At 51.3% G+C, this 230686-nt stretch carries 217 protein-coding genes, 3 tRNA genes, 1 pseudogene and 1 riboswitch (2 of these 222 only partly in view); of the genes and pseudogenes, 123 read left to right on the plus strand and 98 right to left on the minus strand.

Annotated elements, in window-relative coordinates:
• The 3 genes from tatA to ABXS88_RS01940 form a co-directional block, all read left to right on the plus strand.
• Positions 1-38 carry the end of a twin-arginine translocase TatA/TatE family subunit gene (tatA, locus tag ABXS88_RS01930; RefSeq protein WP_353673511.1) on the plus strand. It extends 130 nt beyond the left edge of the window, so only the last 38 of its 168 coding nucleotides appear in the window; its start codon lies off the left edge, out of view; it ends in the stop codon at positions 36-38.
• Between the two features lie 13 nt (positions 39-51).
• Positions 52-645, plus strand: coding sequence for a 16S rRNA (guanine(966)-N(2))-methyltransferase RsmD (rsmD, locus tag ABXS88_RS01935; protein WP_353673512.1), 594 nt, complete (start codon positions 52-54; stop codon positions 643-645).
• Positions 646-742: 97 nt separating this feature from the next.
• Positions 743-1081: a P-II family nitrogen regulator gene (locus tag ABXS88_RS01940; protein ID WP_353673513.1), complete on the plus strand. Its 339-nt coding sequence runs from the start codon at positions 743-745 to the stop codon at positions 1079-1081.
• A gap of 79 nt (positions 1082-1160) precedes the next feature.
• Here the strand turns inward: ABXS88_RS01940 and rdgB are convergent, their stop codons facing one another.
• From rdgB to ABXS88_RS01975, 7 genes are all read right to left on the minus strand, one after another.
• A complete protein-coding gene (gene rdgB, locus ABXS88_RS01945; protein WP_353673514.1) occupies positions 1161-1730 on the minus strand; it encodes an RdgB/HAM1 family non-canonical purine NTP pyrophosphatase in 570 nt (189 codons plus the stop codon).
• A gap of 20 nt (positions 1731-1750) precedes the next feature.
• Positions 1751-2650 (minus strand): 50S ribosomal protein L11 methyltransferase, encoded by a 900-nt coding sequence (gene prmA / locus ABXS88_RS01950; RefSeq protein ID WP_353673515.1) that lies wholly within the window; start codon positions 2648-2650, stop codon positions 1751-1753.
• 111 nt (positions 2651-2761) lie between these two features.
• Positions 2762-4339: a phosphoglycerate dehydrogenase gene (gene serA, locus ABXS88_RS01955; protein WP_353673516.1), complete on the minus strand. Its 1578-nt coding sequence runs from the start codon at positions 4337-4339 to the stop codon at positions 2762-2764.
• A 181-nt stretch (positions 4340-4520) separates the two neighbouring features.
• Positions 4521-5381 carry a mechanosensitive ion channel domain-containing protein gene (locus ABXS88_RS01960; protein WP_353673517.1) on the minus strand — a complete coding sequence of 287 codons (861 nt, stop codon included), beginning with the start codon at positions 5379-5381 and terminating at the stop codon, positions 4521-4523.
• A gap of 220 nt (positions 5382-5601) precedes the next feature.
• A tRNA-Gly gene (locus ABXS88_RS01965) sits at positions 5602-5672 on the minus strand.
• Positions 5673-5725: 53 nt separating this feature from the next.
• The gene (locus ABXS88_RS01970) at positions 5726-6565 is read right to left on the minus strand and encodes a CPBP family intramembrane glutamic endopeptidase (protein WP_353673518.1); all 840 of its coding nucleotides are present in this window, start codon (positions 6563-6565) and stop codon (positions 5726-5728) included.
• Between the two features lie 158 nt (positions 6566-6723).
• Positions 6724-7116, minus strand: coding sequence for an AbrB family transcriptional regulator (locus ABXS88_RS01975; protein WP_353673519.1), 393 nt, complete (start codon positions 7114-7116; stop codon positions 6724-6726).
• Positions 7117-7568: 452 nt separating this feature from the next.
• Between ABXS88_RS01975 and ABXS88_RS01980 the strand changes: the two genes are divergently transcribed.
• The 3 genes from ABXS88_RS01980 (at position 7569) to ABXS88_RS01990 (ending at position 10879) form a co-directional block, all read left to right on the plus strand.
• The gene (locus ABXS88_RS01980; RefSeq protein ID WP_353673520.1) at positions 7569-8564 is read left to right on the plus strand and encodes a succinate dehydrogenase/fumarate reductase iron-sulfur subunit; all 996 of its coding nucleotides are present in this window, start codon (positions 7569-7571) and stop codon (positions 8562-8564) included.
• Between the two features lie 66 nt (positions 8565-8630).
• Complete coding sequence (locus ABXS88_RS01985; RefSeq protein ID WP_353673521.1) at positions 8631-9308, plus strand: uracil-DNA glycosylase family protein; 678 nt, start codon at positions 8631-8633, stop codon at positions 9306-9308.
• A 632-nt stretch (positions 9309-9940) separates the two neighbouring features.
• On the plus strand, positions 9941-10879 hold the full coding sequence (locus ABXS88_RS01990) for a septal ring lytic transglycosylase RlpA family protein (RefSeq protein ID WP_353673522.1): 939 nt from the start codon (positions 9941-9943) through the stop codon (positions 10877-10879).
• On the opposite strand, the gene cbiB is transcribed toward ABXS88_RS01990, so the two are convergent.
• From cbiB to ABXS88_RS02005, 3 genes are read right to left on the minus strand one after another with little or no spacing between them, the layout of a single operon-like run.
• A complete protein-coding gene (gene cbiB / locus ABXS88_RS01995) occupies positions 10873-11853 on the minus strand; it encodes an adenosylcobinamide-phosphate synthase CbiB (RefSeq protein WP_353673523.1) in 981 nt (326 codons plus the stop codon). The genes ABXS88_RS01990 and cbiB overlap by 7 nt on opposite strands.
• The gene (locus tag ABXS88_RS02000; protein WP_353673524.1) at positions 11850-12257 is read right to left on the minus strand and encodes a GFA family protein; all 408 of its coding nucleotides are present in this window, start codon (positions 12255-12257) and stop codon (positions 11850-11852) included. Before ABXS88_RS02000 ends, cbiB begins: the two co-directional genes overlap by 4 nt.
• 9 nt (positions 12258-12266) lie before the next feature.
• Entirely contained in the window at positions 12267-12710 is a 444-nt protein-coding gene (locus tag ABXS88_RS02005; RefSeq protein WP_353674759.1) for an RrF2 family transcriptional regulator, read from the minus strand.
• A gap of 234 nt (positions 12711-12944) precedes the next feature.
• On the opposite strand from ABXS88_RS02005, the gene ABXS88_RS02010 reads away from it, so the two are divergent.
• The 4 genes from ABXS88_RS02010 to ABXS88_RS02025 all read left to right on the plus strand — a co-directional run bounded on the left by ABXS88_RS02010 (position 12945) and on the right by ABXS88_RS02025 (position 15948).
• Positions 12945-13337, plus strand: coding sequence for an AbrB family transcriptional regulator (locus ABXS88_RS02010; RefSeq protein WP_353673525.1), 393 nt, complete (start codon positions 12945-12947; stop codon positions 13335-13337).
• 21 nt (positions 13338-13358) lie between these two features.
• Positions 13359-14168 (plus strand): prepilin peptidase, encoded by an 810-nt coding sequence (locus ABXS88_RS02015; RefSeq protein ID WP_353673526.1) that lies wholly within the window; start codon positions 13359-13361, stop codon positions 14166-14168.
• 87 nt (positions 14169-14255) lie between these two features.
• On the plus strand, positions 14256-15218 hold the full coding sequence (locus tag ABXS88_RS02020) for an undecaprenyl-diphosphate phosphatase (protein WP_353674760.1): 963 nt from the start codon (positions 14256-14258) through the stop codon (positions 15216-15218).
• 4 nt (positions 15219-15222) lie between these two features.
• Positions 15223-15948, plus strand: a complete 726-nt coding sequence (locus tag ABXS88_RS02025) for a phosphatase PAP2 family protein (RefSeq protein ID WP_353673527.1) — start codon at positions 15223-15225, stop codon at positions 15946-15948.
• A gap of 71 nt (positions 15949-16019) precedes the next feature.
• Here the strand turns inward: ABXS88_RS02025 and ABXS88_RS02030 are convergent, their stop codons facing one another.
• Positions 16020-16157 (minus strand): photosystem II reaction center protein K, encoded by a 138-nt coding sequence (locus ABXS88_RS02030; RefSeq protein ID WP_353673528.1) that lies wholly within the window; start codon positions 16155-16157, stop codon positions 16020-16022.
• A gap of 186 nt (positions 16158-16343) precedes the next feature.
• Here ABXS88_RS02030 and ABXS88_RS02035 point away from each other — a divergent pair, with 186 nt between their 5' ends.
• From ABXS88_RS02035 to trmB, 6 genes are all read left to right on the plus strand, one after another.
• Positions 16344-16952: a hypothetical protein gene (locus tag ABXS88_RS02035; RefSeq protein WP_353673529.1), complete on the plus strand. Its 609-nt coding sequence runs from the start codon at positions 16344-16346 to the stop codon at positions 16950-16952.
• Entirely contained in the window at positions 16918-17379 is a 462-nt protein-coding gene (locus tag ABXS88_RS02040; protein WP_353673530.1) for an NUDIX hydrolase, read from the plus strand. Before ABXS88_RS02035 ends, ABXS88_RS02040 begins: the two co-directional genes overlap by 35 nt.
• Positions 17380-17498: 119 nt before the next feature.
• A complete protein-coding gene (gene ctpB, locus ABXS88_RS02045; RefSeq protein WP_353673531.1) occupies positions 17499-18881 on the plus strand; it encodes a carboxyl-terminal processing protease CtpB in 1383 nt (460 codons plus the stop codon).
• A gap of 94 nt (positions 18882-18975) precedes the next feature.
• A complete protein-coding gene (gene plsX, locus ABXS88_RS02050; protein WP_353673532.1) occupies positions 18976-20022 on the plus strand; it encodes a phosphate acyltransferase PlsX in 1047 nt (348 codons plus the stop codon).
• Positions 20023-20066: 44 nt separating this feature from the next.
• Positions 20067-21065, plus strand: a complete 999-nt coding sequence (locus tag ABXS88_RS02055; RefSeq protein WP_353673533.1) for a beta-ketoacyl-ACP synthase III — start codon at positions 20067-20069, stop codon at positions 21063-21065.
• Between the two features lie 63 nt (positions 21066-21128).
• Positions 21129-21773: a tRNA (guanosine(46)-N7)-methyltransferase TrmB gene (gene trmB, locus ABXS88_RS02060; protein ID WP_353673534.1), complete on the plus strand. Its 645-nt coding sequence runs from the start codon at positions 21129-21131 to the stop codon at positions 21771-21773.
• A gap of 10 nt (positions 21774-21783) precedes the next feature.
• Here trmB and ABXS88_RS02065 read toward each other — a convergent pair whose 3' ends face one another.
• Entirely contained in the window at positions 21784-22464 is a 681-nt protein-coding gene (locus tag ABXS88_RS02065; protein WP_353673535.1) for a potassium channel family protein, read from the minus strand.
• A gap of 149 nt (positions 22465-22613) precedes the next feature.
• Here ABXS88_RS02065 and ABXS88_RS02070 point away from each other — a divergent pair.
• Positions 22614-22694, plus strand: a tRNA-Leu gene (locus tag ABXS88_RS02070).
• Between the two features lie 281 nt (positions 22695-22975).
• Here ABXS88_RS02070 and ABXS88_RS02075 read toward each other — a convergent pair.
• From ABXS88_RS02075 to ABXS88_RS02090, 4 genes are all read right to left on the minus strand, one after another.
• The gene (locus tag ABXS88_RS02075) at positions 22976-25468 is read right to left on the minus strand and encodes a DUF4132 domain-containing protein (protein ID WP_353673536.1); all 2493 of its coding nucleotides are present in this window, start codon (positions 25466-25468) and stop codon (positions 22976-22978) included.
• Positions 25469-25470: 2 nt separating this feature from the next.
• Positions 25471-25878 (minus strand): hypothetical protein, encoded by a 408-nt coding sequence (locus ABXS88_RS02080; protein ID WP_353673537.1) that lies wholly within the window; start codon positions 25876-25878, stop codon positions 25471-25473.
• A gap of 104 nt (positions 25879-25982) precedes the next feature.
• Entirely contained in the window at positions 25983-26507 is a 525-nt protein-coding gene (locus tag ABXS88_RS02085) for an NINE protein (RefSeq protein WP_353673538.1), read from the minus strand.
• Between the two features lie 62 nt (positions 26508-26569).
• On the minus strand, positions 26570-28951 hold the full coding sequence (locus tag ABXS88_RS02090) for an endonuclease MutS2 (RefSeq protein ID WP_353673539.1): 2382 nt from the start codon (positions 28949-28951) through the stop codon (positions 26570-26572).
• Positions 28952-29033: 82 nt separating this feature from the next.
• Between ABXS88_RS02090 and ABXS88_RS02095 the strand changes: the two genes are divergently transcribed.
• Entirely contained in the window at positions 29034-29495 is a 462-nt protein-coding gene (locus ABXS88_RS02095) for a hypothetical protein (RefSeq protein ID WP_353673540.1), read from the plus strand.
• Between the two features lie 346 nt (positions 29496-29841).
• Here the strand turns inward: ABXS88_RS02095 and ABXS88_RS02100 are convergent, their stop codons facing one another.
• Complete coding sequence (locus ABXS88_RS02100) at positions 29842-30861, minus strand: IS4 family transposase (protein ID WP_353674761.1); 1020 nt, start codon at positions 30859-30861, stop codon at positions 29842-29844.
• A gap of 202 nt (positions 30862-31063) precedes the next feature.
• Here ABXS88_RS02100 and ABXS88_RS02105 point away from each other — a divergent pair, with 202 nt between their 5' ends.
• The 3 genes from ABXS88_RS02105 (at position 31064) to ABXS88_RS02115 (ending at position 34684) form a co-directional block, all read left to right on the plus strand.
• On the plus strand, positions 31064-32056 hold the full coding sequence (locus tag ABXS88_RS02105) for a methyltransferase (RefSeq protein WP_353673541.1): 993 nt from the start codon (positions 31064-31066) through the stop codon (positions 32054-32056).
• Positions 32057-32502: 446 nt separating this feature from the next.
• Positions 32503-33894: a malic enzyme-like NAD(P)-binding protein gene (locus ABXS88_RS02110; protein WP_353673542.1), complete on the plus strand. Its 1392-nt coding sequence runs from the start codon at positions 32503-32505 to the stop codon at positions 33892-33894.
• A 22-nt stretch (positions 33895-33916) separates the two neighbouring features.
• Entirely contained in the window at positions 33917-34684 is a 768-nt protein-coding gene (locus tag ABXS88_RS02115) for a M15 family metallopeptidase (protein ID WP_353673543.1), read from the plus strand.
• 174 nt (positions 34685-34858) lie between these two features.
• Here ABXS88_RS02115 and aat read toward each other — a convergent pair whose 3' ends face one another.
• Complete coding sequence (aat, locus tag ABXS88_RS02120; protein WP_353673544.1) at positions 34859-35440, minus strand: leucyl/phenylalanyl-tRNA--protein transferase; 582 nt, start codon at positions 35438-35440, stop codon at positions 34859-34861.
• Positions 35441-35477: 37 nt separating this feature from the next.
• Here aat and ABXS88_RS02125 point away from each other — a divergent pair, with 37 nt between their 5' ends.
• A complete protein-coding gene (locus tag ABXS88_RS02125; RefSeq protein WP_353673545.1) occupies positions 35478-35813 on the plus strand; it encodes a hypothetical protein in 336 nt (111 codons plus the stop codon).
• Between the two features lie 12 nt (positions 35814-35825).
• Here the strand turns inward: ABXS88_RS02125 and ABXS88_RS02130 are convergent, their stop codons facing one another.
• Positions 35826-36296, minus strand: a complete 471-nt coding sequence (locus ABXS88_RS02130) for an SH3 domain-containing protein (protein ID WP_353673546.1) — start codon at positions 36294-36296, stop codon at positions 35826-35828.
• 146 nt (positions 36297-36442) lie between these two features.
• Here ABXS88_RS02130 and prfC point away from each other — a divergent pair, with 146 nt between their 5' ends.
• Together prfC and ABXS88_RS02140 are read left to right on the plus strand one after the other, a co-directional pair.
• Positions 36443-38083 (plus strand): peptide chain release factor 3, encoded by a 1641-nt coding sequence (prfC, locus tag ABXS88_RS02135; RefSeq protein ID WP_353673547.1) that lies wholly within the window; start codon positions 36443-36445, stop codon positions 38081-38083.
• A gap of 1 nt (position 38084) precedes the next feature.
• Positions 38085-38315 carry a hypothetical protein gene (locus ABXS88_RS02140; RefSeq protein ID WP_353673548.1) on the plus strand — a complete coding sequence of 77 codons (231 nt, stop codon included), beginning with the start codon at positions 38085-38087 and terminating at the stop codon, positions 38313-38315.
• A 95-nt stretch (positions 38316-38410) separates the two neighbouring features.
• Here ABXS88_RS02140 and ABXS88_RS02145 read toward each other — a convergent pair whose 3' ends face one another.
• A complete protein-coding gene (locus tag ABXS88_RS02145) occupies positions 38411-39034 on the minus strand; it encodes a PIN domain-containing protein (protein ID WP_353673549.1) in 624 nt (207 codons plus the stop codon).
• Positions 39031-39495 (minus strand): hypothetical protein, encoded by a 465-nt coding sequence (locus ABXS88_RS02150; protein ID WP_353673550.1) that lies wholly within the window; start codon positions 39493-39495, stop codon positions 39031-39033. Before ABXS88_RS02150 ends, ABXS88_RS02145 begins: the two co-directional genes overlap by 4 nt.
• Positions 39496-39587: 92 nt before the next feature.
• Between ABXS88_RS02150 and ABXS88_RS02155 the strand changes: the two genes are divergently transcribed.
• From ABXS88_RS02155 to ABXS88_RS02185, 7 genes are all read left to right on the plus strand, one after another.
• Entirely contained in the window at positions 39588-39737 is a 150-nt protein-coding gene (locus ABXS88_RS02155) for a hypothetical protein (protein ID WP_353673551.1), read from the plus strand.
• Positions 39738-39811: 74 nt separating this feature from the next.
• Entirely contained in the window at positions 39812-42256 is a 2445-nt protein-coding gene (locus ABXS88_RS02160; protein WP_353673552.1) for a dynamin-like GTPase family protein, read from the plus strand.
• A gap of 82 nt (positions 42257-42338) precedes the next feature.
• On the plus strand, positions 42339-42782 hold the full coding sequence (locus ABXS88_RS02165; RefSeq protein WP_353673553.1) for a KGK domain-containing protein: 444 nt from the start codon (positions 42339-42341) through the stop codon (positions 42780-42782).
• 29 nt (positions 42783-42811) lie between these two features.
• Positions 42812-43180, plus strand: a complete 369-nt coding sequence (locus ABXS88_RS02170; protein WP_353673554.1) for a KGK domain-containing protein — start codon at positions 42812-42814, stop codon at positions 43178-43180.
• Positions 43181-43189: 9 nt separating this feature from the next.
• A complete protein-coding gene (locus ABXS88_RS02175) occupies positions 43190-43483 on the plus strand; it encodes a KGK domain-containing protein (protein WP_353673555.1) in 294 nt (97 codons plus the stop codon).
• A 4-nt stretch (positions 43484-43487) separates the two neighbouring features.
• Positions 43488-43730: an HNH endonuclease signature motif containing protein gene (locus ABXS88_RS02180; RefSeq protein ID WP_353673556.1), complete on the plus strand. Its 243-nt coding sequence runs from the start codon at positions 43488-43490 to the stop codon at positions 43728-43730.
• A gap of 329 nt (positions 43731-44059) precedes the next feature.
• Positions 44060-44506 carry a SufE family protein gene (locus ABXS88_RS02185; RefSeq protein WP_353673557.1) on the plus strand — a complete coding sequence of 149 codons (447 nt, stop codon included), beginning with the start codon at positions 44060-44062 and terminating at the stop codon, positions 44504-44506.
• Here ABXS88_RS02185 and ABXS88_RS02190 read toward each other — a convergent pair.
• Positions 44503-45438 (minus strand): NAD(P)H-dependent glycerol-3-phosphate dehydrogenase, encoded by a 936-nt coding sequence (locus ABXS88_RS02190; RefSeq protein WP_353673558.1) that lies wholly within the window; start codon positions 45436-45438, stop codon positions 44503-44505. The two genes, ABXS88_RS02185 and ABXS88_RS02190, sit on opposite strands and share 4 nt — an antisense overlap.
• 51 nt (positions 45439-45489) lie before the next feature.
• On the opposite strand from ABXS88_RS02190, the gene ABXS88_RS02195 reads away from it, so the two are divergent.
• Both ABXS88_RS02195 and ABXS88_RS02200 read left to right on the plus strand, forming a co-directional pair.
• Positions 45490-45924, plus strand: coding sequence for an NUDIX hydrolase (locus ABXS88_RS02195; protein ID WP_353673559.1), 435 nt, complete (start codon positions 45490-45492; stop codon positions 45922-45924).
• A gap of 58 nt (positions 45925-45982) precedes the next feature.
• On the plus strand, positions 45983-46390 hold the full coding sequence (locus ABXS88_RS02200) for a hypothetical protein (protein ID WP_353673560.1): 408 nt from the start codon (positions 45983-45985) through the stop codon (positions 46388-46390).
• Here the strand turns inward: ABXS88_RS02200 and cobJ are convergent.
• Both cobJ and ftsH2 read right to left on the minus strand, forming a co-directional pair.
• Positions 46377-48203 carry a precorrin-3B C(17)-methyltransferase gene (gene cobJ, locus ABXS88_RS02205; protein WP_353673561.1) on the minus strand — a complete coding sequence of 609 codons (1827 nt, stop codon included), beginning with the start codon at positions 48201-48203 and terminating at the stop codon, positions 46377-46379. The two genes, ABXS88_RS02200 and cobJ, sit on opposite strands and share 14 nt — an antisense overlap.
• Before the next feature lie 144 nt (positions 48204-48347).
• Entirely contained in the window at positions 48348-50231 is a 1884-nt protein-coding gene (gene ftsH2, locus ABXS88_RS02210) for an ATP-dependent zinc metalloprotease FtsH2 (RefSeq protein ID WP_353673562.1), read from the minus strand.
• 261 nt (positions 50232-50492) lie between these two features.
• Between ftsH2 and ABXS88_RS02215 the strand changes: the two genes are divergently transcribed.
• Positions 50493-50873 carry a cyclic nucleotide-binding domain-containing protein gene (locus ABXS88_RS02215; protein ID WP_353673563.1) on the plus strand — a complete coding sequence of 127 codons (381 nt, stop codon included), beginning with the start codon at positions 50493-50495 and terminating at the stop codon, positions 50871-50873.
• Here the strand turns inward: ABXS88_RS02215 and ABXS88_RS02220 are convergent.
• On the minus strand, positions 50870-51823 hold the full coding sequence (locus ABXS88_RS02220) for an RluA family pseudouridine synthase (protein ID WP_353673564.1): 954 nt from the start codon (positions 51821-51823) through the stop codon (positions 50870-50872). The genes ABXS88_RS02215 and ABXS88_RS02220 overlap by 4 nt on opposite strands.
• Positions 51824-51832: 9 nt before the next feature.
• The gene (locus ABXS88_RS02225) at positions 51833-52291 is read right to left on the minus strand and encodes an ABA4-like family protein (RefSeq protein ID WP_353673565.1); all 459 of its coding nucleotides are present in this window, start codon (positions 52289-52291) and stop codon (positions 51833-51835) included.
• Positions 52292-52349: 58 nt separating this feature from the next.
• Between ABXS88_RS02225 and ABXS88_RS02230 the strand changes: the two genes are divergently transcribed.
• The 3 genes from ABXS88_RS02230 (at position 52350) to ABXS88_RS02240 (ending at position 55307) form a co-directional block, all read left to right on the plus strand.
• A complete protein-coding gene (locus tag ABXS88_RS02230; RefSeq protein ID WP_353673566.1) occupies positions 52350-52502 on the plus strand; it encodes a hypothetical protein in 153 nt (50 codons plus the stop codon).
• A gap of 184 nt (positions 52503-52686) precedes the next feature.
• Complete coding sequence (locus ABXS88_RS02235) at positions 52687-53046, plus strand: DUF1815 family protein (protein WP_353673567.1); 360 nt, start codon at positions 52687-52689, stop codon at positions 53044-53046.
• A gap of 134 nt (positions 53047-53180) precedes the next feature.
• Complete coding sequence (locus ABXS88_RS02240) at positions 53181-55307, plus strand: ComEC/Rec2 family competence protein (RefSeq protein WP_353673568.1); 2127 nt, start codon at positions 53181-53183, stop codon at positions 55305-55307.
• Between the two features lie 4 nt (positions 55308-55311).
• On the opposite strand, the gene dnaN is transcribed toward ABXS88_RS02240, so the two are convergent.
• Positions 55312-56487 carry a DNA polymerase III subunit beta gene (gene dnaN, locus ABXS88_RS02245; RefSeq protein WP_353673569.1) on the minus strand — a complete coding sequence of 392 codons (1176 nt, stop codon included), beginning with the start codon at positions 56485-56487 and terminating at the stop codon, positions 55312-55314.
• A gap of 188 nt (positions 56488-56675) precedes the next feature.
• Here dnaN and ABXS88_RS02250 point away from each other — a divergent pair, with 188 nt between their 5' ends.
• The 3 genes from ABXS88_RS02250 to ABXS88_RS02260 all read left to right on the plus strand — a co-directional run bounded on the left by ABXS88_RS02250 (position 56676) and on the right by ABXS88_RS02260 (position 59070).
• Positions 56676-57020 carry a hypothetical protein gene (locus tag ABXS88_RS02250; RefSeq protein ID WP_353673570.1) on the plus strand — a complete coding sequence of 115 codons (345 nt, stop codon included), beginning with the start codon at positions 56676-56678 and terminating at the stop codon, positions 57018-57020.
• Between the two features lie 44 nt (positions 57021-57064).
• Positions 57065-58576, plus strand: a complete 1512-nt coding sequence (locus ABXS88_RS02255; protein WP_353673571.1) for an AAA family ATPase — start codon at positions 57065-57067, stop codon at positions 58574-58576.
• Between the two features lie 140 nt (positions 58577-58716).
• The gene (locus ABXS88_RS02260) at positions 58717-59070 is read left to right on the plus strand and encodes a DUF1257 domain-containing protein (RefSeq protein ID WP_353673572.1); all 354 of its coding nucleotides are present in this window, start codon (positions 58717-58719) and stop codon (positions 59068-59070) included.
• A gap of 36 nt (positions 59071-59106) precedes the next feature.
• Here ABXS88_RS02260 and ABXS88_RS02265 read toward each other — a convergent pair whose 3' ends face one another.
• Both ABXS88_RS02265 and ABXS88_RS02270 read right to left on the minus strand, forming a co-directional pair.
• Entirely contained in the window at positions 59107-59724 is a 618-nt protein-coding gene (locus ABXS88_RS02265; protein ID WP_353673573.1) for a cobalt-precorrin-8X methylmutase, read from the minus strand.
• Positions 59685-60890, minus strand: coding sequence for an iron-containing alcohol dehydrogenase family protein (locus ABXS88_RS02270; RefSeq protein WP_353673574.1), 1206 nt, complete (start codon positions 60888-60890; stop codon positions 59685-59687). Before ABXS88_RS02270 ends, ABXS88_RS02265 begins: the two co-directional genes overlap by 40 nt.
• 300 nt (positions 60891-61190) lie before the next feature.
• Here ABXS88_RS02270 and ABXS88_RS02275 point away from each other — a divergent pair, with 300 nt between their 5' ends.
• Complete coding sequence (locus ABXS88_RS02275) at positions 61191-64982, plus strand: diguanylate cyclase (RefSeq protein WP_353673575.1); 3792 nt, start codon at positions 61191-61193, stop codon at positions 64980-64982.
• Here ABXS88_RS02275 and ABXS88_RS02280 read toward each other — a convergent pair.
• Positions 64979-65839, minus strand: coding sequence for a M48 family metallopeptidase (locus ABXS88_RS02280; protein ID WP_353673576.1), 861 nt, complete (start codon positions 65837-65839; stop codon positions 64979-64981). The genes ABXS88_RS02275 and ABXS88_RS02280 overlap by 4 nt on opposite strands.
• A 358-nt stretch (positions 65840-66197) precedes the next feature.
• Here ABXS88_RS02280 and ABXS88_RS02285 point away from each other — a divergent pair, with 358 nt between their 5' ends.
• Complete coding sequence (locus ABXS88_RS02285) at positions 66198-67010, plus strand: hypothetical protein (RefSeq protein WP_353673577.1); 813 nt, start codon at positions 66198-66200, stop codon at positions 67008-67010.
• On the opposite strand, the gene ABXS88_RS02290 is transcribed toward ABXS88_RS02285, so the two are convergent.
• Positions 66977-67933: an aldo/keto reductase gene (locus ABXS88_RS02290; RefSeq protein ID WP_353673578.1), complete on the minus strand. Its 957-nt coding sequence runs from the start codon at positions 67931-67933 to the stop codon at positions 66977-66979. The two genes, ABXS88_RS02285 and ABXS88_RS02290, sit on opposite strands and share 34 nt — an antisense overlap.
• A gap of 264 nt (positions 67934-68197) precedes the next feature.
• Between ABXS88_RS02290 and chlP the strand changes: the two genes are divergently transcribed.
• The 4 genes from chlP (at position 68198) to ABXS88_RS02310 (ending at position 71639) form a co-directional block, all read left to right on the plus strand.
• Complete coding sequence (gene chlP, locus ABXS88_RS02295) at positions 68198-69421, plus strand: geranylgeranyl reductase (protein ID WP_353673579.1); 1224 nt, start codon at positions 68198-68200, stop codon at positions 69419-69421.
• A 329-nt stretch (positions 69422-69750) separates the two neighbouring features.
• Positions 69751-70440 carry a hypothetical protein gene (locus ABXS88_RS02300; protein WP_353673580.1) on the plus strand — a complete coding sequence of 230 codons (690 nt, stop codon included), beginning with the start codon at positions 69751-69753 and terminating at the stop codon, positions 70438-70440.
• 127 nt (positions 70441-70567) lie between these two features.
• Positions 70568-71371, plus strand: coding sequence for a fimbria/pilus periplasmic chaperone (locus ABXS88_RS02305; protein WP_353673581.1), 804 nt, complete (start codon positions 70568-70570; stop codon positions 71369-71371).
• Positions 71372-71432: 61 nt separating this feature from the next.
• Positions 71433-71639: a hypothetical protein gene (locus tag ABXS88_RS02310; protein ID WP_353673582.1), complete on the plus strand. Its 207-nt coding sequence runs from the start codon at positions 71433-71435 to the stop codon at positions 71637-71639.
• Between the two features lie 197 nt (positions 71640-71836).
• On the opposite strand, the gene ABXS88_RS02315 is transcribed toward ABXS88_RS02310, so the two are convergent.
• Positions 71837-72235 carry a hypothetical protein gene (locus ABXS88_RS02315; RefSeq protein ID WP_353673583.1) on the minus strand — a complete coding sequence of 133 codons (399 nt, stop codon included), beginning with the start codon at positions 72233-72235 and terminating at the stop codon, positions 71837-71839.
• A 4-nt stretch (positions 72236-72239) separates the two neighbouring features.
• Positions 72240-72848 (minus strand): annotated as a pseudogene (locus ABXS88_RS02320) (tetratricopeptide repeat protein); the annotation flags it as partial.
• A 187-nt stretch (positions 72849-73035) separates the two neighbouring features.
• On the opposite strand from ABXS88_RS02320, the gene ABXS88_RS02325 reads away from it, so the two are divergent.
• A complete protein-coding gene (locus tag ABXS88_RS02325; protein WP_353673584.1) occupies positions 73036-75606 on the plus strand; it encodes a fimbria/pilus outer membrane usher protein in 2571 nt (856 codons plus the stop codon).
• A gap of 85 nt (positions 75607-75691) precedes the next feature.
• On the opposite strand, the gene cphA is transcribed toward ABXS88_RS02325, so the two are convergent.
• Positions 75692-78313, minus strand: a complete 2622-nt coding sequence (cphA, locus tag ABXS88_RS02330; RefSeq protein WP_353673585.1) for a cyanophycin synthetase — start codon at positions 78311-78313, stop codon at positions 75692-75694.
• A gap of 178 nt (positions 78314-78491) precedes the next feature.
• Complete coding sequence (locus tag ABXS88_RS02335; protein WP_353674762.1) at positions 78492-79310, minus strand: cyanophycinase; 819 nt, start codon at positions 79308-79310, stop codon at positions 78492-78494.
• Positions 79311-79636: 326 nt separating this feature from the next.
• On the opposite strand from ABXS88_RS02335, the gene trmD reads away from it, so the two are divergent.
• The gene (gene trmD / locus ABXS88_RS02340; protein ID WP_353674763.1) at positions 79637-80362 is read left to right on the plus strand and encodes a tRNA (guanosine(37)-N1)-methyltransferase TrmD; all 726 of its coding nucleotides are present in this window, start codon (positions 79637-79639) and stop codon (positions 80360-80362) included.
• Here trmD and thiS read toward each other — a convergent pair.
• A complete protein-coding gene (gene thiS / locus ABXS88_RS02345) occupies positions 80330-80554 on the minus strand; it encodes a sulfur carrier protein ThiS (protein ID WP_353673586.1) in 225 nt (74 codons plus the stop codon). The genes trmD and thiS overlap by 33 nt on opposite strands.
• 208 nt (positions 80555-80762) lie before the next feature.
• Between thiS and ABXS88_RS02350 the strand changes: the two genes are divergently transcribed.
• From ABXS88_RS02350 to ABXS88_RS02360, 3 genes are all read left to right on the plus strand, one after another.
• A complete protein-coding gene (locus ABXS88_RS02350) occupies positions 80763-81890 on the plus strand; it encodes a SpoIID/LytB domain-containing protein (RefSeq protein WP_353673587.1) in 1128 nt (375 codons plus the stop codon).
• Between the two features lie 2 nt (positions 81891-81892).
• Positions 81893-82540, plus strand: a complete 648-nt coding sequence (locus tag ABXS88_RS02355; RefSeq protein WP_353673588.1) for a ComF family protein — start codon at positions 81893-81895, stop codon at positions 82538-82540.
• Positions 82541-82646: 106 nt separating this feature from the next.
• Positions 82647-83291 (plus strand): histidine phosphatase family protein, encoded by a 645-nt coding sequence (locus ABXS88_RS02360; protein WP_353673589.1) that lies wholly within the window; start codon positions 82647-82649, stop codon positions 83289-83291.
• 138 nt (positions 83292-83429) lie between these two features.
• On the opposite strand, the gene ABXS88_RS02365 is transcribed toward ABXS88_RS02360, so the two are convergent.
• The 4 genes from ABXS88_RS02365 to ABXS88_RS02380 all read right to left on the minus strand — a co-directional run bounded on the left by ABXS88_RS02365 (position 83430) and on the right by ABXS88_RS02380 (position 86762).
• Positions 83430-83681: a hypothetical protein gene (locus tag ABXS88_RS02365; RefSeq protein ID WP_353673590.1), complete on the minus strand. Its 252-nt coding sequence runs from the start codon at positions 83679-83681 to the stop codon at positions 83430-83432.
• Positions 83682-83716: 35 nt separating this feature from the next.
• The gene (locus ABXS88_RS02370; RefSeq protein ID WP_353673591.1) at positions 83717-83941 is read right to left on the minus strand and encodes a BrnT family toxin; all 225 of its coding nucleotides are present in this window, start codon (positions 83939-83941) and stop codon (positions 83717-83719) included.
• Between the two features lie 506 nt (positions 83942-84447).
• Positions 84448-85368, minus strand: a complete 921-nt coding sequence (locus ABXS88_RS02375; RefSeq protein ID WP_353673592.1) for a Rho termination factor N-terminal domain-containing protein — start codon at positions 85366-85368, stop codon at positions 84448-84450.
• Positions 85368-86762 carry a ParA family protein gene (locus tag ABXS88_RS02380; protein ID WP_353673593.1) on the minus strand — a complete coding sequence of 465 codons (1395 nt, stop codon included), beginning with the start codon at positions 86760-86762 and terminating at the stop codon, positions 85368-85370. Before ABXS88_RS02380 ends, ABXS88_RS02375 begins: the two co-directional genes overlap by 1 nt.
• A gap of 357 nt (positions 86763-87119) precedes the next feature.
• Here ABXS88_RS02380 and ABXS88_RS02385 point away from each other — a divergent pair, with 357 nt between their 5' ends.
• The 4 genes from ABXS88_RS02385 (at position 87120) to ABXS88_RS02400 (ending at position 89354) form a co-directional block, all read left to right on the plus strand.
• The gene (locus ABXS88_RS02385; protein WP_353673594.1) at positions 87120-87278 is read left to right on the plus strand and encodes an SH3 domain-containing protein; all 159 of its coding nucleotides are present in this window, start codon (positions 87120-87122) and stop codon (positions 87276-87278) included.
• A gap of 278 nt (positions 87279-87556) precedes the next feature.
• Complete coding sequence (locus tag ABXS88_RS02390; RefSeq protein WP_353673595.1) at positions 87557-87967, plus strand: endonuclease domain-containing protein; 411 nt, start codon at positions 87557-87559, stop codon at positions 87965-87967.
• Between the two features lie 305 nt (positions 87968-88272).
• Entirely contained in the window at positions 88273-88719 is a 447-nt protein-coding gene (locus ABXS88_RS02395; protein WP_353673596.1) for a DUF29 domain-containing protein, read from the plus strand.
• Between the two features lie 152 nt (positions 88720-88871).
• Complete coding sequence (locus ABXS88_RS02400) at positions 88872-89354, plus strand: DUF29 domain-containing protein (RefSeq protein WP_353673597.1); 483 nt, start codon at positions 88872-88874, stop codon at positions 89352-89354.
• 21 nt (positions 89355-89375) lie between these two features.
• Here the strand turns inward: ABXS88_RS02400 and ABXS88_RS02405 are convergent, their stop codons facing one another.
• The 4 genes from ABXS88_RS02405 to ggt all read right to left on the minus strand — a co-directional run bounded on the left by ABXS88_RS02405 (position 89376) and on the right by ggt (position 94754).
• Positions 89376-91118 carry an ABC transporter ATP-binding protein gene (locus ABXS88_RS02405; protein ID WP_353673598.1) on the minus strand — a complete coding sequence of 581 codons (1743 nt, stop codon included), beginning with the start codon at positions 91116-91118 and terminating at the stop codon, positions 89376-89378.
• A 6-nt stretch (positions 91119-91124) separates the two neighbouring features.
• A complete protein-coding gene (locus tag ABXS88_RS02410; RefSeq protein ID WP_353674764.1) occupies positions 91125-91418 on the minus strand; it encodes a 2Fe-2S iron-sulfur cluster-binding protein in 294 nt (97 codons plus the stop codon).
• A gap of 87 nt (positions 91419-91505) precedes the next feature.
• Positions 91506-93089, minus strand: a complete 1584-nt coding sequence (locus ABXS88_RS02415; protein WP_353673599.1) for a TolC family protein — start codon at positions 93087-93089, stop codon at positions 91506-91508.
• Positions 93090-93182: 93 nt separating this feature from the next.
• Positions 93183-94754: a gamma-glutamyltransferase gene (gene ggt, locus ABXS88_RS02420; RefSeq protein WP_353673600.1), complete on the minus strand. Its 1572-nt coding sequence runs from the start codon at positions 94752-94754 to the stop codon at positions 93183-93185.
• A 71-nt stretch (positions 94755-94825) separates the two neighbouring features.
• On the opposite strand from ggt, the gene ABXS88_RS02425 reads away from it, so the two are divergent.
• The 3 genes from ABXS88_RS02425 (at position 94826) to ABXS88_RS02435 (ending at position 98604) form a co-directional block, all read left to right on the plus strand.
• A complete protein-coding gene (locus ABXS88_RS02425; RefSeq protein WP_353673601.1) occupies positions 94826-96535 on the plus strand; it encodes a serine/threonine-protein kinase in 1710 nt (569 codons plus the stop codon).
• 59 nt (positions 96536-96594) lie between these two features.
• Positions 96595-97053, plus strand: a complete 459-nt coding sequence (locus ABXS88_RS02430; protein WP_353673602.1) for a DUF29 domain-containing protein — start codon at positions 96595-96597, stop codon at positions 97051-97053.
• A 231-nt stretch (positions 97054-97284) separates the two neighbouring features.
• Entirely contained in the window at positions 97285-98604 is a 1320-nt protein-coding gene (locus ABXS88_RS02435; protein ID WP_353673603.1) for a diguanylate cyclase, read from the plus strand.
• Between the two features lie 195 nt (positions 98605-98799).
• Here the strand turns inward: ABXS88_RS02435 and ABXS88_RS02440 are convergent, their stop codons facing one another.
• Together ABXS88_RS02440 and ABXS88_RS02445 are read right to left on the minus strand one after the other, a co-directional pair.
• On the minus strand, positions 98800-99633 hold the full coding sequence (locus tag ABXS88_RS02440; protein WP_353673604.1) for a GUN4 domain-containing protein: 834 nt from the start codon (positions 99631-99633) through the stop codon (positions 98800-98802).
• A 31-nt stretch (positions 99634-99664) separates the two neighbouring features.
• Positions 99665-101833, minus strand: coding sequence for a sigma 54-interacting transcriptional regulator (locus tag ABXS88_RS02445; RefSeq protein WP_353674765.1), 2169 nt, complete (start codon positions 101831-101833; stop codon positions 99665-99667).
• Positions 101834-101935: 102 nt separating this feature from the next.
• Between ABXS88_RS02445 and ABXS88_RS02450 the strand changes: the two genes are divergently transcribed.
• From ABXS88_RS02450 to ABXS88_RS02460, 3 genes are all read left to right on the plus strand, one after another.
• Entirely contained in the window at positions 101936-103120 is a 1185-nt protein-coding gene (locus tag ABXS88_RS02450) for a glycosyltransferase (protein ID WP_353673605.1), read from the plus strand.
• A 21-nt stretch (positions 103121-103141) separates the two neighbouring features.
• The gene (locus ABXS88_RS02455; RefSeq protein WP_353673606.1) at positions 103142-104140 is read left to right on the plus strand and encodes a glycosyltransferase; all 999 of its coding nucleotides are present in this window, start codon (positions 103142-103144) and stop codon (positions 104138-104140) included.
• Between the two features lie 155 nt (positions 104141-104295).
• Entirely contained in the window at positions 104296-105552 is a 1257-nt protein-coding gene (locus ABXS88_RS02460; protein WP_353673607.1) for an HhoA/HhoB/HtrA family serine endopeptidase, read from the plus strand.
• On the opposite strand, the gene ABXS88_RS02465 is transcribed toward ABXS88_RS02460, so the two are convergent.
• The 8 genes from ABXS88_RS02465 to ABXS88_RS02500 all read right to left on the minus strand — a co-directional run bounded on the left by ABXS88_RS02465 (position 105549) and on the right by ABXS88_RS02500 (position 115503).
• Positions 105549-106199 carry a biotin transporter BioY gene (locus ABXS88_RS02465; RefSeq protein ID WP_353673608.1) on the minus strand — a complete coding sequence of 217 codons (651 nt, stop codon included), beginning with the start codon at positions 106197-106199 and terminating at the stop codon, positions 105549-105551. The genes ABXS88_RS02460 and ABXS88_RS02465 overlap by 4 nt on opposite strands.
• Positions 106183-107277, minus strand: a complete 1095-nt coding sequence (gene bioB, locus ABXS88_RS02470; protein ID WP_353674766.1) for a biotin synthase BioB — start codon at positions 107275-107277, stop codon at positions 106183-106185. The genes ABXS88_RS02465 and bioB overlap by 17 nt, the downstream gene beginning before the upstream one ends.
• 78 nt (positions 107278-107355) lie before the next feature.
• Positions 107356-108087, minus strand: coding sequence for a phosphoadenosine phosphosulfate reductase (cysH, locus tag ABXS88_RS02475; RefSeq protein WP_353674767.1), 732 nt, complete (start codon positions 108085-108087; stop codon positions 107356-107358).
• 348 nt (positions 108088-108435) lie between these two features.
• Positions 108436-110772 (minus strand): response regulator, encoded by a 2337-nt coding sequence (locus ABXS88_RS02480; RefSeq protein ID WP_353673609.1) that lies wholly within the window; start codon positions 110770-110772, stop codon positions 108436-108438.
• A complete protein-coding gene (locus ABXS88_RS02485; protein ID WP_353673610.1) occupies positions 110769-111131 on the minus strand; it encodes a circadian clock KaiB family protein in 363 nt (120 codons plus the stop codon). The genes ABXS88_RS02480 and ABXS88_RS02485 overlap by 4 nt, the downstream gene beginning before the upstream one ends.
• 9 nt (positions 111132-111140) lie before the next feature.
• A complete protein-coding gene (locus tag ABXS88_RS02490; protein ID WP_353673611.1) occupies positions 111141-111476 on the minus strand; it encodes a circadian clock KaiB family protein in 336 nt (111 codons plus the stop codon).
• Positions 111476-113212: a circadian clock protein KaiC gene (kaiC, locus tag ABXS88_RS02495; RefSeq protein WP_353673612.1), complete on the minus strand. Its 1737-nt coding sequence runs from the start codon at positions 113210-113212 to the stop codon at positions 111476-111478. The genes ABXS88_RS02490 and kaiC overlap by 1 nt, the downstream gene beginning before the upstream one ends.
• A gap of 113 nt (positions 113213-113325) precedes the next feature.
• Positions 113326-115503 (minus strand): EAL domain-containing protein, encoded by a 2178-nt coding sequence (locus tag ABXS88_RS02500; protein ID WP_353673613.1) that lies wholly within the window; start codon positions 115501-115503, stop codon positions 113326-113328.
• Between the two features lie 82 nt (positions 115504-115585).
• Between ABXS88_RS02500 and larB the strand changes: the two genes are divergently transcribed.
• Genes larB through ABXS88_RS02520 form a run of 4 tightly spaced genes read left to right on the plus strand, consistent with a single transcriptional unit; the run spans position 115586 to position 119635 of the window.
• Entirely contained in the window at positions 115586-116389 is an 804-nt protein-coding gene (gene larB, locus ABXS88_RS02505; RefSeq protein ID WP_353673614.1) for a nickel pincer cofactor biosynthesis protein LarB, read from the plus strand.
• A gap of 41 nt (positions 116390-116430) precedes the next feature.
• Positions 116431-118278, plus strand: coding sequence for a DUF5942 domain-containing protein (locus tag ABXS88_RS02510; protein WP_353673615.1), 1848 nt, complete (start codon positions 116431-116433; stop codon positions 118276-118278).
• Positions 118278-118508, plus strand: coding sequence for a hypothetical protein (locus tag ABXS88_RS02515; RefSeq protein WP_353673616.1), 231 nt, complete (start codon positions 118278-118280; stop codon positions 118506-118508). Before ABXS88_RS02510 ends, ABXS88_RS02515 begins: the two co-directional genes overlap by 1 nt.
• A gap of 38 nt (positions 118509-118546) precedes the next feature.
• On the plus strand, positions 118547-119635 hold the full coding sequence (locus tag ABXS88_RS02520; RefSeq protein ID WP_353673617.1) for an ABC transporter ATP-binding protein: 1089 nt from the start codon (positions 118547-118549) through the stop codon (positions 119633-119635).
• 3 nt (positions 119636-119638) lie between these two features.
• On the opposite strand, the gene ffh is transcribed toward ABXS88_RS02520, so the two are convergent.
• On the minus strand, positions 119639-121090 hold the full coding sequence (gene ffh, locus ABXS88_RS02525) for a signal recognition particle protein (protein ID WP_353673618.1): 1452 nt from the start codon (positions 121088-121090) through the stop codon (positions 119639-119641).
• Between the two features lie 195 nt (positions 121091-121285).
• On the opposite strand from ffh, the gene rpaB reads away from it, so the two are divergent.
• Positions 121286-122017, plus strand: coding sequence for a response regulator transcription factor RpaB (gene rpaB, locus ABXS88_RS02530; protein ID WP_353673619.1), 732 nt, complete (start codon positions 121286-121288; stop codon positions 122015-122017).
• Between the two features lie 13 nt (positions 122018-122030).
• On the plus strand, positions 122031-122693 hold the full coding sequence (locus tag ABXS88_RS02535; RefSeq protein WP_353674768.1) for a cofactor assembly of complex C subunit B: 663 nt from the start codon (positions 122031-122033) through the stop codon (positions 122691-122693).
• Here the strand turns inward: ABXS88_RS02535 and ABXS88_RS02540 are convergent.
• The gene (locus tag ABXS88_RS02540; protein ID WP_353673620.1) at positions 122663-123250 is read right to left on the minus strand and encodes a DUF4126 domain-containing protein; all 588 of its coding nucleotides are present in this window, start codon (positions 123248-123250) and stop codon (positions 122663-122665) included. The genes ABXS88_RS02535 and ABXS88_RS02540 overlap by 31 nt on opposite strands.
• Before the next feature lie 196 nt (positions 123251-123446).
• On the opposite strand from ABXS88_RS02540, the gene ABXS88_RS02545 reads away from it, so the two are divergent.
• The 12 genes from ABXS88_RS02545 to ABXS88_RS02600 all read left to right on the plus strand — a co-directional run bounded on the left by ABXS88_RS02545 (position 123447) and on the right by ABXS88_RS02600 (position 134782).
• Positions 123447-124469, plus strand: a complete 1023-nt coding sequence (locus ABXS88_RS02545; protein ID WP_353673621.1) for an ABC transporter ATP-binding protein — start codon at positions 123447-123449, stop codon at positions 124467-124469.
• Between the two features lie 29 nt (positions 124470-124498).
• Positions 124499-125374 carry an ABC transporter permease gene (locus tag ABXS88_RS02550; protein ID WP_353673622.1) on the plus strand — a complete coding sequence of 292 codons (876 nt, stop codon included), beginning with the start codon at positions 124499-124501 and terminating at the stop codon, positions 125372-125374.
• Positions 125375-125391: 17 nt separating this feature from the next.
• A complete protein-coding gene (locus ABXS88_RS02555) occupies positions 125392-125748 on the plus strand; it encodes a hypothetical protein (protein WP_353673623.1) in 357 nt (118 codons plus the stop codon).
• 10 nt (positions 125749-125758) lie between these two features.
• A complete protein-coding gene (locus ABXS88_RS02560) occupies positions 125759-126346 on the plus strand; it encodes a DUF4340 domain-containing protein (RefSeq protein ID WP_353673624.1) in 588 nt (195 codons plus the stop codon).
• A 6-nt stretch (positions 126347-126352) separates the two neighbouring features.
• A complete protein-coding gene (locus ABXS88_RS02565) occupies positions 126353-126622 on the plus strand; it encodes a DUF6439 family protein (protein WP_353673625.1) in 270 nt (89 codons plus the stop codon).
• Complete coding sequence (locus ABXS88_RS02570) at positions 126619-127275, plus strand: lysophospholipid acyltransferase family protein (protein WP_353673626.1); 657 nt, start codon at positions 126619-126621, stop codon at positions 127273-127275. Before ABXS88_RS02565 ends, ABXS88_RS02570 begins: the two co-directional genes overlap by 4 nt.
• A gap of 131 nt (positions 127276-127406) precedes the next feature.
• Complete coding sequence (gene rimP, locus ABXS88_RS02575) at positions 127407-127862, plus strand: ribosome maturation factor RimP (RefSeq protein WP_353673627.1); 456 nt, start codon at positions 127407-127409, stop codon at positions 127860-127862.
• 79 nt (positions 127863-127941) lie between these two features.
• Positions 127942-129216, plus strand: coding sequence for a transcription termination factor NusA (nusA, locus tag ABXS88_RS02580; RefSeq protein WP_353673628.1), 1275 nt, complete (start codon positions 127942-127944; stop codon positions 129214-129216).
• Between the two features lie 19 nt (positions 129217-129235).
• Positions 129236-129484: a YlxR family protein gene (locus ABXS88_RS02585; RefSeq protein ID WP_353673629.1), complete on the plus strand. Its 249-nt coding sequence runs from the start codon at positions 129236-129238 to the stop codon at positions 129482-129484.
• A 215-nt stretch (positions 129485-129699) separates the two neighbouring features.
• Entirely contained in the window at positions 129700-132702 is a 3003-nt protein-coding gene (gene infB, locus ABXS88_RS02590; protein WP_353673630.1) for a translation initiation factor IF-2, read from the plus strand.
• Positions 132703-132738: 36 nt separating this feature from the next.
• Entirely contained in the window at positions 132739-133335 is a 597-nt protein-coding gene (locus ABXS88_RS02595; protein WP_353673631.1) for a low-complexity tail membrane protein, read from the plus strand.
• A gap of 43 nt (positions 133336-133378) precedes the next feature.
• Complete coding sequence (locus tag ABXS88_RS02600) at positions 133379-134782, plus strand: protein kinase (protein WP_353673632.1); 1404 nt, start codon at positions 133379-133381, stop codon at positions 134780-134782.
• Here the strand turns inward: ABXS88_RS02600 and ABXS88_RS02605 are convergent.
• The gene (locus tag ABXS88_RS02605) at positions 134702-136612 is read right to left on the minus strand and encodes a response regulator (protein WP_353673633.1); all 1911 of its coding nucleotides are present in this window, start codon (positions 136610-136612) and stop codon (positions 134702-134704) included. The two genes, ABXS88_RS02600 and ABXS88_RS02605, sit on opposite strands and share 81 nt — an antisense overlap.
• A gap of 117 nt (positions 136613-136729) precedes the next feature.
• Between ABXS88_RS02605 and ABXS88_RS02610 the strand changes: the two genes are divergently transcribed.
• On the plus strand, positions 136730-136990 hold the full coding sequence (locus ABXS88_RS02610; protein ID WP_353673634.1) for a TIGR02450 family Trp-rich protein: 261 nt from the start codon (positions 136730-136732) through the stop codon (positions 136988-136990).
• A gap of 63 nt (positions 136991-137053) precedes the next feature.
• Positions 137054-137797 carry a DUF1995 family protein gene (locus ABXS88_RS02615; RefSeq protein WP_353673635.1) on the plus strand — a complete coding sequence of 248 codons (744 nt, stop codon included), beginning with the start codon at positions 137054-137056 and terminating at the stop codon, positions 137795-137797.
• A 35-nt stretch (positions 137798-137832) separates the two neighbouring features.
• Here ABXS88_RS02615 and ABXS88_RS02620 read toward each other — a convergent pair whose 3' ends face one another.
• From ABXS88_RS02620 to ABXS88_RS02645, 6 genes are all read right to left on the minus strand, one after another.
• Complete coding sequence (locus ABXS88_RS02620; RefSeq protein ID WP_353673636.1) at positions 137833-139020, minus strand: glycosyltransferase family 4 protein; 1188 nt, start codon at positions 139018-139020, stop codon at positions 137833-137835.
• Positions 139021-139197: 177 nt separating this feature from the next.
• On the minus strand, positions 139198-139743 hold the full coding sequence (locus ABXS88_RS02625; RefSeq protein ID WP_353673637.1) for an RDD family protein: 546 nt from the start codon (positions 139741-139743) through the stop codon (positions 139198-139200).
• Between the two features lie 4 nt (positions 139744-139747).
• Positions 139748-141091, minus strand: coding sequence for a 3-phosphoshikimate 1-carboxyvinyltransferase (aroA, locus tag ABXS88_RS02630; RefSeq protein WP_353673638.1), 1344 nt, complete (start codon positions 141089-141091; stop codon positions 139748-139750).
• An 80-nt stretch (positions 141092-141171) separates the two neighbouring features.
• Positions 141172-142305 (minus strand): CO2 hydration protein, encoded by a 1134-nt coding sequence (locus ABXS88_RS02635; RefSeq protein ID WP_353673639.1) that lies wholly within the window; start codon positions 142303-142305, stop codon positions 141172-141174.
• Positions 142306-142354: 49 nt separating this feature from the next.
• A complete protein-coding gene (locus ABXS88_RS02640) occupies positions 142355-143839 on the minus strand; it encodes an NADH-quinone oxidoreductase subunit M (protein ID WP_353673640.1) in 1485 nt (494 codons plus the stop codon).
• Between the two features lie 111 nt (positions 143840-143950).
• Entirely contained in the window at positions 143951-145861 is a 1911-nt protein-coding gene (locus ABXS88_RS02645) for an NAD(P)H-quinone oxidoreductase subunit F (protein ID WP_353673641.1), read from the minus strand.
• A gap of 579 nt (positions 145862-146440) precedes the next feature.
• On the opposite strand from ABXS88_RS02645, the gene pstS reads away from it, so the two are divergent.
• The 5 genes from pstS to pstB (ABXS88_RS02670) all read left to right on the plus strand — a co-directional run bounded on the left by pstS (position 146441) and on the right by pstB (ABXS88_RS02670) (position 151164).
• On the plus strand, positions 146441-147562 hold the full coding sequence (gene pstS / locus ABXS88_RS02650) for a phosphate ABC transporter substrate-binding protein PstS (RefSeq protein ID WP_353673642.1): 1122 nt from the start codon (positions 146441-146443) through the stop codon (positions 147560-147562).
• A gap of 50 nt (positions 147563-147612) precedes the next feature.
• Positions 147613-148569 carry a phosphate ABC transporter permease subunit PstC gene (pstC, locus tag ABXS88_RS02655; protein WP_353673643.1) on the plus strand — a complete coding sequence of 319 codons (957 nt, stop codon included), beginning with the start codon at positions 147613-147615 and terminating at the stop codon, positions 148567-148569.
• A gap of 6 nt (positions 148570-148575) precedes the next feature.
• The gene (pstA, locus tag ABXS88_RS02660) at positions 148576-149439 is read left to right on the plus strand and encodes a phosphate ABC transporter permease PstA (RefSeq protein WP_353673644.1); all 864 of its coding nucleotides are present in this window, start codon (positions 148576-148578) and stop codon (positions 149437-149439) included.
• A gap of 21 nt (positions 149440-149460) precedes the next feature.
• On the plus strand, positions 149461-150267 hold the full coding sequence (gene pstB / locus ABXS88_RS02665; RefSeq protein ID WP_353673645.1) for a phosphate ABC transporter ATP-binding protein PstB: 807 nt from the start codon (positions 149461-149463) through the stop codon (positions 150265-150267).
• A 96-nt stretch (positions 150268-150363) separates the two neighbouring features.
• The gene (gene pstB, locus ABXS88_RS02670; protein ID WP_353673646.1) at positions 150364-151164 is read left to right on the plus strand and encodes a phosphate ABC transporter ATP-binding protein PstB; all 801 of its coding nucleotides are present in this window, start codon (positions 150364-150366) and stop codon (positions 151162-151164) included.
• 4 nt (positions 151165-151168) lie between these two features.
• Here the strand turns inward: pstB (ABXS88_RS02670) and ABXS88_RS02675 are convergent, their stop codons facing one another.
• The 3 genes from ABXS88_RS02675 to ABXS88_RS02685 form a co-directional block, all read right to left on the minus strand.
• Entirely contained in the window at positions 151169-152224 is a 1056-nt protein-coding gene (locus ABXS88_RS02675) for a GGDEF domain-containing protein (protein ID WP_353673647.1), read from the minus strand.
• A gap of 92 nt (positions 152225-152316) precedes the next feature.
• On the minus strand, positions 152317-154818 hold the full coding sequence (locus ABXS88_RS02680) for a U32 family peptidase (protein WP_353673648.1): 2502 nt from the start codon (positions 154816-154818) through the stop codon (positions 152317-152319).
• Positions 154819-154983: 165 nt separating this feature from the next.
• Complete coding sequence (locus ABXS88_RS02685) at positions 154984-155892, minus strand: hypothetical protein (protein WP_353673649.1); 909 nt, start codon at positions 155890-155892, stop codon at positions 154984-154986.
• Positions 155893-156210: 318 nt separating this feature from the next.
• Here ABXS88_RS02685 and mtnA point away from each other — a divergent pair, with 318 nt between their 5' ends.
• Positions 156211-157263 (plus strand): S-methyl-5-thioribose-1-phosphate isomerase, encoded by a 1053-nt coding sequence (gene mtnA, locus ABXS88_RS02690; protein ID WP_353673650.1) that lies wholly within the window; start codon positions 156211-156213, stop codon positions 157261-157263.
• 2 nt (positions 157264-157265) lie between these two features.
• Positions 157266-157790 (plus strand): hypothetical protein, encoded by a 525-nt coding sequence (locus tag ABXS88_RS02695; RefSeq protein WP_353673651.1) that lies wholly within the window; start codon positions 157266-157268, stop codon positions 157788-157790.
• Here the strand turns inward: ABXS88_RS02695 and crtH are convergent.
• Positions 157787-159286 (minus strand): carotenoid isomerase, encoded by a 1500-nt coding sequence (gene crtH, locus ABXS88_RS02700; protein ID WP_353673652.1) that lies wholly within the window; start codon positions 159284-159286, stop codon positions 157787-157789. The two genes, ABXS88_RS02695 and crtH, sit on opposite strands and share 4 nt — an antisense overlap.
• A 255-nt stretch (positions 159287-159541) precedes the next feature.
• On the opposite strand from crtH, the gene ABXS88_RS02705 reads away from it, so the two are divergent.
• The 3 genes from ABXS88_RS02705 to ABXS88_RS02715 all read left to right on the plus strand — a co-directional run bounded on the left by ABXS88_RS02705 (position 159542) and on the right by ABXS88_RS02715 (position 164164).
• On the plus strand, positions 159542-160282 hold the full coding sequence (locus ABXS88_RS02705; protein ID WP_353673653.1) for a dienelactone hydrolase family protein: 741 nt from the start codon (positions 159542-159544) through the stop codon (positions 160280-160282).
• On the plus strand, positions 160279-162327 hold the full coding sequence (locus ABXS88_RS02710; RefSeq protein ID WP_353673654.1) for a diguanylate cyclase: 2049 nt from the start codon (positions 160279-160281) through the stop codon (positions 162325-162327). Before ABXS88_RS02705 ends, ABXS88_RS02710 begins: the two co-directional genes overlap by 4 nt.
• A gap of 67 nt (positions 162328-162394) precedes the next feature.
• Positions 162395-164164 carry a glycosyltransferase family 39 protein gene (locus ABXS88_RS02715; protein WP_353673655.1) on the plus strand — a complete coding sequence of 590 codons (1770 nt, stop codon included), beginning with the start codon at positions 162395-162397 and terminating at the stop codon, positions 164162-164164.
• Between the two features lie 4 nt (positions 164165-164168).
• Here ABXS88_RS02715 and ABXS88_RS02720 read toward each other — a convergent pair whose 3' ends face one another.
• The 3 genes from ABXS88_RS02720 to ABXS88_RS02730 all read right to left on the minus strand — a co-directional run bounded on the left by ABXS88_RS02720 (position 164169) and on the right by ABXS88_RS02730 (position 167840).
• Positions 164169-164918, minus strand: coding sequence for a hypothetical protein (locus ABXS88_RS02720; protein ID WP_353673656.1), 750 nt, complete (start codon positions 164916-164918; stop codon positions 164169-164171).
• 36 nt (positions 164919-164954) lie between these two features.
• Positions 164955-166430: a DUF2779 domain-containing protein gene (locus ABXS88_RS02725; protein ID WP_353673657.1), complete on the minus strand. Its 1476-nt coding sequence runs from the start codon at positions 166428-166430 to the stop codon at positions 164955-164957.
• A gap of 177 nt (positions 166431-166607) precedes the next feature.
• On the minus strand, positions 166608-167840 hold the full coding sequence (locus ABXS88_RS02730) for an FAD-dependent hydroxylase (protein WP_353673658.1): 1233 nt from the start codon (positions 167838-167840) through the stop codon (positions 166608-166610).
• Positions 167841-168023: 183 nt separating this feature from the next.
• Here ABXS88_RS02730 and ABXS88_RS02735 point away from each other — a divergent pair, with 183 nt between their 5' ends.
• On the plus strand, positions 168024-169397 hold the full coding sequence (locus ABXS88_RS02735; protein ID WP_353673659.1) for a UDP-glucose/GDP-mannose dehydrogenase family protein: 1374 nt from the start codon (positions 168024-168026) through the stop codon (positions 169395-169397).
• Between the two features lies 1 nt (position 169398).
• Here the strand turns inward: ABXS88_RS02735 and ABXS88_RS02740 are convergent.
• Together ABXS88_RS02740 and ABXS88_RS02745 are read right to left on the minus strand one after the other, a co-directional pair.
• Positions 169399-169472 (minus strand) — tRNA-Arg (locus ABXS88_RS02740).
• Between the two features lie 27 nt (positions 169473-169499).
• A complete protein-coding gene (locus ABXS88_RS02745; RefSeq protein WP_353673660.1) occupies positions 169500-170624 on the minus strand; it encodes a pentapeptide repeat-containing protein in 1125 nt (374 codons plus the stop codon).
• A gap of 197 nt (positions 170625-170821) precedes the next feature.
• On the opposite strand from ABXS88_RS02745, the gene ntcA reads away from it, so the two are divergent.
• Genes ntcA through ABXS88_RS02765 form a run of 4 tightly spaced genes read left to right on the plus strand, consistent with a single transcriptional unit; the run spans position 170822 to position 174504 of the window.
• A complete protein-coding gene (gene ntcA / locus ABXS88_RS02750; protein ID WP_353673661.1) occupies positions 170822-171499 on the plus strand; it encodes a global nitrogen regulator NtcA in 678 nt (225 codons plus the stop codon).
• A gap of 9 nt (positions 171500-171508) precedes the next feature.
• Positions 171509-172981 (plus strand): DUF3084 domain-containing protein, encoded by a 1473-nt coding sequence (locus tag ABXS88_RS02755; RefSeq protein WP_353673662.1) that lies wholly within the window; start codon positions 171509-171511, stop codon positions 172979-172981.
• A gap of 12 nt (positions 172982-172993) precedes the next feature.
• Positions 172994-173401, plus strand: coding sequence for a pre-16S rRNA-processing nuclease YqgF (locus ABXS88_RS02760; protein WP_353673663.1), 408 nt, complete (start codon positions 172994-172996; stop codon positions 173399-173401).
• On the plus strand, positions 173398-174504 hold the full coding sequence (locus ABXS88_RS02765; protein WP_353673664.1) for an ABC transporter permease: 1107 nt from the start codon (positions 173398-173400) through the stop codon (positions 174502-174504). The genes ABXS88_RS02760 and ABXS88_RS02765 overlap by 4 nt, the downstream gene beginning before the upstream one ends.
• A gap of 3 nt (positions 174505-174507) precedes the next feature.
• On the opposite strand, the gene ABXS88_RS02770 is transcribed toward ABXS88_RS02765, so the two are convergent.
• The 9 genes from ABXS88_RS02770 to ABXS88_RS02810 form a co-directional block, all read right to left on the minus strand.
• Entirely contained in the window at positions 174508-176391 is a 1884-nt protein-coding gene (locus tag ABXS88_RS02770; RefSeq protein WP_353673665.1) for a serine/threonine-protein kinase, read from the minus strand.
• 78 nt (positions 176392-176469) lie between these two features.
• Entirely contained in the window at positions 176470-177411 is a 942-nt protein-coding gene (locus ABXS88_RS02775) for a tetratricopeptide repeat protein (protein ID WP_353673666.1), read from the minus strand.
• A gap of 48 nt (positions 177412-177459) precedes the next feature.
• Positions 177460-177771, minus strand: coding sequence for a 2Fe-2S iron-sulfur cluster-binding protein (locus ABXS88_RS02780; protein ID WP_353673667.1), 312 nt, complete (start codon positions 177769-177771; stop codon positions 177460-177462).
• Between the two features lie 6 nt (positions 177772-177777).
• On the minus strand, positions 177778-178248 hold the full coding sequence (locus ABXS88_RS02785; protein WP_353673668.1) for an allophycocyanin: 471 nt from the start codon (positions 178246-178248) through the stop codon (positions 177778-177780).
• A 42-nt stretch (positions 178249-178290) separates the two neighbouring features.
• The gene (locus tag ABXS88_RS02790) at positions 178291-178773 is read right to left on the minus strand and encodes a 2Fe-2S iron-sulfur cluster-binding protein (RefSeq protein WP_353673669.1); all 483 of its coding nucleotides are present in this window, start codon (positions 178771-178773) and stop codon (positions 178291-178293) included.
• A gap of 18 nt (positions 178774-178791) precedes the next feature.
• On the minus strand, positions 178792-179457 hold the full coding sequence (locus ABXS88_RS02795; protein ID WP_353673670.1) for a V4R domain-containing protein: 666 nt from the start codon (positions 179455-179457) through the stop codon (positions 178792-178794).
• Positions 179454-179960 carry a phycobilisome protein gene (locus tag ABXS88_RS02800; protein ID WP_353673671.1) on the minus strand — a complete coding sequence of 169 codons (507 nt, stop codon included), beginning with the start codon at positions 179958-179960 and terminating at the stop codon, positions 179454-179456. The genes ABXS88_RS02795 and ABXS88_RS02800 overlap by 4 nt, the downstream gene beginning before the upstream one ends.
• Positions 179961-179971: 11 nt before the next feature.
• Positions 179972-180349, minus strand: coding sequence for a hypothetical protein (locus tag ABXS88_RS02805; RefSeq protein ID WP_353673672.1), 378 nt, complete (start codon positions 180347-180349; stop codon positions 179972-179974).
• Positions 180346-181071 carry a V4R domain-containing protein gene (locus tag ABXS88_RS02810; RefSeq protein WP_353673673.1) on the minus strand — a complete coding sequence of 242 codons (726 nt, stop codon included), beginning with the start codon at positions 181069-181071 and terminating at the stop codon, positions 180346-180348. Before ABXS88_RS02810 ends, ABXS88_RS02805 begins: the two co-directional genes overlap by 4 nt.
• A 966-nt stretch (positions 181072-182037) precedes the next feature.
• Between ABXS88_RS02810 and ABXS88_RS02815 the strand changes: the two genes are divergently transcribed.
• Complete coding sequence (locus tag ABXS88_RS02815; RefSeq protein ID WP_353673674.1) at positions 182038-184149, plus strand: EAL domain-containing protein; 2112 nt, start codon at positions 182038-182040, stop codon at positions 184147-184149.
• On the opposite strand, the gene ABXS88_RS02820 is transcribed toward ABXS88_RS02815, so the two are convergent.
• On the minus strand, positions 184139-184759 hold the full coding sequence (locus ABXS88_RS02820) for a VWA domain-containing protein (protein ID WP_353673675.1): 621 nt from the start codon (positions 184757-184759) through the stop codon (positions 184139-184141). The two genes, ABXS88_RS02815 and ABXS88_RS02820, sit on opposite strands and share 11 nt — an antisense overlap.
• Before the next feature lie 242 nt (positions 184760-185001).
• On the opposite strand from ABXS88_RS02820, the gene proS reads away from it, so the two are divergent.
• The 3 genes from proS (at position 185002) to ABXS88_RS02835 (ending at position 188443) form a co-directional block, all read left to right on the plus strand.
• Positions 185002-187005 (plus strand): proline--tRNA ligase, encoded by a 2004-nt coding sequence (gene proS, locus ABXS88_RS02825; protein ID WP_353673676.1) that lies wholly within the window; start codon positions 185002-185004, stop codon positions 187003-187005.
• Between the two features lie 2 nt (positions 187006-187007).
• Complete coding sequence (gene menH, locus ABXS88_RS02830; protein WP_353673677.1) at positions 187008-187802, plus strand: 2-succinyl-6-hydroxy-2,4-cyclohexadiene-1-carboxylate synthase; 795 nt, start codon at positions 187008-187010, stop codon at positions 187800-187802.
• A 101-nt stretch (positions 187803-187903) separates the two neighbouring features.
• The gene (locus tag ABXS88_RS02835; RefSeq protein WP_353673678.1) at positions 187904-188443 is read left to right on the plus strand and encodes a phycobiliprotein lyase; all 540 of its coding nucleotides are present in this window, start codon (positions 187904-187906) and stop codon (positions 188441-188443) included.
• On the opposite strand, the gene murG is transcribed toward ABXS88_RS02835, so the two are convergent.
• On the minus strand, positions 188436-189494 hold the full coding sequence (gene murG, locus ABXS88_RS02840; RefSeq protein WP_353673679.1) for an undecaprenyldiphospho-muramoylpentapeptide beta-N-acetylglucosaminyltransferase: 1059 nt from the start codon (positions 189492-189494) through the stop codon (positions 188436-188438). The genes ABXS88_RS02835 and murG overlap by 8 nt on opposite strands.
• Before the next feature lie 128 nt (positions 189495-189622).
• On the opposite strand from murG, the gene ABXS88_RS02845 reads away from it, so the two are divergent.
• Genes ABXS88_RS02845 through ABXS88_RS02855 form a run of 3 tightly spaced genes read left to right on the plus strand, consistent with a single transcriptional unit; the run spans position 189623 to position 191827 of the window.
• Entirely contained in the window at positions 189623-190408 is a 786-nt protein-coding gene (locus ABXS88_RS02845; protein WP_353673680.1) for a hypothetical protein, read from the plus strand.
• A gap of 3 nt (positions 190409-190411) precedes the next feature.
• Positions 190412-190720, plus strand: a complete 309-nt coding sequence (locus ABXS88_RS02850; RefSeq protein WP_353673681.1) for a hypothetical protein — start codon at positions 190412-190414, stop codon at positions 190718-190720.
• Positions 190721-190726: 6 nt separating this feature from the next.
• Complete coding sequence (locus tag ABXS88_RS02855; protein WP_353673682.1) at positions 190727-191827, plus strand: alpha/beta fold hydrolase; 1101 nt, start codon at positions 190727-190729, stop codon at positions 191825-191827.
• On the opposite strand, the gene ABXS88_RS02860 is transcribed toward ABXS88_RS02855, so the two are convergent.
• From ABXS88_RS02860 to ABXS88_RS02895, 8 genes are all read right to left on the minus strand, one after another.
• Entirely contained in the window at positions 191796-193358 is a 1563-nt protein-coding gene (locus tag ABXS88_RS02860) for a Na+/H+ antiporter (protein ID WP_353673683.1), read from the minus strand. The two genes, ABXS88_RS02855 and ABXS88_RS02860, sit on opposite strands and share 32 nt — an antisense overlap.
• A 109-nt stretch (positions 193359-193467) precedes the next feature.
• The gene (locus tag ABXS88_RS02865; protein ID WP_353673684.1) at positions 193468-193671 is read right to left on the minus strand and encodes a hypothetical protein; all 204 of its coding nucleotides are present in this window, start codon (positions 193669-193671) and stop codon (positions 193468-193470) included.
• A 102-nt stretch (positions 193672-193773) separates the two neighbouring features.
• A complete protein-coding gene (locus ABXS88_RS02870) occupies positions 193774-194469 on the minus strand; it encodes an HAD-IA family hydrolase (protein ID WP_353673685.1) in 696 nt (231 codons plus the stop codon).
• A 30-nt stretch (positions 194470-194499) separates the two neighbouring features.
• Entirely contained in the window at positions 194500-195693 is a 1194-nt protein-coding gene (locus tag ABXS88_RS02875; RefSeq protein WP_353673686.1) for an NAD(P)/FAD-dependent oxidoreductase, read from the minus strand.
• 187 nt (positions 195694-195880) lie between these two features.
• The gene (locus ABXS88_RS02880; protein WP_353673687.1) at positions 195881-197008 is read right to left on the minus strand and encodes a hypothetical protein; all 1128 of its coding nucleotides are present in this window, start codon (positions 197006-197008) and stop codon (positions 195881-195883) included.
• Between the two features lie 150 nt (positions 197009-197158).
• Complete coding sequence (locus tag ABXS88_RS02885; RefSeq protein WP_353673688.1) at positions 197159-197935, minus strand: type 1 glutamine amidotransferase; 777 nt, start codon at positions 197933-197935, stop codon at positions 197159-197161.
• Positions 197932-199242, minus strand: a complete 1311-nt coding sequence (gene hisD / locus ABXS88_RS02890) for a histidinol dehydrogenase (protein WP_353673689.1) — start codon at positions 199240-199242, stop codon at positions 197932-197934. Before hisD ends, ABXS88_RS02885 begins: the two co-directional genes overlap by 4 nt.
• A 37-nt stretch (positions 199243-199279) precedes the next feature.
• The gene (locus ABXS88_RS02895; protein ID WP_353673690.1) at positions 199280-199627 is read right to left on the minus strand and encodes a YbaB/EbfC family nucleoid-associated protein; all 348 of its coding nucleotides are present in this window, start codon (positions 199625-199627) and stop codon (positions 199280-199282) included.
• Between the two features lie 174 nt (positions 199628-199801).
• Here ABXS88_RS02895 and ABXS88_RS02900 point away from each other — a divergent pair, with 174 nt between their 5' ends.
• Positions 199802-200581 carry a DUF429 domain-containing protein gene (locus tag ABXS88_RS02900; RefSeq protein WP_353673691.1) on the plus strand — a complete coding sequence of 260 codons (780 nt, stop codon included), beginning with the start codon at positions 199802-199804 and terminating at the stop codon, positions 200579-200581.
• Between the two features lie 18 nt (positions 200582-200599).
• Here the strand turns inward: ABXS88_RS02900 and ABXS88_RS02905 are convergent, their stop codons facing one another.
• Positions 200600-201031, minus strand: a complete 432-nt coding sequence (locus ABXS88_RS02905) for a DUF4278 domain-containing protein (RefSeq protein WP_353673692.1) — start codon at positions 201029-201031, stop codon at positions 200600-200602.
• A gap of 35 nt (positions 201032-201066) precedes the next feature.
• A riboswitch (Glutamine riboswitch) is annotated at positions 201067-201131 on the minus strand.
• A gap of 108 nt (positions 201132-201239) precedes the next feature.
• Between ABXS88_RS02905 and smpB the strand changes: the two genes are divergently transcribed.
• From smpB to ABXS88_RS02945, 8 genes are all read left to right on the plus strand, one after another.
• Positions 201240-201713, plus strand: coding sequence for an SsrA-binding protein SmpB (gene smpB, locus ABXS88_RS02910; protein WP_353673693.1), 474 nt, complete (start codon positions 201240-201242; stop codon positions 201711-201713).
• A gap of 60 nt (positions 201714-201773) precedes the next feature.
• Positions 201774-202925 carry an alanine--glyoxylate aminotransferase family protein gene (locus ABXS88_RS02915; RefSeq protein WP_353673694.1) on the plus strand — a complete coding sequence of 384 codons (1152 nt, stop codon included), beginning with the start codon at positions 201774-201776 and terminating at the stop codon, positions 202923-202925.
• A 273-nt stretch (positions 202926-203198) separates the two neighbouring features.
• On the plus strand, positions 203199-204527 hold the full coding sequence (gene rimO / locus ABXS88_RS02920) for a 30S ribosomal protein S12 methylthiotransferase RimO (protein WP_353673695.1): 1329 nt from the start codon (positions 203199-203201) through the stop codon (positions 204525-204527).
• An 82-nt stretch (positions 204528-204609) separates the two neighbouring features.
• Positions 204610-206037 carry a DEAD/DEAH box helicase gene (locus tag ABXS88_RS02925; protein WP_353673696.1) on the plus strand — a complete coding sequence of 476 codons (1428 nt, stop codon included), beginning with the start codon at positions 204610-204612 and terminating at the stop codon, positions 206035-206037.
• A gap of 144 nt (positions 206038-206181) precedes the next feature.
• Positions 206182-206691 (plus strand): DinB family protein, encoded by a 510-nt coding sequence (locus tag ABXS88_RS02930; RefSeq protein WP_353673697.1) that lies wholly within the window; start codon positions 206182-206184, stop codon positions 206689-206691.
• A 108-nt stretch (positions 206692-206799) separates the two neighbouring features.
• Entirely contained in the window at positions 206800-208011 is a 1212-nt protein-coding gene (gene dxr, locus ABXS88_RS02935) for a 1-deoxy-D-xylulose-5-phosphate reductoisomerase (RefSeq protein ID WP_353673698.1), read from the plus strand.
• 7 nt (positions 208012-208018) lie between these two features.
• A complete protein-coding gene (locus ABXS88_RS02940) occupies positions 208019-208228 on the plus strand; it encodes a hypothetical protein (protein WP_353673699.1) in 210 nt (69 codons plus the stop codon).
• 120 nt (positions 208229-208348) lie between these two features.
• On the plus strand, positions 208349-209206 hold the full coding sequence (locus ABXS88_RS02945; RefSeq protein ID WP_353673700.1) for a hypothetical protein: 858 nt from the start codon (positions 208349-208351) through the stop codon (positions 209204-209206).
• A gap of 81 nt (positions 209207-209287) precedes the next feature.
• Here the strand turns inward: ABXS88_RS02945 and ABXS88_RS02950 are convergent, their stop codons facing one another.
• Positions 209288-209908, minus strand: coding sequence for an ATP-dependent Clp protease proteolytic subunit (locus ABXS88_RS02950; RefSeq protein ID WP_353673701.1), 621 nt, complete (start codon positions 209906-209908; stop codon positions 209288-209290).
• Positions 209909-209957: 49 nt separating this feature from the next.
• The gene (locus ABXS88_RS02955) at positions 209958-210638 is read right to left on the minus strand and encodes an ATP-dependent Clp protease proteolytic subunit (protein ID WP_353673702.1); all 681 of its coding nucleotides are present in this window, start codon (positions 210636-210638) and stop codon (positions 209958-209960) included.
• 333 nt (positions 210639-210971) lie between these two features.
• Between ABXS88_RS02955 and ABXS88_RS02960 the strand changes: the two genes are divergently transcribed.
• The 10 genes from ABXS88_RS02960 (at position 210972) to ABXS88_RS03005 (ending at position 225679) form a co-directional block, all read left to right on the plus strand.
• Entirely contained in the window at positions 210972-212213 is a 1242-nt protein-coding gene (locus tag ABXS88_RS02960; protein ID WP_353673703.1) for an aspartate aminotransferase family protein, read from the plus strand.
• Between the two features lie 9 nt (positions 212214-212222).
• Complete coding sequence (locus tag ABXS88_RS02965; protein WP_353673704.1) at positions 212223-213383, plus strand: glycosyltransferase family 1 protein; 1161 nt, start codon at positions 212223-212225, stop codon at positions 213381-213383.
• Entirely contained in the window at positions 213380-214459 is a 1080-nt protein-coding gene (locus ABXS88_RS02970; RefSeq protein WP_353673705.1) for a glycosyltransferase family 1 protein, read from the plus strand. The genes ABXS88_RS02965 and ABXS88_RS02970 overlap by 4 nt, the downstream gene beginning before the upstream one ends.
• Positions 214460-214580: 121 nt before the next feature.
• The gene (locus ABXS88_RS02975; RefSeq protein ID WP_353673706.1) at positions 214581-215441 is read left to right on the plus strand and encodes a DUF6671 family protein; all 861 of its coding nucleotides are present in this window, start codon (positions 214581-214583) and stop codon (positions 215439-215441) included.
• Positions 215442-215713: 272 nt separating this feature from the next.
• Entirely contained in the window at positions 215714-217069 is a 1356-nt protein-coding gene (locus ABXS88_RS02980) for a CmpA/NrtA family ABC transporter substrate-binding protein (protein ID WP_353673707.1), read from the plus strand.
• Positions 217070-217247: 178 nt separating this feature from the next.
• Positions 217248-218078 (plus strand): nitrate ABC transporter permease, encoded by an 831-nt coding sequence (gene ntrB / locus ABXS88_RS02985; protein WP_353673708.1) that lies wholly within the window; start codon positions 217248-217250, stop codon positions 218076-218078.
• A gap of 133 nt (positions 218079-218211) precedes the next feature.
• Positions 218212-219942, plus strand: a complete 1731-nt coding sequence (locus ABXS88_RS02990) for an iron uptake porin (protein WP_353673709.1) — start codon at positions 218212-218214, stop codon at positions 219940-219942.
• 32 nt (positions 219943-219974) lie between these two features.
• Positions 219975-221972: a nitrate ABC transporter ATP-binding protein gene (locus ABXS88_RS02995; RefSeq protein ID WP_353673710.1), complete on the plus strand. Its 1998-nt coding sequence runs from the start codon at positions 219975-219977 to the stop codon at positions 221970-221972.
• A gap of 36 nt (positions 221973-222008) precedes the next feature.
• The gene (locus ABXS88_RS03000; RefSeq protein ID WP_353673711.1) at positions 222009-222845 is read left to right on the plus strand and encodes a nitrate ABC transporter ATP-binding protein; all 837 of its coding nucleotides are present in this window, start codon (positions 222009-222011) and stop codon (positions 222843-222845) included.
• A 188-nt stretch (positions 222846-223033) separates the two neighbouring features.
• The gene (locus ABXS88_RS03005) at positions 223034-225679 is read left to right on the plus strand and encodes a CHAT domain-containing tetratricopeptide repeat protein (protein ID WP_353673712.1); all 2646 of its coding nucleotides are present in this window, start codon (positions 223034-223036) and stop codon (positions 225677-225679) included.
• Positions 225680-225837: 158 nt separating this feature from the next.
• Here ABXS88_RS03005 and gap read toward each other — a convergent pair whose 3' ends face one another.
• On the minus strand, positions 225838-226857 hold the full coding sequence (gene gap, locus ABXS88_RS03010; protein WP_353673713.1) for a type I glyceraldehyde-3-phosphate dehydrogenase: 1020 nt from the start codon (positions 226855-226857) through the stop codon (positions 225838-225840).
• Positions 226858-227049: 192 nt separating this feature from the next.
• Entirely contained in the window at positions 227050-228057 is a 1008-nt protein-coding gene (locus ABXS88_RS03015) for a 2-hydroxyacid dehydrogenase (RefSeq protein WP_353673714.1), read from the minus strand.
• 175 nt (positions 228058-228232) lie between these two features.
• Here ABXS88_RS03015 and ABXS88_RS03020 point away from each other — a divergent pair, with 175 nt between their 5' ends.
• Positions 228233-229069 carry a carbohydrate ABC transporter permease gene (locus tag ABXS88_RS03020; protein ID WP_353673715.1) on the plus strand — a complete coding sequence of 279 codons (837 nt, stop codon included), beginning with the start codon at positions 228233-228235 and terminating at the stop codon, positions 229067-229069.
• Here ABXS88_RS03020 and ABXS88_RS03025 read toward each other — a convergent pair.
• Together ABXS88_RS03025 and trpA are read right to left on the minus strand one after the other, a co-directional pair.
• Positions 229059-230105, minus strand: a complete 1047-nt coding sequence (locus tag ABXS88_RS03025) for a M42 family peptidase (protein ID WP_353673716.1) — start codon at positions 230103-230105, stop codon at positions 229059-229061. The genes ABXS88_RS03020 and ABXS88_RS03025 overlap by 11 nt on opposite strands.
• 8 nt (positions 230106-230113) lie before the next feature.
• Positions 230114-230686, minus strand: partial view of a tryptophan synthase subunit alpha gene (gene trpA / locus ABXS88_RS03030; protein WP_353673717.1) — the 3' portion only. 222 nt of this gene lie beyond the right edge of the window; only the last 573 of its 795 coding nucleotides appear in the window; the start codon falls outside the window, past its right edge; its stop codon occupies positions 230114-230116.

Consider the following 230686-nt stretch of genomic DNA (forward strand, 5'->3'; position numbering starts at 1 on the left):
AGCCCGATACCCAAACCCCGGAGGAAGAAGACCACTAAGTCTTAGTTGGCTATGCGCATCTATGGTAATCGTCTCCTCAAGACTTTGCCTGGCCCCCTGACCCGCCCGACAACAGGAAAAGTCCGCACCGCCGTCTTTAATATTTGGCAGGGCCCGTTTGGGGGTCAATCCTGGCTCGACCTCTGTGCCGGCAATGGTTCCATGGGCGCAGAGGCCCTCTGTCGAGGTATCCATCATGTTGTGGGCATTGAACAGTCTGGTAAAGCCTGTGCCCTGATTCAGGCCAATTGGCAAAAAGTGGCCCGACCGGAGCAATCTTTCCAGGTGTTACGGGGGGATATTCTTAAAATTCTTCCTAGCTTAGCCGGTCAACAATTCGACTGGATCTATTTTGACCCGCCCTACGCCAGTGATTTGTATTTACCCGTTTTAACCCTGGTCGCCGAGCACAAACTCCTGGCCCCGGCAGGTGAAATGGCAGTAGAACACGATGTCCAATCCCCTCCCCCTATCGGTATTGGGCCACTAAAACAATGTCGGCAAAAACGTTACGGCAAGACGGGGGTCAGTTTCTATGACTGGGGAGTGGCTGATGAGGGCCCTTTCCATAACAATAGCCAACCGCTAGAGACACCTTTGACGTGAAGAATGTACCTATTGTTACAAAAAGTTGCCCATCTAAAGTGTTAGAAAATGACAGGATAAAATCAGTGTAAAGCTTATTAGAAGAGGAGTAACCAACTTGAAAAAGGTAGAAGCGATTATCCGGCCCTTCAAATTAGATGAAGTTAAAATCGCCCTTGTGAATGCGGGAATCGTTGGGATGACCGTTTCCGAGGTACGGGGTTTTGGTCGTCAAAAGGGCCAAACGGAGCGTTATCGTGGTTCCGAATACACAGTTGAGTTTCTCCAAAAACTCAAGATCGAAATTGTCGTTGAGGATGACCAGGTCGATATGGTAGTGGATAAACTTATTTCCGCTGCCCGTACTGGTGAAATCGGAGATGGAAAAATCTTCGTCAGCCCCGTCGATTCCGTCATCCGTATTCGGACTGGGGAAAAAAACCTGGAGGCCATTTAGGCCAATTTTGGCAACGGATATCAGGGATGGCTTGGGCAACCAGCCATCTTTGTTTTAGAGCAGTTATGGCCCATGGGAATTATCCCCTCGGCCATTGGGTTAGCAGTTTGGCAAAGGCCCGGCCTCGATGGCTGATGTGGTGTTTCATTTCTGGACTCATTTCGGCAAAGGTTTGACCCACTTCGGGCACATAAAAAATAGGATCATAGCCAAAGCCTCCCTGGCCCTGGGCTTGGTAAAGAATTTCCCCAACGCAAATGCCCTCACTTTCGGCAGCAATGGTGCCATCGGGGCGGGCGATAGCAATGGCGCAAACAAATTGAGCCGTTCGTTCTGGGCTGGGGCCTAGTTCCTGGAGTAGCCGTTCAATCCGGGCCAGATCGCTAGGGCCATAGCGAGCGGAATAGAGGCCTGGCGCACCGTTGAGGGCCTTGACTTCCAAGCCTGAGTCATCCGCAATAGCCCATTGGCCGAGGCCCTGCGCCACCTGGCTGGCCTTGAGACAGGCATTGGCCCGGAAAGTCGTCCCCGTTTCCTCAATCTCTAACGTCGTAGGCTTGAGGCGGAGTTCGCATTCTAGACCCGTCAAGTAGCCCTGCATTTCCAGCAATTTGCCAGGATTACTCGTCGCCACAATCAAAGTTTTCATCACCATTGGCCCTGGGGTAATTAGAGGGAATCGGTACGTCGAATCTGGAAACAGCACCAGTTTTGGCGCTTCCAGAGGGCTGCAATATCCCAGCCGTTTTGTTCTAGGCTATCCGCCACCGCCTGGGTTTGTTCCAACAAAATACCACTGAGAATGGCCCAGCCATCAGGTTTAACCAGGGTTGTGAATTCCGGCAATAACTCGATAATGACATCGGCCAAGATATTGCAGACGAGGCCGTCAACGCCCTCAGGTACGAGGGTTTTTAGTTCAGCCACACTGCCTTGATTAATCACCAAGGCATCGGGATGGATGTGGTTCAAGTGACGATTTTCCCGCGCTGAGGCCACCGCAAGGGGGTCGTTATCGACGGCATAGACCTTTTGGGCCCCGAGCAAAACGGCCCCAATCGATAAAATACCTGAGCCGCAACCCACATCGGCCAAGGTTAGGGCCGCGTTATCCAGAGCCAGACGCATTTCTAGCGACTCCAGACACAACTGGGTGGTGGGATGGGTGCCAGTACCAAAGGCAACCCCTGGGTCTAGGCGCAGAACCAGGCGGTCTATTTCCGAGGGGGGCTCTAGCCAGGCGGGATAAATAATAAGTCGATCCCCAATTTCCGTGGGTTGCCAATACTGCTTCCAGCTACTCGACCAATCTTCCTCATCAATTAATTTCCAGTGTAGAAGGGGCTGGGGTAGACCCACGATCACGGCGTCCTGTTGTAGCCAGAGGGCCAGGGCGGCCAAATCGAGCAATTGGGCTTTGGACTGGGGCAGATAGGCCCGAATCATTAATGAGGCCCCTTGATTTTCCGTTGCTGTGCCGGAACAGCCAAAGCGGTTTAATCGCCAAAAAACCGACTCCTCCAAATGGGGATGGCATAACACCTGAATTTCCCACCAGCTATTGGCCATGATCTTTCCAGTGATGAAACGGAGTGAAAAGGGAAAAGCCCGTGATGTCCCGAAGCCGTCCCTTTCCACCTCTGGTTACTTGCTGATCTATATCCGAAAATGGGGCAAAAATCAAAGTTTCACAATGTAGGCATCGCGAATCCCCGGCACTTTGATAATTTCTGCCAAGAGGCCCTCTGGCAGGGGGTCATCTAAGCTGAGGGCCATGACCGCATCTCCCCGCACAATTTTGCGTCCCACCTGCATACTGGCGATGTTGACATTGAAACTGCCCAGGAGGGAGCCAATTTTGCCAATAATACCCGGCATATCGCGGTGCAGAGTAAAGAGCATGTAGTTGCTGGGGGGGACGTTGAGGGGGAAGCCATCGACATCCGTAATCCGAATTTCGCCATTGCTGAGCAGAACGCCCGTCGCAGAATGTTCTCCCATCGATCCCGTGGCCTGGAGATGCAGGGAGCCGGAATAGTCACGGATGGCCGCATCACGAGTTTCAATCACACGGATGCCCCGTTCCTTGGCCTCTAGGGCCGCATTGACGTAATTAACGCGTTCGCGCAGGGCCTGGGAGAGGAGGCCTTTGATGGAGGCCACCACGATCGGCTGACCCACGTTTTCGGCCAGATCGCCCTGTAGACGTACGGTGAGTTGCTCGATCCGGCCCCCGGCTAATTGGCCGACCAAGGTACCCAGGGTTTCGGCAAGCTGGAGGTAGGGGCGTAGCTTCTCCATCACATCGGGGGTGAGACCGGGGATATTGACCGCAGAACGCGCCGGCAGGCCCAATAGCACATCCCGAATTTGTTCTGCTACATCGATGGAAACATTCACCTGGGCTTCAGCGGTGGATGCGCCGAGGTGGGGGGTTAGGATCACGTTGCTAAACTCGCGCAGACGGGATTCTCCCAAGGGTTCTTCGTTGAAAACATCCAGGGCCGCTCCGGCAATTTGGCCCGCTTCAATGGCAGCGGCCAGGGCCGCTTCGTCAATAATGCCTCCCCGAGAACAGTTAATTAGCCGAGCCGTCGGTTTCATTTTGGCCAGGGTTTCGGCGTTGATCAGGTTAGTGGTCTCCGGGGTTTTGGGGATATGAAGCGTAATAAAGTCAGACTCAGAAAATAGTAAATCTAAGTCAACCAGGGTACAGCCCAATTGGTCAGCCCGCTCCTTAGAGATAAAGGGGTCGTAGGCCAAGAGTTTCATGCCCATGGACTTGGCAACGGTAGCCACATGAGAACCAATCTTGCCGAGACCCACAACGCCTAGGGTTTTTTTGTAGACTTCTGTGCCGATAAAACGCTTCCGGTCCCATTGGCCCGCTTTTACGGACTGATTGGCATCAGGAATGTGGCGTGCGAGGGCCATCATCATGGCCAGGGCATGTTCTGCCGCCGCAATGGTATTGCCTTCGGGCGAATTAACCACAACAATGCCCTGACGGGTGGCCGCTGGGACATCAATATTATCTACCCCGACACCGGCCCGGCCAATAATCTTGAGTTGCGTGCCCGCTTCAATGATGGGCCGAGTGACCTTTGTCCCCGACCGCAACATCATGGCATCGTACTCAGGAATGATTTTGATAATCTCCGCTTCCGGCAGGCCCGTTTTGATATCGACTTGGGCGACTTGCTGAAGAATATTAATACCAACTTGATCGATGGGGTCAGAGACCAGAATTTTGGCCATAGTATTAAATTTAATGCACTAAACATAACAAAAATAAACATTACCGAAAAAAGGGAGGTAAATCTAGACCCCCCTCTCAAACCAGGGCTATTTATTCCCCAGATCTAAACACTTCCTGACATTGTTAGACCCGATGGAAGCAAGGCCGGCTTAAGCGTGAGCAATGGTGGCAGAGAAACCGTTAGCTTAAGGCCGAGCCCGCAATCACCCGGACTTCCCGTTGGGGGAAGGGAATGGAGATACCTGCCGCCGTTAGACGTTTTTTGGCCTGCTCGGTCAGGGCAAACAGAACGGCAAAATAATCATCGGGAATCACCCAGGCCCGCAGGGTTAAATGGATAGCGCTGTCGCCCAACTCTGTCACCAAAACCTCCGGGGCCGGTTCCTGGAGTAATCGACTTTCCTGCTGGAGGAGATGGATCAAAATATCCTTTGCCTGATCCAGGTTGTCATCGTAGCCAATGCCCACCACCAGATCAATGCGTCGTTGCTGGGAGCGGGAATAATTTTTAATCACCCGGTTCCAAAGGTTCGCATTGGGAACTTCCTGGTAAACCCCCTCAAAGGTCGTCATGCGAGTGGTAAACAAGCCAATTTCATCCACTGTCCCGGCAATGCCGTCGGCATCAATGTAATCTCCGACATTAAACGGCCGGAGAAACAGCAACATAATTCCAGAGGCAATGTTCGTCAGTGTTCCCTGGAGAGCTAAACCAATCGCCAGAGTGGCACCACCGAGAATCGTAATAATACTAGCCGTTTGAACACCGAATTCTGCCAATACCGCAATGATGGCAAGAAGTAGTATGCCGTAGCGGACTAACTCCGCCAGTAGGGGCTTAAGGGTATTATCAATGCGCTGGAAACGTCGGAGGTATTTAGTCGTTTGGCGGCGAGCCCAGTTGGAAAGCATCCAACCGAGAATAATAACAATCAGGGCATGGATAATTTGTTGTCCATAACTAATGAGCAAGGACAGCCAATTGTCTTTGTTAAATTGTGCGAAGGAGAAGATAGCAAAAACTTGAGCTTGAGGTTGCATTGTCTTTGGCCTCATGATAATGGCGTCAGGCTAGGGTTTACAGCACCAGAGATATTAACGATCTCACCCCAACTGACGTTGGTACGGAATGAACTAGTCTTTGTTCACATAGTTACCGTGCAGGATTTTCACCGATCTGTCAAGCTGTCATTACAAATAAGAGCAAATGTACCGCAATGAGCGCGGGGGAGGAGAATGGGAGAGGTTGACCGATGATAGAAGCGGGTGGGGGGAATCGAACCCCCATCATTAGCTTGGAAGGCTAAGGTTTTACCACTAAACTACACCCGCAAATTCAAGCCTTGACTAGGATAGCACATTTTATTTTCTAAGCCCACAGGAATTTAAAAAGTCGGGTACCAAGGGGCCTGGGGAAATAACCACCAGAGGGCAACCCCCGTCATGCCGAGACACAGTAGGCCGGCCACGCCGGCTAGGGGCTGATTGCCTTTACCCAGTAACCAATTACCCTCCTGAGAAGGATAGTGCAGTAATTGAGCGGCATCCAAGGAGGCTAGACCAAACACCCAAGCACTGTGGAGCCCCCAAGCAATCCCCAAGCCACCGTCATCAACCCCCCGGGCCATGGCCAAGACCATCCCCATCAGCCATAAACCTGGTAGTTGAGGCAGGGTCAGGGGACGCTCCCAGAAAAGATGGAGCAAAGCAAACAGCAGACTAATGAGCACGGCAGAACCAAGACCAGACCCGTTTTGACTAAGCTGGGTCAAAAATAGGCCCCGAAAAATAAATTCTTCAGTTAGACCAATCCAGAGGGAGAGCAGGGCCAAGGGAACCAACAAACGCCACCACTGGCCCCAACCCTCGCCACGCCACTGAATCCAGCCGCCGATGGTTTCTAGACCAAAAACAAGGGCTAAACTTCCTAGACCCAACAGCCAACCCAGACCCAGAGAGGAAGCCAACGGAGGCTGCCATTGCCAACCATAGTCCGATAAGGGTCGGCCCTCCCAATGAATCATGACCCAGAGCACCAGGGGAGCCAAGCAGTAGAGAGAGGCGACTAAAGGCAGTTTTTGGAATGGCAAAGTTCCCTGACGAGGGTGCCATTGTAATCGTCGCCCTAATACGACGGCTATCGGCAACCACAGTAGGCCCCAGAGCAGTAGAAATAGGAGGATTTTCAATCCAGGAATCACAAGAACTTGAAAACTAAGTGCCATGGCAATGGTGTATCGAAGGAAGACGGAGTAAGTACTTTCGTATGATATTCTTGAACCTATTAAGGTATCCCTGGGGCTATTAATAGAAAGAGGGAGATACTTTAACTTTAAGCATCTCCCAATTCAAGCCAAGACATAGAAAAGATTGAATTACCGCACTACTCTTCTTCTATGCTGATCTCACCGTTGCTGTCCACTTGCTTCAAATGAATATGTTTGTAGCCCAGCTTAATTTCAAACTCATCACCTGATTTCAAGCCCATTTGCTCAGTGTAGGTGGAGCCGATGACTATTTGTCCATTTTTATGGACACTGACACGAAAGGTCGGCTCACGTCCTCGACCATCTTTGACTCCCCCTGGTTCTAGGGGAACACCTCTTGCAGCAAGGACTGCATCGTAGAAGTCAGTCAAATTGACACGGATTTGACCGTCTTTCGTCTTAGAGTAGTAGCCGCAAGCTTTCGCTGTTTCACGGCGGGGCATTTGCGCACACTCTCTGACTTTTTGTAAGAGTGCTTTGCCGCTTAAAGGGATAGCTGTTTCAGGCATAAGGCAAAAAAAATCCTTAATTGTTGGGGAGCGATCTTTAATCTTAGGGAGAATTGATCATATTCAAAATATAGCACCAAATCCTATCTGAAATCAAAACAATAGGAATTTTTAAGTTGTTGAAGCCGATGTCATTGTAGGTAGCAAAGGGGTCTAAGTCTATCGGTTTCCCTGACATTTCCGTCTCTGCTTTATCGGGAATTTGTCATATTGGAGGAGCGAACAGGGCCAAGATTGTTGGCGCTACAAAAGAATCCCTCCGAGACGACTAGCATGAACCCTGGGAAGCCTAAAAGATTGGGCTTCTCTCCCCTCTGCAAGGGAGCTAAAACAAAAAACACCAGGGGCCAGTTGACAAGTTTCTTAAATTTTTGGAGTTCCTGAGAAGGGTCGTTTTAGACTGGTAGAGGTGTTCCTGCTTCCCTTTTCTCCAGGGACGTCCCCCAACGGCTATGCAAGTTCAATTTCAGGTGCTACGTCAGACCACTGGCGATGCCCCCCGCTGGCAAACCTACTCTCTAGAAGTGGAGCCGGGGGCCACGATTTTAGATTGCCTCAATCGTTTGAAATGGGAGCAAGATGGCAGTCTGGCCTTTCGCAAAAATTGCCGTAATACGATCTGTGGAAGCTGTAGTATCCGTATCAATGGCAGGGCGGCCCTGGCCTGTAAGGAAAGTGTCGGTCAAGAATTGACGAATGGGTTGGTCGATCCCAGCCAGGCCGTCCCAACGATTACTCTGGCCCCCCTCGGTAACTTACCCGTTATCACGGATCTAGTGGTCAATATGCAGCCGTTTTGGGAGGACTTGAACCGCATTACTCCCTACGTCCAGCCGACCGCATCGGCCCTGTCCGAACGAGAATTTTTGCAAAGTCCTCAGGAGCGTGACCAGTTGAATCAGACGGGCAACTGCATTCTCTGCGGGGCCTGTTATTCCGACTGTAATGGTAAAACCGCTAATCCTCATTTTGTTGGCCCCCATGCCCTGGCTAAGGCCCAACGTCTGCTGGGGGATAGTCGGGATAGCCAGCGAGAACATCGTCTTGCAGACTACAGTCAGGGAACGGAAGGCGTCTGGGGCTGTACTCGCTGTTATTGGTGTAATACGGTTTGTCCCATGGCCGTCGCCCCCATGGATCAAATTGGTCAGATTAAGCAACAAATTCTCCAACGCCAAACAGCCCAGGCCAGTCGTCCGGTTCGGCACCGTAAAGTACTCGTCGATTTGGTCAAAGCAGGGGGCTGGGTGGATGAACGGAAATTCGGTCTTCAGGTGGTGGGCAATTACTTCCGGGATCTACGGGGAATTGCTAGTATTTTGCCCCTCGGCCTACGGATGCTAAGCCGGGGGAAATTTCCCCTCTCCTTTGAGCCTTCGACGGGAACCTCAGTGGTGCGTCATCTGATTGAACAGGTGCAAGGGGCCACCTCTCCGCCCCGTCCCTAGGCCCCGTGGAGATAGTACCGGGGGTGTATGCTAAGCTACGGATCGCCTTTCCCCTCTTAACTTTTCATGTCCGATCTTGCTGGCCTGCTACATCAAATTCGTCAAGAAGCGGAACGCCAAGAATTCCCCCTAGACCTGCCGGTATATCAATCGGCTCGTAAGGATGCGCTGACGCCCATTCTCTACGCTGGTAATCTGAAAAGTCAGCTTTGTTTTTTTGGGCGGGACCTAGGACGTGATGAAGTTCACGCTGGCCAGCCGTTGATTGGTGCCGCTGGTACCTTGGTGCGAGAAGGCTTTTTTCAGGCTTGGTACGGCCGCAAGGCCAAGAATCGTGCTGAATTAAATAGTGTCTGTGACCGCTTGTTGCTGACCAATACCGTTCCCTACAAGCCACCGGGAAATAAGGCCTACGCCCCGGAGGTCAAGGAACGTTTTCGTCCCTTTATTGAACAGTTGCTGGTGATCCATTGGCGGGGAAAACAGATTATTACCCTCGGTACTGAGGCCTTCAAATGGTTCACTCCCTACGGACGTAAAGGGGAGGTCAATGACTTCTTCAGTCGAGAAGACCGGTTTTCAAGTCATTTAAATGTTACGCTGACTGCCCAAGATGAACAGGGCCTCCTTCACCAACGCCTCGTCAGCCTGATGCCCCTGCCGCATCCTTCGCCTCTGAACCAACGTTACTACGCTCAATTTCCACAAATGTTACAAAATCGATTGAATGACGTGGCCTTTTAGTCGGTTGATCAACGCCAATTCCTCCCTTCTGATAATCTGAAGTGAGCACTTTGATTAGAAATTCTAATATTAAGCGAGGGTAATGGGGATGAACCGACCCTGTTAATAGGCCTATTCTGATTATTTTTTTTAATGTTTTTAGCAAAATTTGATTAAACTTCCAGGAAATCCATTCAAACACGCAGGCCTCAAAATACATCTTCTTATCGTAGAATTACGGAGATCCGCACAGTTCTCTTGGAAAGAGGGGGTTACGCCTAAGCGGGAAAAAAGGTCATTCCATCAGGATCGCTCTCCCTCATTGGCCCCAATATGGGCTTAGAACCCTCTAGCCGAATACAGCAAATATTTAAAAACTTCTCATCTTCTTTCAAAGCAAGGGTTGATGTCAAGACAATTTTGAAAATCTTATCTATTGATGATTGATAAATAAGAAGTCACAGGATTTCTACTCAGATCAGCATGTTAGTCTGTGACAGTTCGTAAATCGCACTTTGGTTGTTAACAACTTCTTTGTGAACCGTTCTCTGTAGTGAATTCCGATGCTAGGCCCTGGGTCTGGCGTTGTTACCCCTTTGTTCTAACCCTGTTTTCTTGGTTTGAATTCCCTACACCAACTAACACAAATGCTTATGAAGAAATTTTTTGTTAAGGGGTTAACCCTCTCCGTTTTAACCGCGCTGAGTACCCCCCTGCTTCTCGGTAACAGCCAACAGGCTCTTTGGGCTTCTAGTCTAGAAGCCGCCACTACCTCGCCGACCATTACAACAGCGGATCCGGCACCCGCTAAAGTTCTAGACCCCCGTGCGTCTGAAAAGAACCTCACAAGTTTAGCTTCCTTTGCTCAGGCTGATGGCAGATTTGCCGTCATTCTACGTCTACGGGATATTCCCGTGATCACCTTCCTGGGGTCAACGGCCGAATTAACCGCCTTTAGCGCTGGCCAACCCCTCGTAACAACCGATAGCGCCATGGGACGTGCCCAGGCCGTAGCCAAGCAACTAGAGCAACTCGCTCAACAGCCCGATTTTGATGCCCAGGCAATTCAAGTCCGCCGTGGCCCTGGCAAAACCAACTATCAAATCAGCTATCAGCAACAGGTTTTGGTCACCCTCGATGGTCAGACCTTCCTACCGGGCCAAACCCGTAACCTTGGCCAGAATGCCCTACAAATGGCTAATCGCTTGCGTCGTCTCTTGGGGGATGCTCCTCCCTTGGCCCAAATCGCCCCAACGCAACCCCAGACGCTGGTGGGCCAGGCGGGTAGCTCAATCCGTCGCCTTAAAAGCGGGGTAGCCTCTTGGTATGGACCCGGTTTCCATGGTCGTCGGACGGCCAACGGTGAACGCTTCAATCAAAATGACCTCACAGCCGCCCATCGTAGCCTCCCCTTTGGAACTCGAGTACGGGTTACCAACCTTCGCAATGGCCAATCAGTAGTTGTCCGGATTAATGACCGGGGCCCTTTTTCCCAAGGCCGGGTAATTGACCTTTCGACCCAGGCCGCTCGCCTCATCGGAGTCCATAGCAGTGGCGTTGCTCCCGTCGCCTTGGACATCCTATCTCAATAGGCTAAGAGTAGTCGCGCTAGCGTAGCGAAACTCAACCATAGTAACAAGCAAGTCCGACTCAGGTACAAGGCCTGGCGGACTTTTTCCGCACTAGGGAGATTTACTGGATCTCCCAGTAGGGGTTTTTCTTTAGGGATACCTTGATAGGTGTTCACTCCCCCTAGTTGGATGTTGAGAATAGCGGCATAGACACATTCACTCCAGCCGGAGTTGGGGCTAGGATCCTGAGGGGCATCCCGGCAACACAGGGCCAGAACTTGACGGGGCCGGCCGGACCAGAGGGCCAGCGTCAGAACCGTTAAGCGACAGGGGAACCAGGTTAAATAATCTTCAAGACGAGCACTACACCAGCCCAAATCGGTGTAGGGTTCCCGACGATAACCCACCATCGAATCTAACGTGCTGGCGGCCTTGTAGGCCAGGGTAAGAGGCAGAGGGCCAACGCCGGGTAAACCAGCGCCAAGGATGGCATAGAACAGTGGGGCGGTTGCGCCATCAACGGTATTCTCGGCAATGCTTTCTAAGGTGGCCCGTAAAATTTCTGTTTCTGTCAGGTGCTCAGTGTCCCGGCCGACGAAATAGCTCAGTCGTTGACGTGCCAGTTCTAGATTGCCTAACGCCAGGGCCGAGAGGACGTCTTCAGCCGCCAGGGCCAAACTACGCCCGGCAAAACAACTAGCCAAGCCGATGATTTGTAGTAGTAAAGCTAGGGCAGGGGAGAATTGATCAAGGCCCCATAGGGCTATCCACGCGAGGCCGCCGGTGCCACCAATTATAGTGACGGCAAGGACAATACCCGCTAAACGTCTTGGGCTAGGACGTCGAAACCAGCGTAGAAATAATTGACTGAGGCCCTGGATACCCCAACCAATCACCTGAACGGGATGGAGCCAGGCTTGAGGATCTGCCAACCAATAGTCCAGGCCCGCCGCCGCCACTAATACCCCGAGGGAAGACCAATGGGCGGGAATCATAGCCTAGGTCTTTTTTCCCGGAGGGAGGAGATATTGTCTTCCCAGTTTTCGCCATCAAAGTCTTCAATTTCAAACTGGTCTTCTAGGGGCCCATCTAGACAATGAACATTCACATCAATTTTGTCAGGATGAGAACGGGGCGAATAAAAGGCATGAATACCACAGAAACGGCAGAAACGGTGCTGAGCCGTGTGGGTATTGAAGGTATAGGTCGTCAGGGCATCCTGACCTTGGAGGAGGGTAAATTGGGCCGGCGCCACAATCAGATGTAAAAATCCTTTTTTACGACAAATCGAGCAATTGCAACGGATGGCCCGATGCTCTGAAATGGTGACTTGAAAACGCACTGCTCCACAATGACAGCCTCCGAAGTAGGTATGGCTCTGGGTCTGGCAATTATTCATAGATTTTCCCTAAATGATGAAGTTAGCTTTCTCTCCCTGGGCCGCTTGCCAGCTGCGGGCATCATAATATAAATCGGCCAGAGTAATTGTGTAGAGCGCTTTCATGAATTTAAGGTGAAGCTGTTGCCAAAGGCTATGGGTCACCCAATCTTCTGCCTGACTTTCATGGGCAGGGGTCTGGGGAAACGGCTCTATCGTTTCGCCAACGGCCTCTAGAATCTGTCCCACGGAAATCTGCTGGGGAGGGTAGGCAAGCTGGTAACCCCCTTGAACTCCCCGTAGGGCCTGGACTAAACCAGCCCGCCGCATTTCTATCAGTAACTTTTCCAAATAAGGGGCGGGTAAATCTTGGCGCTCGGCAATGGCTTTGACGGAGGTCGGCCCATAGTTGGGCTGTAGACTCAGATCCAGTAGCGCCTTGACACTATAGTGACTTTTTGTAGTTAATTTCATGCTTTTAATTTCCGGCAGGCCCTGGTCAGCATTATCTCCAGCGAAGTAGAAGTTAGGAAGACAGACCACAGACTTTGTTTTAAAATTTTAGGGATGACGCAATCATTATTGCTGACGCCGTGTAAGATAGAAAAGTAGAGAAACCAAGGAAGATCATAAGCTTTTTGAGTGGTGTTCCGATGACCTCTCTATCCTAGCAATCTAGCAAACTAAAATTACTCAACGGCAATATTAATGGCTAAAACAATCACTGTGACTAAACCCCTGACTGGCTTTGAGTTACTGGAAAAAGTCAGAGAACTAGGCACCTTAAGCAAAGAAGAAAAAGCTAAGGCCTGTGGCTATATCACCATCACAAAAAGGGGAGTTCCTCGGGTCAATATGATGAAATTTCTCAATGCCTTAATTGATGCTGAGGGCATTGAATTAGATAGCACTCTGGGCGGTCAGGGCCGGGGCGGCCGCTCAGCCAGTTACCGCATTAGTGTCCAATCCAACGGCAATTTGTTAATTGGTTCTGCTTACACTAAAAAGATGAATCTGGTACCGGGGGATGAATTTGAAATTACGCTGGGACGTAAACATATTCATCTGAAACAGGTCGGGGCTACCGACGACGAGGAGTAAACCAACCTCCTCCCATCGGTTATGGCATCATTACTAGACTACGTTGCCTTTGCCTTGGTGCTTGCCTTGGGTTGTGCCATTGGCAGTTTTTTAAACGTAGTGGTTTATCGTTTACCAGCCGGTCTTTCCCTACTCTATCCCCCCTCCCGTTGTCCCCGTTGCCTCCATCGCTTAGGTAAAACCGAAAATGTCCCTGTCCTGGGGTGGCTCTGGCTTCGAGGACAGTGTCGTTGGTGTCGGACGGCAATTTCCCCCCGCTATCCTCTGGTAGAAGCTCTGACGGGAGGCCTTTTTATGCTGATTTTTGGGTATTTTGGCTGGACTTGGCAAACCCCTGGCTACTGGCTCTTAACCAGTTTCCTGATTGTATTGACGCTAATCGATTGGGATACGATGACCCTACCCAGTGTATTAACGAAGTCGGGACTCGTGCTGGGTATTGTCTTTCAGACTAGTTGGGGCTGGTTCCAGGGCCAAGGCTTAGAGGGCTTCTGGCAGGCAATCCTTGGTGCCCTTGTCGGTTTATGGCTGTTTGATGGCATTCGTCTGGGGGGGACGCTATGCCTCAACCAGGAGGCGATGGGAGATGGCGACCCAAAACTTGCCGCGATGCTGGGGGCCTGGCTGGGTTGGCCCCTCCTGCTGGTCGCCAGTTTTTTGGCCTGTGTTTCGGGGGCCCTGGCCGGTGGTCTGGGGATGGCCAGTGGCTGGCTGAAGTGGCGCCAAGGTTTTCCCTTCGGCCCCTTTTTAGCCTTGGGGGGTCTGGGCAGTTTACTCTGGGGAGCACAACTGCTACAGCTATATCGCCAGGTTTTTCTACTACCCCTATGAGCCTAGGATAACTGTCCAGGGATAGAGGAATCGGCAACTGAATCAGCTAAGATCTTTGAGATCTTCCCGATGGACTTCCTCTACCTGATGTCTTCTCGTAAGCTTAATTTTTTGAGTGCCGTTGGCCTCACCGTGGCTATCACACTTTTTTTTCACCAAGCCTGGGTTGCCGCCCAACCCTTGCCTCCCGCCGTCTCTACGGGCCTTTCTCCCCAGATAGATTGGTTCCAGGCCATTATTTTAGGAGTCGTACAGGGCCTAACGGAATTTCTTCCCATCAGTAGCACCGCTCACCTGAAGGTCATTCCTATTGCTCTCGGTTGGGGAGATCCTGGTGTAGCTTATACCGCTGTCATTCAGTTGGGAAGTATTGTGGCGGTTATCGGTTACTTCTGGGCCGATTTAAGCCAAATTAGTCGGGGTATGGTGAAAGCAATCCAAACTCAGCAATACGATTCCCTCGAATTTAAGCTGGCCCTCGGCATTGGTATCGGCACTCTCCCCATTGTCATTGACGGTCTACTACTGAAGCTTTTTGTACCGGATTTTGATAACTCCCCCCTACGGAGTTTAACCACTATTGCGTTGGCTTCGATTGTCATGGCTTTATTATTGGCCCTGGCTGAAAAAGTCGGTTCCCATCGTCGTCCCTTCAAACGATTACGCTGGCAGGATGGCCTGGTCATGGGTTTGGCCCAATCGTTAGCCCTAATTCCTGGGGTCTCCCGCTCTGGCTCTACCCTAACAGCGGGTCTGTTTATTAATCTAGAACGGGCCGCGGCCGCCCGTTTTTCTTTTCTGCTAGGGATTCCAGCTATCGTGCTCGCAGGGCTGGTGGAATTACGAGACGTGCTGAAAACTGGAATTTCCAGTGAAGTTCTTTTCCCCTTGGTGATTGGGGTGATTTCCGCCACGATCTTTTCCTATCTGGCCATTGCCTGGTTAATTCAGTTCTTGCAAAAACGAAGTACTTGGGTGTTCGTTTGGTATCGTCTCGTCTTTGGTGTCGTCATTCTCTTGTTTGTTGGTTTTAATCGTGCTCCGGCCTAAGCCTATGCCTCCTGTCTCTCAACCTCTCCCCTGGCGTAAAGCAGTGGGTAAGTTTCCTCTAATTCTTTGTGTAGCTATTGTGGTTCTAATCGCAACGGTAGGGCCCCAATTCCACGGTGATCGAGAAATAGCCTTCGATATTGCCTTTTTAAAATGGCTTCATCAAATCATTCCGGATAGCTTTGCCCCCTTTTTTCGTTTGACCTATAAAGGAACCGGCATTGCCTTAACCGCAGTGCTAGTGGCCCTGAGCCTTGGTATCTTGCTCTGGAAGCGTCGTTGGCTTGAAGCCCAGTATTTGGCAATGGGCACCCTCGGCATTTTGATTATTGTCGATCAGATCCTCAAACCGCTTTTTAACCGTCGTCGTCCCTTGGAAAGCCTAGTAGAAGTGGATGGCCGCAGTTTTCCCAGTGGCCATGCCACCGGTAACGTAGTCTTTTACTTTTACATCGCTACCTTACTCGCCACCCATTTTCCCCAATACCGTCGCTATATCTTTCTTGGGGCTACAGTTTGGGTCGGGTTGATTGGCCTCAGTAGTATGTACTGTCGAGTCCATTGGGCCAGCGATATTATGGCAGGCTATGCGGTGGGTTATGTCTGGTTGACAGTGACCTTAGCCTGTTTGAAGCGGGCTGATCCAGATACCTACTATTACGGCTACTACGGCAAGCCGGTTCCCCGGACCCAGAAGCCGTCCCTAGAACTGCCTCCAACTGAGCATTAAAAAAGCACCCCTAAGGATGCCCGTTCAGAAAGAGAGATGCAACTCCCCCATTGCAATGCCAAGTTTGCCACTTATTTAAAACCAACGGCGGCTTGCCAAACAAAGGCGAGGGCTAAGAAGAACAGAGGGATGATCGGTAACACATCCACAAGGGGGTCAAAGATTTGATAGGCTTCTGGTAATTTGGCGAATAATAATAGGGTTTCCATTGCTTGAATTCTCTTATCAACAGACGACATTAGCTCTAGATCCTAGCATGAGTTGCCTCGAAGTTCCTGCTTGATCTCTTTCCCGGTGGGGTGTCCAAGGCCTTCCTGAACGGGCTACTATCGAAACGGCCCAGCGTAGAGGATTAGCCCTCTTCAAGTCTTTTGTTAGGTATTGTTAGGTACTGAATGATTAAACACCTATTCACTCGGCTCCACACGAGTCACCGCCTGCAATGTCTGGGGGCGGCCCTCTTGACCGGCCTGGTGTTGAGTTGTAGTTCTTGGAATCCCCTCGGTTTGGCCCAAGGCCAGGTTCAAATTGAACAAATTAGACAAACGCCAGAACCCCGTACCGTCCAAATTCAGGGAACAGTAACCAAGCTAGCTCCTTTTCTTCAGGGGGGGGCCTACCAACTCCAGGATGCGACGGGGAGTATCTGGGTGAAAACAGACCGCCCCTTACCCAAGTCTGGCGAGAATTTAGTGGTGACGGGCCAAGTTAATCGCCAGGTAGTCACAGTGGATCAGACCCAATGGGATGAAGTTTATCTCCAGGAAGTGACCTATAGTGGTGCCACGGCTCCACAACCAAGCCCTCTACCGTCCCCCTCTCCCCAGCCAATCAATTCTCCTAGCATTGCTCCCGTCCCGTCTCCTGTCCCAGCGGTTTCTAGTACCTCTCCTTCACCGCCGCCTTCGGCTTCTATTCCAGCGCCCCCCCAGCCCTCAAAGTCCCCTGCAACGCCAACGCTCAATCTCCATGAACAATTCCTTCCCCATAAACGCCTCAAATAATGTTCCTCGGGAGGTGGCCTTGGCGATTCTTTACCAAGAAGACCGCTACCTATTGCAACTCCGCGATAATATTCCTACCATTCTTTACCCTGGCCATTGGGGCCTCTTTGGCGGCCATTTAGAGACCGGAGAAACACCCCTAGAAGCAGTAAAACGGGAAATTTGGGAAGAAATTCGCTTTTCCTTGGTGGCCCCCCAGTATTTCGATTGCTATAGTGACGAACAAGCAATCCGTCATGTGTTTGCGGCTCCCTTGACCTGTTCCTTAAACGATTTAACGCTCTTAGAAGGCTGGGACTGGGCCTTGGTCACCCCGACAGAGATCAAAACGGGCTGCATTTATTCTCCTAAGGCCCAGGGGGCCTATCCCCTCGGTCAACGACACCAACGAATCCTACTCGATTTTTGTAAGGCCGCATTAAAGTAGTAAAAAGTAGGCATTTTACTGATGGCCCTTCTGTCCTCCCTAAAAATCTTCTTTCCGAGAAAATACGGTTCTTCCCGCCATCTCTCTGCCGAATCTACCCCTTGGTTTGCCTTCCTGCCATGACCCAGCCCGCCGTCTTCTCCCCTTTCCCCCAATGGTTTTTGACCGCTTTCACTGCTTTTAGTTTGAGCCTAGGTGTTTCTAGTGTCTCTGCCCAGACCCTCAGTGCTAGCGCTAATCTGCCTACTGTTCCGCCACCACCAGTCCCTAGTGAAACTAATCTGGCCACTATTGTGCCGCTAGACAATAGCCCCAAGGCTGTAGTCGATGAGGTTTGGCAACTCGTTCAGAATGAATTTATCGGCAAAAACTTCAACCGTAGTGACTGGTTAGCCAAACGTCAGGAACTGCTAAGTGCCTCCTACGCCGACCGCAAAGACGCCTATCGCACTATCACTAAAATCCTGAAGCAGTTGGGCGACCCCTACACCCGTTTTATGGCCCCTGAAGATTTTTCGGCTCTTACCAGTCAAACTTCTGGCGAAATTTCTGGTGTGGGCCTGCAACTAGTGATTGATAAACGTAGTAGCGATCTAGTCGTTGCCGATGCCCTCCGTAACACCCCGGCGGCCAAGGCGGGTATCCTACCTGGAGACCGTTTAATTCGCATTGATGGCAAACCGACAGCTCTAATGAACTTGGAACAAGCGAGCCAAGCCATCCAGGGAGACGTGGGCACGGAAGTGAACCTACAACTCTCCCGCCAGGGCAAGGGAGTCTTTACCGTAACCCTGCAACGGGTGCAAATTGAGCTTGATGCCGTCACCTACAGCGTCAAACAGGACGGCAACCTACGGGTCGGCTATATCCGGCTAGATGAATTTAGTTCCCATGCTGCTGAACAGATGAAAGCGGCCATTGAAGCCCTGAATAACCAAAATATCACGGGTTATATTCTCGATCTGCGGGGCAATCCTGGTGGGCTTCTCTTTGCCAGCGTAGATATTGCTCGATTCTGGCTAGACCGGGGAGAAATTGTGAGTACCATCGACCGCAAAGGGGGTGACCGTCATTTTTCGGCTAACGGCACCCGTCTGACCAGTCTACCCCTAGTAATCTTAGTCAATCAGCGTTCTGCCAGTGCCAGCGAAATTCTGACTGGGGCCCTGAAGGAAAATGGCCGGGCTACCATTGTCGGAACCGAAACCTACGGTAAGGGAACGGTTCAGTCTGTTCACTCCCTGTCCGACGGTTCTGGCCTCGCTGTTACCATTGCCCACTACTACCCACCCAGTGGAACGGATATCAACCAGAAGGGCATCAGTCCGGATATTTATCTGGATTTATCCTCGGAGCAGCAACTCCAACTCCGCAATGACCCCTCCCTCGTGGGAACTGCCGCCGACCCCCAGTATAACCGGGCCCTAACCGTACTTAAGCGTCATCAGGCCAGCCTGGGAGAACCACCATTGATGCCTAAATCCGTTGGTATCCGTCCCTAGGGGTTTCTGTATCGGTAGAGGAATTTTTACCGGAAAATTTTAGTTTTGCCGAGGGGGTCTGCTACAATTCTCTTGGCTTTCATCACATTGACCAATGGCAGGAACGCGCGCAAGAATTGCATTAGATGCGATGGGGGGAGACCATGCTCCCGATGAAATTATTGCCGGGGCGGTTCGCGCTGGCGCGGAGCTAGATGTTGAGATCCTCTTGGTGGGTGACCGAGCCCAGATTGAAGCTTATCTAGAGCAGCACCCCAGTACCCCGCAAAATTTGACCATTGTGGATGCGGAGGGGGTTGTCTCCATGGAAGAAGAACCGCTGACTGCTCTACGTCGCAAGCCCAAGGCCTCGATCAATGTGGCGATGAATCTCGTTAAGGAAAACCAAGCGGACGCGGTTGTCTCCGCCGGTCACTCTGGGGCCGCCATGGCCTCAGCCTTGTTACGACTAGGACGGCTCAAGGGGATAGACCGCCCAGCCATTGGTACCGTTTTTCCGACAATGTTGGCTAATAAGTCGGTGATTGTCCTGGATGTCGGGGCCAACGTAGATTGTAAGCCCAAATATTTAGAACAATTTGCCCTAATGGGCACCATCTACAGCAAGTATGTTCTGGGTACAGAAAATCCCAAGGTGGGCCTGCTTAATATTGGGGAAGAACCCACTAAGGGTAACGACCTAGCCCTGCAAACCTACCAGCGTCTAGCGGCTAACTCAGAAATTCCCTTTGTGGGCAATGCGGAAGGACGAGATATTCTTTCTGGCAACTTTGATGTGATTGTCTGTGATGGTTTTGTCGGCAATGTGGTGCTCAAGTTTGCCGAGGCTGTCGGAGAAATTATCCTCAGCATTTTTAAAGAAGAATTGCCCCAAGGGTGGCGGGGAGCTGTGGGGACGGCCCTGCTGAAACCCAATTTAAAACGCATTAAACAGCGGATCGACCATGCAGAACATGGGGGAGCCCTGTTATTCGGGGTTGACGGCATCTGTATTATCAGCCACGGTAGTTCTCGTGCCCCTTCTATCTTTAATGCTATTCGCCTGGCGAAGGAGGCCTACGATAATCGCGTGTCCGAGCGCATTCATGCCTGGACAGCCGGCCTAACAGAAACCGAAACGGTTCCTAGTCTAGAGGCCTAGGGTATCTCTTGATATCAGCACGACACCAGTAGGAGAACAGTAACTTGACTAGCGTGGGAGCCGGGGTGAGGGTCATAGGCAGTGGAGCAGCCACGGCCCCCCAATGCTTGACCAATGAAGATCTAAGCCAGATGGTCGATACCTCCGATGAATGGATCTGGACAAGAACGGGCATCGGTCAACGCCAGCTTTGTACGGAGGAAACCTCCTTGGCGATGCTAGCGGCCGAAGCAGGACGACAGGCCCTGTCGGCTGCTCAGCTAGATCCCCAGGCCTTGGATCTAATTATTCTAGCCACTTCAACACCAGATGATTTGTTTGGTAGTGCAGGCCAGGTTCAACAACTGCTGGGGGCTGAGCGAGCCGTTGCTTTTGATTTAACCGCTGCCTGTTCTGGTTTTGTCTTTGCCTTGACGACAGCGGCCCAGTTTATTCGCACAGGGGCCTATCGAAATATCCTAGTGATTGGCGCGGATGTTCTATCTCGTTGGGTAGACTGGTCAGATCGCAGTACCTGTGTTTTGTTTGGGGATGGGGCCGGTGCGGTACTTCTCCAGGCCAGCGACGAAACCGATAATCTCTTGGCCTTTGATCTCTATACCAATGGTTCTCTGAATAGTTGCCTTAATCTGCCCTATCAGGGCCAGCCAAAAACCCTGATCGCGGATAAACAGGTGACCCAGGGTAATTATCAACCCATTTCGATGAATGGCCGCGAGGTCTATCGTTTTGCGGTGGCCCGGGTTCCCGAAGTAATCGAAAAGGTATTATTTCAGGCCCAATGCCAGACCAGTGACATCGATTGGCTCATTTTGCACCAGGCCAACCAACGTATTATGGACGCGGTTGGGGAACGCTTAAAAATTCCTGCCGAGCGTATTCTGAGTAACTTAGCCCACTACGGCAATACCTCCGCCGCCTCCATTCCCCTGGCCCTGGATGAAGCGGTGCGTCAAGGTAAAATTAAACCTGGAGACCTACTGGCTCTGTCAGGTTTTGGGGCCGGCCTGAGCTGGGGAGCGGCCCTCCTACGTTGGGGTTGAGCTCCTGTTGCCTACTGTCCTCGGTTCTATCCTCTGAAACTGTGCTAATTCCAGGAGTTTCCCTTGGCCCGAGTCCGCGTCCGTCAACACGTTAATCCCCTCAGTCAAAAATATCGTACTCCCATTGCTTGTCCCGACTGGTCAATGATTTATGCTGATGGGGGCCGGCCCTTGCACTTGGATATTGGCTGTGCCCGAGGCAAGTTTTTACTAAACCTGGCCCAAGCGCAAACCGATTGGAATTTTCTGGGAGTGGAAATCCGAGAGCCTTTAGTCCTTGAAGCGAATGAACAGGTCGTACACCTCGGGCGAAACAATGTCCATTTTCTTTTTGGCAATATTAATATCGCGCCCCTTCTATTTTTACAGGCCCTAGCACCGAACCTCAGGCGCGTTTCCATTCAATTTCCCGACCCCTGGTTTAAACAACGCCACAGTAAACGCCGAGTCATGCAACCAGAACTGGTGGTGGCCCTAGCCCAGGTACTTCCCCTCGGCGGCCAGGTGTTTATCCAGTCTGATGTGCTGGCCATGGCCGAAGCAATGGGGGCCCGCCTAGCTGAACAGCCCTGTTTCCAGCGAACCCATCATGACCCTTGGTTAGCGGAGAATCCTTTTTCTGTGCCGACGGAACGAGAAATCGCTTGTGCCAAGCTTGGCCGGCCGGTTTACCGTTTACTCTTTGAGAAATCAGACTCGATAACTTGAGAAATTTGTATTAGCTGTCAGTCTTATCTTCTAGGGAGTAGAGACTGACCAGGCGAGCAATAAACACGGCTGGATAAAGTTGGCCGATAATCGCTTCCATATTCGTTAATCCCATGGAGACTGAGCTGGTGGGAGTGATATCGCCGTAGCCAAGGGTGGTTAGGGTTGTAAAACTGAAGTAGAGCAGACTAAAACGGGGATCCGTCGGCAGGGCCTCTAGATCCAAAAAAGCATCAGGAGAAAACTGAAAAACAACTTGGTAAAGTAAAGTCCAAACAATTCCTATCAGCAGATAGACGGAGACGCCACCAATAACGACATCTGCGTTAACGTGATTGACATGGATTAAGTGAAGCGAAAGAAAAATCACCGCCGCTCCGAGGAAACAGATGAATAGAACAAGACTTCCTAGGGCACAGGCCTGGTTAAACGGGTGCTCATGATTCAAATCACCAACCATGCCCAGAACTAAGGCCAAGAGACCCAGAATTTGTAAACAATGCCTGAAAAAATTAGAGAGGGGGAAGGTTCTCACCGCCAGGATAGTAGTGAAGCTAAACAGGGGAATTAAGACAAAGGTGTCGAGAAACCAGAGGTCAAAAAAAGAAATGGAAAAGAACAGTAAGAGGATCGACCAAAGTAGTTGACGATAGCGGCGAGTATTGACGGGGGAAACACCAAATTTCAGCACGGGTACCAGTTCCTCCTAGGGGTCAGTGGGGCCAGTCGTTGACTGCGGGCCATTATAAAAGCCTGGCGGAAGGGAGACGCCTCTTCATTGCCGAATATTGAGGCTTGTGTTTTATCTAAAAGTTATGCTAGACTTAGTTCTGCTCTAACGCGGATGTGGCGGAATTGGTATACGCGCACGTTTGAGGGGCGTGTGGCTTTGCCTTGCGAGTTCGAGTCTCGCCATCCGCATACCAATCCATAATCAACAATCTTTACTGGGCAATGTCTATCATTGTCCTTTTTAATTTTTTATTGGGTCAAAAAGGAATCTAATACCAATCCTCCAAGTTATCGCTACAGATTTTTACCCCTCCGCCTACGGCATCTCCCCTTTGCAAGGAGAAGACGGATGGGGTCAGTCGTGTAGCTGGGCTTCAAAGATTTAGTATAAGCCCGCGCTGGCGGGCCATCTGCATGGGCCCCCAGGGCCGTCTCCGTGGGAGGAAGCAGTATGGTTCCAGGGCCAAGGCCTAGGGTTGAATTTGACGAAGAATAGTCTGGTCGGTGATCTTCCTATCTTCAGCCAGAAGAAAAGCTTTACTTAAAATAACCGCTAGGGTTTTATCTCCTTCAAAGGGCAGAAAAATGGGTTCGCTCCCCCCGCCCCGCTCTGGTGCTTTGACAATGCAAAGATATTGATCGCTGGGTTCCATCAGGATGTTGCCGCTACCCAAATGAATTTTATAGGTACGCAAGTCCCCCCGAACCACCAGAAAACGCTCTTGGAAGGAACAACGGTCACGAATCTTTTTCAGGCGGGGAATCAAGGCCTCTAGCACTTGACGCCGGGTTTGGGCCGTGGCGGACAACTCCCCAAAGGAATAGTCGTGCCAATAGACTTGATGACGACCTTCCGGGCCCCCATCGGCCCAGTTGGGGTCATTCCCCACGCTAGCCACTCCCACAAACAAATCCACATCCCGCAGGACTTCCGACAACACCAGGGCCGGAATTACTGTAAGGGGGAGGGGGTCAAAGGGGGTTTGCCGAAATATACCGTAGCCCCCACCGGCCGCATGGGCATAGTTTTCTGGGGCCTCGATAGGATAAAAACGGACTTGGTCGGTAGTCAGATAGAGAAAGGTACCCGAGTCATTGGTGTCACTGCCGTACTGGTCGCCAATGCCTTCAATCCAGAATTCAGCCCGTAAATTCCATTGCGGTAAAATCAGACAGGCGGGAGGATAGTCGTCGTCCACCAGCAGGCGCAGTTTATTTTTCCAGCCCTGCTGGGCACAGAGGGCATTGAATTGGTGTTGTTTGAGGATGTGGGCCGCAAAGCGATTGGAATAAACGCGGGTGGTTTCCTCCGCTGGGGTAAGAAGATAAATTTCTCGATGGGCCTGTTTAAAGGGCTGTTGAATTTGCCGTTCCATTAACCAACTACGCCAGGCCTGAATCATCTCCGGGCTTGCATTGATGGGGTGCCACAGGGTGACCTTTGTTTCAGCGGTTAACCAGGGAATAACTTCCCCGGCTCGGTCTCGTAGGGCCCCGTCGTACCAAATTCCCACAGCATGGTTTTCTCCTAGTTCCAATTGCCATAGGAGTCGCCGGGCCAGACAGCCCATGAGGGGGTGATCGAGGTAGCGTTCCTGCCAGGTCGCGAAATCCCAGGCCCTGGGTTGTTGGTAGAGAGCCTCTAGGCGCTGGGCCTGGGCCGGCAACATTTTTTGAATATCTTTTTCGGCCTGTTTTAAGGCCTTCAGTTCGTCGGCATATTCAGTCTTAACGGCCTGGGGAACGGATTTTTGCGGTTTACCAGCGGCATTCCGCCAACTCAGTGTGGTACTGTGAGTTCCCGTGACCACCAGTTCCGCCGTAAAATCTCCGAAGGTTTCCCGCCGCCGTCCGACTTCTGTCAGGCCATAGGTGGGAACCGACAATTCTTCAATTTCTTCTCGGGAAATACCCGCCCGGTTGGCCGTTTCTACAAAGGCTTTTTCGATGCCCTTTTGGGCCGTCCCAAATTTAACACGCACCTTGAGCAGGGCCAGTTGGGCCATGGCCTCGGCGGTCGGCATCTGGCTCAAGGCCCAGATACAGGCATTGCCTAATTTGACACAGCGGGGGCCAATCTGGGGAACTTTGCGGTAGGCCGAAATCGCCAGAGAACTCAAGGCCCGAGCGAGGCTTGCATCTTCCAGGTCGGCACAGAGCCACACCAAGGCCCGTAGGATCTCCGCATTTTGATCGGCGATCAGATCAACCATGCCTCGCCAATCTACCAAGGGCTTTGTCCGTGGCCGATCCACTGGGGGAAACCAGCTTAATAGGGCCTGTTTAAACGACTCAAGGCCAATACTGTCTCGATAGCCTTGGGCCATTTTGAGCCATTTAGCACTGGGTTTACTGCCAGAAAGCGTTGCACTGCTTTTTAGGAGGGCCCGCCACGGTTCAGCCTGGGCATCGGATAGCGTTGCGAGAAACAATAGAGCCTGGTCGGCCCAGGGTTCCCCTGCTAGAAGGGGATATCTATCAGCCTTGTCTGGCAATAATTGACGGAGTTTGGCCGCCGATTTTCGTTGAGAGGCCCCCAGGCCCTCTAGGCGTTGGCAAACCGTTTCAACAGTAGCGCTGAGTTCAGGGGTGATAGGATGTTCCTTGAGATAATGGCCGATGAGGTGGGGAAGTCGCTCCGTCCCAGCAGCATAAAGGAGGTACTGCTCGTTTTCCATAGCCTTGAGCAGTTCGAGAATTTCCGCTAAAGACAAGGGTAATTTTTGCTTGAGCAACTGAAATAGGGCGTTAACAATCACCCAAATTTTATGCTGGTGGACTCCCTGGCCATTGGCTTGATACCAACGTAAAAGGGCCAGGGCCATTTGGGCTTGCTCTGGAGGGTCAAGATGACTAAAAAACTCTACGGGGGACAAGCCCGGCTGAAGAAAGGCTAGATTATTTTCGCGCAGAAGGGTAGCGATCATTTCTTGACAGAAATCATCTGTTAAGGAGCCAGCCATGGTTAACCTCCGACCAAGGGCACTAATTTTAGAAAGGTGACGGTTGTTTCTGGGGTAATGGTAATTTCATCCTCGAGTTCCGTGAGTTGCTCTTCGCCAACCAGAATCAGAAAGCCATTATTTTCAAAGGCTTGTAAGGCCTTAGAAAATTGTTGCTCCCAATCCAACTGCCGGGGTTGACGGAGGCGATAACCATTGAGACTGCGTTCTGTGTCCGTGGGCTGTACCAGTCCCTTAAAATAGTCTGGTTGGCGAGTATTAAAATCCTTCACTTCTTGGTAAACCCGACTCCGAATTACTTCTCGAACTGTAATGCACTCAGTCAAAAAATCTAAAACGAAACAGGACTCTTGCTTGGAGTTTTCAAGGTCAAGAGTATTGGCATCCTGGATTTTTAAGCTGTTTCCCATGGGCGTTACCGTTGATTTACCTTCAAAATACTCAATCAGTCCTTATTAGTTCTGTGAATTTTTGTAAATAAATGAGGCGGTCTTTAAACCGGCAATCAGCCAGCTTAGATATCAAAGTAGTAACGCACAGAACCCGTCTCTGGATCGTTGCCCACATGGACAATCCCCTTCTTCATGGCCTCCCGTAACAGAGTTTCCACTTCACTGGCTTCTAGGCCGGTAATAAGTATGGCTTGAGCCAGGGACAACACTCCTTGTTGCTGGGCCGCTCCTTCAATCAAACGATGTAGGGCACTCTTTTCTGGTTGTTTAGGGGTTTGCAGGGTACTCTGCAGTTTCTGGTCAAGACGGTCAATTTTCTCCAGTACTTGATGACTTAGATGGAGCGGGCCGTACCCACTGTCCTGGGGCAGAAACATGCGGAAGTCTCGATTACGGGACTGTACCATGCCGGGGATGAGAAACAGGTCAAGGAATTGGCCCACGAAACACAGGCCACCGCTAAAAAACCAGAGAATGCCGGTGATGGGTTTGCCGAGATAGAAACGATGAATGCCGCAAAAACCAAAACAGCCGCAGGCCCAGAGCAGATAGGCAATGGCCATGTTTTTTTCGGTGGGAGGAGTCATGGGAAGGAGATCCGCTTTTCCCTAGAATTCTAACCAACCTATTTTCGGATTGGCCGGTCGTTTCATTGGAGATAGGCCAAGGTGACACCGGCCCCGCCTTCCTCAGAAGAAGCCAACTCAAAACGCTCGACCTGGGGATGATGACTCAGGAAAGCATGAACGCCTTCTCGAAGTTTCCCCGTACCCTTACCGTGGATAATCCACAGCACCCCTTGGTCGTCAGCACGACGCAGGGCCGCCTCTAACTGGCTTTCGGCCATTTCTACCCGCTGGCCCCGGAGATCTATAGTATTTCGCTCGGTTCTCACCAAAACCGGGGCCGCTTTAACTGGAGGTGGGGGCGGGGAGGCCGGCTTGGGGGGTGGTTCTACTTTTTTGCCATCTAGGGATTCAATCTCCGTCAGAGGTAGGGTCATCTTCATCAGGCCAAATTTGACACTGACTTCCCCGGCAGCTTCCGAAAGTTGGGTGACTTCAGCGGTTTGGCCCAGGCTGGGGAGGCGCACCCGTTCTCCCACTTTGGGTAGGTAACCCAGAGGTTTGGCTTGGGTTTTGGCCTGCTCCTTAGCCACAATTTGATTCAGGGCCTCGGTGGCCTGTTGGGCTTTTTGTCCTGAGGGTTTCCCCCGCTGGAGTTGGCGAATCACCTGGGCAATTTCGGCCTTGGCGGCCAGGATCGCCTGCTGTATTTCCTGTTCTTGGTATTGTTTGAGTTCCCGTTCCCGCGCCTGGAGGGCCGTGGCCTTGCGGGACACTTCTTGATAAAAGACCTCGGTCTGCTGGAGCAGTTTTTGGGCATTCGAAGCCTTGGCTTCCTGCTCCCGACGCTGACTTTCTAGCCCCGCAATCACCTGATTAATCTCTTCAGAAAATCCCCCTAATCGCTGTTTGGCTGTTTCAACAATCTCTGGATGTAGGCCCAGACGCTGGGCAATGGTGAGAGCATTGGAGCGGCCGGGAATGCCCCAGAGCAGACGATAGGTGGGGGAAAGGGTCTGGTCGTCAAATTCCACTGAAGCATTTTCAAAGCGTTCATCCTGGTACTTCAGGGCCTTGAGTTCGCCGTAGTGGGTACTCACCAGGGTCAGGTGGGCATGATCCGCCAGATATTGTAACAGCGCAATGGCTAGGGCACTACCTTCCACGGGATCTGTACCAGCCCCAACTTCATCCAACAGCACCAGGGCCGAGGTCAGACCTTCAGGAGACTGCTTCAAAGCCGCAATAATGCGAATAATCCGACGAATATGCCCCGAAAAAGTCGATAAACTCTGCTCTAGGGATTGCTCATCGCCAATATCGGCAAGTATCTGCTCTAACCAGGGAATTTCGATCGGTTCCTTGGCAGGTAGGTAAAGGCCAACCTTCGCCATCAACATCGCCAAACCGAGGGTCTTGAGGGTAACGGTTTTGCCTCCTGTATTCGGGCCCGTGATGGCAATGACCCGAATTTTCGGATCAATCTGAACTGTAATGGGGACTACTTCAGGCCCTTTCTCCCGTTTCTGTTTCCAGACCAGCAGGGGATGGCGTAATTGCCGCAGAGTAATCGCTTGCTCTCGTGTGACCCATTGGGGGGGATTCCCTTCTAACCAAAGGCTATAGCGCAGACGAGCCGTGGCTAAATCGAGGCGAGTGGCAACGATCAACAGATGTTCCAGGTCTTCTAAACAGGCCCCGACCCGGTCACTTAGTTGGCGCAGAACAATTTCTTCTTCTACCTGCTCCTGACGACGGGCCTGACGAAGTTTATTGCCTAAATCCACAATGGCCTGGGGTTCGACGTAGAGGGTCGCCCCACTGCTGGAGGTATCGTGAATAATGCCGGGAATCTGTTCCTTATGACTGGCCTTGATGGGAATAACAAAACGGTCATCCCGTTGGGTAATCACGGCCTCTTGAACTGCACTTAGTTGGCGTTGCAGAAGACGATGCAGTTTTTGATAAATTTGGTCGCGGATATCCTTAAGTTTTTGACGAATGCCTGCCAGTTTGGCACTGGCCCGGTCAGCTACTTTGCCGGCCTCATCAATACAGTGGTGGATCTCCTGCTCCAGTTCAGGATAGGTACGAACATCCTCAACCAGGGCCATGAGACAAGGCAAATCTTCCTGGCCCTCGATTACCCGCCGCAAGCGTCTAACCCCGGCCAAGGTAGTGGCAATGGCCAATAGCTCAGGGCCAGACAGCAATCCTCCCAATTCCGCCCGCTCCAAGGCCTCAGTAATATCTGCAATGCCATTAAATTTCCAGTTGCTGTTTAGACTGGCCTCAATGCGTTCTACTTCCTGGGTTTGATTCAACAAGGTACGGCTTTCGGCTTCCGTCTCCGGGGGCAGGAGTTGTTGGGCCGCGACTACCCCCAAGGACGTTTCCGCAAAGGTCGAGAGATGATGGCAAAGGCGGTTCCATTCCAGCAGGGAGAGTGTTTCGGCTTGAATCAAAGGGGCACCCGGTCAAAAGTCTGCATCCTCCAAAATAGCAATAAACTTAGAGAATATCAGAAGAAAATCAACCCATCTGCCCATGCTTTTACTCCCCATCTCCGCTGGCCTCTTGAGCCTGGCCCTAACGACCCAGTCCGCCCCTCTACCAACTATCCCGGTCGCGCAATCCCTCTGGCTAAGCCAAAAAGCCACGACCGCCAGTGATCTTCTGCTTAAGCTTCCCCGGCCTAAAGGCGCCCCCAGCAAACTTCAGACCCTGTTCATGGCCAATGCCTACCAACAACAGGGCCTCAACTTTCAAACCAAGGGATTACCGGCCCCTACGGTGGACTTCTACCGTCAGGCCCTAACGAAATTGGGCTACCAGGAAAGAACCATCAACGCCACCCAGGGCGATTGGGGTTTTAGTATTGTTTTTGATACACCTACGAGTATTAACCTGGCCCCCAAAGATAGTAGTAAGAAAGTGGTTTTGGTCATTCAGGGCACCATGATTGGCCCTGATACGATCAACCTCAACCTCCGCTGTGAAGAAATCTAGGCCTGGTTTAATGGCGAGAAAACAGGTAGAAAATCTTTGGCTGTTTTGATCTGTCTAATGCAGTTTACAAGGATTTTCTGTATAGTTATCTGTCTAGTTGCTCACTAAGCTGGAAAAGCAAGCAAGATTTCATAGTAGCTTCTAGTTCAGTAAAGTACTGATTGATTTTTGAATGCCTTATTAAGCGAGGGTCTTACTCGAGGATCCTGTACCTCACTTAGTAAAAACTACTATGAGGAATTTACTAAGCCTTTGTATCTTTATCTAAAAGGTTCTAATCAGAAATATTGAATGGTTTATTTGAACCACCAAGGAATAGACACAACGATTCTGTAAAAGCCCAGATTCAACAATTTACCACTAACTCTCTTAGCCAGTGTACATAACTTATTTTTTCACACATAAATGCCTGTAAATACCGTAGCTTATCTAATAAAGATTCCCCAAACTCTTTCGGAATTCTTACCAATCTCAACATTAAATATCCAATCAGGCAACTATAAATCTGAATCTCTATTCCGTTTGTATTTTTAGTGATTAGCCTGTCCAACTTTAAGTGCATTTTTAAGAACTTCCATAATAGTTCTATTTGCCAACGCAATCGATAAAACTCAGCTATCTCTTCATTACTTATTCCTCCCTCTCCCTCTTCTGGTAAATTTGTTGCCAACCTAAACTCTGTTCTTTCTTCTCTATCACTAAATACTACTACTCTTCCTTCTAGCTTTTCCTTCCCACTTCCTATTTCATACTTTCCATTTTCCAGCATATTTAAGCTTATATTGTTCTTTGTTCTTAACACAAAGTAACGCTCTTTCTCTTCTTGCAGTTTTGCTATTCTTGCTAGACTACAAAATCCTCTATCCATTATCCCAACTCCATTCTCTGGCGTTGCTTCTATCGTTTCATTCCCATATTTACTATCATGCCCTTGACCAAAATTAATTACTATTCCTCCTGGGGCTCCTGTGTCTAAATTAATCCCACTAAATAGTTTTACCTGATGATGTCCTTGTCTCCATAATAATTTGCTCGTTAACGATATCACTGTTGAGTCCAGTGGAAACAAAACCAGTTCCCTTTTTTCTGGTTCTCGAGAGACTTCTACTTCTTTTTTTAGCTTTTTTAATATTTCTTTAAAAACCTTTGGGTTTCGCTTTTTACTTGCTTTTGAGAAGGTCGATATATCTACTGACTCTCCTCTCGCGTTTAATCTCTTGAATTGACTTCTCATGCTTGTTTGGCTTTGGTCTAGCACGAAACTTAGCCAAATTGAGACAAACTTAAAGGTGTCCAGTTCTGGATAATCCTTTTTGGGCAAGTGACCCAGATGCTTTTGCACAACTTGAGGAAAGTTTGATATAATCATATTCAGTTATTTTGATTTTGTGCCCCTAATTATACAAGTTTAGGGGCTTTACCTTTTTGATTTTCTTCTAACATTCAACACTTCTGGGTTCTAATATATCCTTTTATACACAGGCTTTAAAGACAAAATGATGCAGACATCATCTCAAGTTGAAACGACTTCAATGTCATCTCAGGCCATGGAATCACCTCCACCGCAAATGGCCCTGATGCAAATGATCACTAGCTATTGGGTGTCACAATCTATTTACGCCGCGGCTAAGCTTGGCATTGCTGACCATTTAGCCACTGGAGAAAAGAGCTACAAAGAGCTGGCAACAGTAACCTATACCCATGAGCAGTCTCTCTATCGTCTGTTGCGGGCCCTGGCCAGTGTAGGCATCTTCACTGAAACGTCAGTAGGACAATTTGCCATGACACCGTTATCAGCTTTTCTCCAGAGTGATACTCCCAGCTCCTTGCGAGATGTCGCGATCATGATGGGGGATCGTGAACACTATGGCAGTTGGGGCAACATTTTGCACGCCATTAAGACGGGTAACAGCGGATTTGAGCAACTTTTTGGCATGAATGTGTTTGAGTATTATGCTCAAAACCCTGAACCTGCTGACATTTTCGACCGGGCGATGACGAGTTTTTCTAGTATTGAAAATGCCGCCGTGAGTTCGGATTATGACTTCTCATCTATCAATACTCTGGTGGATGTGGCTGGTGGTCATGGTAGTTTGCTGACCTCTATCCTGAAAGCCAATCCCAGCCTGAATGGGATTTTGTTTGATATGCCAGAGGTAATTGAGCGGGCCAAGGCTCACATGGCAACCAGTGGAGTCAGCGATCGCTGCCAATTATTGAGCGGCAACTTTTTTGAATCCGTTCCTGGTGGAGCAGATGCCTATATTCTTAAACACATCATCCATGATTGGGACGATGAACGGGCGGCAGTCATACTCAAGCAATGCCATCAGGCCATGGCAAATAATGGCAGAGTTTTGGTTGTAGAGCAAGTCATTCCTCCTGGGAACGATCCCTTTGTCGGCAAACTTTTAGATGTCAATATGTTAGTGATGTGTCCCGGCGGCAAGGAGCGCACATCAGAGGAATTCCGCGCTCTATTGGCTCAAGCTGGATTTAACATGACCCGAATTGTCCCGACCCAAGGCCTTGTCAGCGTTATCGAAGGTATAAAGATGTAAATCGCACCCTAATGATCGATGGAAACTGGCTACCCCAAGGAGAGTTAACCCATGCAAAGTGGGAGAGCCCCCTACTGTTGTCGATGCTGACTTGGCAGTTTCGGACACAGAATAGCCTGGCCCTCTGGCCCACTCATCTTTCTAAGGGATTGCTTGTCCTTCGGCAGGGGGCCTGGACGAGATAGTTTCAACCCATGACAGGGGTGATGATCTTAGAAATCTTGATTTTAGGGAGTATTGTTGCCGCTTGGTTGATTTCCCTACTGAAATAATCAGTAATAATCAGTGTTGGATTGAGTTGAAAGTTCAGACCTGTGCATTAACGCTTTCTTCGTACCCAGAAAGCTGAGCGATGACTTCTCCTCATTTTTGTGCCCCAGCTTGCAGGGGGGAGTCAGTCTATTCGCTATGCTGAATGATCGAGAATTTCTTTGCCTGAAACCAGCATGGCCAATTTAACCCCTAATCCCAGCTATAGTCTTAACCTCCGCCTTGAATTACCCAACCAATCGGGCACCCTGGCCCGTGTTACCCAGGCCATTGCCGACCAAGGGGGTAGTTTTGGTCAAATCTCCCTCATTGACAGCAACCTCAAAATTACCCAACGAGAGATTACTGTTAATGCCTCTAGTGAAGAGCATGCCGATAGGATTGTGGAAGCGGTTAAAGGCCTAGAGGGGATCCAGTTACTCAGTGTATCTGACCGAACCTTTGACCTGCACCAAGGGGGCAAAATCACTGTCCAAAGTCGTATTCCTCTAACCGCCCAATCGGACTTGGCCATGGCTTATACTCCTGGGGTTGGCCGCATTTGCAAGGCCATTGCCCAGGATCCCGAACAGGTTTATAAGCTGACCATTAAGCGTAATACAGTGGCCGTCGTGACCGATGGCAGTGCGGTTTTAGGTCTGGGAAATCTTGGCCCTGAGGCGGCCCTGCCGGTGATGGAAGGCAAGGCCATGCTCTTTAAGGAGTTTGCGGGCATTGATGCTTTTCCCATTTGCCTAGCGACCCAGGATACGGAGGAAATTATTACAGCGGTTAAACAGATTGCTCCTGTCTTTGGTGGGGTGAACCTAGAGGATATTGCGGCCCCCCGCTGCTTTGAAATTGAGGCTCGTCTGCGGGCGGAATTGAATATTCCCGTTTTCCACGACGACCAACATGGCACCGCTATTGTTACTCTGGCGGCCCTCTTCAATGCTCTCAAACTGGTTCATAAAACTCTCGAAAGTGTCCGTATTGTGATCAATGGGGCCGGGGCCGCAGGCCTGGCCATCGCCGCTCTCTTGCAAAAAGCCGGAGCTACCAACATTTGGATTTGTGATTCTAAAGGGATTTTGTCCAAAGCCCGGACTGACCTCAATCCCCAAAAATTGGCCTACGCGGTTGAGGCTCAGGGAAGCCTCGCCGATGCGATGCAAGGGGCCGATGTCTTTCTGGGGGTCAGTGCGCCGGGGGTGGTTTCCCCGGTTATGGTACGTTCCATGGCCCAGGAGCCGATTGTCTTTGCCATGGCTAATCCAATTCCCGAAATTCAACCGGAGCTCATTCACGATGACGTTGCCGTGATGGCCACAGGGCGCAGTGACTATCCCAATCAAATTAACAATGTCTTGGCCTTCCCTGGTGTCTTTCGTGGGGCTTTGGACTGCCGTGCTCGCACGATTACGGATACGATGTATTTAGAAGCCGCAAAGGCCATTGCTTCACTGGTCTCTCCCAGTACCCTAGACCGAGAACATATTGTCCCCTCCGTCTTTGATGCTCGGGTGGCCAGCACCGTTGCCAGTGCCGTACTATTGGCAGCACGAGCTGAGGGAATTGCCGCTTGCTAATGACACGATTACGCTAGGCATTATGGGGAAAGTTAATCGGCCGCCACGGTCATCCAATCGTCAAGATACTGGAGAAATTCCCGAGATTCTGCGTGACGGGCCGACGGTCGCCAGCCCAAGCCGAGGGGGGGCGGTCTATGTTTGGTTGATGGGGGTCGCAGGGGCTTTACTTTTAGGCTTAGGCAGTCTGTGGTGGTTCCAATCTCGGCCAGTACCGGTCGTTCAATCAACCCCCTCCCCCCAGGCTAGTCCCCCCCCAGAGAAAATTGATAATATTCTCGGTCATCTTCCCTATGCGGAAGCGCCTGCCCAAGAATTAAAAGTCATTCGTGCCGATGGGCAACTGCGCCTACGGCGGACTGCTGCAGTTCAATTCCTCTCAATGCAAGCCGCCGCTCGGGCCAGCGGGGTAAATTTAGTCCCGCTGTCGGCCTTTCGTTCTATTGAAGAGCAGAATCGCCTATTTTTTACCGTCAAACAACAGCGGAACCAGGCCACCCGTAAACGGGCCGAGGTTAGTGCTCCCCCTGGTTACAGCGAACATCACACGGGTTATGCCCTTGATATTGGGGATGGTAATGTTCCCGCCACCAATCTCCTGGTTACCTTTGAAAAAACCCCAGCCTTCCGATGGCTCCAGGCTAATGCAGCCCGCTATAGTTTTGAGCTTTCCTTTGCCCCCAATAATCCTCAGGGCGTTAGTTATGAACCTTGGCATTGGCGTTACGTGGGAGACCGTCAGAGCCTAGAAACGTTCTACAAGGCCCGTAATCTTCCGAAGGCCCAGTAAGTATCTGTTTCGGTTAAGCAACTATAAGCATAGCCAATCAAGTAATGCTTAACCTAACCGTTGTAGTGTCGTGGACTGAAGAAAGGTACTAGTGCTGAGTTCAAAGAGAGTGGCAACGGCTGACTGCACCCCTTGTGTAGTAGAGCTTCAGAGATTTAGGATGGTCTACTAGGCCTACACAAAAGTACGAGGGAGTAGAAGGCTCTGGGCCAATAGCCTCTGGTAATGGGCTTCGTCGATAACGTAGGCCCCAAAGCGCTCTAGATGGGGGTTTTGCAGCTGGGCATCAAATAGGACAAAACCTCGCTGACGCAGACGCTGAACCAACATCACCATGGCCGCCTTGGAGGCCTCGGGAACCGTATAGAACATGGATTCCCCAATAAAGACGCCACCGATGCTAATTCCCAGAATTCCCCCGGCCAGTCGATCTCCAGCCCAGGCCTCAAAACTATGGGCCCAGCCGAACTGATGGAGCAATTGGTAAATCTCTAAAAGCGCTGGAGAAATCCAGGTACTCTCCCGGCCCGCACAGCCCCGACACACCCCGACAAAATCACGGTTAATGGCCAAACTGAAACGGCTTTGATTCAGAACCCGACGCAGGGATTTAGGATAGCGAAAACGATGGTCTAGGGGAATTAGAGCGTGGGACTGACTGGCATACCATCCCAACTGGCCCTGATCATCCGCCATGAGAAAATAGCCCTGGGCGTAGCCCTGTATAATGGATTCAACCCTTGCGCTTAGCTCCATTGGGTCTTGTTTTCCTTACTGTTCAGTTCTTGCAATTATGGCTGTTGACCCCATTGCTCCCATTACGCTTCCTCCCCTCCAGGATCCGGCGCAGGAAGGAACTTGGCTCCGGGAAGCGCTTCAGTCTTGGCTTAATAATGAATTTATTCCCGAGGCCATCAATACCATTATTGCGGAACGGGCCGCCCAAATTTTTGTGCGTCAACGCCTCGAAGGGGAAAATGACCTGGGGTCACTAGTAATTGCCATTGTGACAGAAATGCAGGCCTTTGATTTTCGGGAAAGTTTCTACAGCGAGTTTGCCATCGCAAATGCCGTTAGTGACCTCATTTTAGAGAGCTTGGGCTACGACCGCTGTTGTGGCCAGTCCTAGACTCATCCGGCTTTAAAACAGGGCCAAATAATAGGAATTGACCCACCCTTCTCGGCCCGTCACCCGACGATTCGGGCCCTGAACTACGCGCACGTAGGCCCAGTTGCCCTGTTGTTCTAGAATTTGAACTACATTGCCATTATTCAACCCCGCAATGGCTCGACCATTGGGGCTAGCCCGTAAAGCCAACTGGCCCTGGCGAATCCCCGTCACTCGGGCCCGGTTCCCCGTCGCCGCGGCCCCCTGGAAACGAATCTGGCTCTGGTGGATATAGCCACCACCACAGGCATCGGTGTAATACCACAGGCCTTCTTTTTGATAGACCGTAATTGAGATCCGACGAGATAAAGTACAAATAATGGCTCCATTGGGAGTATTGCGCACATTGGAAGGGGGGGCAATCACAACGGCCGTTGATTGGGCCAGGGCCGGGGCCGCCAGCAAACTCCCAAAGATAGGCACCGCCAAAATGTATCTCAACATAAACACTCCTGAAGGTAAGAGAAATAGACATTGCCTAAGCTAGGTCTAGCTTAAACGAGTCTGATTTTCTTTCACCCAACATAAATCGATATAATTATGGATCTCTACTGACGATTCTAGGCCTGACCTGTCCTAATTTTTAAGCTATGACCAGTGACCTCCTGCGTGAGCTGAGCCAAGCGGTACAGCAACGTCGTAACTTTGCGATTATTTCCCACCCCGACGCGGGTAAAACGACCCTCACGGAAAAACTTCTGCTCTACGGCGGGGCCATTCACCAAGCGGGATCGGTCAAGGCCCGTCAAGCCCAGCGCAAGGCCACCTCTGACTGGATGGAAATGGAACAACAGCGGGGGATTTCCATTACATCTACCGTGCTCCAGTTTGCCTATCAGGATTTTCAGATTAATCTCCTCGATACCCCTGGCCACCAGGATTTTAGTGAAGATACCTACCGGACGCTGGCGGCGGCGGACAATGCGGTGATGCTGGTGGATGTGGCCAAGGGCCTAGAACCCCAAACCCGCAAGCTATTTGAAGTTTGTCGGCTCCGTTCCCTACCCATTTTTACCTTTGTTAATAAGCTAGACCGTCCCGGCCGCAGTCCCCTGGAATTGCTCGATGAAATTGAACAGGAACTCGACCTGCCCACCTACGCTGTCAACTGGCCCATCGGCATGGGCGACCGCTTTAAAGGCCTGTTCGACCGTCATACCCAAAAAATTCACCTCTTTGAACGACGGGCCCATGGCAGCCAGGCCGCTTCGGAAACCATCGTCAGCTTAGAAGATCCCGACATTGAAACGATTCTTGAGCCCGACCTCTACGCCCAACTGCTAGAGGAACTGGAAATGCTCCAGGAATTGGGGGGAGAATTGGATCTGGCCCAAGTCCATGCCGGTAAGATGACGCCGGTATTCTTTGGCAGTGCCATGAGTAACTTTGGGGTGCAATTGTTCCTCGATAACTTTTTGCACTACGCCCTCCAGCCGGGTGGCCGCCATTCCTCCCTCGGCGTGCTAGAGCCGACCTATCCTGAATTTACGGGCTTTGTCTTTAAACTCCAGGCCAATATGGATCCCAAACACCGAGACCGGGTGGCCTTTGTACGGGTTTGTACTGGCAAATTCGAGAAGGATATGACCGTCAGCCATGCCCGTACCGGCAAAACCGTCCGTCTTTCCCGGCCCCAAAAGCTCTTTGCCCAAGACCGGGAATCCATTGAAGAGGCCTATCCGGGGGATGTGATCGGCTTAAACAATCCTGGGGTCTTTGCCATTGGCGACACTATCTATATCGGTCAAAAACTGGAATACGAAGGCATTCCCTGCTTTTCCCCAGAACTCTTTGCCTACCTCAAGAATCCCAACCCGTCCAAGTTCAAGCAATTTCAAAAGGGCATTCAACAGTTACGGGAGGAAGGGGCCATTCAAATTATGTCTTCCCTGGATGAATTTCGTCGGGAACCGATTCTAGCGGCCGTGGGCCAGTTGCAGTTTGAAGTGGTGCAATTCCGTCTGCTCACCGAGTATGGGGTGGAAACCCAACTGGAACCCCTGGGCTATAGTCTGGCCCGTTGGGTCGCTGGTGGCTGGCCAGCCCTGGAGAAGGCGGGACGCATCTTCAATACCCTGACGGTGAAGGACAATTGGGAGCGTCCGGTGCTGCTATTTAAAAATACCTGGAATCTTCAGCAGGTAATAGGGGATCATCCCGATCTGCAATTAACCGCCGTGGCCCCGGTGGGCTCCGGCCTGCAACCCCTCGCAGTGGCGGGAGGACAATAAGATGCCTCGTCGGCCCTTGAAAATAACGCTTCCGAAAGGTCGTTCCGGGCCGATTAATGGCAAATTGACTCTGATGTTGTTGGCCATGATTTTAGGCCCTTTGACCCTCTGGGGGACGACCCATTCATTCAACCTGACGATGATGGCCCTGAGCACCTTTGCCTTGGCCTATGTCAGCAAGGGCCTGCGTCGTCGGATGGCAACGGGAGGCCAATCCTCTCGACAAAATTAATTTCGTAAACAACCAGAACCAAAATCAAAGCCAAAGCCAGATTAATACTTTAAGAAATTCTAAAAAGTCTACGTTGGCTTCCTAACGACCAAACTTTATGCCCCTGCCTGCTTAGATGGTAATTGTGACTGAACAAAGTTGTATCCATGATCAAATTGTGCAATCATTCGACAGTTAAATTGTTTAAGTTCATCAATGATATCTGGACTATCAAAGTCTTTGGAGTTTCGATTTAAAAAGCAAGCCTGCTCTGGCAAATTCTGTCGTAAATGGGTAATAACTGATGCATATACAAGGGCGTCCTGGGGTGTTAAGTCGTAAGTCGTTTCATAGGAGGCAGCTTCCCTCAATATATTGGCATTGAGTTCAACAATTTCTCCAACATTAAGAAGACGATCGCGACATTGAACAAAACGATGCCTTTCTTCCTCGTTACTCTGAATCATCAAGCTAGCAATATCCTGAATGCTCTTGATACGACTGGCATAAGAGGCTGTGCGTAAAAGCTGACGCAACTCGGCATCCAACGACTGTTGGAGTTCTCGACGGTTTCGTGCTTGGCGGCTCAGTTTCTCATGCGGTTCAGCAAGGCTATAAGCTGGAACGATAAGCTTTACGTTTCCTACTTCACAAAGTTGTAAAATCTGTTCACAACTTGAACACTGCTCTTGCCCAAAGGTTAGCTCTAGAACAAAGTTTGTCTCAACATAAATATTCACGCAACCGCCTCATACTCAAGTGCTCCTCCAACCAAGGCAGTATAAAGTCCTGACTCAATTAACCATTGTTGGGACGCATCAAGGCTCTCAGGCAATTGATTAGAATGAATTATTTCTCCAAGCCAAGTGGCAACGATGAGTTCTAGACTTGCTCCACTGATTTGGTCAGCAGTTACACCTGCCCGCTCCAAGTAGGGTTGAAGAATTGGGGATGCATCAATAGTGTAGGTTGGTTCGCTCTGATCGTGATAAGCCTCCGCCTTAGACCATAGGTAAAATTTATCTGGAAAAACCATCAAAAAATATGGAGCTTTCGGAAAAGTTCCATGCGCTAGAATATTTCGACGTAGCTTTGTGGCCCACTCTGGCGATACGTTAGTTTTGCGCTTGATCTCAACGACAAGCGTTAGTTGACCGTTACGATTATCAACGGACAAGTCCCAACGAGCATTAGGTCTCATACCCATAATTTAGATTTGCCTGCGAAATCGCTACCCACTATTGAAGGCTTATATCATTGTAATGCTAGCTTCCAACCAATGGATTTTCAGGCATGTCCTCATCGAGATCTCATGCCCTCTGGGGGACGACCCATTTGTTCAACCTGACGATGATGGCCTTGAGCACTTTTGCCCTCGCCTATGCCAGCAAGGGCCTACGTCGTCGTATAGCGGCCGGTAGCCAATCCTCCCGGCAAAATTAATTTTCGTGAACAATCAGAACCAAACCTAAAAGGTAAGTACATACTCAAAGGGAGTTAATCCCTTAGAACTTACCATGACTGATTTTTCCCCTCAATGCCAATCACTGAGAGAACAGGTCAATCAACTCCTCGAACTGTTAGCTCAAGAACCCACCCTACGCACCCAGCAGAATATCAGCACGATTGAAACCTCCCTGAGCAAGGCCCTTTCACCCCGTTTTGAAATTGTCTTTGCCGGGGCCTTTAGTGCGGGCAAATCAATGCTCATCAATGCACTGTTAGAAAGAGAACTGCTCTACAGTGCCGAGGGCCATGCCACCGGAACCGAGTGCTACATCGAATATGCTGAACCGAGCCAAGAGCGTGTCGTCCTTACTTTCCTGAGCGAGACTGAAATTCGAGAACAGGCCCTGGCCCTCTGTCAGCGTCTGCAACTCCGGGGTGATTTTAATATCAATCAACCGGAGGCCATCAAACGCCTCAATGAGGCCTGCACTAAAATCATTGACGATGAGGGAGGAGAAAGCAAATCCGACCGAGCCAAACAGGCTAAGGCCCTGCTGTTACTATTGGAAGGCTTTAGCCAAAACCGGGAACGAATCCAGACCCTGGGAAATGCCACCTTCTCGATGGAGCAATTGAACTTTTCCAATCTCAGTGAAGCCGCCAGCTTTGCCCGCCGGGGGGCCAACAGCGCCGTCCTCAAACGCTTAGATTACTTTTGTCACCATTTCCTCTTAGCCGATGGCAATGTCCTGGTGGATCTACCGGGGATCGATGCCCCCGTTAAGAAAGATGCGGAGTTGACCTATCGCAAGATTGAGCACCCTGATACTTCGGCGGTGGTCTGTGTTCTAAAACCGGCGGCGGCGGGCGATATGACCACAGAAGAAACGGATTTACTAGAACGAATTCGCAAAAACCCCGGTATTCGGGATCGGGTTTTCTACGTCTTTAACCGCATTGATGAAACCTGGTATAACACCCAACTCAGGCAACGACTAGAAAGTTTGATTCAATCCCAGTTTCGAGACAGTGCCCGTGTCTATAAAACCAGTGGTCTGCTCGGTTTCTATGGTAGTCAAATTAAGCATACCAACGGTGGCAATCGCTTTGGCCTGGACTCCATTTTTGCGGAAAGCGTAAAGGGAATGGGGGGATTAGAGGAAACGCCTCAATTTGTCAGTGAGTTTAATAACTACTGTGCCAACTCCGGCAAACTCCTGGCCCGGACAGAATTCAAAGTTTCGGTGAATGGCTACGAAACCCCGAATGAAAACTATGTGCGGATTTTAGCAGATTGGGGCCAACCCTTGATCAACCAACTGATCCATGACAGTGGCATTGAAACCTTCCGGGAAGCCATTACGCGCTACCTCACGGATGAAAAATACCCTGAACTGTTCACCCATCTGGCCCACGACCTCCAGCCGCTTTGCATCCTGCTCCGCAAATTTTACCTGGACAATTATCGAGAGTTGGATAGTCAACCTCGGGAAATCGAGGCGATGAAGGTGCAGGAACTCACTCGCTTAAACCAGGAAATTCAGGCCCTGGGGGCGCAGTTCAAAGACTTCATTGCGGAGCAAGTCAATAACATCGTGATCAATGCCGATCCTGAATTTGATGAAGATTTCCTGAAGCTCAAGGCCCGCATGATTACCCATCTCGATGAGTTGATTAGCACCTTTTCGGTGATAGATGCCTATAGCCGTTCAACTAAGAATCATCCTCGCAATACTATTGCGCCCTTTATCGCTGTTTTAGTCGAGGCTTTGTATTACTTAGCCAATAAGCTAGAGGATACATTAATTGCGGGTGTAGAGGTCATTGTCGCCAACTTCTTCCAACGCTTATCTAAACGATTGCGTTCAGCGGATTGTTACCGCAATATTTATCGTCTGCTAGGCAATGATGGCGGTATTGAAACTCACTTACAACAGCTCGAAGATCAGGTCAATAAGGCCTTAATTCAAGCGGCCCGAACCGAATGCGACCGCTACGTGCGGGAAAGTCCTCGTTTTTATGATGAAGGTACATTTTCGATCTATCAATTTCGGCAAACCCTACAACAGGCCAGCCAAGGCTATGATGCCCAGGCCATGGTGGATGCAGAGCCGGCTATTCGCCAATTACTGAAGCTCGATTTTGAGCCCAAGGTTTTTGATACTGTCCGCAAACACTTTCGGCAGACAATTAACAATGGCATAAAAACCCATCTATTACCGATGACCGATAAGCAAGCCGATAATCTACTACAACAGTACGATGTTGCCCGGGCCTATCTAGAAAAAACCCTAGAGCAAGAAGCAGAGGAAAAAATTGCCCGTAATTCTCGTTTACAGAGTGAAATCAAGCAAAAAATGGATCTCTATGAGCAGAGCGTCACGGGAATTAATGAATGCTTGAAATCAATGCAGTTGACCTTCCAGTTACCGGGAATTATTGCCTCAGATTTAACGGAAGTAGTTCCTGCGTTACCAGAAACTTCTGTTGAAGCAGGAGAATTAGCTGGTTAACTAATTATTTTGTAAACTATGAGAGGGTAGCTTGATAGAATAGTTACCCTCTTAATTTCAGGTTTTATCAAGGTAATCAACTATGGAAATAAAATATGATAGCTATCTTGATAGCTTGCAAGACGATGATATTATTGAACAACCACAGGTGATCGAGCAAACGTATGATCATCGCCGTAATGATAAATATCGTAACGAAGTTGTTTACCGAGGTGCATTATTTAAAGCACAAGATGTAAAGCAAAAAATAAGTGGTGTATTTACATCACTGATTCCATATCAATTTTCTTGTCGATTGGATGTCAATAATAAAGAGGTCAATGGTTACTTTTATAAGCCGGACAAATTATTTGGTGAAGGATTGCAGTGTCGTATTTTAAGGTCTAACTCTGAAGGGTGGAAGTCTGGAAAAATAAAAGTGAATGTAAATATCAGTATTGAGTTTATTCCTGATGAACCTGAAATAACTGAACCAGAATCGCCTCTAGATGAAATTCGCCGTGAAATTAGCCGATTACAGCAGTAATCAATTATTCATATCAGGGAGAATAAGCAATGAAACTCGAATATAATGAATATCTTACTAACCTTCAAAATGATGATGTCTTACGACAAGGGGAACAACTCTATCTGATAGAGAGGATCAAGAATGCTTTTGAAGAATCGTTTGATCAGGATGGTTTACACAGGGTGATCGATCTTTTGCGAAGCAAGGGAATAACCTGGAAATTTTCATCTGTCAATAGCTTATTTGAAGAAGGTATTGATTGCAAGATTTTAAGAGTTGGTTCTCCAGGATGGCAGTCTGGTAAGTTCAAGGTACATATTTCAGTAGAGTTTATTCCTGATGAACCTGAAATAACTGAACCAGAATCGCCTCTAGATGAAATTCGTCGGGAAATTAGTCAATTAAAACAGGAGTAATAAACAATTATGAAAAAGCATCAATTTGTAAATCCAGAAGATGTCATTTCAATAGCTGAGATTGACAAAATAGCAATCAAGCATAAGACATTTACAGTAAAAGAATTTATGCAAAGCTTTCTTCAATATATAGGCAATAGTGAGCCAGGGAAAAAGTGGTGCTTTGATGGTGTTGATTGTGAACTTTTAGCTCCTGGTCAACCATGGCGTAAAGGTAAGATCAAGATCACTTTAGAATTTATCCCTGAAGAACCCGAATCGCCTCTAGATGAAATCCGGCGTGAAATCCAGGACAAATACTAAACCAATGGGCAAAAGTAAACGCATTCCTATTCCCCCGGCAGTTCGAGATTACGTCTTCCAGCGAGACCAGTACCGTTGCCAAAGTTGTGGCTGTTTTCAGACGGAGGGCCTATTGCAAGTAGATCATATTATTCCCCTCGCTCAGGGAGGCAGTAATGATTTGAGTAATTTACAAACTCTCTGCCAATCCTGTAATCTCCGCAAAAGTAGTCGTTTAGATCCTCGTTTTCAACGTCGCTACAACTGAAAGAATTTAGAATTCTGAGAACTAGACCCAAGGCCCTTCAGGGAGAGGATCCGATATTGGTCTTGTAACGATGGATATAGCGCTAAAATGCTTACTGGGCAAAAATTTAGAGCATTTAGTTATCATTCCCTTGAAAACCTATTTCTGGCAAGAGCCTCAGGTGTCTATCCTTACTTTTGAAGACCAGTGTTGAACTTAGTGAATCCAGAATCCTCGTTGTTTACGGCGGGGAGTGTCAACTAAAGAGCAGGGCTCACTTCCTCTCTTTTTCCCAAAAGTAAACGCATTAGAATAAATTGGAAGACTGTCTATATTGATCAGCCATTGCAATGACTCTCGTTCTCCCCCCTAATCTGGCCAAAATTGTCGAACGCTTCCAGCGCCACAGCGCCCCCAAGAAACGCTACGAACAACTCCTCTGGTATGCAAAAAAATTAGAGGCCATGCCTGAAGCGGCTAAGACGCCGGAGAATAAAGTCCAGGGCTGTGTTTCCCAGGTTTTTATTACCGCTGACCTCACAGACGGTAAAGTCTGGTACCAGGGTGACTCCGATGCCCAACTCGTCAAGGGCCTGGTGGCGCTGCTGATTCAGGGCCTAAATGGTTTAACGCCAGAGGAAATTAGCCAGATTACACCCAATTTTATTGAAGCCACGGGTCTGCAGGTGAGCCTGACTCCCTCACGGGCCAACGGTTTTTACAATATTTTTCAGATGATGAAAAAAAAGGCCATTGCCTTTCAACTGGGCCAGAACTTGGCCGATGTGGCTCCCTAAGAAGGGTTAAATTCCGCCGTTAGGTCGCGGGCCATCAAATTTTGTACCGCTAAGGCCGGACTCAGTTGGCCCTGGAGTAGGGCCGCGACTTGGGTGGTAATCGGTAAAGAGAGATGGCGATCCTGGGCAATTTGCATCAGTACTGCGGTGGTGTTCAGGCCCTCTGCGACCCCTTCACTTTCTTGAATGATCTGTTCTAAGGATTTGCCTTGCCCTAGCTTATAGCCCACTTGGTAGTTGCGAGACAGGGGACTATTGCAGGTCGCCAGCAGGTCGCCCAAGCCCGAGAGGCCAAAAAAGGTTTCTGCTTTGGCCCCCAACACCGTTCCCACGCGGATCATTTCCGGCAGGGCCCTAGTCAGGAGCGCCGCCTTGGCATTTGTACCCAGGCCTAGTCCATCGCAAACTCCCGCCGCAATGGCCATCACATTCTTGAGGGTTCCCCCTAGTTCCGTCCCTAGGGGGTCGGTATTGATGTAGACCCGCAATCGTTCCGAGGCAAAAACTTTTTGCACCGCCAGGGCCGCTTCCCGTTGGGCACTTGCCACTGCTGTGGCCGTGGGTAGGCCGGCTTCAATTTCCTTGGATAAATTTGGCCCGGAGAGAACCACCAGGGGATTGTGGGGAAAGGCCTGCTGCCAGAGTTGAGACGGCGTTTGGCGACGAATGGGATCGAGGCCCTTAGTGGCGGTGACGATAATTTGACTGGGATCGAGACCCAGCAACTGGAGTTGTTGAATCGTCGGCCAGACCCCCTTCATCGATACAGCGGAAACTAGGATCGTGGCTCCTTCAATCACGTCTGCGAGGGGTTGAGGGCTATGGCGAGACCAACTCTGGACGGGGTGATGGCTGGCCCGCACCAAATTAGTAAGGGCGGTTCCCCAGCGGCCAGCACCGATAATCGTAACGTTAGGTTTAGGATCTGCCATAGCGGATGGAGTTGATAGGATAGAGTATCCTTGGTCTTGCCTTAAAAAATTATGACATTCCGCAATCCTGCTCCCACGGTTGATCTCATTATTGAGATGGCCGACCAGCCCCATCGTCCCATTTTGCTAATCGAGCGGAAAAATCCCCCCCATGGTTGGGCTTTGCCCGGCGGTTTTGTGGACTACGGCGAAAAAGTGGAAGCGGCCGCCCTGCGCGAGGCCCTGGAGGAAATTTCCCTGCCGGTAGAATTAATCGAGCAATTTTATGTGTATTCCGACCCCAGCCGAGACCCCCGTCAGCATACCTTGAGCGTGGTTTTTATTGCTACGGCGGTTGGCCTGCCGAAGGCCGCCGATGATGCTCAGAAGGTGGGAATTTTCGACCTGTGGGAACTGCCCCAGCTATTGTGCTTTGACCACCGGCAAATCCTGCAGGATTATTTGCAGTATCGTTATTACCAGCGTCGGCCCTGTCCGAGGGCCTGAACAATAATTCCCTAGTTTGCAGGATTACTTTTCTGCCCCCACGCCCCTAACGGAGAACATGATGCGAAATTGGTTGTTCATTCTAAGTGGCTGCCTGGGCCTGGCCCTCCTCTGGCTGGTGGGTTTTAATGTTCCCTGGAAGGCCCTTCCCCCCAAAGTCCAGGATCTCCCTAGCCCTGCTCCCAGTCCGGCCATGATGGCTAGCGCTGTACCTGAAACCCTGGTTCAAACCGTTATTCAAGACTTGGCAACGACCGCTAAGATTCCGCTGGAGCAGATTAAACTGCGGTCGGCCCAGCCTCAAACCTGGCCCGATGGTTGTCTGGGTTTAGCCCAACCCGATGAATTCTGTACCCAGGCCCTGGTGTCGGGATGGCATTTAGTGCTGGAGCAGGGCCAAAAAACCTGGGTTTATCGTACGGATCAGACGGGCAACAATCGACGTTTGGAATCTAGTAGCCCCTAGGCGTAATCAACCACCCTTGGAAAGGATAGGTTGAGCAATTGCCAATCAAAACAACCGTCAGCATATCAATGGAATGCTCCAGCAAGGTGGCCAGGGTTGTTTTGATAATTTGTTCGTCGGCCCGATAGGCGGAACGCACCAGGGCCACGGGGGTATCGGGGGAACGGTGTTGTAGGAAAATCGTTTGGGCCTGGACAATTAACTCACGGCGTTTTTGGGACTGGGGATTATAGAGGGCCGTGACGAAATCTGCCTGGGCCGCGGCCTGGAGACGTTGCAGAATTTTTTCCCTAGGGGTCAGCAAATCACTGAGGCTGATGGCGCAGAAATCGTGCATTAGGGGGGCCCCCACCCGGGCGGCGGCGGCCTGGAGGGCCGTAATTCCTGGAAAGACCTCCACCACAAGGGTTTGGCCATCCCAGTTTTGTTTTTGCAGTTCTTCAAGGGCTAGACCGGCCATGCCGTAGATGCCGCAATCGCCGGAGGAAACCATAGCCACCTTCAGGCCCCATTGGGCTAGGGCGACGGCCCGTTGACAGCGTTGACGCTCCTGGGTAATAGGAAAAGCCTCAACAATTTGGCCGGGTCGCTGGAGGGGTTGGATTAAATCGAGGTAGAGCGAGTAACCAATCAGTACATCAGCCTGGCGGATAGCTGTGCGGGCCGCTGGTGTTATTTGGGCCAGGTCTCCCGGCCCTGTACCAATCAACCACAGGGCCCCGTCTCGACCAATCAATTCCTGCTCTGCTTCGGCAATGGCGATGGTAACGGCTTCCGGGCCGTCTTTAAAGATTTGCTTGGGCACTAACAGTTTAGCTGGCCCATCGGCCTGGGCGGCGGCTAAGGCGGCAGCTTCGGCCACGCTAGCGGTTCCCACTTCCTGGGCAACAATGGGGGAAGGATTAGGCACCGGAATGGTATTTAACTGCTCGGGGGTAAAGGTGTGTAGCGCCAGGCCCTGGCTTTGGCAATAGTCTAATAGGCCCACTTCATCCGCTTTGAGGTCGAGGCTGGCAATCCCGGCCAGGGCCAGGGGGGCCAACTGATATTGGGTCAAGGTTGCCTGAATGGCCTGGCGAATCAGTTGCACTGAGGTTCCCCGCACACAACCCAGGCCGAGCCACAATACTCGGGGATGCCATTGCACCAAAGGTATCTCACTTGCTGGGGCCAAATGGGCGCTGATCCATAGTCGGGCCTGTACCTCCTCCGCCGGAGACTGCCACTGAAAAGCATGGTCGGCGGGCAAGGCCCTTTGCCAGAGAGTTGAACCACTGTTTTGCTCCACCAATACTGATTCCTGACGAGCCAACACTGCACTCACCGCTGTCCAATCACCAGCTCCTCGCCGCCATCCCCAGGGCTGACCCAGAGTGTCAATGGCAGGCATTTGCAGGGCCTGGGCGGCCCCCGTCAGAATGGCCCTGGCCCCCAGCCAATCCGCCAGGCCTTGGGCCAAACGGTCAGCCCCTCCCTGGTGTCCCCCGCAGAGACTAATCACAAATTGGCCCTGGGGATCCATCACCACGACGGCGGGGTCTTTGTCTTTGCTCTGCAATAGGGGTGCAATCAGACGCACCACGGCCCCTGTGGCCAAACAAAAGATCAGGCCCGATGCTTCTGACCAAACCTGGGGTAGATACTCCCGCAATGAACTTTGGTAACGAATATCATCCTCACAGGCCTCCAACGAGTCGGGTAAATGCAGACTGGCCCCCGTGGCCTGGCAGAGAGGCCGCAGAATTTGCAGGCTCTGGGGAGTGACGGTGAAGGCCGCTAGGGGCTGAAAGTCAGAAAACAAAGTCGAGGCCATAAGAACCAAGGGAAAACTTTACTGTATCGGTTTTACCGGGCCGACTCCAGAGGAACTTCGCTAGCATCCGGCCAATAAAAATCCCCCACGATAGCGCAGGGGATGAGCTAATCGCCGCTGGGTTAACCCCAGACGACGGAACCCTTAGAGTTGAGGAACAAACTGCTCTTTTTCCGGCACAACGGCGTATTCGGCCACAATTTGACGGAATTCTTCTCCATCAATGGTTTCTTTATCGATCAAGAGATCCACCAGGCGGTCAATCACTTCTCGGTTATCCCGAACGATCTGACGGGCCATCTGGTGGCCTTGCTCTGCTAAGGCCCGTACTTGGGCATCAATGCGGGTCGCAACTTCTTCAGAATATTCAGCGCGGTTCATCAGACCGCCACCGAGGAATACTTCTCCCCCAGAACTTTCTAGGGATAGCGGGCCAAGGGGACTCATACCAAAGCGCGTCACCATCTGCCGGGCCATTTCCGTGACCTGTTGTAAATCGCCGCCCGCCCCGGTAGTGACTTCATCATCACCAAAGACTTCTTCTTCTGCGGCACGACCGCCCATGGCCCCGGCAATGCGGGCCATTAATTGGGCCTTGGTGGTTAACCCTTGCTCTTCGTTGGGGGTAAACCAGGTCAACCCCTGGGCCTGGCCCCGAGGAATTAGGGTTACTTTTTGCACGGGGTCGTGGTCCTTGAGCAGAGTGCCCACGATCGCATGGCCGACTTCGTGGTAGGCAATCAGCCGTTTACTCTTACTGTCCACCAGGGGCGTGCCTTCCATACCAGCCACTACTCGGTCAACGGCATCATCAATTTCGAGGAGAGTAATGGCTTCCTTGCGACGACGGGCCGTGAGAATGGCCGCTTCGTTGAGGAGATTAGCCAAATCGGCACCGCTAAAACCGGGGGTACGACGCGCCACGGATTCGATGGAAACCTCTGGGGCCAATTTTTTGTTGCGGGCATGGACTTCCAAAATCTCCTTGCGGCCTTTGAAATCCGGGGCATCGACGATGACTTGGCGGTCAAAGCGGCCGGGACGCATCAGGGCCGAATCTAAGACATCGGGGCGGTTAGTGGCGGCAATAATAATAATGCCCGTATTACCTTCAAAGCCGTCCATTTCCGTCAGCAGTTGATTGAGGGTCTGTTCCCGTTCATCGTTCCCTCCGCCAATTCCGGCCCCCCGTTGGCGACCGACGGCATCAATTTCGTCGATAAAGATTAGGCAAGGAGCGTTTTCCTTGGCCTTTTTGAACAGATCTCGCACGCGAGAGGCCCCGACCCCGACAAACATTTCGACAAATTCAGAGCCAGAAATACTGAAGAAAGGAACCCCGGCTTCGCCGGCAATGGCTTTGGCTAACAGGGTTTTACCTGTTCCAGGAGGGCCTACTAATAGTACCCCTTTGGGAATTTTGGCCCCGACGGCCGTAAAGCGTTCAGGCTGTTTGAGGAAAGTAACAACTTCTTGGAGTTCTTCCTTGGCTTCGTCGATCCCGGCTACATCATCAAACATAATGCCGGTTTTGGCATCCATCTGGAAGCGGGCTTTGGATTTACCAAAGTTCATGGCCTGGCCTGGGCCACCGGGCAAATTATTGGAGCGACGGAAGAGGAAAAAGAGGGAACCAATCAGTAGAACCGGGAAGATCAGGTTGCCGAGGAAACCCCAAATCATGCCGTCGTTGCGCACAGGATGAGAATCCAGACGGATATTAGCCGACCGAAGTTGGGAAATCAAATCCGGGGCATTGAGGGGGAGATCAACGCGGGAGCGGAGGACACGCCCTACATCGGGGTCGCTCACCTGGACAATGGCCGTCCGGCCACCTTCGTAGAGGTCAACGCTAACAATCCGATTGGCATCGAGATACTCCAGGAAGCGCCCGTAGGTCATGCGGGTGTTGGCTGTATTGGCTCCCAAATTATTACTGTTGTTGGCAAAGGCGCCTTGCCAGAAGAAGAAACCCACGACTAGCACGGGTAGTGACCAAAGTAAGACGGTTCTCCAAGAAAGTTTCATGGTTACTTTTTTAATGAAGGGAATAAGACGCTTGTATATTTTTTTAAGGACTAGTTCAGAAACTTGGCCATGGCAAAGGGGATAAACCTAGATGATCTCCTTCCAATTGTCAAGTTCTTTAGCATAGGTTATTCCTAGTCGTGCAAGAATCTTAACTAAATTTAACTTAATTCTCAGAATTCTTGCAACTGGCTCAAAAGTCGGTAGGATTGGGCCAAGTTTCTGTTTGTCTGCAACGGCCGTCTAAAGCTAAGGAGTCTTATGTCTTATTTGATCGATACGGTAAAAATCTTTGAAACGGGGAAGGTGCAAACCTATGGCCCTGGAGAAGTAATCTTCCAAACGGGTGAACAGGGTACCGGTATGTACGGCATCCTGGCGGGAGAGGTCGAAATGCAGGTAGACGGCCAGACCGTTGAAACCCTTACCAGCGGTAATGTTTTTGGTATTGGGGCCATTGTCCACCCCGACCATCTGCGAGCCTCAACCGCCATCGCCAAAACGAACTGCCAATTGGCCTATATGGATCGAGAACACTTCTTGTTTGCTGTTCAACAAACCCCTATGTTTGCTCTGGAGGTGATGCGGAGCTATTCCGACCGTTTCCGTCATCTCAAGGCGGCTACCGTGAAAGCATCCTAACAGCGTTGGCGCAGAAAGGCCAAGAGCTTCTCAAAATGACCGGGAAGCGGGGCCAGAGCCGTAATTTCCTGCTGGCTCAGGGGATGTATTAACGTCAGTTGGCGGGCATGCAGGGCCTGGCCGGGCAGATTAACCCCCAGGGAACGGCCGGTGCTGTAGAGGGGATCACCCACCAGTGGATGGCCCATTTCCTTACTGTGGACACGAATTTGGTGGGTACGGCCCGTTTCCAAATCGTATTGCAGGAGGGTGAAGTTACCCAAGCGCTCTAGCACCCGCCAATGGGTAACGGCTTCTCGGCCGCCCTTCTCCGGAGAGACAACCCCCATTTTGAGGCGGTCGCCGGGATGCCGGCCAATGGGAAGACGAATCGTGCCCGTATTGGTCTTAGGCACGCCATAGACCACGCCCCAGTATTGGCGGCGGGCCGTTTTAGCCTTGAGCTGGGCTTGCAAGGACTGGAATGCACCGTCGGTTTTAGCCACGACCATGGCCCCTGTGGTGTCCTTATCCAGGCGATGCACAATCCCTGGCCGTTGGATGCCCCCAATGCCTTCGAGGTTGGGGCAATGGGCCAGAAGCGCATTCACCAAGGTTCCATCGGGGTGGCCGGGAGCAGGATGAACCACGAGACCTGCCGGTTTATTGAGGATCAGAAGCTGTTCATCCTCGTAGAGAATCTCTAGGGGAATGGCCTGGGCTGTCAGGGCCAGGGGTTCGGCAGGGGGAATGATTACCTGGAGGTGGTCGCCCCCCTGGAGTTTATGCTGTTTTTCTTGGCAAATAGCCCCATTGAGCCGAACCTGACCCGCTTCAATCAGTCGTTGCAGTCGGGCCCGCGACAGGTCGGGGTATTGCTGGGCTAACCAACGGTCTAGGCGGTCTCCCTCTTGCTGGGGCGGGTAATCAATGTCTAGGGTAATCTCGGAAAGAGGTGCGGTATCAGCCATGCTCGGTGTCTAAGGTGCGGGTTGCTCCTCCGGGGAGGTTACAACAGCCGGGAAAAAGCGCGAGACAATGGCCGCGGTGAGGAAATGGGACAAGAGACCAAGGGGGCCAGCGAAGAGACACAACAGTAGGGAGTGAATCGTCCAAACCCCGGTTTTTTGGCCCTGTTCGTAAATCCAGCGACCCGCAAATAAATCCATGACCAGATAGTGAGTCCAACCCGCCGCCATCACCTTTTCATTGCTAAAGGCCCGAGCAATATCAGCTAAATTGGGACTGGCCAGGGCCTCTGCTGACTCAGGACTAAGGGCAAATACGAAAAAGTAGAGATAGACCAGGGCCAAGACAACGAAGGGAATAACCGAGCCCATCAGCCGTTGGGTCCATTGCCAGCGAGGGAAAAAAATCATCAGGCCCCAGAAGGGCAACACAAAAAGATTAGCCAGGTTGAAGATTAGCTCAGTAGTCATAGGAGGTGGCTTGGGCCAGGATTACCGACCCCATCAATGTAACATTCTCTTTACAGGGATGTTAACTTTCTCTCATCATTGGCACTCCTCATCGCCGTCCCTGGGCATGATGGAAAAAGGCATCAATGTAACCCCCTTTGGCCCGCTAGCAGGCTCCCCACCGGGGGAAGCGCCCTGTCTTCATTGCCTTGTTCATCTGAACGTTCCCTGACAGTTCCCCCAGCAAGCGTAATGATTGATACGAGCGCTCCCAAGGAATTCGAGCTAGCCTGGGTGTATCTTTCTCCTCATCCCACTCTTTGTGCTTGTTTCTGAGTCGTTGTCATTGTTAGCTGGAGAAAATCTTAAAAAAGTATTAAGATTCCAAAAGAGTCGTCTATTTAGCAGGAGGAAAAGTGTTTACCCGATTGGCCCAACAACATCGAGAATTTGTGCAAGACCTGGTGATGAATCTCCAGGCCCTAGCGACGGTACTAGAAAATCGAGGCTTTCTGGCCTCCTGTTACACCTGCGGTAGTCAACTCAACAGTGCTTCGTTCATGGTGAGTTTAGGAGAGAACCACCTGATCCGCTTCCTGGTCTCTGACTACGGTATTACCTGGACAGAAATGCGCGATGACCGGGAATTAATGAAATTAGAAGGGGCCGAGGCCATTAGTCAACTGGAAGAACTCGCTAACTTAATCAAAGTACCGGCCCCAGTTTTTACCGGTGCCCAGACGAAGGCCGACCGTCCCGCCCTCTTGACGGTTTAATCCTTTTCATGACTTGTTCTTTCCCTTAGGCAAATTTCTAGGGGCCAGAGGCGTCAATCATCACCAATCGAGACATAATTTAGCTAGCCGACCGGCGGCTTTTCCTCTGCAATGTTGATGATGATTCCGATGTCATGCTTCTCAATCCTTGGGCGATTATCTGTCTCACCTACCTAGCGGGATTGCTGTCCACGGCATGGCTCGGTTTATCTCCTGCCCCCAGCCAGTGGATGGGTTTGAGTTTAGGCTGGCTGTTGTTAGCCGGGAGCGCCGCAATTTTTGGCCCCCGTCGTTGGCCCAGAGGGCCAGGGTCTTTGTTTTGGCTGAGTTTGGCCCTGGTTGCACTCTTGGCGGCGGGTTATCTGCAATGGCGTCTTCCCCAACCGTCGGCCCAGGATATTAGCCAGGCCCTGCAACCCAAAGCCACAATTCAGCCGACCGTAACAGTGGTGGGTCACCTCCTTGGCCCTGGTCAGGAAAATGCCCGGGGCGGTCAACAATTTTGGTTAGCGGCGGAACTGGTACAAAAGGAACCGGATCTCCAATTCCGCTCAACGACGGGCCAGTTGTATATGACTTTGCCCGCCGCTGTGGCCCAGCAATGGCTTGGCTGTGAAAAAATCCGGGTAACGGGCCAACTCTACCAACCCCGTTCTCCTAAAAATCCCAGTCAGTTTGATTTCTCTGCCTACCTCCAGCGACGGGGGGTATTTGCGGGTTTGCGGGGCCAAAGGGCCGAGACGGCTGGCCAGGGTTTTTGTTGGCCGGCCCAGTTGCGCCAGCGCATCGTGCAGGCCCAGAGTCAGGGATTACCCAAGAATACGGCGGGGATTAGCCCCGAGGGCCAATTGCTCAGTTCCATTGTGCTGGGCCAAAAAGCCGTCAGCCTCCCCTATGGCCTGCGGGCCCTGTTTTCCCAGGTGGGGCTATCTCATCTGCTCGCCGCCTCTGGTTATCAGGTGTCGTTGCTAGTGGGAACGGTCTTGAGTTGGGGCCAATCCCAGCGGCCCCGCTATCGTTTGGGTTTGGCCCTGGGGATCTTGCTTCTGTACTTGATGCTGACGGGTCTCCAGCCCTCCGTGGTTCGGGCGGCCCTGCTTTGGCTGGGGGTGATGGTTGCAGTTGTGAATGAACGTAAGCTCAATCCCCTGGGGGCCTTGCTTCTGGTGGCGACGGCGATGACTCTGGTCAATCCAGTGAGTATTTGGGACTTGGGATTTCAACTGAGTTTTTTGGCCACCTTGGGCATCCTGGTGACGGCCCCCTACCTCCAGGAGAAATTAGATTTTCTTCCCCCTAAAATTAGTGAGATTATCTCAGTGCCCTTGGCGGCCACCCTCTGGACAACACCCCTGCTCATTGGGCAGTTCAGCCAATTCTCCTGGGTGGCCATTCCCCTCAATATTATTGTTACGCCGCTGATTGAACTGTTGAGTTTAGGTGGAATGCTCAGTGCCCTGGGGGCCCTCCTTTGGCCAGGCTTGGGAACCCTGTTGGCTCTGCCCCTGCTCTATCCAACCCAGGCCCTAATGTATCTCGCGGAGATGGGGAGCCAATTTCCCGCTTTAGCCGTGGGCCGGGTCGCCGGTGGACTGGTCTTACTCCTCTACGGGGCCATGATTTTGGTTTGGCAACATACCCCTTGGCGACGCTACTGGCTAGGGGCCTCCCTAGGCCTCTGGGCCTTGGTCTTTCTGCCCCTGACCTACCAGCAATTTCTCAGAACCCAAGTCATTGTTTTCCATACACCCCAGCAACCGGTACTCCTGATTCAACGACAACAGGCGCTAACTCTGATTACCGATGGCCAAGACCAGACCGAGGCCTTTGTCTTGCAACCGGCCCTGGCCCAAAATGCCCTGAACCAATCGCCCTGTCGTCTGAGTTCCCAGGAATTGTCCTCGGCCTGTCCTTCGGTGACGTGGCTCAGCCAACAACCCCCGATCCTGGAATTTACCCTGCAACAAAAGCGGTGGTGGGTTCTTTTAAAACGCTTAGAGGCCAAGGCCCCCATCCCCGCCCTCCCCTCTCGTCCGGATGTTTTAGTCTGGACCGGGAAATTTATGCCCCAGGCCTGGCTAGAGGCCTTGAACCCGAGAACGGCCATTGCGGTGACAGAGCACGTCAGTCAACGCACCCGTACCATCCTTAAAACTCAGGGAAGTCAACTTTTGGTAACAGGAGAAATGGGAGCAGTTCTCTGGACGCCGCACCACGGTTTTATGGCTGAGCAGGAACGTTGGCAGGGCCAATCGGACTAGCCTGTTAGCGCACAATCTGGACAGGCATCACCAGATAGGTCATTTTTAGGCCTCCCAAGGGAGAAAAAATCACCGGCTGATTGCCTTCATTTAACTGCATCTGGATGTCATTACTGGGCAGGGCCTTGAGGCCATCCATTAAATATTTAATGTTGAAGGCAATATCCCCCGCTTCTCCTAAAATATCGGCGGGCAGAGATTCCTGGGCATTCCCCAAATCCTGGGCTTCAACGGCTAATTGCAGTTGATTGCTGTCCGGCAAGAGGGAAAATTTCACCAAATTATTTTTTTGATCCGCCAGCACCGACACCCGCTCCAAACTACTCAGGAGGCGTTTGCGTTCCATGCTAGCCGTGCGACGAAAACTGCGGGGAATAAGCTGCTGGTAGGCGGGATAGGCCCCCTCCAGTTTGCGACTGGTCAACCGTTGGTCTCCCAGCTCAAAAATGACTTGGGTATCGTCCACATAGAGGGAAACTAAATCACTATCCTGGCGGGTGGACAAAATCCGCTCGAGTTCCCGCAGGGCCCGGGCGGGAATCGTGACAGAAAAATCCTCCAAATTACTGCCCTGAACCACCGCTTCGCCATCTTCTGCAGGGATTTGGGTGGGGGCCTCTACCACGGCAAGGCGGTGGCCATCGGTGGCGGCAAATTCTAAGCTATCGGCAGTGCCTTTGAAATGAACCCCAGTTAATACCTGTTTTGTATCATCGGTGCTAGCGGCAAACAGAGCCCCCCGCAGACCTTCATTCAGGGCGGCCACCGGGAGCATCAGGGGCGTTACCGCCTCCACCACGGGTAAATTGGGATATTCCGTGGCACTCAGGCCCCGCAGTTGAAATCGGCCCGAATCAGAGGTGAGGGTCGCTGTAATGCTATCGCTATCTTCGGTGGTTTCTGCCACTGCCAGGGTCAAATCTCCCTCCGGCAAACGGGCCACAATCTCGCTGAACAGCTTAGCCGGCAGGGTAACTAGGCCCTCTTCCTGCACATCAGCGGAGAGACTAGTTTGAATCCCCAAACTTAGATCAAACGCGGTCAGGTAAAGACGGCCCTGCTCGGCATCGGCCCGGAGGAGCACATTGCCCAGGATGGGATGGGAGGGACGAGACGAGACGGCCCGGCTAACAAGGGCAAGATTACTGTTAAGGTCGCTCTGGCGGCAAAGGAGTTTCATGGGATACCCAGGAGAAGAATCGCAATGTGGTCACAAGGATCGATTATCTTAGCGGGATCCGGCACCTCCCACGAATTGTAAACAAATATTACGATTCTGCCGTCATACGGGCTTGCTGGCTTGACAGGATAGTGTTGGGTGGTTAAATTAGGCTACTATACCCGTTGGGTAATCTTATCTAAAGTGCTATGCAAGATAAGCAAAAGGTCACACTCTATCTCCCACCGGGAATCCATCGGCAGTTAAGAATTCGTTCTGCCATTGATGCTGAATCCATGTCAGCTATTGTAGAACGAGCAATTGAGTTCTATCTCAAGCACCCTGAGCAGGTGGAGGCGGAAAACGTCGCCGCCTACGGGAAAACCCACCAAGTGCATATTTGTCCAGAATGCGATGCCGCCCTGGTCATGCGTGACGGTCAAATGGTTTCCCTCAAAAATCAGCCCAGTGTCCTCACCGATGAATTTCCCCTGGAAGTTCCCGAAGGTATACCGATACTCGCAGAAGATGACAAGGTCTTGATTCCCTGCTAGGTTCCGGTTTTTTCCCTGTCCTTTCCTCTCCCCCGGTCGATCCCATGAAAGAAGAGCTCAGTATTCTGGTTCAAGCTCAATACCCCTTGATCTACTTGGTTACGGCTGAGGAAGAGCGGGCAGAGTCAGCCATTGCTAAAATTGCCCAGCAACAGACCCAGCATCAGCGGGTATTTATCTGGACCGTCACCCGCGGCTTTCAGGAGTATGGCAAGGCCCCTCAGACTACCCAGCATAATACCGTTTCTCCCGAAGCGGCCATCGAGTGGGTTGTCCGCCAGCCAGAAGCAGGAATCTTCATTTTCAAGGATCTGCATCCGTTCATTTCCTCTCCCGCTGTGACCCGTTGGTTACGGGATGCCATCGCTAGCTTTAAGGGAACAGAAAAGCTTATTCTGCTCATGTCTCCCTCCCTGGAGATTCCCCTAGAACTGGAAAAGGACATTGTGGTCTTGGATTTTCCGTTGCCAGATCTGCAGGATCTAGATGAGGTGCTCCGGGGCCAGTTGAATCAGACCCAGGTGAAACGCATTTCCCTAGAGGCCCGGGAAAAACTGCTCAAGGCCACTCTAGGACTAACCAAAGACGAGGCCCAAAAGGTTTACCGTAAGGCCTACGTCAAAGCCGGCCAGCTGACTGAGCAGGAAGTCGAAATCGTCCTGTCCGAGAAAAAACAACTAATCCGGCGCAATGGCATTCTAGAGTTCATCGAAGAGGATGAGACCCTGGCGGCGGTCGGTGGTCTAGAGGAACTCAAGCACTGGTTGACTCAACGCTCCGATGCCTTTACCGAAAAGGCCCGGGAATACGGTTTACCCCAACCCAAGGGGATGCTGATTCTCGGCGTACCCGGCTGTGGGAAGTCGTTAATTGCCAAAACCACCTCCCGTCTCTGGGGCCTGCCCCTATTGCGGTTGGATATGGGCCGAGTCTACGACGGCTCCATGGTAGGGCGTTCCGAGGCTAATCTCAGAAATGCCCTGAAAACCGCAGAGTCCATTTCTCCGGCGATTCTCTTCATTGATGAATTGGACAAGGCCTTTGCTGGTGGTGCAGGCTCTGGAGACTCGGATGGGGGAACCTCTAGCCGCATCTTTGGTAGCTTTCTGACCTGGATGCAGGAGAAAACCTCGCCGGTGTTTGTCATGGCCACCGCTAACCGAGTGGAACGACTACCAGGGGAATTTCTCCGCAAGGGCCGCTTTGATGAAATTTTCTTTGTCGATCTGCCCACCGCTGATGAACGCCAGGCTATTTTCCAGATTCATCTGAGCAAGCGTCGTTCGGATATTGGTCGCTTTGATGTTGCGCAATTAGCTAAGGTCTCCGATGGTTTTTCCGGGGCAGAAATTGAGCAGGCAATTATTGCTGCCATGTACGAGGCCTTTGCCCAAGACCGGGAGTTTACCCAACTGGATATTATCGCGGCGATTAAATCGACCCTGCCGCTTTCCCGCACCATGATGGAGCAAGTCACCGCGCTACGAGATTGGGCTAGACAGCGAGCCCGGACTGCTTCCGCCTCCGTTGCTGAATACCAGCGATTGGAGTTCTAACAGGCTTTCTTCTGCCCTCGGTAGGAGAAAAAAACACTAGCTCTTCGGCTAGTCATACCCAGAGCCGTTGCTTTTAAGACGGCGTGTTCCCACTCTCACTCTGTTGTTGTTGATTGTTATTTATTTGGAGGAAATCCCCCATGTCTCATTTCAGCACTCTGCGGACCAAAATTACCGAAGCCGAAATTCTAAAAGCCTCCCTGGCTGACCTCGGTATCTCGGTAAAAACCGAAGCCGATGTCCGGGGCTACAATGGCCAACGCCTACGGGCTGATATCGTTGCCGTTCTAGACGGTGAGTACGACCTCGGTTGGTCTCGCAATAGTGATGGTTCTTTTGATTTAATCGCTGACCTGTGGGGTGTAGCGAAAAAACACAATCAAACCGAACTGATCAACTCCATCAATCAAAAATACGCTGTCAATAAAACCTTAGCTGAAGTTAAACAGCGGGGCCTGCAAAATGCCAACGTTAAGTTAGTGGTTCAAAAGTAAATTCTTTCGCGCGTTCCCAAATTTGGGGGTTGGCTCCTAGGGGCTAGCCCCCTTTTCGTGGGCCAACACCAGGAGGGCATTAATAATAGCCGCGGTGACGCTCGACCCCCCCTTACGGCCCTCAATACGAATTTGGGGAATAGAGCATTGGGCCAAGGCCTGCTTGGATTCCACGACGGACACAAAACCCACCGGTGCCCCAATCACCAGGGCCGGTAGAGTTGGTGGCCCTTGCTGGAGCCAATCACACAGGGCCAAGAGGGCCGTGGGCGCGTTACCAATGGCATAGATGGCCTGGGGATAAGCAGTCAAACAGCGAAGCAGGCCCGTCTCCGTGCAGGTTTTGCCTGGGTCGGCCTGGGGGGCCAAATCAATGGCTGCAATCACTGGGTTCTGAAAGGTTTTGCTGATCAGGGTTTGAATGCCCTGGCGCACCATGGTGACATCGGTAATAATCGGAGTTCCTTGGCGTAGGGCCGCCATGCCAGCAGTAATGGCCGTTGGACTACAGTGGAGCAAATGGAGGAAGTCAAAGTCCGCTGTGCTGTGGATAATGCGCCGGGCAATGGCGTACTCTGTTGCCGACAGATTATGGGGGCCGACTTCCTGGTCAATTAGGGCAAAACTCTGTTCGAGAATCGGGTGCTGGAGCAAGGAGTTCCTTTTAGTAAACAGACGACTAGGGGGGCCTTGAGGCTGGCCTCGGGTAAAGAAACCGTGGATACCAGGGCGGCCATTAAGACCTCAGGATTGACGGCAAAGGGCAGACGATGAATATCCGAGCCAGGCTGACAGGTGATTTCGGCGACTTGGCGCAGTTCCCCAAGGGTAATTCCCTTCAGACCCAGATCCTCTAGGCTCCGGGGCAGGCCCAGGTCACTATAAAATTTCAACAATTGCTGGCGAGCGGTTACGGCCAATTGATTTCCGGCCACCAATTCTTCCAAGCGGAGTTGCACCAAAATGCCGTAGGCCACTTTTTCCCCATGAAGAATACCGTGGGTCTGGGGTAAATGGGTCAGGCCATTGTGAACGGCATGGGCCGCGACGGTACGACAGTTGGCCCCGCCAATACCACCAATAATCCCGGCTAGCAATACTGTTGCATCTACTACTTCTCGCCAGACTGGACTGCCGGGGGTCTGGAGTGCCTCAAGGGATTTCTGGAAGAGGAGGTCCCGTAGAACGCGGGCCTGTTGGACTGCCGCCACGGTGAGGGTATCGCTGGCATGGCCACTGCTGACCGAGGCTTCGTACCATTTGGCAATGGCGTCGCCAATACCGGCCACCAAGGTGCGGGTCGGCGCCGATTGTACCAGGTCATAGTCGAGAATTAATAACTCAGGACAATGGCGCAGGGCCACATCGTATTGGAAGGCCCCCGCTTCACTATAGACATTAGCCAGGGCCGTCCAGGCCGCGCAGGTAGCCCCAGACGTTGGCACGGTCACAATGGGGAGTTGGCCCTGATGGGCAACCAGTTTAGCCGTATCCAGGGCCTTACCCCCACCGGCCCCTAGAATCAGATCGGCCTGATGTTCAGCAATGGCTCGATGCAGGGCCTGGAGGGAGGTTTCACAGCAATCGGGATGGTAGTCAGCCGCAGCCAAGAGGAGGCCCTGATCCTGGGCTAAATGCTCTAGGGCCGACTGGAGTCGGACAAGGGTTTGAGAACCGGCAATGACCAAGGGGCGCTGGCCTAACCGCCGGATTTCAGCACCTTGCTCCCGGAGAGGGCCACGGATAACCAGGCCCGGGGCAATGGTTAGGGGAATGGGAGCGGATACAGAGGGGGCGGGAGGATTCGCTTTTTTGGCCATCAGGGATTTGCAGGTAAAGAAAAGTCTTTTCTCAACATAGCAAAAACTCTCTGCACAAATGGCATCATCGCCGGGAAATAGGCTGTCTTGGCCGCAGAAATCTCCCGAAATTCCCTTTAGAATAGTGTTAGTAGCTACAAATTACGACATTTTTGTAGTACAAGATACAACCTCCGAGCTAAAACAAGTGCCAGGTAGGCCCTTTGAGCGATCTCCCGCCTGAAAAGGTGTGATGTCGTTCTTCTCTTGCTAGTTTTCCCTTGGCCTGATTGCGTTTTATCCTCACTTCCCCCTAAACCTATGACTATCCTCCGCAATCCCCCCGAAAAGTTTTTGGGTCGTGTTATCAACAAAATTCACAATGCGCTGGATCTGGATGAAACACTGAGGATTATTGTGCAACAAATCCAAGCCTTCCTACGGGTAGACCGAGTGAAGATCTACCGCTTTGGGGCTGATGGCAGTGGGGAAGTCATTGCTGAAGCGGTGGAGAGGGAGCATTTACCTTCGTTGCTCGGCCTGCATTTTCCGGCCAGCGATATTCCCAGCAGTGTACGGGAGGAAATCCGTCTCAAACACCAAAGTATTATTGTTGATATTTCGACCCAGCGCCGGACGGTTCATGAGCTGGATGATGATTTTGCCGGTGTCGTCCCCAGTCCCCCTGGCCCCCGCCATGTGCCGGTAGACCCTTGTCACATTCAATATCTCCTGGCCATGGGGGTTCTGTCTTCCTTGGTTGTTCCTATCTATTACAAAGATCTGCTCTGGGGCCTGCTAGCTATCCACCACAGCCAGCCCCGCCGTTTTGCCGAGCAGGAATTAGATACAGTGGAACTACTGAGTAAGGAAATTACGCTAGCCATTACTCAGTCCATGCTAACTTCGCGGGTGGAACAACAACAGCACCAGGAAGCCATTGTCCAGCAATTAAACCAGCTTTTGAATCAGGCGACGACGTCCCAATTCTCCTGGCAGGGAGTCCTCACGGCCTGCTTGGAACAAATGTCGGCGGAAGCGGGACTCCTCTACCTAGGGCCAGACCTGACCGGAGAACCGGGACAGGTTTATCAGACAGGTCTAGAGAGTGACGTAACGAGCTTGATTGAAAACCCCTTTTGGCAGACCCTAATGCGGGGAGCCTTATCCCAGGGGGTTAAGCCGGTGGTTTCTCTGGAGTCCCAATCGAGTTGGGAACTACCAGCCTCGGAACGGAGCTACGTCAGTTACTTTTCCCTCGGGGAATTGGCCAAGCAGGCCGAATGGGAAGCCTGTGCCCCCTACTTTCAAGCAACGGGGATTCAATCTCTGCTCTTTATTCCTTTCTGTACCCAAGACCAATGGGTGGGATGCTTAGTCCTTTTCCGGCGGGAATATTGTCGAGTTAGGCAATGGGCAGGACGTCAGGACGGAGATGACCGGAATCTATTGCCACGTTTGTCCTTTGAGGTTTGGGAAGAACAGCAACGCCTCATCCCAAGCTGGACACCAGAAGAACTGAAACTGGGCCAAACCATCGGTACCCATTTGTACATGCTGATCACTCAGCAATTCCTCACCCGTTTGATTGACCATCAAACAGCCTACGATTCCCTGACCCAACTACCCAACTGGATTATTTTCAATCAGCGCCTGACCCTGGCCCTGTTGGATGCCTTGTACCAAGGGGAAATGCTGGCGGTACTGGTAATTGCCATGGATCGTTTTCGACGCATTAACGAGACCCTGGGCCATGGGGTCGGAGACTTTTTACTGCAACAGGTGGCCAATCGTCTCCAGTCCGAGTTGGAAGCCTTTGAACCCCATCATCCCCTGCTGTCTCGTTGGCACGGCGATGGCTTTACCCTGCTGGTGTCTAATTTGTCCTACGCTGATGAAGTGACGGCCATTTGTCGCCGTTTACTTGATAGCTTCCGTCATCCCTTCTACGTCCAGGGGCAAGTCCTCTACTTGACAGCCAGTGTGGGCGCGAGCCTGGCCCCCTACGATGGCGAAACTGCAGAGGCCCTATTGAAGTTTGCTGAAACGGCCCTGTCCCAGGCCAAGTACCAGGGCAAAAATACCTTCCAACTCTATCAGCCCCAGGCCCTGAACGTCCGTCTCAACCATCTCAGTCTAGAAACCGACCTCCGTCGGGCCCTCGACAGAAACGAGCTACTACTCTACTACCAGCCCCAGATCGATCTCCAGAGCGGCCGCCTAACCGGTCTAGAAGTGTTGTTACGCTGGCAACATCCCCAGCTAGGATTTATTTCTCCCACGGAATTTATTCCCCTCGCTGAGGAAATTGGCCTGATTAACGAGATTGGCTACTGGGCGCTATGCACTGCCTGTCAACAGTATCAAGACTTACGGCATCAAGGCTTTTCCGACCTCCAATTAGCCATTAACTTGTCAGCTCGTCAGTTCCAGGAAGCCAACTTGGTGGAGTTGATTTTTAAAGTCCTGCAGGAAACGGGGATGGAACCCCAATATCTAGAATTAGAAATTACCGAAAGTCTGATGATGCAAGACGTGGAAGGAACCGTCAAGATTTTGCATCAATTGAAGGCGGCTGGTATTCAAGTGGCCATTGATGACTTTGGCACGGGTTATTCCTCCCTGGCAATATTAAAACACTTACCGATTCATCGCCTTAAAATTGATAAATCCTTTGTGGATGACCTCTTAGGAGCCAGTCGGGATGCCGCGATTATTCAGTGTGTGATTGGCTTGGGAAAAGGGTTAAATTTAGCCGTCGTGGCGGAGGGCATTGAAACTGAGAAACAATTACTCCAACTGCGCCAGATGGGCTGTGATGCGGCCCAGGGCTACTTTATCAGCCGTCCAGTTCCCGCAGAGGCCCTGGCAACCCTCTTGGCCCAGCCACAATTAATTGAGTTTCAAACCAACGAGGCCAAGGCTGTACCCAAGTCCGCCGTTGTTACACCGTCCAGCTTGGCCCAGATTAGCCAGGCCCTGACGCAGATTGTGCCGGGACGTACCGATGTCACCCAAAAGCTCCTGGAGTATGCGGCCCTGCAGGAAGACCTGCGGCAACGCACCCTCCGAGAAAAGATTGTGATGCAGATTGCCCAAAAAATTCGGTCATCGATCAATCTAGATGAGATCCTGACGGCCACCGTGACGGAGGTACGCAATTTCCTCGATACCGACCGAGTAATTCTTTACCAATTCAATGAAAAATGGGCCGGTACAGTCGTGGTTGAGGCTCATAACCAGCATTGCCGTTCGATTCTTCAGGAAACCATTGATGACCCCTGTTTTAATCATAAGTATATTAGTTTGTATCGTCAGGGCCGGGTACGGGCCATTGCCGATCTGGAGCAGTCGGATCTAGCTCCCTGTCATCGGGAAACCCTGCAACGCTACCAAGTCCGGGCCAATTTAGTCGTGCCGATTATCTGTGCTGAGCATCTGTGGGGCCTAATGATCGCCCACCACTGCCGTGGCCCTCGTCCCTGGCACGAACAGGAGATTCAACTGCTAACCGAGTTGGCAACCCAAGCTTCCATCGCCATTCATCAGGGAGAACTCTACCAACAACTAGCGGCCGCCAACCAACAACTCCAGGAATTGTCAGCGCGGGATGCCCTGACGGGAGTCGGCAATCGCTATCTCTTTGATGATTACCTCCAACGGGAATGGCAACGTCTCCTCCGCTCCCAAGACCCCCTGTCCCTTCTCATCTGTGATGTTGACTACTTTAAGAAGTTTAATGATACCTACGGCCATCCAGCTGGAGACCATGGTTTGAAGCGAGTGGCCGAAACGATTAAAAGCCTCCTCAAACGGCCCTCGGACTTGGTGGCCCGCTACGGGGGGGAAGAGTTTGCCGTCATTCTGCCCCAGACCCCTCCCGAAGGAGCGCAGTATTTAGCCCAATCGATCTGTGAAGAGGTTCAGGGCCTGGCCCTGCCCCACAGTCAATCTCCCCTGGGCCGAGTCACCTTGAGCATTGGGGTGGCCACCCTAGTACCCCAGGAGGGTTTATCCCCCAACGATCTACTCCAACAGGCGGATTTGGCCCTGTACCAAGCCAAGCAGGCGGGCCGTAATCAAGTGATGGTAGCCCCGAGGGCCGACGGTTAACGAAATTGTTGTAACTGGGCCTGGTAGGCGGCGGGGTCTAGGCCTTCTCCCCGCCTGGCCTGCTGGGGTGTAATGGCCCGTTGCAGGGCCAGAATACGATTATTGGTAAGGGGGTGAGTACTTAAAAACTCAGGGGCCGCACTACCCCGGCGTTGAAGCTTTTGCATAAAAGTAATCATGCCGAGGGGAGCATAGCCCGCTTGAATTAAATTCCGGAGGCCCAGGGAATCCGCTTCCAGTTCTGCTTCTCGGCTCATGGGCAGGTTAAAGGCCAACTCTACTCCCAGACGGACAAGGGTACTTTCCTGGAGGCCAGCCGCTGTCATTAATCCCTGGGACAGGGCCACATCCCGCAGACGATTAACCGCATGGCGGGCGCTGATATGGGCAATTTCGTGGGCCATCACACTGGCTAATTCGGCCTCATTTTCAGCGGCGGCTACCAGGCCACTATTGACGTAAACAAAACCGCCCATGGTGGCAAAGGCATTGATATTGCGGTCATTGACGACCTGAAAGGTGTAGGGGAGGTCGGGTCTCGCACTGGTTCGCGCCAAACGTTGGCCAATTTGGTCAATGTAACGATTTAAGGGTTGATTTCGGGCCAAGCGAACCTGGCCCTGCTGGAGCAGTTGTTGGTTGATTTGTTGCCCCAGGCGGACTTCCTGGCCAGAGGAAAGGTTAGATAATTGCAGTACCTGGACTCCCTGAAAGAGGAGGTCTAACCAGGATTGGGCCTGGCTGAGTTGAGCAAGACCTAGGCTGAACCCCAGAGCAAGCAGGCTAGCAAGGATGAAGGGTAGCCAGCGTTTTGGAAAAAAGAGGGAGAAAAAACGATGGTAACGAGCCATAACCATACTTGAGTTCGACGGAAATCAACATTATTATGAGGTACTCTATTGGAATATAGTTATTTTTACTGATGTCAAAGATCCTGTAGCTATTTTAGGATATAGGTTGAGAAAAATTTAAGTGCTCCTATACTCTTTTGCATCAGCATAGAATTAATAGGCTGGGCTGCCATCACCTGTACGTACCAAGGGTATGTCCTATTCTAGAGAACTTTTTACTAGCGTGTCTTCTTATTTTGTCTCCTTATAATACTCGTTTATCGAGAAAAGACAAGAACTTAATTATATCGCTTGGCTTTAGTGACTTGGTGTAGAACAGGTAAATAGAAGAAACAAACGCTTTTTGAATTTTGAGATAGATATCATGAAACCAGTTCTTGGAATAGTCCATCACCTCGCCAAAAGTGGTGGTACTATTATTTGTCGTTGCCTCGGTTGTATGCAGAGTGCTGTGTTACTGAGCGAAGTTCATCCCCTAGTCGATGACAAATACGAGGGAATTCTGCTTCACCCTTTAGAACAAGCATATAGCTGGTTTGATTTATTTAGCCAGGAAGAGATCTATATTTTAGAATTTTTGGAAGCCCAAGCTCCGATCCCTTTTAGTGAAGTCATCTCCCTTATTTATACCAAAGTTCTAGAGAAGCATCAAACTCTCATTTTGCGAGATTGGAATCATTTGGATTTTTTAGGTTATCCTTTTCAGCTACCCACAGGACAATTGTCAACCAATATAGCGCTTCAAGCCCATTTTGATTTGTTAGAAATTGCGACTGTTCGTCATCCCATTGATCAATGGTTGAGTATGAAAAACTGGACTATTCTAAGCTCAACTAATGTTAATGACTATCTTAAGGGTTATTGGAATTTTCTAAGCTGTTGTACAGGGAAAATGCCGATTATCCGCTACGAAGATTTCTGCCAGACTCCACAACAAACGATGCAATTGATGTGCAAACATTTAGACTTGGTCTACGATCAAAATTTTATTAATAAGTGGATGAACTATCATTGCATTACGGGCCATGTAGATAATAAAAATCAACATCTAAAAGCCAAAATCTATCCTGATCGATCTCAAACATTAGAACTTTTTCAGAAAAATAAATATTATCAAGAGATCATTGATCAATTGGAGTATGATCACTCACCATCCCATAGGCTGAGTACTGTGTAGGGACTGCCTGGCAGGGCCCAAAAATCTCCCGAAACGTAGCGATAGTGGCGGTCTAGCTTGCCGATCTGAGCCATTTGACTATCGGTTAAAACCAGATCAGCGGCCGCTAGATTTTCTTGAAGGCGTTCTGGGTTGGTGGATTTGGGAATCGTGATCGTTCCCCGTTGCAGGGCCCAGGCCAAAAGCACTTGGGCCGGGCGACAGCCCTGTTGAGTCGCAATCTCAGTAATCAGAGGGTCAGCCAGTAACTGCGGTTCTACCGCCTGTTTAAAAGAAGCCGACCGGTCGCCGGAACCCAGGGGAGAATACCCCGTGAGCAAAATCCCCTGGGCCTGGGCAAAGGCCAGTAGTTTCCGTTGCTGGAGATAGGGATGGAGTTCTACCTGATTGATCTTGGGCCGAATACGGGCCAGGGCCAACAGCATTTCTAGTTTTTTTGCACTGAAATTAGAGACGCCAAGATGCCGACACAGGCCCTGATCCACCGCATCTTCTAACGCTTGCCAGGTGCCCCGCAGAGAGTCTTCGGTAAAGGGCAACAGTTGGTCGCCAGTCTGAGGAAAAGGAATCCCTGGCTGAATCACTACAGGCCAATGAATTAGGTAGAGATCCAGATAATCCAGACCAAGATCCTGCAAGGTTTTTTTCAAGGCCGGTATGGCGGCCTCTGGATGATGGGCATTACTCCAGAGCTTGGAAGTTATCCATAGTTCCTCTCGTTGTACTTGGCCTTGATTAAGCGCTTCTGTCAAAACCTGGCCAATTTCCGTTTCGTTGCCGTAGATAGCCGCACAGTCAATGTGACGATAGCCCAGCGCCAAGGCCTGCTTGACTGCCTCGCCGACGACTTGGGGGGCCGACTTCCAGGTTCCTAGGCCCAGGCCCGGAATTTGATCGCCGTTACTTAAACTGTAGTATTTCATTAATCACTCTCTGCGCCTAACTCCGCCTCTACTGTACCATCACTTTTTTGGAGTTGACTTTAACAACATTCAAGTTTTTCAATTGGCAAACCCTTGCCCTATCTATTGATTGGCAGTATTTTTGTAAACTTCTGTAACAGCCTTGTTAAGCTCTATTGCGAGATAGGCCCTAGTTCCGGGATTGCCTTTCCCCAATGTAAAAAGCCGTGATACCATGCGATCCGTACTTCCTCGCTCTTTAACAAACATTTTAGGAGAAAAGCTTTGGTACTACGGGTAGCAGTTGTCGGAGGAGGCCCCGCTGGTTCTTCCGCAGCCGAAATTTTAGCAAAAGCGGGAATTGAAACCTACCTGTTTGAGCGCAAACTAGACAACGCCAAACCCTGCGGTGGTGCGATTCCCCTCTGTATGGTCAGTGAGTTTGACCTTCCCCCCGAGATTATTGACCGTCGGGTGCGGAAAATGAAAATGATTTCTCCCTCCAACATCGAAGTCAACATTGGCCAAACCCTCAAGGACGACGAATACATTGGCATGTGTCGCCGGGAAGTGCTAGACGGCTTTCTCCGCAATCGGGCCGCAGGCCTCGGGGCCAATCTGATCAATGGCACGGTCTATAAGCTGGATATTCCCAGTGGCCAAACCGATCCCTATACCCTGCACTATGCAGATCACGCCAATGGTTCGGCCCAGGGAGAAATGAAAACCCTGAAGGTGGATCTGGTGATCGGAGCCGATGGGGCCAACTCCCGTATTGCCAAGGCCATTGATGCCGGGGATTACAATTACGCCATTGCTTTCCAAGAGCGTATCCGCCTGCCCGAAGACAAAATGGCCTACTACGAAGACCTGGCGGAAATGTATGTGGGCGATGATGTTTCCCCCGATTTCTACGCTTGGGTCTTTCCTAAGTACGACCACGTTGCCGTGGGCACCGGCACCATGAAGGTCAACAAGGCCATCATCAAAGACCTCCAGGCCGGTATTCGGGCCCGGGCCGCCAAGAAATTAGAGGGCGGTGAAATCATTAAAGTAGAAGCCCATCCCATTCCAGAACATCCCCGGCCGCGTCGGGTGGTGGGTCGAGTGGCCCTGGTTGGCGATGCCGCAGGAACTGTGACCAAATCCTCTGGGGAAGGCATCTACTTTGCCGCGAAATCGGCCCGGATGTGTGCGGAAACCATCGTGGCCACCAGCAATAACGGCCAACGTATTCCCACGGAAGCGGATCTGAAAACCTACATTCAACAGTGGGATAAACGCTACGGCATGACCTACCTAGTACTGGATATTCTGCAACGGGTTTTCTACCGTACCGATGCCACCCGCGAGGCCTTTGTAGAAATGTGCGCCGACATTGATGTGCAGAAACTCACCTTTGATAGCTACCTGTACAAAACCGTCGTCCCGGCTAATCCCTTGGTGCAAATGAAGATTACGGCCAAGACTATTGGCAGTCTGCTCCGGGGTAATGCTCTCGCGCCTTAAGACCTTTATTTTTAGCAAGTAAGGAAGGGTTGGTTTAGGCCGACCCTTTTTGTTTTGTCTACCCCTCCGCCTACGGCACCTCCCCTTGGTAAGGGGACAGTGGGGTCATTGGTGTCGTCATGCTTCAGAGATTTGGTATTAGCTCAAGAAAAATAATTTTATCGAAGACAAAAACGGCGCCCCATTACGATGAAATTCTTCGATCCGTTTGAATAGTGAGTTAGATCACAAGGAGTGAGTGATGACGATCATGATTTTGGCTTTTTTGTTACATTTCGCAACGCCAGTAAGTTTTTATACTTAGGATAAAAAGATTGAATTGTAGAAAGATGGGTGTTCTGCTCAATACTTTAGGGCCTAGGGTTTTCTACACTGTTAAATGTAAAAGAAAACAAAAAGATTCATTCTCTTCACCGGCGAGCGATACAGATTACTACCCATCGGGAATAGAGAAGGAGGCAAAGATTATGTTTACAAAATTCAATCGAGTTCTTCTAGCTTCGGGTTTGGTTCTGACTTCCTTAGTCGGTTTTGGTTCTGCCGCTTTTGCTGAAGGCGCTGGTTCAGGCACGGGTGCAGCTATCGGCGTTTCGCTTCCAGAAATGAATACTTTGCTATGGACACCTACTAACACGTCAACAAACCCTTTACCGCTTACCATTCATACAGGCGAAGGCTTGGCAAACGGAACGAAAGTTGGTCAAGTTAATGTTCAGGCGAATCATTCTGGCGGGTTTACAGTTGCGGTAACGTCTACAAATCAAGGAGTATTGATCAAAGGTTCTTCTACCAAAGCCTACGATAAAATGGCCTACACACTCTACTATGACGGAAGCCCAGTTACACTAGACTCAAGCGGTGTAGGAACAGCTGAAAGTCATAATGAGCTTGTGACAGAATGTGCCTCATCGAACGGATGTACACGTGACGTAGGAGTCCAAATTCTACAAGAGCAAGTAGAAGGAAAAGCCTATGGTACTTATACAGATACTCTCACTTTTACCTTGACTCAACCATAACTCAAGATCAACAAATGGATATTCAGTGAAACTTCTTATTCTTCTAAAGAACAGGTGATTATCTAAAATAGGTGAGTGATAACTTGCTTGGATGAACACCTAGTTCTTACTTTAAAGAGGAAACACCATGGTATCGCCACTCCAAGGCCACCTAGTAAAAATCAATTTCAAAGGTTTTGCTCTAGCCATCTTAGTAGGTGTTGGAATAAACGTCATTAATCCAGTAAAAAGCTTAGCGACTCCTTCTTTCCAACTTACACCAATGGAGATGCAATTTACTCCGTCAGGGGGAGGAGTTAATCGTTCCTTTTTAGTTCAAAGTGCAGGAGATAAGCCGATTGCTGTCCAAATTACGATAGTCAAGCGACAAATGGCAGTTGATGGTGCCGAAGTCCGTACAGATGCCGAGGAAGATTTTATTATTTATCCTCCTCAGATAATTCTCCAGCCTAACCAAACACAATCCGTGAGGGTAACGTGGTTAGGAGAATCATCTCCAACGAAAGAACTAGCTTATCGCATTATCGCTGAACAAGTACCTATTGAATCTATTGAAAGTCAGCCAACGGAATCAAAAACAGAACGTGTCGCTAATATTAAGGTTCTTTTTAAATATGAGGGAACCATTTACATTACCCCTTCCAATGCTTCACCACAAATTATCCTACAGACTGCTGAGTCTCTGGTAGAAAAGGATCGTACACAGTTAGTTTTGAATTTTGAAAATCAGGGGACAGCTCATCAATTGCTGAATAGTTTAAAAGTAACGCTGACTTCTAACGACGGAAAAACTGTCACGCTACAAGGCGAACAACTGAAAGGAGTCATTGGTGAGAATATCCTCGCTGGTAATAAACGCCGCTTTGTTCTGCCCTGGCCTAAAGAATTACCCGTTGGCCCGGTCACTGCCACCTTTGAAACTAGCCCCTAAAACGCCGATTGTGGAGAGATTCTGTGTATAAGGATGCCTCCCCTCGGCCGGGAGGTGTCCTATGCGCATTCATTCCTTTGTCAAAATTTTCTGTCTGCTAACCATTGTCCTTACACCTGTCATGGCCCTGGCAGAAACCCCGGTTAATCCATCCTCTGCGCCGGTTTCCCCCAAACCCCTGGTGCTTAAACCCAACGCTACCGAAGGCTATACCCAGAAAATGCGTAAACCTCCGCCAATGGCAATGGATATTAGCCAAAAACAATAGATCTTGCCTCCAGCCAATCATTTTCGGGAGATGGCAACCCTCAGATAACCTCTCTCGGAACTTTTTTCGATCCCCTTCCCTAATAAAAACAATACCCCCGCCAATGACGGGGATTATTTTCAATATAGGCCGCAATCCGATCATAGGATAAGTCGTCCCGGATCACATGGTCATGAAATCTGGCCTGCCAGGCAAAATCAGGATCCAATGGGCGGGCATTTTTTGTCACCACGGATTTGTATCCCCCAATAATGGTTGAAACCGGATTTTTTCCCGGATTTTGAAACCGTTTTCGCCCCGTCGTTTCCGTTATTATCGTTGGGGTTATCCAAAATCAATATGCCGTGAATATGGTTTGGCATCACCACGAATTGGTCTAAAACGACGTTTTTTGCATGATCAATAATTTCATACCAAAATTGTTCGGCTAATTGTCCCACCGGTGATAAAATCATCTGCTGATTAACCACCTTTCCAAAAAAATGACGACGATCCTTCGTACAAATGGTGATGAAATAGGCCCCATTTCTTCCATAGTCCCAGGATTGCCAACGGGCCGACTCTATACGATATGTTCCCTTGAATTTTTCCGCCATCCGCTCACAATGCCAAATCCGTAATCCGCTCCAAGGCCTCTAGATAACTGGCCCGATCACCTCGATTCAGATAGGATTGAGCCGCTTGAAAGAGATCCTGTCGTGATCTATCCAACTCGCCTAAACGATAATAGGTCAACCCCCGGTTGTAGATCGCATCAATATAGTCTGGTTTCAATACTAAAACGAAATTATAGTCCGCGATGGCCTGCTGATATCGGCCCAACTGAAAATAACTATTCGCCCGATTATAATAGGCCCTGTAGCGATTGGGATCAAACAGAATCGCCCGACTAAAATCTTTCACGGCTTGCTCATGATTGCCTTGTTGACTGTAGAGATTACCCCGATTAATATAGGCAGAAACATACTCTTGATCTAACTTTAAGGCCTGGCTATAGTCCGCTAGCGCTTGCTCCACTTCTCCTAAGCGATCAAAAGATAGCCCTCGATTATAATAGGCTTCGGCGGAAAGAGGACTCAGGGCGATGACCTGGGAAAATAAACCCACTGCTAACTGATAATTACCCGCTTCCCCTTGGGATACCCCCTGCTCAAACAATGCTTCTGGATTGGTTTCAATAGATGAGGACAGAAGAACAGATTCAGGAGAAGACTGTGCCACGGCCGAGGACAATAAACTGCCAGATCCTCCCTCAATCATCACGGCAAGAACCATGGTAACAGTAGAGAGTTTCGGTGTTATTATCGTTTTGACTAAATCCATTTAGTAATGCATGGGTATTTAATCGAAGACTCGGCTTCAACCTCACTGCCTGGGTTGAATATGATTGATTATTATGACACCGAAAACGGCGATCTCCCCTATTCTCCTCATTCTAGCCAGCCTTCTTGTTCCAACTCCCGCCCAAGCAGACCTTCCCCCTAATAGCAATCCCAACCCATCACCCGACATCAATCCCAGCCCCAATCCTGCCCCGACCCCAAGCGACAATACCGATGAGCTGTTTGAGCGCGTTTTTAAGCGGCCGAAACCAACGGGAGTACAACGGGTTATTGTTCCTTTTTATATTAATGATCTAGAGCAAGGACAAATAGTTATTTTTGTTTCCTTGGGGGGAAATAATAATCTGCAAATGACGGGGGCCACCCTCTTAAAAAAGATGGCCGAGTATGCCCGTCCCGATATTCAAGCCCGACTGGAAAGCTTAGTCGATCAGAGTGGTAATTTAACCCTCGCGGCCCTGCAATCTACTGGCCTAAATGCCACCTTTAATGAACAATCCCTAGAATTACGGATTCTTATTCCGCCCAATCTTCGTAAAACTATTGTCTATGGCTCTGGTAATTCTCGGGTTCCCAAGGAAGCGGCCAATGCCCTACGTCCGAGTAACTTGAGTGCTTTTATTAATCTGCGGGGAACTCAACTTTATGCTTGGGACGGAGATAGTCAAAATCTGGGGCGACAACCACTCAATCTGGGTTTAGAGGGGGCTATTAATTACCAAGGTTGGGTCTTGGAAGGGAGCGGCAGTTTTGCAGAACAAAGTAATAATCCGTGGACAAGGGCGGATATTCGTTTAGTCAAAGATGATCCGGATAATGCCATGCGCTATGTCTTTGGCGATCTGTTTAGTACGATACGGGGTTATCAAAGTTTTGTTCCTTTAGCAGGGGCGGCCATCGTCCGTAATTTTTCCCTTCAGCCCTACCTGACAACCCTACCGACCGGACAATTTGATTTTTTTCTAGACCAACCTTCTAAGGTGGAAATTTTTGTCAACGGCCTTCTGCGCCAAACCCTTCAACTCCCCGCAGGGCCCCAGGATATTCGTGATTTTTCTCTCAATGCGGGTTTGAATAATATCACCCTCAAAATTACCGATAATGTGGGTCAAGTACGAGAGGTCGCTTTTTCTGCCCCCTTAGCCTACGATCTTCTAGAAGAAGGGTTAAACCAATTTGCCCTTGTTGCTGGCGTTCCTGCCTATACCCAGAACGGAGTGAGAAGTTATGACACAACTCGCCCTATTGTGGGTGGCTTTTATCGTCAAGGTATTACCAAAACCTTAACGTTGGGGGGATATCTTCAGGTCGCAGGAGCACAACAGGTAATTGGGACAGAAGGAACGTTAGCGACGGACTTCGGCAATATTGGTTGGGATGCGGCGATATCCAATAGTCCCGGTGGTTTCGATCATGCGTTTCGACTGCGCTATCAATACCTGGCCCTCGGCGGTAATCAGGTTAATTTACCCACCTTTGGGCTAGAAATGGAGTATCTCGGCCCCTATTTTCAGCGCTTCGGTAATCTTAGTATTGGGAATCCTTTTAATATTTTCAATAACTCAACCAATAATATTGACTGGAATTTTGGCGCAAATTATGGACAAACCCTATTTGATGGTCTAGGTCTTAATCTCAATTTAGGTTATCAAATTGGCAGTTTTGGTCAGCCCAATGCCTACAGAGCAGCGGTCGGTTTAACCCGTAATTTAGGCAATGGCTGGCAGTTAAATCTCACCCTGAATAATCGTCGAAGCCAGGCGGGAGATCAAGAAACTCAACTGTTGGTTAATCTATTGCAAACGTCTCAATTTCAGTCTCTGACGATTAGAAATGGCCTCAGTAGCCAACAGGAACAGGCCAGCGAAATCACCTGGAGTTCCCGCAGTCCCGCTCAATATAATAGTGTTAATACTACCCTGGCTCTTAGAGAGAATCCCCAACCCAGTTATACTGGCGCACGACTAGGACTGAATTATCGCGGCTTTGTAGCAGATGTTAATCTTAATCATGATTATGACCAATCTCAACAGGGAACGAATTTAAGCTTTGGCACCGCTCTAGTTTATGCCGATGGACATTTTGGCTGGACACGGCCTGTCACCGATAGTTTTGTTATTGTTTCCCGTAATGATAATTTTGCTAACCAATTGGTGGGGGTTAATCCGGGTCTTTATGGATATGTGGCCGAAGCGAGTTCCTTTGGCCCTGCCGTGGTTCCGGATTTGAGTTCTTATACAGTTACAACCCTGCGGGTCGATGCACCAAATATGCCCTTGGGCTACGACCTCGGGAAAACGGTCTATAGCCTGTTGCCCAGTTATAAAAGTGGAACGGTTATTACGGTGGGGACAGAGGCCACGGTCTTTCTGCGGGGAATCCTACAAGATAGCCAAGGTAAACCGATTAGTTTGCAGGCAGGACAGGTGACATCCCTCAGCGATCCCAGTTGGGAACCCGTCTCGCTTTTTACTAACAAAGTAGGCAGATTTGCACTACTGGGCCTAAAGCCGGGTCGTTATGAGTTAACGCTTTTTACGACTCCCTCCCAATCTGTTCAGTTTGAGATTCCGGAAAACCAAACTGGAATTTACGATTTAGGCCAATTAACCATTAGAAATTGAGCCTGTGCCGTTGAAATGCTGACTCCAGGGAAGCGATAAAACTCTTCCTTCGTCTAAGGGGCTGTTCCTTAGCGTTTGCAAAGAACTAGACTTTAAGACCTCGATTTTTGATCACCGAGATGGCCCGGCTGACGCTTTCCGGAAAAATAACCACCAGGCCTTGTTTTTCTACTGTATTGAGTCCTGTTTCCAGGGCCTCGACTTCCGAGAGGATGGTTTCGTAGGGTAAATCCGGGCGAGTCTGAACAATACCTTTGGCGATCAGATCCGCCACTTCTCCCGGTTCCCGGCCCCGTTTATCCTCATCTTCCTTGACAATGATGCGGTCAAAAACCCGTGCCGCGATCTGGCCCAGTTCAATTAAATCTTCATCCCGACGGTCGCCAGGGCCACCAACAACACCTAACCGTTGGCCCTGCCAATTGCGCACAAACTCCCCAACCGCATTGTAGCCAGCCGGGTTATGGGCATAATCCACCAGGGCATGGTAATCTCCTAGGTTAAATAAATTCATGCGGCCAGGGGTCTGCTCCGCCGAGGGCCGGAAGGTGCGAATCCCTTGGCGAATTACTTCAATATCAACCCCATGCACAAAGGCCGCAAGACAGGCGGCGAGGGCATTGGCAATCATAAAGGGGGCCATGCCGCCCATGGTCATGGGAACCTGGAGGGCCTGTTCAATGCGTAGTGTCCAAGAGCCTTCTAGGATGGAGAGATAACCATTTTCGTAAACGGCGGCAATACCATCCCGTCGGACATGGTCTTGAATAATGGGATTATCGGGGGTCATGGAGAAATAGGCCACCTTGGCCTTGATGTTATCGGCCATGGCCGTCACCAGGGGATCATCGGCATTGAGCACCGCATAACCCTGGGCATTAACCACCTCTGCTACCACGCTTTTGACTCGGGCCATCTGCTCGATGCTATTAATATCCCCCTGCCCCAGATGGTCGGCCGCCACATTGAGCACCACCCCGACATCACAGGTATCAAAGGCCAGGCCGGAGCGTAAAATGCCGCCCCGTGCTGTTTCTAGTACTGCCACTTCCACCGTCGGGTCTCGCAGGATGATCCCGGCACTGTAGGGCCCAGTATTGTCGCCCTTTTCTACTAAATATTCATTGATATAAATGGCATCCGTACTGGTATAACCGACTGTTTTGCCGGTTTGTCGGTAGATATGGGCAATCAGGCGCGTTGTGGTGGTTTTCCCGTTAGTACCGGTAACGGCGAGGATGGGGATGCGGCTGGGGGTACCGGGAGGAAACAGCATATCCAACACCGGCGCCGCCACATTGCGGGGTAGGCCACGACTGGGGGCCACGTGCATGCGAAAACCGGGAGCGGCATTCACTTCTACAATCACCCCTTCCGTGTCTCGCACGGGTTTGGTGATGTCTGTGGTCACCACATCAATGCCGCAAATATCCAGGCCAATCACCTTGGCCACCCGTTCCATCAACCAGACGTTTTCGGGATGAATTTCATCGGTGCGATCCACCGCAATACCCCCAGTACTCAGGTTAGCCGTGGCCCGTAGGTAGGCAATTTCCCCGGATTCCAGCACGGTTTCCAGGCGAAAACCCTGACGCTCTAGAACGTCCAGGGCCGTTTTGTTGATTACGATTTTGGTAAGGACGTTGTCATGGCCCTCGCCGCGATTGGGGTCTTGGTTAGTTTCTTCGATCAGTTCAGCGATGGTGGAACGGCCATTACCGATAACGTGGGCCGGAATGCGCTCGGCCACGGCGACCAATTTGCCATTAATCACCAGAACCCGGTGGTCGCTGCCTTTATAAAAACGTTCAACGATAATGGAACGGCTTTTGGATTCTTCGCTGGCCAGATCGTAGGCGGCGGTGGCCTGATTCCAATTACGGATATCAATGGTGATGCCGCGGCCGTGATTGCCGTCTAGGGGCTTGATCACAATGGGATAACCGCCGACATCGTTAATAGCTTCTTCCAAGTCTTCAAAATATTGGATTGTTGTTCCCTTGGGAACGGGAATACCCGCATTTTGCAGGATGGTTTTAGTCCCTTCCTTGTCACAGGCCAGCTCAACCCCCAGGATGCTGGAATGGGAACTAAGGGTAGCCTGGATGCGTTGCTGATAGATCCCATAGCCCAATTGCACCATGGCGCGGGCACTGAGGTGCATCCACGGAATTTGTCGGGCCTCGGCTTCGGTCACAATCGTTTCAGTGCTAGGCCCTAAAGCCGAATTAGCGTAGAGGTCTCGGAGGTCGGCTAAATCTCGTTCCAACTCCTCGACTGGATAACGTCCCGTTTCCACTAAGGCCTGACAGAGGCGGACAGCAGCCCGCCCAGCATAGCGCCCCGCCTGCTCATCGACGTATTCAAAGACAACGTTATAGACCCCTGGGGTCGCCGTTTCCCGCGTACGCCCAAACCCTGCGGTCATCCCTGCCAATTCCTGTAACTCTAGGGCAATGTGCTCCACAATATGTCCCATGTAGGTGCCCGTCTGTACCCGCTCTAAAAAGCCCCCCCGGTAGCCCGGTGAACAATAGTGCTCAATCAGAGTGGGGAGGGAAGCCACCAGGCCCTCGTAGAACCCCGGAATTTCATGGGAAGGCTTCTCGGCTAGGTCTTCTAAATCCAGACGCATCACAATCAACTTGGGGCGTCGAATACTCCAGTAGTTAGGGCCACGTAGGGTGAGGGTTTTTAGGATTTTCATGGTTGCTGTGTAGTCAGAATCCGCAGAGAGGAGTAGGAATGCCTTTGCTAGAGAGCCTTTTGCATCGTCATTGTCGAGGGTCGTCTTGCTCAGGAACTGTTTATCATGAACATTTCTGGGCTAGTCCTGGGGAGGAAGTCCCTGGCTCGCCGTGGCCGCCCAACCCCTTCATTATTCTTTATGATTCACGCTGGGTCATAGGACGATGGTACTTTAAATGATAGGCATCTCCCTGGGACAGAATATGAACCCGCAGGTTATGTAAGCTTAAGGGGTTCGCGGCTTCCACCAGACCGGCGTTGGAATAACTCATTTCCCTTGCGTCAACGAAGGTGACTGTTCCCTGGCCAATGACGCGGACAATGCCGTCTTGTTCAAAGAGAGCGCAGGTATCTTCATCAATCCCTAGGCCGAGCAGTTCCGGATGGCCAGACATCGCACTTAACAAGCGGGCCATGCGATTGCGATTGTGAAAATGTTGGTCAACGATAATCTCGGGAATAATCCCCAGGCCCAGGGACATATCCACTAGAGACCGATTGGGCCATTCTCCGCTACTGCCCCCCGCAATCATGTGGTGTCCCATAACGGCCGCTCCCGCACTGGTTCCTGCTAGGCTAATTTCTCCCTGTTGGGCCCGTTGACGGATACGGTGCATCAACGGCGTATCAGCCAGGAGTTCACAGAGGCGCAGTTGGTCTCCCCCCGTTAAAAAAACCCCCGTGCATTCCTCCACAAAGGCCTGGAAGTAGGGGTCTTCTCCCTGGGCGCGATCCCGGATATCTAGCACCTTAATCAGTTGGGTGCCCATGCTATCAAAAATTTGTTGGTAGCGGTCTCCAATCAATACCGGTTCCCGTGAGGCGGAGGGAATAATGGCAATTTTTGCTTCACTGCCCCCAGACCGTGCCCAGAATGTCTGTAGGATCTCTCTGCCATTAACTTTATCCTCGGCCCCCCCAATGATCAGGATGGCCGTTTTAGTGGGAAAAGACATGGGATTATTGGGGTCTTGGGTTTCTACTTGCAACATCATAATAGGGCAACAGGACAGGAAAACTCCAGGCAGAGCAGTGGATGCAAAGAATGACTGTATAGTAGCCGGAAGATAAGACGAATTTTATCGAAGTATGGCACGGAAAACTGTGCCCTTTAGAACGGGGTTGACGCTGGGCCTTCACTTCCATTGCTAAAATCCTTGGGTCTTAGAAACCATGGCTGCCTTCATCAGAGGGATTGAGAACCCAGGCCCCTTGGCTTGAAAAAAAGCCCAAAACTCGCTAAGATGCCACTCCCATGCCGTCAGCCCTCCAGGATTGCCCCGTGCAGATTGATATTATTACCCTTTTTCCCGATTTTTTTACCTCGCCGTTGCAGTCTGGCCTGCTGGGCAAGGCCTTAGCCAAGGGCATTGCCGACGTGTCGTTAACAAACCCCCGCGACTTTACCACCGACCGACACCACAAAGTTGATGATGAACCCTACGGCGGGGGGGTTGGCATGGTTTTAAAGCCCGAACCCATTTTTGCGGCGGTGGAATCCCTGGCGGTTTTACCCCAACGGGAGGTGATTCTGCTCACTCCCCAGGGCCAAACGATGAATCAGGCTTTGTTTCAGGATCTGGCAACCTACGACCAATTGGTGTTGATCTGCGGCCATTACGAAGGGGTGGATGAGCGGGTTTGCCATCTGGTTACCCGTGAGGTTTCCCTGGGGGATTTTGTACTGACCTGTGGTGAAATTCCGGCCCTGGCCCTGATCAATGGCGTGATCCGACTGTTACCCGGTACTGTCGGTAAAGAGGAATCCCTCAAGGCCGAGAGTTTTGAAGCGGGCCTGCTAGACTATCCCCACTACACCCGGCCCGCTAATTTTCGGGGCTGGGAGGTTCCCCCAGTACTTTTGTCAGGCAATCACCAGGCCATTGCCGAGTGGCGTTATCAGCAACAAAAGCAACGAACCCAACAGCGTCGCCCTGACTTGTGGCAGTGTTGGCTTCAAGCTTCAAAAACAGCCTCAACCACCGCCCACGATGGTGACAACTTCTAGGCGGTCTCCGGCCTGGAGTCGGGTCTGGTTCCAGTACTGGCGATGGAGAATGTCACCGTTGTATTCCACTGCAATCAGACGAGAATTAAAACCCTGCTGATGGAGGAAGTCAGGCAGGAGGGTAGATTCTGGACAAAGACAAGGTTCGCCGTTTACCCAGAGGGTTATAGAAGCAGGAGAGGAAAGGGACATGGATCACCGTCATTGAGATAGGTCAGCGAGGGCCACCAGGGCCTGTTTCCAGATTAGCCAATCCCGGTTCCCCTCGGTACACCAGGGCCAGCTAGCTGAAAAATTGCTGGGAAGACGAAATTGATCTACATTAATGCGGGAGATGGAAAAGTTGGGTACTGACTATTGATCTCCCCTATCGTGTGTTAGTTGCCGAGGCCATTCTGTTTTGTTGAAGCGCGTATCCTTGCCCTCTCCCCAAATCATCATTAGCCTCCTCCGTGACTACGGTCTATGGCTAATTCCCTGTCTGGCCATGGCTACTATTCCCCTAGCATGGCGCTATAGTGCTCAACTGGCCCCTGCCCCTAAACCAGATACCGCCCTTGCTCCAGTTCCTGCAACCTTACCTCCCCTCAGTACACTGCCCACGCCTTCTAGCCTGCTTCCCCCCGTCCCCCTGGCCGCTAACACCAATCCTCCCACCAAGAAAACGCCTCCCGTCAGCCAGGCCCAGGCGGCAACCCACACTGTAACCCCAACATCTATCCCCCCTCTACCGTCAGCCCGTCCTCCTGCGGCCCAGACAGCTCCTGCCCCTCAAGCCGTTGCCCCTCAACCTGCTTACGTCCCGCCTCCCCTAGAAATTCGAGTCGGCATTGCCCGCCAAGTCCCCCAGGTAGTGGTTAGCACCTCCCAACAGGCCGTCCTCCAGGATCGTAATGGCGGGGCCTTGAACACGGTTCATGCTAACCAGGCCCTGACCGTCCAGGCCAACGGGGCCAATCTACAAATCGATGGCCAATCCCTTCCGGGTGTTCTCTGGTTGACCCCGGCCCAGGGCAGTTATGTGGCCGTTGGCGATCGTTGGTATCGGGGTCGGGTACTCCTGGTTTCCAATGGTAATAGCGTAATTGCCGTCAACTACGTTGACCTAGAGCATTACCTCACCAGTGTGGTGGGCAGTGAAATGCACGCCAATGCTCCCGCCGAGGCCCTCAAGGCCCAGGCCATCGCCGCCCGTTCCTATGCCTTGGTTCACATGATTCGTCCCGCTAGTGATTGGTTTGACCTCGGCGATAATCAACGCTGGCAAGTCTATAAAGGCCTGCAAAGTGAGTACAATACCTCCCAACAGGCTGTTCTGGAAACAGCGGGTCAAGTCTTGAGCCATCAAGGGGGCGTCGTCGAATCCCTCTATGCTGCCACCGATGCCATTGTTGCCTCTGTCCACCAGGGCCGGGGCATGAGTCAACTGGGGGCCTATGACCTGGCTAAACAGGGCTACAACTACCAACAGATCCTTAATCGCTACTATCCGGGAGTCGGCCTAGCTCGGGTCATCCTCCAGCAATAGGTATGGTCAGCAGTTTTTTCTCTCTGCTATTTCAACCCACTTGTCCCCTTTGTCAGCGTCGAGCGGCCGCCTTACTCTGTGAAAATTGCCAGGCTCAACTCTACAGTTACCGGTTGGCCCAACCGGCCCAGGCCTGGTCGGCGGCCTGTCCCCGCTTTATCTGGGGCCAATACGAGGGCAAATTGAAACAGGCCATTGCGGCGCTTAAATATGATCGTCAACCGGCCCTGGCGGAATGGCTAGGCTTTGAGCTGGCCGAAGCCTGGCTCCAGGCCTTTCCCCAGAGGCCAGGGCCAAAACCCGTCGTCATTCCCATTCCCCTCCATCCCCAAAAACTCAAGGAACGGGGCTTTAATCAAGCAGAACTCCTGGCCCGAGCCTTTTGCCGCCTGACCCGCTATCCTCTTCTGGCTCAGGGCCTCCTGCGAGTAAAAAACACAGCCCCGCTGTTTGACCTCAATCCCCAGGCCCGGCGGGCCATGGTTGCCCAATCCCTACAGCCAGGGCCTAAACTGGAAGCCGTGACTCAGCCGGTTCTCCTTATTGATGACATCTATACCACTGGCGCCACCGTCCAAGAAGCCTGTCGGGCCCTGAGCCAAGCCAGCAAAACGTTTTTAGGCTTGGTTGCTATGGCCTCACCCCCTTAAGGCCAGATGATAGGAATAATCAGGTATCTTGTATTCAGCAATATCGACAGGGCCAGGTAAATGGGGCAAGATTTCAATGGTGACAACAGGGTCTAGGGACGAACCGATGGCGCTCAAGCTTTATTTTCTGCGACATGGCCAGACCGCCTACAGCGAAACGGGCGGTTACTGTGGCACCCCTGAAAATGACCCTGGTTTAACCCCTGAGGGGATAGAAATGGCCGAAGCCTTTGCCGAGGCCTATTGTCATCTGCCGTGGCAAGCGGTATATGTCAGCCCTCTGCAACGGGCCATCCAAACGGCTAAGCCCTTGTGTAACCGTCTGAAGATTACCCCAGAAATCCGGCCAGGCCTGAGGGAAGTCTCCTACGGTGAATGGGAAGGATTGCATCCCCGCCAAGTCTATGAGCGCTACCACGATCTTTACATGCAGTGGCTAACCGACCCGGCCTGGAATTCACCACCGGGAGGGGAACGGGGAATTGATATTGCCCGGCGTTCCTACCATGTCCTCGAAGAAATTGAAGACCGCTATGCGACGGGGAATGTTCTCCTCGTCTCCCACAAAGCCACTATCCGCATCATGCTGTGCCACCTGATGGGCATTGATATTGGCCGCTACCGAGACCGATTTGCCATGCCCGTGGCTGGGATGAGTATTGTTGAATTAGCGTCCCGTGGCCCTCTCTTTCACGTCATTGCTGACCGCTCCTACCTCAGCCCCTACCTGCGAAGCCTACCCTGTACTTGACCGAGCTTTTAGCTTATCCAGGGCCTTTGATGTACCCGGGATAAAAGGTATTATGATTTCAAGTTTTAAGCCAGAAAATTGGCTCAGGGTTAGTATAACGGCTAAAGTGAGCCGCAACAGTTGACCTTTAACGTTTAACTACGTTTGAGAGGTCGACCCCAACGCAGTGTTAAGCTTCTGTCTTTGGGCGATTTGCATGAGCATCCGAAGTGCTTCATTAACTGAATCACTTGTCGGAAATGCTTGAGCAACATCAAGATCTAGCAATACTACATTAGTCCCGGCCCTGTAGCGTTCGACATATTTTCCTCTAACACCACCCTGCATTTTGCTAAAGTCGTATTCAGGATGCAATTCGTCTTCTAGTTCTTGGTTAGTCTGCATTTGCATAAAATCTCTGTTCACTTCGGGTCGCCTCTCGTGCGCTAATTAATCCGAACCCGATCTGCTCGATCTGTGTGTGAGACCACTAGAACACGATTCGTATGAGATAAACCAATGATAACGTAACGCTCCTCACCATAAGAGTGATCTGTATCAGGGAATGTCACAGATAAAGGATCATTGAAAACAGTAGATGCCTCGCCGAATGAAACACCATGCTTTTTTAAGTTTGAGTTTGCTTTGCTGGGATTCCATTCAAACTGCATCTCAACAATGATTGCTACTCTAGTTCAAGGTTTAAGCTTACCATCAAAGAAGTGCATTGCATTGGATTAACGCATTCTATAAGAGCGGCGCTCTCTGAAAAGTTGATGCGACTCTTCATCCGTAGAATTTATTGCACAGCCTTTGATGTATCCGAGACAGAAAGAAATATACCTTTAGACTCAAAACTGGAGAGTTGTCTCAGGGTTAGTATCATCTAACGAGATTGATCCTAGGAGTCAGTGTTATGCCCATTGGTGTTGCAGAGTTTATGGAAAACCAGGAAAATCGCTGTCCTGTGGTACTCTCTTTCACGTCATTGCTGACCGCTCCTACCTCAGCCCCTACCTGCAAAGCCTACCCTGCACTTAATGCCAAGTTGCTAAAACTCAGTTACATAACTGACCCCACCCGTCCTCCCCTTCGCAAGGGGAGGTGCCGGAGGCGGAGGGGTAAAAATCTGTAGCTTTAACTTGAAGAATTGGTATAATCCCGAGGGCAGATGGCGCTAGATATCACCTAAGACTTTGAGTAGATCTGCTTTTTTCATTCTGCTGGTTCCAGGGATACCTTTTTCCTGAGCTAGCTTTCTCAATTGAGTAATAGGAAGTTCATCTAATGATGGTTCAGGCTTGACGAGAGGGGTTGTATAAAAAACCTCTTTGAAACTGTCTAGTTTTTTGCCTTTTGTAATTCCACACTTTAAGCTCACAACTTCGGTGAGGCTTTCCTGCCAGTATTGACGCTCTGGAACATCCAATTTATCTAAAGCGGTTGCAATGTTAAGGGTTGGCAGAGGATTATCAGAATGATGGACTAAATACTCCAAGCCTGATTGGATTTCCTCTCGACTAGCAGTGGTTAGGTTGATTGATGGCTTAAGAACTTTAGGTGGCTCTGCATAAAAGACCTCTTTAAAAATATCTAATTTTTTCCCCTTGGTAATGGCGCATTTCAGACCCGTAATTTCGTTTAGGCTGGCTTTCCAGGACTGGCGCTGAGGCACATCAATTTTTTCTAAAGCGGTGGCTAAGGTAACGCCAACAAGGGGATTAACGGGCCGACGAATTAAATAATCTAGGCCGAGTTTAATTTCTTCGCGGCTAGCCGTCGTCAAATTAATTCTGGGGATTTTCTCCTGGGCCAAGAGTTGAGCGCAATTCTGAGTCGCTTCAGTATCATCGGCAATAATGCACCAGACTTTATTAATACCGGCTTCTTCAGCGGCCGCCAAAATGAAAGTATTGGCTATGGCCTGAAAGGATTCTGCGCCAGTTTGTTTAACAATGACTGGCATCCAATTTCGTCCACCGGCTTCATTAATGGCCTTAGCCGAACTGGTAATCAAAAAGCGATGGGCTTGTGTCGGTTGGCCCGGTTTAATTTCGTCTAAATAAATATGTAGTAGGGTTCCAATATCTTGTTGCATTAGATGAAATACTCCTCGACGAATCGTTTATAGGCGACAAAAGCTAACTGATTGGTAAGCGCTGCTGGACGACGGGAAAAATGAGCTGAAGAAATATGGGCTATATTGGGCAAATTGAAAATTTCTTCATTTTTTACCATTTCTGTCTTCTTGGGAAAGAAGAAGGGAGTCAAGTCTATTTTGTCAGATTGCATCACATTGTCAATGATTTTGTTAATCTCTTCCCTCGCTTGCTTTTCTTGAGCCGGTGTCATTTGCTCCCCATTAAAAAAGATAGGTAAAGGTGTCGGATCAGCTAACTCAGGTGAATAAACACGGCGTTCCTGACCCAGTTGAGGAAGAATGTCCTTCATCGCCGTAGCGGCATTATTCAGCGATGCTAATCCGTTATGCTTGGATGGCATCAAAACAACATCTGACGCAATAATTGCCTCTTTGGTAAAATAGTTTGAGCCTGGAGGAGCATCAATTAAAATATAGTCGTATTTATTTTTAACTCTGCTTAGAATTTTTCCAAGCGACCCTTTATAAAGAATTGAGGGCAAAGATGAGGGGGGAACTTCCAAAAAACCTTCATCAGCAGGAATGACATCAAAAAAACGATACCATTTACCATCTTTAAGTTTTATTGGATAGGGAGAGATCAGATCATCAATTGCATAGTCTTTTGAATTTGAATCTTTAAGAAAGTCTAATAATTTGACTTTTCCTGGTTTAATACCAAGAATCTCTGTCAGATCTTTTTGGTTGGGATCAAAATCTACAACTAAAACCTTTTTCCCAAATCCGCCCTTGGCAGAGGGAAGCGACAATATTGAAGCTAAATTAATGGTTGTTGTTGTTTTACCGACACCTCCCTTATTATTGTAGAGAGCGATGACAAGAGAATTACAATTGTTTTCGATGTAGTCTTTGAGTAAATATATTTTTTCATCAATATTCCCGGCATTTAATTCAATGTTATTTGTAAAGGGATAAATGACTTTACCATGGCGACGAAAGAGTTGAATACGGTCTGCATTTGTTATAATTCCCCATTTTGCTTGAGAACAATTGATAGCTTCTGGGTCTAAATATCCTTTTAATTGTCTTACTAAAGATAAGTATTCAGCAGTATTAGGGGAGATATTTTTACTTCGTCTCTTTAGTTCTACAATCAGAGAAGGAGCTTTTAGAGAGTGAGAAAAATTATCTATGCCATTATTTTTTCGGGCGGCAATATCAACTTTTTGTGCTCCCAAACCAGTTGGATACTCTTTGACAATCTCACCTCTTTGAAACGTAAAGCCAAAGAGTTTTAGCATCTCTGGAATGACCAAGTGATCAGCAATCATCGGCTCGAGTGCTCCTGGTGCTAGGTTTAGCCAGGCCTGTTGGAGAGAAGTGTGTGCCATACAATGTGATGCGAGGATAGGGGACGGAGAAGAGGAAAGCCGATAGAGCTGAGCAGGCGGTGTTGCCTGGGCCAAGTGCAGACCGGCATGTTGACTTTACAAACGGGGTGCTTAGGCTCTTGACCCTTGCTAGTATATGGCCCTCATTGATTTTAGGCAAGCTGAAATGAGCCAATTAAGAGCCGAATGTTGAGCTTGTATAATCCTGGGTTAAGAAAAGGTTTAGTGACCCTTAAGAACAGTTTTTGGGCTTAGGCCTGTCAAGAATTACCGCTGGACCACTTCCTTACATAGTCTAAAATAATCTTGCCCCCTGGGGCCGATAAAGCTCAGGTAATTTAGAGCGAGGGCATAACCTTGCGGAGTAAGCTAAGTCGTAGCTCAGAACCAGTCAGTAGGATAGTCTACGAAGAAGAGGTCGTTGTTCTAGAAAAATCTGCTGATGGCGAATGGGTGAAAATCTGGGCCGGGGTTCAGGAAGGCTGGGTTCTGTTGAAAAATTTGGAGAGAATGTGAGTTGGAGTAACTGCCAAGAATTTTGTCGAAAATTATCTTAAGTTGACAGGCAAACAATATCAATTTTATTGGCTAAAAAATCAACCTCTATGACTCTAATTGTAATTATTTAGACTATACTCAGTGACTCAAGCCCAACAAAATGCCCTAATACCAAATCTCTGAGACCTAACTACACAAGTGACCCCACCCATCCTCCCCTTCGCAAGGGGAGGTGCCTGAGAAGCGCGAAGGCGGAGGGGTGAAGAGCTACAATAGCACCAATAGACGGCATCTCTATGACTATAATTTTCAACCAAGCCTCCGAAAAAGAGAAAAGGAGACAGCTACGCCAAAATCCAACCAAAGCAGAGAGCATTGTTTGGCAATATTTCAAAGGTAAAAAAATTGCGAACTGTAAATTTCGCCGTCAGTATAGTATTGGGCCGTTTGTTGTAGACTTTTATTGCCCAGAACTGAAACTAGCCATTGAAATAGACGGAGAAAGCCATGATAGCCTTGAAGCCCAAGCCTATGACTTGAATAGACAGCAATATATCGAAGCTTTTGGTATTAGTTTTTTGCGATTCACCAATCAGCAAATTTATGAAAATGCAGAATCTGTAATGATGAGCATTGTCGATCACGTCAATTATTTAAGAAAGAAAATGTCCATGCTCCATCATCAGGCATTAGAAAATGAATGCTAGGCCCATCCTGTCCTTATCTTTACTAAGCGATTGCTTAGGCCCAACGGTACAACCGACCCCTCCCACCCTCCCCTTGGCAAGGGGAGGTGCCTGAGCTGGCGAAGGCGGAGGGGTAAATCTCTCTGGCCCTGATTGGGAGAATTCGGACTATATCCAGTTACTCAAGCCCAACAAAATGCCTAACCTCACCTGTCTTCCTAGCTAGCGAAGGCAGAGGGGTGAATCGGCCTTAAGGCGATGCTTTCAAGTTGGGTTAAAATCAAGGCAATCGCTGACGCACAGACAATCTTTAGGTTATTTATACTATGTTAGCCTTAGCCAAAACTGACTATGAACAAGACTTTGCGCTTTGGGTCGAACAAACAGTTGCCTTCCTCAAGGCCAAAGATTATGCGGCGGTAGATTGGCCAAATTTAATTGAGGAGGTAGAAGGGTTGACTCGTAGTGATAGACGAGAGCTAGAAAATCGTTTAATTACCCTATTTGAACACGCTCTCAAACGTCGTTATGTGGCCTTGCCGGATTGTTATCGAGGTTGGGAAGTCACCCTATTGCGCACTCAATACCGACTAAAGCAAATCCTTGATGATTCCCCTAGTTTACGCAATTACTTTCTAGGAATTATGGAAAAGTGTTATCAAAATGCGGCGAAAAATATACGACGGGAATATGATGCTATTTTGCCGGAGGTCATTCCTTTTGATCAAGAAATTGACAAGTTATTAAACGAAGAATTTTGGCAGTTGCAATGATCACCCGCGTGAATTGATGCCAAATCTCTGAAGCCTAGCGACACAGACGACCCCGTCCATCCTCTTCGGTGCCGCAGGCGGAGAGCTGAATCTCTCTCCCTTATTGAAAAAATTGGGATTAAACTAGGCCTTATCTTTCATTGCGTCTGACCATGCTCCGTTCTCCGTCCTCTCTTTCTCCCCCCCTTAATCTGAGCGCACTCTACGAACAAGATTACTATGCTTGGCTCCAGGCTACAGCGAAACAATTGAAGGACAATCAACTCCAGGGCCTGGATCGGTTAAATTTGCTCGAAGAAATTGAAAGCATGGGACGAAGCGAAAAGAATGCCTTAGGGAGCAACCTACAAATCCTTTTAATGCATCTTCTCAAGTATCGCTATCAACCCGAAAAACGCTCGAATAGCTGGCTATTAACGATTTTTGAGCATCGTGACCGCATCGAAGAGGCCCTAGAACAAAGTCCGAGCCTACAACCCTATCTCAGGGAGATTTTCCATAAATGTTATGCTAAAGCCCGCCAGAAGGCCGCGCTAGAAACGGGTCTGGCCCTCAACACATTTCCCGCCGAGTCTCCCTTTAGTTTAGACGAGACGTTAGATGTTGATTTTTTGCCGGAAACCAAAAGTGGTTAGAAATTTGGCTACTTTTCTGTTCTACTGCAATACTTTTTCGAGTTCATGCTGTTGCCAGAGCGATTGGTACAAACCCGGTTGCTGTAACAGGGCCTCGTGGGTTCCACTTTGCACAATCTGGCCCTGATCCATGACTAAAATACGGTCAGCCTGGGCGGCGGCGGACAGTTGATGGGAAATAAAAATAACGGTGTTCTGACGCTGTTGGGCCAGATAGCTCAAAATATGGGTGGCGGTTTGATTATCCACACTGGAGAGGGCATCATCCAACACCAGGACAGGGGCCTCTAATACCAAGGCCCGAGCCAGGGCCGTGCGTTGGCGTTGGCCCCCGGACAGGGAAATGCCTCGTTCTCCGACCAGGGTCTGGTACTGCTGAGGAAAATAATGGATCTCTGAGTCTAGATAGGCCTGCTGGGCCGCCTTGGCGATGGCGTCTCCCTCCAACTGGGGGACACCATAGCGGATATTATTTTCAATCGTGGTACTGAACAAAAAACTTTCTTGGGGCACAAAGGCGATGGCTCGGCGGAGATCCTCTAGACTGACTTGGGTAATATCTACACCATCTAAGAACAATTGGCCGGGGGCAATATCTAAGAGACGAGGTAGGGCATTGGCCAATGTCGATTTCCCGCAACCGATGGGGCCAACAATGGCCACCATTTCCCCCGGTTCAATGCAAAAATTAACGTCCTTCAAGGCCCAGGTTTCGCTACCCGGATAACGATAACTGAGGTGAGTCGCCGTGATTTCCCCCAGCAAGGGTCGGGCCAGGGCCTGAACCGTAGGCACATTCTGAATACGGGGCTGAGCCTGAAAAATAGCCTCCACCCGGTCGATGCTCACTTCTCCCCGCTGGTAAGCCGTAATGGTAAACCCCAGCAGGGCCGTGGGGAAGACCAAACGCTCCACTAAAATAATCAGGGCAATAAAATCCCCAATACTAATTTCTCCCTTTTGAATGGCAGCCGTGCCAAAGGCCAGCAGCAGGAGCAAGCTAATGTAGGACAGGCCCTCAATGACCGGAAACAACAAATTACGAGTCTGTACTAGCTTGAGATTGGCCTGGAGCAATTTTTGATTTTGACGGCGAAAGGCCTGGCGCTCGTTGTCTTCCTGGGCATAGATTTTAATCAGATTAATGCCGCTCATGTCTTCTTGGATCAATTCACTGAGATCCGAGAGTTCTTCCTGAACTGCCAACTGGTAATCCCGCAGTTTGCCGCTAAACAGGTTAACAATCTGGAGCATCACCGGATAAACCGCGATGGCCATCAGACTGAGGGGAATATGAATGGAGAGCATCGCCGGCAGGGTCAGAGCATAGGCAAAAATGGTATTAATTAAACTCAGCACCGCAAACCCAACTAAGCGACGAATATTATCCACATCACTGGTGGCCCGATTGATCAGGTCGCCCGAGGTATTTTCACTAAAGTAGGCCGGCTCTAGTTTGAGCAGATGGCTAAAGATCTGTTGCTTAAGGTTGTACTCTATCTGGCGACCAATCCCAAAAATCGCTAGCCGGGAAATCATCCGAATGGCCCACATCACCGAGGCCAGGGCCATAATAGCCAGGGCCACGCCGAGCAGTTGGCCCAAATGAAAATTGGCCCCGAGGTCGTCAATGCTATCTCTAATTAAGATTGGGATGTAAACCCCGAGGACATTGGCCAATAACAGGGCCACCATCCCGACCCCTAGGGCCTTTTTATGGGGGGATAGATAGGCTAAGAGGCGGCGAAAACGAGATTGGGCCATTAGAAACTAGGGCTTGGTGTTGACACTGACGGGCCCATTCACCAGGGTCTGACAGGCCAGGCGATAGGAGTCCGGTTTTTTGCGAAGGACGCGCTGTTCAAAATCCGTTTTGGGGGATAAATTCTCCATGCCCGCCACGATCTCTACAATACAAGTCCCGCACTGGCCATAGCCACCACAATTCATTAATTTCCCTCTAAGGGTATAGAGGTCAACTCCATTTTGCAGGGCCTTTTCCCGGAGATTGGCCCCCTGGGCAACAACTACCTCCTTTCCTTCTTTGACAAACGTGATCGTCATCATCCCTCCTGGTGCTATTGAATGACTGGCGCAATATTAAGAAATTTTACGGGATTCTGCGACGATTCTAGTTTTCTGCTAGAGGAATTAGGGCTGAATATCAAACAACTGATTATTGGGTAGGTTGCTCACCGAGCGTTGCAGACGATTGAGAGATTGGTTGTAGCCAATGATGGCCTGGAGAAAACGGCCCCGAGCGTTGGCCAAGTCCCGCTGGGCATTAATGACATCTGTCTGGGTACCGACCCCTGCTTGGAACCGTAACCGAGCCAGGCGCAGGGCCTCTTCAAAACGGGTGACGTTGGTGCGGGTACTGACGATGTTTTCCTTGGTGGAAATGAGGTTGTTGTAGGACTCCTCCACATCGAAGCGGATTTGGTTGCGCTGTTTGGTAAATTCACTCTGGGCAATGTCCATCTGACGTTCGGCCCGACGAGCTTCGGCAAAGGCCCGGCCACCATCAAAAAAGTCCCAGCGTACTCGGGCAGTAAAGGCGTAACCATCGACGACGCCGACGGCGTTATCAAAATTGTCTTGGTAGTCGTAGCTGGCCACAAAATCGACCCGAGGTTTAATGGCCGAGAGGGCAATCTTACGATCTTGGTCGCTAATCTCTACCTGGATCAACTGTTGTTCGAGTTCAGCCCGATTTTTATAGGCCTGGACAATGGTGTTTTCAAGGGGAATCGTCCAATTGCCGGCCTCTTTGATCTCATCGGCAGCCGTTAATTCTACCTGTTGACCAACGTTAAGCAGTTGAGAAATCCGACGGCGGGCATTGCGCTGATCAGCAATAGCTCGGGTCAGGGCCTCATTAGCGGTGGCTAAATCCCCTTCGGCCCGGAGCACATCAAATCGGGTTCCCAAGCCTGCCTGTTCCAAGAGTCGCGCATCCCGCAAACTTTGGGCGGCATCTTCCACCGAGGCCTGGGCAATGGCCACCTGGGCATCGGCCCCTTGCAGGGCATAGTAACGATCCGTCACATCAAAGCGAGTTTGTTCCGAGGTCACTTCAATTTGTAGCCGGCTATTTTGGACTTGCTTTTCGGCCTTTTCAATTTGGGCGCTACGCTCTCCCCCCGTGTAGATGTTGTAGGTTAATTGCAGTGAGCCAACAGCGTTGGTACTAGTTTCCTTTTGGACGTTGGGCACGATGAAGGGGTTATTTTGGGCATTGATTTGGTTCAGGGCATTATTCAACTCAATGCCTGGGCTACTTTCACGACTAAAGGAAAAATTAGTACTTAGGGTCGGATAGAGGGCGGCCCTAGCGGCGGTCAAACCAGCCTCTTCTCGCTCTAGAACAATTCGGGCCTGCTGGAGTTCCGGATTATTTTTCAGGGCCAGTTCAATAGCCTGGTTGAGGGTAATGGCCTGGCGGATATTGGTTTGGACTTCCTGGGGCTTGGTGGGAAACAGCAGGGGCGTTCCAGCCGGGTTTAGATTGTTGGGGGGGCGGTCTGACGGCAATTGGAGCGTGCTAACGCCAGCCGCCTCTGGAGAGGACGAATTGGTGGAGGGAACAGTCTGGGCAGGGGAAGACGAATTGGTAGGGGGAACAGTCTGGGCATTGGAAATCAGACCCATCGCTAAGACGCCACAGAGGCCAGTACCAAGACTCAATAATGCACGAGATAGAGATAGGGAAAACTGGGAGGAAATTGATTTCATAGGAATTTGTCCAGACAAGTTGTCTCTTAAGCAAAAATATAAACTAGGGCATCTCCGCTAAATAACTTACCGCATCGGCCCAGGAATGAAAACTTACCCAGGGGCGTAGCAGTGCTGAACCGCACCAGCACGTCGGGGGTCGCCAACGCCTTCTAGGATCCCGCTGGCGGGGTAACCAACGGCATGAACTCCGCCAAAAAACATATTTTGTTCTCGCCACAGATGCACTTGAGTTCCATCTTGAAAGGCTAGGATTTCTAAGACTTCTGGATTTTTTAAAGGTTCCACATTTAGATGATAGTCCTCCCAATGAAGGCGGGATTGAGTAACGGCTTCGGGCAGGGCCAGACCAAAGTCCAGGTAGTGGGAAATCACCTGCCACAGGGCCGTCCGAATGCGATTCGACCCCCCAGAGCCTAGCACTAACTCTGGCCGCTGTTCCCCCAACAGGAGGGTAGGGGCCATCATCGAAGACAACCGTTGGCCCGTCGCCCACTGATGGAAACCATGGGGATTGAGGTCGGCTTCCCCCAGCATATTGTTGAGCATGATGCCTGTCCCCGGTAGAAAATGAGCCGAGCCTTCGCCATTAGAACTGGTGACACTGGCGGCATTGCCTTCTTGATCCAGGACACTAATATGAGTTGTACTACCGAGCTTATTACTGGGAAACGGGCCCAACAGGTGGGCCTGGTACTGCTTTAGGAGTTTCTCCGACAAAAAGCGGGCGGCGATGTCCGATTGATAAATGGCGGGGTCGTAGTGATGATTGCGGGCCTGATTGGTCAAGGCCATGATCTGGCTAAACAGGGCCAGATGCTCGACGCTTTCTAGACGAATGGTGGTCATATCCACCGCTTCCAGCAACTTGAGAGCAAAGGCGATGAGACTACCGCCAGAACTGGGAGGGGGATTGGTCAGTAACCGATGGCCCCGGTAGGTCAGGGCCAGGGGCGGCCGCACCCAGACTTGATAGGTTTGTAAATCCTCTAGGGTTAAATAACCGCCATCGGCCAAACTGGCGACTAAATGATGAGCTAGATCCCCTTGATAAAATTCCCGTGCCCCCTTCTGGGCCAAGTATTCCAAGGTATTGGCCAAGGCTGGACATCGGCCCGTTTCCCCTGCTTCTAGCAAGGCCCCCTGGGGAGCATAGATCGCCTGGCCCTCGGCGGTATGGGTCAAAATGGGCTGAAGCAGTCGATAGGTAAAGGCATTAAAGGCATTGACGGTAAATCCGCGCCGGGCGTAGTCAACCGCCGGTTCAATCAACACCTTAAACGGTAGTCGGCCCAATTGTTGATGCACCGTAAACAGGCCCGCCACCAGGCCCGGTACGGCAATGGACGCTTTGCCAATGTGAAAGGTCTGCACCGCACCGCCAAAATTCAGATCCACCGGGCCAAAATCTAGGTCAGCAACCGCTTTTTTGCGCTGGGGGGTTTGGCAAAAAAAGTCAAACAATCGATTTTCCTGGTTTTGACTATGGGCCAGCAGGAAACCGCCACCACCCAAGGACGTGAGGGTCGATTCCACCACACAGGCCGCCAAGACCGCCGCAATGGCCGCATCAAAGGCATTGCCCCCGGCCTCTAGGATCAAGCGGCCCGCCTCCGCCGTTTGGGGATGACCGGCGGCGATAACACCCTGGGTTTTTTGCGCCATGATTGTACTTATCCTTGAAGCAATCCTCGTCTTGGGAACTAAAATTAAGCATAGGTCTTATCCCCAGCGTTATGAGCCAGTGTCTGAATCCTGATTGTTTAACCCTCAATCCGACCACCCATCAATTTTGCCAAAAGTGTGGCAAGGTTCTGCTCCTCAAAGACCGCTACCAGGCCATGAAGCTGATTGGTCAGGGGGGCTTTGGGAAAACCTTTTTGGCCATCGACCACGATAAGCCCTCTAAACCTCACTGTGTAATCAAGCAGTTTTTTCCTCAGCTAGAAGGTTCGGATGGCATGGCTAAAGCCGAGGCCCTATTTGCGGCAGAGGCCCAGCGCCTAGAAGAATTAGGACATCATGATCAGATTCCGGCATTGTTGGCTTATTTCACCGTTGAGGGTCGGCAGTACCTCGTTCAGGAATATATCGAAGGGGAAAATTTAGACGAGGAGTTAAAGCGCCTGGGGACATTTGATGAGGCCAAGATTCGGCAGGTATTACTGGATCTATTGCCGGTATTAGATTTTATCCATCAGCGTCAGGTCATTCATCGGGACATTAAGCCAGAAAATATTATCCGTCGAGCCTTGGATCAGAAGTTGGTTTTGGTGGACTTTGGAGCAGCGAAACAACTCTCATCAGCTAATCGAGCGAGAACGGGTACAGTAATTGGCACAGTGGGCTATGCTTCACCAGAGCAGATGAATGGCAAAGCAGTTAGTTCTAGCGATCTTTATAGTCTGGGCGTCACTTGCTTACATTTGCTAACCGGTATTGAACCGGGTGAATTATTTGATCTAGAAGAATATCAATGGGACTGGCATAAGTATCTTAAACAACAAGTTATTAGTCATGAAATTAAACAAATTCTAGGTAAATTAGTCAATCTGGGAATCAGTAAAAGATATACAGAAGCTATTTTAGTAGTAAACGATCTGCAAGAACGAAAAAGCTCCTCTATCGGTACAAAAAATGCAACCACCATTCAACCTAAAGGAATAGCCATTTCAACACCAATACAGAAAGCTATTCCTAACTATAATTATGCAAAGTTATATGATACTGCATACGCTGAATACAACCTGGGGAATTATCAAGAAGCATGCAGACTAATAAAATTAATGGAAGCTAAATTTTCTGATGATCCCAATATCTTGCTACTTCATGGTCATATTCTTGTTGGACTTGAAAAATATGATGAAGCCTACAAAAAATATCGGCTAGTTCTATCTTTGAGCAATCGTCAAGATATATTACTGGCTGCAAGAAAATCAATACAAACAATTGAATCTTTATTGCTTCCAGAAAATAATTCTCAGTCCGTTAACTCCAACCAAGAATCCCAGCTTATTTTAAATAATTATCAGCAAGGCAGAAAGAATTTTTCTAGGAAAAAAATTGGCAAATTGATTTTAAAAAATACTGATCTTCCCGACATAAATTTTCATTCATCAGATTTAAGCTATTCTGATTTTCAAAATTCTAGATTAATCCAGGCAGTATTTGAGAATGCAATTCTAGTTAATGCTAATTTTGGCAATACTAATTTATTTCAATCTAATTTTAAAAAAGCAAATCTAGTTAATGCTTCTTTTAAAGGAGCCAATTTACAAGGGGCTGATTTTAGAGGTACTGATGTTACTCATTGTGATTTTACAAATGCGAATCTTAAAGATGCAAATTTGTGTGGTATTGACCTGAGAAAAGCAAGTATTTCTCTTCGTCAATTGGCCATCGCCAAAACAGATTTAAAAACAGAAATACCTGATATTTCTTTATAAGGCTTGAGAATATTGTATTGAAAAATTAATAAATAAAATTGATTCCTAACCAACCTAACATGAAGCTAAAAACTAAAGGCGTACTCTATGAGACCGATTTTGCCTTGTGGATAGAAGAAACCTTAGCGTTATTAAATGCCCGTAACTTTGCCCAACTGGATCTAGAACATCTGATGGAGGAAATTGAAGCCTTGGGAATCAGCCAACGGAAAGCCGTTGCTAGTTTTCTCGTGCGTCTATTCGAGCATTTACTCAAACGATGCTATGTCAATTTGCCCGACTGCTATCGGGGTTGGGAAATCGAAATTCGTAACTTTCGTCGAGAACTGAAACGAGAGTTGAAATACTCCCCCAGTCTCCAACGCTTTATGTTGGACATTTGGCCCGAATCCTACCAAGAGGCCCTTGGGGCCATGCAAGAAGACTATCCTGAAACGGCTTTTCCCCAAGCTTGTCCCTGGCCCCTCGATAGCGAAGTCCTACTGAATCAGGCGTTTTGGCAAGATATTGAGGCCTAAGTAATGGCCCAACCCCCGCCCATCAATGTTACCAGACACGAGGTAAAGCCCTTCTACTAAAAGAGTAAGTGGTAATACCCATATAGTGGTAGTATTATCTATACAGTGAAGGACAACATGACAGGCAGCTACATGCTATGGGCTGTTTTCTTTGGAAGCTTTCTAGGAAGACCATCACAGCGACGATTAGCTTACTCGTATTACCGGTGATACCCCCCTTTTGAATGAGCGATGAATGAAGGTATGGGTTTAGTGGACATTCAAGCTATCCTTATCCAGCTACTCAAAACTATTGATTGCGTTCTTTGGATTCACGCTTTAGAGCACAATAAATTAATTTATATTAATCCCGCTTATAATCAAATTTGGGGTGAATTCTCTGGCAATTATGAAGAGGCTTTTTCGGTTTATCTAGCTTCGATTCATCCTGAAGATCAAGAGAGTGTTATTCGGGTTTTCAATTCTCCATTTCAGCAAAATTTAACACATTTTGAATATCGAGTTTTTAATCGAGACGGCAATCTACGTTGGATTCAAACAAAACGCTATCCTATTGCCAATGAGTCAGGGGCAATCGTTCATGTGGTGGATGTTTCTTATGACATAACAGAGAGAAAAAATTCACAAATTTCTTTGGAAAAATTCAGAAAGCTCTTTGAAAAACTATTAGAGGCTGTTCCTGTTGGCATTTTTCAAAATGACGCCCAAGGAAACTGTATTTATATTAATCAAAAAACCTGTGAAATTCTTGATATTACTTTGCAGGAGTGCCTTGGCCAAGGATGGGTACAGCGTGTTCATCCTGATGATTTAGAACAAGTCATCCAATCTTGGAATAAAGCCTTTAGTGAAAAGACATTTTGGCAGGGAGAATATCGTTTCTTACATCGCAATAGAATTATTGTTTGGGTGATAGCACAATGTGTATTCATTTTCAATGAGGAGGGCGAAAACTTGGGCTCTATCGGTTCTTTAACTGATATAACTAACAAAAAAGAATTGGAAAATCAACTAGAAATTGCCAATCGAGAACTCGAAAAATTAGTCAATTTAGATTCACTGACAGAGGTTTATAATCGGCGATATTTTAACGAATTTTTGGCGCGAGAATGGGAGCGAGCAAAGAGAGAAAAAAAGCCCTTAAGTCTAATTATGATTGATGTGGACTGCTTTAAACTTTATAATGATAATTATGGTCATCTTCTAGGCGATCAAGCTCTTCAGTTAGTCGCTAAATCCCTCTCTAAACTAGTGCATCGTCCGGCAGATTTAGTTGCTCGTTATGGTGGCGAGGAGTTTGCAGTGGTTTTACCCTATACTAATCTGGAGGGAGCCATCCATGTTGCTACCAACATCACTCAAGAAATTGCTCAACTTGCTATTCCCCATGATTATTCCTACGTTAGTAAATATTTAACACTGAGTATGGGAATTAGTTGCCTTATTCCCAATGCAGAACAATCGCTGGAAACCTTGATCCATCAAGCAGATTGTGCTCTCTATCAGGCTAAGAGAAAAGGTCGTAATCAAATCCAATGGCATGAGGATTAATGCCAAGTTGTTATACCAATTCTCCGAATTAGGACTCTAGATCTTTACTCCTCTGCTTCTGGCACCTCCCGTTGTGAAGGGGATAGTGGGGTCTACTTGTGTAGTCGGGCTTTAGAGATTTGGTATTAAACACTATACTAGGCATCTTCCCCATCGAAGGAATTGCTTAAGCTTCGAGGCCTAATAATCGACTAATCAATTCTCCTTTGACGATGAGATTGATGTTTTGAGCATACTATCACTAAAGCGTTGCATTAAAGTAATAAAGCGCATACTCTGAGAGTCTATAAATTCACCCCAAAACGTACCTTTCCAAAGCAGTAAAAATGGAAATTGACCACGGGGAGCATCTAAAGATTGAATCAGTTGACTGTAGTTAGACAACCAAGTATTATTCTTGCGCCAACCTAGATAATCACCTAGTTGCCGCCATTCTTCTGAATTGAGTTTGGAGCTATTCCCAACTTGATCTAGCACCTGCTTTTGAGCCGAAAAACCAAAATGTCCTTGGCTAAAGTATAGCCACAATTCATTAATCAGAAATAATGTTTCTACAGGGATTGATTGTAGCTCACTGATTTCTAGATAGGCATTTTTTGCACCACAATCCTTAAAAATAAGATGAGCCGTTTCTTGATCTGCTTTTTCCCATTCTCTATTATGCAAGGCTTGAATCAGAGGCTTGTACTTTTGAGTTAAAGGATTGATTTCTGTTTGGCTAGTCCATACCTCAGCTAATTCTTTTGACTGGATAATTATCTCTTTTTTTCTAATTTCTTCTTGATGAGCCTGGTTAGCTTTCTCGATTTTAGTTTCGTATTGTTTGACTAAATTTTGTTTTTCAAGCTGATGTGAGTTTTGAACGTTTGCTAGTTGCTTATTGAATTTATCTTGTGCCTTTTCAAGTTCGGATTTTAGCCTTATTTCGTATTTTGTCTTGAGTGTATTTAATTTTTGATTTTGCCATATCACTAGGATAATTGATGAAATTAGTACTCCCAGTAAAAAGACAGCGACATATTGAATCATATCAGTGTTCCTCTTGTTCGTTTTTCAAAGATTAGAGAATTAAATGCCAAAAGGCCCCAAGAAATAGGCAAATAGTGACGTGTTGAGGAAGTAAGCGAGTAAAGGATTGCTTGCCTAACTTTTGGGTGATAAACATCGACCAGAGGGCCCCTAGCAATAAAACAACACCTTGAAGAAAAGCAATGACCGCTGGATGGGCCATCAGCACTGGCCAACTCTCTCCCGATCCACCAAAGGTATGAATGGCCAAGGGAAGTACTGTACCGGCTTCCCCCAAACCCAGACGTAGATAATGGGCCAAATTACCAGCCCAGACCAGGGGCAGATAACCATAGGCCAAATTGACAAAGGAAACCTTAGTGCCGGTGGGACAACGAGGAATCAAGTAATAGGCTCCCAGGGGAAGCAAAACCGGCAGAGCCAGGGCCAACAGGGCCGCCAACGCATGGGGGCCAAAGGCCTGGAGGTCGAAATCTAGGCCCCATTCCCAGCGCAGTTCCGGTAGGCGATGCAGGAAGACATTGCCCAGCAAAAGAAAGAGCAGGGCCACTTCGTAGGCGCGGGGCCGGTGGGTTGTCCAGAGTTCAATGGCTGGCGGCCGCAGGTTAAATTCCACGGAACGATGGGGACAGGCCTTGAGACAGGTCATGCAGAGGACGCAATCCCGGTTATCTTCCAACTGAGCCGGATGGGAATAGAGAGGACAACCTAATGTTTCTTGGCCCTCTCCCTTCTGGGGCCCGCCTTTATAGCATTGGTAGGTATTGCATTCCGCGGAACAGGTTCCCTGCTGGGCCCGCAGTTCCGTGACGGCCAACTTGGCAAACAGGCCATTCATGCCGCCGATAGGACAGAGGTAACGACACCAAAAGCGCCGCTCGAACAGGGCCGAAAAAATCATAGCCCCAGCGGTAATCAAGAGCAGTAAACAGGCGGAAAGGTAGGCCGTATCCAGTAAATCCCAAAGTTCTTCCCACAATAAAATCAATGCAAACAGGCCAAAGAGAAACCAGCCTCCCCAGGTTTCCGCCGCCTGGCGTGGCCATTTCTTCAGGCCCAGGGGCCTCAGCCAGAGGGCCAATTTTTGAGTAATTTCGCCGTAGATCATGAAAGGACAAACCGCACACCAAAGCCGGCCCACGACGGGAAAACCCAGCAGAACCAAGGGCCACCACCAGGCCCAGAAGAGATTCAGCGCAAAATTATCGAGACGGTGTTGGGGCCCAAAAAAAAGAATGGTTACGATAGCCGGAAAGGCCCAGAGGGTAATGCCGTAGTTGAGACGGTCGGGCCACCAAGCACTCCGCAGAAAACGTCGCAGGGCCGGGTAGGGATTGAGCAAGTTCCAGCGGAATTGCTGTTTTTTACTCTGGGAGGGCCAGAGGATTTCTTCCGTGATTTGGCGACTGCCCTGGAGTTGGGTCACGGCCCGTTCCACCAGATTGGATAATTCCCGCAGGTTATTGGGGAAGTCGTAGGCCTGGAGCTTGCGCAGGGCCTCAGGGGTAATCGGGATCGTCTCTAAACGCTTGGCTCGGCAACTGAGGCTAAGGTAGTAGTGAACGTAATCTTCAATATCGGCTTTGCGGACGCGCAGAGGCGGGATCTTGATGGTTTGGGGAAAGAGCTTATCCAGGGGCGGAACAATGGTCTCGGCAATGGCAATAATGCGGGCTTGATGGCTTTGGAGGGGGGGCAAGGCTTCCCCTGGACGACTGAGGGGCCGGTATTGGCCCGTTTGCATCAGGGCCACGATGGCCGGCAAGAGGGGTTCCGGGAGATCTTGAATATTGTTCAGGAGTAATGTGCCGCGTCCCAGGGCCGCCAATAGGCCTAGACGGCCCCCAGCCCGGCCAAATAGTTCCTTCCCATTGGCCTGGAGGGTGGCACAGTTGACCTTGACCATGAGTTCGTGACGACAGCTAGAGCCAAAATGAATCAGGGCGGCCATGTTATCTTTTTCCAGGCCTGGTTCGCCAAAGAGGAGCACTGGAGTGGTACTTTCCGCCGCCGCTTTAATGTCGGCCCTGAGCTTAACCGCGTAGCGACTTTTACCGATAATGCCGCGCTTAACCTTGGGCACGAGGTAGGGCCGCAGAATGGCCTGGCGTTCCTGCTCAAAGGAAAGCTGACCGGCGAGCTCCTCCACCTCCTGCACCAAAAATTGTGTCTGTTCCTGCCACCAGGCCAAATCATTCATTTCACTCAAGGATTATTTCCTCCCTACGGGGGTCAATAGGCTTGTCTCGGCTTTTCCAGTATGATCAGAAGATACTTTTGCCCCATCCTCAAATTTTAGCCGGTGCTATCTCCGATCCCTACCCCTAGCGGGCCACTCCAGATCTCCCCAGGGCCGGCGAGCCAGTCTCCTATCCGGTTGTCCTTGGTGCTACCCACCTTCAATGAAAGTGACAACATCCCCGCTATTGTTCAAATTCTGACTCAACTTCTAGAAGCGCATCTGGGGGAAGCCTACGAATTAATCGTGGTGGATGACGATAGTCCTGACCTGACCTGGAAAGTGGCCCTTGGCCTCACCGCCCAATATCCCCATCTCAAGGTCGTTCATCGCGTCGGGGAAAAGGGCCTCTCAACAGCGGTGATCCGGGGTTGGCAGGCCGCCCAAGGGGAGATCCTGGGGGTCATTGATGCCGATCTCCAGCATCCCCCCGAGGTATTAGTGGAGTTACTCCAGGCCATGGAACGGGGGGCCGATCTGGCGGTGGCCAGTCGCCATGTCGAAGGGGGCGGGGTGAGTGAATGGAGCCTATTGCGGCGCTTCCTCTCCCGGGGGGCCCAGATGCTGGGGCTGTTAATTTTACCAGAGGTCATTAGTCGTCTCTCGGATCCCATGAGCGGCTATTTTATGGTGAAACGCTCGGCCATTGCGGGCAAAACCCTCAGTCCGGTAGGTTATAAAATTTTGATCGAAGTGGCGGCTCGGGGAACAGTACCCTGGCTGGCGGAGGTGGGCTACGTCTTTCGGGAACGCCAGGCCGGGGAAAGCAAGGTGACCTGGAAGCAATACATTGAATATCTCCAGCATCTCTTGCGCTTGCGCCTGTCTCGCTCCTCCCGTTTTATTCGCTTCTGTCTAGTGGGGTTGAGCGGGGTGCTGGTGGATATGCTTTTTCTCTACCTCTTAAGCGATCCCACCATGCTGGGTTGGCGTTTGACCCGCAGTAAAATTATTGCTTCCGAGTTAGCTATTGTGAATAACTTTTTGTGGAATGACCTCTGGACTTTTGGGGATTTGGCCCAGCGTCAACCGGGGAAACGTCAGCGCCTGAAACGTTTTATTAAATTCAATCTCATTTGTTTAGCAGGCCTGATCTTAAATGTCCTGTTGCTCAATGTTTTTTATAATCTCCTCGGCTTTAATCGCTACGTCGCCAATCTGTTAGCCATTTTGTTGGTTACGGTCTGGAATTTCTGGTTCAACCTGAAATTAAGTTGGCGCGTGACGGAAGTGAGTCCCCATCAATAAATTTATCCACAAGTTAGTACGATGAGAAAGCTGTATTTTGCGGTGCCTGGCCTGGGAGGGAAGTTTGCCTGCGGTGGCCTCTGGGCGGAACTAAAAACCCTCAAGCTGGCCCAGGCCGTGTGTGAGGCCGAAGTCGTCACCTACCGGCAACGGGAGGCCGGTACCCTCTTCCTGGATGATCTACTGCAAAAACCCTATCTGGAAGACTGTATTTTTGTGATCAGTTGGGGGTTCGATATTAATTTTCTGGCCAAGAAATTAGCGGCCTATCCCGTGATCTACCATGCCCACAGTACAGGCTATTCCCTACGTTTACCCCCCCAAGTTCCCATTATTACCGTCAGTCGCAATAGCTTGGGGTATTGGGGCCAAAAGTCACCAAATTCCCTAATTTACTACTTGCCTAACCATATCTCCGAGGAATTTTATAACCAGCACCAAGAACGGGATATTGATGTCCTGATCCAGGCCCGGAAATCCTCCACCTATCTGCTCCAGCAATTAATTCCGGCCCTGAAAAGTCAATGTAATCTCGTGCTAGTGGATAGTTACGTTGACGATCTAGCGGCCCTCTTTAATCGGGCCAAGGTCTATCTCTACGATTCAGCGGAATACTGGGCCCAGCAGGGAGTGAGTGAAGGTTTTGGTCTGCAACCCCTAGAAGCGATGGCCTGCGGCTGTCAGGTATTTTCCAGTGTCAATGGCGGCCTGTCGGATTTCCTCGATCCTGGTTTTAACTGTTATAAAATTGCGGCGGTGGCCCTGGAATTTGATGTGCAACGGATTCTCCAGACGGTTCAATCCCCGCCCCAGTACCAACTGGCCGAGGCAATTCTGGCCGACTATCGTCGGGAAGCGATTATCCAGCGTCTGCAATGTATTCTGCAGGAAATTAATCTCTTTTTTGACCATCAACGACCAGGTCTAACCCCGATTCCAGGGCTAGATCCAGGACGGCTCTGGCATCTCCGGCTCCAGCAATGTTGGCACAAAGTCCAACGTAAGCTCCGCCATGCCTAGGCCAAAGTCCGCGTCACAGAAACTTCATCTCATCGTCATGGCCCTGACAAATCGACTCCCTATATTAAGAAGGTGTCAGCCCAACGCCGTTTTCTCTATTGCTCCTCATCGGGCTGACTTTTTTCCCCGCTAGTGGTCAATACGATACAAATACTATGAAAGATTATTCCTTCCCTTCCTCCTCTTCGCGTCCAGCTAAATCCCCCCCAGTCTATTGGGGACTAGTGCTGTTAGGAATGGGAATTGGTATTGGTGGTACCTTTCTGGTGACAAATCCGCAGGTTGTGCGACAGTGGACGGCCCATGCGTCCTTGCCGATGCTCTTTGAACAATCAAAACCGACGAATGTAGCCGCTTTAAGCGAGTCGAAGGCCCCGATCAGTACTTTACCGGAACCCTCTAATTTTGTTGTTGATGTGGTCAAGGAAACGGGCCCAGCGGTGGTTCGCATCAATGCCGCTCGTAAAGTTAAGGCAGAGGTTCCTTCCACCTTTAATAGTCCTTTCTTCCAAGACTTCTTTGGTTCTGCCATTCCCCAGCCCTCTCAGGAACAAATTCAACGGGGTACAGGATCTGGCTTTGTTGTTGGCGAAAATGGGCGTATTCTTACCAATGCCCACGTCGTTGCTGGGGCCGATGAGGTCACCGTAACGCTCAAGGACGGCCGGACTCTGCCGGGGCGGGTTCTCGGGGCCGATCCGATGACGGATGTGGCGGTGGTTAAGGTTGAGGCCGAGCACTTGCCCGTCGCTAAGGTCGGGGATTCCGATCAGCTTCAGGTTGGGGAATGGGCTATTGCCATTGGTAATCCCCTGGGCCTAGACAATACCGTCACTACGGGGATTATCAGCGCGACAGGGCGGAATAGTTCAGATATTGGGGTCGGCGATAAACGAGTACAGTTTATTCAAACCGATGCGGCCATTAATCCTGGAAACTCTGGCGGCCCCTTACTCAACGCCAATGGTGAGGTAATCGGCATGAATACGGCCATTATCCAAAACGCCCAAGGTATCGGCTTTGCCATTCCTATCAATCAGGCCGAGCGCATTGCCGAGCAATTAATAGCAACGGGCAAGGTGGAGCACCCCTACCTTGGCATTCAGATGGCCCCAATTACGCCGGAACTGCAAGAGCAGTTAAAAGCCCGTCAAGGCATGACCCTTCCTGTTGATCAAGGCATCGTGATTGTGGGGGTTGTGCCCAATTCTCCAGCGGCCCAGGCCGGTCTGCGAGCAGGGGATGTTCTGACTAGCCTACAGGGCCAAAAAGCCACTAGCCCAGAGGCTGTACAAAACTTGGTTGCCAAAGTCAGTATTGGAACTGAATTGCCTCTAACCGTGCTAAGGGATAACCAAAACTTGGAACTGAACGTTCGGGTTGGGACTCTCCCCGCCAAAGCTAATTCCTAGTAAAACAAGAGTTTACGCAGGAAGTAGGCCAGAACCGCCGTCATACAAACCAGAATGATTTGACTGGGCAGGGCCAAAACCGAAAAATTGAGCAGGGCCTGGGGCAGGGCCGCCAAGGGGAGGAAAGGCGGTTGGCCCCATTTGGCCAGGGCCATCAGCAGAAGATAACCCATGCCCCAGAGGTGAATCATCCCTAAACCGGCCAGGGCACTGACGGTGAGATGTTCAATTTTAGGACGATGACGAAAGGCCAGATAGCCGCAGAGCCAGGCCCCCGGCACAAACCCCAATAAATAACCGAAAGTGGGTTTTTGCCAATAATCCCAGCCTCCACCGTAGGCGAACACCGGCAACCAGGCCAGACCGAGAAAGAGATAACCCATTTGGGCCCCGGCCCCCGCATTACGGCCCCCCATACAGCCCGTCAGTAACACGGCCCCCACTTGGTAGGTAATGCCGAGAGAATGGGAGTAAATCCCGTGATTAAACCATTCCCAGGGCGGGTTGGTGACAAAGGCCTCAAAGAAAGTACTAAAAATAGTCAGTAATAGGCCAATAGCCGTCCAGAGTAGCTCCGTGAGCAGGGCCGGTTGGCTTAGGGACGGCGAGGCCGGTTCAGAAGAATTAGATTCAGGCTTGGTATTCACCGGGAATCGGGGCTTCTCCCCCCGTCAAACCGAGGGAGGCTAACATGGCATGGTCTTGATCCGGGGATTGCCCCAGGGTGGTCAGGTAATGGCCAATCAGCATGGCATTGATGCCGGCCTTGAGTCCTAGGTTTTGGAGTTGGCCCATGATCGCTTCCCGGCCCCCAGCGTAACGCAGGATCTGTTGGGGTAAGAGAAAACGGAAAATTGCAATCGCCTTAAGGGCCTCGTAGACATCCAGCTTGGGCAGATCCCCCAGGGGAGTGCCAGGACGGGGATTCAAGAGATTTAACGGCACGGACTCAACCCCCAGTTCCCGCAGGGCCAGGGCCAGATCAATGCGGTCTTCCCAACTTTCCCCCATGCCGAGAATGCCGCCGGTACAGGCTTGAATGCCGGCTTGTTTGAGGTTTTTCACCGTCGCCACCCGGTCTTGCCAACTGTGGGTTGTGACGATCTCAGGATAAAAATTCTCCGAAGCCTCTAGGTTGTGGTTGTAGCGCGTCACCCCAGCTTCTTTTAACTGCTGGGCCTGTTCCAGGGTAATTTCCCCCAGGGCGCAACAGGGCTTGATGCTGGTTTCGGTGATGATTTGGCGTACTGTTTCTAGAATTTGCTCAAATTCCTGGGATTTTGGACTATGGTACTTTAGCCCCCGGCCCTGACTGACTAAGCAAAACCGTTTGGCCCCAGCCGCTGCCGCCGCCTTTGCTTGAGCCAGAATATCGTCGGGAGATTTGAGGCCATACACCGGGGAATCCGGGCTGGGATGATGGCTGGATTGGGAACAATAACTGCAATTTTCTGAACAGTTCCCCGATTTGACATTAACAATACTGCACAGATCCACGACGTTGCCACAGCAGGCCTGACGGATTTGGTCGGCGGCATCACACAGGGCCAGGATGGCCGCTTCCCCTTCAATTTGACTCAACAACAGGGCCTCTTCTCGACGGAGTTGCTCACCGTCAATCACCCGTTGGCTGAGTTCCCCTAACCAGACCTTGAGCGGTTCTAGGGTCTGAGGCGGCAAGGTAGAGGGTGTGACGGTAGGAGGCGCAGAGGAAGTTAGAACCACGTTAACATACCCAAATTGTCGAGAAGTAACCAGCATTCTATCACTTGCCCCGTCATCTTTCCAGCCTAGGGCAACGTGCTACAGCGTACTGGAATCCAGACTTTGGCCCACCCCTGGACTGAGGGGTAAATGGAGGCCGCATTCCTGCTTGAGGCCATGGAAGCGAGTATCGCGCTCGTTGGTATCATCGGCCATCAAGGGCCGACTGGAATGCCAATCCCCCACCGAGACATAACCCTGGTCAAAGTAGGGATGGTAGGGGAGGTCATGGGCCGTTAAATATTCATAAATGGTTTTTGCGTTCCAATTCAGGATCGGCAGAACCTTATAGTAGTCACCCTGGAGAACCACCGGTTGTAACTGTTGACGATGCTGGGTTTGATCCCGCCGTAATCCGGCTAACCAGGCTGTGGCCCCCAATTCCCGCAGGGCCCGTTGCATGGGTTCCACCTTGCGAATTTGGTCGTAACGGTTCAGGGCCTCGACCTCTTTTTGTTGCCAGAGCTTACCATACAGGGCCTCCATACGGGCCGGGCTGAGGGGGGATTGATAGACCTTGAGATTAAGGTTTAACCGTTGGCTTAAGCTTTCAGCAAATTGATAGGTTTCGGCGGGCAAGTAGCCGGTGTCAATCCAAATTACCGGAATATCCGGTGCAATGCGAGTCACCAGATGTAACATCACAGCGGCCTGAATGCCAAAGCTGGTACTCATCACTAACCCGTCGCCAAAGGTGTCCACGGCCCAGGTCACAATCTCCTCCGCCTTGGCCGCCGCTAATTGTTCCTGGGCCAAGGTTAAATCAATCATGGGCGCTAACGCAGTCCCTCCCCGATGGGAACTAGTCTTGATTGTCTGTGGTGCATTGACTAGTGCCACTGGCGTTGAACCTGAGTTGGAAGAATTGGTCATAGTGGAAGGAATAGGCATAGGGCAGGGGTCAAGTCCCCATCATAGAACCAGGCATTCCCTAAAATTCTATCAACTTCTCTCAACAACCTGGCGGTTCTCCCCCGTGGGGCCTGATGGCCCTCCCAGCTAGTTTCTCGGTAACCTGGGAGGAATCGCTATCGCTTTGGCTGGGTGTCAGCGGTGCAATTGTTCCCTGCGGTTAGGGTCTTTTGCCTAGCAAACCATCGAGGATTGTTCCTTTCTGTATTAAGCATCCTCAGAAATACGAGTAATATCTAGGATGGTCTCTGTATTAAAATCAAGTACTAGCTCCTTGAGGGCCTGGGCTATTGCCGTTTGGTCATTGGGCAATTGGTCAATCACCTCCAACATTTCATCCGTATCCACCCGGTAAGCCGCTTCATACATTTTGCGTAACCAATCTGGAGATAGATTGGCTAAATCCGCACGAGACACAGTACCGGGAGTCAGTCGAGAAGCCGGCATTAACGCCAGTGACTCTGGACTTTCTGGTATCGCCTCAGGTGATAAGAGAGTCTCTAGCAGTTGCAACAATTGGGTAATGGCATAGGGTTTTAATAAAAAAGCCTTAACGCCCGCCTCCATCGCCAAGGCCTTATTCTCCACTAAGCCGCTTATCGCAATAATTTTGACTTGGGGATTGATTTGCTGTATTCCCCGAATGGCCTCTAGGCCCGTCACATTCGGCATCATCATATCCATCAGTACGATCCGAACTTCTCGTTGGTGCTCACGGTATAGATCAATCGCCTCTTGACCATCCTTAGCAAGCAAAGTGTGATAGTGGTAAGTCTCAAGGGACGCCTGGGTAATATCCCTCACAGAGGCTTCATCATCCACAACCAAAATTAACTCATCCCGGCCTTCTCGAGGAGACGGTGGCAACGAGGGGGTGATAGCCACTGCATCGGTAGCGGGTAAAAAGACCTCAAAGGTACTTCCTTCACCCAGTTGACTGGATACTAAAATGAAGCCCCCATGACTTTTGAGAATCCCCGCCACCGTCGATAATCCCAAGCCGGTTCCCTTACCCGGTTCCTTTGTTGTAAAAAACGGCTCAAAAATACGATCCAATACACTGGGGTCAATTCCTAGCCCCGTATCTATTACTTGTATCACTACATAACGTCCTACCTTGGCTTCCCAATGGGAGTGGACAAAATTTTCATCCAACGTACAATTTTTGGCTAAAAGTGTTAATAATCCTCCCTGGGGCATGGCATCCCGAGCATTAATCAGTAAATTCATAAACACTTGGTGCATTTGAGTTGCATCAGCATCAACCATCCAGAGAGCTTCCATCTGCCGATGAAGCGAAAGTTTAATCGATTTTGGAAATGTTTGTTGAGCAACATTGATGACGTCTTTCAGAACATTTTCTAAATGCAAATGAGTATGCTCTGTTTCACCACCTCGACTAAAAAATAAAATTTGCTTGACTAAATTAATGGCTCGTTCTGCGCTAGTTAGTAGTAAATTCAATAATCTTTGTGTTTGTCTATTATCCGTCTGGGAAAGTTGCATCTTTAGCAATTGGGTCGCGCCCATAATGGGCGTCAAGATATTGTTAAAATCATGGGCAATACCACTTGCCAAGGTTCCTAGACTCTCCAAGCGTTGAGCATGATAAAATTGCTGCTCTAGTTGTTTAAGTTGGGTAATATCGGTAATAATCTCAAGTCCTTGCCAACAGTTCTGATTAACATTCCATTCTGCCACATAACTAGAAGATAGCCAGTGAACTGTCTGGTCTAAGTGCCAAAAACGATAAGACATCATGCCCGGTCGTCCGGCTTGAATATCCTGGGTTAAGCTAGACAGTAACTTCTCCCGATCTTCTGGGAAAATTTGCTCTGTCATCAAAGTTGGATCCTGATTAATAGCCTCAATGCTATAACCGAAAAGTGCCTGCGTCCCCCCCAACCAATTATCAATTTGCAAAGTTCCATTTGTTAATAATCGAAAATTTTTAATTACAATAATGGCACTGTTGAGAATCTGACTAATTTTAGCCGCTTCTTTAATTTTAGATTCGGTAATATCCGTAATAATAATGCTATTGAACGATAAATGATCAATGTCAATTTTTTTGAGTGACAACTTGACCGGAATTACTTCCTCTGTTGCTGTCATCAGTGATAATTCTTGAGTTAAAATTTCCTTATTTTGAATACTATTCAACAATATCCCCAAAGATTTCTGATCCTGCGGTGCGACAAATTGAATCAGATAGGAACCGATCAAATTATTGAGAGAACAGTTTAGTAACCGCGCTAGTTCTTGATTAGCATACAAAATCAAACCATCCTCTGCTACCGTTGCCGCCCCTTCCCCCATCTGCTCCACCAAGCGCTGATAAACGTAATCCGCCCCCTGGAGTGTAAAAATCCGTTCGCCCTCTTCGTTGGAAACAATAATGGCATCTACTGCCCCAGAGCGAATTGCCTGCAAAACATCCTCGTTTTCTTCGAGTCTTGCTCGGGTTGCGGCCAACTGTTGGCGGAGGCTTTGCACTTCCTGTTCCAGGGCCTTTAAATGGGTTTGAGACGTTATCTTCGTCATATTTGGGGAGGAGGAATTTTAGGCATAATATTCAGACCAACCAATAGCTTTTCTGTATCTGACAAGTTACCAATAATCCTGCGTAGGGGTAATGGCAACTTCTTAATTAGTGTTGGAGCCGCCACAATATTCTCAGTTATAACTGCATCTGTTTGTTGATAAATATCTACCACCTCTAATTCATAACGCCCCTGTAGATAGTCTTCACAAATTTGCTTGAGATTTTGCAATGCCTTCATTGATTGAATGGTTGTCCCAGCAATATAAAGACGGAGAATATAATGTTGTTCCTGGGATTGAGAAAGGATCTGTTCAAAGACCTCTGTCGTTTTGGATTCTAAATCATCTGCATCTATCATTTTCGTAGCCTAGGGATTGATTACTGTATTATTAATAGGATTTAGAATCTGCAACCCAACCAAAACTTTTTCAGTGTTGGATAAATCGCCAATAATTTTTTTTATGGGTTCAGGTAACTTCCTTACGAGGGTAGGCAGAGCTAAAATGCTGTCTTCGATGGCTAACTGGGGCTGTTTGCTTAAATCAATAATTTCAATATGATATTGACCATTTAAATACTCCTCACAAATTTTTTTCAAATTTGCAAAAGCCAGGAGGGATTTAGGAGTTTGTCCTGCCACATACAAACGTAAGTGCCAAATCTCTGGGTTGTTATCATCGAACGGACTTGGTAAATCAGTCATTAGTCGGTCACTCCTTGATCATTAAATTGATCATCAGCAGGGGAAATATAGCGGGATTTTTTGATGAGCTCGCGATTCATCGCCAGGTTTTGCTGAGATGCCTCCTCTTCTGACCTTAACAGTGCCCACTCTTCATCTTGATGAGCTAATTGCATTTTCAGCGCTTCAATTTGGGTCTGAATCTGATATTTTTCCCGCTCAAAATTAAGTTTTTTAAGCTCAAAGGTTTGCTGGCGTTTACGGGCTATTTCTCGCTCCTCTAAGGCTTGGTTAATACGCTGTGTCCCCGTCAATACGGTTCCTTCTCCCAAATAAACCTCCACCAAATCAATCCCCTCATCACTCAGGATAAATTCGCGAACTTGGTTAGAATGCCTCATCCCTCTAGATTTCAAAATGTAGAGAATTCGATTACGCTCCCCATTCACTTTGAGCGTTTGTAATTCCAACCAAGTATCCATCAAGGAAGAAACCCCTATTTCCGTCTGTTCATTATCCGCTTCCACGTTTCCAGACGTCAAATTGGTCATTAGCACAGTAATCTGTTGTCCCTTGAGGTAGTCAAGCAAGCGCATAAAAAAGCCCTTAGTCTGTTTTATACTTCCGCTCATGATTAAATTGCTCATGGGGTCGATAATGATCGTACTGGGTTTAAACTTTTTCACCCAGTGATGGATTTTAAACAGACGCATTTCCAGATTATAGCTGGTGGGACGCACCGCATCAAATTGGAGTAATTGACGATCTAAATAGGGTGATAAATCTAGGTTAATAGATTTTAAGTTACGACAAATCTGTTGGGGAGATTCTTCCGTCGCCAGGTATAAACACCGTTCCCCCCGTAGGCAGGTTGCTTGAGCAAAAAAGGCGGCAAGATTCGTTTTACCTGTTCCTGCCCGTCCCGTTATCAAAATACTACTACCTCGGTAGTAGCCCTGACCGCCTAGCATATCATCGAGCTTAGAAATCCCTGTGGAAACTCGCTCGTCGGAAATTCCGTGATCCAAGGTGATAGAGGTAATCGGTAGAACAGAGAGTCCATTTTCCTCAATTAGGAAGGGGTATTCATTGTTGCTATGGCGCGACCCCCGATATTTAATCACTTGAATGGTTCGGGTTGCAATTTCTTCTACGGTTGTTTGCTCCAGTTTGATCACACAATCCGATACATATTCTTCCAGTCCCTGCCGAGTTAAGGTCTGATCGCCTCGTTCTCCGGTAATGATAGCAGTCATTCCCTTATTTTTTAACCAATGAAAAAGACGACGTAGTTCAGCTCGGATAATACCAGTATTCTTTAATCCTGAAAAGAGGACTTCAATGGTATCTAAAAGAATTCGTTTCGCACCGATCTTATTGATAGCATAATCCAGGCGGATAAATAGTCCTTCGAGGTCGTATTCCCCTGTTTCTTCAATCTCACTTGCTTCGATATAAACGTGATCAACCAGCATTTGGCCCTGAGCAACTAAACTCTGTAGATTCCAGCCTAAAGAAGCCACATTTTGAGCAATTTCTTCTGCTGTTTCTTCAAAGGTAATTAATACTCCTGGCTCCCCATATTGGGTTGCTCCTCGCACTAAAAACTCGACCCCAAACAGGGTTTTACCACAACCTGCCGAGCCACAGATCAGGGTTGTTCGTCCTTGAGGCAACCCACCATCGGTAATTTCATCAAACCCTTGGATACCTGTGGGACACTTTAAGAGAGAGAGACTTGGATTAGTTTCTATCATAGACTTTACAGAAGCAGTTAATAAAATAATACTGATATAAATTCCCTTTTTGCTTATTTTTATATTCTTTTTATGTTTCTAGATAGAATAATGAATTTGGTCATTGGTCTGAGTTAGGCTAGTGTTGGCTGGAAGATGGCCTCAAAATTAAGGGGAAGAGGTTTTGCAATTTCATAACCTTGGGCATAATCCAAGCCCATGGCTATCAGTTTCTCTAAAATCACGCCATTCTCAACAAACTCAGCAATCGTTTCGAGATTCATAACGCGGCCAATACGATGAAAGCTTTCCACAATAGTATGGTCTACTTTACTATGGACAATATTCTTAACGAAACTGCCATCAATCTTTAAATAATCCACAGGAAAATGTTTGATATATTCAAAGGAGTTCATGCCATGACCAAAATCATCAATGGCAAAACAACATCCTAATTCTTTGAGTTCCTTAATAAATTCAATGGCTTGTTCAAAATTTGCAATCGCTGTACTCTCTGTTAACTCAAAGCAAATCTGCTGCGGGGGGATTTGGGTCTGCAAAATTTGTTCTTTTAAAAATCCAAGAAAATTTTCATTGTTAATACTGGCTCCTGAAATATTAAGGGCATATAAATCAGGTAACATATTTCCTGGTTGATGAAACTGCTGGTAGTAATCATTATATTGCTGGAAAAAGTGACTAATCACCCAACGGTCGATAGCTGGCATCAAATCATAGCGCTCTGCGGCCGGCATAAAAATTCCCGGCGAAATCACCTTTCCCTCCTCATTGATTAAACGCAATAAAATCTCGTTGTAAACTGGTTTGTTATTATCTCCAATGGGGACTACTTTTTGATAATAAAGGCAAAAATTGCTTTCCTCCAGAGCCTGATGAATCTTAAGTACCCATCGTCTTTCTTGACGTTGACGAAACAATTCATCGTCATTTTCTTGATATACATGAATGCAATTACGTCCTCGTCCCTTAGCCGCATAACAAGCAGCATCGGCAATACTGAGTAGTGTATCTTTATTTCTTGTTCTGTCATCAATCCCAACGACCCCAATACTCACACTAATACTAAAAATTTTATCGTCCCAAGCAAAATGTAACTGTTCGATCGCATCCCGAGTTTTTTCTGCAACTTCTTGAGCTTTTTTTAGGGAGCAATGACGTAATAAAAATGCAAATTCATCCCCTCCTAATCGGGCTAAGGTGTCATTTTCTCGAATACAGTGTTGAAGCGTCTTAGACACCTGGCGCAATAATTGATCACCGGCTGCATGACCACAGGTATCATTCACAATTTTAAATTGATCTAAGTCTAAATAACATAAAACATGATGATACTCTTGCCAATCCTCTGCCGCTAACAACGTCTCTAAGGCCTGTTCAAAACCATGACGATTGACTAAGCCGGTGAGAGCATCATGACTCGCCTGCCAAGATAATTGACGAGTAAAATTGCGAGAAGCAGTCACATCTCGAAAGATAATTACAGCACCTAGAATATTGCCCTGGTCATCTCGGATTGGTGCGGCCGAATCATCAATGGCAAACTCGGCGCCATCACGGGATATTAAAGTGGTATCGCGGGCAAGGTTAATAACCCGAATTTCGTCGAGGGCCTGGGTAATAGGGTTAATAACCGGGTCTTTAGTCAACTCATTGACAATTTTAAACACCTCAAATAGATGAACTCCCTTGGCCTCTTCCCCATTCCATCCCGTTAAATATTCAGCAACGGAATTAACGTAGGTAATATAGCCTTCCGCATTGGTCGTAATTACGCCATCCCCAATGGATTTAAGTGTCACCTGAGCCAGTTCCTTTTCAAAAAAGAGAATCGCTTTAGTCCGCTTATGCTCTTCGATTTCCTCGATGAGTTGGGTATTGATGGTTTGCAGGTGGTTTTGGAGTCGCTGGAGTGATAACTGGGTATTGATTCGAGCTAGCAATTCTTCTATTTGAAAGGGCTTAGTAACGTAATCTGCTCCTCCCACTTTAAACCCTTGAACTTTATCAAAGGTACTGGTTAAGGCACTTAGAAAAATGATAGGAATATGGGTCGTTTGAGGATCTGCTTTTAGTTGTTGGCAAATGTCATAACCACTATAGTCGGGTAACTTGATATCTAGCAAAATTAAGTCTGTGGGGGCTACGGAGGCCCCTCTTAGGGCGGCAGTTCCTGTGGTACAAGCACGCACCTTATACCCTTCTTCCCGTAAGATATCCCGCAGAAATCGTAGATTACTGGGGTCATCATCAACGACTAAAATACTCTTGAAGCTAGGAAGCGTCATTGCCATGTTTCTAAATTTTTATGAAATTACCTAGAGCTTCTTCCTTTGATCCTAGCACTAACATCAGGATAGATTTGTCTCCTCAACTATGCACCAACAACACCGTGGTCTGAGTCCCGCCACCCTTCAATCCTTGCTCGAAGCCGTGGCCCAGGGCCAGACTTCAGTTCCCCAGGCTCTCGACCACCTCAAACATCTCCACTTCCAACCCGTGGAGGATTTTGCCAAAATAGACCACCATCGCCAACTCCGTACCGGCTTTCCCGAAGTCATTTGGGGGCCAGGTAAAACACCGGAGCAAATTGTGCAGATCATCCAGGCCATGGCCCCGAACCATGCCACTGTTATAGCCACGCGCATTGAACCCGCCGTAGCCGAGGCCCTTACCTTGGCTATTCCCCACTTGAGTTACTATCCCACCGCCCGCATTTGTGCGTTGATTCAACAGGAATTAACGATCCAGGCCCCTGGAACTATTGGTATTTTGACGGCCGGAACAGCGGATCTGCCCGTAGCGGAGGAAGCGGCCATTACGGCAATTTTGTCTGGCTTTCAGGTTCAGCGCCTGTGGGATGTGGGAGTAGCCGGGATTCATCGTCTCTTGAGCCATCGGGAACTGATTCAAACTATGGATGTGTTAGTGGTAGTGGCGGGGATGGAGGGGGCCTTGCCCAGTGTTGTGGCAGGCCTGGTGGATTGCCCGGTGATCGGCGTACCGACCAGTATTGGTTATGGAACTAGTTTTGGCGGGGTGGCCCCCCTACTGACCATGCTCAACTCCTGTGCCGTGGGGATTGGCGTTGTTAATATAGATAATGGGTTTGGGGCGGCTATGCTGGCGGGCCAGATTTTGCGGACGGCCCAGCGCCTTGCCAGAAACGGAAAGGGATAGCCTATGATGGAGGGCAAGATATTTTGCTCCTTGCCGTTGCCATGAAACGCCTCCTCTTGGTTTTACTCTTTTTTATTGGCCTGGGCTGGGCCCTGTCCCATTTTGTCAATAGCTACGGGTTGGCCCATCGGGGCCAGTACGACTCCGTGATTGTCAACTTCAAAAACAATCTACCGACGGAGGTGCTGAGTAGCCAAATGCAGGCCATCTCAACAACGGTTAAACATAACCCTGATTTCAACAGTATTTTCTCCGTCCGGGAACACCTCTACACCGTTAAAGGGAACGCCCAAACCCTCCAGCAACTGCAAACCTCCTCCCTGAAAAAATTGGCGGATTACATTGAGCCCAACTATCTCTACCAGGCCCTGGAGGTGCCCAACGATCCAGACTACAGCAAGCAATGGAACCTGCGGACGATCGGCATGGAGCAGGCCTGGGAAAAAAGTAAAGGGGAAGGCATTACCGTTGCCGTCATTGATACTGGGGTGAGTCGGGTTCCCGACCTGCGGGATACGGAATTTGTCGAGGGCTATAACTTTGTGGAAGATAGTACCGATACCAGTGATGACAATGGCCACGGTACCCATGTGGCAGGAACCATTGCCCAGGCTACTAACAATCGTTACGGTGTAGCGGGGATTGCCTACAAGGCCAAGATCATGCCTCTCAAAGTCCTCTCGGCCAGTGGGGGGGGAACCGTGGCCGATATCGCCGAGGCCATTCAGTACGCCGCTGATAAAGGGGCCACGGTGATTAACCTCAGTTTGGGGGGCGGGGGCGAAAGCAAAACCCTGCGGGATGCCATCGACTACGCCTACAACAAAGGGGTGACGATTATTGCGGCGGCGGGAAATGAAAATAAAAATGCGGCCTCCTATCCGGCCCGTTATCCCAAGGTGATCAGTGTGGCGGCCCTGGATGCGACGGGTAATCGTGCCAACTATTCCAACTACGGTGCGGGGGTGGATATTTCCGCGCCAGGGGGGAGTGACCAGGGCAAAGACGGCAAGATTCTACAAGAAACCATTGATCCCAGTACCCAACAACCTGTTCTGGTGGGCTTCCAGGGTACCAGTATGGCCGCGCCCCATGTGGCGGGAACGGCAGCCCTGATTCAATCGATCCAGCTTGCCCAGGCTCGTCAGGGCCTTAAAGCCACCCAGGCGGAAAAAGTGACCGTAGCGGCCGTGGCCCCCCCGGCAGAAGTTCTCGGTATCCTCAAGGCCTCGGCCCGCAAGATTGCCGACGATAGTCAAAATTATTATGGCGCGGGCCATCTCAGTGCTAGTGAAGCTGTTAACCTGGCCCTGAAGGGACAGATTTCCCTGCGGGATTTCTTCCGCTGGCTACGGGATAATGGCTACCTCAATCCCATCTTCTGGTTTGATGGCGGTGCGGTGGCCCTGTTGCCTAAACTTTTGATGGTGCTGGGTTCCTATGCCCTGGCGGTGTTGTTGCGCTTTTATCTGCCCCTGCAATGGACGGCGTCCCTCAACTGGGGGCTACTTCTGGGGAGTTCCGGCCTCTTCTTTCTGAAAGGTTTCTACATTTTTGACCTGCCCCAATGGCCCTTCCGTCTGTTGGGTAGTTCGGTGCCGGAGTTGGGTAATGCCCTGAATGGCAGTGCCTTACTGAATCCTTTTTTTGCTAGTATTCTCATCCCTCTGGGCTTGATGCTGCTCCTGCTGGGGAATCCAAGTGGCAAGAACTTTGCGGTGGGGATGAGCCTGGGTATCGCAGCCTGCTTGGGGGTGACGGCAATTTTCCATCCGGCCCTGTGGCTGATGGGGAGTGGCACCACGGCTCAAATTTTTCTGGGGCTGAATGCGCTACTCTGCCTGGGTCTGGCCGCGCTTGCCTCTAAAGGGGAAGGACGATTCGCCTAATGGTTTACCTCACCGGCAAAATTGAGAAAAAGGGCTTTGGCTTTGGGGTCTGGGCCTTGATTACCGAAGATGGCAGTGTTTACGAACTCCTTGACCCCCCGGCCCCGCTCTGTCAGGCCCAAAGCGGTGTGACCATTGAGGGGGAAATTCAGGAAGAAGTCATGACCTTGGCGATGATTGGCCCTGTCCTTAAGGTGGTTAGCTTTGAAGTGGGCATTCTTGATTCCTGATTCTGAGCTTCCTAGGGCCTTCTCAATCCGCATTTAGCATGGCGACATTACAGCTTCTCAATCTAGAAAAACAGTTCGATCACGGTATCCGCCCCGTGCAGGGGATTAACTTAACGGTGGCAGACCAGGATTTTCTCACCCTGCTAGGGCCATCGGGATGCGGAAAATCAACCCTCTTGCGCTTAATTGCCGGCCTGGAAACCCCCAGCCAAGGGGAGATCTGGCTCGGTGATCGTTGCTTGAACGATATCCCCCCCGGTGAGCGCAATATTGCTATGGTCTTCCAGAGCTACGCCCTCTATCCCCACCTCACCATCTTTGATAACATCGCCAGTCCCCTCAAACTCCGTCGGTTAAATCCTGACGAGATTCAGGCAAGGGTAGAGGCCACGGCGGAACGCCTTTCCCTAAGGCCCTTGCTCAAACGCAAACCGGCCCAACTCTCGGGGGGTCAGCGTCAACGGGTGGCCCTGGCCCGGGCCCTGGTTCGTCAGCCGGATATTTTTCTCTTGGATGAACCCCTGAGTAATCTGGATGCCCTGCTCCGGGAGCAAGTACGGGCCGAGCTCAAACAGTTGTTTCAGACCCAACAACAGCCCGTCATCTACGTCACCCACGACCAAAGCGAGGCCATGAGTCTTTCGAGTCAAATTGCGGTGCTCTACGAGGGCCAGATTCAACAGTTGGATAGTCCCCGTCGGATTTATCAATATCCCGCCAATCAATTTGTTGCTGGTTTTGTCGGCAGTCCCCAGATGAATCTGTTGGCCCTGCCCTGCTATCAAGGCCAGGCCCAGTTGGGGAGTCTACGCCTCCCCTTGCCGCCCTCGGCCCGCCAGCAGCCCCAAATCATGTTTGGTCTGCGCCCGGAGGATATCCACTTGGCGCGGGAGACAGACCCCTGGACAGTTCAAGGTCGGGTTGACCTGATCGAACCTCTGGGCCGGGAACGCCTGGTGACGGTGCGCTTAGACCAAAGTCCTTTGGCCCTGCGGGTTCTGCTACCGGCCGACCAGGCCCTGGAATCTTCTGGGATTAGCTTGAGTTGGTCGGCCACTACTATCCATTGGTTCCACTTCAACGGTGATCCCCACCAACCCCTGGGGGAACGTTACCGTTACCCATAAGGCCTAAAGCGTACCGAAGCCTTTCTTTTTTTTCTTGGCTTTTTTGCCGGCACCACCGGGGCCACTATAACCCCGAAAACCGGGGGGTGTGGGCCGGCCCATCCCCGGCATGCCCATTCCGGGTAAACCGCCCATACCTGGCATCCCCATCCCCGGCATTCCCTGACCCATCTGTTGCATCATGGAACGCATACGGGTGAAATTAGTGACCAACTTCGATACATCACTCTCACTGTGGCCCGACCCTTTGGCAATGCGCCGCCGCCGACCAGGAGATTTCGCTAAGAGATCGGGGTTTTTCCGCTCCTCCACTGTCATGGAGTTGATCATGGCCTCCGTGCGTTTGAGTTCTTTTTCCCCTTTTTCGATGTCTAGATTGCTGAGTTTGTTCATGCCGGGGATCATTTTCAGCAGGCCCCCCAGCGATCCCATATTTTTCATCAGCCGCGTCTGCTTGAGGAAGTCGTCAAAGTCAAAGCGGGCCTCCATGATTTTGGCCTGCATGGCTTCTACGTCGCCGATGTCGATGGCCTCCTGGGCCTTTTCCACCAGGGTCAGCACATCTCCCATGTTCAGGATACGGCTGGCCATACGGTCGGGATAGAAGGGTTGCAGGGCCTCCACCTTTTCCCCCACCCCGATAAATTTAATCGGCTGTCCCGAAATTTGACGCACCGAGAGGGCCGCCCCGCCCCGGGTATCGCCATCCAGCTTGGTCAGAATGGCCCCGGTAATGCCAATTTCCTCGTGGAAGGTATGGGTGAGGTTGGCCGCTTCTTGCCCGGTCATGGCATCCACCACCAGCAGGGTGTCATCGGGCTGAACCGCCGCCTTGATCTGGGCCAATTCCGCCATCATCTCTGGGTCAATCTGCAAACGACCAGCGGTGTCAATGAGAACTGTGTCGAGGCCCAATTCCTTGGCCCTGGCCACCCCCTGTCGGGCAATATCCACGGGATTGGCCTCAGTTCCTAGCTCAAAGACCGGGACATCGATCTGCTCCCCCAGGGTTTTCAGTTGGTCGATGGCGGCGGGCCGGTAAACATCGGTGGCCACCATCAGTACTGTGCGTTTTTCCTTGCGTAGGTAGAGGGCCAGCTTGGCGGTGGCGGTGGTTTTTCCTGTCCCCTGCAGGCCCGCCATCAGGATGACGGTGGGGGGCTGTGAGGCCAGGGCCAGGGGAACATTGCTTTCCCCCATGAGTTGGACTAACTCGTCGTAAACAATCTTGATAAACTGTTGGCCGGGATTGACCCCCGTGATCACCTCCGCCCCCAAGGCCTTTGTCTCCACTTCTGCAATGAAGCCCTTGACCACCTGGAGATTGACATCGGCGGACAGCAGGGCCCGGCGGACATCCTGCAAAGCGGCCTGAATATTACTAGCAGAAATCTTGTCCTGGCCCCGGAGTTTTTTCCAGGCATCATCAAGGCGTTCGGCGAGGGCATCAAACATAGGCGGGGAGTATAGTCGTAAATATCAGATTTTCTTAACCATCCTAATTAGCATAGTCGTTCGGGAGAAGGGGTGACAAGAATTCCCCAGGCATTGCGACCAAACGAACCCGAGAAAGCGATATTCTTAAGGGTAGTATTTGTCCATAAAACTTCAGAATTCGTAATTTCGCTTAACTAAGGGGGGTTGAGGACTTTGGAAATCCACAAGGAAAAAATTTTAGTGGTTGACGATGAAGCTAGCATCCGTCGGATTTTAGAGACCCGATTGTCTATGATTGGGTACGATGTGGTCACTGCGGCTGACGGCGAGGAAGCCATTGACATTTTCCATCAGGCAGAGCCGGATTTAGTGGTTTTAGATGTGATGATGCCGAAGCTGGACGGCTACGGCGTTTGTCAAGAACTCCGCAAAGAATCCGATATTCCCATCATTATGCTGACGGCCCTGGGCGATGTCGCCGACCGGATTACAGGACTGGAATTGGGGGCCGATGACTATGTGGTCAAACCCTTCTCCCCTAAAGAATTAGAGGCCCGGATTCGCTCGGTACTGCGACGGGTCGATAAAAATGGTATGCCCGGTATTCCCAGTTCCGGTGTCATTCAAATTGCCTCCATTCGCATCGATACCAACAAGCGCCAGGTCTACAAAGGAGATGAACGCATCCGCCTCACGGGCATGGAGTTTAGTCTGCTGGAACTGCTGGTAAGTCGCTCCGGCGAGGCCTTTTCCCGCTCCGAAATTTTGCAAGAGGTCTGGGGCTATACCCCCGAACGCCATGTGGATACGCGGGTGGTGGATGTGCATATTTCCCGGCTCCGGGCCAAACTAGAGGACGACCCCAGTAATCCCGAGTTAATTCTCACGGCCCGAGGAACGGGCTACCTCTTCCAACGCATCCTAGAGCCTGGGGAAGAACCCTAACCCCTCTACCATGATGGCACAGGATTCTAATCGGATAGTACGGCAAATTCCCCTCTGGGCCGGGATAGCGGGTGGCCTTCTTCTGCTGATCAATCGCCTAAGTACACCGGAATTGACGCCCTCCCAATCCCGCTCCGACGTGGTGGGGGTCATTTTGGCCGGGGTCTTGGCCTTGGTGTGGTTGATTTGGCAACAGATCCAACCCCGTTCACCGGAAGCGGTTACTCTGCTGGGACGAGAAGGCTTTGAACTAGAGGCATCATTACCAGAGGAATTGAAGACCGAGTTGGCCTGGGCCTCCCATCTCCTCCTGACCAATACCGTGACCCAGTCCCTCGTTGTGTACTATCAAGGCCGCGTTCTTCTGCGGCGGGGTATTTTAGGCGTTAACCCGCTGGTAAAGCCGGGCCCTATCCTAGAGCGGGTTCTCAAGACACAAAAACCTATCTATCTCGTTAGCCTGCCCCTCTATCCCGGTCGCGTCGAGTTTGATTACCTACCAGAAAATACCCAAGGCCTAATCTGTCAACCCCTTGGCCCCGATGGTGCTTTGATCCTAGGAGCAAATGTTCCCCGCAGTTATACCCGACAGGATGAGAATTGGATTGATGGCATTGCCCAAAAGCTGAGCTATAGCCTTGCCCGTCAGAGAGAGAAAGGTTCCGATGATCCTTGACGACGACGCGACCATTGCCGCCAGGCGGTGGAACTCCGCACCGCTAGCCAGAGAAGGAGCATGGCAATTAGACCGCCATTTTTAGGAAATTTAATTGCAAACAGCACGAGAATGACGCAGAGCAAGTCCTCGATCAAGACCCACCAGAGAGGAATGCCCCGTAGACGAAAAAACCAGCCGACTTGAACCAGCTTAAGAACGAAGGCAAATAAGCCCCCTAAACCGGCGGTAAACCAGATAGGCCACACGGCTAATTGTTCTACATGAAAGAGTTTAACGACCGTGACGGCCATCAAGCCCCCCACCAAGGGCGTCATCAACAGTTGGATGATCTGGAGTACTCGTTGGCCCAGTAATCGTTTAGAAGCAAACAGTTCAAAGAGCGACCAACTCATCAGAATCGCCACCAACACTTGGGGATTGACCGCAGAGAGGAGAGGCACTTGAGACCAGAGCTCTCCCTGAAGCAAACCGATCAAAAGCAAAGGCAGGGCGCTTCGCATACTAGCGGCGGCAGAGGCCGACAAAAGGGCAAGAATACCAATCAAAAACGTCATACAGGATGGTACCCAGTACAGCTAAGCAAGCCTTCTCGGGCAGCGGGTTTACGGTAGAGTATAAAACTTGCGTCCGAAGGGAATAGGGGAAGAGGCGACTTCCTAGACTGTCCGCAGGGCCAGATTCCAATCTGTGCTATCTTAAGGCTCAGATAACGTAACGAATTGTATCAAAATAGTTTAAATCCAAAACCTTATGGGGTTTGCGGTTCTCGTTGAACATCTTCAAAAAAACTACGGCGCCGTGGCAGCGGTTAAGGATATTTCCTTCGCGGTCAAACCCGGAGAAATCTTTGGCCTTTTAGGCCCCAATGGTGCCGGCAAAACCACCACTATCCGCTGTCTCTGCACCCTGGCTAAGCCCGACGGCGGCAAACTGGAAATTAATGGGGTCTCGGTTATTGACCAGCCCAAGCTAGCCCGCAACTACCTCGGCTATGTGGCCCAGGAAGTGGCCCTCGACAAAATTTTAACGGGCAGAGAATTGTTGCAATTGCAAGCGGCCCTCTACCATTTGCCGACGGCCAGGGCCAATCAGAGAATTGAGGCCCTGTTAGCGGCCCTGGGCCTAACGGATTACGCCGACCAAAAAACCGGCACCTACTCCGGCGGCATTCGCAAGCGTCTCGATTTAGCGGCTGGCCTTCTGCACCAACCGGCGGTGCTGATCCTGGATGAACCCTCGGTGGGTCTCGACATTGAAAGCCGTTTGATCCTGTGGGAGTTTCTCCGGCAGTTGCGCGGGGCGGGAACGACGGTGTTACTGACTAGTCATTACCTCGAAGAAATTGATGCCCTTGCTGACCGCCTGGCCATTATTGACCAGGGCCAAGTGATTGCAACGGGGTCTCCCTCGGAGCTCAAAGACCGGGTCGGCGGGGATCGGGTGACCCTCAAAATTCGTGAATTCGCCAATCCCCTAGAAGCGGAGCGGGCGAAGGCCCTCCTCGCTCCTCTCCCCTTTGTGGAGGAAATTATTATTAACAGTACCCAGGGCCATTCCCTCAACTTAGTCGTGGCGGCCCAAAGTAATGCCTTAAGCCAGATTGAACAGGTCTTGCAAGCCCACGGCCTGCCCATCTTTAGCCTGGCCCAGTCCCGTCCTAGCCTGGATGATGTCTACCTCGCTGCCACCGGCCAGACTCTCCTGGATGCGGAACTCGCGGCGGCCAGTCGGCGGGATCTCAAGGCCGAGAAAAAACAGGCCATGCAGGCCTAAACACCGACTGTTCTTAGAGTGACGTGACTATGAATCCCAGCACCACCCCCTCCAATCCCTTTGCCCCCGTGACGGCCCCCGAGCCATCCCTCAGTGCCTGGGCCGCCTTAACTCAGGAAACTCTGGCCCTGACCCGGCGCCTCTTTATCCAACTCCAACGTCGTCCCTCGACCCTGTTAGCAGGGGTGATCCAACCCTTCATGTGGCTGGTTCTCTTTGGAGCCCTTTTTCTCCATGCCCCTCAAGGCCTCTTTGGCAACGACCTAAACTACGCCCAGTTCCTGGCGCCGGGGATTCTCGTTTTCACGGCCTTTTCCGGGGCATTGAATGCGGGCCTGCCCGTGATGTTTGACCGGGAGTTTGGCTTTTTAAATCGTCTGCTGGTGGCCCCCCTCGTCTCCCGCTATTCCATCGTGCTGGCCTCGACTATCTATATTGTCAGTTTAAGCCTCATCCAGTCAGCCGTGATTGTGCTGGCCAGTGCGGCCCTGGGAGCCGGATTTCCAAGCGGAGTAGGCCTAGCGGCTATTACTTTCATCATTTTGTTAATTGTGTTGGGGGTCACGGCCCTGAGCCTGGGTCTGGCCTTTGCTCTGCCAGGGCATATTGAACTGATCGCCGTCATTTTTGTGACCAACCTCCCCCTCCTTTTTGCTAGCACGGCCCTGGCCCCCCTCTCTTTTATGGCAGATTGGTTGCAGGTCGTGGCCTGTCTCAACCCTCTGACCTACGCCATCGAGCCCATTCGTTACCTCTACCTCCACAACGATTGGAGTTTTAGCAGTACAGTACTCCAAACACCCTGGTGGCCCCTCTCCTTTAGCCAAGTCCTGGCGGTGCTAGTCCTCTTCGATGGGTTAGCATTGTTATTAATTCAGCCCCTCTTACGTCGTCGTTTTCTGTAAAGGAGGTCACGATTCCCATGCCTTGCCCCAGTCCTGCACGCTTAACACTTCTGGCGGGGAGCTTGGTGAGCCTATTTCTGATGAGTGCTCAACCGACCCCAGCCCAAACGCACAACTCCACCACCAATGACGGCTTTCAGTCCAACGAACAAAATGTGAATGGCTTCGGCACCAGTGGCTTTGATCCCCTTTCCCTGATCCACAACGCCAACTTTAGTCGTAGTCGTAATAGCAGTGATTTTGCCGACGACACCAACCAAAATCTGAATAAGGCAGCCCAGGAATTTAAGCGTCAGCAACAACAGCAATTACAACAGTTGTCGGCTCCCTCAGCGGTTCCGGTAACCAATTCCCCTGCGTCCAATACTCCCTAAAACGGACGCTGTGAAGCTGAAATCGACGACCCTGATTCTCCTTGGCTTGGCCCTCATTCTGGCCGGTGGGGTCTTTTGGTTCGAACACCAGCAAAGCCAGACCCCTGACCTAGAACAACCCCGTCGGCCGAAGCATTTTTCCTTTCCGCCCAATCAAGTCCAGGCCCTGAGCATCACCCAACCCACGGGAGAACTCCAGCTCTATCGTAGCGGGGATAACCCCCAGGTCTGGGTAATGGATCAACCGAATCCCGTCGCTGTAAGTCCAGCGGCCATCGAATTTTTGCTAAATCTCTTGCTGGAAAGTCAGAGTGTCCGTGATTTTGAGGTGGCGACACCCCAATTGGCCGAGTACGGCCTGGCCAATCCCCAGGAAAAGTTAGTGATTCAGTTGGTGGATGGCAAAACCCATCGCCTCCTGCTGGGCAATCCTGATTTCAAAGGGGATGCTCTCTATGCTTTGATTGACCCTGTAACTCCCACTCCGGAAAACGTTCCCGTTTATCTAGTGTCCCGGAGTTTGCAGGAAATGATGCGACGCTCCCCCCAGGATTGGCAAAAAACTGAGTCGTCGTCTTCCCCCAGTCCCCTTCCCTAATTGCCGATGTTAACTGCTCCCTCGACTGACCTTACCCCCCTGGCCCTGGCCCAAGCCCTGGCCGACCAACTGGCCATTGCGCCCCAGGATTGGCATCGTCTCAAAGCTAATCGTAAGGCCCAAGCCAGCCAAGACCTAGCGGTAGCCCTAGTGTACTTGCTCAAGGATAATCCCCAAGAGGCCCTGGCCCATATTCAGCAGGCGGCGGGCTGGCTAGACCGCTCCATTAGTGCCCCGCCCTGTCCCAGCCACGGTACTCAATCTCCGGCATCATGAGTTCCAGTACCCCTCAATATCGTTCCCGTGAACCTTGGCCGAGTTTGGCCCTCTACCGCGGCCTGAAATGGTCTTTGGTCAAACCGCTCCTAACAGGCTATTTTCATGGTCGAGTCTACGGCCAAGAGCACGTCCCCCAGAAGGGCCCAGCCATTGTGGTCAGTAACCACGGCACCTACTTCGATCCCCCCTTCCTTTCCTGTGCCATGGGCCGGCCGGTGGCTTTTATGGCCAAGGAAGAACTGTTTGAAATTCCCCTCCTCAGCCAGGCCATTCGTCTTTATGGGGCCTATCCCGTTAAACGGGGTTCGGGGGACCGGGGGGCCATTCGAGCGGCCCTAACCGCCCTGCAAGCGGGATGGTTAGTCGGGGTTTTCCTAGAAGGTACCCGCACTACCGATGGCCGGATTCGTGAGCCTAAACTAGGCGCGGCAATGATTGCTGCCAAGGCCAAGGTTCCTCTGATTCCCGTGGCCTTGGCCGGCGTTGAACATATTTTCGATCCGCAATCTCGTTTTCCCCGAGCGGTTCCCCTCACCATTCGCATTGGCCCTGCCATTTCTGCCCCCACTTCTTCCCGGCGGGAAGCGCTAGAAGGGACGACCACCGAGTGTCAAAACCAGATCAATGCCCTGCTTGATCTAGGCCGTTAGAACGTTTTAGGCCAGGAAATCCCGATTGTTTGATAAACTGGGGGATACGGGGACAGTCCTAGGGCTGTCTCTCCCAATCTTGGACTATTTCCAGAAGTGGGTTCGGCCCGCTTTTTTTATTGCCCATTGCGATGACGCACCCCCTCATTCCTCAAGTTCTTGAGTTAGCGACGCCCATTGCCACAGCCTTGGGATTAGAAGTAGTTGATGCGGTTTTTCAAACCAACAAACGGCCCCCCGTCCTGCGCGTGGATATCCGCCATCCGGGTCAAGATACCAGCTTAGACGACTGTGAAAAAATGAGCCGGGAATTAGATGCCCAGCTAGAAGCCACAGCCCTGATCCCCAGTGCTTACGTCTTAGAAGTCTCTAGTCCAGGGATTTCCCGCAAGCTGATATCTGACCGTGATTTCTTAGCGTTTAAAGGCTTTGCGGTGGTGGTGACAACCCTTGAACCCTTTGAGGGCCAGCACCAGTGGCAGGGCCGTTTACAAGGGCGTGATGACAATCAAGTTTACTTAAATTTGAAAGGGCGCGTACTGGCAATTCCCCGTAGCCTTGTCACGATCGTCCAGCTAGAGGGCTAACTGTATTATTCCGCTCTGGGGTTCTGGTCCCTGAGAGGCCGCCCCTTATCTAATTATTTTATTATAGGAGATTGATTGCATGTCCCTTGTGAGTTTGCCGGGTTTAAAAAATATGATCGAGGAAATTAGCCAACGGCATAATCTGCCTCGCTCTGCCGTCCAGGAGGCCCTGCGCGAGGCCCTGTTAAAGGGCTATGAACGCTACCGTCGTTCCCTGAGCCTCGGCCAGCAATTTCCAGAGGAATATTTTGATAATTTTGAGGTGGAATTAGACACGGAAGAAGAAGGATTCCGAGTGCTGTCTACCAAGCGCATTGTCGAAACCGTGGACAACAGCGACCATAATATCTCTCTGAAGGAAGTGCAAGAGGTGGCCGCAGAGGCGGAACTTGGGGATGAAGTCGTGCTAGATGTGACCCCCGAGCAGAAGGATTTTGGCCGCATGGCCGCGATCCAAACCAAGCAGGTATTGTTGCAAAAGTTGCGGGATCAACAGCGAAAAATTATTCAGGAGGAATTTCAAGACCTGGAGGGAACCGTCCTTAATGCTCGTGTTCTTCGTTTTGAGCGGCAATCGGCGATCATGGCTGTCCAGAGTAGCTTTGGCCAACCGGAGGTCGAAGCGGAACTGACTAAACGGGAGCAATTGCCCAACGATAACTACCGGGCCAATGCCACCTTTAAGGTCTATCTCAAAAAAGTGCGGGAAGGCTCCCACCGTGGCCCTCAACTGCTGGTATCCCGGGCGGCCGCAGGCCTGGTTGTCGAACTCTTTACGGTGGAAGTACCGGAAATTGAAGAGGAAATTGTGCGGATAGTGGCCGTTTCTCGGGAAGCCAATCCCCCCTCACGCTACGTTGGCCCGCGCACCAAAATTGCCGTCGATACCCTAGAGCGGGATGTGGATCCGGTTGGGGCCTGTATTGGGGCTCGGGGCTCCCGCATTCAAGCCGTTGTCAATGAACTACGGGGGGAAAAAATTGACGTGATTCGCTGGTCTCCCGACCCCGCTACTTACATTGCCAATGCTCTCAGTCCGGCACGGGTGGATCAGGTTTATCTGATCAATGCAGAGGAACGCCATGCCCTGGTGATTGTGGCGGAGGATCAGTTAAGTTTAGCCATTGGTAAAGAGGGCCAGAACGTTCGCCTAGCTGCCCGTCTGACGGGTTGGCGCATTGACATCAAAGACCCTGCCACCTACGAACGGGATAAAGAGGCCATTGAGCAGGCGGCCCAAGCGGCCCGGGCCTCGATGTTAGAGGATGAATCGAAGGAGTTGGTCGAAGCATCCGACCCCCTGGTTGAACTGGGGGAATATCCGGTTGAGCTGGCCGACGAAGAACTTGCCTAGTTGGCCGCTGCCACTATCCATGCGTCCTAACTACCGCCGCTGTTTAAGTTGTCGTAAAATCGCCCCCAAAGCTGATTTTTGGCGAATTGTCCGAGTCTATCCATCTCGACAGGTACAATTAGATGAAGGCATGGGGCGCTCGGCCTATCTTTGTCCCCAGGCTAGTTGTCTTCAGACAGCACGCCAAAAAAATCGTCTGGGGCGAGCCTTGCGGGCTACTATCCCGGAGGGCCTTTACGACGAACTCTGGCAACGACTCCTTTCCTAACCCTTTCCACTTCCCCAGGGATTCGCCTTGCCTTAGCCCTTTACCAAAATCAACCCATTTATCGTTAGCATAGGAGAAATACTAGTAGTCTAGACTTTACTGTGACTCAGCCTATTACCGCCATCAGCTTACACCGCCTACCCAGGCCCCAAGCTCATGTTTTATCACCAATCGCTTACCAATCCGTCATGAATAATTAGTTAGGGGGATAGTGGATGAACAACGCCAAGATTAGAATTTACGATTTATCAAAAGAACTGCATTTGGAAAACAAAGATATTTTAGATATTTGCGAAAAACTCAATATTGCGGTAAAGAGTCACAGTAGCACGATTAGCGAAACGGATGCGGAGCGAATTAAAGCCAGTGCGGACAAGTACGTTACGCCCCCGCCCGTTAAACGCAAAAGTTTACCGAAGCCTGAGCAAAAACAGCAAATCTTGGCCATCCACCATCGACAGCCCTCTCCCACTCCCCCTAGCCCTCCTAACATTTCGACACCTGCCTTGGTAACGCCTCCCGCTCCCCCCATTTCCCCCCAACTGCCCACGGCGGCCCAACCTAGTTTCACCGAGCCTGAACAACGTCCGCAAAAACCCAACGAGGCGGTTGCTCCCCCTCGTCCTGAAGCTCCCCCGGCTAAGGCATCAACACCTCCCAAGCCACCGGAACCAGCCCGCTCCTTACTAGCGCCTCCGGCCCGTCGTCCCAGTTCCCCGACGCCCCCTGCGTCCTCTGTGAATGCGCCGATTATTCAGCGAGAGCGAGTGGCTAAACCCGAACGGCCATCGGCACCAGCGGTCGCCAGCCCCCCCAGCAAGGGAGAGGTCAAGGTTAACCGCCCCATCGTTGTTAGCCTCAAGGAAGGCAGTAAGGGACGACGAGAAGAGGCAGAGACAAGTTTGGCGCCCCGTCCCACTAGCCCTGATAAAGTGAAGCCCAAGCTAGAACTTCAGCGACCGAAACCGCCCCAAGTTGAAGAAGAAATAGATGACAATCTCCCGGAACTTTTAGAGTTTCCCCTCCATAAGAAGGCCAAAGCAGAAGATAGCGAGGGAGAAGAGGGTGTCATTGAACTGACAGAAAAACAAAAACCTAAGCTCAAACGTCCCACCCCTCCCCGCCCGGCGAAGCGGAGTAAGTGGGAAGAAGAAGAGGAAGAACGGGAACGAGAAAAAGCCAAGGTCGCCGTTAAAGCCAAACGTCGTTCTCAAACGGTCGAGGATGAAGAGGAAGACCTCCTCCTTGACCAGAGTAATGCCGCCCAGGCGGCCCTGGTGAGCTTGTCTATTGCCCGGCCACCAAAGCCTCAATCCCTTGCTAAAACCGCGGCTCCCAGCATCGCCAGCAAGGTCAAAAAGCCGACAATCAAAACAGAAGCGAGTACTAATCGTGGCCGTCATGACCGCCGAGAACGAAAAGAAGTCATCCAACGGCCTGAAAGTATCACGCTATCCGGTGGTCTAACCGTGCGGGAATTGGCAGATTTACTCAAAGTGCCCGAAACGGATATTATCCGTAACCTATTCCAGAAGGGGATTGCTATCCAAATTACCCAAACCCTGGACGAAGAGACGGCCCGAATGGTCGCAGAGGAATTTGATGTGCTGGTGGAATCTGCCGAAAAAGTGGCCGCCGCGACCAAAACCTCAGAAATGTTGGATGTGGCGGATCTAGAAAACCTCGTTCGTCGTCCTCCGGTGGTGACGATTATGGGTCATGTTGACCACGGGAAAACAACGCTTTTGGATGCGATCCGTAAAACGAAGGTGGCCCAAGGGGAAGCGGGGGGAATCACCCAACATATTGGGGCCTACCATGTGGATACGGAACACAACGGTAAGCCAGAGCAGATTGTTTTCCTCGATACGCCTGGGCACGAAGCCTTTACCGCGATGCGGGCTCGGGGAGCCAAGGTGACGGATATTGCCATTCTAGTAGTGGCCGCCGATGATGGGGTTCAACCCCAGACCCGAGAAGCTATTAGCCATGCCCGGGCGGCGGAAGTTCCTTTAATTGTGGCGATTAATAAGATCGACAAACCCGACGCTAATCCTGATCGCATCAAACAGGAACTTTCAGACTTAGGGCTCCTAGCCGAAGAATGGGGCGGCGATACGATTATGGTGCCGGTCAGTGCCCTCAAAGGAGAAAACCTAGACGCCTTGCTGGAGATGATTCTGCTAGTATCTGAAGTGGAAGAATTGTCTGCCAACCCCAACCGCCTGGCTAAGGGAACCGTCATTGAAGCCAACCTAGACCGGACGCGTGGCCCAGTGGCTACTCTCCTCGTTCAAAACGGCACCCTGCGGGTCGGCGATATTATTGTGGTCGGTGCTGTCTTTGGTAAGATTCGTGCCATGATCGACGACCGGGGTAACAAGGTGGAAGCCGCTTCCCCCTCCTTTGCGGTGGAGGTTTTGGGGCTGAATGAAGTTCCCGCCGCCGGGGATGAATTTGAAGTTTACACCAACGAGAAAGAGGCCCGGGCCATTGCGGAACAGCGAGCTGACAGTAATCGTCAACTGCGCCTCCAGCAGGCCATGTCCTCCCGTCGTGTGACCCTCAGCACCCTATCGGCCCAGGCCCAGGAAGGGGAGTTGAAGGAATTGAACCTGATCCTCAAAGCCGATGTCCAGGGATCCGTCGAAGCCATTGTTGGCGCCCTCCAGCAACTGCCTCAAAATGAAGTACAACTCCGGGTTCTCTTGGCGGCTCCTGGTGAAATCACAGAAACAGATGTGGATCTAGCGGCCGCTAGTGGTGCGGTAATTCTTGGGTTTAATACCACCTTAGCCAGTGGCTCCCGTCAGACGGCGGATCAGGAAGGAGTCGATATTCGGGAGTACGACATTATCTATAAACTTCTAGATGATGTCCAAGGGGCCATGGAAGGTCTCCTCGATCCCGAGGAAATCGAATCGACCCTCGGTCAGGCAGAAGTCCGAGCTGTCTTCCCCGTTGGCCGGGGTAGTGTCGCGGGTTGTTACGTTCAATCGGGCAAAATTATCCGTAACCGTAATCTCCGGGTGCGTCGGGGTGGTCAGGTCATTTATGAAGGCACCATTGATTCCCTGAAACGGATGAAGGAAGATGCCCGTGAGGTCAATGCTGGCTATGAGTGTGGTATCGGTGTTTCTAAGTTCAATGAATGGAAGGAAGGCGATATCATTGAGGCCTATGAAATGACCATGAAGCGTCGAACCCTCTCTAGCTAACATCCCTTGACCGACTAACCCTGGAGTACTGAGCCCATGTCATCCTTTCGCACGGAGCCGTTTCTTTGGATTCATTTGGCGGGGGTGGCAGTGGCCCCCTTGGCCCTCCTGGTTGCCTGGGTTGCCCTAGCGGTGGCGACCCCTGTAACTCCCTATGCGCTGGAACTCTTGTTACTGGTAGGGGCCGGTATGGTGCCAGTGTTCTGGATGCAGTGGCAACGGCCCTTTGAGATCTTTAGTCTATTGCTGATTGCCCTGCGGCCAGACCAGCTTTCCGAGGCTCAGCGTCGCATCTTAGCCCTGTTTTTGCGGCCTCAGCGACGTTGGCTAACTCTCTTGGGGGCCTTACTGCTTCTGGTTAAGTTGGGCGTTATTTATTACTATGCTCCCCTCGCCGCCATGGTAGCCCTCGAGTTGCCCCAGGTTCGACTGTTAGCGCTTCTCGTTGCCGCTGTTGCTTTTTTCATGGCCAATTTGTTTCTCCAGGTTCCCCTGAGTGTGCTAGGCGTTTTACTGACCTCCCAAGACACCTATGAAGCGACCCAACCGCTAGAATCAACAGAGGTTCAGGCCAAATTTACAATTCCCGGCTTCCGGGTCCGGGCACTTCCATGGCTAACGGCCCAGCAATAACGGGTCTTTTTCCAGGGCCTCTCTTAATTTTTCCCCTCCAAGCATGGCCATCTCTTGCTTAAATAATCGTTATCAAATTATTAGAACCCTTGGCCGAGGCGGCTTTGGTGAAACCTTTCTGGCGGTAGATACCCACATGCCCTCTGCTCGGCAATGTGTGATTAAGCAACTCAAACCGGCCCTGGAAACCACAGAAATGCCAACTTGGCTCCAGGAACGCTTTCAGCGGGAGGCCGCAATTCTAGAGAAATTAGGGGAAAGCCATGGCCAAATTCCGAAGCTCTACGCCTACTTTACCGAAGGTGACAATTTTTATCTCGTTCAGGAATGGATTGAAGGGTTGACCCTAACCCAGCAGTACGACCAGCAGGGCTCCTTTTCCAGTGAGGCGGTTCAGCGACTCCTGTTAGATCTATTACCGGTTCTCGACTTTATCCACCAACGTCGCATTATTCATCGAGATATTAAACCCGATAACATCATTCTCCGGGCCCGTGACCAAAAACCCGTCCTGATCGACTTTGGCATTATCAAAGAAGTCATGGAAACCGTTGTTAATCCCCAGGGGAAAAGTGCCTATTCTCTGGCCATTGGGACACCGGGCTATATGGCCTCGGAGCAGGCGGCGGGTCGCCCTGTCTATTCTAGTGACCTCTACAGTCTAGGCCTGACAGCTATTTTTTTACTGACGGGTAAAACCCCCCAATATCTAGACCAAGATGCTCGCACCGGAGAAATTTTGTGGCATCAGGAGGCCCCCCGAGTCTCTCCCCAGCTAGCTCAAGTGCTAGACCGTTGTATTCGTTTTCACCCCCGCGACCGCTTTGCCTCGGCTCAGGAAATGCTTCAGGCCTTGACCCGTCCCCGTCCGGAACCGACAGCCGCCACAGTAGTGGTTCCCCAACCCACTCGGAGCAAACCCCACCCAACGACCTCTCGTCCCAACTTGCCAACGGCATCAGAGGCGACGGAGTCCTCTCCCTGGCTAACCTGGCTGGTCATGCCCCTCCTATTAATGGGCGTCATTCTCGGTGGCCTGAGTGCGGGTTTCTGGTTTGCCAATCGTTATCGTTCCTCAACGCCCGTCGTTTCTCCTCCGCCAATAACACCAAATTTAGAGTCTCCCCGACCTTCTCCCCAGGCTTTTCCAACTCCCTGGCGTACCCCGCGCCCGAGTCCCAGTCCAACACCCTCGCCGTCTCCTGAGCCTTCCCCTTCTCTGCCTCCTCTCAGTAGTCCTGAACCCGTCCTGTCCCCCGTCGCAACCCCGACACCACTTCCTTCTGTGGAAGCAACGCCGACGTCAGAGCCGAAAGCAACGACAACCCCTGCTCCACTAGAAGGCCCTCAGGGTTCAGGAGAGCCCTTAGACCCCGTGCCCCCCCTCGAGCCCTTCCCTGTTGTGAGTCCTCCTGCTCCTCCCCTCCAGGAAAAACCCGGTTCTTAGGGAAAAACGGGAGCGCTGTAAACGATTCTTAACGCGCAGGAGTAGTTCTTCCTCCGTGATGGGCTTGGTGAGATAGTCGTCGGCTCCGACTGTAAAGGCCGCTTGATTACTTTGCTGGCCCTGGTGGGCCGTCAAAAATAAAATTGGCAGATGATGCCAGCGGGGCTCTAAACGGAGCATTTGACAAAGTTCGATGCCGCTGAGGTGGGGCATTTCCACATCGAGAATCAGTAAGTCTGGGGTGGTAACGGGCAAAATTTCCCATAGGCGTCGAGGATCATCTACGCTCGTGACTTGTAGGCCCTGGGGTTCTAACCAAGTGTGGAGTGACCCCAATACCAGGGGATCATCATCCACCACCACGATATGGGGGGCCTTGGGGCAAGATGTTCGCCAAACCTGTAAAATCAACTCCCATAATTCCTGGGCTGGAATCGGCTCGGATAACAGGGCCTGGGCCTGGGCAATCATGCGCCGGGCAGTCAGGGGAGGGTCTGACCACAGCAACAGACTGGAGGACTGAGGATAGCGCTGTGCTATCTCGGTTGCCAAGGCTAGATTGGCCTGACGCTCGACTTCTCCGTAGGCCATCTGATTGAAAACAATAATTCCTGCTGGGTAGGCCTTCAACCAGTCATCGCCGAGAGTGAGGGTTTTGACCCGATGCCAACGACCTTGCTCCGATGGAGTGAGGGTCTGGAGGGCTAGAAATAAATCCCTATCATGATCAATCAACAGTAGCGGAATTGGCCCGGCCGAATGGGCTTCTGCCAGGGGAAGGCTGGATGTAACGATTCCTGGTGGGGGTGCTAAGGCTAGCAGTTTTCTTAATTGGGTCACCATGGCCTGAAAGCGGCTCTGGTCAGTGGCCGGCCAAGAATCCTGGGCCAGGAGTTGTTCCAGTTGTTGTGCCAGTTCAGTTCCGGCCTCTCGACCGAACATCCCTAAGACCCCTGCCAATTTGTGGGCGGCCTGCTGGGCCTGGCGTTGAATATCCGGGGTTAGTTTGGACTGGATGCTGACATCAACGGCCCGCTCCAGAGCGGCTAGACGCTCTGCCATTAGGCCCTGGGATTGTTGCCATAGCTCGTCTAGGCCCTGTTCAAGGGTTGGAGCTAGGGACGGAAATGGATCAGGCGATGACGATGGGGCCCGTGGGGCCTGCCATTGGAAACGGTAGCCCATACCATATACATTCTCAATGGCATCGGTAATGCCCACTTTCTTGAGTTTTTGCCGGAGTCCCTTGACGTGGGCCTTGACGCTGTCTTCTAGGGGGGGGTCATCTAAACTCCAAAGATGCTCCACCAACTTCGCCCGGCTAAAGAGACGCAGGGGATTCCGCATGAATAATTCCAGCAGGCTGTATTCCTTGGGGGTGAGCTTCAGAACCAGGCCTTGGTAAGTGGCTTGGCCCAAACTGGGGTCGAGGCTGAGGTCACCGAGGGTAATAAGACTTAAGGGGGCCACTTCTCCTCGACGCAGTAAGGCCCGCAGGCGGGCGTGGAGTTCCGCCAATTCAAAGGGTTTATTCAGGTAGTCGTCGGCCCCTGCATCCAGCCCCCGCACTCGCTCTGTACTATCATGCTTGGCTGTCATCAGTAGAATAGGGGTTGTACTGCCCTTGTCCCGCAATTGCCGACAGAGACTAATACCGTCTAAACGGGGTAGGCCCACATCCATCAGAAGGAGATCATAGCTGGCGCTTTGGCTATATTCCCAGCCCAGTTGTCCATCTGCGACACTATCAACCACGTAGTGTTGGGCCTTGAGAGAGTTCAGCAAAATACGGGTTAAAACGTCATCATCCTCGATCAATAAAATGCGCATGGGTTAATTCGCCTCTTGTTCGCGGATCAAAGGGATCTGGAGAGAAACGCTAGCTGAGATGATGGATGGTAGCAAAAGTGATTCAATTGTAGCGGGACGCCGTTTTTCCTTCCAACCATGGCTAAAAAACAGAAGTTTCCTCACCTCCTGGGGTCTAAATGGACGGCCCAGCAAACCACCTGGGGCTGGCGTCATTTTCAGGTCGTCAATCGCCGTAACCAAGGGCCTTGGATCTTTGCTGAAATGGTGGCCTGTTGTGACCCGGCGGTTCGTTTTTGGCTCAATGCCCAGCAATTAAAAGACCACAATCTTTGGCAGGCGGGTTGGCAACCCCTCCAGGTAGATGGGCCACTATCGCCGTCCCTTGAACTCCACTAGGGGCCAGGCTTGATAAGATCAAGAAATTCAGCATCAGCACTAAAATTTACAAAATTTAAAGTAATGACTGTTCCCCCCAGTTTAGAGGTTGCTATCCGTGAAGCCATGACGGCTACCGAGCGTGCCCTAGCGGCCGGTTGCCAGCGCATTCAGATCGAACTGGTCATTCCAGAAATTGCTCTCCAGGCCCAGAGTTTAGCCCTACAATTTACGAGCCTCTTTGAAGACTATGGCCTGGGGTTACGAGTCCTGTTTCCCGATACCGGAGCGGCGGCCCTGGCCCGGCGGGATTGGGGAGAAACCTGGTTTCAGGTAAGTGATCTGGGCAGTCGTTATACACCGGTGGATCGCAAAATTGCTGAGACGGATCAAGTTTTTCTGGTGGTTTCTCCCTCTGCCGTTGAAGTACAAATCGTTGAACACCTCTGTACATTGGCCGGTGATCGTCCAGTAATTCTCCTGATTCCCCAATTGGAGGATGTCTCGATTGTGGGTATTGGCTACGCCGCCCGACAACTGCGGGAACGCTTTCTGAGTACCTTGGTCTCTAGCTATTACTTTAGACCGCTGGAAGGCGCAGTGGTTTTGCGATCTTTTCCTTCCCCTTGGCAAGTCTACCTGGAACAAGAGGAGGACTACCAACTCATTGCCGAGGAACCCCAAAAACCGGCGGGAGAGGCCCTGGAAATACTGATTCAACAGGCCCTGAATCCCCAGGAGAGCAACGCCAGTCCAACGGCGAGTAGCATCAAAAAACCGGGTCTTTTTGCCAGTATGGGGCGCTTTCTACGGGCCCTTAATCAGTAAAGGTGCTTCGGCTCAAACCTCAACGACTCTAGGCCTTACCAGTGGATCTGGGCCCGCTCATGAACAACCCGCTGATACACCGCTTCCGTCTGCTGGGCCAGCTTTTGCCAACTAAAGCGCAACTCTAGATCAGCATAGGCGTTGGCCACTAGGGTCTGGGCGTAGTCGGGACGGGTGAGGATTTCCAGAATACCCCAGGCCAGGGAGTCTGGATTGTTGGTGTAGGTCACAATTCCGGTTTTACCGTGCTGAACTACTTCTGCTAGTCCACCAGTATTGGATACTACCACTGGCACACGGGCCGCAAAACTTTCCAGGGCCACAATGCCAAAGGGTTCATAAAGGCTAGGAAAGACAGCACAATCGGCAATAGTTTGAAAATGATCTAGCTCTTCATCAGCCATGAATCCAGTAAATAGACACTGCTCCCAAATGCCTAAATTCCAAGCCAGTTGCTGGAGTCGCTCGGTATTGCCGCCACCAATAATGACAAATTTGGCTCTGCTTTCCAAACGCTGTAATACCATGGGGGCCGCCGTCAGCAGGACAGAAATCCCTTTTTCATAGGTCATGCGGCCAACATAGTAGACAATTTTTTCTTGGTCGAGGGCAAAACGACGACGAAAGCTGAGGTAGTCAAAATGGGGGTCTTGGTGTTTTTTTTCTGAGCGGATGCCATTGTAGATCACATTCATTTTGTCCCAGGGAGTGCTAAACACCCGCTCTAGTTCATGGCGCATATAGTGACTACAGACAATCACCCGCCAGGCATTGTAGATGAGATGTCCTTCTTGGTTAGCGATATAGCGTTGGGTATCGTTAAACAGGCCATTGTAACGACCGTGCTCCGTGGCATGGATGGTGGCGACCAGGGGAATTTTGAAGCGATGTTTTAGGCGAATGGCGGCCTCTCCCACTAACCAATCGTGGGCATGGATCAAATCTAAGAGACCGAGTTGCTCGATTAGCTGCTGGCCCTGTTGTTCCATACTCTGGTTCATGTTAGCGACCCAGTGAAAAAAGTCATTGCCTGGGGCCACGGCAACGCGATAAACATGAATCCCTTCTACGATTTCGTCGGCCGGTGCTGGGTCAAATTCCACCGTCAGTAGGTGAATCTCATGGCCGAGCTTGACCAGTTCGGGATAGAGTTCCGCTACATGACGAGCAATGCCCCCCACCAAACGGGGCGGAAACTCCCACGCTAACACCAGGATTTTCATCAATCGTTTCGCCTACAGAGCCGATACAAACGAGGATATTGGCCCATTATCTTAACCCGGTTTTCTGGCATGATTTTGGGCCATGCTGATTTAACTATATTCACAAGGATTAAGAAGACAATTCTTCGCCTTAACAATCTGTCGAGCCCGGCATGTTGAAACCGCCGCGTAGGGCCATTAGCGACGACGGCGCTCTGCTAATTTAGCCCGCAGGAGATAGCTCCATCGCTTGAGGCGTAGATCTAGGGAAAACCCCCGTTTGGCACGGATGACGACGGTCCCCGCCACCCGGTCATGGAGGGCTTGATTCATTTCTTCATCCCCCAGGGCCAGGCCCGCATCAATGGTTAGGGGAACGAGAAATAACAACATGGAGATGGCGTTCATAAAATTAATCTTGAGACCAATCATTGCCAATAAGGAAAATCCTGCCAGCAGGCCCTCCCGCTTGCTTAGGTCGAGCACCCCCGGTAGGCGACGTAGGCGCAGATTAATCACCTTTAAGTCAAAGGCCCAGCCACCTAGGCTCTGGCCTTGATTGCTGACCACTACCACTACCCGCAAACCCCACCACAGGGCTAAAAAAATGACATCCTGGAGCCAGCCCGTTACAAAGGAACTCAGGAGCCAGACCACAACAAAATCTAACAAGTAGGCGTAGGCTCGTCGTTCGAGGGGAACCCGAGGAAATCGCCGGGGAGAGGGGGGAGAATTGCCATACATATTGTTAGGCCTGACAAAGATGGCTTAGGGTTTCTACAAACTCAGGATAGGAGATCGCTGCGGCCTCGGCGCGATGAATCCGGGTGGTTCCTTTAGCCCCCAGGGCCGCGATGGCTAAACTCATGGCAATGCGATGATCCGTAAAGCTATCGACATCGGCCCCGACTAAGGCCTGGCCGCCCACAATTTCCAGGCCATCAGGAAACTCCGTAATCTTGGCCCCCAGCTTACCCAACTCACTGGCCATCACCGCCAGACGGTCACTTTCCTTAACCCGTAATTCCGCCGCATCCTGAATCCGGGTCGTGCCCTGGGCAAAGGCGGCAGCAACGGCCAAAATAGGAATTTCATCAATGAGGCGGGGGATGACCGCTCCCCCAATGGTACAACCCTGGAGAGTACTAGCTTTGACCCGCAGGTCAGCCACGGGTTCCCCAGTGACTAGACGTTCATTTTCTAGGCTAATGTTGGCTCCCATCTGCTGGAGAACTTCTAAGACTCCGGTGCGAGTCGGATTAATGCCCACATTCTCAATCACCAGTTCGGAGCCCGGTACAATACTGGCGGCTACTAACCAAAAGGCTGCGGAGCTAATATCTCCGGGAACAACAACGGTTTGGCCGGTCAACGGGGCCGGGCCATGGATAGTGACACGGTGGTGTTCCGGATCAATCGTCAATTTGGCCCCAAAGGCCTGGAGCATACGTTCACTGTGATCCCGCGACAGGGCCGGTTCTGTCACTGTCGTATCGCCGTCAATACTGAGGCCGGCCAGGAGCAGACAGGATTTTACCTGGGCCGAGGCAATGGGGGAAGTGTAATGGCTGGGTTGCAGGGCCTGGCCTTGAACCGCCAGGGGGGCCAGGGAATTTTGATGACGGCCCCAGATCTGGGCCCCCATGCTTTGTAATGGTTTAATCACGCGGGACATGGGCCGAGAACGTAGAGAGTCGTCACCGGTGACGGTAAAAAATTTGCCCGGCTGGGCGGCCAACAGGCCCAGCATCAGCCGAATAGTGGTACCTGAATTACCGGCATTCAAGACATCTAGGGGTTCTTGCAAATTCCCCAGGCCAATACCTTGAACCACCACCCGCTCGGAATTAAGATCTGAAATTTTGGCTCCTAGTTGCTGAAAACACTGAGCCGTACTACGGGGGTCTTCCCCTAACAGCAGGCCTTCGATCACCGTTTCCCCTTCCGCAATGGCCCCCAACATTAGAGCCCGGTGAGAAATGGACTTGTCCCCCGGAATCCGAAGACGACCTTGAAGGGCCAGGCCCGCCGCTGGAGGTGTAACTTGGAGGGTCTGGTGAGGATCAGGGGCAGAGAGATGAAGGACAGCCATGGGCAACCAGCAATAATCAAAGGGCCTACCTATTATGCCAAGGAAGCGCAATCTACTGTTAAGCTAGCAACCTGACTCCCCTAGGCTCGATTCACCATGGCCAGGCGAGAGGTCAAGAAACGATCCATCCATTTTTCGAGATAGGCTCGATTGGCTTGACGTTCGGCCAATCCCTGACTATCCAGGGGATAGGGGGCCAGGCCTTTGATAGCAGCGGTGGTAACACAAAACATCGATTTTTGGAAGCTTTCACAGATCTGTACCAGCAGATCTTCTTCCTGGCGTAGGCTCTGCTGATAGATACGATGCAGATAATCCGGCAGATAATGGCGCATATCCTGCATCAAAAGGGTTGGAGGAATGCCAGCCCCACCAATGGGTAGGGGATCCGCGTAGAGGGCCCCGTAGGTAAATTGGCCCTGGTCGTAGGGAATTTGATAGGCCTGGGCATTGTAGGAGACGGTTCCCATAAAGGGAGTTCCTCGGAAAAACACGGCTTCGACGTAGGGCACAGCGGTATCCATTAGAAAGGTCAGGCCGGCTTCAGAAGGAAGAATTGGGTAGGTCTGGCCCTCGACCTGGACATAATAGCTGATGGGTTTAGCCGCATCCTTCACCAACCCATCGAGGATATGCTGGACGATGTCAGGAATGGACTGAATCTCTCCTTCGTCATAGCGGTCGGACAGACTCAGGAAAATATCCGCCATTACGCGCCAAAATTGGCCCAGGGCCGAGTAGTAGGCCATCATCCGCATCTGTTCCGGCAGAAATTCGGGAAAAAGACGATTCAGTCCTTGGATCAGGGGATTGTGCTTGAGCTTGGCCGTCAGCATCTTGGCCACGGAAGCCTTAAATTCTGGACTATCGAGGTAGATATCCAACGGGCCACCGCCGTGCCACATCATCGCTTTCATGCAGTATTCGGCGTACTCAAAATTAATCCGGTCATGCCACCAATGCTTGAGGAGTTGCCGCCAACTCACCTGGCCATTGAAGTATTTAAAAAAGGGAAAAAGAACGAGGAATTGATGCTCTGCGATGTAGATTAAATTGTGGGAATAGGCATCCAACACCACGCCGTAGCTTTTTAAGATACCGACGACTTCAACTACATTTTGGGGCGAATCCTGGAGCAGGGCCTGGCCCGATTCCAAACGCTCAATGTAGGCGGCTAGGGGATGATGGGAAGGAGCAAGGGTGAGGGAAGGCATAGGGGCAAAAAACCAAGATACTCAACACAATTTGACTCTAGCATGGGCCCTAGGGACGGCGGAGGGCAATCACCTCCGGTTGGCCCGTGAGGAGGACGGTGGCCTGGGGTTCACTCCATTGAGTTAACCAGGTCGGTTGCAGTCCCAGAATAATAATCAACAGGGCCAGAGCCATGGCCGGTAGGCGCTCCTGCCAAAGGACTTGAGGCAGACGGGCCAATTCCGGGGTCAGGCGGCCAAAAAAGACGCGATTAACCATCAGCAGAAAATAAACCGCCGTTAGACCGCTACCGATCAGGCACAACAAGGTTTGTACCGGAAACAAGGGAAAACTACCCCGGAAGACCAAAAATTCCGCAATAAAGCCCACCATGCCCGGAATACCAGCACTGGCCATCACCCCTAGGATCATTAAACTACCCGTCACCGGTAGGCCTCGCTCCGGGGCCAACAGGCCCTTAAGATAGTCCACATCGCGACTGCCGGTTTTTTTATAGACCACCCCCACCAGCAGAAAGAGCATGGCGGAAATGATGCCGTGGCTAATCATCTGGGCCGAAGCGGCGGTAATGCTTAACCGAGTCGTGGCGGCGGCGGCCAGGAGAACATAACCCATGTGGGCAATGGAGGAATAGGCCACCACTTTCTTCATATCCTTTTGGGCAATGGCACAGGAGGCTCCATAGAGGGCACTGATGGCGGCCAGAGTCGCTAACCAGGGGGCAATGCTTACCCAGGCATCCAGGTACAGTCCCACCCCAAAGCGCAGAAGGCCGTAGGTTCCCAGCTTCAGCAATACCCCCGCTAGCAGAACCGATACCGGGGTTGAAGCCTCCACGTGGGCATCAGGCAACCAGGTGTGGAAGGGAAAAATGGGAATCTTAATGGCCAGGCCAATCAGTAGGGGAATCAGCAACAACAGTTGCGTGTTGAAGGACAGGGCCTGAGACAGAACGGGATTGTAGTCAAAATTGGGGGCATCGGTGAGCCAAACCCAGCCGAGGAAAGAGATCAGCACTAGAAAGCCCGACAGGGCCGTGTAGAGCAGAAATTTCATAGCGGCATAGCCCCGGCGTTCTCCCCCCCAAATGGCGATTAGGAAATAGAGGGGAATAATTTCTAGCTCGTAGAAAAGGAAAAAGAGGAGTAGATCTTGCGCCAAAAAGGCCCCCATCACCCCACCACTCAGGAAAAGTACAAGAGCATAGTAAAAACGAGGCCGCGGCAGAGCTTCACTACTGCTATAAATGGCGATCAGGGTCAGGAGACTATTGAGCCACAACAGGGGATAGGACAGGCCATCGACTCCCAGATGGTACTGTAACCCAATCCCCGGTAACCAAGACCAGGATTCCACAAACTGCATCTGCGGGTTCTGGATTTCAAATTGCGTACCGAGGACGGTGGTAAAAATAAAAACCAAGGCCATAATTGCCAGGGCTATTTGGCGCGGACGCTGGCCCTCCTCCCCAACCGGGAAAAGTACTAACAGAATGGCACCTAAGATAGGAATCCAGATTAAAGCGCTGAGCATAGCGAGTTTAAAAATCTCCTTGAGTTGTTGTTATCGTTGCGGGAAAATAACGTTTTTAAAAATGGCTGACCGCTGAGTAATGCTTGAGCATTTCCCATCGTCAATACGCCCCTAGCCCAGGGCCAGACTTTGCAACCAGGCCGACCAAAATTCACTAATCATGGCCCATTGGCCACTAAAGGAAAACCAGAGCAATAGGCTAACCCCGATCAGAATAGTAAGTAGGTAAAACTGGGACTGACCGGAGACATTGTATTTCAAGGCATTACCACTAAAAATAGTGACTAAACTGACTAAATTCACCGCCCCGTCAATCACGTAACGGTCAAACCAGTTACTCCAGCGGGCAATCATCGCCACGGCGGCTACAACGGTGGCGGCATAAATTTTGTCGAGGTAAAAGTCGTAGGCCAGCAAATCTTGGCAAAAGCGGAGGGGCAGTTGGGTCGAACGAGCCCAGGCTCGGCGGAGGGGAACGCTATAGCCTAGCACCAGGCCCAAAATGCCTGACAAAACCAATAGGGCCATCGTCCAGGAAAGCAGACCGGTTGGAGCCACCTCTAGAGGACGGTTGGGGGAAAGCCAAAAGGGCCAACGCAAAGCTGCCAAGGGAGCCAATAGCGTCACCACCATTAAGCTCACCATTGGCACCGCCATCGACCAGGGAACCTCCGGGGTGCGCCGGGTTTTGCTTTGGGGTTGCCCTAAAAAGATCAGGCGAAAGACCCGCATGAAGTTGAGACAGGCCAAAAAATTGACAAAAGCCAGCAGAATAACCAAGGGCCAATCCACTTGCAATGTCCCATTAAACCAGCGCTGCCACGTCCAGAACATACCGAGGGGAAAGACCGCGACCATCCCCAGGGAACCCAAGATAAAGCTCAGGGTTGTGGCAGGCATCCGGGACCAAAGACCGCCCATTTCCGTAATGTTTTGGTTGCTGGTGGTCAAAATAATTGCCCCTGCACTCATAAAGAGCAGGGCCTTGGCAATGGCATGGCTAAACAGGATCAAAAAAGCAATATCCACGTGACCCAGGCCTACGGCAATAAAAACCAGACCCAGATAGGCACTAGTGGAGTGGGATAGGGTGCGCTTAATATCAATCTGGGCCAGGGAAATCAGGGAGGTCAGAATTGCCGTTGTTGTTCCCAGCACAATCAACGTATTAGAAGCAATGGGGGATAGGGTAAACACCGGCTGAAGCTTGATCAAAACGTAGGCTCCAGCAGAAACCACCACGGAGTTTCGCATAATGCCGGCAGGGTTAGGGCCCTCCATGGCTTCGTCTAGCCATAAATTGAGGGGAAACTGCGCGCATTTTCCCGTTGGTCCTGCGATCAGAGAAAGGCCGAGTAACGTCGCGGTCAAGGGCAGAATCGGGGACGTATTGGCCCAGCTTTCCAGTTGGGAAAAGGTTAACCCCTCGCCATAGCAAGAGAGCGCCACCAGACCCATCAGAAGGATAATGTCCCCCACTCGTTTAGTTAAAAAGGCATCCCGAGCGGCCGTCACCACCAAGGGTTGAGCGTACCAAAATCCCACTAATAGGTAGGTGGAAAGGGTCAGCATTTCGAGTAAGGCATAGCTGAGAAACAGCGAGTCACTCAGGGCAATCCCCCCCAGGGCCGCTTCAAAGAAACCCAGTAGGCCGTAGAAACGAGCCAGAGACCAGTCCTTCTCCATGTAGCCCAAGGCAAAAAGCTGAACTAAAAAACTGATGCCCGTCACCAATTCCAGGGCCCCAATACTGACGGGTGAAATTTGAATGGTCAGGTCGAGGTTGAGGTCGGCGACCTGAAGCCAATCGAAAACGATCTGTTGGGTCGGTCTCTGCCACACTCGCCAGAAGGCAACGGCCCCATGGAGTACCGATAGGAACGTCATCAAGATATTGAAATAGGCCGCTGGTCGGGGGCCCGTGCGTTTAATCAGGCGAAAAGACCAGGGAAGGGTTAAAAAAGCCCCAATTAAGCTATAAAAAGGAATAAACCAACTATTTTGAAGTAAAAAATCTGCCATTACTCGGTTTATATCGTGCAGTGTCCCAGTGGGTTAAACTCTAAGCTACAGTAGCTTACTCGTCTTGACAAGGTTTTCTTGGTCGTCTTTCCAGAGCGAGTTCCTAGCTAGTCAAAGGTTTAAGCGCCCTGACTCGTCTCACGGCTGGATGCCATTACTTCCTAAGACAAGCTCAATAGATCTGTATTTTGGAATCAATAACCGGCGGAATAAAACGTCAATAAATTCTTAAAAATTGATGAAAGTTAGCGCTATGGAAGTACAAAAATCAGCGACCCAATAAGCATCTAAAAAGTTACATCTATTGAACTTGATGATAAAAGACGAAATCAAGGCAAAGAGAACGTCTCAAACCGAGAAAGTCGCAGTACCCCGCAATTAAAGGTCGTTTGCCCCAGGCCCTGCGAACTATAACAGCCCGCAACAATCAATATTTAAGAATATCCTTAACCCTTTCTTTACCAGTGCTTGCTATCTATGAATGTATCATTAGCAACTGTTTAGCAAGCTTGACCCCATTTCGTCCTAATCAACTTTATGTCTATCGCCAATCGTTTTAAAAGACTACCGAGTCGGCTAATGCCTATCCTATCCGTTACGGCTATCACCTTTGGTCTTGCCGCCTGCGGTGGGGGAGGACAGACGGACACCAATGGTACGACACCTGGGGGGACAGAGGGCGCTACTTCTCCTAACGCCAACCTCAAGGAAGCCATTAGCTCCGCCGTCTCCTTAACAGGGGCTGGGGCAACTTTCCCCGCACCATTATACCAAAATTGGTTTGTCGGTCTCAACCAAGAAGTCCCCAATTTACAAGTGAACTACCAATCGGTGGGGAGTGGTGCCGGGGTTGAGCAATTCACCGCCGGAACAGTGGATTTTGGGGCCAGTGATACGGCCATGAAGGATGAAGAAATTGCCAAGGTTAGCAAGGGTGTGCTCATGCTGCCTATGACCGCAGGAAGTATTGTGTTTGCCTATAATCTTCCTGGCGTGGAGGGACTAAAACTCTCCCAGGAAAATCAAGTAGCCATTTTTATGGGAGAAATCACCAAATGGAACGATCCCAAATTAGTGGCGGATAACCCCGATCTCAAACTACCAGATGAGCCGATCACCGTGGTTCACCGCTCCGATGGCAGTGGCACCACCGGCGTCTTTACTAAATATCTCAGCGCTGTCAGCCCGAAATGGAAAGAAAGCATCGGTGATGGCAAGAGTATCCAGTGGCCCACTGCTAAAGGAAAATTTATTGGTGGCAAGGGTAATGAAGGGGTCACAGCCAATATCCAACAGAACCAAGGTTCTATCGGTTACGTTGAGTACGGTTACGCCAAGAACAACAATCTAGCCATGGCGACGGTGCAAAACAAAGCCGGTAAATTCGTGACGCCGGATGATACTTCGGCAGCCGCAACCCTGGCGACAGCGGAACTTCCCGAAAACCTGCGGGCCTTCATCATCAATCCCGACGGTGAGCAATCCTACCCCATCGTCACCTACACCTGGATGTTGATGTATAAGAAGTACGACGATCCCATGAAAGCAAAGGGGATTGAAGCCATGGTTCAGTATGGCCTGACCACGGGACAACAGCAGAGTGCCGCCTTGGGTTATATTCCTCTGCCCCCCAATGTGGTAGAAAAAGTGGCCGCGGCTGCTGATCAGATCAGTCCTGATTTCCAAATCAAAGTCAAATAGTTTGCTGGGCCCCCAGTGGGCCCTATGATTAACCGCTAATTTTTATTCCTATGGTTGCGCCTTCCTATTCCCGCCCTACGGCCCTCCAATCCCGCTCTGTCCTCGAAAAAAATCTGGAAACGGGCTTCCGGGGCCTGACCTTTATCTTTGCCCTTAGTATTGGCTTAATTTTATTGCTCATTGCCCTGGTGGTGACCATCCGGGCCTGGCCGGCCATTGTCGAATACAATGTCGGTTTTTTATTTAATAACCTCTGGGATCCCGTTAAAAACAATTACGGGGCCTTAGCAGTAATTGTGGGAACGTTGGTGAGTTCTGTACTCGCCCTTTTGATTGCAGTTCCCCTCGGATTGGGTACGGCCATCTTTCTGAGCGAAGACTTTATTCCGCTTAATATTCGGATTATTCTCGTTTTTCTGGTGGAACTCCTGGCGGCCATTCCCAGTGTGGTTTACGGCCTATGGGGCATTTTTGTGTTGATTCCCCTGATCCGGCCCCTGGGCTTTTGGCTGAATAGCACCCTGGGCTGGATTCCCCTCTTTAGTTCCAAGCCAGCCGGGCCAGGGATGCTACCGGCCGGGGTCGTTTTGGCTATTATGATTTTGCCGATTATCACCGCCATTGCTCGGGACTCCCTAGCGGCCCTTCCGCCAGAATTGCGCCAGGCCTCCCTCGGTCTGGGAGCCACCCGTTGGGAAACCATTTTTCGGGTGTTGGTGCCGGCGGCCTTCTCTGGGATTGTCGGCGGTATTATGCTGGCCCTGGGGCGAGCCATGGGGGAAACCATGGCCGTTACTATGTTGATCGGCAACTCCAACAAACTGAGTGCTTCCCTGCTCGACCCCGCTAATACCATTTCCTCGTTGCTCGCCAACCAATTTGCTGAAGCCTCGGGGATGCAGGTGGCGGCTCTAATGTACGCCGGTCTAGTGCTCATGCTCCTGACCCTGGTGGTTAATATCCTGGCCGAATTCATTGTTAATAAAGTTAAAGCCAAATACTCCTAAGCCCCCATGACCGTCGCCAATCTTAAAAAACAACCTTCGAGTCCCCGTACCCTGCTGGGACTGCTCATGACTGGGGTCGCGGGGGCCTGCCTACTGCTGACCTTGATCCCATTGTTTGCGGTGCTAATCTACGTCACCGTGCAGGGGATTAGCCGCATTAACTTAGATTTGTTTACTAAACTGCCTCCTCCACCGGGCTTGAGCGGCGGCGGTGTAGCCAATGCCATTATTGGCACCCTGATCGTGGTAGTCATTGCGGTGGCCATTGCGGTTCCCATCGGCGTTTTAGCCGCCATCTACCTTTCGGAATTTAGCGACGATAATCAAATTGCCCGAGGAGTACGCTTCGCCACCAATATTCTTAGCGGTGTTCCTTCAATTATTGCTGGGATTTTTGCCTACGGTCTCTTTGTGGCCTCTGGGATTTTAGGTTTTTCCGCCATTGCCGGGGGGGCCGCTTTGGCGGTGTTGATGTTACCGACCATCATCCGGACTACCGACGAGGCTCTGCAAATTGTCCCCCAGGATATCCGCTGGGCCGCTCTGGGGGTCGGGGCCTACAAATTCCAAACGGTTTTGTTTATTGTTCTGCCTGCTGCCCTGCCTTCCATTTTAACCGGTGTCACCCTGGCCATTGCCCGAGCCGCGGGGGAAACGGCCCCCTTGATTTTTACGGCCCTCTTTTCCAACTTCTGGCCCAAGGGGGTTAAGGAACCTATTGCTACCCTGGCGGTGCTCGTCTATAACTTTGCTACTGTGCCCTTTGCGCCCCAACAACAATTGGCCTGGGCTGCTTCCCTCATTTTGGTGTTTTTAGTGTTGGCCACCAGTGTCGGTGCCCGCCTGGCCACCCGCCGTAAATCCTTCTAACCCTCCTGTGGAGTTAAGTCTATGAACCCCCAAGACGTGCCCGTCGAGAATGAACAGTCAGTCTTCCGTACTCACAATATTGATATCTACTACGGTGCCTATCGAGCTGTGCGGGACGTCACCCTGGCCATCCCCAAGCATAAAATTACGGCCTTTATTGGCCCCTCTGGCTGTGGCAAAAGTACGATTCTTCGGTGTTTTAACCGTCTCAACGATTTAGTCCATGGTTTCCGGGTGGACGGGCGCATCGAATACCATGGCCAAGACCTCTACGCCCCCGATATTGATCCCGTGGCGGTGCGGCGCAGTATCGGCATGGTCTTCCAAAAACCCAACCCCTTCCCTAAAACCATTTTTGACAACGTGGTTTACGGCGCGCGGGTGAATAAATATCAAGGGGATCTAGAGGAATTGGCGGAGTCTTCCCTGCGACGGGCGGCCCTCTGGGATGAGGTCAAGGATAAGCTCAAGGCCAGTGGTTTTTCCCTCTCTGGTGGTCAGCAACAGCGTCTCTGCATTGCCAGGGCCATTGCCATGCAACCGGAAGTGTTATTAATGGATGAACCCTGCTCGGCCCTAGACCCCATTTCTACCCTCAAGGTGGAAGAGTTGATGCATGAACTGAAGGAAAAGTACACCATTATTATCGTCACCCACAATATGCAGCAGGCAACGCGGGTCGCGGACAAAACGGCCTTTTTCAATGCCGAGGCTACGGGGAAGGGTAATAAGGTGGGCTATCTGGTGGAATTTGACCAAACGGAAGCGATTTTTGGCAATCCTCAGCAACAGGAAACCAAGGACTACGTCAGTGGCCGTTTTGGCTAGAGCCGATGCCCCCATGAACTTGGCCGAGACATCGACGGCTCATGCTGACTTGATGCTTAAGATCTGATCCTCGATAACCAATACCCGATAAAAACGATGGTTACCCCTACCGAAACAATTACTGAAGCCGTGCTCCGGGCCAAAAATGTCAACGTCTACTATGGCTCCCATCTGGCGGTCAAGAACTGCTCCATTGATATTCCTGAACGGAAAGTGATTGCCTTCATTGGCCCTTCAGGCTGTGGCAAAAGTACCATGCTCCGCTGTTTTAACCGCATGAACGACCTGGTGGCCAGCGCTCGCATTGAGGGTAATATCACCTACCGTGGCCGGGATATCTACGCCGCCAGCGTTGATCCGGTGGGCCTACGCAGTTCCATTGGTATGGTCTTCCAAAAAGCTAACCCCTTCCCCAAGTCCATCTACGAAAACATTGCCTTTGGAGCCCGTCTCAATAATTTTCAAGGGGATATGGATGAATTAGTGGAAACCTCCTTGAAAAAGGCGGCCCTCTGGGATGAAGTTAAAGACAAATTAAAACAGAGCGGCCTGGCCCTGTCTGGGGGGCAACAACAACGCCTTTGTATCGCTCGGGCCATTGCCGTCCAACCGGAAGTAATCCTGATGGATGAACCCTGCTCGGCCCTGGATCCCATTTCGACTCTGAAGGTGGAAGAATTGATCCACGAACTTAAAGAGCAATACACGATTGTGATCGTGACCCACAACATGCAACAGGCCTCACGGGTATCGGATTTAACGGCCTTTTTTAATGCTGAAGCAACGGAAAAGGGGGCTAAGGTCGGCTACTTGGTGGAGTACAACGAAACGGAAGTGATTTTCCAGAATCCCAGTCAGACAGCAACGCGCGACTACGTCAGTGGCCGTTTTGGCTAAGGGCCTAGGCCTTGAGCAGAACGTAGCGATTGCGCCCGGCTTGTTTAGCTTGGTAAAGGGCCTGGTCGGCGAGATCAATCAAGGTCTGTTCTTGGGTAGCGGCCTTGGGACGGGCACTGGCCACGCCAAAGCTGAGGGTGACTTGGGAACTGACCTCGGAAGCACTATGGAGGAGATTGCAACTCATCAGGGACTGCTGGATTTTTTCCACCATTTCGATGGCGTTGCTGGGCTTCGTATCAAGGAGAACAATCACAAATTCTTCCCCGCCGTAGCGGGCAACAATATCCGTAGCTCGTTTACAGTTACTGCGTAAAATTTGGGCTACCTGGCGCAAGCATCGATCCCCCTGGGGATGACCATAGGTATCATTGTATTTTTTAAAATAATCAACATCACAGATAATTAACGAAATCCATTTCTGCTCACGGATAGCGTGGTACCAATCCCGACTAAAATACTGCTCGAACATACGACGATTGCCGATGCGAGTCAGGGGATCAATAACCGCTAGTTTTTGCAGTTGCCGATTACTCTGCTCAAATAATCTAGTCGTAAGCTGAAAAATACTGGATTGGCCAATCAGCAATTGATGAATATCCAGCAGTTGATATTGATGCTTTTCTAATTCAACAATAATCGGTTCATCTAGGAGTTCTCCAGGGCGCATAATTGCCTTTTCTGCCGCCTCTGTAATCAACGTATTCTGAGGCAGAATCAAGTGGGGAATCTGGGCATATTGATAGAGTTGAAATAAAGAGCGTTGAAGAAAGAGATCAAGACCGTAGGGACGGCTCATTTGCTCTAATAATCGACGCCGGGAAATCATGCCCCGAAAGTCACCGTCCTGAGTCAGGAGAACCCCGGGAATTTGGGGATTAGCATTCAAGCGTCGGAGGGCAACTCGGCTTTCCTCCTGGCAGGGAAGTTGGCAATTGTGGAGTTTGAGTTGACCAATGGTGGACTCCAGATCAAGGATCGGCGGTACCGTTGGCCCTGAGAGCCCATCCAGAAACGCTTGAAATTCCTGCTCCCATGAGAGGTCGTTTAGATCAGACATAAGCCGGAGAGGGAATGACCTCGCCCTTATCATAACCATCTCCAGGGTTACTAGGGTTAAGCTCAGGTAAAAGACCCCTGACCCCCTGTCGGTTAAGCGTCAAGACTGCCCCGCGTCACCCCCAATTGGCTATGGAGTTTGAGTTTACGCCACAGTTGGGTGCCCGAAATTTGACCCGCTAACAGGGCCTGGTAATCAGCAATGGTTTGTACTACTGTCTCAGGGGATTCTTGCAAAAATTCCAAACGAAAGTAACTGGCCCCCAAGGCCTGCAGACGTTGCATAAATTCTGCCCCGGTTTGGGCCGTTGCGTTAAAGACGGTATTACGACAACCGGCATCGGCCTGGAGGATATGTTCGGCCCCAGCCCGGTCGCGCAGTTTAACCTCATGTTTTTCGCAGGGGCGGCCGCAGTTGGTAAAGTCCGTTCCCTCCGAGAGAAAGGCACAAAAGACGCAGTGCTCCATATGAAACATGGGCATGTGTTGATGAATGGTGACTTCCCACCAGGCCGGCGGCGATTGTTGGAACAGGGCCAGGAGTTGCTGGCTATTAAGGTCGTAGGAAGCCGTGAGGCGCTCTAGGGCAAGGTTTTGTTGGAAGTAGTTGGCCGTGATGGGATTGGCAATATTGAAGGAAAAATCGGCTATACAGCGCTCCCCCGCAAAAAACTGAAGCTGATCGACGTTGCGGAGTAGGTAGCCATCGGCATTGCTGGCCCGAACCTGTTGCAGGATGTAGTTTTCGCTGGGTTTGCTGATGCGGGGTGGAGCCACCCAGAGAGTGGCCTGGGGATTACTCTCTCTGGCCAGGGCCACAGCGGCCCGATAGGCCCGGGGATCTTCTAGTTCGCAATAAATTGTCCCAATGTCAATTTCTAGAACAGCCCGCAGTTGCTCTAGATGACGCACTAAAACGATTAGTTGGGGTTGGACAGCGGGGGCTGGAGATGGCGGGGGCAGAAGATCGCGGTAGGTGACGTCAGAACGCAGTTGCCAGGGGTGGGGACGACGACGTTGCTGTTCCAACTGACTGACGAGGTGGCGGCGGAGTTGGTTGAGTTCCCGGACAGGGAGCATCACCATGCCTTCGAGATGATTCTGGAGTTGGGCCAACCGAAAGGGGGTATTCCCCAAGCGGCCCAATTGTTGTTGCAGTTTTTCCGTCGTCAGGGGTTGGTTTTGGGCCGGTTCTAGCGGGCTTTCAGAGATGGCCTGCACAACATGACCCTGGAGGTCTCGGGCCAGCACTCGGAGTGGTTCCCCAACAGCCCCGTACACCTCAAAGGTCAGGGGTTGCTGATGCCGGATATTTTCGCCGGTGTAGGTCTGGCGCAGTTGTTTATCTAATTCTGGATCATTGGTCTTCCAGAGGTGATCCCCCTTTTTGACCCGACGCAGATCCACATCCCGACGACCAAAGGTGACAATCGTCTGCTGGCCTTGTTGTTCAATGGCGTAGACCCGTCCGCCCTCTTCCTTTTCCTGGGGATGACCGCTATCAAAGACCACCCCATCACCAGCCTTGAGGGGGGCCTGGAGTTGTAAAACGACTTGCTTATCGCGGCTGTCCCGGATTTGACTGACCTGGCCCAGATAAACCCCCCGCTTTTTGCCAAATCTGGCATGAACCAGGGCCTGATTATTGATGCCCTCTAGCCAGCCGGTAGTGAGGCCGCGAGAAAAGGCCATTTCCAATTGATACTGGTCGCTGGCCTTGAGTTGGTGTTGCTGACCGGCCTGGAGACGGTCTAGGGCCTGACGATAGACCTGGGTGACACTGGCGACGTATTCCGGCGTTTTAAGGCGGCCTTCAATTTTGAGGGAAACAACCCCAGTAGCCACCAGTTCTGGTAAAACTGCTAACCCCGCTAAATCCTGGGGACTGAGTAGGTATTGCCGGCCTCCTAAATCCCAGGGCTGGCCATCCACGATCAGGTCGTAGGGCATCCGACAGGCCTGGGCACATTCTCCCCGATTGGCCGAGCGACCTCCCAGGGATTCACTGGTGAGACATTGGCCAGAATAGGCGACACAGAGGGCCCCATGGACGAATACCTCTAGAGGGAGGCCCTCTGGAACTTGGATCTTACGAATATCCTTGAGGGAACATTCCCGCGCTAAAACCACCAAGTTACAGCCTAGGCCCTGGGCAAAAGCGACCCCAGCCCGGCTGGTAATGGTCATCTGGGTAGAGCCATGGATGGGAAAATCGGGAGAGAGGTGGCGGATCAGCCGGCAGAGGCCCACATCCTGCACAATAGCTGCATCCACCCCAGCGCTAATCAGGGAACGGAGATAGGCCTCCACGGCGGCCAATTCCGAAGGAAAAATTAAGGTATTGAGGGTGACATAGCCCTTGACGCCTCGCCCGTGCAAAAAGGCCATCAATTCTGGCAGATCGGCCACGGTAAAATTGTCGGCCCGCATCCGCGCATTGAATTTTTCCAGACCAAAGTAGATGGCATCGGCTCCATTTTCCACCGCGGCCCTGGCGCAGTCCCAGTTGCCCGCTGGGGCCAGGAGTTCCGGCATTCTAGAACCGGCAAGGGAGGAAGCATCTAACAGAGGGGAGAGGGGCAAGCTTGACGTCATAAAAATACTTAGTCTTGAGATATCTATTGTCTCTCAAGGGCATCCTAGGTTGACGTTAACCAATGGACACAGAAATAACAAGCGTCCTTGAACTCGGCCCCTCAGCAACACAGGATATGGGGACAGTAGAAATCTTGTTCACTGTTAAGAGGTCAATGCCCCTACTCAGCGAATAGATTGTACACCGCTCCAACTCCGACTGATGACTTGGCCATAGGTGGCGACAGTATTGCTGGCGGATAGATAGCTTTGACCATTGAGGGCCACACTCACCACAGCAGCATCCTCTTCTCCTAAGGTATTGGTTTGGAAGAGAACCTGTCCTGGGGCTGACTGATTCCAACCCAAAAGTGTCGTACTCATTTCTGCTCCATCCTCCAAGAGGCCCCCCTGGGAGGAAATAGAAGCTAGGGAAAGACTTGGCGTTAGAGCCTGCAGGGTTTTGGCTGTTCGTGTTTCCTGACTCCACACCACACCATAGTCCAAAATATCCGACGTACTCAAGGCCCCTTCTACTTGACGAGCCAAAAGGTGATCTCCCTGGGCTGACCAGGAGGCCGGCAACAGAATGGAAATTACCCCCTCGACTTCTTCGCTATCTTCCCCCACCTGCTGGAGATAATGGGCAATGGGAGAATCGGCCCGAATCACCTGCAAGGCCCCTGTTGCCAGGTCTTCTAGAAACATGACGCTCACCACCTTCGAGCGGTAGAGTTCCGGCTCGGCTCGCAGCTCAATGCGGCTGTAGGCGGCGTACTTGCCATCGGGAGAAACCAGGGCCGGACTGCGATAGTAGCGGAGTCCTGACTGCCCTTTATCTGCGTATTCCTGCTGGGTAGTGGTGATCCAATGCCAGGGGATGGGGTAGGGACTATTGAGGGGATCTTCGTTTGCCGGGAGCTCTCCGGCCTCTAAGCTCGGACTGCCGACAACGGCTGGTGCAGACAGGGCCGGTGTTAGAATCGCCTGGGTCGATTCATCTCGCGACATTGGGGTGGACGGCTCAAGGGCAAGCGTGGGATTGAGCGCAGGGAAGGCCTGGGCCACGGACGCAACGGTAGGAATCAGGAGCATAGAGGCTAGGGTTATCACAGAGGACAGGCGAGAGAAGGAGGGTCTCCAAGAGCCAAGGGTCAACATGGGTAATACGCTCGGTGGCTAGGGGGCGGGGCACCATGTCTGTGTAGGGAAGCCATGGCGCTGGGCATTATTTTTAGGATTGCTAAAACTGTAGTCTGACTAGGGACAGAGATGTTCCAGCTTCTGGCCTGAGCTTTACATTTCTTTTCTTTGTGTGGGGCCTAATGAGTGGGGCTTTCGCTAAAGGGAGTACAGACCCGGAATCGGTTTATACTGAGGCCTGTGCTTTGATCTATCCCGAGTGCCATTGCCATGACCCTCGCCATGAATGCTATTCATCCCGTTCTTTGGGGAGCCGATCAGGTTCTCCTCATCGACCAAAACCGTTTACCCCAAACGTACTGCCAAGTTGCTATCTCCGACTACGAGGCCATGGCTCAGGCCATTAAAACCATGGTGGTGCGGGGCGCCCCGGCCTTAGGGATTGCCGGGGCCTATGGGCTGTACCTGGGGGCCAGGGCCATTCAGACGGAAGAACTGGGGGTTTTCCTCGCCCATCTGGAATTTATTGCGGATACCCTGCGGCAGACTCGGCCTACGGCGGTTAACCTTTCCTGGGCCATTGAGCAGATGCTGAATGTTGCCTATACCAGTGGTGAGGACGTGGCCATTGTTAAAGAGAAGCTCTTGGCCCAGGCCCACCAGATCCGGGAGGCTGATCTGCAAACCTGCCAGGCCATTGGTGAGCATGGCCTCAATGCTTTACCACCCCGTCCCGAAAAATTAACTATTTTAACCCACTGCAATGCCGGGGCCTTGGCCACTGCCGGCTATGGTACGGCCCTGGGGGTAATTCGCTCGGCTTGGGCCGCTGGCCGTCTAGCTCGGGTCTATGCGGATGAAACCCGGCCCCGCTGTCAGGGCGCTAAGTTGACGGTCTGGGAATGTGTGCAGGAGGGAATTCCCGTCACGTTGATCACCGATAGTATGGCGGCCCACTGTCTGCAACAGCGACGCATTGATGCGGTAGTAGTCGGGGCCGACCGCATTGCCCGCAATGGTGATACGGCCAATAAAATTGGCACCTATAGCTTAGCGGTGCTTTGCATGATGCACAATGTACCTTTCTACGTGGCCGCTCCCCTCTCTACGGTGGACTTTCGCCTCCAGGATGGCACTCAGATTCCCATTGAAGAAAGGGATCCCAGCGAAATTTATCAGATCGGAGACACCCGCCTCTGTCCTGAGGGGGCCGATTTCTATAATCCCGCCTTCGATGTGACCCCAGCCCAACTGATCACCGCCATCATCACCGAACGAGGGGCCCTTGAACCTAGCCAACTCCTTACTCTTCAAGGTGAATGACCATGACTACTGAACTGTCCTTTGAAGCGGCTCTGGCGGCCAGCCAAACCCTGGTAACGGCCATGGCGGAGCAGACCCTGACCGCTGACCAAATTCAAGATCAAGTAGCCCAGTTAGTTCAGAGTGAAACAGGGGCCAGGGGCTTTTTTGTTACCTACCTGACGGGGCCCGATTGGGTCGAGCCGCCACCAGCTTTTATCCTCCAGGCCTTGGCCCAATCCCCGGAGATTGTGAGCGAACTGCTAGTGAAAAACCTGGCGATGGCCACGGCCATGGCCCTGACCCACCGCCGCAACCAGGATGAAACCAATGCCCAAGGCTCCGACCAAGTCCAACGACGCACCCAGGCCTTGCTCCTGGCCCTGGCCCTACCCCCCATGCAAGAAAAACTTCAGCAACTGGCCCAGAGCATTGAACAGCCAACGGGGGCCTACCAAGATTTTTTAGCCCGCTGGGGTTATGATTCCGAACAAAAACAGGTTATTCTCCAGGCCCTGACGCCAGTTTTGGCCAGTTTCTCTCGTTAAAGGCCCAAATCAACGGCAATGCGATGGCCACAAGCAAACCCGGAAAAGGCTACAGCGTTGAGGCCCTGGCCCGGAAAGGTACTATCCCCTACACAGTAAAGGCCGGGTATCTGCGTCCGGTTAAAGGGCATTCCCAGCAGACCCGGTAATTTTCGTTGTGGGATTGGGCCGTAGGTGCCATCTTGCCGACCCAGAAAACGACGATGGGTACGGGGCGTTCCCACTTCCTGATAATCCAGCCCTACACTCAGATCCGGAAAGAGGGCCTCTAGGCGCTGGATGACTCGCTCCGCTGCCTGCTCTTTTTGGGACTGATAGGCTTGGGGAGAAAGGCCCTGCCAGGCCTGCAACCAACTGGGGGTAAAGGCATGGATAATGTGATGTCCTGGGGGAGCCAGGCTCGGATCAAGGAGCGTAGGAATAGAGACAAACAGGGTTCCCTGCTCGGCCTCCAGGTCGTCCCAGTCCTCCAAGAGAATATGGTGACATTCCGTACCGGGGGGCAAAACATTCGCCTGAACCCCTAAATGTAAACTCAGAAAACTGGGGGATTTTTGATAGCGTTGTTGCCAGCGTTTTTCCTGGTTCGGGGCCTGTTCCGGGGCCAATAATTGCTCAAAGGTATCCCAGCGGGTGGCATTGGAGACAATGCGCGGAGCGAAGTATTGTTCTCCGTTGGCTAATTGCACCCCCACGGCCCGTTGGTCCTCCGTCAGAATTTTGGTTACCCGGGCCTTGTAGCGAATCGTTCCCCCGGTTTTTTCTAGGCCCTCCACCAGCTTCTGGGCAATTTTGCCGACCCCGCCTTTGGGATAGTTGATGCCCCCGTAGTGGCGATCAGAAAACACCATGCCCGCATTGATCATAGGCGTCCGTTCCGCAGGCACCACCGACCAGCAATAGCATTCCATGTCGATAAACTTCAGCAGTTGGGGATTGCGCAGATAGCGCCGGGCAATATCACCCACATTTTGGGGAAGATATTTCACCAGGCCAAGACAGGCCAGAGGATGCTGGAAAAAGACCCGCAGGAGGTAGCGGGGTTCCTCCAGGGAGAGCAGTTCCATAGCATTGAGGCAGTTAAAGACCTGCCAACATTCATCGTAGAAGCGACGAATCCCCTCGGCTTCTTCCGGAAAATGCTGGCTTAATTCTTGCAAAAACTTCTCATAGTCTCGGTGGACTTTTAGATCCAGGCCCTGGGGTAGGTGGTAATGGATTTGCACCGGATCGGGGATCGTCTCCAGGGCCATACCGACGGCATCGAGGGCCCGTGTTAACAAGTTAGTTGTACCTTGCTGGCCAAAGCCAAAAATCATAGAGGCCCCCACATCGAAGCGATAGCCTTGTCGTTCAAAATAACCTGCACTACCGCCGGGAATCAGATAACGTTCTAGAACTAATACTTTCGCGCCTTTAGCAGTGAGTTGGGTCGCCGTGACCAACCCACCAATACCCGAGCCAATCACAATTACGTCGTAGTCAGAGGACTGCATACACTCCAGTGCCCATAAATATTTGCTGACTGTCCAGTGTAGGCCAAAAAAAGAGAGGGACAACCCGTTATCATACCGAGCAATCCCACCTACTGAATCCTTGAGAAGAGAACACTGTAAAAAATCATGGAGCTAAATGAGAATTTATGTCAACTTGCTGAAATGAAATTTTTCCAAAATCCCCGAGTGATGGCGATAGGGAGAGGAAGGCTATACGCTAAACTTCAGATCAAGGTTCTCTTTGCGGAAGGTATTATGACTGACTCCAACCTCGGCCGCTGGGTGACGATTCCCAACCAAGACCTCTTGATTGACGGTTATCTTGCCCAACCCCCAGGAACCGGCCCCTTTAACGCCATTGTGGTATTCCAAGAAATTTTTGGGGTGAATGCCCATATCCGAGATGTGACCGAACGCTTGGCCCAGGAAGGTTATGTGGCCTTGGCTCCGGCTCTTTACCAGCGCCAGGCCCCAGGTTTTGAGACGGGTTATACACCAGCCGCCATTCAGCAGGGCAGGCACTACAAGGCTGGGACAAAAACCGAAGAACTATTAAGTGACCTGACGGCAGCTATTGATTATCTTTACCAACTTCCTCAAGTCCGTAAAACAGGCGTCGGCACCATTGGTTTCTGTTTTGGTGGACTGGTGGCCTACTTGGCGGCGACCCTGCCGGAGGTTCGGGCAACAGCTTCGTTTTATGGCGCAGGGATTCCCCACTGGAGTCCCGGAGATGGACAAGCGACCCTGGCCTACACCTCCCAAATCACTGGTACGCTCTACGCCTTTTTTGGCCTGGAGGATGCGAGTATTCCTCTCACTGACATTGCACAGATTGAACAGGCTTTGATTCAACACCAAGTGCCCCACCGCATCTTTCGCTATAGCGGCGCTGACCATGGTTTTTTCTGCGACCAGCGGGCCAGCTATGAACCGAAGGTTGCCACCGCAGCCTGGCAAGAAGTCCTTCAGCTTTATCGGACTTGTCTGCCGTGACCGTGTCACCACGACCAGGGATTAACGTTAGAGGACTCTTTTCTCGCCGCAGCAGCAGTATTTTACTGTTACTGGGGTTTCTTCTCATTGGATTAGGGGGTTTCTTAGCCCAGAAGGCTTTTTCCCCTGAGGCGTTTTCCGGTGCCTCGGCTTTGACCCCCGTCACCTTACAACTGAAGTGGAAGCATCAGTTTCAATTCGCGGGCTACTACGCTGCGAAAGCCCAAGGTTACTACCAGGCGGCTGGTCTAGATGTGTCCTTTGTCGAGGCCCCCGCTGATGGGAGTGATCCGGCCCTACCCGTCTTAAAGGGCCAAGCGGACTTTGGTATTGCGGATTCTAACTTAGTATTACTCCGTAGTCGCGGCTATCCGGTTGTGGTGCTTGGGGCTATTTATCAGCATTCACCACTCATCTTTCTCCTCCTCCAGCGCTCTGGCATTGAGAATATCCATGAATTAGCGGGTAAACGGGTCATGCTCCAACAGGGAGCAGACGAAGCTCTCTTGGCCTACCTCATTCAGGAAGGCATTGACCCCGCACGGATTATTCACGTTCCCCATAGCTTTGATCTCCAGCCCCTGATCAAGGGAGAGGTAGATGCCATTTCCGCCTATTCCACCGATGAACCCTTCTACCTCAAGCAAGCGGGCCTAGAATATCTGATTTTTAATCCTCGGGCCGGTGGCATCGACTTCTACGGTGACTCCCTCTTTACTACTGAACAGCAACTCCGTCAGCACCCCGAGCGTGTTAAGGCCTTCCGTGAAGCTTCCCTTAAAGGGTGGGCCTATGCCATGCAACATTCTGAGGAAATGATTGATCTTATCTTGCAGGAGTACGGTGACCGCCTAGACCGGGCCCATCTCCAGTTTGAAGCGGAGCAAAGCCGACGCTTGATTCTCCCGAATACCGTGGAAACTGGCTATATGAATCCTGGCCGCTGGCGGGCCATTGCGGACGTGTACACCCACCTGGGGATGCTCCCCAAACCCTTGGATTTGACTGGCTTTTTGTATGAAACCCAAGCCCCCAGCCCTCCACCGTGGGTGTATGTTGCCCTAGGACTAGCCTTAACCCTTCTGACCATTGTTTCCTGGATAGCCTGGCGTTTTTATCAACTCCAGCGGAGCCTCCGCTACGAAATAGCCGAGCGCATTCAAGTCGAAAAGGAACTCCAGGCCTCGGAAAAACGAGCTCGCGTCCTGGCAGACCATGCGCCCTTTCCGGTGATCATTACTGTCTGGCCCACGGGCCAGATTCTCTACGTCAATTACCAGGCCCTACAAAAATTTGAGCTAGACCCCCAGACGCTCCCAGCAACCACTATCCTGAACTTTTATGGGGAACCCACCGATCGACAGCGATTACTCAAGGCGTTAGAACACGAGGACTTTATCCAGAACTGGCAACTTCAATTACAGTCGGCCACGGGCAAACCCTTCTGGGCCAATTTATCGATCAGTAAAATCGAGTTTGACCATCAACGGGCCCTCTTTACCGCCGTGGTCGATATTACTGAGCAGCGGCAACTGCAAAAACGACTCACTCGTTTAGCGATCACCGATGATCTGACTGGCTTGTACAATCGCCGCTATTTTATGCAGCGGGGCACGGAGGAATTTAACCGTGCCGTTCGCTATCCAACGGCCCTCAGTGTCCTGATGTTGGATATTGACCACTTTAAGCTGATTAACGACCACCACGGCCACGAAGCCGGTGATCGGGTTCTCCGTCATCTGGCCCAGTTAATTCAGGAAAATGTGCGTCCTTTTGATCTAGTGGGGCGCCTAGGGGGCGAGGAATTTGCCGTCCTGTTGCCCAACTGTGCTCTAGCGGAAGCTATCGATCTCGCGGAACGACTCCGCTACCTGGCCCAACAAGAATGCTGGAGTGTAGAGGAAGCGGACATTAGCATTAGTGTCAGTGGGGGGGTAGCCAGTTTAACGCCGGAGATGGATAATCTCAAAGCACTCCTCAAGCAAGCGGATCAGGCCCTGTACCAGGCTAAACGAGACGGCCGAAATCGGGTTATCGCTGGCTAAGCATACCCCAAGAGTGCTCCCCCCTTCCTTTCCCCCAGTGCTTCCCATGCCTTTGAAATCATTGCCTATGTCGATGCAATTTCCTTACCTGGCTTCGGCCCGGATGCGCTGGATTCTAGCGGTTCTCTGGCTGGCCCTGTTAGCCGGGTTCGGCTTTCTCAATCAACTGGGTACCCTCGGCGTGATGGATAAAACTGAGGCTCTCTTTGTGGAAGTGGCCCATCAGATGTACCTGTCCGGGGATTGGGTGACGCCGCGTTGGAACGGGGAAACTTTTTTTGACTATCCGGTGGGAGGCTACTGGCTCGTCGCTTTGAGTTTTAAACTCTTCGGGGTTAGTGAAGGGGCCGCGCGTCTGCCGGTGGCCCTAGCGGCCATGGCCGTGGTGATCGCAGTCTGGTTGACGTTGTATCACTGGGGGGACTCTGGCAAGCCGCCTTGGCCAACACCGCAACAGCGTTGGCTCAGGGCCAGTCTCGGGGCCGGCATCATGGCCCTGAATCCGGGCTGGATTGGTTGGGGCCGGACAGCCGTCACCGATATGTTTCTCTCCAGTACCATGGCCCTGACGCTGCTTTGCTTTTTTGGGGGCTATGCCCAGGGGCCGGCCTCCCCTCGACGGCACGGCTACTACCTAGCGGCATCGGTGTTTGCCGCGGGGGCCGTTTTGGCCAAAGGGCCAGTGGGCCTATTGTTACCAGGGTTGATTATTGTGGTCTTTTTGGCCTATGTCGGACAGTTATGGGTTGTGCTGCGGGAAATGCCCCTCCTGCCCATGCTTGGAATTTTTGTTCTCCTCTGCTTTCCTTGGTATATCCTGGCTACCCAGGCCAATGGCATCGAGTTTTTGGGTCATTTTCTCGGCTTCAGTAATTTTCAGCGCTTTACCTCCGTTCTCTACCGCCATGCCGGCCCCTGGTATTTCTACCTTCCCTGGTGCTTTATTCTGCTCTTGCCCTGGTCGGTCTTTCTACCCCTGGCCCTGGCCCGGCTCCGCTTTTGGCTACCGGCCCTGTGGTGTTCTAAGCCTCGTTCCCAGCAACTGGGCCTGTTTTGTGTTGCTTGGTTTTTCCTCGTTTTTCTGTTCTTTTCCGCTGCTGCCACTAAATTAGCCGGTTACATCTTGCCCCTTGTGCCAGCGGGGGCGCTGATCCTGGCCCTCTTTTGGGGGGAGGTCGGACAGCAGGCCAGTACTCGTCCTCTGCAACGCTGGCCCTTTTTAGTGAGTGCCATGCTGAATAGCCTATTGCTTCTGCTGATGGCTGTAGCCGCATTTCTCAGTCCTCGCTTGGTGGGCAATGATCCGGCCTATCCCACCTTTGCCCAAACCCTACAAAATACTGGCTTACCGCTGGGATTGGGGGGGATTTTACTGCTCAGTTTTGGCCTATGGCTTTACCTGGCGAGTACCCGTTCCCGCCGCCGTTGGCTCTGGTTGCCTAATCTATTCGGCTTTTTGGCCACTCTGATCGGGGTGATCCCTGGTCTAGTGGGGATGATGGATCGGGAGCGGCAATTCCCCCTACGCCAATTGGGCCAGGCCCTGGGTCAGGCCGCTCACCCCCAGGAACCAATTTGGATCATGGGCTATCCCCGCTATAGTTTTGTTTTCTATAGCCAACACTCGGCAGTATTTTTAGATAATGTTGACTACGCCTGGGAATTGCTCGAGCCCCAACGAGATCAGACCACCTCGCCGACGATTTTAATGGTGGCTGAGCCGCGTTTTATCGAGGCTTTTCACCTGCAGGCAGGGGATTATCATATCCTAGCCCAGGGAGGAACCTATCAACTTCTGCGGGTGTCCAAGCAAACTCTACTGGCTCGTAAACCCTAAGTCATTATTGTTGGGTATGGCTTATTGGGATCGCTCTTTCCAGTTCTCCTTGGTCGGTAAACCAGGTGTCAAACGCTGTCCAACCAGCCGCCCAAAACAAAGGAAAAGCATAGCCGCCCCGTTGTAGAAGTCGTCGATGTTCTTTGTAAACAACCAGAGCCATGCCGAGAAAAAGTAGGCGATGTAAAGCCTGAATTAAAACCCTTTTGGGAAAAGCTGTTTGACGGCCCAGGGCCTTGAGGATCGAAGCTTCGTAGGCCACATGGGCCCGTTCATCCTGCAAAATTTTTTCGCAGATGGCCCTGAGAGTCAGGGATTGCGTGCTATTTCGCAAGGCTTGGTAGTAGACAAGGGCAATAATTTCTGCACTGACTAGAACAGTAATTGAGATGGGATAACTGACATTTTTTCTGAGTTTTCTAAACAGGCCATCCGTCCAATTATTTTTGAGGAGCGGCATTTGATGCCTATCCATAAACTGCTTGAGCAGTAGGGCATGGTGTTGTTCTTCTTTAATAAAAAGCCGGGTGATTGGGGGCAGTTCAGGCAGATCGTGTTGTTGGGAAAAGTACTGGGCCGCTTGCATCAGGCCCTTGCCCTCTGAATATTCCCCCAGTTGAAAGGCCGCAATAGAGGGCGCAATACACTGTCGCTCTTCCGGAGTCAAGGCCACTTGTAGATGCCAAGGAATAGAAGGCGGTTTGACAGCGTTTTGTTCAAAATAGACAAGCCAGGGTCGGAGGTCGATTAACAAGGGAACGTCCTCTAGGTATTCACTGACGATATTCGACTATATTTCAAGGCCCTCTGATCTCATGAGAGTGACCAGAAATCTATAAATTTCTACCATACCCAGGGTATCTAAAGAACAATAGTCCTGAAGATGTTGCATCATTTCTGCTCGTTGCTGGGGATCTTCGCAGGCTACCATCGCCTCCCACACCAAGGGGGCCTCCTGACCACTTTTCACTGTTAGGAAATCGTAGGAGAGGGCCGGCACAAGCACCGGCAGAATTCGTTTCAGGGAGGTGGAACCTTGGAAGCCGGGATGATGATAAGTCTGTTTGAAGATCAGTTGCAGATCCCAAAGGCGGTCAATGATCGATTGGAGGGGTTTCGCATACTCTGGAAAGTCACTGGCTAATTGCCGCAGAACTGAAGCTTCAAAGGATTGGTTATAAACCACAATTGACCCCTGGGGCTCAATATGATTCATGAGAGATTCGACCAAGGAAAGGCGGGGATCACTATTGACAGGATGGAGATAACTGTAATGCTCGAGGGTATGCCAATCCCGCAGAATATGACAACTATATTGGAAGACACAACGGCTGTAGGGACGCAGACCGGGGAAACGGGGCATGGCCGGATTCAGCGTTTCTACATCGAAAAAATGGAGAGGGAATTGGAGTTGGGCCAGCTTAGCCTGGATGTCCGCAGAATCGTACAGCGGTTGATTGGCAATCATGCGCTCCACAAAACTTCGTTGGGCCGTTGTCAGAGGAAAATCAGCCGGAATATCCTTCAGTTCCAGAATATTTTGCTCGAGTAATTGCTGGAGTTTGTGGGTGGGTAAGCGGGGAATATTGAATATCGATAAGGAGGGAATACCTTGCCAGCAATGGGCCTTAAAGACGCAGGGATAAGGTCGGTCACAATGCTTGCCAACGAGGGTATCAGGGGGGTCAGATTGGCTCAGTAAATAACGAAACTCCCCTAGACGTTGGGGGAGTTGTTTAAGCCAGGCCTGTACCTGTTGGGTAACATCATTAATATTGAATCGTTCCTGAACATCCTGCCAATTGTGAGCCAAGGGATTAACGGACATGAGGCTAGTGCGTTCAATCACTAGGCCCAGGCCCTCTAGAACGTACTGCTGTAGGGCCAGGTCGGGAATATGTTCCTCTTTAACCTTGGTAGAAGACTTGACTTCAATAATTTCCCAGTGGCCCGTCGGTAATTTCCGCAATACATCACAGCGAACCAGAATATCATCAAAGATAAAGGCGGGTTCCAACAGGCAAGTTACGCCCTGTTCAATTAATTGTTGCGTCTGCTCTAGAACAACATCTAAGGTTCCCTGGAGCAGAATTCCCTCTGGAAAAGATTCACGGGCGGCGATCCCTATGGCCAGACCTTGTTTAATGCGCTGTTGCTCCGCAATGGAAGGCGGCGTTCCCCATTCTGGTTTGCAAATTGCGAGCCACAGCCGCTTCGGACATTGTAACCCTGCCAAAAAGTAGGTTTTACTGATCGGAAAAGACATATTGGCCTGGTCCATAAGTCTTTAGCCTTTAGGGGTAAATTGAGTCGAGCTCTGGCCAAGCTCCGGACAGGAGAGGGCTTAAAATCAATACGCTCAGATGTTTACTTATCATAAAGGGCAACGACTCCCCGGACACGAGAATGTTAGCGGGAATCTTATCGCTCGGTTCCAAGGATTTTAACTCCGTTGGGCAATTTGAGGTTGACGGCCCAAGAGGCCGGTCATGAGTCGCAGAGCCAGCACCTTCGCCGGGGGGACGTGCCGTAGAAATTCTAGTCCTAAACGTCGAACCGCAACAAGGGGCCCAATCCGATGGGAAAAGAAACGATCCAGAAAATCGGTAAACCCGAGGATGACGAAATTTTCGGGCCGCCGCCAGCGTTCGTAGGCCTGGAGCGTGGCTAAACTGCCGAGGGCTTTGCCTTGCCGATGGGCCTGTTCCAACACTTCCGCCAGGGCCGCCGCATCCCGCAGACCTAAATTGAGGCCCTGGCCCCCCACCGGATGGCAACAATGGGCCGCATCGCCAATCAGGGCCAGGTGGGGTTGAATATAGCGGTTACTCTGCATCAGTTGGACGGGAAACAGACGACGGGCCCCGCAGAGTTGAATCTCGCCAAAATCCTCCCCGAGACGGGGCTTGAGTTGTCGGAGAAAATCAGCCTCCTCAGCTCGTAGCAGGGCCTGGGCCTGGGCGTGGGGAAGCGTCCAAACAATCTGACAGCGGTGGCCGGGCAAGGGTAATACTCCCATCGGACCACTGTACCAAAACCGTTCGTAGGCAATGTTATTTTGGGGCGCTTGGTGTTGGATAGTAAAGGCGACGCAGGACTGCCAATATTTCCAGCCCCGGGTTTTGATCTCGGCTAGGGAACGAATTCTGGACTTGGCCCCATCGGCCCCAACGACGAGTTGCGTCGAGAGGGTCTGGGTCTGGCCCTGATGGCGGATCTGAACCAAGGCCCCGGCCTCGGTGTAGTCAACGGCAATCACCTCTGCTGGCCGAAACCAATAAACACGGGCCTGGGAGGTTAATTTTTCCTGTAGGGCCGAGAGAATGACGCGATGTTCTCCCACATAACCCAGGTGCGGGGTCTGGAGATCTGCTTGGGAGAAGGGAACAACGCCAGGATAGTCGGCATCTGATAGACGAATCTGCTCAAAATGACCGACCTGGGGCGCAATTTGTGACCAGAGGCCCAACCCCGCCAAAATACGGCTGGACAGTAGGGAAAGGGCGTAGGCCTGGGGTTTATACAGGGCCTGTTCTGCCGGTAAGGCCTCGATAATGGCAATGGTTAACGGCGTGTTTTGAAGGGCGCAGGCGAGGGTTGTCCCGACAATGCCTCCCCCCACAATAACCAGGTCAAACGTCGTGTTAGGTGCTGGGCGAGGAATTTCGGAGAGCATTACGGTATTGTCTTTATAAGGAACTACATCGTATTGTGACTTAACTGTTTAGGGAGAGCAAGGTCGCATTCAAGACTGACTTTCTCTTGAGGAGATGAGGCAGATCACGAAAAACGTTAATCCTTGCTTGCGTTGTATTCAGAAACAGGCCACAATAATCGCGGATTCAACGGAGTGTTAGCGATGCGAGTGTGTGTCATTGGAACGGGCTACGTAGGCTTAGTCACCGGGGTTTGTCTAGCCCAGATCGGCCATCAGGTCATCTGTGTGGATAACAATGAGGAAAAAGTCAAGCTAATGAAGGCCGGGCAGTCCCCCATCTATGAACCGGGCCTGTCAGAGTTAATGGTCAGCAATATGCAGGCTGGCCGCCTCGATTTTTCTTCGGATCTAGCCCAGGGCGTTCAGCACGGCGAAATTCTCTTCATTGCCGTCGGGACACCGGCCCTGCCAACGGGAGAGAGTGATACCCGCTACGTCGAGGCCGTGGCTCGGGGGATTGGCGCCCATTTAGATGAGTCTTACCGCGTTATTGTTAATAAATCGACGGTGCCCATTGGTTCTGGGGACTGGGTGCGGATGATTGTGCTAGAGGGCCTGAAGGAGCGCTACGGGGCCACAGGGCCTGGGGACAAAAAGGCCCTGGTGGAAAATTTTGATGTGGTGAGTAATCCAGAATTTCTACGAGAAGGCTCTGCTGTCTATGACACCTTCAACCCAGACCGAATTGTTCTGGGCAGTAATAGTGACAAGGCCATTGCTCTCATGCAAGACCTCTATCAACCCCTGGTTAACCGACAATTTGCTGAAGATCCCTCCCTACCGCCGGTGCCGGTTGTGGTGACAGACCTCAGTTCCGCGGAAATGATTAAGTACGCGGCTAATGCCTTTCTAGCGACCAAGATTAGCTTTATTAATGAAGTGGCTAACATCTGCGACCGGGTCGGAGCCGATGTGACCCAAGTGTCTCGGGGAATTGGCCTCGATTCCCGCATCGGTAGTAAGTTTTTACAGGCTGGAATTGGTTGGGGCGGTTCCTGTTTTCCCAAGGATGTTTCGGCATTAATCCATACGGCGGCAGATTACGGCTACACCACGGAAATTCTGAAGGCGGCTGTCAACGTCAACCAACATCAACGCTTGATTGTGGTGGAAAAACTCCAACAGGAACTGAAAATTCTCAAGGGCAAGATCATTGGTCTATTGGGATTAACATTTAAACCAGACACCGACGATATGCGCGATGCGCCGGCCCTGGGCATTATCGACCAGCTAAATCGACTCGGGGCCAAGGTCAAGGCCTACGACCCCATTGTTTCTCAATCAGGGTTAAGCCATGGCCTGTCCGGGGTTCATATTGAAACCAATCCCGAAATGCTCGCCGATGATTGTGATGCCCTGGTACTGATCACCGAGTGGCAGGAATTTCTCCGCCTCGACTTCGACAAAATGCGTCAACGGATGCACCATGCCTTAATCATTGATGGCCGTAACTTCCTCGACAAGGCCCAACTTCAGCAGAGTGGCTTCCATTATGTTGGCATTGGTCGTAACTAGACGAACACGGAGGGACTCGAACCCCCGACCCTCAGGACCGGAACCTGATGCTCTATCCAACTGAGCTACGTGTCCAAACACTTTTCCTAGGATAGCATTGTTCTAGGGGTTTTGGATTACAAATTTGGCCCCCCGGGCCAACAGGCTGGCCTGGAGACTGGCCGTCATACCAGGATTATCCCCAAAGCGAGTATTGGTAACGATGGCGTTGGTCAAATTGGCATTTTGTACTGAAGTACCTACCAAATTGGCATCGGTTAGATCGGCCCCAATCAGATTTCCCAGGGCTAAACTACTGCGATGGCAATCGGCGCCCCGGAGGTTAGCCCCTTCTAGGTAGGCCCCACTCAGGTCGGCCCCGCTGAGATTGGTAAAACTGAGGTCGGCCTCACTGAGATCGGCATCGGTTAAGATTGCTCCCCGAAAATTACTCCGACTGAGGTCGCTACGGTGCAGTTCAATCCCCTGGAGGCTGGCTCCGACAAATTTCCCGCCGGCTAAATTAAGCTGGGGATCGAGGCCCGCAAGACGAGCCAGGGCATGGAGATCTTCCGTCGTAGCCTGGTAAATTTGTTCAATCTGCTGGCGCAGGGCCTGGCAATCCTCTGGGCTGGGGTGTTGGCCAGTGGCCAGGTTACGGCGATAGTCCTGGTATAAGTCCTCCCAGATTTCCAACTGACCGAGACTCAGTTGAACCCAACTCAGAGCCGGTGGGAAGACCTGTTTAACTAAAAATTGGGCCAGAAGACGCTCAATAATGCCGTGTTTATTGGGACTCAGATCGGGCCGCCACAGGCCCTCGGCATCCGTAATTACTAAGGAAACGGGGTCTAGGGTCAGGGTAGCAATGATATGACAGGGCGCAGAGGATAGGGGTAGACTCCCTAACTCCAATCGCTGGGAGGATAGTTTGAGCCATGCTTGACCCGGGGCCGGCAGGATCTGCCAGTGAAATTCGGGGGGCACAGAGGCTAGTCGTGGAAAGCTCGCGGGAGTTAACGCAGGCGTAAAGTCTCTGCTGTGAATTTGTAGGTTAAATTGTCCTGTTTTAAGGGCGAATTTAAGGCGGCCACTGGCCAAGTTCAGCCATTGTTCCTGCAAACTCAGATTGGCAACGAGATTCACTAGCGGCTGTTCCGTATTCTCTGCCTTAACTCGGGCTTCTAAATCCATGAGAATACCGTTGGCATAGGGATTTTGAATTTCAAGCAGATGAATATCAGGCATGGTAAGCAGAGACGAGGACGGCAGAAAACGGACTGGAGGATTAACCACTGATTTCCAGCTTATTATTGATCGGGCTTTCTGGGGCCTTTCTGCTAGTCTTCCGGGGGCACAACTCCCCCTAGAACCGCAGGAGTTTGTGTATAATTGCGATACAGAATTGGGGGAAATTATCTCGTTATCCCCTTGTGTGAGGTTGAATGGACCAGTCCCTGACCCAAGAAAGACCACTAACCGCCCTATTCCGACGCTTGGGCAATGAAGCCTTCCCGCCGGTGGTCGAAACCTTTGAGCGGAGTAAAACGATTTTTTTTCCGGGGGATCCGGCTGAGCGGGTCTATTTTTTGCTTAAGGGAGCGGTTAAGCTATCGCGGGTGTACGAAGCGGGTGAAGAAATTACCGTGGCCCTTTTGCGGGAAAATAGTGTCTTTGGGGTTCTTTCCCTAATTACCGGTCAACGCTCCGACCGTTTTTATCATGCGGTGGCCTTTACCCCCGTCGAACTGTTATCGGCCCCCATTGAACAGGTGGAGCAGGCCCTGAAGGAACACCCAGATTTAGCGATGCTGATGCTCCAGGGCCTGTCTTCTCGGATTTTGCAGACGGAGATGATGATTGAAACCCTCGCCCATCGAGATATGGGATCACGGCTAGTGAGTTTTTTATTAATTTTGTGTCGGGATTTTGGAGTTCCCACCCCTGAGGGGATTCGTATCGATCTTAAACTCTCGCATCAAGCCATCGCCGAAGCCATTGGCTCCACGCGGGTTACTGTGACACGACTCCTGGGCGACCTGCGGGAAAGTAACATGATTTCTATCTTTAAAAAGAAGATCACGGTACATAACCCCGTTGCCCTCAGTCAACAATTTACCTAAACCATCCCGATGACCAGTGCTTATATTCTGGTAACGGCCGTACTTGTCTTGGGCGGGATTATTGCCGCGCTCGGCGACCATTTAGGCAGTAAAGTGGGCAAGGCCAAGCTCCGTCTTTTTGACCTCCGGCCCCGGCAAACGGCGGTGGTACTGACGGTGCTAACGGGAACCCTGATCGCCGCCTCAACCCTAGGAATTTTGTTTACCTTTAGTAAGTCCCTGCGGGAAGGGGTTTTTAAGCTCGATGAAATTTTGCAACAGTTGCGGACGGCCCAATCGGAACTAGAAAGGGCCAGTAGTGAAAAAAAGGCCATTGAACAGCAGTTAGCTGACGCCAAAACCAAGCAAATTCAAGTTCAAAAACGCAGTCAGGAAATTGATGACAACTACAATCGCGCCCTAGCCAAGCTGAGACGGGTCTCTCGGGATGCCAAACGACTCCAGGCCGATGTCCAGACCTTGACGAAAGAGCGGGAGCAACTGCGTCAACAAAAATTGCAGTTAATTGAAGAGATGAGCAAACTGCAGGCCTTGGTCAAACAGCGGGATATGGAATTGGGAAAACGCCAGACCAAAATTGCGGAGCAGGATAGAATTCTAGCCCAGCGTCAAGAACGTCTCCAATCCCTAGAAAAACGATTTGCTTCCCTAGAGCAACAACGCCAGCAACTCCAAACGGAAATTAACCAACGGGATGAACAGATTGACCGTCTTGACCAATCCATTGCTCTGAAGGACCGGAATATTCGTCAACGGGAATCCAAATTACAAGACCTGGAAAAACAATTAGGTTTCCTGAACCGAGAGGTGCAAGTCCTAGAACAGTACTATCAAAACTACCAAGACCTGCGAGAGCGGAAAATTGCTCTCCTGCGGGGCCAGGTCTTAGCCTTTGGGGCTGTACGGGTGGTTGATCCGACCCTGGCCATTGAGGCGGTGGATGAACTCCTGCGTCAGGCCAATCGCAATGCTTGGCAGGCCACCCGAGATCCCGCCTCCCGGCCCCTACCGGGGAATGACCCCATTGTCCGTATTACGACGGCCCAGGTACAACAACTGGCGGAACAACTGAAAACAGGGGAAGAATACGTTGTTCGTATTCTCTCAGCCGGTAACTACGTCCAGGGTGAGGAGGAAATTCGAGTCTTTGCCGATGTGGCCCCCAACCGCCAGATCTTTCGGGACGGGGAAACCATTGCCACTATTTCCATGGACTCCTCTAATTTTAGCGAAGAGGATATTCAAAAGCGTTTAGACTATTTGCTTTCTGCTGCCCAGTTCCGGGCCCGCCGAGAAGGCATTCTGGGTAATATTCAAATTGAAGATGGCCGCATTAAAACCCTAATTCAGTTTGTAGAAACAATTCAGCAGACTAACGAACGCCCTGATGAAATTCGGGTGATTGCCACGGAAAATACCTCTGTGGTAGGGCCACTTAAGTTGCGGCTGGTGGCCCTGCGGCGCGGTAATGTTATTTTTTAAGCTCTCTCGTTTATGTACTATCTAGGCTTTGACCCCGGACGAGATAAATGCGGTGTTGCGGTGCTGGCTGATGGGGGCCAGTTAGCTTATCACGAGGTTATTCCTGCTGACCAAGTAACAGCAAAAATTCCTGCTCTCTGTCGCCAGTATGCCATTCAGTGCCTGATTATGGGCAACCAGACCACCGCCAAGCAATGGCAACAAACCCTCCAGCAGATTAGTCCCCCAGAGGTCACGATTATCCCCGTTGATGAGCGAAACAGTTCCGTCGAAGCGCGAGCCCGCTATTGGCAAATGTATCCCCCCCGTGGCCTCCAGCGTCTACTGCCCCAGGGTCTACGCGTCCCTCCCCGGCCCATTGATGACATCGTTGCTATTTTATTGATTGAACGTTTTTGGGCCGGAGGCCAACCCCAATGAACTGGTGGCAGAAATTACGCAATAATGGCTTGGCGCGCCTGGGATTTGGGGTATTGTTGGTGTTTTATCTCGCTGTCCTAGGGGCCGATTTTATTGCACCCTACAGTCCCTACAGTGCTCAAGTCGATGGTTCTCTCCTGCCTCCTACGACCATTCATTGGCGCCGGGCCGATGGGCAATGGCAAAGGCCCACCGTCTATCCCACCCACCAAAGCGCCACGAATCTGCAAACCGGTGAGCGTTCTCTGCAAGTCGATTGGCAAAATCCCTCGCCAGTGCAATTTTGGGTACAGGGAGACCCCTATCGAATCCTAGCCATCCGTCTTCCCCTGCCTCCCCGTTTTCAGACAGTGGAAATTTTTCCGGGTTTTCGCAGTGACCGGCATTTATTTGGCACCACAGGGCCGGCGAAAATCAACCTCCTGGGTACTGATGAGCAGGGCCGAGACCAATTTAGCCGTCTCCTTTTTGGCGGCCGGATTAGCTTATTCATTGGCCTGGTGGGCATTCTGGTTTCCTTTCCCCTGGGACTGATCATGGGGGGTATCGCCGGTTACTTTGGGGGATGGCTGGATGGCGTGATTATGCGCGGCGTGGAAGTCTTGATGACCATTCCCGGTATCTATCTACTGGTGGCCCTGGCGGCAGTATTACCCCCCGGCCTCAGTAGTGGTCAACGCTTTTTACTGATCGTCCTGATTACATCTTTGATTAGCTGGTCGGGCCTGGCACGGGTGATTCGGGGCCAGGTGTTATCCCTTAAGGAACAGGAATTTGTCCAGGCCGCAAAGGTGATGGGGGCCGCCGATGGGCGGATTATTTTGCGCCATATTTTGCCCCAAACCGCCAGCTACATCGTGATTTCGGCAACCTTGACCGTGCCTAGTTTCATCGTGGCAGAATCGGTTCTGAGTTTAATTGGCCTGGGCATCCAGCAACCCGACCCCAGTTGGGGGAATTTACTCTCCGTCGCCACCAATGCCTCTATCCTCGTTCTGCAACCCTGGTTGGTTTGGCCACCGGCCCTGCTGATTATTCTGACAGTCCTCTGTTTTAACCTGTTGGGGGATGGCCTCCGCGATGCCCTGGATCCCCGCAGTTAAGGCCTAGCGAGCGTCCCAAAGGGCCTGGATACGTTCATCGAGCTCTTGTCCGAGATCAATGTGCTGTAAACTGCCTTGATTTCCTTCCCAGGTAGCCGCGAGACATCCCAGACGACCAACGGGGGCCAGAGCGGTGAGCGTCGCTCCTAGTTCAAAATGGCCAATCCGAAAGCCTTCGTGGTTGAGTAACAACACTTGGCCCTGGGTATCCGCCAGGAGGTAGCCCCAGGCAAAGGGCAGGATAAATTGGGGTTTGAAATCCAGCGCAAAACGAGTCACCTTCAGCGGTTGCAATCGCACCAATACCGCCGTTGTGGGCTCCCTCAGGTCTAGGCCGAATAGATGATTCCGGGAACAGGGATTAAAGGTCAAGGCGCTGAGGAGAAACGCCAAGGAAAAGGCAGACATCACCTGGCCCCGCCGATTGAACAATTGCACAAGCGTGCTCTGTCGTTGGCCAGTTTTGATTAACAGCACCAAAAGGCCATGGCGATGGTCTAGGGTAATCAGTTGGGACGGGAGGAGCGTTCCGTGGGGTGTTCCGAGGGACTTTCCCTGGCAGAGATTCCAGACCTGAAAGTAACCCTTCCCCGACTGGGGCAAAGGCTCTCGGCTTTTAATACAAGCTAACCATTGGCCCTGGGGGTCTAGACTCCAGAGTAAACGTTCCGCCGACCAGCAGACCTGGGCCTGGGGAGAGCGACGATTGAGCGCCAGGGTTTCAGGAAATTGGTAAAAACAGTAGCGTTGACTCGAGCCTGGGGCCATCAGAGGAAGGGCTTGGCCAACAACATTTAGACCGCGGTCATTGACCTGGAAACCAATGATGGCCGTATCTAGGCCCACTTCCCAAGCAGGTTCATAGGCTCCTTGTAAATCCTCTCCAGGATACCGCCAACAACTCAGTTGATTCTTAAGGGCCAGATAAACCTTGGTATTCACAACGGCCAGATGGCGGACAGGAAAGGCCAAGGGATCACTCTGGGTAACTTGGACTGGGTAGGGAGAGGTGATAGGAACGGTGTTGAAGAAACCCGATAGCTCGCCCGTTGAGGACTGGGATACTTGACGAGAAATCGACTGAACCGCTTCTAGCATGGCCTGGGCACTACTAAACCGCTTTTGGGGGAGTTTTTCGAGGGCCTGGGCCACAATGGGCACCAGCAGAGGCGGGAAATTTGGTGGAAACTGAAGACGATAATTCAAATGGGCTGTTTGTAGCTCTCCCGGCCGCCCAGAGAAGGGCCGCTCTCCCGCCAGTAACTCGTAGAAGAGAACCCCGACGGCGTAGAGATCGGAGACCGAGGAAACTTTGCCATAGAAACGTTCCGGGGCCATATAGGCCGGAGAGCCCGTGTAGCCCTTGCCAAAGTTGGGATTACCGGTAACGGCGGCCAGTTGAGCAATGCCAAAGTCGGTAATCTTGGCCTGCCAACCTTCAGCGGTGGGGACTAGGAGAATATTTTCTGGCTTAATATCACAATGGATAATATTTTTACGGTGGGCATGGTCTAGCGCGGAGAGAATATCCTGGATCAGTTGCAGTTTATGGCCGAGGGGAATATCTCCCTCCTGTTCTAGAAGGTCTCGGAGGGTGCCCCCTGCACAGTATTCCATCACCAGATAGCGACCCGTCCTGTGGTACTCCAGCGCATAACAGGCCACAATACGTGGATGACGCAGGGTCACCAAGTAGGATAGTTCCCGTAGAAAGCGATTAGTGGGAAAAACGCCATGCTCTAGATCCTTGAGGGCGTAGAGCTTCCCCGTAGTACGATGCACGGCGCAGTAAACGCGTCCGAACTGTCCCTGGCCAATTTGTCCCAAAATACGATAGTGTGAACGCGACTGCTGGGGCCGAGGCAATACATTCCAGGGAGACGCCATAGGAAAGGGGAGGACAGGGCTTTCTCATTGTACCCTCCCTCCCTGGAGCTGTTGTTGTTGTTAAGCAATAACTACGATCTAGTTAAACAGGTTGTCCGCCGTCACGTCACTCTCCACCGCTAAGAGGGGTTTCATCGGGGCTTCGTCGTCGTTGCCATTACCGCCATTGACGTAGGCAAAGGCTTCGGTAGGCTGTTCGGTCTTGGTGGGGAGAACGCCAGTAAAGGGTTCCTGCAGATCATAGAATTCTTTCCCCAATTCTCGCGCCCGGTCGTAGTTTTCTAGATCTCCCTGATCAAAGAAGAGTTTCGCCGCCTGACGTAGGTCTTCCACCGCCGGTTTGCGCTCTCCCAATTCAGCGTAGATAATGCCCCGTTGGTAGTAGGCTCCAGCCAGTTCACTATTGAAGCGGATGGCCTCACTGTAGTCACGGATCGCTTCGGGACGGTCCCCCAATTTTTGATGGCTCAGGCCCCGTTGGTAGTAGGCCTCCGCTCTGGGGCCAGCCTCTAGGTGGTGGGAGCAATTCACCATTTGCCGGAGTTCCGTTACCACACCGACCAGGTCTTGATGCTGTTGGGCCTGGCTTTGGGCGGTTTGCTGGGCTTCGACTTGGAGATTCGCCAACTGGGATTGGAGTTGTTCCCCTTGGCGGGCTAGGGATTGGCTCAGGGCCTCATGATTGCTGACTTGGGCCTGTTGTTGTTGGTCGAGCTGATGCTTGGTTTCCTGCTGAAACTTTTGCAAATAATCCGTTAGGGCCGCTTGGTGTTGGTTAATCTGCTGAACCACCTGGGCCGTTGCCGCCTCTTGGCGCTGGAGCATTTGCTCTGCTAACTGCCGACGATTTAAGAGATGGAGTCCCACGGCCGCCGCCACGGGAATTACCCCTGCGGCTGGATTAGCAGGAATGGCAATAGAAGCAACGGCACCCCCTAGGAGGCCAAAGACGGATAGGCCATCCAGCAAGTTTGCCTGACCGGAGGCTGGGGAAGTCGGGGTATTGACGGAATTTTCCATAGTATTTTTCAATCCTTAGACTTACAAACGAGAACAATGAGCACAAAACTAACCAAAAATCTCCTCCGATTGGTGGGTTAAAACCTTGCAATTAGAGGTAGGGGTCGCGGAGCAGAGGAGAACATAGCCGGACTTCAGCTCATCGGGCTTTAGGAAGGAGAGGGCCTTTTCCGTCTGTTCGACAGTTCCTTCCAGTAGAACACCGAGGCAATCAAAACAAGCCCCCGCACAGCAGGAGTAAGGTAATTCAATCCCGGCTTCTTCGGCGATATCCAAAATAATCTCATCCTCGCCGACCATGATGGTCTGGTTCAGTCCCTTGGCTTCATTCACCAGGGTTACCGAGAATTTTGTACTCATTTTTGTCTAGTTACTCAAAATGGTGTGGTCGAGTTTCAGGGCCGGTAAGACCAGATTCGCTTCCTCGGGGGTGAGAAATTCCTGGATCACATCCTGAATTACCTTGTAGCTGATCTTGGCGTAGTCGGTGTAGTTGTAGGCCCGGACAATGGTTTGATACCAAATCAGTAGGCCTTCCCGCAGGCGATCCAGGTCATTAAACAAAACGGCGGTCACCGAACAGCGAAAGACATTGGTCATATCGCGGCGACAGATTTCCGTCACATCCCGTTCTCCCATGTGGAAGGTGTCTTGCTTGAGGCCGTGCTTGACGGCTTCCCAACGATGGATAATTTGCTCTTCTTGGTCGCGGATTTTTTCGTAAGCACTCAGGCGCTGGTCAGCGGAGTCGAGGTAATCCTGTAAAAATTGCAATTCCGCATCGCTAGCGTAGCGGCCGTCGGCATCGATACTGAGGCGAGTGAGTTGTTTGAACATGGGCGTCAATTCCTTAGGATAAAAAGTCATCATGGAGACCACCTAGGCCTCTCGGGTTTTAGCCAGAAAATCCTTGGCTTCCACTTGAGTGTCTTGGAGTTGGCTAATCATGGAGCGGGTAATCAACTTACCGGCTTCTACCAACACAGCCCCCGTAATGGGATGGAGGATATTGTCTTCCGCACGGCGGCCAATTAAGTCTTCGATGTTGTCAACCGCGCTGATGTAGAGACCAGAGGGGAGTTCCACCACGACCCCTTCACCCAAGACCCTCGCCTGACAGGCGAGGCGGGAAAATTTATTAGAGGTCGTAATCACTTCTAGGGTGCGCTGTTCCCGACGATTGAGAGGAGAAAGGCTTTCCATGCCCTGGGTGATATAGACATGACAGGTGGCGCACATGCCCCGGCCACCGCACTCCTTCATGACTTGCAGGTCTTTACTGAGCAGGCCCGATAGCAAATTATCGTTCGTTTGAATGGCGACTTCAACATTAATCGGGTCCAGCTTAATAATTTTGGCCACGGAAGCATCCTCCTCGGGTTAATTTTGCTGACGGCACAATAGTTCCATGATGGTAGCGTGGTCATGGCCCTCTGTCAGCCAAGCAGGAACGGATTTCAGCCGTTCGGCCAAACCGATGATCAACAGATTCCGGTCGGCCCCCAAGGACTCACACTGGGTTTGTTCGCAATGCAAATTTTGGCCGGTTAACTGGCTAAAAAAGGCACTCAAGATACCCGCTTCTAGAAAGCCCATGGGCCGTTTACCCTGGGGTGCCGTGGCAATAAAAGGAGAATTGCTGACCTCTGCCACAATGAAACCCTGCTGGTAATATTTCAGATCAATATCGAGTACCCCCCAGCCGTGGGACTTCCAGCATTGCTTCAGGCATTGCAAAAACTGTACCATTTCCATCTGGGCCAAAGGCTGTTCGTAGTATTCCGCCAATTCGTCAGCAAAGCGCTTGTAGAAGGCTGTTCCCCAGGTTTTGCCACAACTCCGCAAGGCAATCCCTGCTCCACTGCCGAGTTCCGCGTCCAGGGCCGTAAACAGGCCCTTGAGCAGGGTATCGGGCAGGGCCAGCAGACGGGCACCACTGCGGTTTTCCAATAGGCCAAATTCATTGTCCCCCTGGAGATAAACATCGGGGGCAAAGTAATTGCCCTTGAGGGGACGGGATTGAATTAAATTACTAACGTTAATCATCCTTGCTCTCCTGCCATACTAAGTTGCTCGGGTTGGGGTTGGGCCTGGCCTAGCACCGTGGTCTCTGCCTGGGCCAAGAAGGGCCGGAGCAGGGTGAATTGGGCTTCCGGTAGGGCTTCCTGGAGGTATTGGACGAGGGCCTCAGCGAGGGTATTTTCAATGGCATGTAGATCATGGGCAGTGACCATATCCCCCAGCCACTCCAGTAGTCGATACTGTAAATATTCGGGATTGCTGAGGAGCATACCCATGGCACTATAGCGGAGGATACTAATCCAGTGGAGCAGGGCCTTTTCTAAGGTCGGGGTTGGGGTATCGGGGTAGGCCATCTCCAGACGATCTGCTAGGGTCTGGAAAATGTCGAGTTCATGGTCTCGTAGGTAACGGTAGGCGGCGAGGCGTTCCTGCAAGAGTCCCAAATGCTTTTGAAAGGAAGCGACCTCCAGGGCATGGAGGTAATGATCCTCAGCACGGTGAAATAAACGTTCAAAATCTCTTTGCATGGCGGTAGAACCTAAAATAAACCGGATAAATCAGTGAGATCAAGGTCGGGAGCCGTTGCGACGAGGGGAGTAGGCCGGGCTGCAGAAGCTTCTTGCACGGGGGCCTGGGCATTAAAGCGCCGGAAAAAATCAGCAACGGATAGGGTCAGAGCCGGGGGAGTTTCGGTCACGGCCACTGGTGGGGAGATCTCGGACTGAGACGGATGGGCCTTACCCAGCCAGTTAACCTGTTGGAGGAAATTCCCCACGCTTAGACAAACAAGGGAGGGTAGGGAGGATACCTCTTCCGGGGAGAGGCTCGGACTCAGGACTACGGCATCGCCTGACCAGTTGTAGCCTTGGAAAAATTCGTGAACACTCACCCCAGCCCAATGGACTTGTGGGCTCATTTCAAATACTCTCCGTGGTTGAGTTTGGTCTCAATATCCTTGGCGTTGGCCCCCTCATTGAGCCAGAAGGTGGCTGCATCAATACGGTCTTGTTTGCCAATCAGGAATTTGCAGTAGGTTTCCCCCATGGCGTAGCACTGGATTTCAATGCAATTCAGGGATTTTTTCACTAATCGGCTAAAGAAGCCCGCCAACAGGCCAGCGTAGATATGACACACGGGTTTGCCAACATTCCCCAGGGTGCGTGCCACGGCCGAATCGAAGATATCGACGAAGAGAAAACCATTTTTCTGCTCACTGAGGTCAATGGCCCAGTTCCCCCAGCCTTGGGCTGTAAATGGCCACCACCATCCTTCGAGGACGTAGTTGAGGTTTAATTCATTAAGGGAGCTGGTGTAGCCAAATTCTGTCAGAAACCATTGGTGGAAAAACTCTGCGTCGTAGTGCCCCCATTCCTTACCAATGTTGTACATAACCACACTAGAGGCATTGCCGACTTCTTCTTGTAATCCATCGATCAGGCCGATAATGAAATCTTCGCTGGTGAGTACGTTGCGACAATTATTCCAATCAACGATCGACCCCGTGGCCATCTGGAAACAGAAAAAATCCTCCACTTGGTAGTGATGATGTTTTTGGGGATGAATTTTTCTTAAGGTATGCTCAAGCATCGCGTTAGACTGAGCAGCAGATGTCGTTTGATTAAGGGAGGTTAAAACCATGGATTGAATCCCCTCAAGAGAGTTGAACTGACATTAGAAGTTATAGGTAGCGCTTCCGTATTCTAAACACTTTTTCCCAGGGAATTCCTCGGTGTTTTCGAGGAGGCTTGATGTAATTCCCCCGACCTATCCGTATTTTTTCGTAGGCTAAAACGCTACCGATACAGGCCTTTCGACCCAGAAATAGCCACCCTCGCAACCCAGTGGCCAAGAGAGCTCCCTTGGATCACTTAAGTTTATATTTATTGGTATATTGCCCATCCTAGGGATAATTAATAAAAATTACCGAGGGAAGAGAATAACGACTTGAGACCGGCTTTTTATTACTTTTATCGTGCCATATTAAAAGGTGACGTTTGATTTCTCTGTAACAAAACGTAGTATGAAATCCCGCTACATTTTTTTATATTTCTTCAAGAAAGATAACAATCCCGATTTTGTTAAGAATTGATCATTTTGTTATCATAAATTTTCACTGCATCCTGTCGGAACGATTCATTAAACTCGTTCTTATATACCATGTATACATAATGAGACCGGTGTCTTCCCTTAACCTAAGATTAAGGTAAAGGCTTAAAAATAGAGAAAATGTGATCTTAAAGTTAGCAGAATTTGTCTTTTAGGGTTTCTTAGCCGTCGCTTGGTTCGAGCATGAGCTGTTGCTTGCTTCAGACATACCCAATATTTCCATTTTTGATACTTAATGGTTGCTTAACCCCTGAGCTATCCGCTTTCTGGTAAAGGCGTTACCTCAGTAAGGGGAGAGCCTTATACCTTTTTTTGAGAGCATTGTGGTCTTACCAAGGTGGCAGGGGGATGACGAAAAACCAGATTGTTAGGATAATTTTAGAACAGATTCTCCTCAACCAATAGCTCAATTCGCGCCAGAATAACAACGCTAGAGTTGTTTTGTTAGACACTATTATCTTTGTACTTTCCTGACTTGTCCTGCTCGCCGCCTCTGCCATGTTGCATCGCCTGGTTATCGATTCACCATCCTTCAAACAGGTTATTCGTCTACAAAATGCTTGCTATTCCATCGGCAGACACCCCAGTAATACCATCGTTATCCCCTCTCCCCAAATTTCCCGCAAACAAGCCACTCTCCTCAAAAAAATTGGGGCCATGGGAGAGACCTCCTTCCACATCATCGACGGAGACCTAGAGGGAAATCGAAGTCGTAATGGATTATGGATTAATGGGGAGTCTTATTTAGAGTATGAGCTTCAGCATGGGGATGTGATTGCCCTCACCGAAGAGATCAAACTGTTCTATCAGGTCTTGGTGACGCTCCCGGACGAGGATACCAGTCCCAGTCAACCCCAGCGCTATTTCTTGGATACCGAGCCTGAGGGGGCCCTGCGTTTGCCCCAGGAACAATGGGAAGTCACCTTTGCGAAGGTTAATGACCTAGGCGACCTACCCCAGGAAACCCTCAAAAAACTGGCCTCAATCATTGAATACAGTCCCTATCCCATGGTGGAAACGGATTATTTCGGTGAAATTACTTATGCCAACAACGCAGCACTCCAACGTTTTGAAACCCTCTACGACCTCAAGACCGAACACCCCATTCTCAAGCATCTTTTACCTCAGGCCACAGAAACCAAGGACTATTCGATTCAGGTTCGCGAAATTAAGATCAAAGACAAGTTCTACGAGCAACATATCCACTACTTGCCCGAAAGCCAGTTTATCCGCAGTTATATTTTCGACATCACTGAGCGCAAAGTGGTGGAGCAGTCCCTCAACTACCAGGCCTTTTACGATCCCCTAACGGACTTGCCCAATCGTTTTCTGTTTAAGCAAGAACTCGGCGCGGCAATCCGCAAACGAGAAAAAGAACGGGATTTTTTAGCGGTAATTTTTCTAGGCTTTCGGGATTTTCAATCTCTGAACGATACCCTCGGCCATACCATCGCCGACGAGGTGCTCTGTTTTGTGACAGAACGCCTGGGGGCCTATATCCGAGTGGGGGATCTCCTGTGTCGTTGGCAGGGGGATGAGTTTGCCTTGCTCTTAACCTCCTGTCCCGACCGAGGCGAGGTGGAAACCGTGGTGGAACGCATCCTGGGGGCCTTGAAACGTCCTTTCTTGATCGCCAATAACCCTCTCTATCTGCAAGGTCACATTGGCATCGCCTGCTATCCCCAGGATGGTGATAATGCCGAGGCCCTGTTGATGAACGCCAATGCCGCCCTCAATGATGTTAAAAGCCTCAGCGGTCGCCGCTACGCTTTCTATGAGGCCTCGATGACCTCCCATCAATTTACGCGGATTCAACTAGAGCACGCCCTGCACCAGGCCCTGGAGCGGGAAGAGTTTCTGCTCTATTACCAACCCCAGATTAATGTCCGTACGGGGCAAGTCTCCGGGGTGGAGGCCCTCTTGCGTTGGCAACACCCTGAGCAAGGTTTAGTCTCTCCGGCCAAATTCATTCCTGTTCTGGAGGAAAGTGGCCTAATTATTCCCCTAGGTGAATGGGTGATTCGCAAGGCCTGTCAGCATTATCTCCAGTGGCAATGTCATCTCGACCCCAATTTTCGCATTAGTATCAATCTCTCCCCTCGGCAGTTCCAGGAGCCCGATCTCTTGCCCATGGTTTTGCGAGTTCTCGAAGAGGTGAATCTAGATCCCCAGTACTTAGAATTGGAGGTAACGGAAAGTGTGGTGATGCACAACGTCGCAGCGGCCAAGATTACGCTGGATGCCTTTCGGGCGGCGGGGATTCACCTGTCTATGGACGACTTTGGCACGGGCTATTCTTCCCTGGCTTACCTTAAGAGTTTTCCCTTTAATACCCTCAAAATTGACCAGGCCTTTGTCCGGGATTTACTCCATACCCCCGAAGATACGGCCATTATTCAGGCCATGCTCACCCTCGGCCAGGGCTTCCAACTCAAGATCGTGGCCGAAGGAGTGGAAAGTGAGGCCCAGGCTCGTCTGCTTTACCAATTAGGTTGTGAGGAGATGCAGGGCTATTGGTTTAGCCACGTGCTATCCCTTGCCGAAATGACGGATTTTCTACAGGCTGGCCCGGTTGCCCGCTATGGCTTAGGCCACGAGTCTAGTCCGTAATGGCCTTAAGCAGAACATCCCCCAGACTCATTCCCTGCATATCCTCCATGGTGATCGTGTCTACAATATCGAATTTGGCCCCAGCGGCCTGGAGTTGGTCATCCAGGGCCTGGAAAAAGGCCGTGGCCTGTTTATCGCGGCCTACTTGAATTAGGGAAATGGCCAGCTCTTCATCTCGGTCAATGGCATTACTGGCCTCGAGGATCAACCGAATGACCGCTTTGCGGTCGCTGGGTTCCCCATCGGTAATAATCAAAAACGTTTCGCCGTTAGCCTTCGTCTGGTTATTAATCTTGCGCTGGAAGTAGTTGTCTAGAGCATCCTTGAGAGCACTAGCCAGGTCAGTTTTACCCATGGGTTCATTGAGGCGATAGATCTGGCTGATCTTATCTGCGGTGACATTGTCGTAGCGTCGAAAGCGACCGGAAAAAAGATAAACCGTGATGCCATCGGGGTCAATTTCTTCACACTTTTGGGCCAGGGCCAGGGTAGATTCCTGGGCCAATTCCCAACGGGTTTTTCCCCCCGGACTATCGGCAGTGGCCATGCTACTGCTTTTGTCGATCATGAGGGTGTAGTCTCGGTTTTCGAGCATTGAATGGCTGGTCATAACATCTCTAGAAAGATCAATAAATCTTGTGAAAAGTCTGCTGGGAGCTGGGGGAACGGGCCATTCCTCCCATTGTTTGAGGGAAAGGAAAACGGTTTAGGCTCGTCCCCATCGGTTTTGAACCCAATTTGGCTTTAAGTATAGCGAGGGGCCCGACTTTGCGCACCTTAAGACTTTCCGGCCTTGAGTTGACACGGCTTTCGCGGGATAATAATCCGGCAATGCTTGCAAGGAAATCAGCTATGCGACTCACTCAGATGCTCTTGGTCACGTTGCGGGATGACCCGGCGGATGCCGAAATTCCTAGCCATAAACTGCTGTTGCGGGCGGGCTACATTCGGCGCATCGGGAGTGGGATTTATGCTTATTTACCGCTGATGTGGCGGGTTTTGCAAAAGGTTTCCCAGATTGTCCGGGAAGAAATGAATGCTACGGGGGCCCAGGAATGTCTATTGCCCCAACTGCAACCCTCGGAACTCTGGCGGGAGTCGGGGCGCTGGGACACCTACACCCAAGCGGAGGGGATTATGTTTGCCCTCACTGACCGCCAAGAACGGGAACTGGGCCTGGGGCCGACCCATGAAGAAGTGATCACTGCCATTGCCAAGGATATGATCCGCTCCTATCGGCAACTCCCCGTCAACCTCTACCAGATTCAAACGAAATTTCGGGATGAAATTCGCCCGCGTTTTGGCTTGATGCGGGGCCGGGAATTCATTATGAAGGATGCTTACTCCTTCCATGCCGATGAAGCGAGCTTGAAACAAACCTACGCCGCTATGGATCAGGCCTATCGCCGCATTCTGAGCCGCTGTGGCCTTGCCTTCCGGGCCGTCGATGCCGACTCCGGGGCCATTGGCGGATCGGGTTCCCAGGAATTTATGGTGCTGGCCGATGCCGGCGAAGACGAAGTGCTCTATACCGAGGATGGGCAATACGCCGCCAACGTCGAAAAAGCGGTTTCCCGGCCCGCCGAGGCAGTGGCTTCTCCCTTTCCAAAACTGGAAAAACGCGCCACCCCTAACTGCAACACCATTGACAGTCTGGCCCGTTTTCTAGATTGTTCGCCCACTTGTATTGTCAAAAATGTCCTCTACACCGCTGTTTTTGATAATGGTAAAACGGTGCTGGTGCTAGTGAGTATCCGGGGTGATCAAGCGGTCAATGAGGTGAAACTCACCAACGAATTAACCAAATTAGCCGCCAACTACCAAGCAAAAACCATCCTGGCCCTGACGATTCCCGATGAAGCTAACCTGGATAAGTTGACTGCTCGACTTTTACCGCTGGGCTATCTGGGCCCAGATCTCAGCGATGACTATATTGATAAGATTCGTTTAGCATGGACAGAAAATGATTTACGAAATGAGTTAATTAACCGGACTAGCAAAGACTTTATTAAAGATCTGATTGAGAATCTGAGTCCTGCCAGCAAAGGACTATGGACATGGCAAGAGATTAAAAACTACGCTGAGAAGTACAAAAATCGTTACTATGACATATTCGTTGAGCTTATTCGATTGGAGGGAAGCAAACCACAGTCTGAATTTCTGCGCCTAGTAGATCAAACGGCTGTGGATCTCAAGCATTTTGTCACCGGGGCCAACGAACCCGGCCAGCATCTACTGGGGGCTAACTGGGGGCAAGACTTCCCGCAACCTACCCGGATTGTGGATGTGCGGACTGCTCAAGTTGGCGATCAGGCGATTCATGATCCCCAGCAGACCCTTAAAACCGCTAGAGGGATCGAAGCGGGCCATATTTTCCAATTAGGCACCAAATATTCCCAGGCCCTGGGGGCCACCTACACCAACGAAGCTGGGGAAGAAGTGCCCTTGGTGATGGGTTGCTATGGCATTGGCGTTTCCCGTCTGGCCCAGTCCGCCGTTGAACAAAGCTACGACAAAGATGGCATTATCTGGCCCGTGGCTATTGCCCCCTACGAAGTCATCGTGTGTATTCCTAATATCAGTGATACGGAGCAAGTCCAGGCCGCGGAAACCCTCTACCAAGAGTTACAGACGGCGGGTATTGAGGTGTTGTTGGACGACCGCAATGAACGGGCCGGAGTGAAATTTAAGGATGCGGATCTGTTGGGTATTCCCTACCGCATTGTGACCGGCAAATCCCTGAAGGAGGGCCGAGTAGAAGTGGTGACGCGGGCCAATAAAGAGGCCCAATTGTTACCCTTAGCGGAAGTCGTGGCGACTCTTAAAAATTGGATTACGGCCGCTAAACAAGCCTAGCAGTGGCCATCCATTTCTACGCTGAAACCTGCGGCAACCAGAAGGCTCCTCCCCTACTGTTGCTCCATGGCTTTCTGGGGGATCACCGGGATTTTGCCGCTGTCATTGCTGAATTAAAGCAGGATTTCTACTGCATGGCAGTGGATTTACCCGGCCATGGCCAGACGCAAGTAGTGGGCGATCTAGATCAATATAGTTGGCAGGCCACAGCCCAAGGCCTGATCCAATGGCTTCCCACCCTGGCCCGGCCCCCCTGGCATCTGTGGGGTTACTCCCTGGGGGGCCGTTTGGCCCTGTACTTGGCCCTCACCTATCCCCATTATTTTGCGCGGGTTATTTTAGAATCCACCTCACCGGGCTTAACCACGGAAGCAGAACGTCAGCAGCGCCGACAGCAAGACCAGGCCTGGATAGAACAACTCCAAAGTCGGCCCTTCGAGCAATTTTTAAAAAACTGGTACGCTCAAGCCCTTTTTCAATCTCTGCGGAGTCATCCTGAATTCCCAGCCCTGTTCCAACAACGCTTAGACAATCGGCCCCAGGCCCTGATCCAATCCCTGCGTTACCTTGGCCTTGGGAATCAACCCAGTCGTTGGCCTGACTTGGCTATGTTGCCGATGCCCGTCCTGCTTTTAGCCGGAGAACAGGATCCAAAATTCTGTCAGCTAAACCGGAAAATGCTGGACTTGATTCCCCAGGGCCAGTTCCATTGCTTTCAACAAGCGGGCCACAACCTCCATTGGGAACAGCCCCAAGCCATTGTTGCCGTCGTCAGAGATTTTTTAAATAGTCACTGACTGTAAAGCAGGGAAAGTAGCCGTGGCGACAGACCGTGATGTAACATTACTTTAAGTTTTGTTGACGCTGTTTTCTTGTTGTGCTTTAACTACCTATCCCTATGACGTCCCCCGTGCTGACTGCTTCATCCTTGGAAACCCTGGCCACCTCTTTTTTTCAGCAGAGTGCTGGCCAGTGGCATTCCCAACGCCGTTACTACACCCTCAATCCCACCATTGAAACCCAAGAGGTGGAAAGTGAAATCCAGGTGCGGTTTTTGCTGCCCGATTGTCCAGAATTAGAACATTTAGCCAAATTGCACGGCTTAGAGGACTCCCGGCCCTTTGTCTGCGGCACCCATGTCAGTTGGCGCAGTAGCTATCCAGGACAGACCCGCAAGCCGGGTAAAGGCGAAACCCTGTTTGGAGTGCGGGGTAATCTCTTGTACCGAGACCGGGGCTTTGCCACTCCCAAGCCGATTATGGCCCTCTATAACTTTTCCAATGCTCAAACCATGACCCTGCGCAGTGAGTACGGTGGTTCGGTATTTGAGGAGGAACTCAAATTGATCAGCCAACAGTACCGCACACGGCAAACGATTATTTCCCGAGCTGGCGAAGAGCAAATGATTGGCCAATACCTGGAAAAACGCCTCAGTTAAGACTGGCCCTGACTAAAACGGCCAACTGCTCGGCACTATCAACGATGGCTAAACGACGACTGGCTTCGGCCATGGCCCGGCGTTGGTCGGGGTTCTGGAGTAATGCCAATACTTGCTGTTCTAATTGGTCGCTGGTGAGTTCTCGCTGGGGATAAACCTCGGCGGCCCCGGCCTCTGCAAAGACGCGCGCATTATAACTTTGGTGGTCTTCGGCGGCAAAGGGATAGGGAATGAGGATTGCCGGGGTTTGGGTAATAGCCAATTCCGTTAAGGTTCCGGCTCCGGCTCGGCTAATGGCTAGATCGGCCCGTTGCAGGAGACCGGCCATGTTGTCGTAGAAAGGCAGGGCCTGGTAATGGGGATGCTGAAAGGTTTCGGCTTCTGGATCGTTCTGGCCGGTCAAGTGGATAATTTCGGCCCCAGCGGCCACCCAAGCCGGAATACAGGGCCGCACCCGTTGATTCAGGGGCAGGGCCCCTTGGGAGCCTCCCGCCACTACGATTAAACAACGCTCTGGGGAAATGGGCAGGTCTAGGGGCTGGGGAGAGCGAAAGGGTTCTCGGACAGGAGTCCCCACCCAGTGGGTCGTTATTTTAGGCAGATATTTTGCCGTGCCTGCAAAGCCAATGGCCACACAATGGCACCAGCGCCCCAGCCAGTAGGTGACTTTCCCCGGAATAAAATTGGATTCGTGGAGAATGACGGGAATGCCCAAACTTTTGGCGGCCAAAATCGTGGGCCCGGCAATATAGCCACCAGTGCTACACACCACATCAATGCGACGCTCCTGGAGCAGACGACGCACCTGGAAGATCGCACCAATCAATTGGCCCAGAATTTTAAGGGTTTTCAGACTGGGTTTCCCCTGGAAACCCGTGACGGTAATGGTATGCAGGGGATAGTCCTGTGGCACCAGGGTTTGTTCCAAGCGGTTAGGAACGCCGAGCCATTCGATCTGGTAATCGGGCAACTGCTGGGCCAGGGCCAAGGCCGGAAATAAATGGCCCCCGGTACCACTGGCGGCAATCAGTAGGCGAGTCGGCTCAGTCATAATTTTTGCAGTCGCATGTCAGTTGGTAAGGGCCGAGAGTTAATATATCTTGTACGGAGCTTCTCCGAGCAATTTTCCTGATGCTTCCTTCCGGTAGGCTTTCCTCAGTAATGCTGTCATTTTCTTCCTTGTCTCGCCCTTCTGGGCATCGCCCCCTGTCCTGGTTATTAGCGTTCCTTTTGGGAGCTGGAGGGGCCTGGCTAGGCCAGCCTCGCCAACTCCAGGCGGCGGAACCGGTTCCGTCCCAACTCCAGGGCCTGGTGACGAAGTTTGATACCGTAGCTAATCGTCATGACCTGGCCCTCCTCAAATCTCTCTACAGTGATAATTTCAGTACGGTCGATGGCCTGAATTTTGCGGCTTTTGAACAGGCTTTGCAATCCCTATGGAAACAGTACCCTAATATTCAGTACCAAACGCAAATTCAATCCTGGCGTCAAGAGGACCAGCAATGGATTGCCCAAACTCAAACTAATATCGAAGCTAGTACTGAATGGCAAGGCCAACCGGCTAAATTTCGTAGTGTCATCGAATCCGAACAAACTTTTGCTGGGGAAAAATTAGTACGTCAGAAGATTCTGTCGGAAAAAATCAGTTTAACGGCAGGGGCCAAACCGCCGGAAGTCGAAATCCGCTTACCCCAGCAAGTTAAACCTGGCCAGGAATACGATTTCGATGTCATTTTACAGGAACCTACCGGGGATAATCTCTTGGCGGGTGTCGCCTTTGCCCAGGGAATTACACCAACCAATTACACCCGCCCCGCTCCGATTAACCTAGAACTGCTCCAAGCGGGGGGCCTCTTCAAACGTGGCAAAGCCCCGAGCCAAGCGGCACCCCAGTGGTTATCGGCCGTACTGGTCAGCCCGGAAGGCATGACTTGGGTAACGCAACGATTACGAGTGGAGCCCTAACCGATGGGAGTCGATACCAAAACCATGCCTAAATTGCCTTTACTATTATTGTTTGCCACCCTAAGCGGTATGGGAATTAGTGCCTGGATTACCTTCCACTTGGGGGACAAGGCCCTCCAGGGCGTGGCTCAACCCGCAACTAACCCTGTCCAGAAATTATTTGACCAGACCAGTCCAATAGCTGGGGAAAGTAAACCACTGGTTAAGTTCCAACCCCTAGATGCAACCAAGGTCGAAAAGGAAGTCCGGGTCTATATTCAACAACAACAAAAGAAACAACGGCCGCCCCAACCGAGTGCTTCTAAGTCCTAACGCGCCATGTCTTTATCGTTTAAACCACCTTGGTTCCTGCGTTCAGGCCTGGCAATGACCCTCTACACGGCCCTCGGGGCTCAACGTCAGGGCTTTCAGCAATTGGCCCTAGGAGAACCGCTCTACGAAGCTCAGGTTTTGTTCGGGGCCGGCGGTGTGCCGCTGTTTACTTGGTTGGCCCGACCGGCCCGACCCAAGGGAACCCTGATTGCCACCTACGGCATTACGGGAGACCTAGAGAATCAATGGTTTTTACGTCTGCTAGGCCAGCAGGCCTACCGCCAAGGCTATGCGGTTCTGTTATTTGACTGGCGGGGCCATGGTAAGACGGCTCCATTGTCGCCGACCCTGACCTCTGATGGCCTCTACGAGGGCGAGGATTTTGTCCACCTAGCGGCCCAGGCCAAGGCCTTGGGGTGTCCGGCCCCTTTCTGGTTAGCAGGCTATTCCCTGGGGGGCCAATTGGCCCTGTGGGGGATCTACAAATCTCAATCGGTGCAGGATTGGGGGCCGCAACTAGCGATCCAAAGTGAAGAGATTGCCGGTGGGGTAGCCCTCTGTCCCAGCCTGGAGTCGGAACGTTCCCTGCGTTATCTCATGGCCCATCCCATTGGGCGTTTCTTGGAACAGCGCATTACCCAAAATCTCAAGCAGTTGGCCCACCAGCTTTATCAGTACCATCCCCAGGCCTTTAATCCGGTGGCCATTGAACGGGCCAATAGCATCTGGAGCTTTGACCAGGAGTTGGTGATCGGCCGCCTGGGGTTTGCGTCGGTGCCGGACTACTACCAAGCCAGTAGCGCTCTGACCTTGTTGCCCCAACTCCATAAGCCTACCCTGATTCTTTACGCCGCCGATGACCCCCTTTTTGACCCGACCCTGATCCCGGAACTGCAAGCTATCGCGCAAGGCAATCCCGCCCTAGACCTGGCCCTTACCCAATACGGGGGCCATGTGGGCTACATCAGCAGTCGGCCCTGTCAAGCAGAGTGGGGAGATCCCGACCCGTGGTGGGCCATCCATCGGACGCTCCACTGGCTCCAGGCCGGGACATCTGCCATTCAAGCTTCTCGCGCTAACTGGGGTCTGGTTCCGTCACCAGGGTAATCAGCACCGGGGCCAGATTTTCATCCAGACGTCCTTCTCGAATCAGCTCAGCGTAAGTTTCGGCTTCGATATCCAGCAGTTGGGTGTCGAACTTTTTGGCCGCTACCTCTTTGAGTTGAGGGTGGCTTTGCATAAGGGCCTGGAGTTTATCTTTCACACTGGCTAGTTGGCCCTCCACCAGTTCCTGCTTGTAACGGAACAGTTCCGCATCAATTTCGGGAAAATTATCCTTTTGTTCCAGTTTGGCCAGTACCCGCATCAGGGCCAGTTGCCGAGACACCAGTTCCGCGTATTCCTGCCGCAGGGGTTGGTCTCCGATCAAGTCTAGGGATTTGAGCACGAATTGCATCGTTAGGCCTTGTACCAGCAGGGTAAACAACACCACCCCAAAGACAATATCAATCAATTCTTGGCGAAAGGCGATACTCTGGGGCACGCTTAGGGCCAAGGCAATGGACACCGAGCCCCGTAAACCGCCCCACCAGAGAACCGTTTGTTCTTGCCAACGGATATTACTCTGGGCCAACCAATTCCCCAGGGTGCTTAGGCCGAAGACACTCACCAAACGGGTCAGTACCATTGCGAGAATAGCCACGCCGATTAAGGGAAGATGACTCGCCAAGTTGGCAAAACGAATTTGATCGCCAATCAGCAAAAAGATAATGGAATTGACGAAAAAAGCCACAAATTCCCAAAAAATACTGACAATCAGCCGTGTGCGGGGATTCATGCCAATGCGTGAGCCGTAGTTACCCAGCACAATGCCTACTACCACGACTGAAATCACCCCTGAGCCACCGAGTTCCTCCGCCAGGAGATAGGCCCCGTAGGCCGCTACCAGGGTCAAGGACTGCTCCACAAAGGGTAAATCAAAGCGTTGAGTCAGTAGAGATAGGCTAAACCCAATGGCTAGGCCAATACCAACCCCAATACCCACAAAGGTAAAGAAATGGGCCACGGTTCCTGACAGGGAGAAGGTTTCCGTGCCCAGGGGAATGCCCACCAACAATAAAAAGGCCACCACGGCCACGCCATCATTGAAAAGGCTTTCCCCCTCCATCAAGGTCGTTAGTTTTTTACTGGCCCCGAGTTCCTTAAACAGGGCCACCACCGAGACCGGGTCGGTTGCGGAGAGGGCCGCTCCTACCAGCAAGGCAATGGGCAGGGCCATACCGTTGAAATAGTTGAGGGCTAAGGAAATGCCTAGGACGGAGATAATGACCCCGATAATAGCCAAGAGGGTAATGGCAAACCAATTGGCCTTGAGCTTCCGCCAGGATAAATTCCAGGCCGCTTCAAAGAGCAGAGGCGGTAAAAAAATTTCTAGGATCAGTTCCGGCGATAGATTGACCAAGCGTACGTCGATAAAGGCCAGGCCCATGCCCACCATCACCAACAGCAGGGTATAGGGAATCTTACGGAGCAGGGGAACGGTGCGGGAGAGGGTTGCAACGCTTAGGGAAACTGAAAGCACAATGAGGAAGGGCTCTAGGCTTTCAGAAAAATTCACGGGATTGGCTTCAATACCCACGGAGACATTTCCTCAGTGACCAATGACCCTATCATTATGCCCAAAAAACTAAACTCCCCGTAAAATTGAGCGAGGAGTCGAAATCACGATTGCGTAAGTCTTGTTATGGCTAGTAGGCCAGGGTTTCCAGGGTTTGGCGCAGGTAATGTCTCACTTGATGATCCAGGGCCTGAACGGTGGCATCCGAGTCTTCCACTTGGTCTTCTTGCCAACATTTGAAACCAGAACTGGCAGCAATAGCTTGCTTGAGACTATCCCACACCATGGAGTCCGTGGGTAGGGGCGGCTCGGAGAAAAGGGTTGCATTACTCATTATTTTTCTCGCTCTGTCTTTAAATGATGGTCTCACTCATTCCCAAGGTTAGCGCAATCAGGTCAAGATAAACCGCCATCTTTGCTACTATTGTCCTAGAATTTAGGCTGGGGCTCGTTCTAGCAAAAAAGCTTTCAATCCTGCGGTCTGGGCACCGTAGTAGTCCTCCTGGGGGCTATCGCCGATATGCCAGGCCTGGATCGCTTCTGTTTCGTGCAGGGCCAGGGCCTGGTAAAAGATCTGACGATGGGGTTTGGCCACGGCACAGCGGGAGGAGTAGAGAATGGTCGTAAAGTAGCTATCTAAGCCCAGTAGGCGCAGGATTTGCTCCAGTCGGCTGTCAAAATTAGAAATCACACTCAGGGTCACGCCCCGAGCTTGCCAATACTGGAGAGTCGGCAAGACATCAGGATAGAGAATCCAGGGGGCAGTAGTGGCAAAATGGTTGTACAGTTCCTGGAAAAAAGTCTCAAAGTTAGCGAACTGGGACAACAGACCCACTTGGATAAAGGCTTGGGCGGCCAACCGATACCACCACTGAAATTCTAAGCGGGCTAATTTTTCTGCATTCGCCTCCCCAAAGGCTAGGGGGGGCGCACTACGAAAAGTTTCAAAAAAAGCTGTGGTCAGGGCCGATGGCTCCACCGTTACCCCATGGCGGGCTGCAATGGCCCCATAGATTTCCCCCACGGTTTGCCGTAGGCCAAATAGGGTGCCCATGGCATCAAAAAAAATGACTCGGGGCGGGGCCGTCGCCTCGGGGGCGCTGAGGAGGTCGTTTAGGTCAGTAATAATCATGGATGAGGAGTCAAGAAGGGAATCAAAAATCTAGGTCTGGAGCAGTTTGAACAGGGGCTGAGTTAACCAATTCAGTCCAACGGTGAGTTGGTGTTGCCAGGTGGGAAAACGGTAGAGATAGACCAAACGACGGGCAATGACAGCGGCAGGGCCCGACAGTTGGAGACCCAGACCACTCAGGGTGGCCGTATCAGTTCCCAACGATAACATTTCCCCCAGGGCCTGGTAGCGGAAGGGCAAGAGGGGACGCTGGGTCATTAAGGCCCAAAGATTCCAAGCGCAGTAGTCCGCCTGCTGGAAGGCCACCTGGGCCGTGGCAGGAACGCCTTGGCCCGTCGCATCTCGACAATCGGCCGCATCACCGAGGGCAAAGAGATGGGGAAAGTCCATCACCTGGAGGCAGGTATTAGTCGTCAATCGGCCCTGGCTGTTGTGGGGCAGAGGCAGGGCCTGGATCAGCTCAGAAACCTGGGTTCCCACCGTCCACAGTACTAAATCCACGGGAATGCGATCTTCTTGGCCCTTGTAGCGCAGGGTCAGGGCCTGGGCTTCAAGCTGACACACCTCTGTTTCGAGATCCAACCAAACACCTTTCTCGGATAAGGCCGCTTGGGCCGCCAGACGATTGGACTCTGGGGAAGTACCCAGGATTGTGCTACTCCGTTCGATTAAACGAATCCGGCCCCGTTCTCCCAGACGGTCACTCAACTTACAGGCCAGTTCCACTCCACTGTAGCCACCGCCCACCACCGCAATCCGGATTTTTTCAGCGAGGGATTGTTCCAACTGGCGCAATCTTTCCTTAACTCGATAGGCATCCCCTAGAGTACGGAAGCCCAGGGCATAGTCTTTAATTCCAGGGATATTTGGCACGGGCATTTGGCCCCCGAGGGCAATGACCAGGTAGTCGTAGCCCATTGCCGATGCGTCTTGCAGTTCAACTTGTTTTTGAGGAATATCAATCCGGGTCACTTCCCCTTGCACAAACTTTATATTGGTTCCCGCCAACAGTTCCGTAAAGGGAGGAGCAATTTCCCACGTTTGCATCTCATCGCTCATCAGTTCGTAGAGAAACGGCGCAAAGAGAAAACGGTCTTGGCGGTCAATCAGGGTAATTTCCGGTACAGAGACCGGTTCCCAGGGAAGTTGGCTCAGGCGGAGGGCTGTATAGAGGCCACCAAACCCGCCACCGAGAATGCAGATACGTGAACGCGGTTCAGTCATGGTTCGCAAGGTGATAGCGGCAAAGGTTCTTTGATATTCTAAACGCTTGGCTTCCTAGAAAGGGGTTGGGAAGTGAGGAGAGACATAATCGCCGGAATAGACCCGCCCAAATAGTGTAAATGCATTGAATCTGGCTGACATAGACCTTATTTGGCTAGTGACCACCTCTAAGCTTTTTCCCTGATAACTAGGAAATAATGAACCGTATTACAATAAATAGATAACCTAACAAAGACAAGATTTGAATAAGTTTGCCACCTATCACGATACGATTAATCGTGTGTGCTTTAAAGACTTTCTTATCAGTTTCTAGAATATTTATCCCCCAAACAAAAAAGAAAAAGACGATCATTGAAACTAAATAACTATGGGTGTATAACTCATCTAAAAATGTTAAATAAGAGGTCAAAGGCAAGCTTTCTCGATAGGCTTGCTGCATAAAAATCAAGGTTAGTAAAGCCGTGGGTGGAATTGCTAAGCGAGTCTCCCCTAAGCTGACATCTAAACTAGGGGCAATGAGAACAATCATCATTACAATAACAATGGGAACAATCCATTTCACAAAAGATGCAAGGGCATTCGTTTGATAAAAGACTTGGACGACTACTTGACTTTTTTGATTAAATTTCTCCTGAAGGAGTTTAGATTTTGTTCGTTTAATAACAGGTTTAATAGTGGCTCCCAACAGTTGATAGCCATTGATGGTTGAACTTTCACCCAGCAATTCTGATTGATCATCAAAGGGAATTAGGACGACATTATTATCCATCAATGATTGTAGAGCTGAGCTTTCTTCTAAAACAAAAGGTAGGATTAATTGATTAAAGGGAGAGTGATGAAAGTCAAGCTCATTGACATAAAATTGTCCTGAAAATCGATATTTTTGGCGATAGCGTTGATTACCAAGAGCTTCGACGTTGGTAGTGGCAATTTCAATACTGGAGTTCCAGGGTTCAATTTGATTCGCAAATTGAATTAAATTAAGGCGATCAATCTTATTTTTTGCCACTAAATCTTGAACGGCTTGGGGCCATTCTAACCAAAAATATCCCCCGGCAAAGTAGGTTTTATCTTTGAGGGAAGGATGGTAAATATTTTCAATATTAACCATTAATTTAATGGGCAAGATTGATGGAGATTTAAGCTCCTCAGAACTGAGCTGAAATGTCTCTTCTATCAAAGGAAGTTGGAGATCTTTTTGATGACGCCATTCCCTTGGAGTAGACTGGCTTGAGTGCAGGCCGTAAATCCCCAATAAAATGAATAAACCAATGAAAAATAATAAAAGGTAATTGAGCCTTTTTGAGGTGATCATTATTAGTCTTAAAATATTTAAATAATAAGATAATTACCCATTCTCTGGCTTTCATGGCAAAGACAAGATGGCTGCTTTTTAAAACAAGCTGGCTATGGTTCTCTTCGCCTAAGCTCAAGTTGGTCATTTTTAGCTATTCCGAGGCCGGCACTATTCAAGACGCTTAAGCATAGCGGCCCGGGCCTGGTTAGCGAGTTGATCCTCTAGAGGCGCTAGGGCCACTTCCGTTTGATATTTTCGCTCCAGGGCCTTTTTCAGTAACCAATCCGCAATAAAAGGATTTTTCGGCAGTAGAGGGCCATGGGCGTAGGTCGCAATGGCCTGACGATAAAAGGCCCCTTCGTACCCATCTTCACCGTTATTACCGTAACCCTTGCTGACCTTACCAAGGGGAGCCACGGATTGCAGATAGGTTCGTCCCCCGTGGTTTTCAAAGCCAATCACAATTGGGGATTCCCCCGTCAAGGCCCGCAATTCCTGGGCCAGCGGTTCGGCCGTGATCTCAAAGACAACATTGCCGATACAGCGTTTGGCCTGGGGGCCGGGATGTTTACTGACTAAATCCAGTAGGCCCAACCCTTCAATGCGCTGGCCCTGGGCGGGTTCGTAATAATGGCCTAATAATTGGGGCGAGCCACAGGTAAAAACCCCTGGAGTGTTGGCTTCCAGTTGTTCTCGCAGGGCCTCGGCCTTGGCCCCGCGCAGATCGCGCATGACAATTTCCTGTTGCCGGTCTTGAGCCCCACCACCAACGATCACATCTACCTGACGAAAGGCACTGGCCTCGGCTGGTTGGTCTAGGGCAACAATTTCCACCGAAAAACCGCGCCACTGAGCTCGTCGTTGCAAACAAATCACGTTACCGCGGTCCCCGTAGGTACTCATCAGGGTCGGATAGAGCCAGCCAATTCTTAACTCCATGGTCATGGTTGAGCTAAATCTTCACGGACTTGGAGAGCCAGGGCATGGGCCGGAAAATCTTCGTAATGGGCCAAGGTTTTCACTGTTTCTTTCACACCAGCAAAACCTTCAGGGGTTAGATAAGCCAGAGTCGAACGTTTGAGAAAATCAAACACTGATACCGCTGAATAGGAACGGGCAAAGCCACCAGTGGGCAAAACTGCATTCACGCCAATGGCATAGGTAGCTGCCGAAGAAGGTGTATGCACTCCCAGTAAAATTTCCCCGGCATTGTCAATTTTTCCGACCAGGGCCAGGGGGTCTGCAACTAGGAGTTCTAGATGTTCCGGGGCGTACTCATTAATAAAATCGAGGGAGGCCTGGAGGCTATCGGTTAACAAAATCCCACCGTAGGCCGCTAGACCCGCTTCACAGAATTCCCTCCGCCAGGAGGGCAGTTGCTGGAGATAGGTCTCAAGATGGCCCTGGACTCGCTGGGCCAAGGTCTCGGAGTGGGTCACCAAAAGGGCCGCTGAATCTGGGCCATGTTCCGCTTCAATCAATAAATCAATGGCCGCTAGGCGAGGATCGGTGCTGTCATCCGCGAGCACAATCGATTCACTAGGGCCGGCCGGTAGGCCCACATCTACGGAGCCAAAAAGAATGCGTTTCGCCGCCGCGCCGTAGATACTACAGGGGCCAATCAGTTTATCTACTTTAGAAACGGTTTCTGTTCCCTGGGCCATAGCCGCGAGGGCCTGAATGCCTCCCAATTTGTAAACTTCAGAGACCCCCGCCATCCGGGCCGCCACCAGGGAAACTGGCTCAACCTTACCCTGGGAATCTGGTGGCGTACAAACCACAATTTTTTTGACGCCGGCCACCTGAGCCGGAACGGCCAACATCAACATCATGGAGGGAAAGGCCCCTTTGCCCCGCGGTACGTACAGGCCCACTCGGGGAATCGGGGTAATTTTTTCACCGGCAAATACACCGGGTTCAATTTCGGCTAAATGCATCGGAGCCGGCATTTGGCCCTGGTGAACTTTTTCGATATTCCGAAAGGCATGATCTACGGCTCGACGTAGGTCTGGATCTAGCTGTTGCTCCGCTTCTGCAAATTCCGCTTCGCTTACCCGCAAATTATCAGGGGTGGCCCCAGCATAGTCAAATTGACGAGCATAGTGAATCACCCCCTCATCTCCCCCCTGACGAATACGGTCAATCACTTGTTGGGCGATAGGTAGAACTTGGTCAATATCCAGTTCTGAGCGCCGGTGGAGCTTGGCCAATTCGGCTGATGTCAGGGTTGAGAGCTTGAGAATGCGGATCACAGGCAGTTGCTAGGGGTAAAAAGGCGTTGGCAGAAACCTACAGACCCGGTAAATTCAGGCCACTGGTCAGCTCTTCCATTTTAGAGCGCATGGTTTCCGTCGATTCGGCGTAGGCGGCCTTCATCGCTTCGGTAATCGATTGAGCCAAGGCCTCCGGGCCATTTTCCATGGCGGAAGCAGAGAGACTAATACCGATGGGTTCTTGGTTGCCGCTCATGGTTACCGTCACCAGGCCATCAGCACTTTTGCCCTCAATTACCATTTGCTCTAATTCTTCTTGGAGCAGTTTGGCGCCCTCTTGTACCTGCTGGGCTTTCTGAAAAGCGGCTTGTAATTCTTTAATTTTGCCGAGGCCGAAGCCAAATCCCTGTTTACCTTGTGTCATACGTCTTGCTGAGATGAGGACTGTTTAGCGGTGGGGCGGAGAGGCCCAATTGCCTGGTTGATTATACCCTAATCTTTCCCCTGGAGGGCCTTGAAAAAGGGTCGGTTGGCCTCGTAAGTTTTCCTAGCTTGAGGAGCCAGGGGGATCGTAAGATCAGCTTAAAATGCAGGGACTATGAAATTTATTGGCGTTGATTTGGGCTGGCGGACGGGAGCCAGTGGCCTGAGTTGTTTACAGTGGCAGGGTAATCAACTGCATTTACTAGAAACCACCTGTCGGCAAAGCTTGGCCGAGATCCTGGCCTGGATTGATGAAAAACTTCCCCTCGGAGAAGCGGGCCTGGTGGCCGTGGATGCACCGACCCTGATTCCCAATGCCACGGGAACCCGTTTACCCGACCGCCTCACCCATCGTTACTTTGGCAAATACCACGCCGGTTGTTATCCCGCTAATTTAGGCCGGCCCTTTGCAGAGCGCACAGTGAAAATGGGCCTCAAACTCGAACAACGGGGCTTTGTTCATGCCCCCACCATCCAACCCCAGCAACCAAGGCGCTATCAGATCGAGGTTTTTCCCCATCCAGCCATGGTGCATCTTTTTGGCCTAGAGCAAATTTTGAAATACAAAAAAGGTAAACTCAACGACCGCAAACAGGAAATTACAAAACTCCAGGCCTATTTGCAAACTGTTTTGCCAAGCCTGACCCCAGCGGTACGGTTTACAGACTCCAATGCTGACCTCTGGCAATCCCCCGCTTCTTTAACTGGCCCGAAGCTTAAGGTCTTGGAAGACCAATTAGATAGTCTTGTCTGTGCCTACGTCGGCGCCCATTGGTGGCACTGGGGGGCCGAAAAAAATTGGGTTCTTGGCGACTACGACCATGGCTATATCGTTGTCCCGACTCCCAACAAAAAGTCCCCCACAATGGAGGGACAAGCACAATTTATTCAATAGACTCAACGGCCGCGAGCCTTAGCTCATGGCGACACCCAAGCGAGCATAGCTTTCACGGGCATTGGCGGCCACTTTGCCTTGGATTCGGCCGGCATAGTGACTGACCTGTTCCCCAGATAGACCAATTTCTTCCGCCAAACGAACCAGCAGAGATTGCTGACGCTTCTTAATTACTTGGGTTTGACGCAGCAGACGATTCCGAGCCAGATCTTGCACCGAAACGGTTGGTTGAACCGGTTGGACGGTTGCTTGCACGTCTTCTGGGCGAGTTGGGTTAAAGGCAACCCCGCGATAGGTCAGGGTTACGTGGGGAGGAATAACGTAGGCTGGTTGACTGCGGCGGAAACGATAGTCCAGGCCCCGATATTTACCACTGAGTCCTAGGGGAGTTGCATCGACTGTAGGGACTTCAGGGGTTTCGTAGCTAACACCGCGATAGGTTAATTTCATGATTGGCGCTCCTCTGAGAGTGATGTTTTCAGTGAGGCGCGTTCCTTCGGGAATATTTCCTTACTTCCGTCTTTTTCCGTTTGAGAAAAAGATGAACGTTTTTATTTCTGTATATATTGTTACTGTTTGAAAGAAAAATGTCAAGTTATGGGCGATACATTCTCGGCTGGGTTGATCCGACTGCGGCCGGTGCTATGCTAAATAGGCTATGGCTAATCAAAAAGACACGAAAGAAGCAGTAAAAATCATCAGCGATAACCGCCAGGCCCGGCACCTCTACGAAATTCTGGAAACCTACGAAGCCGGAATTGAGCTGAAGGGGACAGAGGTCAAGTCGTTACGGGCCGGCAAGGTAAATTTACGGGATGGCTTTGCCATGATTCGGGACGGTGAAGCCTGGTTACTCAATGTGCATATCTCCCCCTACGACGCCAGCAGTCAGTACTTCAACCATGACCCCAAGCGCACCCGTAGACTGCTCCTGCATAACTGGGAGATTCGCAAACTTATTGGCCAGATCGAGCAAAAGGGCCTGACCTTGGTTCCTCTCAAAATGTATATGAAGGGCAGTTGGGTCAAAGTCTCCCTCGGCCTGGCTCGGGGTAAAAAACTGCATGATAAGCGCGAAACCCTCAAGCGTCGTCAGGACGAACGGGAAATGGCGCGTGCCCTCAAACGGTGAAATGCTATGATGAGGGGTTCCCATCGTTGAAATGTGTGACCTAGGAGAGGATTCACGGAAATGGACAATAAGCAAATGCTCATGATTCCCGGGCCAACGCCAGTACCCGAAAAGGTACTTCTGGCCATGGCGAAGCATCCCATGGGGCACCGTAGCGGGGCCTTTAGTAAAGTTATTGCGGAACTGACTAGCGGCTTAAAATGGTTGCACCAGACCCAAAATGATGTCCTCATGTTGACCGTCAGCGGAACGGGGGCCATGGAGGCCGGCATCATCAATTTTCTCAGCCCCGGCGACCGGGTTTTGGTCGGCAATAACGGCAAATTTGGGGAGCGCTGGGCCAAGCTAAGTAAAGCCTTTGGTCTAGCAGTGGAAGAAATAACCGCAGAATGGGGTAAGGCTTTAAATCCGGCGGACTTCCAGGCCAAATTGGAGGCAGATACCGAAAAGACAATTAAAGCGGTGATTCTCACCCACTCGGAAACCTCTACCGGGGTTTTAAATGATCTCGAAACGATTAACCGCGCCGTCAAGGCCCATGGAGAGGCCCTGATGATCGTCGATGCAGTGACCAGCCTAGGGGCCACCTCCGTACCTATCGATGACTGGGGCCTAGATGTCGTGGCCTCCGGTTCCCAAAAAGGCTATATGATTCCGCCGGGTCTGGGATTTGTAGCTGTCAGTGCCAAAGCCTGGAAAGCCTATGAAACGGCTAAGCTACCCCGCTTCTATCTGGATCTGAAGAAATACAAAAAAGCCACGGATGAGGACAGTTCCCCCTTCACGCCTCCCGTCAATTTGATGTATGGCCTACAGGCTTCCCTGCAGATGATGCAAGCGGAAGGCCTAGACAACATCTTTACCCGCCACCAGCGCCATACGGAAGCCACACGAGCCGCCATGAAGGCCCTGGGACTTCCCCTGTTTGCTCCGGATAATGCGGCCAGCCCTGCCATTACCGCCGTGGCTCCAGTGACCGTCGAGGCTGAAAAAATCCGTAGCACCATGAACAAGCAATTTGACATTGCTCTGGCGGGGGGTCAGGATCACCTCAAAGGCAAAATTTTCCGCATTGGTCATTTGGGTTTTGTCTGTGACCGTGACATTCTCAGTTGTGTCGGGGCCCTGGAGTCTACCCTGATTAAGCTTGGCCATAGCGGAGTTACGCCGGGTGCTGGGGTCGCGGCGGCGGCCCGAATTCTGTCTCAGTAAATTTTTACTACTTCTTTCCCGTTCCTGACCACTCCAGCCCAGGGCCTGCTCAGCCGTTGGAGTGGCTTGATTCCGGCCACAAATGTCAGCAAACCCCAAAATCTTTTTTGGCGATTGCCGGCCTTTCGGAGTTCCCATCTGTTACAATGTCTTAACAAACAGGGGCAAAGCCAAATCCTGATGGTTTCTATGCAGAAACTAACCCCACGGAATTGTCTGGTTGTAGTCCCTAAATAGCCACAATAGCGGACTATCAAACCTCAAATACTATTCATGGGCAATAAGCCAACTGTCGCTATATCTCACCTGGGATGCGAGAAAAATCGGATTGATTCCGAACATATGCTAGGACTGTTAGTCGATGCCGGCTACGCCGTCGATGCTAACGAAGAACTAGCAGACTATGTTATTGTCAACACCTGTAGCTTTATTCAAGATGCTCGCCAGGAATCCGTCAGGACGCTGGTAGAACTGGCGGAGGCCAATAAAAAAATTATTATTTCGGGTTGTTTAGCCCAGCACTACCAAGAACAATTGCTCGAGGAAATTCCAGAGGCGGTAGCAGTCGTCGGCACTGGTGATTACCAAAACATCGTGGACATTGTCCAACGGGTTGAACAGGGGGAGCGGGTCAAGGCCATTTCTGCTCAGCCGACCTTCATTGCGGATGAATCCTTACCCCGTTATCGCACGACGACGGAGGGGGTTGCTTATCTGCGGGTGGCCGAAGGCTGTGATTATCGCTGTGCCTTCTGCATTATTCCCCATTTGCGCGGCAATCAGCGCTCCCGCTCCATTGAATCCATTGTGGCCGAGGCCCGGCAATTGGCGGCTCAAGGGGTTCAGGAATTGGTTTTAATCTCCCAAATTACGACCAATTACGGTCTAGACCTCTACGGAGAACCCAAGTTAGCGGAACTGCTCCAGTCCCTTGGAGATGTCGATGTTCCCTGGATTCGTATCCACTACGCCTATCCAACGGGCTTAACCCCTAAGGTGCTAGCCGCTATCCAATCCACCCCCAATGTTTTACCCTATCTAGACCTGCCCCTCCAGCATTCCCACCCGGAGGTACTGAAGGCCATGAATCGGCCCTGGCAGGGGCAAGTCAATGACGCGATTATTGAGCGCATTAAGACCGCGATGCCTGAGGCGATTCTCCGTACCACCTTTATTGTGGGCTTCCCTGGGGAAACCGATGCCCACTTTGAGCACCTACTTGAGTTTGTGGCTCGCCATGAATTTGACCATGTTGGGGTCTTTACCTTTTCTCCAGAGGAAGAAACCCCTGCCTATCACCTCCCCAACCAACTGCCCCAGAGCGTCATGGATGAGCGCCGTGACCGTTTGATGGCCCTCCAGCAACCCATTGCGGCTCATAAAAACCAAGCCTGCATCGGCCAAACGGTGGAGGTCTTAATCGAGCAGGAAAATCCTGAGACCGGAGAACTGATTGGGCGCTCCGCCCGTTTTGCCCCGGAAGTGGATGGCTTGGTCTATGTCAAGGGAGAAGCTCCCCTTGGGGCCCTTGTCCCGGTCACGATTACCGCTGCTGATGTGTATGACCTCTATGGTCTGGTGGCCGACCCTGAGCCGGTCTAGATTTGAGCGCGACTGAATCCTTGCCGCTAGTTAACGAGATCCTCTATTTACCCAATATTTACCCAACTTTTTTCTTTAACCTATGACCCTTACTTTCCAAGACCTCGGCCTATCTGCAGAACGTTGTCAACAGCTTGAAAGCATTGGCTTTCAGAATCCGACGACCATTCAAGAACAGGCTATTCCCCTACTCCTGAGCGGCCAGGATATGCTGGCCCAATCCCAAACCGGTACCGGTAAAACAGCGGCTTATTCTCTGCCCTTACTCGACCGGATCGAACGCCGGAGTGGAATCCAAGCCTTGATTTTGACCCCGACGCGGGAACTGGCCCAACAGGTAGCTGAGGCCATAAAGGACTTTTCCGGGGATCGCCGACTGCACATCCTTACGGTCTACGGGGGCCAGTCCATTGAGCGCCAGATCCGTAGTCTAGAACGGGGCGTGCAAATTGTAGTCGGGACGCCAGGACGGGTGATTGACCTGATTGAACGCAAGAAACTGATCCTGGATACCGTGAACTGGGTCGTGCTAGATGAAGCTGATGAGATGCTGAGTATGGGCTTCATTGATGATGTCAAAACCATTCTCAAGAAAACGCCAGAAAGCCGACAAACCGCTTGCTTTTCCGCTACCATGCCTCGGGAAATTCGGGAGTTGGTCAACCAATTCCTCAAGGAACCGGCCCTGGTGACGGTAACCCAGACTCAAACCACCCCCACCCGCATCGAACAGCAACTCTACTTTGTGCCTCGGGGTTGGTCTAAGGCCAAGGCCCTCCAGCCGATTTTAGAAATTGAGAATCCAGAATCAGCAATTATTTTTGTACGAACCAAGCAAACTGCCGCAGAGTTAACCAGTAAGCTGCAGGAGTCTGGCCATACAGCGGACGAGTACCATGGCAACCTCAGTCAATCCCAACGGGAACGCCTTGTTCAGCGCTTCCGGGATGGCAAAATTAAGTTGGTTGTCGCCACGGATATTGCCGCCCGGGGCCTGGATGTGGAAAACCTCAGCCATGTGATCAACTTTGACCTGCCGGATAACGCCGAAACTTACATTCACCGAATTGGCCGGACGGGCCGGGCGGGGAAAACTGGGAAGGCCATTGCCCTGGTGGAGCCCATTGATCGTCGTTTGTTGCGTCAGATCGAAAATCGTCTCAAGCAACGGATTGATGTTTGTCAGTTGCCCGACCGCTCCCAGGTAGAAGCCAAACGCATTGCTAAACTCCAGACCCAAATTCAAGCGGCCCTGGCTGGTGAACGTATGGCATCCTTCTTGCCTCTGGTACGGGAACTGAGCACGGAGTATGACCCTCAGGCCATTGCCGCGGCGGCCCTGCAAATGATCTACGACCAAAACTGTCCCCAGTGGATGAAAACAGATTGGGAAGTCCCAGAAACCGACTATTCCAAGCCCATTATCAACAAGCGGAAGTTCAACAAACCCAGTAAGCCCAGCCGTTACCATGGTGACCGCAGACCGGTTTACAGCGATCGTCAAAACTAAGATCCTTCTTCAGGATGCTGCTTTGAGAGTCCCTGGGGTCAGGGACTTTCTTTTGTTTACAATAGCCTTCTGGCAAAAACCTAAAAAATCTAAGTCAGTGCTTGATTTTTAGACAAAAATTGAGCTTTCTTCCTGGTATCGGTTATGATGTCCGCTCAAACAATGGCTCACTACAATCGTTGGATGAATCAGCGAATCTACAATTGCTGTACTACTCTTTCTGACGATCAACGGAAACGCGATATGGGGGCCTTTTTTCGGTCTATCCACGGCACCCTCAATCATTTATTATTGGCGGATCGTGTTTGGATGGGGCGCTTCACGGGTAAACATTTTCAAGTTGAATCCCTTAATCAAGAATTATACGCTGACTTCTCCGCACTGCAAATCGAGCGAGAAAAGGAAGATCGTCGGATTATCGATTGGGTCGCTTCCCTATCTTTCCAGGACTTAGAGGGGGAACTAGTTTACACCAGTATTGTGAATCCTGAACCCCGGCGATATCCTCTGGGTTTCGCCCTTGCTCACTTTTTCAATCATCAAACCCATCATCGTGGCCAGGTCACAACGCTCCTAAGCCAGCTAGGCATTGATGTGGGGGTAACGGATCTACTCTGGCTTCCCCATGATGAGCAAGCAGGGGCCATGGATTAATATTGCGCTCCTATCAGCCGCTTGGGTCTATCTATATTTTCTCCGCTAGTTGACTTTTCAGATGGGCCTCAACCCCGTATGATTGGGGAAAATTGATCCCCTGTAGACATGGTAAAACGGATTTCTATTCTCGGCTCCACGGGCTCTATTGGTACCCAGACCCTGGATATTGTAGCCCAGTATCCCGACCAGTTTCAGGTGGTGGGCTTAGCCGCAGGGAGTAATTTGACGTTATTAGTTAGTCAAATTCGCCAATTTCGGCCGGAGATAGTCGCGATACGCCAAGAAAGTCTGCTTGAAGCGTTGAAAATAGCCATTGCTGATCTAGATCCCCAACCGATTCTCCTGGCTGGAGAGGCTGGCATCGTAGAAGTGGCCCGCTATGGAGATGCCCAGAGCGTTGTGACAGGAATTGTGGGCTGTGCGGGCCTATTGCCGACCATTGCCGCTATCGAAGCCGGGAAGGATATTGCCCTCGCCAATAAGGAAACCCTGATTGCTGGGGGCCCCGTTGTATTACCCTTGGTGGAAAAGCATGGGGTGAAATTATTACCGGCGGATTCGGAACATTCGGCAATCTTTCAATGTTTACAGGGGGTACCGACCGGGGGCCTGCGGCGTATTATTCTGACGGCATCGGGGGGGGCCTTCCGGGATTGGCCGGTGGAACGTTTACCCTTGGTGACGGTGCAAGATGCCCTCAAACATCCCAATTGGTCAATGGGCCGGAAAATTACTGTGGATTCAGCCACCTTAATGAATAAAGGCCTAGAGGTGATTGAGGCCCACTATCTCTTTGGCCTAGACTATTCCGCCATTGATATTGTTATTCATCCCCAGAGCATTATCCATTCTCTGATCGAAGTCCAAGATACTTCTGTCTTGGCCCAACTGGGTTGGCCCGATATGCGGTTGCCCCTTCTCTACGCTCTGTCCTGGCCCGAGCGTCTCTACACCGATTGGCCCCCCCTAGACCTAGTCAAAGCTGGCGATTTAACCTTCCGGGAACCCGACCACCAAAAGTATCCCTGTATGCAGTTAGCCTATGCCGCTGGCCGAGCCGGAGGCGCAATGCCCGCAGTCCTCAATGCTGCCAATGAGCAAGCTGTCGCCCTTTTCCTGGAGGAACGGATTCAGTTTTTAGATATTCCGCGTCTGATCGAACAGGCCTGTGACCAGTTCACACCCCAGAATCGAGTAAACCCCAGCCTGGATGAGATTCTAGCAGCCGACCAGTGGGCCCGTAATATGGTGGCTCAGGCCAGCCAGGAACTCGCTCCTTCCACAGGAAGCAATAATACTCTGATGGCAGTTCTTTAGTTGGATCATGCAGATTCTTCTTTTTCTCAGTGCATTGTTAATCGCCTGGCTGTTGTTTACTTGGCTATGGAAAGTTTTTAAAATTAGCCTGAAAACAGCCTTGACCATTGCAGTCATTGCTTTTATTTTGCAGTTTGCCTTTGGGATTAGTCCCGAAAAATTGTGGCAGGAGATTATCAACCTTCCCCAACTGTTTTTAGGTAAGTCGAGTCGTTAAACAACCATCGATAAAGTCGATTGGCCCCAACCCCACCACCAGCTAATGTTTCGATAACACGATAAATTGTTAAGATAGCTTAATAAGATATTTCAACGATAAATTTCCTGCTTGAAAATTATGCGTCGAGTCCTCAGTTTGTTGCTCGTCCTGCTCCTAAGTTTCACGGTCGTGGCCTGCGGAGAAACCTCTAGCTCCCAGAAATCCCCTGGGCAGAATGCGTCCTCAGCCCAAACCCAACGGCTAGCCAATGGTCGTTATACCGTGCAACAGGCCACCTACGATGATGGGACGGGAGTCTATACTCTTATGCTCCTGGATACGCCCCCGGGTTCTCCCTCGCTCTATCGTACCGATAATCTTCGTATGGCCCGACTTACAGATGAGGAACTGGCCCAGGGAGAAAAAACGGCCCTGAAAATCCAAGGGAATGAAGCGGAACTCTACCTCACCGAAGACTTTAAAATTGAGTACGTTCACAATGTAGTGGAAACTCAGACTGATCCCAACACCGGCCAATCGCGACCGGTGATCGTCCGCCAAGAATCGAGCTTTTGGACGCCCTTTGCTGGGGCCTTGGCCGGCCAGGCCCTGGGGAATTTGCTTTTCCGTCCCCAGTACTACGTTCCCCCGGTTTACGTCGGTGGGCCGTTAACGGGCTACGGTGGCTATGGAACCACCTACGGTCAGGCTGTAAATACCTACCGCACTCGCTATAATGCCACTCCCCCAGCCGTCAGTAATCGACAAACCTTCCGGACTACAGGGAAATTACGCACTCCCCCCTCTAGCCAAAGTAGTGCTAACCGGAAAGCCAATCCCCAGGGGACTAAGTCCAGTGGGTCTGGCTTTGGCTCGAGTCAACTCAAGTCCTCTGGTTCCTCCAGCGGTACCAAAATGAAAAGCAATCAAAGCTTTGGTAGCAATCGGGGCAGTCGCTCCCGCAGTTTTGGTAGTAGCGGCCGTCGTCGTCGTTAGGCCCGTAAATCAGTGACGAAAAAACCCTCAGCCGAAGAGATCAGCTGGGGGTCGCTTTTAAAAAGGGTTCATGACCTCAGTTTAGCTAACTTGGGCCTGGCCATTCGTGGCGGTACTCTCAATCACTTTATCGATCAGTCCGTACTCTACCGCTTCTGCGGCGGACATAAAATAATCGCGGTCGGTATCCTTCGCAATTTTTTCGATAGTCTGACCTGTGCGCTGGGCCATAATCTCGTTGAGTTGCTGACGAATACGAAGAATTTCCTTGGCCTCAATTTCAATATCCGTAGCTTGACGGCGACCGGTTCCCCCCATGGGTTGGTGGATCATAATCCGGGCATGGGGCAGGGCCAGACGTTTACCGGGAGAACCCGCCGCCAAGAGAAAGGCCCCCATGGAGGCGGCCAGGCCCACACAGATGGTAATCACTTCAGATTTGATGTACTGCATGGTGTCGTAGATAGCCATACCAGCAGTAACGGAACCACCGGGAGAGTTGATATAGAGATAGATGGGCTTACTAGGATCTTCGGAATCGAGGTAGAGCAAAAAGGCAACGATACGGTTGGCAATCGAATCATTCACTTCCTGGCCTAGAAAAATAATCCGTTCTTGACTAAGACGGGTATAAATATCAATCCAGCGTTCGTACTGACTGCCGGGAAGACGATAGGGAACACTGGGAACACCGATAGGCATAGGTCACAACAGGGAATAAAGGAATAGTTGAAAGAAGGAAGAACCACTTCTAGGACAGGGCCGCCAGGGGTTTGGGGAGCTCTTGAGTACTTTCGAGCACCCGGTCAATTAAGCCGTAGTCCTTGGCCTGAGCTGGGGTGAGGTAGAACGTCCGGTCGAGGTCTTTACTAATTTTTTCGATGGCTTGGCCAGTATTCTGGGCCAAAATTTCTAGCAGGGTGCGTTTATTGGCAATTACTTCCTTGGCCCGAATTTGAATATCGGTAGCTTGGCCCTGGGCCCCGGTTCGGTTCTGGTTCAAAACAATGGTGGCGTGGGGAAGACTGGCCCGGAAGCCTTTAGTACCAGCGGAGAGGATCATGGCGGCAGTGCCCATGGCCTGGCCAATACAGATAGTGTGTACCGGAGGCTTGATGTAGTTCATGGTGTCACAAATGGCAAAGGCCTCAGTTTCAAAGCCAATGGCATCCCCGGTGTACCAAGATGTTCCGGTGGAGTTGATATAAAAGTAAATGGGCTTCTCGGGATCATCAAATTGGAGATAGAGAAGCTGGGCAATGATCAGTTGGGTGACATCAAGCCCGACCTGCTGTTTGACCTCGTCGGAAGAAAACAACGGCATTCCCAGATAAACAATGCGCTCCTTGAGGAGAAGGGATTCGAGATCCGGGGGCGGAGTCCGGAAAGAAACATCGCCGTAGTAGGCAGATTGAACGGCTTTAATGTCCATGGTACTTGGGTAGTCGGATAGGAACCCCAATGAGCTATAGCGTCGCTTACCATTGAGTCGGTCTGGGGGTTAGTCGTATTTTAGCTTACTGTGTATAAGGCCCAGGTAATCCCTCTAGAAACAAACGGACTCCCCACGGATTGAACAAGCTTTCCTGACTTTATCAAGACAGATCCCTTTAGCGTCATGGCCGAAAGCGGAGAACTCGATTTAAAATCGAGAGATGTTTTTGAGGGTTGAGAATTCCTGACCTTCGTTGCCGACGCTACTGCCGAGTGAGTCCCCTAGGAGCTAATTGTGAGCCAATCCAGCCTACTTGACACCCCAAACCCAATGACTGACCCCATCCCATCGACGGTCTTTAACCCGGAAGAGTTCGATACCTACGTCATGAGTACCTACGGACGTTTTCCCATTGCCATCGAGCGGGGGGAGGGGAGTCGCCTCTGGGATACGGCGGGGAAGGGCTACCTGGATTTTGTCGCGGGGATTGCTACTTGTACTCTGGGCCACAGCCATCCGGCTTTGGTGAAAACCGTTAGTGAGCAGATCCAAAAACTACACCACGTCTCTAACCTCTACTACATTCCCGAACAGGGGGCCTTGGCCCGCTGGATTGTCGAACATTCTTGCGCTGACCGCGTTTTCTTCTGCAACTCCGGAGCTGAGGCCAATGAAGCGGCGATCAAGCTCGTCCGTAAGTATGCTCATACCATCTTGGATTTTCTGGAGCAACCTGTGATCCTGACCGCCAAGGCCAGCTTCCATGGTCGCACCTTGGCCACCATTACCGCCACGGGCCAGCCCAAATACCAAGAGCATTTCAATCCCCTAGTACCGGGATTTGCCTACGTCCCCTACAACGACATCATGGCCATTGAAGATGCGATCACTGACCTGGATGAGGGTAATAGTCGCGTTGCCGCTATTATGCTGGAACCGTTGCAGGGAGAGGGGGGCGTCCGGCCCGGAGACCGTCACTACTTCCAGCGCCTACGGGAAATTTGTGACCAGAACGACATTCTATTAGTCTTTGATGAAGTCCAGGTGGGGGTAGGCCGCACGGGAACCCTCTGGGGCTACGAGCAACTGGGGATTGAACCGGATATTTTTACCAGTGCCAAGGGCCTGGCCGGGGGCATTCCCATCGGGGCCATGATGTGCAAAAAGTTCTGCGATGTTTTTGAACCAGGCAACCATGCCAGTACCTTTGGCGGCAATCCCTTTGCCTGTGCGTCGGCCTTGACGGTGCTACAAACCCTGGAAACCGACCACATTCTGGCCAATGTCCAGGCCCGGGGTGATCAACTCCGCACTGGCCTAAAAGCCTTAGCAAGCAAGTACAGCAATTTGTTCAGTGACGTGCGGGGCTGGGGCCTGATCAATGGCCTAGAACTGAGAACCGAAACGCCCCTGACATCAATGGATCTGGTTAAAGCCGCCATGAACCAGGGCCTGTTATTGGCGCCGGCCGGGCCGAAGGTACTCCGCTTTGTGCCTCCCTTGATCGTAACGGCGGCCGAGGTGGCAGAAGCCTTGCATTGCCTGGATCAAGCCATTGCCCAAGTCCTCTAGATCCAGCGAGTGGTCTTAACCGTTGCCGTTGATGCTACCCCTGTCCGGGGCCGCCTGAGTGGGGTCGGCTTCTATACCCTGAGTTTGCTCCGGGCTTTAGTAACACTCCAAGATTCAGAAAACTTTCGCCTACGGCCCTATTTTCATCCTGGCCTCAAACCCTGGCTCCGGGGAAATCGACGGCCCAATGAGCGCCTGCAGGATATCGCAGATCTGCACTGTGTGCCGCTTCCGGTGACCATCGCCCAGGCCCTGCTTCCTTGGCCCAATCCCTGGTTAGCGGCCTGCGCCCAGACCTTGGAAAAGCCCAGTCTGGTTCATGGGACGGATCACTTTGTCTATCCCTGTCGGGGCAGTCGCCATCTGCTTACTATCCATGACCTCACCTTTCTGAAGTATCCCGAATTTGTCCCTCCCCTCGTCAAAACCTACGGTGCGCGAATTCAACGCTGTCTGCGCTACACCGATGCCATTCTTACCTTTGCCCAGAGTACGAAACAGGACATTGTTGAATATCTGGGGATCGCTCCCGAGCGGATCTTTGTTACCTACCAGGCCAGCCGCTATTCACCCCATTCCCTTAGCCCCCAAAAAATTGCAGACCTCCAGACCCAAATTCCCTACGACTTCTCCCGGCCCTATTTCTTGTTTGTCAGTACACTAGAACCTCGCAAAAATGTGGCGGGACTAATTCAGGCCTTTAACCAATTTAAAGCCCACACCGGAGGCGACGAACAGTTAGTCCTGATTGGCCAGTGGGGTTGGAAATACCAGGCCATTCGTCAGGCCCTGGTGAATTCCCCCTACCGCGCCCATATTCATCACCTGGACTATGTTGCCAACGATTGGCTGGCCCTGTTTTATCAGGAGGCCCTAGCCTTTGTTTATCCTTCCTTTTATGAAGGTTTTGGCCTGCCAGTGCTGGAGGCGATGAACTTTGGCCTGCCGGTGATTACTTCCCAGCGGGCTTCTCTGCCGGAAGTGGTCGGTTCCAGTGGGCTACTCATTGACCCCGAGCAACCGGGAGAATTGGCGCTGGCCCTCCAGGAATTAGCTCACAATAGTGCCTTAAGGGCCAATTTAAGTCAACAATCCCAGCAACGGGCCCAACAGTTTTCATGGCTACAAACGGCCCAACAAACCCTGCGTGCGTACCAGGCCCTAGTATGACCCTGCTCGTTAATCTTTCCTTTCTCCTGCCCCAACCTACCGGCATCAGCGTCTATGCAGCCAATATTGTTCCCTATCTGGCCCCCCTCAAGCCCACACTCCTGACAGCCCAACCCCAACCGGGTTTTGATTGCTGTCCGATTCCGGCCAACTTGACCCCCGCCCAAGGGAGTCGGGGCCATCTCAATCGTTTGTACTGGACTCAGACCCAACTACCTCGTTTGTACCGTCAACACCAGGGCCATTTGCTGTTTTCTCCCATCCCGGAAGCTCCCCTCGGGGCAGACTGTCGTACCGTGGTGATGGTGCACGACCTAATTCCCCTGCGGTTTCCCAACTGGAAATCCCCCCTCACGCCCTATTTTCGTTGGTATATTCCCGCGGTTCTCCGCCAGGCCGAACATATTGTGTGCAATTCCCAGGCCACAGCCCAGGATATGGTGGATTTTTGGCAAGTGCCTGCCCGTAAGATCACGCCCATTCTGCTGGGTTACAACCAAGACCATTTTCGGCCCCCCAGTACACCGCTGCCACCGACCCCCTGTCCCTACTTTCTCTACCTCGGCCGTCCCGATCCCCATAAAAATGTGGCTAGATTAATCGCGGCCTTTGCCCAACTACCCGAGGGGCAGGACTGTGAACTATTGTTAGCCGGGCCGGAAGACCCTCGTTATACGCCCCGACTCCGCGCCCAAACTGAGGCCCTAGGGATTAGCGCCAAGGTGAAATGGCTGAATTATGTTCCCTACGACCAACTTCCCCAACTCATGCATCAGGCGACGGCCCTGGTTTTCCCCTCCCTCTGGGAAGGCTTTGGTTTTCCGGTGCTGGAGGCGATGGCCTGTGGAACAGCGGTGATTACATCCCAGATTTCTTCCCTGCCGGAGGTCGTGGGGGATGCGGGCCTCTTGGTGAACCCCTACGATATATCGGCTCTCGCGGAGGCCATGCAGGCCCTTTTGCAAAATTCGTCCTTGAGACAGGCCTTGATCCAAAAAGGATTGGTCAGAGCGAGTCAACTCACTTGGCACCAAACTGGCCAGCAGACGCGAGAACTACTCCAACACTTTCTTTAGAATTCAACCTCATCTGTAAGCGGTGGATGCTAATCTCCCTGAATCCAAAGACGACGAGCTCTAACCATTGCCCCTCGTTTACAATCACAAGACAAAACGGGTTGCTATGGAAAATGTGGATATGTCCTCTTCTTCTCCCTCTGCTTGGTTTGCGGGCCGCTCAGTGGCCATTGCATCGATGCACCACAAAGAAAGGGTCATCGCCCCACTCCTCTCGGCCCAATTGAAGGTTAATCCCTTTGTCTGTGCCTTGGATACCGATCAGTTTGGCACCTTTACCCGCGACATCAAACGACTCGGCACCCAGATCGAAACAGCTCGTCGCAAGGCTCAAGCGGCTCTGGCCCTGACAGGAGTGGATCTGGCCATTGCCAGTGAGGGAAGTTTTTTTCCCCATCCCGATGCGCCCTGGTTGGGCTGTAACCGTGAAATTGTTTTATTGATAGATCAAAAAAATCAATTAGAGTGGCTTGGCCAAACCCTCAGTGAACGCACCAATCACCAAAACCAGCGGGTAACAAGTTGGCCCGAGGCCCTGGCCTTTGCTGAGACCATCGGCTTTCCCGACCATGGCCTGGTGGTGTTTCGGCGGAGTGCCAGTCAGGGGGAACAAATTCTGGCTAAGGGCCTTACCTCCGAGAGCGCCTTATGCCAGGCCCTAGAGTCGGCCTTGGCACAAAACCCAGGAGAGATTTATCTAGAAACTGATATGCGGGCCCTCTACAATCCCACTCGCATGGCCATTATCGAACAGGCTACTCAGAATTTACTAGAAACGCTTCAGTGTTTTTGTCCTAGTTGTCATTGCCCGGGTTTCACGGTGCAGAAACGAGAAGCCGGACTCCCCTGTGCCTGGTGCGGTGGGCCGACAGCCTTAATTCAGACCGAAATCTATGGTTGTCAGCGGTGCGACTGCCAGCAAACGCGAGAGGTCAATCCCTCTTTTGCAGATCCTATGTATTGTTGTGCTTGCAATCCCTAGGGAAGAGATGGCCCTGAAAGAATAGCCCCATGATTTTACATAAGTAAAAGTTATTGCCATGTTTAGCAATTCAGTCTTCATTCATTTATGTTTTCCTTTATCATTCTCTTAATCAAATGCAAAAAAGAAAAAGCATTGATTTAAGCCAATAGTTCAGGCTAGATATTATCCATCTTCTGGTTAAGGCATAACTCCAACTTATGTCCTGGGGGATTTTTGTCTCTAGCACCTGGGCTGTGGTATTGACCACCAACCGTTATCAGTGACGAAGTATGACTTACCTTAATCGGCGTAAATTTTTAATCAATGCGGGGCTAGCGACCACGGGGGCCATTCTATTAAAGGGCTGTAATCCTCCGGACGCCAGTAATAGTGGGGGAAGTGGCACAGCGACTCCTAATCAAGCGGCTAACCTGACTCCAGAAACGACCCCGGAGACGACTAAAGCAAAGCTCGGATTTATTCCTATCTTTGAAGCAGCTCCGCTAATTATTGCTAAGGAAAAAGGCTTTTTTGCCAAGTACGGCATGACGGACGTGGAAGTTTCCAAGCAAGCTAACTGGGGGGCTGCTAGGGATAACGTGGAGATCGGTTCCGCCGGTGGGGGGATTGATGGTGGTCAATGGCAAATGCCCATGCCCTATCTTATTAGCGAGGGCTTGATCACCAAAAACAACACAAAAGTTCCCATGTATGTTTTGGCAATGCTCAATACCCAAGGCAATGGCATTGCCATCGCCAAGACCCAAGAGGGCAAAAATATTGGCCTCGATATGAGCAAGGCAAAAGACTATATCGTTGGCTTGAAAAAACAAGGTAAACCTTTTCGAGCCGCCTATACTTTTCCTAAAGTTAATCAAGATTTTTGGATTCGTTACTGGTTAGCGGCGGGCGGTATTAATCCCGATACGGATGTCACCTTGTTAACCGTTCCTGCAGCCCAAACCGTTGCCAATATGAAAACGGGCACCATGGAAGGCTTTAGTACTGGCGACCCCTGGCCGGCTCGTATTGTGGGTGACAAGATTGGGTTTATGGCTGCTTTGACTGCACAGATTTGGCCTTTTCACCCGGAAGAATACTTTGCAATGCGGTCTGACTGGGTAGACAAAAATCCTATTGCAACGAAGGCAATCCTGAAGGGGATTATGGAAGCTCAACAGTGGTGTGACAAGAAAGAAAATCGCCCTGAAATGGCAAAAATTTTGTCTAGTGCTTCTTACTACAATGTTCCTGTGGAAATTCTCCAACCGATGTTACTGGGGACGTACATCATGGGAGATAACCAGCCTGGAATTGAAGATTTTCAAAAAGCAGCCTTGTATTGGAAATCCCCCCGAGGTAGTGTCTCTTATCCCTATAAGAGTCTCGATCTTTGGTTCTTGACTGAAAGTGTCCGCTGGGGCTTCTTGCCGGCATCTACCCTCGATAACAATGCTAAAGCGTTGATTGATAAAGTTAACCGCTCTGACCTCTGGAAAGAAGCGGCTAAAGAAGCGGGCGTTCCCGATGCGGATATTCCCACCAGTGATTCTCGCGGCACTGAAGCCTTCTTTGATGGCAAAGTCTTTGACCCAACTAATCCCAAGGCTTACCTCGATAGCTTGGCGATCAAAAAATTAGTTTAGGGTTTGCAAGAATAAAGCAATTTTACCGTTGGTGAGATACATCTAGGGCTTGCCCAGTAAGCGTTATCGCTTGGAGGCTGTATCTCCGCCCAAGACATAATTACTGTAACCCTTGATGACGCTTGTTTCTGCCTTCTATTAACCATCTCAAATCTATTCTCCGAGGAGCACTTTTACTATGGCAACGACTCTAAGAACCCAACGTCCAGCAACCAATCCCATCGCCAAGTTCTGGAAAAAGAACAGTCAGAATATTATTCCTCCTATCATTGGCATCGTCGGCTTTTTAGCCGTGTGGCAGCTCTGCTCTATGACAGGTTTGATTAAATTGCCCCCACCGACAGATTTAATCACTAACGAACGAACTCGTATTTATTTACTTTATCCCTTCTTTAATCGAGGTGGCACGGATGTGGGCCTATTCTGGCAGGCTATGGCTAGTCTCCAGCGGGTAATTATTGGTTACTCTTTTGCTGCCTTGATAGGCATCGCCGTCGGTATTATTGTTGGTCTTAACTCGTTCTGGAATAAGGCCCTCGATCCTCTCTTTCAATTTCTGCGAACGGTTCCTCCCCTGGCTTGGGTTCCCTTGGCCCTGGCGGCCCTCCAACAGAACCAACCCGCCGCACTCTTCGTAATTTTCATCACTGCTGTTTGGCCGATTTTGATTAACACTGCCGTTGGCGTTCAACAAATCCCCCAGGACTATATCAACGTTAAACGAGTGCTACAGTTGGCCCCCCGCAAGTTTTTCTTTAAGATTCTCATTCCTTCGGCCCTGCCCTATATTTTCACGGGTCTACGGATTGCCATTGGTCTGGCTTGGCTAGCGATTATTGCAGCGGAAATTGTGATGTCCGGGATTGTCGGGATTGGCTTCTTTATTTGGGATTCTTACCAAAATAACTACATCAGCGATATTATTCTGGCTCTAATTTATATCGGTGCCATTGGTCTGATTTTAGACAAGTTAATGGCCTGGGTGCAGACTCTAATTGTCCGGGAATAAGTCGGCTCAACATTGCTTAGGCCCTACTGACAATACAAGTCACCACAATTTGTCTCGCAAATAGGGTCTAGGTCGTTCTTACAACCTCATTTTCTTGAAAACATTAACTACACTTATTGGGTCAGATTCTATCATGAAAAATTCTTGGTTCCTTTGGTTAGCAAGTACACTGGCAGGCAGTTTGCTGGTAGGGTACAGCCCGGTCGTCATCGCTCAAGACGAAACTGGTGTCTCTCCGTTGTCCCTAGATAAGTCAGGGCCAGATTTATCGGCACTTCCCACTTCAGCGATGGATCAGGTGACGTCGGTTTCAGAACTCCGAGATGTCGCTCCCAATGATTGGGCCTACGAAGCCCTCAAAAGCTTGGTCGAACGCTATGGCTGTATTGTTGGTTATCCAGACAAGACCTTTCGAGGCAATCGTGCCTTGAGCCGCTGGGAGTTTGCTGCTGGGCTCAACGCTTGCATGAATACCATGGAACGTCTACTGCAAGAAAATGTGGCCGTGCTCCGACAAGATATCGATACCCTCAAGCGTTTAGCAGAGGACTTCCAGGCTGAATTGGCGGCCTTAGGAACGAGGGTTGATAACCTAGAAGCTCGTACATCTTTCCTAGAAGATCATCAATTTTCAACGACAACAAAACTGACTGGGGAGGTCATTTTTTCTCTAAGCGGGGCATCGGGGGGTGAGCCTGGCTCCTCGAACTCTCAGTTTACGTTCAACGATCGGGTACGATTAAACCTCACCACAAGTTTTACGGGTAAAGATGCGCTGATCACGGGGTTGCAGGCTTATAACTTTAAGGCCGGACAACTGGTTACTGGCACAGGGAGTGTGGCTGAAGTTCTATTTCCTAATGATGGTTCAATTCTTGGGGAAGGGATGACGAGTCTCAACTATGAACCGCAATTTGCTGGGTTTAATCCCCAAGATCTTCAACCGAGTTGTGGCAATAACAGTCTCTGTCTGTACAAACTGTTGTACGTGACCCCTGTTGCAGATAATTTGACCTTTTTCGTCGGGCCCAAGGCCGAGGTAACTGATGCGTTTCCTGCCATCGTGCCCTTTGCCAGTGAGGGACAGGGGGCCCTATCGCGGGCGTTTGCCATTAACCCTGTGCTTCGCGTCTCTGGGGGAACCTCCGGAACCGGCCTGGCGTCGGCGGCGGGTCTCATCTATACGCCGAACCCAGTGGTGGATCTACGGGTGCTTTATGGCTCGGTGAATGCCGCCATTCCTCAAAATCAGGGATTTCCTGGAACCCCACTTGGGGCAGGGTTGTTCAATGGCAGTTTTGTGGCAGCGACCCAACTTACCCTACACCCGACGGATAACCTTGACATTGGCTTTAATTATGCCTACAGCTATCACCAGATTAATATTCTCGGTACCGGCTTATCCGGCTCTGCGTTCAATGTCTTGGGTGGTTTGCCGCTCACAACCCCTGTTAACGTCAATTCCGTTGGGACGACCCTGACCTGGCGCATTAGCCCGAGTGTTTACTTCACGACCTACGGTGCCTACTTTATGGTGGATCAAGCCAATAGTGGGTCAGCGTTTACAAACTTGGCAAGCTGGATGGCAGGATTGTATTTCCCCAATGCTTTAGCAGACGGTAATTCTGCAGGCCTGATATTCGGTCAACCCCTGGCTCGAGTCGGTGCGGGGAACGGCGCTACGTTGACCCCTACCAATATCGGCAATCGGGCAACACCTTACCAAATTGAAGCATTTTACAACTACAAGATTAACAACAATATCAGTATTACCCCTGGTGCTTTTGTCATCTTTAATCCCGAAGGCGATTCCGATAACAGTACTACTGGCGTTTTTGCTTTGCGGACGACCTTCACTTTCTAGACTTCATTTCTGTTCCTTTCTCTTGAACTACTATGAGCGTTTTTGTTGCTGTTGATAACATTGATAAAGTTTTTCCCCTTGCCAATGGTGGTGAATACCTGGCCCTAAAAGGGATTAATTTGGAAATTAGAAAGGGAGAATTTGTTTCCCTGATTGGTCACTCGGGCTGTGGCAAGTCAACCCTGCTGAATATGATTGCCGGTCTAGATCTACCCAGTGAAGGCATTGTCACTCTGGCCGGCCAACAGGTGAAAAATCCTGGCCCCGACAAGATGGTGATTTTTCAAAACTATTCCCTCTTGCCCTGGTTAAGTGTGCGGCAAAATATCGCCCTGGCCGTTGAAGAAGTGATGAAGGGGGCCTCCCCAACGGAAAAGACCCAACTGATCGAAGACCACATTGACCTCGTTGGACTGCGCCACGCGGTCGATAAATTACCGAAAGAACTATCGGGGGGGATGAAACAACGGGTAGCCATTGCCAGGGCCCTGGCGATTCGCCCCAAATTACTACTGCTCGACGAACCCTTTGGGGCCCTGGATGCCTTGACCCGAGGCAATTTGCAAGAGCAGTTAATGCGGATCTGTGAACAGTATCAGATCACCTCGATCATGGTCACCCATGATGTAGATGAAGCGGTGTTGCTGTCTGACCGGATTGTGATGCTAACCAATGGGCCTGGTTCGGTGATTGGGGGCATTTTAGACGTGGATATTCCCCGGCCCCGTAAACGGATGGAAGTCGTTAATCACCCTAGTTACTACAGTCTTCGCAGTGAGATTATTTATTTCCTAAACCAACAGAAACGGATTAAAAAACTACGGGCCAAAAAAGTCACCACAATTGCTCGCCATGGTCTAGAAAAGGTCAATTTAGAGATTGGTTTTGTCCCCCTCACGGCTTGTGCGCCCCTGGTAGTGGCTAAAGAAAAAGGCTTTTTTGCTAAGCACGGCCTGGATGAAGTGAGTTTGGTACGGGAAACCAGTTGGCGTGGCATTGTGGACGGCATTTCCGGGGGCTACCTAGACGGGGCCCAAATGCCCGCCGGCATGCCCACCTGGTTAACCGCCGGGGGTTACCAAGAGCAACCCCTGCCCATCGTAACGGCCCTAACCATGACCCGTAACGGTAATGGCATTACCCTCGGCCGCAAACTGTACGACCAGGGGGTTTATACAGCGGCGGATTTTAAACAATGTCTATTAGCCTCCGACGGCAACCCCCATACCCTCGGGATGGTGCACCCTTCCTCTATGCACAATCTGCTGTTGCGCTACTGGTTAGCGGGCCATGGCATTGACCCCGACCGGGATGTCAACCTTAAAACCATTCCTCCGGCCCAAATGGTAGCTGACCTCAAGGCCGGTAGCATTGACGGCTATTGTGTGGGGGAACCCTGGAATCTACGGGCGGCCATGGAAGGCGTCGGCTTTACCATTGCCACCGATCTAGAAATTTGGCCGGGCCATCCGGGGAAAGTGCTGGGGGTTCGGGAAGATTGGGCCCTGACCTATCCCAATACCCACGTGGCTTTGGTTAAGGCCCTGCTGGAGGCCTGTCATTACTGTGCTGACCCAGCCAACGAGCTGGAAATCCGGGAAATGCTGGCGGCGCGGGAGTATTTAAGCACCAGTATTGACTATATTCACCTGGGCGACCCCAATCAAGTCACCTGTAGCTTGGAGCGGCCGGTGGAGTATGCCCACCATCTCTTTGCCGGGGCCAATGTCAACCGTCCCAGTCGGACAGAACACCTGTGGATGATGACCCAGATGGCCCGCTGGGGAGAAATTCCCTTCCCCCGTAATTGGGTCGAGATTTTAGAACGGGTTTGTCGGGTTGGTGTATTTAGTACAGCGGCCAGGGAACTCAGTTTAGACGTGAATTACCAACGTCAACCCATCGTGCTCTTTGATGGCATTCCCTTCAATGCTGAAGACCCCATCGACTACCTCACCCATTTAGAGATTCATCGCAATTTCACCATGGCGGAAGTGCATCTCCAGGCCCCGCGCTTGGTAACTGCTTAGTTCTTTGTTGGTTTCTCTGTTTTTGCTGATCTGACTATGCAAACCCTTAATTTGCCCACGGCTACCTCTAATTCCATGACATCTGAGCCTTTCCTGCTAATTGAAAATGTCTCCAAGGTTTATCCCACGCCTCGGGGGCCCTACACTGTTCTAGAAGATGTCAACCTTAAGGTTGATGAAGGAGAATTCATCTGTGTAATTGGCCACTCCGGTTGTGGTAAATCGACGCTCCTGAATATGGTTTCTGGCTTTGCCACCCCCACCGACGGCTCCGTTCGTCTCCAGGGCAAGGCCATCACCCAGCCTGGCCCGGATCGTATGGTGGTGTTTCAAAACTATGCGCTTCTGCCTTGGCTAACGGCCCTGGAAAATGTCTATCTGGCGGTTGATTCCGTCCATCCAAATAAGTCCGAGGCAGAAAAAAGGGCCATTGCCAAAGACCACTTAGCGATGGTGGGCCTGACCGAGGCCATGGACAAAAAACCGCCTCAAATTTCCGGGGGGATGAAACAGCGGGTTTCCATTGCACGGGCGTTAGCGATTCGTCCTCAAGTGCTGATCCTGGATGAACCCTTTGGGGCCCTCGATGCCATCACCAAGGAAGAACTTCAGGAAGAACTGCTGAAAATCTGGAATGACCATCGTTGTACGGTATTGATGATCACCCACGACATTGATGAGGCTCTATTTTTGGCGGATCGGCTGGTGATGATGACCAATGGCCCCCAGGCCAAGATTGGGGAAATTATGACCATTCCCTTCTCCCGGCCCCGCGACCGTGACCGCATTATGGAAGATCCAGAGTATTACAAGCTTCGTAACTATGCCCTCGACTTCCTCTACAATCGTTTTGCCCACGATGATGCGGCCTAGGAAATCCATGCCAGGCTATGGGCCCTCTATCCTGGGGGGTTAGTGGTTGCTCCGATTTTATCTGTGGTTTTTGCGGGAAGGTCGCCCTCAAGTGTGGCCTTCTCTTTTTTCTTATGTGGAGATATAGATTAGCCAAGGGCCTGGCAGGCTTGAGCTACAACTAGAGAGAAGGGTTTCCTTTGTAGCGTATGTTGTTGCCGATCTTCTTGCCATTTCTTCAGGCCCAGGCCCCGATGCCAGTGGCCCCCACGCCAGCGGCCACGGCCCAGACCTACTTTAGCCAGGGTCTGCAGGCTTATCAGCAGGGTCGCTTGGCCGATCTTTACCTTGCCCAACAGGCCTGGGAAAAGGCGCTGGCCCTGTGGCAACAGCAAAATAATCGCAACCAGGAAATCGTCACCCGCAATTTTTTGTGTTTACTGTATGACAACCTGGGGCAGTACCCGGCGGCTTTGGACTGTTATCAACGCTTGCTTAACTTGACCCAGGCTGAAGGAGACCGCCACACGGAAGCCTCCACCCTAACGGCAATGGCTCGCCTACAGTCCCGCCTCGGCAATTATCAGACTGCTTTGGAGACGTTGCAGCATTCCCGACAACTATGGCAGGAACTGGGTTTTCGCACCGGGGAAGTCTCGGCCCTCAACGAAACGGCACTGGTTTATTTCAACCTGGGGGATTGGGTGCCAGCCCAGCAGGCCTACGAACAGGCCCTAGCCATTGCTGAAAAGTTGGGGAACTTGGCCCTGACTGCCACCATTGACCAAAACTTAGCCCAGGTGGCCCTGGAGTCGGGGCAGATTGACCGGGCCTTTCGTCTAACGTTGCGGGCCAATGGCCAATGGGATGCGTTGCTCCAGCAGTGGGGCGACCGGGCCAGCCTAGAAATCAAACGGGGTAAAGCAGCCAGTTTAAATAATTTGGCTTTTCTCTACGTCCAACAAAACCAACTGCCCCTGGCCCAACGCAGTTATCAACAGGCCCTGCAACATTGGCAAGCGATGGGAGACCGTCCCGGTGAAGCTAGTACTCTCAATAATTTGGGCTACACCTACTTTCGCCAAAATCGCCTCGACTCCGCCCAGGACTATTACCAACAGGCCCTGGCTCTACGCCAACGCATCGGCGACCGGCCCAAAGAAGCCATTTCTCGCTACAGTCTGGCGGTACTCGAACAAAAAAAAGGAAACCTCAAACTAGCCCTAGAGCAGATTGAACAGGGCCTGACTATTATTGAAGACCTGAGGAGCAACCTCCGCAATCAAGACCTGAGAACCGCCTTCCTCGCTTCCAAGCAGGACTATTACCAGCTCTACATTGATCTCTTGATGCAATTGCATCGTCAACAGCCGAATCATGCTTGGGATGCCCAGGCCTTAGCGGCCAGTGAACGAGCCAAGGCCCGCTCTCTCCTCGAGCTCCTGGCCACGACCCCAGGACAACTCACCACGGGGATTCCCCCCGAACTACTGGCTCAGAAAACGGCCCTCCAGCAACATCTTGACCACTTAGAGGAACAACGCCTCCAGCTTTTTATCGGTAACCAGTACCAACCGGAAAAACAGGTGGCCCTGGATACGGAGATTCAAACGACCCTGGAACAGTATCGTCAGGTATTGGCCAGTATTCGTTTAGCCAGCCCCCGCTACGGGGAGCTAACCCAACCCAAAACCCTTTCTTTAAAAGAAATTCAAGCCTTATTGGAACCCGACACGGCTCTGCTGGAATACGCCCTGGGCCCCCAACGCAGTTATCTCTGGGTGATTACCAACCGTTCCCTCCAGAGCTACGAGCTACCTTCAGCCGCCGAGATCGCCCAGAGCGTTAAGACCTTCCGGGATAGTTTTTTGCAACCGACCCAACGCCTCCGCCGCTATTTGGCCTTAGAACAGGGCCAGTACCTCCGGCAGCAGGTGCTACCGTTCCAACCGAGTCATCGTCGCTTAGTCATTGTGGCTGATGGGGCCTTACAATACCTCCCCTTTGGAGCGCTGATCAGCAGTGGGGCCACGCCGGATGTCGCCCCCCGTTCCTTGGTGGATCAGTACGAGTTTGTTTCTCTGCCCTCCGCCTCCGTTCTCGGCCAACTTCGTCAAGACTTAGCCCGTCGTACCCCGGCCCCCCTCGGTTTAGCCATTTTTGCTGATCCTGTCTTTAGCCCGGAGGATGAACGTCTGCGCAATACGGGGGCCGCGATTTCCCTGGCCCTCTCGCCCGATCTCGCCCGGTCAGCCAGGGATTCGGGGGTTTTGTTTAACCGCTTACCCTACACCCAGACTGAAGCTCGGCAGATCTTGGCCCTGTTACCTGGCCAGCCGAACTTACCGGAATTGGGTTTTGCGGCCAATCGGAGTCGCCTAATTAGCCAACAAGTGAGCCAGTACCGTTATTTGCACTTCGCTACCCATGGCCTGCTTAATAGCGAAAACCCCCAACTATCCGGCCTAGTGCTCTCCCTATTTAATCCTGAAGGCCAATCTATTAATGGCTTTTTGCGACTCTACGATATTTTTAATCTACAACTGCCAGCGGAATTAGTAGTCTTGAGCGCCTGTGAGACAGGCCTCGGCCAGGAAGTGCGTGGTGAGGGCCTGATTGGTTTAACACGGGGGTTTATGTATGCGGGTGCCGCCAGGGTTGTAGTTAGTCTCTGGAGTGTAGATGATCAGGCCACAGCTTTATTGATGACGCAATTTTACCAAGGGCTGCTGGATCAAAAGTTGTCCCCAGCCAGAGCGTTACAGCAGGCCCAACAGGCCTTGAAGCAAAATCCCCAATTTGCCTCCCCCTACTACTGGGCTGGATTCACCCTCCAAGGGGAGTGGAAAAATTGAATCCAGCCGCTATCGTCTTGGTTCTCGTTGGGGGAATTTCCTAGACCAAGCCTCTGAAGCCCGACGACATAACTGACCCCACCCGTCCTCCCCTTGCGAAGGGGAGGTGCCATCGGCGGAGGGGTAAAAATCTGTAGCCCTAGTGTGAAAGATGGGTATTAGACCAAGCCGTCTTTCTGGGCCATGGCTAACATCAAGTCAATGACACGGCAGGAATAACCCCATTCGTTGTCGTACCAGGCTACTACTTTAAAGAAGTGGTCGTTCAGCCCAATCCCGGCCCCGGCATCAAAAATACTGGAGCGGGCATCGGTACGAAAGTCCATGGAAACTACCGGCTCATCGGTATAGCCTAAAATTCCAGCCAAGTCGCCCTCAGCGGCGGCCTTCATCGCGGCACAAATTTCGGCATAGCTAGTGGCTTTTTCGGTTTTCACCGTCAGATCGACCACAGACACATCGGGTGTGGGCACCCGGAAGGCCATACCGGTTAATTTGCCCTTGAGATGGGGTAGAACCAGGCTAACGGCCTTAGCGGCCCCAGTAGAAGCAGGAATGATATTTTGGGCCGCCCCCCGCCCGCCTCGCAGGTCTTTTTGACTGGGACCATCAACGGTGGGTTGGGTAGCCGTCATGGCATGAACCGTCGTCATCAGGCCCTCAGCAATGCCAAAGTTATCATCTAAGACTTTAGCGACTGGGGCCAGGCAATTCGTCGTACAACTGGCATTGGAGACAATCAAGTCCGTGCTGGGATTGAAGCTGTGATGATTAACACCGACGACGAAGGTGGGGATTTTATCGGGGTCTTTACTGGGGGCTGAAATAATCACCCGTTTGGCCCCGGCCTGGAGATGGCTTTCGGCGGTGGCAAAGGTGGTAAAGCGGCCGGTGGATTCCACCACATAATCGGCTCCCAAGGCCCCCCAGGGTAGTTGGCTAGGGTCACGATTGGCCAGACAGGGAATTTTTCGGCCATCGATAACAATGCTGTCGTCCTGGGCTGTCACCGAACCGGGGTAGAGGCCATGGGTAGAGTCGTACTTGAAGAGATAGGCCAAATTATCCGCCGAAACCAGGTCATTAATGCCCACCAACTCAACCTCGGGATGGGTCATGGCAATGCGGGCCACTAAACGACCGATGCGGCCAAAGCCATTAATGCCAATTTTTAACATGGGAAATGCTCCTAGGGGCAATGCAGAAAGATTCAGTCCAGGGTCTAGGCGCGTTGCAGTTACATTCCGCCTTCGACTTGCCCTCAACCATAGCCCAATCCTGGCGGGGATAAGTTGAAAAAAGTTGGAAGAGTTGGCCCTCTGGCCTGGACAAGCCACCGGAAAAAAGCAACATTAATCTAGCCAGAGTAGCTATTCCGGCAGTTGTACCTGATTTTGTAAGGGATGATTTTGTTCAAATTCCCTCAAATTGGCTAGGGTCACTTCTGCAATACTGGTGAGGGCGTTGCGGGTGAAAAAGGCCTGGTGGGCCGTGATCACCACATTGGGAAAGGACTGAAGGAGTTGAAAGGTATCATCTAGAATAATTTCTTGCGACCAGTCTTCAAAGAAAATTTCGTCTTCCTGTTCATAAACATCGAGGCCCAGGTAGCCAATTTGGCCCGACTTGATCCCTGCAATCGCGGCTTCCGTGTCTATCAAGTGCCCGCGACTCGTGTTGATTAGCATCACGCCCGCTTTCATCTGGGCAATGGCCTGGGCGTTAATCAAGTAATGGGTTTCGGGCGTTAAGGGACAATGGAGGGAAATAATATCGGCTTGGGCATAGAGTTCCGGCAGGGAAACGTAGCGGGCATCCCCCAGGGCCTCAAAATCCTTGCTTGGATAGGCATCATAGCCCAGCAACCGACAGCCAAAACCCGCTATAATCCGAGCAAAAATCAGGCCAATCTTACCAGTGCCGATCACGCCGACGGTACATCCATTCAGGTCAAACCCCAGTAGGCCATCCAGGGTAAAGTTATCGTCCCGCACGCGATTGTAGGCCCGATACAGCTTACGATTTAGCATCAGAATCAGCCCCACCGCATGCTCCGCCACGGAATAGGGAGAATAGGCCGGAACCCTCACCACTTGCAGCCCTAAATCCCTAGCGGTAGCCAGGTCAACATGATTAAAACCCGCCGAGCGCAGGGCAATCAGCTTCGTCCCGCCCTTGGCAAGCAATTGCAGGGTGGCATGGTTCAGTTCATCATTGACGAAGGCGCAAATCGCTGGAAAGCCGTGGGCTAGAGTGGCCGTCTGGGGGGTTAAGCGGGTTTCAAAATAAACTAAATCGTGGGGAGGCGTTTGGGCCTGGTTAGCGGCATCAAAAAACAGGCGGTCGTAGGGTTTGGTGCTAAAAAAGGCGACTTGCATGGCGGTATCCGGTAGAGGCCTCCCCATTCTAGTGAACCCTGCTCTCTCTAGAATCCTCTCTGAAAGGTTGTCCCTCGTTTCGGTCTGTCCGGCCCTATCCTAATCTTGGAAGAGGGAAGTCAAGATACCTTAATCTGGTGGATAACAGCGATACGTCACCGCAGGGCCTTAACCAATGGATGCCAAACTCCCCCAACGTTTACTGCTGGGCCTACTGATCCTGGCTTTAATGCTGTTTGCTTTAACGCCGATTATTTGGCAATTTTTGACCTCGGTCAAAACCAATGCTGAGATTGCGGCCATTCCAACGGTGTATTGGCCAACGCAATGGACCCTAGAGCATTACCAAAGTCTATTTAATCGACGGCCAATCGGGGCCTATTTATTTAACAGTAGTTTGATTGCCATTGTTTCTACTCTGCTGAGTCTGGGACTGGGAGCACCAGCGGCCTACGGCTTGGCCCGGTTTCGATTTCAGGGCCAGAATCTGCTGTTGGGGGCCATTTCCATGGTGATTCTCTTTCCCTACATTTTTCTATTTTTAGGCCTGTTAGAACTGGTGAAAGGGTTGGGTTTGGGCAATAACTATTTGGCGCTGATTATTCCCTATACCGCTATCAATTTACCCTTAGCTATTCTCGTCTTACGTAGTTTTTTCCGTCAGCTTCCCATCGAAATTGAAGAGGCGGCTCGTCTGGATGGTTATCGGACGATGTCCTTGCTCTGGTATATCGTTCTGCCTCTGACCTTACCGGCCCTGGTGACAACGGGCATTCTGAGTTTTATTTTTGCTTGGAATGAATACCTGCTGGCCCTGACCTTTATGACGCGGGAAACGATGAAAACCATTCCCGTAGCTACGGCGGCCATTGCCGGCTCCAGTATTTTTGAAATTCCCTACGGCCCCATGGCGGCGGCGACAGTATTAGCGACCTTTCCCCTGGTACTACTGGTGCTATTTTTCCAGCGGCGCATCGTCCAAGGCCTGACGGCAGGAGCCATTAAGGGCTGACGGAGAGGTATTGCCTTAATAGTTCTGTACAGTTGGTAATGGCGGCGAGGGAAGCAATTTCGTAGCCGTGGGTATTTTGGGTTGGGAAACTGAGGCAAGCGGCCCTGGCCACATGGCCAAATTTCATAGCGATGGAGGCATCACTACCAAAGCCACTGATCACCGCTAACTGGAGGAGGATGTCAATGGCCTGGGCGGCCTGGCGCAATTCCTGGTTCAGACCCTCATCGTAGAGGCCGTAGCCATCCTGGGAGAGCAGGACAGGATCAGGGCCAAGTTGGAGGGGATATTCCGTCGAGAGGGGACAAATTTCTAGGGCGATCAGGGCCTCAAGGGATTGTTTTTGCGTAAAGTACAGGGCCCCCAAGGCCCCGATTTCCTCCTTGGCTGAAGCCACCAAATAGACGTTGGCCCAGGGATTACGAAGGGATTGAGCGAGGCCTAAAAGGATCGCCAAGGAGGCCTTATTGTCGAGGGTATAGCTGGCGACGTAATCCTTGAGACGCAGGGGTTGTTTGCGGTGTTTTCCAATTACCACTCGACTACCGGGACGAACGCCGGCCTGGGCCAATTCTTCAGGGGTACAAAGGGTCTCGACCCAGGCATCTTCCCAGCGTAGGGGACTCTCCTCCTGCTGGGCCTTCTGGGGCGATTCATGGGAGACATGGCGAGAGCCAAAGGACAGAATGCCGGAGAGGGTCTGCTCATCCCCCAGGATATCCACCACGCCCTCACCGTACACCCAGGGAAAACTGCCCCCCAGCCGACGAATTTGGAGTCGGCCGCTCGGCTCAATGGCCTTGACGATCATGCCAATTTCATCTTTATGGGCCGTAATGGCAATGTTCCGTTGGCTATCCTGGCCAGGAATTTTGACAATTAGATTGCCCGCCGGATCCTGCCAGTAGTCTAGGCCCAGGGCCTGGAACCGTCGGCTCAATTCCTGGTCAATTTCCTGTTCTTGGCCGCTGGGGGAATGACAAAGCACCAGGGCCTGGATGATTTCAAAGAGGGAATCGTAAGCATTATTTGCCATGGCCAGGATTACCACAGAGCTGCCTTGAGTTGACGACAGAAATTCGTCATCGAAGCCAGTCCCTCTGCCGGGGTTCCTTCCGCTAAGCGCTTGACAAAGGCACTACCGACAATCACCGCATCCGCGCCCCAGGCCTTAACCTGCTGGGCCTGTTCCGGTTGGGAAATACCAAAACCAACGCCAACGGGTTTATCCGTTGTTTGACGAATCAGGCCCAAGAGGTCTTCCACTCGCGTAGCTACCTGGGCCCGCATCCCCGTAACCCCAGTGACACTCACCAGATAAATAAACCCCTGGGACTGGGCGGCAATGGCTTGGATTCGTTCAGCGGGACTCGTCGGGGCAATCAACAAAATCAAATCGATCCCCAAGGCTTGACAGGGCCGCAATAGGTTATCGGCTTCTTCCAAGGGCAGATCGGGAACCACCAGGCCCGCAACCCCCGCCGCTTTAATCCGTTGTAGAAAAGCTTCAATACCCCGATGGAAAATCGGGTTGTAGTAGGTGAAGAGAATAATCGGAGCCGTTAAATCGGCCTGCACCGTTTCCACTACAGCCAACACCTGTTCTAGGGTGACACC

The organism is Synechocystis sp. LKSZ1 (assembly GCF_040436315.1).
Lineage (GTDB): Bacteria > Cyanobacteriota > Cyanobacteriia > Cyanobacteriales > Microcystaceae > Synechocystis.

Bases quoted from the DNA above. Each gene is read 5' to 3' on its own strand.
- ABXS88_RS02165 (WP_353673553.1), top strand. From the start codon at position 42,339: ATGGAAATAAAATATGATAGCTATCTTGATAGCTTGCAAGACGATGAT.
- cbiB (WP_353673523.1), bottom strand. From the start codon at position 11,853: ATGATTCCCGCCCATTGGTCTTCCCTCGGGGTATTAGTGGCGGCGGCG.
- ABXS88_RS02095 (WP_353673540.1), top strand. From the start codon at position 29,034: ATGCTTTTACTCCCCATCTCCGCTGGCCTCTTGAGCCTGGCCCTAACG.
- ABXS88_RS02280 (WP_353673576.1), bottom strand. From the start codon at position 65,839: ATGGTTATGGCTCGTTACCATCGTTTTTTCTCCCTCTTTTTTCCAAAA.
- ABXS88_RS02270 (WP_353673574.1), bottom strand. From the start codon at position 60,890: ATGGCCAAAAAAGCGAATCCTCCCGCCCCCTCTGTATCCGCTCCCATT.
- ABXS88_RS02435 (WP_353673603.1), top strand. From the start codon at position 97,285: ATGAATGAAGGTATGGGTTTAGTGGACATTCAAGCTATCCTTATCCAG.
- ABXS88_RS02190 (WP_353673558.1), bottom strand. From the start codon at position 45,438: ATGGCAGATCCTAAACCTAACGTTACGATTATCGGTGCTGGCCGCTGG.
- ABXS88_RS02970 (WP_353673705.1), top strand. From the start codon at position 213,380: ATGACCCTGCTCGTTAATCTTTCCTTTCTCCTGCCCCAACCTACCGGC.
- ABXS88_RS02510 (WP_353673615.1), top strand. From the start codon at position 116,431: ATGAAACGCCTCCTCTTGGTTTTACTCTTTTTTATTGGCCTGGGCTGG.
- ABXS88_RS02160 (WP_353673552.1), top strand. From the start codon at position 39,812: ATGACTGATTTTTCCCCTCAATGCCAATCACTGAGAGAACAGGTCAAT.
- ABXS88_RS02150 (WP_353673550.1), bottom strand. From the start codon at position 39,495: ATGAGACCTAATGCTCGTTGGGACTTGTCCGTTGATAATCGTAACGGT.
- ABXS88_RS02955 (WP_353673702.1), bottom strand. From the start codon at position 210,638: ATGGACATTAAAGCCGTTCAATCTGCCTACTACGGCGATGTTTCTTTC.
- ABXS88_RS02085 (WP_353673538.1), bottom strand. From the start codon at position 26,507: ATGACTCCTCCCACCGAAAAAAACATGGCCATTGCCTATCTGCTCTGG.
- ABXS88_RS02680 (WP_353673648.1), bottom strand. From the start codon at position 154,818: ATGACGTCAAGCTTGCCCCTCTCCCCTCTGTTAGATGCTTCCTCCCTT.
- ABXS88_RS02405 (WP_353673598.1), bottom strand. From the start codon at position 91,118: ATGGCCCAATCTCGTTTTCGCCGCCTCTTAGCCTATCTATCCCCCCAT.
- ABXS88_RS02040 (WP_353673530.1), top strand. From the start codon at position 16,918: ATGAACAATTCCTTCCCCATAAACGCCTCAAATAATGTTCCTCGGGAG.
- ABXS88_RS02585 (WP_353673629.1), top strand. From the start codon at position 129,236: ATGCGTCCTAACTACCGCCGCTGTTTAAGTTGTCGTAAAATCGCCCCC.
- ABXS88_RS02945 (WP_353673700.1), top strand. From the start codon at position 208,349: ATGCGTCGAGTCCTCAGTTTGTTGCTCGTCCTGCTCCTAAGTTTCACG.
- ABXS88_RS02570 (WP_353673626.1), top strand. From the start codon at position 126,619: ATGAGTTCCAGTACCCCTCAATATCGTTCCCGTGAACCTTGGCCGAGT.
- ABXS88_RS02300 (WP_353673580.1), top strand. From the start codon at position 69,751: ATGGGTGTTCTGCTCAATACTTTAGGGCCTAGGGTTTTCTACACTGTT.
- ABXS88_RS02705 (WP_353673653.1), top strand. From the start codon at position 159,542: ATGACTGACTCCAACCTCGGCCGCTGGGTGACGATTCCCAACCAAGAC.
- ABXS88_RS02430 (WP_353673602.1), top strand. From the start codon at position 96,595: ATGAAGCTAAAAACTAAAGGCGTACTCTATGAGACCGATTTTGCCTTG.
- crtH (WP_353673652.1), bottom strand. From the start codon at position 159,286: ATGCAGTCCTCTGACTACGACGTAATTGTGATTGGCTCGGGTATTGGT.
- ABXS88_RS02925 (WP_353673696.1), top strand. From the start codon at position 204,610: ATGACCCTTACTTTCCAAGACCTCGGCCTATCTGCAGAACGTTGTCAA.
- murG (WP_353673679.1), bottom strand. From the start codon at position 189,494: ATGACTGAGCCGACTCGCCTACTGATTGCCGCCAGTGGTACCGGGGGC.
- ABXS88_RS02200 (WP_353673560.1), top strand. From the start codon at position 45,983: ATGATGCGAAATTGGTTGTTCATTCTAAGTGGCTGCCTGGGCCTGGCC.
- ABXS88_RS02675 (WP_353673647.1), bottom strand. From the start codon at position 152,224: ATGTCTGATCTAAACGACCTCTCATGGGAGCAGGAATTTCAAGCGTTT.
- ABXS88_RS02355 (WP_353673588.1), top strand. From the start codon at position 81,893: ATGGTCAGCAGTTTTTTCTCTCTGCTATTTCAACCCACTTGTCCCCTT.
- ABXS88_RS02605 (WP_353673633.1), bottom strand. From the start codon at position 136,612: ATGCGCATTTTATTGATCGAGGATGATGACGTTTTAACCCGTATTTTG.
- kaiC (WP_353673612.1), bottom strand. From the start codon at position 113,212: ATGATAGAAACTAATCCAAGTCTCTCTCTCTTAAAGTGTCCCACAGGT.
- ABXS88_RS01985 (WP_353673521.1), top strand. From the start codon at position 8,631: ATGTCCGATCTTGCTGGCCTGCTACATCAAATTCGTCAAGAAGCGGAA.
- rimO (WP_353673695.1), top strand. From the start codon at position 203,199: ATGGGCAATAAGCCAACTGTCGCTATATCTCACCTGGGATGCGAGAAA.
- ABXS88_RS02595 (WP_353673631.1), top strand. From the start codon at position 132,739: ATGTCATCCTTTCGCACGGAGCCGTTTCTTTGGATTCATTTGGCGGGG.
- ABXS88_RS02785 (WP_353673668.1), bottom strand. From the start codon at position 178,248: ATGTTCAAACAACTCACTCGCCTCAGTATCGATGCCGACGGCCGCTAC.
- ABXS88_RS02805 (WP_353673672.1), bottom strand. From the start codon at position 180,349: ATGAGCCCACAAGTCCATTGGGCTGGGGTGAGTGTTCACGAATTTTTC.
- mtnA (WP_353673650.1), top strand. From the start codon at position 156,211: ATGACCCTCGCCATGAATGCTATTCATCCCGTTCTTTGGGGAGCCGAT.
- ABXS88_RS02725 (WP_353673657.1), bottom strand. From the start codon at position 166,430: ATGTCTTTTCCGATCAGTAAAACCTACTTTTTGGCAGGGTTACAATGT.
- ABXS88_RS02995 (WP_353673710.1), top strand. From the start codon at position 219,975: ATGAGCGTTTTTGTTGCTGTTGATAACATTGATAAAGTTTTTCCCCTT.
- ABXS88_RS02960 (WP_353673703.1), top strand. From the start codon at position 210,972: ATGACTGACCCCATCCCATCGACGGTCTTTAACCCGGAAGAGTTCGAT.
- ABXS88_RS02255 (WP_353673571.1), top strand. From the start codon at position 57,065: ATGAAAGAAGAGCTCAGTATTCTGGTTCAAGCTCAATACCCCTTGATC.
- ABXS88_RS02895 (WP_353673690.1), bottom strand. From the start codon at position 199,627: ATGACACAAGGTAAACAGGGATTTGGCTTCGGCCTCGGCAAAATTAAA.
- ABXS88_RS02080 (WP_353673537.1), bottom strand. From the start codon at position 25,878: ATGGGAAACAGCTTAAAAATCCAGGATGCCAATACTCTTGACCTTGAA.
- ABXS88_RS03020 (WP_353673715.1), top strand. From the start codon at position 228,233: ATGGATGCCAAACTCCCCCAACGTTTACTGCTGGGCCTACTGATCCTG.
- ABXS88_RS02275 (WP_353673575.1), top strand. From the start codon at position 61,191: ATGACTATCCTCCGCAATCCCCCCGAAAAGTTTTTGGGTCGTGTTATC.
- ABXS88_RS03015 (WP_353673714.1), bottom strand. From the start codon at position 228,057: ATGCAAGTCGCCTTTTTTAGCACCAAACCCTACGACCGCCTGTTTTTT.
- ABXS88_RS02540 (WP_353673620.1), bottom strand. From the start codon at position 123,250: ATGACGTTTTTGATTGGTATTCTTGCCCTTTTGTCGGCCTCTGCCGCC.
- ABXS88_RS02535 (WP_353674768.1), top strand. From the start codon at position 122,031: ATGGCACAGGATTCTAATCGGATAGTACGGCAAATTCCCCTCTGGGCC.
- ABXS88_RS02770 (WP_353673665.1), bottom strand. From the start codon at position 176,391: ATGGCGTCTCCCTGGAATGTATTGCCTCGGCCCCAGCAGTCGCGTTCA.
- ABXS88_RS02950 (WP_353673701.1), bottom strand. From the start codon at position 209,908: ATGCCTATCGGTGTTCCCAGTGTTCCCTATCGTCTTCCCGGCAGTCAG.
- ABXS88_RS02415 (WP_353673599.1), bottom strand. From the start codon at position 93,089: ATGAAATCAATTTCCTCCCAGTTTTCCCTATCTCTATCTCGTGCATTA.
- aroA (WP_353673638.1), bottom strand. From the start codon at position 141,091: ATGGCTGTCCTTCATCTCTCTGCCCCTGATCCTCACCAGACCCTCCAA.
- ABXS88_RS02360 (WP_353673589.1), top strand. From the start codon at position 82,647: ATGGCGCTCAAGCTTTATTTTCTGCGACATGGCCAGACCGCCTACAGC.
- ABXS88_RS02485 (WP_353673610.1), bottom strand. From the start codon at position 111,131: ATGATAGATGCAGATGATTTAGAATCCAAAACGACAGAGGTCTTTGAA.
- ABXS88_RS02250 (WP_353673570.1), top strand. From the start codon at position 56,676: ATGCAAGATAAGCAAAAGGTCACACTCTATCTCCCACCGGGAATCCAT.
- ABXS88_RS02225 (WP_353673565.1), bottom strand. From the start codon at position 52,291: ATGACTACTGAGCTAATCTTCAACCTGGCTAATCTTTTTGTGTTGCCC.
- ABXS88_RS02315 (WP_353673583.1), bottom strand. From the start codon at position 72,235: ATGGCGGAAAAATTCAAGGGAACATATCGTATAGAGTCGGCCCGTTGG.
- ABXS88_RS02285 (WP_353673577.1), top strand. From the start codon at position 66,198: ATGAAACCAGTTCTTGGAATAGTCCATCACCTCGCCAAAAGTGGTGGT.
- ABXS88_RS01970 (WP_353673518.1), bottom strand. From the start codon at position 6,565: ATGGCACTTAGTTTTCAAGTTCTTGTGATTCCTGGATTGAAAATCCTC.
- infB (WP_353673630.1), top strand. From the start codon at position 129,700: ATGAACAACGCCAAGATTAGAATTTACGATTTATCAAAAGAACTGCAT.
- ABXS88_RS02875 (WP_353673686.1), bottom strand. From the start codon at position 195,693: ATGACTGAACCGCGTTCACGTATCTGCATTCTCGGTGGCGGGTTTGGT.
- ABXS88_RS02440 (WP_353673604.1), bottom strand. From the start codon at position 99,633: ATGATTCAATATGTCGCTGTCTTTTTACTGGGAGTACTAATTTCATCA.
- ABXS88_RS02115 (WP_353673543.1), top strand. From the start codon at position 33,917: ATGGGGAAAGTTAATCGGCCGCCACGGTCATCCAATCGTCAAGATACT.
- ABXS88_RS02005 (WP_353674759.1), bottom strand. From the start codon at position 12,710: ATGAAATTAACTACAAAAAGTCACTATAGTGTCAAGGCGCTACTGGAT.
- larB (WP_353673614.1), top strand. From the start codon at position 115,586: ATGCACCAACAACACCGTGGTCTGAGTCCCGCCACCCTTCAATCCTTG.
- serA (WP_353673516.1), bottom strand. From the start codon at position 4,339: ATGGCCAAAATTCTGGTCTCTGACCCCATCGATCAAGTTGGTATTAAT.
- ABXS88_RS02180 (WP_353673556.1), top strand. From the start codon at position 43,488: ATGGGCAAAAGTAAACGCATTCCTATTCCCCCGGCAGTTCGAGATTAC.
- ABXS88_RS02305 (WP_353673581.1), top strand. From the start codon at position 70,568: ATGGTATCGCCACTCCAAGGCCACCTAGTAAAAATCAATTTCAAAGGT.
- ABXS88_RS01990 (WP_353673522.1), top strand. From the start codon at position 9,941: ATGAAGAAATTTTTTGTTAAGGGGTTAACCCTCTCCGTTTTAACCGCG.
- ABXS88_RS02635 (WP_353673639.1), bottom strand. From the start codon at position 142,305: ATGCCTTCCCTCACCCTTGCTCCTTCCCATCATCCCCTAGCCGCCTAC.
- ABXS88_RS02915 (WP_353673694.1), top strand. From the start codon at position 201,774: ATGGACAATAAGCAAATGCTCATGATTCCCGGGCCAACGCCAGTACCC.
- ABXS88_RS02685 (WP_353673649.1), bottom strand. From the start codon at position 155,892: ATGCTCCTGATTCCTACCGTTGCGTCCGTGGCCCAGGCCTTCCCTGCG.
- ABXS88_RS03025 (WP_353673716.1), bottom strand. From the start codon at position 230,105: ATGGCAAATAATGCTTACGATTCCCTCTTTGAAATCATCCAGGCCCTG.
- aat (WP_353673544.1), bottom strand. From the start codon at position 35,440: ATGGAGCTAAGCGCAAGGGTTGAATCCATTATACAGGGCTACGCCCAG.
- ABXS88_RS02365 (WP_353673590.1), bottom strand. From the start codon at position 83,681: ATGCAAATGCAGACTAACCAAGAACTAGAAGACGAATTGCATCCTGAA.
- ABXS88_RS02855 (WP_353673682.1), top strand. From the start codon at position 190,727: ATGTCTTTATCGTTTAAACCACCTTGGTTCCTGCGTTCAGGCCTGGCA.
- ABXS88_RS02930 (WP_353673697.1), top strand. From the start codon at position 206,182: ATGATGTCCGCTCAAACAATGGCTCACTACAATCGTTGGATGAATCAG.
- ABXS88_RS02410 (WP_353674764.1), bottom strand. From the start codon at position 91,418: ATGACGATCACGTTTGTCAAAGAAGGAAAGGAGGTAGTTGTTGCCCAG.
- proS (WP_353673676.1), top strand. From the start codon at position 185,002: ATGCGACTCACTCAGATGCTCTTGGTCACGTTGCGGGATGACCCGGCG.
- plsX (WP_353673532.1), top strand. From the start codon at position 18,976: ATGGCAGGAACGCGCGCAAGAATTGCATTAGATGCGATGGGGGGAGAC.
- ABXS88_RS02400 (WP_353673597.1), top strand. From the start codon at position 88,872: ATGCTCCGTTCTCCGTCCTCTCTTTCTCCCCCCCTTAATCTGAGCGCA.
- ABXS88_RS02480 (WP_353673609.1), bottom strand. From the start codon at position 110,772: ATGACGAAGATAACGTCTCAAACCCATTTAAAGGCCCTGGAACAGGAA.
- gap (WP_353673713.1), bottom strand. From the start codon at position 226,857: ATGTTAAAAATTGGCATTAATGGCTTTGGCCGCATCGGTCGTTTAGTG.
- ABXS88_RS02290 (WP_353673578.1), bottom strand. From the start codon at position 67,933: ATGAAATACTACAGTTTAAGTAACGGCGATCAAATTCCGGGCCTGGGC.
- ABXS88_RS02375 (WP_353673592.1), bottom strand. From the start codon at position 85,368: ATGCAACAAGATATTGGAACCCTACTACATATTTATTTAGACGAAATT.
- ABXS88_RS02390 (WP_353673595.1), top strand. From the start codon at position 87,557: ATGACTATAATTTTCAACCAAGCCTCCGAAAAAGAGAAAAGGAGACAG.
- ABXS88_RS02645 (WP_353673641.1), bottom strand. From the start codon at position 145,861: ATGGCAGATTTTTTACTTCAAAATAGTTGGTTTATTCCTTTTTATAGC.
- ABXS88_RS02835 (WP_353673678.1), top strand. From the start codon at position 187,904: ATGACGTCCCCCGTGCTGACTGCTTCATCCTTGGAAACCCTGGCCACC.
- ABXS88_RS02020 (WP_353674760.1), top strand. From the start codon at position 14,256: ATGTCTTCTCGTAAGCTTAATTTTTTGAGTGCCGTTGGCCTCACCGTG.
- ctpB (WP_353673531.1), top strand. From the start codon at position 17,499: ATGACCCAGCCCGCCGTCTTCTCCCCTTTCCCCCAATGGTTTTTGACC.
- prfC (WP_353673547.1), top strand. From the start codon at position 36,443: ATGACCAGTGACCTCCTGCGTGAGCTGAGCCAAGCGGTACAGCAACGT.
- ABXS88_RS02075 (WP_353673536.1), bottom strand. From the start codon at position 25,468: ATGGCTGGCTCCTTAACAGATGATTTCTGTCAAGAAATGATCGCTACC.
- ABXS88_RS02240 (WP_353673568.1), top strand. From the start codon at position 53,181: ATGCTTCTCAATCCTTGGGCGATTATCTGTCTCACCTACCTAGCGGGA.
- ABXS88_RS02425 (WP_353673601.1), top strand. From the start codon at position 94,826: ATGAGCCAGTGTCTGAATCCTGATTGTTTAACCCTCAATCCGACCACC.
- ABXS88_RS02025 (WP_353673527.1), top strand. From the start codon at position 15,223: ATGCCTCCTGTCTCTCAACCTCTCCCCTGGCGTAAAGCAGTGGGTAAG.
- ABXS88_RS02755 (WP_353673662.1), top strand. From the start codon at position 171,509: ATGACCAGTGCTTATATTCTGGTAACGGCCGTACTTGTCTTGGGCGGG.
- ggt (WP_353673600.1), bottom strand. From the start codon at position 94,754: ATGGCGCAAAAAACCCAGGGTGTTATCGCCGCCGGTCATCCCCAAACG.
- rdgB (WP_353673514.1), bottom strand. From the start codon at position 1,730: ATGAAAACTTTGATTGTGGCGACGAGTAATCCTGGCAAATTGCTGGAA.
- ABXS88_RS02745 (WP_353673660.1), bottom strand. From the start codon at position 170,624: ATGCCTGATATTCATCTGCTTGAAATTCAAAATCCCTATGCCAACGGT.
- nusA (WP_353673628.1), top strand. From the start codon at position 127,942: ATGTCCCTTGTGAGTTTGCCGGGTTTAAAAAATATGATCGAGGAAATT.
- ABXS88_RS02520 (WP_353673617.1), top strand. From the start codon at position 118,547: ATGGCGACATTACAGCTTCTCAATCTAGAAAAACAGTTCGATCACGGT.
- ABXS88_RS02380 (WP_353673593.1), bottom strand. From the start codon at position 86,762: ATGGCACACACTTCTCTCCAACAGGCCTGGCTAAACCTAGCACCAGGA.
- ABXS88_RS02730 (WP_353673658.1), bottom strand. From the start codon at position 167,840: ATGCTCTCCGAAATTCCTCGCCCAGCACCTAACACGACGTTTGACCTG.
- ABXS88_RS02615 (WP_353673635.1), top strand. From the start codon at position 137,054: ATGACTGTTCCCCCCAGTTTAGAGGTTGCTATCCGTGAAGCCATGACG.
- ABXS88_RS02545 (WP_353673621.1), top strand. From the start codon at position 123,447: ATGGGGTTTGCGGTTCTCGTTGAACATCTTCAAAAAAACTACGGCGCC.
- ffh (WP_353673618.1), bottom strand. From the start codon at position 121,090: ATGTTTGATGCCCTCGCCGAACGCCTTGATGATGCCTGGAAAAAACTC.
- ABXS88_RS02015 (WP_353673526.1), top strand. From the start codon at position 13,359: ATGGCATCATTACTAGACTACGTTGCCTTTGCCTTGGTGCTTGCCTTG.
- ABXS88_RS02395 (WP_353673596.1), top strand. From the start codon at position 88,273: ATGTTAGCCTTAGCCAAAACTGACTATGAACAAGACTTTGCGCTTTGG.
- ftsH2 (WP_353673562.1), bottom strand. From the start codon at position 50,231: ATGAAACTTTCTTGGAGAACCGTCTTACTTTGGTCACTACCCGTGCTA.
- ABXS88_RS02445 (WP_353674765.1), bottom strand. From the start codon at position 101,833: ATGAATGATTTGGCCTGGTGGCAGGAACAGACACAATTTTTGGTGCAG.
- ABXS88_RS02870 (WP_353673685.1), bottom strand. From the start codon at position 194,469: ATGATTATTACTGACCTAAACGACCTCCTCAGCGCCCCCGAGGCGACG.
- ABXS88_RS02370 (WP_353673591.1), bottom strand. From the start codon at position 83,941: ATGCAGTTTGAATGGAATCCCAGCAAAGCAAACTCAAACTTAAAAAAG.
- ABXS88_RS02820 (WP_353673675.1), bottom strand. From the start codon at position 184,759: ATGACCAGCCATTCAATGCTCGAAAACCGAGACTACACCCTCATGATC.
- ABXS88_RS01975 (WP_353673519.1), bottom strand. From the start codon at position 7,116: ATGCCTGAAACAGCTATCCCTTTAAGCGGCAAAGCACTCTTACAAAAA.
- ABXS88_RS02010 (WP_353673525.1), top strand. From the start codon at position 12,945: ATGGCTAAAACAATCACTGTGACTAAACCCCTGACTGGCTTTGAGTTA.
- prmA (WP_353673515.1), bottom strand. From the start codon at position 2,650: ATGGCCAATAGCTGGTGGGAAATTCAGGTGTTATGCCATCCCCATTTG.
- ABXS88_RS01960 (WP_353673517.1), bottom strand. From the start codon at position 5,381: ATGCAACCTCAAGCTCAAGTTTTTGCTATCTTCTCCTTCGCACAATTT.
- ABXS88_RS02130 (WP_353673546.1), bottom strand. From the start codon at position 36,296: ATGTTGAGATACATTTTGGCGGTGCCTATCTTTGGGAGTTTGCTGGCG.
- ABXS88_RS02695 (WP_353673651.1), top strand. From the start codon at position 157,266: ATGACTACTGAACTGTCCTTTGAAGCGGCTCTGGCGGCCAGCCAAACC.
- ABXS88_RS03000 (WP_353673711.1), top strand. From the start codon at position 222,009: ATGCAAACCCTTAATTTGCCCACGGCTACCTCTAATTCCATGACATCT.
- rimP (WP_353673627.1), top strand. From the start codon at position 127,407: ATGACGCACCCCCTCATTCCTCAAGTTCTTGAGTTAGCGACGCCCATT.
- ntrB (WP_353673708.1), top strand. From the start codon at position 217,248: ATGGCAACGACTCTAAGAACCCAACGTCCAGCAACCAATCCCATCGCC.
- ABXS88_RS02515 (WP_353673616.1), top strand. From the start codon at position 118,278: ATGGTTTACCTCACCGGCAAAATTGAGAAAAAGGGCTTTGGCTTTGGG.
- pstB (WP_353673645.1), top strand. From the start codon at position 149,461: ATGAACCCCCAAGACGTGCCCGTCGAGAATGAACAGTCAGTCTTCCGT.
- cphA (WP_353673585.1), bottom strand. From the start codon at position 78,313: ATGAAAATCCTAAAAACCCTCACCCTACGTGGCCCTAACTACTGGAGT.
- ABXS88_RS02030 (WP_353673528.1), bottom strand. From the start codon at position 16,157: ATGGAAACCCTATTATTATTCGCCAAATTACCAGAAGCCTATCAAATC.
- dxr (WP_353673698.1), top strand. From the start codon at position 206,800: ATGGTAAAACGGATTTCTATTCTCGGCTCCACGGGCTCTATTGGTACC.
- ABXS88_RS02815 (WP_353673674.1), top strand. From the start codon at position 182,038: ATGTTGCATCGCCTGGTTATCGATTCACCATCCTTCAAACAGGTTATT.
- ABXS88_RS02000 (WP_353673524.1), bottom strand. From the start codon at position 12,257: ATGAATAATTGCCAGACCCAGAGCCATACCTACTTCGGAGGCTGTCAT.
- ABXS88_RS02555 (WP_353673623.1), top strand. From the start codon at position 125,392: ATGCCTTGCCCCAGTCCTGCACGCTTAACACTTCTGGCGGGGAGCTTG.
- ABXS88_RS02220 (WP_353673564.1), bottom strand. From the start codon at position 51,823: ATGGCTGATACCGCACCTCTTTCCGAGATTACCCTAGACATTGATTAC.
- ABXS88_RS02125 (WP_353673545.1), top strand. From the start codon at position 35,478: ATGGCTGTTGACCCCATTGCTCCCATTACGCTTCCTCCCCTCCAGGAT.
- ABXS88_RS02900 (WP_353673691.1), top strand. From the start codon at position 199,802: ATGAAATTTATTGGCGTTGATTTGGGCTGGCGGACGGGAGCCAGTGGC.
- pstS (WP_353673642.1), top strand. From the start codon at position 146,441: ATGCCTATCCTATCCGTTACGGCTATCACCTTTGGTCTTGCCGCCTGC.
- ABXS88_RS02490 (WP_353673611.1), bottom strand. From the start codon at position 111,476: ATGACTGATTTACCAAGTCCGTTCGATGATAACAACCCAGAGATTTGG.
- ABXS88_RS02310 (WP_353673582.1), top strand. From the start codon at position 71,433: ATGCGCATTCATTCCTTTGTCAAAATTTTCTGTCTGCTAACCATTGTC.
- ABXS88_RS02455 (WP_353673606.1), top strand. From the start codon at position 103,142: ATGAGAAAGCTGTATTTTGCGGTGCCTGGCCTGGGAGGGAAGTTTGCC.
- ABXS88_RS02905 (WP_353673692.1), bottom strand. From the start codon at position 201,031: ATGAAATTAACCTATCGCGGTGTTAGCTACGAAACCCCTGAAGTCCCT.
- ABXS88_RS02500 (WP_353673613.1), bottom strand. From the start codon at position 115,503: ATGGCAATGACGCTTCCTAGCTTCAAGAGTATTTTAGTCGTTGATGAT.
- ABXS88_RS02600 (WP_353673632.1), top strand. From the start codon at position 133,379: ATGGCCATCTCTTGCTTAAATAATCGTTATCAAATTATTAGAACCCTT.
- cobJ (WP_353673561.1), bottom strand. From the start codon at position 48,203: ATGGCCTCGACTTTGTTTTCTGACTTTCAGCCCCTAGCGGCCTTCACC.
- ABXS88_RS02215 (WP_353673563.1), top strand. From the start codon at position 50,493: ATGTCTTATTTGATCGATACGGTAAAAATCTTTGAAACGGGGAAGGTG.
- ABXS88_RS02460 (WP_353673607.1), top strand. From the start codon at position 104,296: ATGAAAGATTATTCCTTCCCTTCCTCCTCTTCGCGTCCAGCTAAATCC.
- ABXS88_RS02035 (WP_353673529.1), top strand. From the start codon at position 16,344: ATGATTAAACACCTATTCACTCGGCTCCACACGAGTCACCGCCTGCAA.
- ABXS88_RS02155 (WP_353673551.1), top strand. From the start codon at position 39,588: ATGTCCTCATCGAGATCTCATGCCCTCTGGGGGACGACCCATTTGTTC.
- ABXS88_RS02940 (WP_353673699.1), top strand. From the start codon at position 208,019: ATGCAGATTCTTCTTTTTCTCAGTGCATTGTTAATCGCCTGGCTGTTG.
- ABXS88_RS02760 (WP_353673663.1), top strand. From the start codon at position 172,994: ATGTACTATCTAGGCTTTGACCCCGGACGAGATAAATGCGGTGTTGCG.
- ABXS88_RS02810 (WP_353673673.1), bottom strand. From the start codon at position 181,071: ATGGTTTTAACCTCCCTTAATCAAACGACATCTGCTGCTCAGTCTAAC.
- pstB (WP_353673646.1), top strand. From the start codon at position 150,364: ATGGTTACCCCTACCGAAACAATTACTGAAGCCGTGCTCCGGGCCAAA.
- ABXS88_RS02140 (WP_353673548.1), top strand. From the start codon at position 38,085: ATGCCTCGTCGGCCCTTGAAAATAACGCTTCCGAAAGGTCGTTCCGGG.
- cysH (WP_353674767.1), bottom strand. From the start codon at position 108,087: ATGATTGATTTAACCTTGGCCCAGGAACAATTAGCGGCGGCCAAGGCG.
- ABXS88_RS02105 (WP_353673541.1), top strand. From the start codon at position 31,064: ATGGCCCTGATGCAAATGATCACTAGCTATTGGGTGTCACAATCTATT.
- ABXS88_RS02775 (WP_353673666.1), bottom strand. From the start codon at position 177,411: ATGGAAAATTCCGTCAATACCCCGACTTCCCCAGCCTCCGGTCAGGCA.
- ABXS88_RS02325 (WP_353673584.1), top strand. From the start codon at position 73,036: ATGACACCGAAAACGGCGATCTCCCCTATTCTCCTCATTCTAGCCAGC.
- pstC (WP_353673643.1), top strand. From the start codon at position 147,613: ATGGTTGCGCCTTCCTATTCCCGCCCTACGGCCCTCCAATCCCGCTCT.
- ABXS88_RS02735 (WP_353673659.1), top strand. From the start codon at position 168,024: ATGCGAGTGTGTGTCATTGGAACGGGCTACGTAGGCTTAGTCACCGGG.
- dnaN (WP_353673569.1), bottom strand. From the start codon at position 56,487: ATGAAACTCCTTTGCCGCCAGAGCGACCTTAACAGTAATCTTGCCCTT.
- ABXS88_RS02550 (WP_353673622.1), top strand. From the start codon at position 124,499: ATGAATCCCAGCACCACCCCCTCCAATCCCTTTGCCCCCGTGACGGCC.
- ABXS88_RS02610 (WP_353673634.1), top strand. From the start codon at position 136,730: ATGGCTAAAAAACAGAAGTTTCCTCACCTCCTGGGGTCTAAATGGACG.
- ABXS88_RS02620 (WP_353673636.1), bottom strand. From the start codon at position 139,020: ATGAAAATCCTGGTGTTAGCGTGGGAGTTTCCGCCCCGTTTGGTGGGG.
- ABXS88_RS02715 (WP_353673655.1), top strand. From the start codon at position 162,395: ATGTCGATGCAATTTCCTTACCTGGCTTCGGCCCGGATGCGCTGGATT.
- ABXS88_RS02640 (WP_353673640.1), bottom strand. From the start codon at position 143,839: ATGCTCAGCGCTTTAATCTGGATTCCTATCTTAGGTGCCATTCTGTTA.
- ABXS88_RS02980 (WP_353673707.1), top strand. From the start codon at position 215,714: ATGACTTACCTTAATCGGCGTAAATTTTTAATCAATGCGGGGCTAGCG.
- ABXS88_RS02260 (WP_353673572.1), top strand. From the start codon at position 58,717: ATGTCTCATTTCAGCACTCTGCGGACCAAAATTACCGAAGCCGAAATT.
- smpB (WP_353673693.1), top strand. From the start codon at position 201,240: ATGGCTAATCAAAAAGACACGAAAGAAGCAGTAAAAATCATCAGCGAT.
- ABXS88_RS02170 (WP_353673554.1), top strand. From the start codon at position 42,812: ATGAAACTCGAATATAATGAATATCTTACTAACCTTCAAAATGATGAT.
- ABXS88_RS02780 (WP_353673667.1), bottom strand. From the start codon at position 177,771: ATGAGTACAAAATTCTCGGTAACCCTGGTGAATGAAGCCAAGGGACTG.
- ABXS88_RS02850 (WP_353673681.1), top strand. From the start codon at position 190,412: ATGGGAGTCGATACCAAAACCATGCCTAAATTGCCTTTACTATTATTG.
- ABXS88_RS02975 (WP_353673706.1), top strand. From the start codon at position 214,581: ATGTCCTCTTCTTCTCCCTCTGCTTGGTTTGCGGGCCGCTCAGTGGCC.
- ABXS88_RS02335 (WP_353674762.1), bottom strand. From the start codon at position 79,310: ATGTCTTTTCCCACTAAAACGGCCATCCTGATCATTGGGGGGGCCGAG.
- ABXS88_RS02185 (WP_353673557.1), top strand. From the start codon at position 44,060: ATGACTCTCGTTCTCCCCCCTAATCTGGCCAAAATTGTCGAACGCTTC.
- ABXS88_RS02195 (WP_353673559.1), top strand. From the start codon at position 45,490: ATGACATTCCGCAATCCTGCTCCCACGGTTGATCTCATTATTGAGATG.
- ABXS88_RS02880 (WP_353673687.1), bottom strand. From the start codon at position 197,008: ATGATCACCTCAAAAAGGCTCAATTACCTTTTATTATTTTTCATTGGT.
- thiS (WP_353673586.1), bottom strand. From the start codon at position 80,554: ATGTCCCTTTCCTCTCCTGCTTCTATAACCCTCTGGGTAAACGGCGAA.
- ABXS88_RS03005 (WP_353673712.1), top strand. From the start codon at position 223,034: ATGTTGTTGCCGATCTTCTTGCCATTTCTTCAGGCCCAGGCCCCGATG.
- ABXS88_RS02885 (WP_353673688.1), bottom strand. From the start codon at position 197,935: ATGACCATGGAGTTAAGAATTGGCTGGCTCTATCCGACCCTGATGAGT.
- ABXS88_RS02230 (WP_353673566.1), top strand. From the start codon at position 52,350: ATGTTAACTTTCTCTCATCATTGGCACTCCTCATCGCCGTCCCTGGGC.
- ABXS88_RS02625 (WP_353673637.1), bottom strand. From the start codon at position 139,743: ATGTATGGCAATTCTCCCCCCTCTCCCCGGCGATTTCCTCGGGTTCCC.
- ABXS88_RS02990 (WP_353673709.1), top strand. From the start codon at position 218,212: ATGAAAAATTCTTGGTTCCTTTGGTTAGCAAGTACACTGGCAGGCAGT.
- ABXS88_RS02865 (WP_353673684.1), bottom strand. From the start codon at position 193,671: ATGAGTAATGCAACCCTTTTCTCCGAGCCGCCCCTACCCACGGACTCC.
- pstA (WP_353673644.1), top strand. From the start codon at position 148,576: ATGACCGTCGCCAATCTTAAAAAACAACCTTCGAGTCCCCGTACCCTG.
- ABXS88_RS02795 (WP_353673670.1), bottom strand. From the start codon at position 179,457: ATGATTAACGTTAGTAATTTAATTCAATCCCGTCCCCTCAAGGGCAAT.
- ABXS88_RS02565 (WP_353673625.1), top strand. From the start codon at position 126,353: ATGTTAACTGCTCCCTCGACTGACCTTACCCCCCTGGCCCTGGCCCAA.
- ABXS88_RS02800 (WP_353673671.1), bottom strand. From the start codon at position 179,960: ATGCAAAGAGATTTTGAACGTTTATTTCACCGTGCTGAGGATCATTAC.
- ABXS88_RS02175 (WP_353673555.1), top strand. From the start codon at position 43,190: ATGAAAAAGCATCAATTTGTAAATCCAGAAGATGTCATTTCAATAGCT.
- ntcA (WP_353673661.1), top strand. From the start codon at position 170,822: ATGGACCAGTCCCTGACCCAAGAAAGACCACTAACCGCCCTATTCCGA.
- ABXS88_RS02110 (WP_353673542.1), top strand. From the start codon at position 32,503: ATGGCCAATTTAACCCCTAATCCCAGCTATAGTCTTAACCTCCGCCTT.
- ABXS88_RS01980 (WP_353673520.1), top strand. From the start codon at position 7,569: ATGCAAGTTCAATTTCAGGTGCTACGTCAGACCACTGGCGATGCCCCC.
- rsmD (WP_353673512.1), top strand. From the start codon at position 52: ATGCGCATCTATGGTAATCGTCTCCTCAAGACTTTGCCTGGCCCCCTG.
- ABXS88_RS02765 (WP_353673664.1), top strand. From the start codon at position 173,398: ATGAACTGGTGGCAGAAATTACGCAATAATGGCTTGGCGCGCCTGGGA.